239 protein-coding genes, 2 tRNA genes, 1 pseudogene and 1 other annotated feature (2 of these 243 cut by a window edge) are annotated in these 229,004 nt (G+C 43.3%); of the genes and pseudogenes, 84 read left to right on the top strand and 158 right to left on the bottom strand.

What is annotated here, in order from left to right:
• Positions 1–148, bottom strand: the 5' portion of a protein-coding gene (locus ACJA3J_RS06980; RefSeq protein WP_089653999.1) for a hypothetical protein. 38 nt of this gene lie to the left of the window's left edge; only the first 148 of its 186 coding nucleotides appear in the window; its start codon is at positions 146–148; the stop codon falls past the left edge of the window.
• A 312-nt stretch (positions 149–460) separates the two neighbouring features.
• Positions 461–700 (bottom strand): 4Fe-4S binding protein, encoded by a 240-nt coding sequence (locus ACJA3J_RS06975; RefSeq protein WP_089653998.1) that lies wholly within the window; start codon positions 698–700, stop codon positions 461–463.
• Between the two features lie 295 nt (positions 701–995).
• On the opposite strand from ACJA3J_RS06975, the gene ACJA3J_RS06970 reads away from it, so the two are divergent.
• The 3 genes from ACJA3J_RS06970 (at position 996) to ACJA3J_RS06960 (ending at position 5,145) form a co-directional block, all read left to right on the top strand.
• Positions 996–1,853, top strand: coding sequence for a thermonuclease family protein (locus tag ACJA3J_RS06970; protein ID WP_406945842.1), 858 nt, complete (start codon positions 996–998; stop codon positions 1,851–1,853).
• A gap of 243 nt (positions 1,854–2,096) precedes the next feature.
• On the top strand, positions 2,097–3,110 hold the full coding sequence (locus tag ACJA3J_RS06965) for a TAXI family TRAP transporter solute-binding subunit (RefSeq protein ID WP_089653996.1): 1,014 nt from the start codon (positions 2,097–2,099) through the stop codon (positions 3,108–3,110).
• 64 nt (positions 3,111–3,174) lie between these two features.
• Positions 3,175–5,145, top strand: coding sequence for a TRAP transporter permease (locus ACJA3J_RS06960; RefSeq protein ID WP_406945841.1), 1,971 nt, complete (start codon positions 3,175–3,177; stop codon positions 5,143–5,145).
• Positions 5,146–5,164: 19 nt separating this feature from the next.
• Here ACJA3J_RS06960 and ACJA3J_RS06955 read toward each other — a convergent pair whose 3' ends face one another.
• On the bottom strand, positions 5,165–6,073 hold the full coding sequence (locus ACJA3J_RS06955; protein ID WP_406945840.1) for an EamA family transporter: 909 nt from the start codon (positions 6,071–6,073) through the stop codon (positions 5,165–5,167).
• A 548-nt stretch (positions 6,074–6,621) separates the two neighbouring features.
• On the opposite strand from ACJA3J_RS06955, the gene ACJA3J_RS06950 reads away from it, so the two are divergent.
• Both ACJA3J_RS06950 and ACJA3J_RS06945 read left to right on the top strand, forming a co-directional pair.
• Complete coding sequence (locus ACJA3J_RS06950; protein WP_406945839.1) at positions 6,622–8,307, top strand: serine hydrolase; 1,686 nt, start codon at positions 6,622–6,624, stop codon at positions 8,305–8,307.
• Between the two features lie 150 nt (positions 8,308–8,457).
• Positions 8,458–8,631, top strand: a complete 174-nt coding sequence (locus tag ACJA3J_RS06945; RefSeq protein ID WP_167356100.1) for a hypothetical protein — start codon at positions 8,458–8,460, stop codon at positions 8,629–8,631.
• 131 nt (positions 8,632–8,762) lie between these two features.
• Here the strand turns inward: ACJA3J_RS06945 and ACJA3J_RS06940 are convergent, their stop codons facing one another.
• A complete protein-coding gene (locus ACJA3J_RS06940; RefSeq protein ID WP_089654018.1) occupies positions 8,763–9,242 on the bottom strand; it encodes a site-2 protease family protein in 480 nt (159 codons plus the stop codon).
• Between the two features lie 345 nt (positions 9,243–9,587).
• Between ACJA3J_RS06940 and rlmN the strand changes: the two genes are divergently transcribed.
• Positions 9,588–10,673 carry a 23S rRNA (adenine(2503)-C(2))-methyltransferase RlmN gene (gene rlmN / locus ACJA3J_RS06935; protein WP_089653992.1) on the top strand — a complete coding sequence of 362 codons (1,086 nt, stop codon included), beginning with the start codon at positions 9,588–9,590 and terminating at the stop codon, positions 10,671–10,673.
• 239 nt (positions 10,674–10,912) lie between these two features.
• Positions 10,913–11,341: an excalibur calcium-binding domain-containing protein gene (locus ACJA3J_RS06930; protein WP_089653991.1), complete on the top strand. Its 429-nt coding sequence runs from the start codon at positions 10,913–10,915 to the stop codon at positions 11,339–11,341.
• A 120-nt stretch (positions 11,342–11,461) separates the two neighbouring features.
• Here the strand turns inward: ACJA3J_RS06930 and ACJA3J_RS06925 are convergent, their stop codons facing one another.
• Genes ACJA3J_RS06925 through ccmA form a run of 3 tightly spaced genes read right to left on the bottom strand, consistent with a single transcriptional unit; the run spans position 11,462 to position 13,874 of the window.
• Positions 11,462–12,121: a TetR/AcrR family transcriptional regulator gene (locus ACJA3J_RS06925; RefSeq protein ID WP_089653990.1), complete on the bottom strand. Its 660-nt coding sequence runs from the start codon at positions 12,119–12,121 to the stop codon at positions 11,462–11,464.
• A 32-nt stretch (positions 12,122–12,153) separates the two neighbouring features.
• Positions 12,154–13,164 (bottom strand): ABC transporter permease, encoded by a 1,011-nt coding sequence (locus ACJA3J_RS06920; RefSeq protein ID WP_406945838.1) that lies wholly within the window; start codon positions 13,162–13,164, stop codon positions 12,154–12,156.
• Positions 13,146–13,874, bottom strand: coding sequence for a heme ABC exporter ATP-binding protein CcmA (ccmA, locus tag ACJA3J_RS06915; protein ID WP_406946280.1), 729 nt, complete (start codon positions 13,872–13,874; stop codon positions 13,146–13,148). Before ccmA ends, ACJA3J_RS06920 begins: the two co-directional genes overlap by 19 nt.
• Before the next feature lie 273 nt (positions 13,875–14,147).
• Between ccmA and ACJA3J_RS06910 the strand changes: the two genes are divergently transcribed.
• From ACJA3J_RS06910 to ACJA3J_RS06900, 3 genes are all read left to right on the top strand, one after another.
• Positions 14,148–14,330, top strand: a complete 183-nt coding sequence (locus tag ACJA3J_RS06910) for a hypothetical protein (RefSeq protein ID WP_406945837.1) — start codon at positions 14,148–14,150, stop codon at positions 14,328–14,330.
• 65 nt (positions 14,331–14,395) lie between these two features.
• On the top strand, positions 14,396–15,013 hold the full coding sequence (locus ACJA3J_RS06905) for a DedA family protein (protein ID WP_089653987.1): 618 nt from the start codon (positions 14,396–14,398) through the stop codon (positions 15,011–15,013).
• Positions 15,004–15,816 carry an undecaprenyl-diphosphate phosphatase gene (locus tag ACJA3J_RS06900; RefSeq protein WP_089653986.1) on the top strand — a complete coding sequence of 271 codons (813 nt, stop codon included), beginning with the start codon at positions 15,004–15,006 and terminating at the stop codon, positions 15,814–15,816. The genes ACJA3J_RS06905 and ACJA3J_RS06900 overlap by 10 nt, the downstream gene beginning before the upstream one ends.
• Positions 15,817–15,842: 26 nt before the next feature.
• Here ACJA3J_RS06900 and ACJA3J_RS06895 read toward each other — a convergent pair whose 3' ends face one another.
• The 11 genes from ACJA3J_RS06895 to ACJA3J_RS06845 form a co-directional block, all read right to left on the bottom strand.
• Positions 15,843–16,097, bottom strand: a complete 255-nt coding sequence (locus ACJA3J_RS06895) for a phage holin family protein (RefSeq protein ID WP_089653985.1) — start codon at positions 16,095–16,097, stop codon at positions 15,843–15,845.
• Positions 16,098–16,219: 122 nt separating this feature from the next.
• Entirely contained in the window at positions 16,220–17,353 is a 1,134-nt protein-coding gene (gene ald / locus ACJA3J_RS06890; protein WP_406945836.1) for an alanine dehydrogenase, read from the bottom strand.
• A gap of 22 nt (positions 17,354–17,375) precedes the next feature.
• Positions 17,376–18,716, bottom strand: a complete 1,341-nt coding sequence (locus ACJA3J_RS06885; RefSeq protein WP_089653983.1) for an aspartate aminotransferase family protein — start codon at positions 18,714–18,716, stop codon at positions 17,376–17,378.
• Positions 18,717–19,478: 762 nt separating this feature from the next.
• Positions 19,479–21,065, bottom strand: coding sequence for a PucR family transcriptional regulator (locus ACJA3J_RS06880; protein WP_089653982.1), 1,587 nt, complete (start codon positions 21,063–21,065; stop codon positions 19,479–19,481).
• A gap of 808 nt (positions 21,066–21,873) precedes the next feature.
• Positions 21,874–22,110, bottom strand: a complete 237-nt coding sequence (locus ACJA3J_RS06875) for a hypothetical protein (RefSeq protein WP_089653981.1) — start codon at positions 22,108–22,110, stop codon at positions 21,874–21,876.
• A gap of 15 nt (positions 22,111–22,125) precedes the next feature.
• On the bottom strand, positions 22,126–23,619 hold the full coding sequence (locus tag ACJA3J_RS06870) for an NCS1 family transporter (protein WP_115825112.1): 1,494 nt from the start codon (positions 23,617–23,619) through the stop codon (positions 22,126–22,128).
• 92 nt (positions 23,620–23,711) lie between these two features.
• Entirely contained in the window at positions 23,712–25,127 is a 1,416-nt protein-coding gene (gene hydA / locus ACJA3J_RS06865; protein ID WP_089653979.1) for a dihydropyrimidinase, read from the bottom strand.
• An 18-nt stretch (positions 25,128–25,145) separates the two neighbouring features.
• Positions 25,146–26,432, bottom strand: a complete 1,287-nt coding sequence (gene preA, locus ACJA3J_RS06860) for an NAD-dependent dihydropyrimidine dehydrogenase subunit PreA (RefSeq protein ID WP_406945835.1) — start codon at positions 26,430–26,432, stop codon at positions 25,146–25,148.
• Entirely contained in the window at positions 26,420–27,829 is a 1,410-nt protein-coding gene (locus ACJA3J_RS06855) for an NAD(P)-dependent oxidoreductase (RefSeq protein WP_089653977.1), read from the bottom strand. Before ACJA3J_RS06855 ends, preA begins: the two co-directional genes overlap by 13 nt.
• A gap of 130 nt (positions 27,830–27,959) precedes the next feature.
• Positions 27,960–28,850, bottom strand: coding sequence for a nitrilase-related carbon-nitrogen hydrolase (locus ACJA3J_RS06850; protein WP_089653976.1), 891 nt, complete (start codon positions 28,848–28,850; stop codon positions 27,960–27,962).
• Positions 28,851–29,139: 289 nt separating this feature from the next.
• Entirely contained in the window at positions 29,140–30,612 is a 1,473-nt protein-coding gene (locus ACJA3J_RS06845) for a CoA-acylating methylmalonate-semialdehyde dehydrogenase (protein WP_089653975.1), read from the bottom strand.
• 225 nt (positions 30,613–30,837) lie between these two features.
• On the opposite strand from ACJA3J_RS06845, the gene ACJA3J_RS06840 reads away from it, so the two are divergent.
• Positions 30,838–31,701: an SDR family oxidoreductase gene (locus ACJA3J_RS06840; protein ID WP_244157242.1), complete on the top strand. Its 864-nt coding sequence runs from the start codon at positions 30,838–30,840 to the stop codon at positions 31,699–31,701.
• Positions 31,702–31,783: 82 nt separating this feature from the next.
• Here the strand turns inward: ACJA3J_RS06840 and ACJA3J_RS06835 are convergent, their stop codons facing one another.
• Positions 31,784–32,440, bottom strand: coding sequence for a hypothetical protein (locus ACJA3J_RS06835; protein ID WP_089653973.1), 657 nt, complete (start codon positions 32,438–32,440; stop codon positions 31,784–31,786).
• A 55-nt stretch (positions 32,441–32,495) separates the two neighbouring features.
• Positions 32,496–33,881, bottom strand: a complete 1,386-nt coding sequence (locus ACJA3J_RS06830; protein WP_089653972.1) for an alkaline phosphatase — start codon at positions 33,879–33,881, stop codon at positions 32,496–32,498.
• Positions 33,882–34,084: 203 nt separating this feature from the next.
• Here ACJA3J_RS06830 and ACJA3J_RS06825 point away from each other — a divergent pair, with 203 nt between their 5' ends.
• The gene (locus ACJA3J_RS06825) at positions 34,085–34,573 is read left to right on the top strand and encodes a hypothetical protein (protein ID WP_089653971.1); all 489 of its coding nucleotides are present in this window, start codon (positions 34,085–34,087) and stop codon (positions 34,571–34,573) included.
• Between the two features lie 115 nt (positions 34,574–34,688).
• Positions 34,689–35,354 (top strand): DUF3889 domain-containing protein, encoded by a 666-nt coding sequence (locus ACJA3J_RS06820; protein WP_406945834.1) that lies wholly within the window; start codon positions 34,689–34,691, stop codon positions 35,352–35,354.
• Positions 35,355–35,493: 139 nt separating this feature from the next.
• On the opposite strand, the gene ACJA3J_RS06815 is transcribed toward ACJA3J_RS06820, so the two are convergent.
• Positions 35,494–35,566: transfer RNA gene (locus ACJA3J_RS06815), tRNA-Val, on the bottom strand.
• 174 nt (positions 35,567–35,740) lie between these two features.
• On the opposite strand from ACJA3J_RS06815, the gene ACJA3J_RS06810 reads away from it, so the two are divergent.
• On the top strand, positions 35,741–37,060 hold the full coding sequence (locus ACJA3J_RS06810; protein WP_089653969.1) for a DUF2254 domain-containing protein: 1,320 nt from the start codon (positions 35,741–35,743) through the stop codon (positions 37,058–37,060).
• 112 nt (positions 37,061–37,172) lie between these two features.
• On the opposite strand, the gene ACJA3J_RS06805 is transcribed toward ACJA3J_RS06810, so the two are convergent.
• Positions 37,173–37,245 (bottom strand) — tRNA-Val (locus tag ACJA3J_RS06805).
• Between the two features lie 835 nt (positions 37,246–38,080).
• Between ACJA3J_RS06805 and ACJA3J_RS06800 the strand changes: the two genes are divergently transcribed.
• The 4 genes from ACJA3J_RS06800 (at position 38,081) to ACJA3J_RS06785 (ending at position 40,571) form a co-directional block, all read left to right on the top strand.
• Positions 38,081–38,809 (top strand): alpha/beta hydrolase, encoded by a 729-nt coding sequence (locus tag ACJA3J_RS06800; protein WP_406945833.1) that lies wholly within the window; start codon positions 38,081–38,083, stop codon positions 38,807–38,809.
• Between the two features lie 30 nt (positions 38,810–38,839).
• Positions 38,840–39,355 (top strand): 2'-5' RNA ligase family protein, encoded by a 516-nt coding sequence (locus ACJA3J_RS06795; RefSeq protein ID WP_089653965.1) that lies wholly within the window; start codon positions 38,840–38,842, stop codon positions 39,353–39,355.
• A gap of 6 nt (positions 39,356–39,361) precedes the next feature.
• Entirely contained in the window at positions 39,362–39,784 is a 423-nt protein-coding gene (locus tag ACJA3J_RS06790) for a GNAT family N-acetyltransferase (protein WP_089653964.1), read from the top strand.
• Positions 39,785–39,893: 109 nt separating this feature from the next.
• Positions 39,894–40,571, top strand: coding sequence for a DUF421 domain-containing protein (locus tag ACJA3J_RS06785; RefSeq protein WP_089653963.1), 678 nt, complete (start codon positions 39,894–39,896; stop codon positions 40,569–40,571).
• Here ACJA3J_RS06785 and ACJA3J_RS06780 read toward each other — a convergent pair.
• From ACJA3J_RS06780 to ACJA3J_RS06760, 5 genes are all read right to left on the bottom strand, one after another.
• Positions 40,558–41,457, bottom strand: a complete 900-nt coding sequence (locus tag ACJA3J_RS06780) for an MBL fold metallo-hydrolase (protein ID WP_406945832.1) — start codon at positions 41,455–41,457, stop codon at positions 40,558–40,560. The two genes, ACJA3J_RS06785 and ACJA3J_RS06780, sit on opposite strands and share 14 nt — an antisense overlap.
• 22 nt (positions 41,458–41,479) lie before the next feature.
• A complete protein-coding gene (locus tag ACJA3J_RS06775) occupies positions 41,480–41,767 on the bottom strand; it encodes a hypothetical protein (protein ID WP_089653961.1) in 288 nt (95 codons plus the stop codon).
• 36 nt (positions 41,768–41,803) lie between these two features.
• Complete coding sequence (locus tag ACJA3J_RS06770) at positions 41,804–42,019, bottom strand: hypothetical protein (protein ID WP_089653960.1); 216 nt, start codon at positions 42,017–42,019, stop codon at positions 41,804–41,806.
• Positions 42,016–42,345, bottom strand: coding sequence for a DUF1360 domain-containing protein (locus tag ACJA3J_RS06765; RefSeq protein WP_244157241.1), 330 nt, complete (start codon positions 42,343–42,345; stop codon positions 42,016–42,018). The genes ACJA3J_RS06770 and ACJA3J_RS06765 overlap by 4 nt, the downstream gene beginning before the upstream one ends.
• Before the next feature lie 63 nt (positions 42,346–42,408).
• On the bottom strand, positions 42,409–42,648 hold the full coding sequence (locus tag ACJA3J_RS06760; RefSeq protein WP_089653959.1) for a hypothetical protein: 240 nt from the start codon (positions 42,646–42,648) through the stop codon (positions 42,409–42,411).
• 191 nt (positions 42,649–42,839) lie between these two features.
• Here ACJA3J_RS06760 and ACJA3J_RS06755 point away from each other — a divergent pair, with 191 nt between their 5' ends.
• Complete coding sequence (locus ACJA3J_RS06755) at positions 42,840–43,337, top strand: CotY/CotZ family spore coat protein (protein ID WP_089653958.1); 498 nt, start codon at positions 42,840–42,842, stop codon at positions 43,335–43,337.
• 47 nt (positions 43,338–43,384) lie between these two features.
• Here ACJA3J_RS06755 and ACJA3J_RS06750 read toward each other — a convergent pair whose 3' ends face one another.
• Positions 43,385–43,936, bottom strand: a complete 552-nt coding sequence (locus ACJA3J_RS06750) for a CotO family spore coat protein (protein WP_406945831.1) — start codon at positions 43,934–43,936, stop codon at positions 43,385–43,387.
• A gap of 250 nt (positions 43,937–44,186) precedes the next feature.
• Here ACJA3J_RS06750 and ACJA3J_RS06745 point away from each other — a divergent pair, with 250 nt between their 5' ends.
• Positions 44,187–44,894 carry an EAL domain-containing protein gene (locus tag ACJA3J_RS06745; RefSeq protein WP_406946279.1) on the top strand — a complete coding sequence of 236 codons (708 nt, stop codon included), beginning with the start codon at positions 44,187–44,189 and terminating at the stop codon, positions 44,892–44,894.
• A gap of 47 nt (positions 44,895–44,941) precedes the next feature.
• On the opposite strand, the gene fabI is transcribed toward ACJA3J_RS06745, so the two are convergent.
• From fabI to mgtE, 3 genes are all read right to left on the bottom strand, one after another.
• Positions 44,942–45,721, bottom strand: coding sequence for an enoyl-ACP reductase FabI (fabI, locus tag ACJA3J_RS06740; RefSeq protein WP_406945830.1), 780 nt, complete (start codon positions 45,719–45,721; stop codon positions 44,942–44,944).
• A 941-nt stretch (positions 45,722–46,662) separates the two neighbouring features.
• Positions 46,663–48,525, bottom strand: coding sequence for a monovalent cation:proton antiporter family protein (locus tag ACJA3J_RS06735; protein ID WP_406945829.1), 1,863 nt, complete (start codon positions 48,523–48,525; stop codon positions 46,663–46,665).
• Positions 48,526–48,540: 15 nt separating this feature from the next.
• Positions 48,541–49,905, bottom strand: coding sequence for a magnesium transporter (gene mgtE / locus ACJA3J_RS06730; protein WP_089653953.1), 1,365 nt, complete (start codon positions 49,903–49,905; stop codon positions 48,541–48,543).
• A gap of 246 nt (positions 49,906–50,151) precedes the next feature.
• On the opposite strand from mgtE, the gene prpE reads away from it, so the two are divergent.
• Positions 50,152–50,883, top strand: coding sequence for a bis(5'-nucleosyl)-tetraphosphatase PrpE (gene prpE / locus ACJA3J_RS06725; RefSeq protein ID WP_089653952.1), 732 nt, complete (start codon positions 50,152–50,154; stop codon positions 50,881–50,883).
• Between the two features lie 53 nt (positions 50,884–50,936).
• Here the strand turns inward: prpE and ACJA3J_RS06720 are convergent, their stop codons facing one another.
• Genes ACJA3J_RS06720 through ACJA3J_RS06710 form a run of 3 tightly spaced genes read right to left on the bottom strand, consistent with a single transcriptional unit; the run spans position 50,937 to position 53,268 of the window.
• On the bottom strand, positions 50,937–51,788 hold the full coding sequence (locus tag ACJA3J_RS06720) for an RluA family pseudouridine synthase (RefSeq protein ID WP_406945828.1): 852 nt from the start codon (positions 51,786–51,788) through the stop codon (positions 50,937–50,939).
• A 19-nt stretch (positions 51,789–51,807) separates the two neighbouring features.
• Positions 51,808–52,614, bottom strand: coding sequence for an NAD kinase (locus ACJA3J_RS06715; protein ID WP_089653950.1), 807 nt, complete (start codon positions 52,612–52,614; stop codon positions 51,808–51,810).
• Between the two features lie 15 nt (positions 52,615–52,629).
• Positions 52,630–53,268 carry a GTP pyrophosphokinase family protein gene (locus tag ACJA3J_RS06710; protein WP_089653949.1) on the bottom strand — a complete coding sequence of 213 codons (639 nt, stop codon included), beginning with the start codon at positions 53,266–53,268 and terminating at the stop codon, positions 52,630–52,632.
• Between the two features lie 133 nt (positions 53,269–53,401).
• Here ACJA3J_RS06710 and ACJA3J_RS06705 point away from each other — a divergent pair, with 133 nt between their 5' ends.
• Genes ACJA3J_RS06705 through ACJA3J_RS06695 form a run of 3 tightly spaced genes read left to right on the top strand, consistent with a single transcriptional unit; the run spans position 53,402 to position 55,323 of the window.
• Positions 53,402–53,986, top strand: coding sequence for a CYTH domain-containing protein (locus ACJA3J_RS06705; protein ID WP_115895138.1), 585 nt, complete (start codon positions 53,402–53,404; stop codon positions 53,984–53,986).
• Between the two features lie 54 nt (positions 53,987–54,040).
• Positions 54,041–54,439 (top strand): globin, encoded by a 399-nt coding sequence (locus tag ACJA3J_RS06700; protein WP_115824142.1) that lies wholly within the window; start codon positions 54,041–54,043, stop codon positions 54,437–54,439.
• Positions 54,436–55,323, top strand: a complete 888-nt coding sequence (locus ACJA3J_RS06695) for a ClpXP adapter SpxH family protein (RefSeq protein ID WP_406945827.1) — start codon at positions 54,436–54,438, stop codon at positions 55,321–55,323. The genes ACJA3J_RS06700 and ACJA3J_RS06695 overlap by 4 nt, the downstream gene beginning before the upstream one ends.
• A 309-nt stretch (positions 55,324–55,632) precedes the next feature.
• Here ACJA3J_RS06695 and pepF read toward each other — a convergent pair whose 3' ends face one another.
• The 3 genes from pepF to mecA all read right to left on the bottom strand — a co-directional run bounded on the left by pepF (position 55,633) and on the right by mecA (position 59,570).
• Positions 55,633–57,441, bottom strand: a complete 1,809-nt coding sequence (gene pepF / locus ACJA3J_RS06690; RefSeq protein ID WP_406945826.1) for an oligoendopeptidase F — start codon at positions 57,439–57,441, stop codon at positions 55,633–55,635.
• Positions 57,442–57,506: 65 nt separating this feature from the next.
• A complete protein-coding gene (locus ACJA3J_RS06685; protein WP_406945825.1) occupies positions 57,507–58,655 on the bottom strand; it encodes a competence protein CoiA in 1,149 nt (382 codons plus the stop codon).
• Positions 58,656–58,871: 216 nt separating this feature from the next.
• Complete coding sequence (gene mecA, locus ACJA3J_RS06680) at positions 58,872–59,570, bottom strand: adaptor protein MecA (protein ID WP_089653943.1); 699 nt, start codon at positions 59,568–59,570, stop codon at positions 58,872–58,874.
• Positions 59,571–59,865: 295 nt separating this feature from the next.
• On the opposite strand from mecA, the gene ACJA3J_RS06675 reads away from it, so the two are divergent.
• Complete coding sequence (locus ACJA3J_RS06675) at positions 59,866–60,531, top strand: TerC family protein (RefSeq protein WP_115824137.1); 666 nt, start codon at positions 59,866–59,868, stop codon at positions 60,529–60,531.
• 83 nt (positions 60,532–60,614) lie between these two features.
• Here ACJA3J_RS06675 and spxA read toward each other — a convergent pair whose 3' ends face one another.
• From spxA to ACJA3J_RS06635, 8 genes are all read right to left on the bottom strand, one after another.
• Positions 60,615–61,010 carry a transcriptional regulator SpxA gene (gene spxA / locus ACJA3J_RS06670; protein WP_008638741.1) on the bottom strand — a complete coding sequence of 132 codons (396 nt, stop codon included), beginning with the start codon at positions 61,008–61,010 and terminating at the stop codon, positions 60,615–60,617.
• Positions 61,011–61,295: 285 nt separating this feature from the next.
• Positions 61,296–61,886 carry an N-acetyltransferase gene (locus ACJA3J_RS06665; RefSeq protein WP_089653941.1) on the bottom strand — a complete coding sequence of 197 codons (591 nt, stop codon included), beginning with the start codon at positions 61,884–61,886 and terminating at the stop codon, positions 61,296–61,298.
• Positions 61,887–62,699: 813 nt separating this feature from the next.
• Positions 62,700–63,920: a putative glycoside hydrolase gene (locus ACJA3J_RS06660; RefSeq protein ID WP_089653940.1), complete on the bottom strand. Its 1,221-nt coding sequence runs from the start codon at positions 63,918–63,920 to the stop codon at positions 62,700–62,702.
• Positions 63,921–64,089: 169 nt separating this feature from the next.
• A complete protein-coding gene (locus ACJA3J_RS06655; RefSeq protein ID WP_115824133.1) occupies positions 64,090–65,028 on the bottom strand; it encodes an ABC transporter ATP-binding protein in 939 nt (312 codons plus the stop codon).
• Positions 65,025–66,083 carry an ABC transporter ATP-binding protein gene (locus ACJA3J_RS06650; RefSeq protein WP_406945824.1) on the bottom strand — a complete coding sequence of 353 codons (1,059 nt, stop codon included), beginning with the start codon at positions 66,081–66,083 and terminating at the stop codon, positions 65,025–65,027. Before ACJA3J_RS06650 ends, ACJA3J_RS06655 begins: the two co-directional genes overlap by 4 nt.
• A 16-nt stretch (positions 66,084–66,099) precedes the next feature.
• Positions 66,100–67,230 (bottom strand): oligopeptide ABC transporter permease, encoded by a 1,131-nt coding sequence (opp3C, locus tag ACJA3J_RS06645; protein WP_089653937.1) that lies wholly within the window; start codon positions 67,228–67,230, stop codon positions 66,100–66,102.
• A gap of 6 nt (positions 67,231–67,236) precedes the next feature.
• Positions 67,237–68,163, bottom strand: a complete 927-nt coding sequence (gene opp3b / locus ACJA3J_RS06640; protein ID WP_089653936.1) for an oligopeptide ABC transporter permease — start codon at positions 68,161–68,163, stop codon at positions 67,237–67,239.
• Positions 68,164–68,341: 178 nt separating this feature from the next.
• The gene (locus ACJA3J_RS06635; RefSeq protein WP_089653935.1) at positions 68,342–70,045 is read right to left on the bottom strand and encodes a peptide ABC transporter substrate-binding protein; all 1,704 of its coding nucleotides are present in this window, start codon (positions 70,043–70,045) and stop codon (positions 68,342–68,344) included.
• 407 nt (positions 70,046–70,452) lie between these two features.
• Between ACJA3J_RS06635 and ACJA3J_RS06630 the strand changes: the two genes are divergently transcribed.
• Both ACJA3J_RS06630 and trpS read left to right on the top strand, forming a co-directional pair.
• A complete protein-coding gene (locus ACJA3J_RS06630) occupies positions 70,453–70,824 on the top strand; it encodes a DUF3899 domain-containing protein (RefSeq protein ID WP_406945823.1) in 372 nt (123 codons plus the stop codon).
• Between the two features lie 53 nt (positions 70,825–70,877).
• Positions 70,878–71,074 (top strand) — a binding site (T-box leader).
• A 58-nt stretch (positions 71,075–71,132) separates the two neighbouring features.
• A complete protein-coding gene (gene trpS / locus ACJA3J_RS06625; protein ID WP_089654015.1) occupies positions 71,133–72,134 on the top strand; it encodes a tryptophan--tRNA ligase in 1,002 nt (333 codons plus the stop codon).
• Positions 72,135–72,160: 26 nt separating this feature from the next.
• On the opposite strand, the gene ACJA3J_RS06620 is transcribed toward trpS, so the two are convergent.
• Both ACJA3J_RS06620 and ACJA3J_RS06615 read right to left on the bottom strand, forming a co-directional pair.
• A complete protein-coding gene (locus tag ACJA3J_RS06620; protein ID WP_089653933.1) occupies positions 72,161–72,922 on the bottom strand; it encodes a YjbA family protein in 762 nt (253 codons plus the stop codon).
• 90 nt (positions 72,923–73,012) lie between these two features.
• Positions 73,013–73,213 (bottom strand): hypothetical protein, encoded by a 201-nt coding sequence (locus ACJA3J_RS06615; RefSeq protein ID WP_089653932.1) that lies wholly within the window; start codon positions 73,211–73,213, stop codon positions 73,013–73,015.
• A gap of 181 nt (positions 73,214–73,394) precedes the next feature.
• Here ACJA3J_RS06615 and ACJA3J_RS06610 point away from each other — a divergent pair, with 181 nt between their 5' ends.
• Positions 73,395–74,390, top strand: a complete 996-nt coding sequence (locus ACJA3J_RS06610) for an LCP family protein (RefSeq protein WP_406945822.1) — start codon at positions 73,395–73,397, stop codon at positions 74,388–74,390.
• Between the two features lie 39 nt (positions 74,391–74,429).
• Here the strand turns inward: ACJA3J_RS06610 and fabF are convergent, their stop codons facing one another.
• Positions 74,430–75,671: a beta-ketoacyl-ACP synthase II gene (fabF, locus tag ACJA3J_RS06605; RefSeq protein WP_406946278.1), complete on the bottom strand. Its 1,242-nt coding sequence runs from the start codon at positions 75,669–75,671 to the stop codon at positions 74,430–74,432.
• An 18-nt stretch (positions 75,672–75,689) separates the two neighbouring features.
• Entirely contained in the window at positions 75,690–76,628 is a 939-nt protein-coding gene (locus tag ACJA3J_RS06600; RefSeq protein WP_089653931.1) for a beta-ketoacyl-ACP synthase III, read from the bottom strand.
• 192 nt (positions 76,629–76,820) lie between these two features.
• Here ACJA3J_RS06600 and ACJA3J_RS06595 point away from each other — a divergent pair, with 192 nt between their 5' ends.
• Positions 76,821–76,997 (top strand): hypothetical protein, encoded by a 177-nt coding sequence (locus ACJA3J_RS06595; protein ID WP_167356098.1) that lies wholly within the window; start codon positions 76,821–76,823, stop codon positions 76,995–76,997.
• Positions 76,998–77,813: 816 nt separating this feature from the next.
• Here the strand turns inward: ACJA3J_RS06595 and ACJA3J_RS06590 are convergent.
• Together ACJA3J_RS06590 and ACJA3J_RS06585 are read right to left on the bottom strand one after the other, a co-directional pair.
• A complete protein-coding gene (locus tag ACJA3J_RS06590; RefSeq protein WP_244157238.1) occupies positions 77,814–78,770 on the bottom strand; it encodes a BMP family ABC transporter substrate-binding protein in 957 nt (318 codons plus the stop codon).
• A gap of 87 nt (positions 78,771–78,857) precedes the next feature.
• Positions 78,858–79,376 carry a hypothetical protein gene (locus ACJA3J_RS06585; protein WP_406945821.1) on the bottom strand — a complete coding sequence of 173 codons (519 nt, stop codon included), beginning with the start codon at positions 79,374–79,376 and terminating at the stop codon, positions 78,858–78,860.
• A gap of 132 nt (positions 79,377–79,508) precedes the next feature.
• Between ACJA3J_RS06585 and ACJA3J_RS06580 the strand changes: the two genes are divergently transcribed.
• On the top strand, positions 79,509–79,685 hold the full coding sequence (locus ACJA3J_RS06580; RefSeq protein ID WP_237417175.1) for a YjzD family protein: 177 nt from the start codon (positions 79,509–79,511) through the stop codon (positions 79,683–79,685).
• Between the two features lie 194 nt (positions 79,686–79,879).
• Positions 79,880–80,698 carry an undecaprenyl-diphosphate phosphatase gene (locus ACJA3J_RS06575; protein ID WP_406945820.1) on the top strand — a complete coding sequence of 273 codons (819 nt, stop codon included), beginning with the start codon at positions 79,880–79,882 and terminating at the stop codon, positions 80,696–80,698.
• Between the two features lie 222 nt (positions 80,699–80,920).
• Here the strand turns inward: ACJA3J_RS06575 and moaD are convergent, their stop codons facing one another.
• The 5 genes from moaD to ACJA3J_RS06550 form a co-directional block, all read right to left on the bottom strand.
• Positions 80,921–81,154: a molybdopterin converting factor subunit 1 gene (gene moaD, locus ACJA3J_RS06570; RefSeq protein WP_089654271.1), complete on the bottom strand. Its 234-nt coding sequence runs from the start codon at positions 81,152–81,154 to the stop codon at positions 80,921–80,923.
• The gene (locus tag ACJA3J_RS06565; protein WP_089654270.1) at positions 81,151–81,609 is read right to left on the bottom strand and encodes a molybdenum cofactor biosynthesis protein MoaE; all 459 of its coding nucleotides are present in this window, start codon (positions 81,607–81,609) and stop codon (positions 81,151–81,153) included. The genes moaD and ACJA3J_RS06565 overlap by 4 nt, the downstream gene beginning before the upstream one ends.
• A complete protein-coding gene (gene mobB, locus ACJA3J_RS06560) occupies positions 81,609–82,127 on the bottom strand; it encodes a molybdopterin-guanine dinucleotide biosynthesis protein B (protein WP_089654269.1) in 519 nt (172 codons plus the stop codon). Before mobB ends, ACJA3J_RS06565 begins: the two co-directional genes overlap by 1 nt.
• Positions 82,128–82,301: 174 nt before the next feature.
• Positions 82,302–82,586 (bottom strand): metal-sulfur cluster assembly factor, encoded by a 285-nt coding sequence (locus ACJA3J_RS06555; protein WP_089654274.1) that lies wholly within the window; start codon positions 82,584–82,586, stop codon positions 82,302–82,304.
• A 104-nt stretch (positions 82,587–82,690) separates the two neighbouring features.
• Entirely contained in the window at positions 82,691–83,455 is a 765-nt protein-coding gene (locus ACJA3J_RS06550; protein ID WP_115893806.1) for an alpha/beta fold hydrolase, read from the bottom strand.
• Between the two features lie 183 nt (positions 83,456–83,638).
• On the opposite strand from ACJA3J_RS06550, the gene ACJA3J_RS06545 reads away from it, so the two are divergent.
• The 3 genes from ACJA3J_RS06545 to ACJA3J_RS06535 all read left to right on the top strand — a co-directional run bounded on the left by ACJA3J_RS06545 (position 83,639) and on the right by ACJA3J_RS06535 (position 84,910).
• Positions 83,639–84,457 carry a Cof-type HAD-IIB family hydrolase gene (locus tag ACJA3J_RS06545; protein WP_181898588.1) on the top strand — a complete coding sequence of 273 codons (819 nt, stop codon included), beginning with the start codon at positions 83,639–83,641 and terminating at the stop codon, positions 84,455–84,457.
• Positions 84,458–84,551: 94 nt separating this feature from the next.
• Complete coding sequence (locus tag ACJA3J_RS06540; RefSeq protein ID WP_167356111.1) at positions 84,552–84,698, top strand: hypothetical protein; 147 nt, start codon at positions 84,552–84,554, stop codon at positions 84,696–84,698.
• A gap of 2 nt (positions 84,699–84,700) precedes the next feature.
• Complete coding sequence (locus tag ACJA3J_RS06535) at positions 84,701–84,910, top strand: DUF3813 domain-containing protein (RefSeq protein WP_089654266.1); 210 nt, start codon at positions 84,701–84,703, stop codon at positions 84,908–84,910.
• 750 nt (positions 84,911–85,660) lie between these two features.
• Here the strand turns inward: ACJA3J_RS06535 and ACJA3J_RS06530 are convergent.
• Positions 85,661–86,482: an HAD family hydrolase gene (locus ACJA3J_RS06530; protein ID WP_167356110.1), complete on the bottom strand. Its 822-nt coding sequence runs from the start codon at positions 86,480–86,482 to the stop codon at positions 85,661–85,663.
• A gap of 274 nt (positions 86,483–86,756) precedes the next feature.
• Here ACJA3J_RS06530 and ACJA3J_RS06525 point away from each other — a divergent pair, with 274 nt between their 5' ends.
• Positions 86,757–87,302 (top strand): DUF6944 family repetitive protein, encoded by a 546-nt coding sequence (locus tag ACJA3J_RS06525; RefSeq protein ID WP_089654264.1) that lies wholly within the window; start codon positions 86,757–86,759, stop codon positions 87,300–87,302.
• A gap of 32 nt (positions 87,303–87,334) precedes the next feature.
• Here ACJA3J_RS06525 and ACJA3J_RS06520 read toward each other — a convergent pair whose 3' ends face one another.
• Both ACJA3J_RS06520 and ACJA3J_RS06515 read right to left on the bottom strand, forming a co-directional pair.
• The gene (locus ACJA3J_RS06520; RefSeq protein WP_089654263.1) at positions 87,335–87,760 is read right to left on the bottom strand and encodes a hypothetical protein; all 426 of its coding nucleotides are present in this window, start codon (positions 87,758–87,760) and stop codon (positions 87,335–87,337) included.
• A 17-nt stretch (positions 87,761–87,777) separates the two neighbouring features.
• Positions 87,778–88,605 (bottom strand): DUF2785 domain-containing protein, encoded by an 828-nt coding sequence (locus ACJA3J_RS06515; protein WP_089654262.1) that lies wholly within the window; start codon positions 88,603–88,605, stop codon positions 87,778–87,780.
• Between the two features lie 133 nt (positions 88,606–88,738).
• Here ACJA3J_RS06515 and ACJA3J_RS06510 point away from each other — a divergent pair, with 133 nt between their 5' ends.
• Complete coding sequence (locus tag ACJA3J_RS06510; RefSeq protein WP_089654261.1) at positions 88,739–89,002, top strand: NifU N-terminal domain-containing protein; 264 nt, start codon at positions 88,739–88,741, stop codon at positions 89,000–89,002.
• A 28-nt stretch (positions 89,003–89,030) separates the two neighbouring features.
• Here the strand turns inward: ACJA3J_RS06510 and ACJA3J_RS06505 are convergent, their stop codons facing one another.
• Together ACJA3J_RS06505 and ACJA3J_RS06500 are read right to left on the bottom strand one after the other, a co-directional pair.
• Positions 89,031–89,945: a BsuPI-related putative proteinase inhibitor gene (locus ACJA3J_RS06505; protein WP_089654260.1), complete on the bottom strand. Its 915-nt coding sequence runs from the start codon at positions 89,943–89,945 to the stop codon at positions 89,031–89,033.
• 66 nt (positions 89,946–90,011) lie between these two features.
• Positions 90,012–90,857 (bottom strand): YitT family protein, encoded by an 846-nt coding sequence (locus tag ACJA3J_RS06500; RefSeq protein ID WP_089654259.1) that lies wholly within the window; start codon positions 90,855–90,857, stop codon positions 90,012–90,014.
• Positions 90,858–91,038: 181 nt separating this feature from the next.
• Between ACJA3J_RS06500 and ACJA3J_RS06495 the strand changes: the two genes are divergently transcribed.
• Complete coding sequence (locus tag ACJA3J_RS06495; protein WP_089654258.1) at positions 91,039–91,899, top strand: DegV family protein; 861 nt, start codon at positions 91,039–91,041, stop codon at positions 91,897–91,899.
• 253 nt (positions 91,900–92,152) lie between these two features.
• Positions 92,153–93,070 (top strand): DUF4349 domain-containing protein, encoded by a 918-nt coding sequence (locus ACJA3J_RS06490; protein ID WP_089654257.1) that lies wholly within the window; start codon positions 92,153–92,155, stop codon positions 93,068–93,070.
• Between the two features lie 159 nt (positions 93,071–93,229).
• Here the strand turns inward: ACJA3J_RS06490 and ACJA3J_RS06485 are convergent, their stop codons facing one another.
• From ACJA3J_RS06485 to ACJA3J_RS06450, 8 genes are all read right to left on the bottom strand, one after another.
• On the bottom strand, positions 93,230–94,642 hold the full coding sequence (locus tag ACJA3J_RS06485) for an alpha-amylase family glycosyl hydrolase (protein ID WP_167356109.1): 1,413 nt from the start codon (positions 94,640–94,642) through the stop codon (positions 93,230–93,232).
• 916 nt (positions 94,643–95,558) lie between these two features.
• Complete coding sequence (locus tag ACJA3J_RS06480) at positions 95,559–96,272, bottom strand: sugar isomerase domain-containing protein (protein WP_089654255.1); 714 nt, start codon at positions 96,270–96,272, stop codon at positions 95,559–95,561.
• Positions 96,273–96,282: 10 nt separating this feature from the next.
• A complete protein-coding gene (locus tag ACJA3J_RS06475; RefSeq protein WP_089654273.1) occupies positions 96,283–97,005 on the bottom strand; it encodes a GntR family transcriptional regulator in 723 nt (240 codons plus the stop codon).
• Positions 97,006–97,010: 5 nt separating this feature from the next.
• A complete protein-coding gene (gene nagB / locus ACJA3J_RS06470; protein WP_089654254.1) occupies positions 97,011–97,748 on the bottom strand; it encodes a glucosamine-6-phosphate deaminase in 738 nt (245 codons plus the stop codon).
• A complete protein-coding gene (nagA, locus tag ACJA3J_RS06465) occupies positions 97,745–98,929 on the bottom strand; it encodes an N-acetylglucosamine-6-phosphate deacetylase (protein ID WP_089654253.1) in 1,185 nt (394 codons plus the stop codon). Before nagA ends, nagB begins: the two co-directional genes overlap by 4 nt.
• Positions 98,922–100,859, bottom strand: coding sequence for an N-acetylglucosamine-specific PTS transporter subunit IIBC (gene nagE / locus ACJA3J_RS06460; protein WP_089654252.1), 1,938 nt, complete (start codon positions 100,857–100,859; stop codon positions 98,922–98,924). The genes nagA and nagE overlap by 8 nt, the downstream gene beginning before the upstream one ends.
• 641 nt (positions 100,860–101,500) lie before the next feature.
• Positions 101,501–103,342, bottom strand: a complete 1,842-nt coding sequence (asnB, locus tag ACJA3J_RS06455) for an asparagine synthase (glutamine-hydrolyzing) (protein WP_406945819.1) — start codon at positions 103,340–103,342, stop codon at positions 101,501–101,503.
• Between the two features lie 826 nt (positions 103,343–104,168).
• Positions 104,169–104,528: a YisL family protein gene (locus ACJA3J_RS06450; RefSeq protein ID WP_115893816.1), complete on the bottom strand. Its 360-nt coding sequence runs from the start codon at positions 104,526–104,528 to the stop codon at positions 104,169–104,171.
• Positions 104,529–104,689: 161 nt separating this feature from the next.
• Between ACJA3J_RS06450 and ACJA3J_RS06445 the strand changes: the two genes are divergently transcribed.
• Positions 104,690–105,886, top strand: coding sequence for an ornithine--oxo-acid transaminase (locus tag ACJA3J_RS06445; protein ID WP_089654248.1), 1,197 nt, complete (start codon positions 104,690–104,692; stop codon positions 105,884–105,886).
• Between the two features lie 41 nt (positions 105,887–105,927).
• Here ACJA3J_RS06445 and ACJA3J_RS06440 read toward each other — a convergent pair whose 3' ends face one another.
• The 3 genes from ACJA3J_RS06440 to ACJA3J_RS06430 are packed head-to-tail and all read right to left on the bottom strand — an operon-like array spanning position 105,928 to position 108,836.
• A complete protein-coding gene (locus ACJA3J_RS06440) occupies positions 105,928–106,431 on the bottom strand; it encodes a GDYXXLXY domain-containing protein (protein ID WP_406945818.1) in 504 nt (167 codons plus the stop codon).
• Positions 106,428–107,627 (bottom strand): DUF2157 domain-containing protein, encoded by a 1,200-nt coding sequence (locus ACJA3J_RS06435; protein ID WP_089654246.1) that lies wholly within the window; start codon positions 107,625–107,627, stop codon positions 106,428–106,430. Before ACJA3J_RS06435 ends, ACJA3J_RS06440 begins: the two co-directional genes overlap by 4 nt.
• Before the next feature lie 18 nt (positions 107,628–107,645).
• A complete protein-coding gene (locus ACJA3J_RS06430) occupies positions 107,646–108,836 on the bottom strand; it encodes a DUF418 domain-containing protein (protein WP_406945817.1) in 1,191 nt (396 codons plus the stop codon).
• A gap of 87 nt (positions 108,837–108,923) precedes the next feature.
• Here ACJA3J_RS06430 and ACJA3J_RS06425 point away from each other — a divergent pair, with 87 nt between their 5' ends.
• The 6 genes from ACJA3J_RS06425 (at position 108,924) to ACJA3J_RS06400 (ending at position 110,856) form a co-directional block, all read left to right on the top strand.
• Positions 108,924–109,145, top strand: coding sequence for a spore germination protein (locus ACJA3J_RS06425; RefSeq protein WP_089654244.1), 222 nt, complete (start codon positions 108,924–108,926; stop codon positions 109,143–109,145).
• An 11-nt stretch (positions 109,146–109,156) separates the two neighbouring features.
• Positions 109,157–109,384: a spore germination protein GerPB gene (locus ACJA3J_RS06420; protein WP_089654243.1), complete on the top strand. Its 228-nt coding sequence runs from the start codon at positions 109,157–109,159 to the stop codon at positions 109,382–109,384.
• Between the two features lie 44 nt (positions 109,385–109,428).
• Entirely contained in the window at positions 109,429–109,989 is a 561-nt protein-coding gene (gene gerPC, locus ACJA3J_RS06415) for a spore germination protein GerPC (RefSeq protein ID WP_115893818.1), read from the top strand.
• Positions 109,986–110,213 (top strand): spore gernimation protein GerPD, encoded by a 228-nt coding sequence (locus ACJA3J_RS06410; protein ID WP_115893819.1) that lies wholly within the window; start codon positions 109,986–109,988, stop codon positions 110,211–110,213. The genes gerPC and ACJA3J_RS06410 overlap by 4 nt, the downstream gene beginning before the upstream one ends.
• A complete protein-coding gene (locus ACJA3J_RS06405) occupies positions 110,182–110,574 on the top strand; it encodes a spore germination protein GerPE (RefSeq protein WP_244157263.1) in 393 nt (130 codons plus the stop codon). The genes ACJA3J_RS06410 and ACJA3J_RS06405 overlap by 32 nt, the downstream gene beginning before the upstream one ends.
• Positions 110,575–110,637: 63 nt before the next feature.
• Positions 110,638–110,856 (top strand): spore germination protein, encoded by a 219-nt coding sequence (locus ACJA3J_RS06400; RefSeq protein WP_089654239.1) that lies wholly within the window; start codon positions 110,638–110,640, stop codon positions 110,854–110,856.
• 250 nt (positions 110,857–111,106) lie between these two features.
• Here ACJA3J_RS06400 and ACJA3J_RS06395 read toward each other — a convergent pair whose 3' ends face one another.
• The 5 genes from ACJA3J_RS06395 to ACJA3J_RS06375 form a co-directional block, all read right to left on the bottom strand.
• Positions 111,107–111,394 carry an HNH endonuclease gene (locus ACJA3J_RS06395; protein ID WP_089654238.1) on the bottom strand — a complete coding sequence of 96 codons (288 nt, stop codon included), beginning with the start codon at positions 111,392–111,394 and terminating at the stop codon, positions 111,107–111,109.
• The gene (addA, locus tag ACJA3J_RS06390; protein ID WP_406945816.1) at positions 111,378–115,097 is read right to left on the bottom strand and encodes a helicase-exonuclease AddAB subunit AddA; all 3,720 of its coding nucleotides are present in this window, start codon (positions 115,095–115,097) and stop codon (positions 111,378–111,380) included. The genes ACJA3J_RS06395 and addA overlap by 17 nt, the downstream gene beginning before the upstream one ends.
• Positions 115,097–118,597, bottom strand: a complete 3,501-nt coding sequence (addB, locus tag ACJA3J_RS06385) for a helicase-exonuclease AddAB subunit AddB (protein ID WP_406945815.1) — start codon at positions 118,595–118,597, stop codon at positions 115,097–115,099. The genes addA and addB overlap by 1 nt, the downstream gene beginning before the upstream one ends.
• 160 nt (positions 118,598–118,757) lie before the next feature.
• Positions 118,758–119,294: a signal peptidase I gene (lepB, locus tag ACJA3J_RS06380; protein WP_089654235.1), complete on the bottom strand. Its 537-nt coding sequence runs from the start codon at positions 119,292–119,294 to the stop codon at positions 118,758–118,760.
• Positions 119,295–119,348: 54 nt separating this feature from the next.
• Entirely contained in the window at positions 119,349–119,996 is a 648-nt protein-coding gene (locus tag ACJA3J_RS06375; RefSeq protein ID WP_146814220.1) for a TVP38/TMEM64 family protein, read from the bottom strand.
• Between the two features lie 211 nt (positions 119,997–120,207).
• Between ACJA3J_RS06375 and ACJA3J_RS06370 the strand changes: the two genes are divergently transcribed.
• On the top strand, positions 120,208–120,624 hold the full coding sequence (locus ACJA3J_RS06370) for a hypothetical protein (RefSeq protein WP_089654233.1): 417 nt from the start codon (positions 120,208–120,210) through the stop codon (positions 120,622–120,624).
• Here ACJA3J_RS06370 and ACJA3J_RS06365 read toward each other — a convergent pair.
• Positions 120,545–121,072 (bottom strand): competence protein ComK, encoded by a 528-nt coding sequence (locus tag ACJA3J_RS06365; protein ID WP_089654232.1) that lies wholly within the window; start codon positions 121,070–121,072, stop codon positions 120,545–120,547. The genes ACJA3J_RS06370 and ACJA3J_RS06365 overlap by 80 nt on opposite strands.
• A gap of 306 nt (positions 121,073–121,378) precedes the next feature.
• On the opposite strand from ACJA3J_RS06365, the gene ACJA3J_RS06360 reads away from it, so the two are divergent.
• The gene (locus ACJA3J_RS06360; RefSeq protein ID WP_089654231.1) at positions 121,379–121,825 is read left to right on the top strand and encodes a DUF3939 domain-containing protein; all 447 of its coding nucleotides are present in this window, start codon (positions 121,379–121,381) and stop codon (positions 121,823–121,825) included.
• On the opposite strand, the gene ACJA3J_RS06355 is transcribed toward ACJA3J_RS06360, so the two are convergent.
• From ACJA3J_RS06355 to ACJA3J_RS06335, 5 genes are all read right to left on the bottom strand, one after another.
• Positions 121,826–122,575 (bottom strand): SDR family NAD(P)-dependent oxidoreductase, encoded by a 750-nt coding sequence (locus ACJA3J_RS06355; RefSeq protein ID WP_406945814.1) that lies wholly within the window; start codon positions 122,573–122,575, stop codon positions 121,826–121,828. It abuts the gene before it with no gap.
• 944 nt (positions 122,576–123,519) lie between these two features.
• The gene (locus ACJA3J_RS06350; RefSeq protein WP_406945813.1) at positions 123,520–124,455 is read right to left on the bottom strand and encodes a hypothetical protein; all 936 of its coding nucleotides are present in this window, start codon (positions 124,453–124,455) and stop codon (positions 123,520–123,522) included.
• Between the two features lie 126 nt (positions 124,456–124,581).
• On the bottom strand, positions 124,582–126,123 hold the full coding sequence (locus tag ACJA3J_RS06345) for a fatty acid--CoA ligase family protein (protein WP_406945812.1): 1,542 nt from the start codon (positions 126,121–126,123) through the stop codon (positions 124,582–124,584).
• Positions 126,124–126,286: 163 nt separating this feature from the next.
• Positions 126,287–127,288, bottom strand: coding sequence for a lipoate--protein ligase (locus ACJA3J_RS06340; RefSeq protein WP_406945811.1), 1,002 nt, complete (start codon positions 127,286–127,288; stop codon positions 126,287–126,289).
• A gap of 66 nt (positions 127,289–127,354) precedes the next feature.
• Positions 127,355–128,086 carry an MBL fold metallo-hydrolase gene (locus ACJA3J_RS06335; protein ID WP_089654226.1) on the bottom strand — a complete coding sequence of 244 codons (732 nt, stop codon included), beginning with the start codon at positions 128,084–128,086 and terminating at the stop codon, positions 127,355–127,357.
• Positions 128,087–128,206: 120 nt separating this feature from the next.
• Between ACJA3J_RS06335 and yhfH the strand changes: the two genes are divergently transcribed.
• Positions 128,207–128,335, top strand: coding sequence for a protein YhfH (gene yhfH, locus ACJA3J_RS06330; protein WP_074735206.1), 129 nt, complete (start codon positions 128,207–128,209; stop codon positions 128,333–128,335).
• 820 nt (positions 128,336–129,155) lie between these two features.
• Here yhfH and ACJA3J_RS06325 read toward each other — a convergent pair.
• Positions 129,156–130,172, bottom strand: coding sequence for a LacI family DNA-binding transcriptional regulator (locus ACJA3J_RS06325; RefSeq protein ID WP_089654225.1), 1,017 nt, complete (start codon positions 130,170–130,172; stop codon positions 129,156–129,158).
• Between the two features lie 177 nt (positions 130,173–130,349).
• Here ACJA3J_RS06325 and ACJA3J_RS06320 point away from each other — a divergent pair, with 177 nt between their 5' ends.
• Positions 130,350–131,294, top strand: a complete 945-nt coding sequence (locus ACJA3J_RS06320; protein WP_406945810.1) for a nucleoside hydrolase — start codon at positions 130,350–130,352, stop codon at positions 131,292–131,294.
• A gap of 47 nt (positions 131,295–131,341) precedes the next feature.
• Here ACJA3J_RS06320 and hemY read toward each other — a convergent pair whose 3' ends face one another.
• The 4 genes from hemY to ACJA3J_RS06300 all read right to left on the bottom strand — a co-directional run bounded on the left by hemY (position 131,342) and on the right by ACJA3J_RS06300 (position 137,015).
• Positions 131,342–132,748, bottom strand: coding sequence for a protoporphyrinogen oxidase (gene hemY / locus ACJA3J_RS06315; protein ID WP_406945809.1), 1,407 nt, complete (start codon positions 132,746–132,748; stop codon positions 131,342–131,344).
• 7 nt (positions 132,749–132,755) lie between these two features.
• A complete protein-coding gene (gene hemH / locus ACJA3J_RS06310) occupies positions 132,756–133,685 on the bottom strand; it encodes a ferrochelatase (protein WP_406945808.1) in 930 nt (309 codons plus the stop codon).
• Positions 133,686–133,719: 34 nt separating this feature from the next.
• Positions 133,720–134,757 carry a uroporphyrinogen decarboxylase gene (hemE, locus tag ACJA3J_RS06305; protein ID WP_406945807.1) on the bottom strand — a complete coding sequence of 346 codons (1,038 nt, stop codon included), beginning with the start codon at positions 134,755–134,757 and terminating at the stop codon, positions 133,720–133,722.
• A 107-nt stretch (positions 134,758–134,864) separates the two neighbouring features.
• Positions 134,865–137,015 (bottom strand): transglycosylase domain-containing protein, encoded by a 2,151-nt coding sequence (locus tag ACJA3J_RS06300; protein WP_406945806.1) that lies wholly within the window; start codon positions 137,013–137,015, stop codon positions 134,865–134,867.
• A 96-nt stretch (positions 137,016–137,111) separates the two neighbouring features.
• Here ACJA3J_RS06300 and ACJA3J_RS06295 point away from each other — a divergent pair, with 96 nt between their 5' ends.
• Positions 137,112–137,618, top strand: a complete 507-nt coding sequence (locus tag ACJA3J_RS06295) for an antibiotic biosynthesis monooxygenase (protein WP_089654219.1) — start codon at positions 137,112–137,114, stop codon at positions 137,616–137,618.
• 35 nt (positions 137,619–137,653) lie between these two features.
• Here ACJA3J_RS06295 and ACJA3J_RS06290 read toward each other — a convergent pair whose 3' ends face one another.
• From ACJA3J_RS06290 to liaF, 5 genes are all read right to left on the bottom strand, one after another.
• The gene (locus ACJA3J_RS06290) at positions 137,654–138,151 is read right to left on the bottom strand and encodes a thioredoxin family protein (RefSeq protein ID WP_406945805.1); all 498 of its coding nucleotides are present in this window, start codon (positions 138,149–138,151) and stop codon (positions 137,654–137,656) included.
• Positions 138,148–138,573 carry a disulfide oxidoreductase gene (locus tag ACJA3J_RS06285; protein WP_406945804.1) on the bottom strand — a complete coding sequence of 142 codons (426 nt, stop codon included), beginning with the start codon at positions 138,571–138,573 and terminating at the stop codon, positions 138,148–138,150. Before ACJA3J_RS06285 ends, ACJA3J_RS06290 begins: the two co-directional genes overlap by 4 nt.
• A gap of 157 nt (positions 138,574–138,730) precedes the next feature.
• Complete coding sequence (locus ACJA3J_RS06280) at positions 138,731–139,357, bottom strand: response regulator (RefSeq protein ID WP_406945803.1); 627 nt, start codon at positions 139,355–139,357, stop codon at positions 138,731–138,733.
• Positions 139,354–140,418, bottom strand: a complete 1,065-nt coding sequence (locus ACJA3J_RS06275) for a sensor histidine kinase (protein WP_115893833.1) — start codon at positions 140,416–140,418, stop codon at positions 139,354–139,356. The genes ACJA3J_RS06280 and ACJA3J_RS06275 overlap by 4 nt, the downstream gene beginning before the upstream one ends.
• Before the next feature lie 13 nt (positions 140,419–140,431).
• A complete protein-coding gene (gene liaF / locus ACJA3J_RS06270) occupies positions 140,432–141,187 on the bottom strand; it encodes a cell wall-active antibiotics response protein LiaF (RefSeq protein ID WP_089654214.1) in 756 nt (251 codons plus the stop codon).
• 229 nt (positions 141,188–141,416) lie between these two features.
• Between liaF and ACJA3J_RS06265 the strand changes: the two genes are divergently transcribed.
• Together ACJA3J_RS06265 and ACJA3J_RS06260 are read left to right on the top strand one after the other, a co-directional pair.
• Entirely contained in the window at positions 141,417–141,854 is a 438-nt protein-coding gene (locus ACJA3J_RS06265; RefSeq protein ID WP_089654213.1) for a ferritin-like domain-containing protein, read from the top strand.
• 137 nt (positions 141,855–141,991) lie between these two features.
• Complete coding sequence (locus tag ACJA3J_RS06260) at positions 141,992–143,161, top strand: M20 family metallopeptidase (RefSeq protein WP_089654212.1); 1,170 nt, start codon at positions 141,992–141,994, stop codon at positions 143,159–143,161.
• Here ACJA3J_RS06260 and ACJA3J_RS06255 read toward each other — a convergent pair.
• The 3 genes from ACJA3J_RS06255 to ACJA3J_RS06245 form a co-directional block, all read right to left on the bottom strand.
• A complete protein-coding gene (locus ACJA3J_RS06255; protein WP_089654211.1) occupies positions 143,158–143,859 on the bottom strand; it encodes an EcsC family protein in 702 nt (233 codons plus the stop codon). The genes ACJA3J_RS06260 and ACJA3J_RS06255 overlap by 4 nt on opposite strands.
• 158 nt (positions 143,860–144,017) lie before the next feature.
• The gene (locus ACJA3J_RS06250; RefSeq protein WP_089654210.1) at positions 144,018–145,232 is read right to left on the bottom strand and encodes an ABC transporter permease; all 1,215 of its coding nucleotides are present in this window, start codon (positions 145,230–145,232) and stop codon (positions 144,018–144,020) included.
• Positions 145,225–145,968: an ABC transporter ATP-binding protein gene (locus ACJA3J_RS06245; RefSeq protein ID WP_089654209.1), complete on the bottom strand. Its 744-nt coding sequence runs from the start codon at positions 145,966–145,968 to the stop codon at positions 145,225–145,227. The genes ACJA3J_RS06250 and ACJA3J_RS06245 overlap by 8 nt, the downstream gene beginning before the upstream one ends.
• Positions 145,969–146,077: 109 nt before the next feature.
• Between ACJA3J_RS06245 and ACJA3J_RS06240 the strand changes: the two genes are divergently transcribed.
• The 3 genes from ACJA3J_RS06240 (at position 146,078) to ACJA3J_RS06230 (ending at position 147,768) form a co-directional block, all read left to right on the top strand.
• On the top strand, positions 146,078–146,536 hold the full coding sequence (locus ACJA3J_RS06240; protein WP_115895197.1) for an HIT family protein: 459 nt from the start codon (positions 146,078–146,080) through the stop codon (positions 146,534–146,536).
• Between the two features lie 121 nt (positions 146,537–146,657).
• Positions 146,658–147,191, top strand: coding sequence for a tryptophan transporter (locus ACJA3J_RS06235; RefSeq protein WP_089654207.1), 534 nt, complete (start codon positions 146,658–146,660; stop codon positions 147,189–147,191).
• Between the two features lie 169 nt (positions 147,192–147,360).
• Positions 147,361–147,768, top strand: coding sequence for a YtxH domain-containing protein (locus ACJA3J_RS06230; RefSeq protein ID WP_089654206.1), 408 nt, complete (start codon positions 147,361–147,363; stop codon positions 147,766–147,768).
• A 915-nt stretch (positions 147,769–148,683) separates the two neighbouring features.
• On the opposite strand, the gene ACJA3J_RS06225 is transcribed toward ACJA3J_RS06230, so the two are convergent.
• The 3 genes from ACJA3J_RS06225 to proV form a co-directional block, all read right to left on the bottom strand.
• Complete coding sequence (locus ACJA3J_RS06225; RefSeq protein WP_181898741.1) at positions 148,684–149,619, bottom strand: glycine betaine ABC transporter substrate-binding protein; 936 nt, start codon at positions 149,617–149,619, stop codon at positions 148,684–148,686.
• Positions 149,620–149,688: 69 nt separating this feature from the next.
• The gene (locus tag ACJA3J_RS06220; RefSeq protein ID WP_089654204.1) at positions 149,689–150,534 is read right to left on the bottom strand and encodes a proline/glycine betaine ABC transporter permease; all 846 of its coding nucleotides are present in this window, start codon (positions 150,532–150,534) and stop codon (positions 149,689–149,691) included.
• Positions 150,518–151,720, bottom strand: a complete 1,203-nt coding sequence (gene proV, locus ACJA3J_RS06215; RefSeq protein ID WP_089654272.1) for a glycine betaine/L-proline ABC transporter ATP-binding protein ProV — start codon at positions 151,718–151,720, stop codon at positions 150,518–150,520. The genes ACJA3J_RS06220 and proV overlap by 17 nt, the downstream gene beginning before the upstream one ends.
• Positions 151,721–152,006: 286 nt before the next feature.
• Here proV and ACJA3J_RS06210 point away from each other — a divergent pair, with 286 nt between their 5' ends.
• Complete coding sequence (locus ACJA3J_RS06210; RefSeq protein WP_089654203.1) at positions 152,007–152,528, top strand: GbsR/MarR family transcriptional regulator; 522 nt, start codon at positions 152,007–152,009, stop codon at positions 152,526–152,528.
• 191 nt (positions 152,529–152,719) lie between these two features.
• Positions 152,720–153,292 carry an HTH-type transcriptional regulator Hpr gene (locus tag ACJA3J_RS06205; protein ID WP_089654202.1) on the top strand — a complete coding sequence of 191 codons (573 nt, stop codon included), beginning with the start codon at positions 152,720–152,722 and terminating at the stop codon, positions 153,290–153,292.
• A 57-nt stretch (positions 153,293–153,349) separates the two neighbouring features.
• On the opposite strand, the gene ACJA3J_RS06200 is transcribed toward ACJA3J_RS06205, so the two are convergent.
• The gene (locus tag ACJA3J_RS06200; RefSeq protein WP_167356107.1) at positions 153,350–153,682 is read right to left on the bottom strand and encodes a DUF1878 family protein; all 333 of its coding nucleotides are present in this window, start codon (positions 153,680–153,682) and stop codon (positions 153,350–153,352) included.
• A 231-nt stretch (positions 153,683–153,913) separates the two neighbouring features.
• Here ACJA3J_RS06200 and ACJA3J_RS06195 point away from each other — a divergent pair, with 231 nt between their 5' ends.
• The 3 genes from ACJA3J_RS06195 to ACJA3J_RS06185 all read left to right on the top strand — a co-directional run bounded on the left by ACJA3J_RS06195 (position 153,914) and on the right by ACJA3J_RS06185 (position 156,488).
• On the top strand, positions 153,914–154,462 hold the full coding sequence (locus ACJA3J_RS06195) for a DUF3267 domain-containing protein (protein WP_258871665.1): 549 nt from the start codon (positions 153,914–153,916) through the stop codon (positions 154,460–154,462).
• 738 nt (positions 154,463–155,200) lie between these two features.
• On the top strand, positions 155,201–155,383 hold the full coding sequence (locus tag ACJA3J_RS06190; protein WP_035510066.1) for a hypothetical protein: 183 nt from the start codon (positions 155,201–155,203) through the stop codon (positions 155,381–155,383).
• 163 nt (positions 155,384–155,546) lie between these two features.
• On the top strand, positions 155,547–156,488 hold the full coding sequence (locus ACJA3J_RS06185) for a peptidylprolyl isomerase (protein WP_089653246.1): 942 nt from the start codon (positions 155,547–155,549) through the stop codon (positions 156,486–156,488).
• 37 nt (positions 156,489–156,525) lie between these two features.
• On the opposite strand, the gene ACJA3J_RS06180 is transcribed toward ACJA3J_RS06185, so the two are convergent.
• From ACJA3J_RS06180 to ACJA3J_RS06155, 6 genes are all read right to left on the bottom strand, one after another.
• Positions 156,526–156,723, bottom strand: coding sequence for a sporulation YhaL family protein (locus ACJA3J_RS06180; protein WP_089653244.1), 198 nt, complete (start codon positions 156,721–156,723; stop codon positions 156,526–156,528).
• 137 nt (positions 156,724–156,860) lie between these two features.
• Entirely contained in the window at positions 156,861–157,412 is a 552-nt protein-coding gene (locus ACJA3J_RS06175; protein ID WP_089653270.1) for a GbsR/MarR family transcriptional regulator, read from the bottom strand.
• 92 nt (positions 157,413–157,504) lie between these two features.
• Positions 157,505–160,387 carry an AAA family ATPase gene (locus ACJA3J_RS06170; protein ID WP_406945802.1) on the bottom strand — a complete coding sequence of 961 codons (2,883 nt, stop codon included), beginning with the start codon at positions 160,385–160,387 and terminating at the stop codon, positions 157,505–157,507.
• The gene (locus tag ACJA3J_RS06165; RefSeq protein WP_406945801.1) at positions 160,384–161,622 is read right to left on the bottom strand and encodes an exonuclease SbcCD subunit D; all 1,239 of its coding nucleotides are present in this window, start codon (positions 161,620–161,622) and stop codon (positions 160,384–160,386) included. The genes ACJA3J_RS06170 and ACJA3J_RS06165 overlap by 4 nt, the downstream gene beginning before the upstream one ends.
• Before the next feature lie 178 nt (positions 161,623–161,800).
• Complete coding sequence (locus ACJA3J_RS06160; RefSeq protein WP_406945800.1) at positions 161,801–163,054, bottom strand: ABC transporter permease; 1,254 nt, start codon at positions 163,052–163,054, stop codon at positions 161,801–161,803.
• Positions 163,047–163,946: an ABC transporter ATP-binding protein gene (locus ACJA3J_RS06155; RefSeq protein ID WP_089653236.1), complete on the bottom strand. Its 900-nt coding sequence runs from the start codon at positions 163,944–163,946 to the stop codon at positions 163,047–163,049. Before ACJA3J_RS06155 ends, ACJA3J_RS06160 begins: the two co-directional genes overlap by 8 nt.
• 757 nt (positions 163,947–164,703) lie before the next feature.
• On the opposite strand from ACJA3J_RS06155, the gene ACJA3J_RS06150 reads away from it, so the two are divergent.
• The gene (locus ACJA3J_RS06150) at positions 164,704–164,889 is read left to right on the top strand and encodes a YhzD family protein (RefSeq protein ID WP_089653268.1); all 186 of its coding nucleotides are present in this window, start codon (positions 164,704–164,706) and stop codon (positions 164,887–164,889) included.
• Between the two features lie 54 nt (positions 164,890–164,943).
• Here ACJA3J_RS06150 and ACJA3J_RS06145 read toward each other — a convergent pair whose 3' ends face one another.
• The 4 genes from ACJA3J_RS06145 to ACJA3J_RS06130 all read right to left on the bottom strand — a co-directional run bounded on the left by ACJA3J_RS06145 (position 164,944) and on the right by ACJA3J_RS06130 (position 168,056).
• The gene (locus ACJA3J_RS06145; RefSeq protein ID WP_406945799.1) at positions 164,944–165,714 is read right to left on the bottom strand and encodes an enoyl-CoA hydratase; all 771 of its coding nucleotides are present in this window, start codon (positions 165,712–165,714) and stop codon (positions 164,944–164,946) included.
• A 235-nt stretch (positions 165,715–165,949) separates the two neighbouring features.
• Positions 165,950–166,309, bottom strand: coding sequence for a YlbF family regulator (locus tag ACJA3J_RS06140; protein WP_089653229.1), 360 nt, complete (start codon positions 166,307–166,309; stop codon positions 165,950–165,952).
• A gap of 84 nt (positions 166,310–166,393) precedes the next feature.
• On the bottom strand, positions 166,394–167,530 hold the full coding sequence (locus tag ACJA3J_RS06135) for a DUF445 domain-containing protein (RefSeq protein ID WP_406945798.1): 1,137 nt from the start codon (positions 167,528–167,530) through the stop codon (positions 166,394–166,396).
• A 115-nt stretch (positions 167,531–167,645) separates the two neighbouring features.
• On the bottom strand, positions 167,646–168,056 hold the full coding sequence (locus ACJA3J_RS06130; protein WP_089653226.1) for a ferritin-like domain-containing protein: 411 nt from the start codon (positions 168,054–168,056) through the stop codon (positions 167,646–167,648).
• 109 nt (positions 168,057–168,165) lie between these two features.
• On the opposite strand from ACJA3J_RS06130, the gene ACJA3J_RS06125 reads away from it, so the two are divergent.
• Entirely contained in the window at positions 168,166–168,333 is a 168-nt protein-coding gene (locus ACJA3J_RS06125; protein WP_167356091.1) for a hypothetical protein, read from the top strand.
• Between the two features lie 60 nt (positions 168,334–168,393).
• Here the strand turns inward: ACJA3J_RS06125 and ACJA3J_RS06120 are convergent, their stop codons facing one another.
• Positions 168,394–168,675: a metal-sensitive transcriptional regulator gene (locus ACJA3J_RS06120; protein ID WP_174787809.1), complete on the bottom strand. Its 282-nt coding sequence runs from the start codon at positions 168,673–168,675 to the stop codon at positions 168,394–168,396.
• Positions 168,676–168,785: 110 nt separating this feature from the next.
• Here ACJA3J_RS06120 and ACJA3J_RS06115 point away from each other — a divergent pair, with 110 nt between their 5' ends.
• Both ACJA3J_RS06115 and ACJA3J_RS06110 read left to right on the top strand, forming a co-directional pair.
• A complete protein-coding gene (locus tag ACJA3J_RS06115) occupies positions 168,786–169,679 on the top strand; it encodes a CdaR family transcriptional regulator (protein WP_089653224.1) in 894 nt (297 codons plus the stop codon).
• A 126-nt stretch (positions 169,680–169,805) separates the two neighbouring features.
• Positions 169,806–170,903: an ABC transporter ATP-binding protein gene (locus ACJA3J_RS06110; protein ID WP_089653223.1), complete on the top strand. Its 1,098-nt coding sequence runs from the start codon at positions 169,806–169,808 to the stop codon at positions 170,901–170,903.
• Positions 170,904–170,938: 35 nt separating this feature from the next.
• On the opposite strand, the gene ACJA3J_RS06105 is transcribed toward ACJA3J_RS06110, so the two are convergent.
• From ACJA3J_RS06105 to ACJA3J_RS06090, 4 genes are all read right to left on the bottom strand, one after another.
• Positions 170,939–171,106, bottom strand: coding sequence for a hypothetical protein (locus ACJA3J_RS06105; protein ID WP_160915233.1), 168 nt, complete (start codon positions 171,104–171,106; stop codon positions 170,939–170,941).
• Between the two features lie 188 nt (positions 171,107–171,294).
• Complete coding sequence (locus tag ACJA3J_RS06100; protein WP_089653219.1) at positions 171,295–171,501, bottom strand: alpha/beta-type small acid-soluble spore protein; 207 nt, start codon at positions 171,499–171,501, stop codon at positions 171,295–171,297.
• A gap of 124 nt (positions 171,502–171,625) precedes the next feature.
• Entirely contained in the window at positions 171,626–173,017 is a 1,392-nt protein-coding gene (gene fumC / locus ACJA3J_RS06095) for a class II fumarate hydratase (RefSeq protein WP_406945797.1), read from the bottom strand.
• Between the two features lie 771 nt (positions 173,018–173,788).
• The gene (locus ACJA3J_RS06090; protein WP_406945796.1) at positions 173,789–175,129 is read right to left on the bottom strand and encodes an IS4 family transposase; all 1,341 of its coding nucleotides are present in this window, start codon (positions 175,127–175,129) and stop codon (positions 173,789–173,791) included.
• A gap of 305 nt (positions 175,130–175,434) precedes the next feature.
• On the opposite strand from ACJA3J_RS06090, the gene ACJA3J_RS06085 reads away from it, so the two are divergent.
• The gene (locus ACJA3J_RS06085) at positions 175,435–176,349 is read left to right on the top strand and encodes a zinc dependent phospholipase C family protein (protein ID WP_406945795.1); all 915 of its coding nucleotides are present in this window, start codon (positions 175,435–175,437) and stop codon (positions 176,347–176,349) included.
• A gap of 1 nt (position 176,350) precedes the next feature.
• Here the strand turns inward: ACJA3J_RS06085 and ACJA3J_RS06080 are convergent, their stop codons facing one another.
• The gene (locus ACJA3J_RS06080; RefSeq protein ID WP_115893481.1) at positions 176,351–177,646 is read right to left on the bottom strand and encodes an MFS transporter; all 1,296 of its coding nucleotides are present in this window, start codon (positions 177,644–177,646) and stop codon (positions 176,351–176,353) included.
• Positions 177,647–177,748: 102 nt separating this feature from the next.
• Between ACJA3J_RS06080 and ACJA3J_RS06075 the strand changes: the two genes are divergently transcribed.
• A complete protein-coding gene (locus tag ACJA3J_RS06075) occupies positions 177,749–178,369 on the top strand; it encodes an NAD(P)-dependent oxidoreductase (RefSeq protein ID WP_089653210.1) in 621 nt (206 codons plus the stop codon).
• Positions 178,370–178,403: 34 nt separating this feature from the next.
• Here ACJA3J_RS06075 and ACJA3J_RS06070 read toward each other — a convergent pair whose 3' ends face one another.
• The 3 genes from ACJA3J_RS06070 to wrbA all read right to left on the bottom strand — a co-directional run bounded on the left by ACJA3J_RS06070 (position 178,404) and on the right by wrbA (position 180,704).
• Positions 178,404–179,246: a D-alanyl-D-alanine carboxypeptidase family protein gene (locus tag ACJA3J_RS06070; protein ID WP_244157215.1), complete on the bottom strand. Its 843-nt coding sequence runs from the start codon at positions 179,244–179,246 to the stop codon at positions 178,404–178,406.
• Positions 179,247–179,485: 239 nt separating this feature from the next.
• Positions 179,486–179,728 carry an IDEAL domain-containing protein gene (locus ACJA3J_RS06065; RefSeq protein WP_089653208.1) on the bottom strand — a complete coding sequence of 81 codons (243 nt, stop codon included), beginning with the start codon at positions 179,726–179,728 and terminating at the stop codon, positions 179,486–179,488.
• A 370-nt stretch (positions 179,729–180,098) separates the two neighbouring features.
• A complete protein-coding gene (wrbA, locus tag ACJA3J_RS06060; RefSeq protein WP_089653207.1) occupies positions 180,099–180,704 on the bottom strand; it encodes an NAD(P)H:quinone oxidoreductase in 606 nt (201 codons plus the stop codon).
• A 299-nt stretch (positions 180,705–181,003) separates the two neighbouring features.
• Here wrbA and ACJA3J_RS06055 point away from each other — a divergent pair, with 299 nt between their 5' ends.
• Positions 181,004–181,885 (top strand): cation diffusion facilitator family transporter, encoded by an 882-nt coding sequence (locus ACJA3J_RS06055; protein ID WP_089653205.1) that lies wholly within the window; start codon positions 181,004–181,006, stop codon positions 181,883–181,885.
• 45 nt (positions 181,886–181,930) lie between these two features.
• Here ACJA3J_RS06055 and ACJA3J_RS06050 read toward each other — a convergent pair whose 3' ends face one another.
• The 4 genes from ACJA3J_RS06050 to ACJA3J_RS06035 all read right to left on the bottom strand — a co-directional run bounded on the left by ACJA3J_RS06050 (position 181,931) and on the right by ACJA3J_RS06035 (position 184,067).
• Positions 181,931–182,464 carry a GNAT family N-acetyltransferase gene (locus tag ACJA3J_RS06050; RefSeq protein ID WP_089653203.1) on the bottom strand — a complete coding sequence of 178 codons (534 nt, stop codon included), beginning with the start codon at positions 182,462–182,464 and terminating at the stop codon, positions 181,931–181,933.
• Between the two features lie 85 nt (positions 182,465–182,549).
• Positions 182,550–182,978, bottom strand: coding sequence for a hypothetical protein (locus tag ACJA3J_RS06045; protein WP_089653202.1), 429 nt, complete (start codon positions 182,976–182,978; stop codon positions 182,550–182,552).
• 61 nt (positions 182,979–183,039) lie between these two features.
• Positions 183,040–183,333 carry an AzlD domain-containing protein gene (locus tag ACJA3J_RS06040; protein ID WP_115894537.1) on the bottom strand — a complete coding sequence of 98 codons (294 nt, stop codon included), beginning with the start codon at positions 183,331–183,333 and terminating at the stop codon, positions 183,040–183,042.
• Positions 183,330–184,067, bottom strand: coding sequence for an AzlC family ABC transporter permease (locus ACJA3J_RS06035; RefSeq protein WP_406945794.1), 738 nt, complete (start codon positions 184,065–184,067; stop codon positions 183,330–183,332). Before ACJA3J_RS06035 ends, ACJA3J_RS06040 begins: the two co-directional genes overlap by 4 nt.
• Positions 184,068–184,486: 419 nt before the next feature.
• On the opposite strand from ACJA3J_RS06035, the gene nhaC reads away from it, so the two are divergent.
• Both nhaC and ACJA3J_RS06025 read left to right on the top strand, forming a co-directional pair.
• Complete coding sequence (nhaC, locus tag ACJA3J_RS06030; protein ID WP_406945793.1) at positions 184,487–185,893, top strand: Na+/H+ antiporter NhaC; 1,407 nt, start codon at positions 184,487–184,489, stop codon at positions 185,891–185,893.
• Positions 185,894–186,068: 175 nt separating this feature from the next.
• Positions 186,069–186,902, top strand: a complete 834-nt coding sequence (locus tag ACJA3J_RS06025; protein WP_115894569.1) for an MBL fold metallo-hydrolase — start codon at positions 186,069–186,071, stop codon at positions 186,900–186,902.
• A 16-nt stretch (positions 186,903–186,918) separates the two neighbouring features.
• Here ACJA3J_RS06025 and ACJA3J_RS06020 read toward each other — a convergent pair whose 3' ends face one another.
• Positions 186,919–187,698 (bottom strand): cobalamin-binding protein, encoded by a 780-nt coding sequence (locus ACJA3J_RS06020; RefSeq protein WP_089653198.1) that lies wholly within the window; start codon positions 187,696–187,698, stop codon positions 186,919–186,921.
• 90 nt (positions 187,699–187,788) lie between these two features.
• On the opposite strand from ACJA3J_RS06020, the gene ACJA3J_RS06015 reads away from it, so the two are divergent.
• The 3 genes from ACJA3J_RS06015 (at position 187,789) to ACJA3J_RS06005 (ending at position 189,893) form a co-directional block, all read left to right on the top strand.
• The gene (locus ACJA3J_RS06015) at positions 187,789–188,625 is read left to right on the top strand and encodes an alpha/beta fold hydrolase (protein ID WP_244157213.1); all 837 of its coding nucleotides are present in this window, start codon (positions 187,789–187,791) and stop codon (positions 188,623–188,625) included.
• 18 nt (positions 188,626–188,643) lie between these two features.
• Positions 188,644–189,495 carry a hypothetical protein gene (locus ACJA3J_RS06010; RefSeq protein ID WP_406945792.1) on the top strand — a complete coding sequence of 284 codons (852 nt, stop codon included), beginning with the start codon at positions 188,644–188,646 and terminating at the stop codon, positions 189,493–189,495.
• Between the two features lie 200 nt (positions 189,496–189,695).
• Complete coding sequence (locus ACJA3J_RS06005; protein WP_089653196.1) at positions 189,696–189,893, top strand: cold-shock protein; 198 nt, start codon at positions 189,696–189,698, stop codon at positions 189,891–189,893.
• Between the two features lie 624 nt (positions 189,894–190,517).
• On the opposite strand, the gene map is transcribed toward ACJA3J_RS06005, so the two are convergent.
• Together map and ACJA3J_RS05995 are read right to left on the bottom strand one after the other, a co-directional pair.
• Positions 190,518–191,273: a type I methionyl aminopeptidase gene (gene map, locus ACJA3J_RS06000; protein ID WP_406945791.1), complete on the bottom strand. Its 756-nt coding sequence runs from the start codon at positions 191,271–191,273 to the stop codon at positions 190,518–190,520.
• An 87-nt stretch (positions 191,274–191,360) separates the two neighbouring features.
• On the bottom strand, positions 191,361–191,915 hold the full coding sequence (locus tag ACJA3J_RS05995; protein ID WP_115894538.1) for a sugar O-acetyltransferase: 555 nt from the start codon (positions 191,913–191,915) through the stop codon (positions 191,361–191,363).
• Between the two features lie 88 nt (positions 191,916–192,003).
• On the opposite strand from ACJA3J_RS05995, the gene ACJA3J_RS05990 reads away from it, so the two are divergent.
• The 3 genes from ACJA3J_RS05990 (at position 192,004) to ACJA3J_RS05980 (ending at position 195,487) form a co-directional block, all read left to right on the top strand.
• Positions 192,004–192,504, top strand: a complete 501-nt coding sequence (locus ACJA3J_RS05990) for a GNAT family N-acetyltransferase (RefSeq protein WP_089653191.1) — start codon at positions 192,004–192,006, stop codon at positions 192,502–192,504.
• 633 nt (positions 192,505–193,137) lie between these two features.
• Entirely contained in the window at positions 193,138–193,860 is a 723-nt protein-coding gene (locus ACJA3J_RS05985) for an ABC transporter ATP-binding protein (protein WP_089653187.1), read from the top strand.
• The gene (locus ACJA3J_RS05980; RefSeq protein WP_406945790.1) at positions 193,853–195,487 is read left to right on the top strand and encodes a putative ABC transporter permease subunit; all 1,635 of its coding nucleotides are present in this window, start codon (positions 193,853–193,855) and stop codon (positions 195,485–195,487) included. The genes ACJA3J_RS05985 and ACJA3J_RS05980 overlap by 8 nt, the downstream gene beginning before the upstream one ends.
• Positions 195,488–195,553: 66 nt before the next feature.
• On the opposite strand, the gene ACJA3J_RS05975 is transcribed toward ACJA3J_RS05980, so the two are convergent.
• The gene (locus ACJA3J_RS05975; RefSeq protein WP_089653183.1) at positions 195,554–195,760 is read right to left on the bottom strand and encodes a zinc ribbon domain-containing protein; all 207 of its coding nucleotides are present in this window, start codon (positions 195,758–195,760) and stop codon (positions 195,554–195,556) included.
• 35 nt (positions 195,761–195,795) lie between these two features.
• Positions 195,796–196,215: a universal stress protein gene (locus tag ACJA3J_RS05970; RefSeq protein WP_089653181.1), complete on the bottom strand. Its 420-nt coding sequence runs from the start codon at positions 196,213–196,215 to the stop codon at positions 195,796–195,798.
• Positions 196,216–196,497: 282 nt separating this feature from the next.
• Between ACJA3J_RS05970 and ACJA3J_RS05965 the strand changes: the two genes are divergently transcribed.
• Entirely contained in the window at positions 196,498–197,958 is a 1,461-nt protein-coding gene (locus ACJA3J_RS05965; protein ID WP_406945789.1) for a SulP family inorganic anion transporter, read from the top strand.
• Between the two features lie 13 nt (positions 197,959–197,971).
• Here the strand turns inward: ACJA3J_RS05965 and ACJA3J_RS05960 are convergent, their stop codons facing one another.
• Entirely contained in the window at positions 197,972–198,526 is a 555-nt protein-coding gene (locus ACJA3J_RS05960; RefSeq protein ID WP_406945788.1) for a GNAT family N-acetyltransferase, read from the bottom strand.
• 1,173 nt (positions 198,527–199,699) lie between these two features.
• Here ACJA3J_RS05960 and ACJA3J_RS05955 point away from each other — a divergent pair.
• Positions 199,700–200,572 (top strand): DMT family transporter, encoded by an 873-nt coding sequence (locus ACJA3J_RS05955; protein WP_089653175.1) that lies wholly within the window; start codon positions 199,700–199,702, stop codon positions 200,570–200,572.
• A gap of 78 nt (positions 200,573–200,650) precedes the next feature.
• Here ACJA3J_RS05955 and abc-f read toward each other — a convergent pair whose 3' ends face one another.
• Entirely contained in the window at positions 200,651–202,231 is a 1,581-nt protein-coding gene (gene abc-f / locus ACJA3J_RS05950) for a ribosomal protection-like ABC-F family protein (protein WP_406945787.1), read from the bottom strand.
• Positions 202,232–202,512: 281 nt separating this feature from the next.
• On the opposite strand from abc-f, the gene ACJA3J_RS05945 reads away from it, so the two are divergent.
• Complete coding sequence (locus ACJA3J_RS05945) at positions 202,513–203,046, top strand: dihydrofolate reductase family protein (RefSeq protein WP_406945786.1); 534 nt, start codon at positions 202,513–202,515, stop codon at positions 203,044–203,046.
• A complete protein-coding gene (locus ACJA3J_RS05940; protein ID WP_244157212.1) occupies positions 203,043–203,666 on the top strand; it encodes a bifunctional 2-polyprenyl-6-hydroxyphenol methylase/3-demethylubiquinol 3-O-methyltransferase UbiG in 624 nt (207 codons plus the stop codon). The genes ACJA3J_RS05945 and ACJA3J_RS05940 overlap by 4 nt, the downstream gene beginning before the upstream one ends.
• A gap of 15 nt (positions 203,667–203,681) precedes the next feature.
• On the opposite strand, the gene ACJA3J_RS05935 is transcribed toward ACJA3J_RS05940, so the two are convergent.
• Positions 203,682–203,861 (bottom strand): hypothetical protein, encoded by a 180-nt coding sequence (locus ACJA3J_RS05935; protein WP_406945785.1) that lies wholly within the window; start codon positions 203,859–203,861, stop codon positions 203,682–203,684.
• Between the two features lie 129 nt (positions 203,862–203,990).
• On the opposite strand from ACJA3J_RS05935, the gene ACJA3J_RS05930 reads away from it, so the two are divergent.
• Positions 203,991–204,968, top strand: coding sequence for a S66 peptidase family protein (locus tag ACJA3J_RS05930; protein WP_406945784.1), 978 nt, complete (start codon positions 203,991–203,993; stop codon positions 204,966–204,968).
• A gap of 32 nt (positions 204,969–205,000) precedes the next feature.
• Here the strand turns inward: ACJA3J_RS05930 and ACJA3J_RS05925 are convergent, their stop codons facing one another.
• Positions 205,001–205,759 carry a (S)-benzoin forming benzil reductase gene (locus ACJA3J_RS05925; protein WP_115894545.1) on the bottom strand — a complete coding sequence of 253 codons (759 nt, stop codon included), beginning with the start codon at positions 205,757–205,759 and terminating at the stop codon, positions 205,001–205,003.
• Positions 205,760–205,898: 139 nt separating this feature from the next.
• Here ACJA3J_RS05925 and ACJA3J_RS05920 point away from each other — a divergent pair, with 139 nt between their 5' ends.
• Positions 205,899–206,534: a YitT family protein gene (locus ACJA3J_RS05920; RefSeq protein ID WP_089653163.1), complete on the top strand. Its 636-nt coding sequence runs from the start codon at positions 205,899–205,901 to the stop codon at positions 206,532–206,534.
• A 20-nt stretch (positions 206,535–206,554) separates the two neighbouring features.
• Here ACJA3J_RS05920 and ACJA3J_RS05915 read toward each other — a convergent pair whose 3' ends face one another.
• The 3 genes and pseudogenes from ACJA3J_RS05915 to pyrH all read right to left on the bottom strand — a co-directional run.
• Positions 206,555–206,992: a hypothetical protein gene (locus ACJA3J_RS05915; protein ID WP_406945783.1), complete on the bottom strand. Its 438-nt coding sequence runs from the start codon at positions 206,990–206,992 to the stop codon at positions 206,555–206,557.
• Between the two features lie 286 nt (positions 206,993–207,278).
• On the bottom strand, positions 207,279–208,169 hold the full coding sequence (gene dat / locus ACJA3J_RS05910; protein WP_115894547.1) for a D-amino-acid transaminase: 891 nt from the start codon (positions 208,167–208,169) through the stop codon (positions 207,279–207,281).
• 105 nt (positions 208,170–208,274) lie between these two features.
• Positions 208,275–208,643: pseudogene (gene pyrH, locus ACJA3J_RS05905) on the bottom strand (UMP kinase); the annotation flags it as partial.
• A gap of 548 nt (positions 208,644–209,191) precedes the next feature.
• Between pyrH and ACJA3J_RS05900 the strand changes: the two are divergent.
• Positions 209,192–209,899: a DUF3800 domain-containing protein gene (locus ACJA3J_RS05900; RefSeq protein ID WP_406945782.1), complete on the top strand. Its 708-nt coding sequence runs from the start codon at positions 209,192–209,194 to the stop codon at positions 209,897–209,899.
• A gap of 1 nt (position 209,900) precedes the next feature.
• The gene (locus tag ACJA3J_RS05895) at positions 209,901–210,563 is read left to right on the top strand and encodes a hypothetical protein (RefSeq protein ID WP_406945781.1); all 663 of its coding nucleotides are present in this window, start codon (positions 209,901–209,903) and stop codon (positions 210,561–210,563) included.
• A gap of 199 nt (positions 210,564–210,762) precedes the next feature.
• Here ACJA3J_RS05895 and ACJA3J_RS05890 read toward each other — a convergent pair whose 3' ends face one another.
• Together ACJA3J_RS05890 and ACJA3J_RS05885 are read right to left on the bottom strand one after the other, a co-directional pair.
• The gene (locus tag ACJA3J_RS05890) at positions 210,763–211,104 is read right to left on the bottom strand and encodes a YolD-like family protein (RefSeq protein ID WP_406945780.1); all 342 of its coding nucleotides are present in this window, start codon (positions 211,102–211,104) and stop codon (positions 210,763–210,765) included.
• Positions 211,097–211,324, bottom strand: coding sequence for a hypothetical protein (locus tag ACJA3J_RS05885; protein WP_406945779.1), 228 nt, complete (start codon positions 211,322–211,324; stop codon positions 211,097–211,099). The genes ACJA3J_RS05890 and ACJA3J_RS05885 overlap by 8 nt, the downstream gene beginning before the upstream one ends.
• A gap of 95 nt (positions 211,325–211,419) precedes the next feature.
• On the opposite strand from ACJA3J_RS05885, the gene ACJA3J_RS05880 reads away from it, so the two are divergent.
• Complete coding sequence (locus ACJA3J_RS05880; RefSeq protein ID WP_406945778.1) at positions 211,420–211,776, top strand: hypothetical protein; 357 nt, start codon at positions 211,420–211,422, stop codon at positions 211,774–211,776.
• A 206-nt stretch (positions 211,777–211,982) separates the two neighbouring features.
• Here ACJA3J_RS05880 and ACJA3J_RS05875 read toward each other — a convergent pair whose 3' ends face one another.
• From ACJA3J_RS05875 to ACJA3J_RS05775, 21 genes are all read right to left on the bottom strand, one after another.
• Positions 211,983–213,068: an N-acetylmuramoyl-L-alanine amidase gene (locus tag ACJA3J_RS05875; protein ID WP_406945777.1), complete on the bottom strand. Its 1,086-nt coding sequence runs from the start codon at positions 213,066–213,068 to the stop codon at positions 211,983–211,985.
• Positions 213,069–213,314 (bottom strand): phage holin, encoded by a 246-nt coding sequence (locus ACJA3J_RS05870; RefSeq protein ID WP_406945776.1) that lies wholly within the window; start codon positions 213,312–213,314, stop codon positions 213,069–213,071.
• A gap of 2 nt (positions 213,315–213,316) precedes the next feature.
• The gene (locus ACJA3J_RS05865; protein ID WP_406945775.1) at positions 213,317–213,724 is read right to left on the bottom strand and encodes a hypothetical protein; all 408 of its coding nucleotides are present in this window, start codon (positions 213,722–213,724) and stop codon (positions 213,317–213,319) included.
• 264 nt (positions 213,725–213,988) lie between these two features.
• A complete protein-coding gene (locus ACJA3J_RS05860) occupies positions 213,989–214,426 on the bottom strand; it encodes a hypothetical protein (protein ID WP_406945774.1) in 438 nt (145 codons plus the stop codon).
• 246 nt (positions 214,427–214,672) lie between these two features.
• Positions 214,673–214,807 (bottom strand): XkdX family protein, encoded by a 135-nt coding sequence (locus tag ACJA3J_RS05855; protein WP_406945773.1) that lies wholly within the window; start codon positions 214,805–214,807, stop codon positions 214,673–214,675.
• Positions 214,808–214,819: 12 nt separating this feature from the next.
• Positions 214,820–215,188 carry a hypothetical protein gene (locus tag ACJA3J_RS05850; protein WP_406945772.1) on the bottom strand — a complete coding sequence of 123 codons (369 nt, stop codon included), beginning with the start codon at positions 215,186–215,188 and terminating at the stop codon, positions 214,820–214,822.
• Positions 215,189–215,200: 12 nt separating this feature from the next.
• Positions 215,201–218,137, bottom strand: coding sequence for a pyocin knob domain-containing protein (locus ACJA3J_RS05845; RefSeq protein ID WP_406945771.1), 2,937 nt, complete (start codon positions 218,135–218,137; stop codon positions 215,201–215,203).
• Between the two features lie 12 nt (positions 218,138–218,149).
• On the bottom strand, positions 218,150–218,791 hold the full coding sequence (locus tag ACJA3J_RS05840) for a hypothetical protein (protein WP_406945770.1): 642 nt from the start codon (positions 218,789–218,791) through the stop codon (positions 218,150–218,152).
• Positions 218,784–219,959: a baseplate J/gp47 family protein gene (locus tag ACJA3J_RS05835; protein ID WP_406945769.1), complete on the bottom strand. Its 1,176-nt coding sequence runs from the start codon at positions 219,957–219,959 to the stop codon at positions 218,784–218,786. The genes ACJA3J_RS05840 and ACJA3J_RS05835 overlap by 8 nt, the downstream gene beginning before the upstream one ends.
• Entirely contained in the window at positions 219,952–220,308 is a 357-nt protein-coding gene (locus ACJA3J_RS05830) for a DUF2634 domain-containing protein (protein WP_406945768.1), read from the bottom strand. The genes ACJA3J_RS05835 and ACJA3J_RS05830 overlap by 8 nt, the downstream gene beginning before the upstream one ends.
• Positions 220,305–220,679, bottom strand: coding sequence for a Gp138 family membrane-puncturing spike protein (locus tag ACJA3J_RS05825; protein ID WP_406945767.1), 375 nt, complete (start codon positions 220,677–220,679; stop codon positions 220,305–220,307). The genes ACJA3J_RS05830 and ACJA3J_RS05825 overlap by 4 nt, the downstream gene beginning before the upstream one ends.
• Positions 220,676–221,467, bottom strand: coding sequence for a phage protein (locus tag ACJA3J_RS05820; protein WP_406945766.1), 792 nt, complete (start codon positions 221,465–221,467; stop codon positions 220,676–220,678). The genes ACJA3J_RS05825 and ACJA3J_RS05820 overlap by 4 nt, the downstream gene beginning before the upstream one ends.
• Positions 221,464–221,778: a phage baseplate plug protein gene (locus ACJA3J_RS05815; protein ID WP_406945765.1), complete on the bottom strand. Its 315-nt coding sequence runs from the start codon at positions 221,776–221,778 to the stop codon at positions 221,464–221,466. The genes ACJA3J_RS05820 and ACJA3J_RS05815 overlap by 4 nt, the downstream gene beginning before the upstream one ends.
• A 12-nt stretch (positions 221,779–221,790) precedes the next feature.
• Positions 221,791–222,366, bottom strand: coding sequence for a LysM peptidoglycan-binding domain-containing protein (locus ACJA3J_RS05810; RefSeq protein WP_406945764.1), 576 nt, complete (start codon positions 222,364–222,366; stop codon positions 221,791–221,793).
• 6 nt (positions 222,367–222,372) lie between these two features.
• Complete coding sequence (locus tag ACJA3J_RS05805) at positions 222,373–226,047, bottom strand: peptidoglycan DD-metalloendopeptidase family protein (protein ID WP_406945763.1); 3,675 nt, start codon at positions 226,045–226,047, stop codon at positions 222,373–222,375.
• A 201-nt stretch (positions 226,048–226,248) separates the two neighbouring features.
• Positions 226,249–226,599, bottom strand: a complete 351-nt coding sequence (locus tag ACJA3J_RS05800) for a hypothetical protein (RefSeq protein ID WP_406945762.1) — start codon at positions 226,597–226,599, stop codon at positions 226,249–226,251.
• 5 nt (positions 226,600–226,604) lie between these two features.
• Positions 226,605–227,009, bottom strand: a complete 405-nt coding sequence (locus ACJA3J_RS05795; RefSeq protein WP_406945761.1) for a phage structural protein — start codon at positions 227,007–227,009, stop codon at positions 226,605–226,607.
• 12 nt (positions 227,010–227,021) lie between these two features.
• The gene (locus ACJA3J_RS05790) at positions 227,022–228,038 is read right to left on the bottom strand and encodes a DUF3383 family protein (RefSeq protein ID WP_406945760.1); all 1,017 of its coding nucleotides are present in this window, start codon (positions 228,036–228,038) and stop codon (positions 227,022–227,024) included.
• 3 nt (positions 228,039–228,041) lie between these two features.
• Entirely contained in the window at positions 228,042–228,524 is a 483-nt protein-coding gene (locus ACJA3J_RS05785; protein ID WP_406945759.1) for an LIC_12616 family protein, read from the bottom strand.
• Positions 228,521–228,898 carry a hypothetical protein gene (locus ACJA3J_RS05780; RefSeq protein ID WP_406945758.1) on the bottom strand — a complete coding sequence of 126 codons (378 nt, stop codon included), beginning with the start codon at positions 228,896–228,898 and terminating at the stop codon, positions 228,521–228,523. The genes ACJA3J_RS05785 and ACJA3J_RS05780 overlap by 4 nt, the downstream gene beginning before the upstream one ends.
• Positions 228,898–229,004, bottom strand: the 3' end of a protein-coding gene (locus ACJA3J_RS05775) for a hypothetical protein (protein WP_406945757.1). 502 nt of this gene lie beyond the right edge of the window; 107 of the gene's 609 nt are visible here — the last part of the coding sequence; the start codon falls outside the window, past its right edge; the stop codon is at positions 228,898–228,900. Before ACJA3J_RS05775 ends, ACJA3J_RS05780 begins: the two co-directional genes overlap by 1 nt.

The raw sequence follows: 229,004 nt of genomic DNA, 5'->3' as shown, positions 1-229,004 counted from the left end.
TGATGAAAATTTGCTGCAACTCAGGCAAAGTCATCTCAATCGTCCTTTTTCCAAAGGCATCCTCTGTGTAACCTAAATCCCTTAATTGATCAATCAAATAGTACCTGTCCTGATATGAACCTTCTGGGGGATAAACTGACACAAGCATCCTAATCAACTCCTGAGCAAAAGATTATTATAATAAGTTCTTTCTACTCTCATACCCCTTATTCCTCTTTTCAACCGCAAAAATTATCATAATTGTCTGATTTTTAAACGAAGAAAACATCACTCTTTGGAGAATCAGCCATTTTTTTGATGAATACCTCCACATTTGTTTCTTAATGTTCGGGACTCAGTTTCGTGACACTTTGTAGAGGACGGTCGGGTCTGCGAACCGATCCAACTCATTGCTTCAAGAGTTCTGCCATATTGTTTGATAAACAAAAAACGCCCATCAAATGGACGTTTTTTCGATCATTTATATATTGCCGAAGAACTTCTCCGCTTTTTCTAAATACGGCTCTTCTTCAGGCATGAGCTCATACTCTTCGACAATCGCATCTACCGGACAAACCGATACGCACGCGCCACAGTCTATACAGATATCAGGGTTGATGTAATACTGATCTTCCCCTTTTTCAATACAATCGACAGGACAAACATCGACGCATTCCCCGGCTTGTTCGCCCTGGCACGGTTGTGTAATGACAAATGCCATATGTATCTCTCCCTATTTCCTTAATAGATCTAGTGTCTCGAAAAACAGGGGGTTTTGTCAATCTTTGTACTGTTATCCTCATTAAATCACCACGGTCAGATATAGACATAAAGAGAATACCCCTTTGTATGTTTGCCAAAGGAAATAGCGGCTAGTAGAATAAAAGGTAGCAATTGAATGGCTGGGAATATGATGAAAACGCACGAAATCTGAATGGAGGATTTGGATTTCCTGCGTTTTTTTATCTTTCACCCCCGCCCCAGCTTTTTTGTTAGAAAAGGAAGGAGGGATGTCCATGTCCTCATGGATACGGCCTTTTCGTGGTCTCATCGTTGTATTAGTTCTATCTATTTCTACACTTACCGCTTGTACCGAAACACAGCCTGTAGAAGAAGAGCCTGAGAGTCAAACGGAACAACCACAAGATTCTGAAGAGAATGCTTCCGTAGAAAAAGAGGATGAAGCACCTTCAGAGGAGGAATCTAAGGAATCCGTCAAAGAAAAACAGCCAGGAGATGTTGATGCCACCGTTACAAACGTTGTGGACGGAGACACCATCGATATTAAAATCAACGGCAGAGAAGAACGCGTCCGTTTGTTACTGGTCGACACGCCTGAGACCGTTCACCCCGACAAACCCGTCCAGCCTTTTGGACCTGAGGCAAGCGACTATGCAAAAGAAATGTTGTCGGGAAAAGAAGTACGGTTTGAATATGACGGGCCGAAACGTGATCATTATGACCGGCTTCTTGGCTATGTTTGGGTAGACGGAGAGAATTTCAATCTGCAATTACTTGAAAAAGGGCTTGCCCGATATGCTTATGAATATGATCCTCCCTACGTTCATGCAGCATCTATGAAGAACGCAGAAACCCGTGCCAAACAACAAGAAAAAGGGATTTGGAGCATCGACGGGTACGTTACGGATGAGGGATTTCGCGAAGACGAATCATCAAGCGTTGAGGAAACAAAAGCCTCTTCCCCTTATGAAGGCAGCCTTCCTTATGACCCACAAGGACCTGACCGGGACTGCGGCGACTTTTCTTCACAAGAAGCAGCACAAGCCTTTTATGAAGCAGCTGGAGGTCCTGCCCAAGACCCCCATCGCTTAGATGGGCACGATCAGGATGGTCTCGTTTGTGAAAGCTTATAAATGAATAGAAATGTCCGTTCCAAGTGAAGTTTCTTTCATTTTTGATCGGTTGAAGAGGAGCTCCTATCAGGAGGTCCTCTTCTTTACTATTACCCCCACGCTATAATCGTCTTAATTTTTGTAATATTATTGTAATTGCACCATAAACAAGGTAAAATCATGTAAATATAAGGATGTTTTTGGTTTAAATGGATGAAAATGATCCTTTTAAATCAATCCAATTTTATAATAGGGGGTCTTCAAATGAAAAAGTATTCATGGTTGATGTTCGTTCTCCTCTTCACTGTAAGCCTATTCTTGAGTGCTTGTGGTGAAAGTGGGACAAGCGGTTCCGCAGGAGAAGACGGCGGAAGTGATGGTGGCGAAGAAATGACAAACCTGACGATGGGAACAGGTAGTGTCGGTGGTGTCTACTATCCGCTGGGTGGAGAAATGGCGAACCTTTTCACAGACAATATTGACGTTGAAGGTTTTGATGTTAGTTCCGTTGAATCTGGAGCTTCTGTTGAAAACATCGCCAAGATCCAATCCGGAGATTTCCAGTTGGGGATTGCCCAGAATACAACGATGATCAATGCGGTTGAAGGAATGGGTGAATTCGAAGGAAAAGATGTCGGAAATGTCGGCGTCATCGGTTCTCTTTATCCAGAGGCCCTTCAAGTAGTCACACTGGATTCTACTGGTATTGAGTCCATTGAAGATCTAAAAGGTAAAAAAGTAGCTGTTGGACCTCCAGGTGGAGCGACTCGTGAAGCTGCTGAGATGGTTCTTTCCGCTTATGGTATTGAAGAAGGAGACTATGAAGCGTTTGAAGAAGGGTTTGGCGACGCGAAAAGTAAACTTCAAAACAATACGATTGACGCTTCTTTTGCGGTTGTAGGGGTTCCATCCTCCACAACGGATGAATTAGAAGCGGCTACAGGCGAAGTTAAATTCCTGAACATTGAAGGAGACGCTTTAGATGAAGTGGTTGCCAACAGTCAGTACGAAGCTTACACAGTGGAACCTGGTACGTATGAGTGGCAGGAAGAGCCTGTTGAAACCATTACCGCATTGGCGCTGCTTCTTGGTTCAACCAGCCAGGTCAGTGAAGATTTAGCGTATGAAATGACGAAAACACTTTACGAAAATGCTGGCGATATGTCGATCGCTCAAGCGAAGCTGATCACGCAGGATAGTGCCTTGACAGGTGCCCAGGATCTTCCGCTTCACCCTGGAGCAGAGAAGTACTTCAAAGAAGCAGGCATTTTAGAATAAAGGCAGGATACGGAACCGGACATTGTTTTTGTCCGGTTCTTTAAAGCGCTGATTTAAGAAAAGAATGGAGGTAAGAGGCGTGACGAAAAAAGATAACAAGGAAGTCGATAAGCAAGAAATGATGAAAAAATACGATAAAGAGAGCACATTCCGCACAAACCTCGGGACCTGGGGCTGGGTGACATTGATCCTTGGCAGCGCACTTACGATTTTTCAGCTTTATACGGCTTACCGTGGAGCTTATGTTTCACTCATCCAGGGTGCTATTCACCTAGGCGCGGCGCTGTGCTTAGTCTATCTCCTCTATCCGATTAAATCTTCTTTAACGAGCAAACGCGGCATCCCGTGGTATGACCTGATCTTTGCTGCGGTCGCTCTTTATGCGAACTTTTATATCATTCAAAATTATGACCGTCTCATCAATGAAGCGATTATATTCGGCTTCACCTATATGGACCAATTTGTCGCAACCGCCGGCATCCTTTTGTTACTTGAAGCGACAAGGCGCGTCGTCGGACTTCCGATTGTCATCATAGCTATTCTCGCCCTTCTCTATGGGATGTTCGGAAACTTCATCCCCATAATTGGACACGCGGGCAATGACTGGCCGACGCTCGCGACGAAAATGTTTTTCAGTTCCAGTGCCATTTTCGGTATACCGATTCAAATATCATCGACCTATATTTTTCTATTCCTATTTTTCGGAGTCATTCTCGTCAAAACGAACATTGGTCAGTTTTTCAACGACCTCGCCCTCCGACTAACAGGAAAATATACGGGTGGAACAGCCAAAGCCGCGGTTGCAGCGAGCGGGCTTCAAGGAATGGTTAGCGGGAGCTCAGTCGCCAATACCGTAGGATCTGGATCATTTACGATCCCGATGATGAAAAATGCAGGGTTCAAACCTCACTTCGCTGCAGCCTCGGAAGCTTCTGCCTCGACCGGCGGGCAGCTCATGCCGCCAATAATGGGTGCCGCTGCATTCATCATGGCGTCTTATACGGGCATCCCTTATAACGAAATTATCGTCATCGCGATCATCCCCGCTCTTTTGTATTTTTCCGGTGTCTTTTTAGGGACACACTTTGAAGCAAGAAAACAAAACATCCGCGGGCTTTCAAAAGAAGAACTTCCTAAAACAAACAAACTGGTCAAACGGCTGGACTTGTTCCTTCCGCTCGTCATCATAATCGGATTTTTACTTGCAGGACGGACACCGACGTATGCCGCTTTATTTGCAATCGTGACGGCCTTCGTGATCAGTTTTTTCCGTAAAGAAACACGCATGTCCTTGAAAGGAATTATCAAATTGCTTGAAGAAGGAGCCCGTGTTGCCCTTCCCGTCATTGCTGCCTGTGCCACTGCTGGAATCATTGCAGGAACAGTAACGACTACAGGCCTCGGACCTAAAATTGCCGGCGGAATCATCGACCTTGCCCAAGGGCAGTTTTTCCTTGTCATGTTCTTCACCATGATTGCTTGTATCATTTTAGGGATGGGACTACCTACGACAGCCAACTATGTCGTAACCGCTACGATGGCGGCACCAGCCTTGTTAGCTTTTGATGTTCCTGTCATTGCGGTTCACATGTTTGTCTTCTATTTCGGAATTGTCGCAGATATCACTCCACCAGTTTGTCTCGCTGCATATGCAGGGGCGGGAATCGCCGGAGCCAATCCGATGAAAGCTGGTGTAACCGCGGTAAAACTCGCAATTGCCGCATTCATCATTCCGTATGTGTTCGTCACCAACCCGCTTTTATTGCTGCAGGGAGACGTCACGGCATTCAACTTATCCATCAGTGTCATCACAGCCTTATTAGGAATGGCAGCCATCAGCTCCGCACTGATCGGATATTTCGCCACGAAAGTCACGTGGGTCGAACGAATCGCCCTTATCGCTTGTGGACTCATGCTCGTTTATCCAAACCTAGTCATTTCTCTCATTGGTTTAGGCGTTTTCGGAGCAGTTTCTGTCTTCCAATATGTAAAAAACAAAAAAGAGGATTCTTCGAAACAACAAGCTGTCGTGTGATCAAAAGCCAGACCTTTCATTACAAGGTCTGGCTTTTTCTTGCCGAATTCCCTTTTAGCCAAAATCCCCCAAGCTCATTTATGAAAATAGCGGCTACGATCAAAATCACCCCCACCCACTGAACCAAGGAAACAGATTCAGAAAGGATGAGCATAGCGGAAATAATCGCAACAGGTAGTTCAATAGAACTCAAGACATTCGTAAGCCTTCCAGAAATCAAAGGGGCTCCCTGCGCAAAAAACAATGGTGGGATGACTGCCCCTACGAAAGCCACTCCTGCCCCTATACTCCACAACTGGGCGTCAAATAGCGGGATTGTTGGGAGGTCTTGAATAAATACAACCAGCACAAGAATCAACGATCCGGTAACCATCAAAGCACTTCTAGCAATCGGATCGGTTTTTGTAGCGACCTGTCCGCTGAAAAAGACAAAACCTGCATAAGAAAAACCTGAAAGCAGCCCAAGAAAAAGTCCTGCCAATGGAAGGTCAAAGAAGCCTCCACCGATCACACCCGACGCGCACACCACCCCTAAGAGGGTAACAACCAATGAAAGAAAATTGATTTTTGTAGGAACAACTTTCGTAAAAATCCATTCGTAAATCATCCCAATCCACACGAATTGGAAAAGTAGTATAATGGCAATGGATGCTGGTAAATACTGCATTGCGCCATAATAGAAGATACTGGTCAAACCAACGGACGTGCCCGTCAACATGATTTTGAAAAGGTCTCCCCTGCTTGTTCCTCTTAAAGAAATCCTTTTGAAGAAGCTGATCAACCATAAGAATATAAAGGCAATCGCCATTTGGACAATGTTCAGTTCCCCGAGCGTGTATCCTAAAGAAAAGCCTGTTTTTACAAAAATTGGTGTGAACCCAAAGCTCGCGGCCCCGATGAGAACGAGTGTAATCCCTTTTCCTTTCATTCGTCCCCCTCCTCCTTTCCAACCAACGCAAATTTCATTTTCATACCTTCACTATTTTAACATCTGCCCCCATAAAAAAAGGCCCCTCTTTAAAAAGAGCGGCCCTGCCTATGTTTTTAATTATACGATTCTCTTAATCAATCGTCCTAAAGTACGTGGAATGAATAAGAGAATATCTACGATAGTATGGATCAACGAGCGAATCAGTTTCATTTTCATTCCTCCTTTTTAGATATATAAATACATACCTCAAAGATAGAAGGCTGAAACTCCGGATCGCTATTTAGGGTAAAATGTCCCAAAACCAATAGAACGTGCTGGAGTAGTAATCTCGAGCCTGTATCAATCTGATGAAAGTCCTTAAAGGAAAGAAACGACCAAGAAAGAAACGGATGCTGGAATCATGTAAATAAGCCGTCCACTCCCTTTATCCCATACCCTTGTACCCTTTTCTGCGTCAGTATAATTTTTCCATTACTACTAAAGTGGTATAGACAACTAGAAGGTTAAACCGTATGCTTGAATTATCTGAAAAAGGAGGTCGTAAATTGAAAAAGAGAACAGTATCCATCCTATTAACAACTGCTTTAGGTGCAACTCTATTAAGCCCGCATTCAACCCTCGCAGCACCTGGACCGAGCATAGAGAAGAAAGGAGTGAAAACAAATGTCCATACGAACCAAAGCACTGTCCACCCTGCATTTTCATGGGATCAACCTGGTCCATCCTCTCCAATTCTACACCCTGGGTCTGTACGAGGAGCAGGCATGAGAGAAGAGCCTTTACAAGAAATTGACCCTCTTTTACTCTCTGCCATAGAAAACAACGTGATGCCCGGGGCCGTGACTCTTGTAGCAAGAAGAGGCCATATTGTGAAAGAAGAAGCTTATGGGTATGCCCTGAAGTATGAAGACGACGAATTCACACAATCAGAAAACCTAATCCCCATGAAGAAAGATACCATCTTTGACCTCGCTTCCATCAGCAAAATTTTCACCACGACCGCCGCTATGATTTTATATGAACAGGACGCGTTCGAATTAAACGATCCTGTCGCGAAGCACCTTCCGGAATTTGCGGAAAATGGAAAGGAAAACGTGACGATTGAGCAGCTCTTGACACATACCTCAGGCTTCAAGGCGTGGATCCCTCTTTATACAGTTGAAGGTGACAGAAACGACCGTTTACAACATGTATTACAATATCCTCTCGCTAATGAACCTGGATCCACCTATACTTACAGCGACTTAAATATGATCACCCTAGGAGCTCTCGTCGAGCGCCTATCCAATATGCGCTTAGATGAATTTGTTGAAAAAAATATTACCAAACCATTAAAAATGGAAGATACAATGTATAATCCAGAAGAGGATTTGAAACCACGCATTGCTGCAACGGAAGACCAGCCTTGGACGAATCGTGGGCTTGTGTGGGGAGAAGTACACGATGAAAGCGCCTGGTCATTGGATGGAGTAGCCGGTCATGCAGGAGTCTTTTCTACAGCGAATGATTTAGCCAAATTCGCACACATGTTTTTAAATGAGGGTACGTATGGAAACAAGAAGATCCTTGAGCCTGAAACCGTTAAGCTGCTTACAGAAAACCGCATCCCCCAATTTGCAGGTGATGACCACGGGTTAGGCTGGGAACTCCAACAAGGATGGTATATGGATGCCCTCTCAAGTCCAAGGACATATGGGCACACCGGTTACACAGGAACATCCATCGTAGTAAACCCGGAAAATGATACGATCGCTATATTATTAACGAATCGTGTCCACCCTACAAGAGATACGGTTTCTACGAACGGGGCGCGTAGAGGCTTTGCCCGAAAAGTGGCGGATGCCATTCCGGTCCAAATGGATAAAAAATCAAACCCGTGGTTTTCAGGGTATGGGGATCAGGTAGAGAAACAGTTGTTGGCAAAGGTAAACCCAAGCGAAACGGCTTCCCTTTCATTCCGTACATGGTTTGAAATCGAGGATGGTTATGACTTTGGAACATTGGAAGTATCAGACGATGGGGAAACGTGGACAACACTGGATAGATTTACAGGTGACAGTAACGGATGGGTATCACGAAATGTTGAACTACCTTCAGACACTACGCATCTCCGCTTCATCTATGAAACCGATGGAAGTGTGAACAACCGCGGTTGGTACATTGATAATCTAGAAATAAACGGAAATGCTGTAGAGGTTAAAAGCGATTCATGGGAAAAACGATCCTATTAATAAATCTTTCACAATGCAGACAAGTGATCCCACTTGTCTGCATTTTTTTACTTTCCTCACCTCATCTACTATACCAATTGTTTATAATATTTAATTGTTTTTTTCATAGAAACAGTTAAGGATGGGTATAACTGAAAGGAGAGTGAAACATTGACAGAGCACAATAAACTAGTCCGAAATCAAATTCCTAACTTACTGAGAGATTCGGGAAAGAACATCCGAACTCGATATTTCAACATCGATGAAAACAAAGATTCCTTGACGAAACTCGCAGACCCTTTGGAAGTCATTCACGCCTTATCTTACACACAGAGCCACAATTGATGAACTTGAACATATTCTTCAACATCGCAGAAAAGAGCGCTGCGCATTCCATAATCATACGATGCTCCTGGATATTGAAGATGTGTGACCACATGTAAGGGGAAAGCCTGATGGGCTTTCCCCTTTTTCTATTAATCGATTGGATCCACCGCTTTCCCGTAACGAATGACATCATAGATCGCCATACCGTCACTCGGCTTGCCGTCACCATTTCGATAGGGAAAGAGTGAAAAGAATATGAAGTACACAGAGAAATAAGAATATTGGTAGAAAAATAGATCCACAGGAAGAACTCCCTGAGTGATCAATACATTCAATAACAGGATAATCGCCAAGTTAAAAAGGCTTCCGGCAAGGTAGATCGACACATGAGCCCATGTCTTGTTGTAGGAAAGCTTTTCGTACTGACACCAGCCCTCCATAAAGTACATACGCCTTACTTCCAAAGGCCCCACATGAAACAGCAGTTTCCCTGTCCCTATACAGTACTTTATCTTCCCTCCGAATATACGGGCGACAAGGACATGACCCGTCTCATGAACAAGAGTGACGAGTGGCAGAATCAGAAAAAAGTTTATGATGAACATAGGAATGTCATTCATTGTAAACATAAGCGTTCCTCCGTTATGGTGTGAATTGAAGTTCTGAAAAAACAACTTCCCTTTTTTGTAAAAAGATAACCCAAATGCAGAAAACTGCTTCCATAGCCTCAGTAAGGAGACTATAGACATGACAAGGGAGCCATTCACTGGGATTAGCTCAGAAAGTGCTGAAGTGATCGTCTTCATTATACTTCCAGATCATCCTTATAAACCCATATTTACCCATTCAGTGGAACCCTCCTAAAACCTCCCCTTCAAATGTTTGTAAAATTTAAACATTCCTTCTCCTGTTGTGTAAGGCTTCTGTTTCGAGTATGATAGGAATAGCGATTTTTTTTAAAGAGGAGCGTATTTATGAAACGATCCATTTACGGATTGACGTTTGACCAACTGACAGATTGGCTTATAGATCATGGGGAGAAAAAGTTCCGCTCCAAGCAAGTATGGGACTGGCTCTACCAAAAGCGTGTAACAGACTTTTCACAAATGAAAAACGTGAATCAATCCTGCATCGATCTTCTCGATGAACATTTTACGATTGAGACACTTTCTGAAGAAATTAAACAAGAATCAAAGGACGGAACCGTTAAGTTTCTATTTAAATTAGATGATGGAAACGTTATTGAAACGGTACTGATGCGATTCAACTACGGGTTGTCCGTATGTGTGACAACACAGGTGGGCTGCAACATCGGCTGCTCCTTCTGTGCGAGTGGAATTCTTCGTAAGAACCGTGACCTTTCCAGTGGCGAGATTGTTGAACAGATCATGCAAGTTCAACAGCACTTGGATCAACAAGGGAACGATGAACGCGTCAGCCACATCGTAGTGATGGGGATTGGTGAACCGTTCGACAACTATGAAAACCTGATTGATTTCTTGAAAGTTGTGAACGATCAAAAAGGACTTTCCATTGGAGCGCGCCACATCACTGTATCCACAAGTGGAATCGCACCGAAAATGTATGAGTTCGCAGATGAAGGCATCCAGATCAATCTGGCCCTTTCCATTCATGCACCGAACAATGAACTGCGTACCCAAATCATGAAAATTAACCGTGCCTACCCACTCGAAAAACTGATGCCGGCTATTGATTATTATCTGGAAAAAACGAACCGACGGATTACCTTCGAATACATTTTACTCAAGGACGTCAATGACCATAAGAAGGAAGCGGAAGAGCTTGCGGACTTGTTGAAGGATAAGCGCCACTTATCCTACGTCAACTTGATTCCATACAACCCGGTCGCTGACAACCCTTATGAGCGAAGTGAAAAAGAAGCGATCCTGACGTTCTATCAAACGTTGATGGACCGCGGAATCAAGTGCGGAGTCCGTACAGAACACGGAACCGACATCGATGCCGCCTGCGGACAGTTGCGCAGTAAGCAAATCGAAAAAGAAAAAGCACGCAAAAAGAAAAAGATGCCAATGAACTAAAAGCATGAGGCCCCGGCCTCATGCTTTTTTTCATACTTATAGCTTTTTCAAATTCCCATTTATCTCTTGAGCTAAATCCTGGCCTCCTAACCTACTAATGAAAATTTTTTTACGCTTAGTATGATAGCTTTCATATAATTAAAAAAAAATGGTTTCATTTGTAAAAATATAGGAAATAGAAGAATATACAAAAATATCCAAGGGGTGATGGGAATCTATCAAAAAGGAGTTTTTCCAGAATGAGAAAATTCTTAGCTTTTCTATTCGTTTTCACTTTAACCTTTGGCAGTGCAGGGATCGTAAGTGCCGACAGTCATGACGGAGACAAAGATTGCAGCGACTTTGATTCTACAGCAGAAGCAGAGCAGTATTGGGAAGAAAATGGGTACGATGAAAATAACGATCCAGATGGATTAGACCGAGACAAAGATGGTGTACCATGTGAGAGCTTAGGTGGCAGCTCATCTGGTGATGGATCTGGTGATTCAGAAGCATCAGAAGACGAGGCAATGGAAGATTCTGAAGAGAACGGAACTCAAGAAGAATCTTCTGACGAAGAAGGTGGAGAGCTTCCAGAAACCGCAACGCCGTATGCTACATATGCGTTACTCGGGATGGGGCTGTTTTTATTGAGTGGCGGACTGTTGTATGTGCGCAGGGAAAATTAAATAACCTTACCCATCCCCCTCTTCAGCGAACCTTTATGGTTCGCTGTTTTTTCTTTGAAGCCTATTTCGTCTAATCTTAAGAGCAAAACAGGTCTATCCGTTTATAGGATAGACCTGTCATTATTTCTGTGCTAACCCATGCATAATGAAGTCAATCGTATAATCAATTTCCTTTTCGTCCTCCCAGTTTAAATCAGGTGCAATGATAAAGCGGGTGACCAGAAAACCGACGACGGAAGAGATAATCATACGTATGATGGAGGCATTCGGCATTTCCACAAGTTTTCCTTTTTCTTTCAAGTGATTCAGTGCCTCTTCGAATTTCGGGAATATTTCTTCAAGGAATACTTCTTGAAAATTTTCCTGAAGCTCAGGGTGAAAGGCCATTTCCTGAATCACAATGCGCAAAAGAGGAGCGTTTTCTTTTGCAAATTCAAATCGATTTTTCAAAAGAGTCCGCAATAAACTTTCCAACCCCTCTGGAGGCTCCTCAAAAACTTCCTTGGCGAAATGAGAAGCAAAAAACGGCAAAGTGAACTTCGTCATAAATGGGGTCACGATGGAGATCAAGAGCTCTTTCTTTGTTTTATAATGACGGAAAATCGTCCCTTCAGCTACATTCGCTTTTGCTGCAATTTCACTGGTGGAAGAAGAAGCGTAACCTTTTTCCGCAAAAATCTCTACGGCAGCTTTTAATATTTGTTCCTGTTTCGGTGTTAACTTTCGATCTTTTTCTGTCGTCTGTTCTAACGTTTCCACCATTTTCTTAAAGTCAGTCATTCATCCATCCTCCTAAAGCGTCCATTCTACCATTATAAACGCCGATGCTTCTTCAATGCGAATATATTCAATGTCGTGAACAGGGCCGTAAACCCTAGTAAAATATACACTTCCAGTTGGATCTCCGCAAAAGAAGCTTCGCGCAGCATAATCCCCCTCATAGCTTCTGCCCCATACGTTAAAGGCATCATCTGTCCAATGACCTGTACCCATGTTCCAAGTCCCTCTGTTGGGAATAAACCGGAGAAGAACACCTGGGGAACAATGATCAAAGGAATGAATTGAATCATCTGAAATTCATTCTTAGCAAATGCTGATACCAATGTACCAAGGCTCAAAGCCGCTAAGGCAAGTAATATAGTAACAATCAGTACATAAAAGAAGTTACCCTCCATAAACACCCCCAGAATGTAAATGGAAAAGGAGGCAATGATGAGAGCCTGAAGGATCGTGAATAGTCCAAAACCTGCGAGATAACCGAACACGATTTCAGATCGTTTGATGGGGGTAGCCAACAAACGTTCCAATGTACCCTGTGTACGTTCTCTTAAAAAAGAAACTCCGCCCACAATAAATACGAAGAAAAAGACGAAAAAACCGATGAGTGCAGGTCCCACGTAATCAAATAACCCGAGATCCTCTGACCCATGGTAGTACTCAACGTTCATTGAAATTTGCTGATTCGCTCTTAAAGATTGCAATTCTTTTTGGATTGCCCCAGCAGCGTTTGGATCACTCCCCTCTAGAAGCAGGGATGTTTCCTGATTTTCAAAATACAACACAGCATCCAACGTCCCCTCATCCAGCTTTTCTTCTGCTCTAGAAGAAGACAGCGTTTCAACAACAAGGGTGTCAGACGACAATTTTTCAAGCATGGATTCTGGAACGTCGACGGCTCCTAGTTCCAAGTTGGTTTCATCATGATCCAGTACCATCCACATGAGGGACAAAACAAGGAGTGGTGCCACCACCATCAGAGCTACACTTCTTTTATCCCGCCGGAATTGGAGAAGAATTCTTTTCATTACATGGAAGGTATCCATTTTGTATCACCTCCATAATGCAAAAACACGTCCTCCATAGATGACACATTCACCTTTTCCTTCAACATTTCTGGAGTATCCATGGCTATCATTTTTCCTTTTCTCAGCAGAGCCAGACGATCGCACTTCTCCGCCTCGTCCATGACATGTGTGGTAACAATAATCGTAACGCCCTTATGCTTCAAATCATTAAGTTCGTTCCAAATCGACTGCCGTAAAACAGGATCGATGCCAACAGTGGGTTCATCAAGGATGATCATTTCCGGTTCATGGACAAGAGCTGCAGCTAAGGACAACCGCCTTTTCATCCCTCCAGAAAATGTTTGGACGGGCTGGTCTTTAGAAGAGGATAAGTTAACCATTTCAAGTACTTCTCTGATTCTTTTCCTTCTCTTTTTTCTCGATAGGGAATAAATGGAGGCAAAAAAATCTAGATTCTCCCATGCCGTCAATTCTTGATACAAAGCATCCGATTGCGCCATGAACCCAAAATTTTTCATCTGCGCAAGATGCCGCAATGCGGCCCCATCAAGAGAAATGGTTCCTTCTGTAGTTTGTAGTATTCCTGCCATCAACTTTACAAGCGTGGTCTTCCCTGCCCCTGAAGGGCCCAACAATCCAAAAATCTCACCTTTCTGTATGGATAGATCCACCTGGTCAATGACTGTAACTTTACCATAACGTTGGACGACACCCTTCATTTCAACCATAGAATTCAAATTAACCCCTCCTAAATGAGTGATTACTCACTTTAATTATACATCGCTTCCTGAACATGTAAAGGGAGAAGGGAGAAATTATTTCTTACCTTCGTTTCTCATCCGCTGGCAGTGTGTGATTCCAAGAAGAGTGCTTTATCAAAAGAACGGTTTATTCTGTTTAATCAATATTTAATATTAGATATCCATCGGCATTTTTAACTGCTATAATATTCTCAATCACTAAGGGAATGTCTGTTCGTAAATAATGAAAGGAGTAAAACGTTGAAAAACCATGATGATCGCGAGGTCCTCTACTATCTGTTTTCAGGAATAACGCTCGCTTCGTTTTTTGGAGTCATTTTTTTGGCAGGATGGCTGGCAGGTGCTGACTGGAGCACCTATTCCATTGAATTCAGTTGGAGTATGTTGAATACCGATACGCTTAAAGACATATTCAAAAACTGATTTCAGGTTCTAATTTGGAAGCTTGTTCGATACAATACATCGATCATCTTTTGGAGGAGAAATTCATGGAAGAATGGATCATTTGGATGATGGAACAGTTCGGGTATCTGGGGGTTTATGCATTGATGGCGATCGAAAACATCTTTCCCCCTATTCCATCAGAAGTTGTTCTGCCGCTCAGTGGATTTATGACTGTAAGGACGGATTTAACGATAACATGGGTCATCATTTATGCGACCTCGGGTTCTTTGACTGGATCTCTTCTATTGTATGGAATCGGGATGTCCATCAGCAGAGACAAACTGGAAGAGTGGGTGGAACGTCACGGAAAATATCTGCGTCTCACGAAAGCAGATGTGAACAGAGCTTTCCATTGGTTTGAGACTTATGGATATTGGGCCATCTTTCTTTGCCGTATGCTTCCACTTGTCAGAAGTTTCATTTCCTTACCTGCAGGAATGGCCCGTTTCTCTATCGTTCCTTTTCTTTTCCTTACCTTTTCGGGAAGTTTGATTTGGAATACAGCCTTGATCTACACAGGTGTCATCCTCGGAGATTCCTGGCGCGATATTCTACACTATATGAAGGTGTACTCTATATGGACGTATGTCCTAATCATCGCTGTTACTTTCCTTACCATTTGGTGGATGCGTAAAGGGAAAGGTGTTCGCTTATGGAGATGATGGAGTTTATTAAAGTCGTGATTCTTGGAATGTTTGAAGGTTTGACAGAGTTTGCGCCCGTATCTTCAACCGGGCACATGATTCTTGTTGATGAAATGTGGCTGAAGACGGACTTGTTTCTGGGAGACTATGTAGCGAATACGTTTAAAGTGTTCATTCAGCTGGGATCTATTCTTGCTGTCGTTGTCATTTTCCGAGATCGATTTAAGGATCTATTGATATCCTCGCGGAAACGTAAAGGCCTCCGTTTAAAATGGTCTCATATTATCACAGGACTCCTCCCAGCTGCCATTTTAGGTTTCCTATTCGAAGATTTTATTGATAAACATTTGTTCACTCTCGAGACCGTTTTGATTGGATTAGGAGCAGGAGCTATCTTCATGATTGCTGCTGATCTGCACCAACCGAAAGGAAGGAAAGAAAGTGTCGATCAAATCAGTCACTCACAAGCTTTTACAATAGGAATCTTTCAATGTCTATCGCTGTGGCCTGGTTTCTCACGTTCTGGTGCTACGATATCAGCAGGTGTTGTAATGGGGCTGAGCCACAGAGCTGCAGCAGATTTCACTTTCATCATGGCTGTTCCAATCATGCTGGGAGCAAGTAGCCTGTCCATTGTAAATAACCTTGCCTACTTCCAATGGACGGCTGTTCCTTATTTTGCTGTCGGTTTCCTAAGTGCTTTTCTCTTCGCTCTCTTATCCATTCGATTCTTTTTGAAACTGATCAATCATGTGAAATTAATTCCATTCGCGATCTACCGTTTCATCTTAATCGTGGTTATCTGTTTTCTATATTTTTAATAAAAAAAGGACAAAGCTACAAGAGCTCAGTCCTTATGGCCACCCTCATTTTTCTCTAAAAAATACTTAACTCCTGCAACAGTACCGATACCAAGCAAGGCATACTTCAACCCTTCCACCGTTGCTGATGGAGAGATGCCTTGCTGCCAATAGGAAAAAGCGACTCCTAAAACAACAGCGATGATGGGGATGTATCGGTTTGGCACTCGTTTTGTCTGCCTCATCGCATACAACAATACAGCGAGTCCCGCATAGGGGGTGAAATCCATCATGAACTCCATGGGTTGATCTCCTTTAGAATAAAATAAGAGCTTATTCCATGTTATTCATGAAGCGAGGCTTGAAGTACTTTCTGCAAAATATAACATCCCGCCCCTCTCATGGGACGAGACGCAATATTTTCTTATGAAACGAATGATTTCGGTCCAAGGGCTTTTTCGACTTCCATATAATCCAACCCATGAGCTTCTGCCACTTCACGATAAGTCACACTGCCATTGACGACATTTACACCTTTTAATAAGGCAGTGTTTTCGAGGCATGCCTTTTGAAAACCTTTGTTTGCGATCTGAACCGCATAAGGAACGGTAACATTTGTGAGCGCAAGCGTTGATGTCTGCGGAACAGCTCCCGGCATATTGCCAACCGCATAATGGACAACTCCATGTTTCACATAGGTCGGATTGTCATGTGTCGTGACGTGGTCGACCGTTTCGACAATCCCGCCCTGATCGACAGCGACATCAACGATGACACTTCCCCGACTCATCGATTTCACCATATCTTCTGTCACAAGTTTTGGCGCTTTGGCCCCTGGAATCAAAACCGCTCCGATAACTAAATCGGACTCCCTGACCGCCTCGCTCAAATTCAATGGATTCGACATAAGCGTGTTGATCGATGAACCAAATATATCATCAAGCTGGCGAAGTCGATCAGGGCTGAGGTCGATCATCGTGACATCCGCCCCTAAACCGATCGCGATTTTAGCAGCGTTCGTTCCTACAACACCACCTCCGATAATCGTCACCTTCCCGCGTTTCACTCCCGGAACTCCGCCAAGAAGAATGCCTTTACCTCCATGGGTGCGTTCTAAATATTGCGCACCTTTTTGCGTGGCCATCCTCCCTGCCACTTCACTCATCGGTGTAAGCAGAGGTAGTGATCCATTCCCGGATTGAACCGTTTCATAAGCAATGGCGACCACTTTTTTCTCTGCCAACGCTTTTGTCAATTCTTCATCTGCCGCAAGGTGCAAATACGTAAATAAGATTAATCCCTCATAAAAGTAAGTGTACTCTTCGGCGAGCGGCTCCTTCACCTTCAGAACCATCTGCTGGGCCCATGCCTCCGCAGCCGTGTCTACGATTTTGACTCCGACTTCTTCATATTGTTGATTAGAAAAACCTGAGCGTTCCCCAGCTTTCGTCTCTAAAAAGACTTCATGTCCTTCATTGATTAGATTAACCGCGCCAGCTGGAGTAATCGCCACACGGTTTTCATTATTTTTAATTTCCTTTGGTATCCCTATCCGCATTCGAGAAACCTCCTAATTAAGGTCATAACGTTTGTATCGCCTCCACCACGGTATCCAGCAGGAGAGTCAGATCTTCTTCTTCGATAGACAAAGGAGGAGATAGTGTAATGACATTGTTAAAGCCGGCTACTGTCATCCCATTTTTGCCAATGATTACTCCTTTGTTCTTACAATAAGCGATGATTTGGTTGACTTTCTCAACAGCCAATGGTTCCATCTTTTCCTTACTTTCAACCATCTCAATACCGATGAGCAACCCCTTCCCTCTCACATTGCCCACATGCCTATGGTTTTGAAGACGCGTGTTCAAATCATTTTTCGCTGCCTCTCCTAATTCCCGTGAACGCTCAAACAAGTTTTCTCTTTCCATAATCTCAATATTTTTGAGTGCAACCGCACAAGCCGCTGGATGACCTCCGAAGGTATTGATGTGACGGAAGAAATCATACGTATCGTCTCCACAAAATGCTTCATATACTTCCCGTTTGACTGCCGTCGCTGAAAGAGGAAGATACGCACTTGTAATCCCTTTCGCCATCGTAATGATATCGGGCTTCACCCCATAGTTCATAAAACCGAACGGCTTTCCTGTACGTCCGAAACCACAGATCACTTCATCGACAATCATGAGAGCTCCGTGCTTTTCACAAATGGCTTGAACCTCTTTCATATACTGTTCTGGCGGTACAATGACACCACCACCAGTAATGATCGGCTCCATGATTACACCAGCAATCGATTCACTATATTCCCATGTCATCACATCGTCGATTTCCTTTGCTCCAAAGCGGTCTTTTTCATTATGGTCATTCCGGTACTCATCAGGTGGAGCGACATGCAAAAAACCAGGGCCTAGAGGTTCGTACTTGTATTTGCGCTGCGCCTGCCCCGTGGCAGCTAACGCGCTTGTGGAATTTCCATGATATGCGCGATATCTTGAAATGAATTTCGTCCGGTAGTGATCCCCTTTTTGCTGATGATATTGTCGAACCATTTTAAACGCAGCTTCATTTGCCTCCGATCCACTGTTTGAGAAAAAGACGACATAATCATCACCAAGCAGCTGATTGATTTTTTCTCCTAATTGAATCGCAGCTTCATGACTTTGCGTAAGTGGCATATAAGAAAGATCCTTGATCTGTTCATAAGCTGCTTTCGCAAGCTCCTCCCGCCCATAACCAACGTTCACACACCATAAGCCTGACATCGCATCCAAATATCGGTTACCGTCTATATCGGTGATCCAGGAACCTTTGGCACTTTTGGCTATCATTGTCGCATCAGGGTTATAGGGCTTCATGGAGTGCCATACATACTTCTCGTCTTTTGAAAGCATTTCGCTTTTTACATCAGCTTTAGTCAACGGAGATTCCTCCTCAATGGTCTTTTGTTAGAATTATCTTAATTATCTAATATTTGAGGCGTGCTTTCATTAGACATTGTGTCAAACAGTCATCTCCCCACTTTCACATAATGACAAGAGAGCTTATTAAACAATATGGCAGTATTGTTGAAGACTTGATTTCGAGACGTTTGTGGGAGTTTAGGGCTCCGGGAAAAGGTTCGCTTTCCGTGGGCGAGTGATGAGCCTCCTCGAGCTAACGCTCTGCGGGGTCTCATCTACCACGCACTTCCCACAGGAGTCTCACCGTTTCCCTCCGCCCCTTTGCCATACGAGGTTCTCAAAATCCCTTTAACAGTAACCTGCCGAGCTCTGTAATGAAGGCCTGTTCACCCACGCCGACATAGGGTTGTTTTAACCATGCATCCTGCACAAATAAAGCGTGGGAACAGGGTCTGGGAAACGTCCGCATGAAAAACGAATGGAGACACGAACATGTGTGTTTTTCTACTGACTGATTCAAAGCACTGCAAATCGTCGTTTCCCTGACCCCGTATCCATGGCCAGGAATTGTCATTCATTATTTCAACTGGGCAAGGCTTTCTTTAAGGATGCGCGGTATGTGCTCCTTGCGCTCCCGCGGAAAGCGAGCTATTACCCGCAGCCCCCATCCACACAACAAAAGCCTCGAAACTGAGTCTTCCACAATCGGGAGCTTGAGTTGGAAAAGGATAATAAAAAAACACTTATTCGAAAAGCGAATAAGTGCTTGAAGTAGCTTGGTTAGGTGACGGCTCTTTGGTATTCGTAGGCTAGGAGAGCAAACTCGATGACCTGTCTTTTTTCACATTCCATAAAATCAGGTCCCAGCAGTTTTTCTAACTTCTCCAGGCGATGATATAACGTCTGACGGACAACAAAAACTTTGGAAGCGGTTTCTTTTTTAGATCCATTGCACGCCAAATAAACCCTTAATGTCTCAAGGAGGTTCGTGTTATTCTTTTCATCATACTTAATAATCGGTTCTAAGTACTCTTCAACTAATCCATCAAGGTTGCTGTGTTGATGGACGAGTGAAATTAATCGGTACATGTGTAAGTCATCGTAAAAAAATTTGGACTGACTTTCCGGGAGCTTCTCCTGTAAAGTCAAAGTTTCCTGTGCCGTTTGAAAGCTTTCATGCAACTTGTACAGGTCTTTCACGTATTTACCAACAGCGATTTGAAAAGAGGATATGCATGAATCATTCAAGAGGCTGATTTTCTGTAGTCGCTCAACCCCGCGTTTGACTCGCTTCTTCCAATCTTCAGCTTCTTTCCGATTCAACAGAATGAAAGTAAGCTGATGCCGCTTCTCTACCGGAAAAACATAATAACCGTTCTGGTCAAAAATATTGTGGATGAGCATGTTCATATAGGTGACGTCAGGGTTGGATTTCTGTCTGTCCACCATATTCAACTTAATGGTAAGTACAATCGCCCCTTTTACAGTTTTATCCAGTTTGTAGACGGCAAGTCTGTCACGAATCTCCTCTTCTTCATGCTCTCCCTGCAGCCACTCTGTCAGCCACTCTGTTTCTTTTGCTTTTCTTTTTTCTTCCGTATAAAGTTCTCTTAATAAGTATTGCGCAAGCGCAGTCCCCGTCCTGTCCAATAATAAAGACTCGAATTCACCGAACTCTCTACGGTTGGACAATAAGTAAATATTCGCAAATTCCCGATCGAATACTTGCACCGGCTGTTTTAAAACTCTTCTCGATCCCCCATCTGGCTTGCCGAGCTCCATCAATACTTGCTCGCGTTCTTTCTCTCTCAAGGCTGGGATCGTGACGACCGTATGATCCTTGGCAATATAGACGAGCTGGCAATTCACATATTGCTGCAAGTTTTTTAGAATCTCAAAGTAGTTATCAATGGATAACAACCGTTTATTCAGCCGTTGCGAATAATCTTCTAAATTCGTAATGAATTCGTATTGCTGATTGATGAGATCCGCATGAATATCTTGAGTAATTTCCACAAAAGAAACTTCTTCCCGGAATAAGATGATCGGAAAATCGTTGGCTTCCGCATAATCGATCGCTTCCTGGCGTATGTAATCAACAAAACTCCCGATTTCGATACAAATTCCGGCTACTTCTTTTTCGACTAATTGTTTTAATAAATGGAGAAAAAGCTCATGATCATCCTTCCAGCCAAATCCTGTCGAAAGGACAAGCTCTCCACCTTTCAAGTTCTTTCTCACTTCGATCATTTCAAAAACGTGAACCCATTTGACCAACCGGTCGATCCCCTTCCGACCAGCAATAACTTCAGCAGAAGCGAAATGGTCCCTTTTCAGGATGTTTTCAATCGACATGTGTTCGTTCATTGAATGACCCCTCTTTTAAAGTACAACAATTATTCAGAAAAATCTAATAGATTGTGAGATTTTCTTACAAAAAAGTTTAATAGTCCTAGTGAATCTAACAATTCTCTCAATCTTCATCAAACTGGCAGGTTTATGGAAGACTTGATTTCGAGATTTTCGTGGGTGTTTAGGGGCTCCGGGAAAAGGTTCGCTTTCCGTGGGCGAGTGATGAGCCTCCTCGAGCTAACGCTCTGCGGGGTCTCATCTACCACGTACTTCCCCTTAGATATCCGGTTCCGGCGCCTAGCGGCTAGTGAGACTTCCCTCGCTTCTGTACGATAAGTCAACATCGAATCGCTCCGCTCTTCGTGTTTCCTTTATCTCCTCCAGCTCAGTCCAGTCCATACGCCGCTGACCAAGGCGCCTGCACACTTAAGGTAGGAGTCTCACCGTTTCCCTCCGCCCCTTTACCATATGAGGTTCTCGAAATTGCTCTTAAAGTACCCTGCTTAGTTCTGTGTAAAAATCTTCCTTAACCCACGTCGATATAGGATTCTTAACCATAAAAGCTCCTATTACTGGAAGGTAGTTTCGAGAATCTCTTCCGGCAAGTGGGCGGAGGGGAATGGCGAGACTCCTGCGGGAAAAAAGTGCTTGGTGAGACCCCACAGGAGGCTCACCGCGCTCCCGCGGAAAGCGAGCTATTCCCCGCAGTCCCCATCCACTCAACAAAAGTCTCGAAACTGAGTCTTCCACAATCAGGAGCTTATGTGTAAGATGTAGATGAAATAGAAGAAAGAGGATTGGCGGGGAGCCAATCCTCTTTCTTCTATTTAACACTCTGCTTCTTCTGTTGTTGGACGAGAATGGTAGAGAAATATTTCCTCGTATCCGGGTGCAGGATGTGAAGGCGTTCCTTCTCACTTTTATCAGGTTTGTTTCCTTTATACTCAAACTCCACAAAAGCCCCGCTTAAATTTTCGGTGACTCCACTAATGACATAACCCTGTTCTAATAAGAAATCAATCTTTTCCCGTTCTGCTTCAAACTCACGATGGTCAGACATTTCAATTCCTCCTTGTTAAGCATCTATTTTCCTTGTGGACCCTTCTGTACCTGTCTTGCGTCCCAGCTTTTCTTCTACGAATTTTTCTCCGATAACCCAGTCCCGACCTACGGTTATGCCGAGATATTCATCGTCACTTGGGTTATCGATTTCTGCCTGGGGATGTTTTTTGAAATACCAATGCTTGGCTAATAAGTAATAACATAGGGCACCTACGCCAAATCCGACGAAGAAAGAATAGGTTGAGAACGTATAGGCGAAGGCACTTCCAATGACCCATGAAATAATGCCAGCCCAGTTGATGCCTCCGTCATACCGGAATTGTCCGCCGGGTTTATACAAATCATAGACGTTCATTCTCCGCTTTCTCAATAAGTAGTAATCGGCAAAAATGATTCCTACAATAACAGAGAGAATGGCTGCGGCAATCAATAAAACAGGGATCAATAGGTTAAAAATACTCCATGGCTGGATGACTGTCCCCACTAGACCTGCGATGAAAACGCCGGCCCAGAATGGCAGTTTCGGTCCGCCTACATTTGAAAAGATGGTGGCCGCAGGTACGATGTTGGCTGACACGTTTGTCGACCACTGGGCAAGAACAATCATTAATAGAAGAATTCCGAGGACCAGACCGCTCGCTGACTCCTGCAAAGCGACAACAGGGTCGAAGTTGGAAACAGCAATGTACGATACCGCACCAAGGACGACAATGAATGTTTGTGTTAATGGTAACGCTACAAGACTACCAACTAGAGCACCTTTGTTTCGCTTAATCCAGTTACGCTCATTTTTCGGTGCTTTTATAAAGCGAGAGATGGAAGAAATGTCTGCAGCAAGGGTTGCCCAGTAGCCCATATTTCCGACTACGACTACCACAAATGCTGTAAAAGCAGCTCCTCCGGTGACAGGGCTTTCCACCCATGCCCAAATGTCTCTTCCCTGTTCAGTTGCTGTACCAGCAAGTGTGAAATACATCCACACTCCAATCAAAATGATGATCGGTGCAGCAAGGTCAGCAAATTTTTCTACCGCTTTAATCCCTAATGCCGTATTAAACAGTTGGAATAAAGCAAAAAGAATGTAACAAACGAACCAATTATCAAAACCGAATAAGATGTTTAGAATTCCATTGATAGCGGTTGAACCGAAGAATGTATTAATCCCGAACCACATCGATGCAGCGACCCCGCGGACGACGGAAGGGAAATGGGTACCGAGTGTTCCAAAAGGTGCCCGCATATATACCGGAAATGATATACCATGTTCAATTCCAATATCAGCCGTGACAGTGATTGCAAGACCGATTAGAATCGTTCCCAATAAAGTTCCAAGAACGACCCAGATTAATGAAATTTCCTGCACACCCGCTCCACCAATGGCGAAAGCGGCCAAAACAACAGCCATACCCACCCACATGAATGTAAAGCCAAGGGTACTAATCTTTTTCTCACTGTGCGGGATGGGCATTAAATCCGGGGACATCAAATGATTTGTCTTTTTGTCCATTATTGGACTCCTCCTACCTATACCTGTTTTTTAAAAGGCTGCCCGGCTTTGAATGAAGCGAGGCAGCCTATATTCCATGGCATACGGACAGGTTACTTCTGATAAAGTTCTTCTTTGGAGGATGTCAATTCCCCGTAACGGGAACGTTTCAAATAGTTTCCTTTGCCAAGTTTACCGACAAATTCTTTATTCTTAATGACAAAATCACCACGGGATAATACACTGACCGGTTGTCCCGTCACTTTCATTCCTTCAAAAGGATTGTAATCGGCAGCCATGTGACTCGTTTCAACGGAGATCGTCCGTTCTACACTTGGGTCGAAGATGACAATATCCGCATCTGCGCCGACCGAAATCGTACCTTTTTGTGGGAACAATCCGAATGTCTTCGCGATTTTCGTGGACGTAATGTCTACAAACTCGTTCAGCGAAATTCTTCCTTTTTTCACCCCTTCAGAGAAAAGAATGCTTACGCGATCTTCAATGATAGGCCCACCGTTCGGGATCTTCGTGAAGTCCCCTTTTCCTAAGTCTTTCTGACCTTTAAAGTCAAAGGAGCACTGATCGGAACCAAGTGTTTGCAGATCCCCTGTCTTAAGTGCCTTCCATAATACTTCCTGATGGTGCTTTTCACGAAGTGGCGGAGACCACACATACTTTGCGCCTTCGAAGTTTGGTTTTTCTAAGTAACTTTGATCGAGCACCAAGTATTGCGGGCACGTTTCACCTGTGACGTTATAGCCTTTTTTGCGAGCTTTCGCGATGGCTTCTACCGCCTCTTCACATGTCACGTGAACAACATAAAGCTGGGAGTCAGCAAGTCCTGTTAATTCTGCTGCACGCCCTGTTGCTTCCCCTTCTACTTCAGGCGGTCGCGTCAGTGCATGATAAATCGGATCGGTTTGTCCCGCTTCCAATGCTTTATTAACTAAATGCTCGATCACATCGCCGTTTTCCGCGTGGACCATGACTAAGGCGCCAAGTTTTTTCGCTTGTTCTAAGGTACGGAAAAGGGTGCCGTCATCAGCCTGGAATACATTTTTATAAGCCATGAAAACCTTGAATGATGTAATGCCTTCATCTTCTATGACACTTGGAAGCTGCTCTAGGACACTATCGTTCATTTCACCAATCATCAAATGGAAGCTGTAGTCGATAACGGATTTATCCTTGGATTTCGCGTGCCACTGATCAATGGAATTTTGTAGTGGCTTGCCTTTGTCTGTCAGACAGAAGTCGATGACCGTGGTCGTTCCCCCGTGAGCAGCGGCTATGGTACCTGTTTCAAAGTCATCCTTACTGACCGTTCCCCCAAAAGGCATTTCGAGGTGCGTGTGTGGGTCGATACCACCAGGGAAAATGTAGTTACCTTCAGCATCGACGACCTCAGCTGAAGGATCGGTCAAATCCTGACCGATCAGAGCAATTTTTTCATTTTCAATGAGAATGTCTGCTTTGTACGTATCAGCGGCCGTCACAATCGTTCCATTTTTGATGATTTTCTTCATCCAATCCCTCCGTTAAAATTATTTGATTAAATTGACATCACAAGAAGAGGCGGCACCGATCGCTGCCTGTCTTTCATTCCATGTCATCGGTGGCTTGCCATTCGCATACTCCACCATATCGATCGCACCATCCACTGGACAGACGATGCTGCAAAGGTTACAACCGACACAATCTTCCTCACGCACTTTGAGAATGTCGTTTCCATTGGCATCTTTCAACATATCGATACACTGGTGAGAAGTATCTTCACAAGCGATGTGGCACTTATTACAGTTGATGCATACATCGTTATTGATTTGAGCAACGACCTGGTGATTGAGGTCCAAATTGCCCCAGTCGCTGTACTTCTCTACAGACTTCCCGACAAGATCCATGACGGAATCAATGCCTTTTTCATCAAGATAATTGTCCAGCCCTTCGACCATATCATCGATAATACTGAAGCCGTGGTGCATCGCAGCTGTACAGACTTGGACACCCGTTGCGCCCATGAGCATGAATTCGACTGCTTCTCTCCAGCTCGATACACCACCCATTCCAGAAATCGGAACATTGATTTTCGGATGGCGGGCACATTCCGCGACCATGTTCAATGCAATTGGCTTAACGGCAGGTCCACAATATCCGCCGTGTGCCCCATTGCCAGCAACGTTCGGAATTGTATCCCATGAATCAATGTCGACCCCAGCGAGACTGTTGATCGTGTTAATCATACTGACCGCATCAGCTCCACCATTAACGGCCGCTTCTGCTGTGAAAGTAATGTCGGTAATATTAGGTGTGAGTTTTACGATGACAGGCGTTTGGGCGACTTCTTTCGCCCACATGGTCTGCTTCTCAACAAGCTCTGGAACCTGCCCGGAGGCTGCCCCCATGCCGCGTTCTGCCATCCCGTGCGGACAGCCGAAGTTCAACTCCAGCCCATCCACCCCGACATCTTCGACACGTTTCACAATTTCATGCCATTTTTCCTGAGTCGGTTCAACCATCAATGAAGCAATGATCGCATGGTCTGGAAACCTTTTTTTCGTTTCGTAAATTTCTTTCAAGTTCACTTCTAATGGACGGTCTGTGATCAGCTCAATATTATTGAAACCAGCCACTTGTTTTCCATTAAACCCTACGGCCGCAAAACGGGAGGACACGTTTAAGATTGGTTCACCCAACGTTTTCCAAACGGCACCACCCCATCCAGCTTCAAAGGCGCGCTGGACCTGGTAGCCCGAGTTTGTTGGAGGCGCAGAGGCGAGCCAGTATGGATTCGGAGATTTGATTCCTGCAAGATTCAAACTTAAGTCAGCCATGTATGTTCCTCCTTGTTGAAAGATTTGTAGGCGCTCGTCGGCTCAGGTGCCAGTTGTTTGTGGATCGCCATCGCTGCTTCTTTTCCTTGTTGGGCGGCTGTTACAACCATCGCTTCTCCCTGCCCTTTGGCAAAGATGACATCACCCGCTGAAAAAACTTTCGGATTCGATGTTTGCAATGTTTCTGGATCGACTGTGACAACGCCACCTTCATGATCCAGCCCAAACCCTTCAATAAGATCGGTATAACGGCTTTGACCAATCGCTTTAATGACAGCATCCACTTCCATGACAAATTCAGAATTTTCAACAGGAGACGGTCTGCGGCGGCCATCCGCATCCGGTTCACCGAGGGCCATCTTCACGCATTTTAAGTGTGTGACTTTCCCGTTTTCATCACCAATGATTTCAACAGGTTGTGTGAGCCAGTTGAATTCGACATCATCCTGCTTTGCAAAGTCATATTCGAACTCATACGCGGTCATTTCATTCCTCGTCCGGCGGTAAACGATCTTCACATCACCAGCACCTTTTCGAGCGGCACAAGTCGCAGCATCAATGGCTGTGTTACCGGCGCCGACAACGACGACATTTTTCCCAAGAAGTTCGTCGGTGATCGGTCCAGACTTCGTACTTTTCACAAAATCAATGGCGTCATGCACACCATCCAGATCCTCTCCATCAATGCCGAGCATCGGAACATTCCCCATTCCGATCGTCAACACAATCGAATCATAATCATTGGTCAACTCATCAAAAGAAACATCTGTGCCTACCCTTGTGTTGGTGCGGATTTCAACATCCAGCTTTTCGACTTGGTCGACTTCCCAGCGGGAAATATCCTGTGGAAGACGGAAAGAAACAATCCCGTAGGTATCAAGTCCACCCGCTTCCGCTTCGGCTTCAAAAATCGTTACATCATAACCGAACCTGGCGAGTTCCCTGGCTGCCGATAACCCGGCAGGTCCGCCGCCGACAACCGCAACTTTTTTACCGTTTTTCTTGCCAGGCTTGAACAATAATTGTTCGTTTTTAATTGCCCAGTCTGTTGCGAATCGTTGTAAATCTCCAATCAAGATCGGTTCAGTGGAATGGTTCAAAACACAGGCTCCTTCGCACAACTCTTCCGTCGGACAAACACGGGCGCAAGTCGCTCCGACAGGGTTGGACGACATGATGGTCGTTGCCGATCCTTTCAAGTTCCCGGATGCGATCTTCTTAATGAATTTCGGGATATCGATACCTGTGGGACAAGCCTGGATACAAGGAGCATCGTAACAATATAAACAGCGGTTCGATTCTTCCATCGCTTCCTGAGCATTCAGCCCGTCATGGACTTCCTCGAAGTTCACCTTCAAATTTTCCAATGAAATCCCTTTGCTCTTTAACTGGGTCAAGGTGTTTCCCTCCTTTAATAAAAGAGAGGCTTTTAGTTAGGCCTCTTAATAAAAAAGTTCCACATAGAGAAAATGGTTCATTTTCTTTTGCTCTATGCAGAACTTCTACTTTGTGTCTGATGGATAGGTTTTAAGGGAGAAGCTCAACCATGTTCTCGTAAGTTTCCGGACGGCGGTCGCGATAGAACTGCCATGTGTCACGTACTTCACGGATAAACTTCTTGTCCATTTCTGCAACGAGGACTTCGTCTTGGTCGCGGCTGGCAGTTTCAACAAAGTTTCCGCGTGGGTCGACAAGATAGGACTGTCCATAAAATTCACCCATGTTCCACGGTCCTTCATAACCGACACGGTTAATAGCGCCAAGGTAATACCCATTGGCTACCGCATGAGCAGGCTGCTCAAGTTTCCATAGGTACTCAGAAAGCCCAGCTACAGTGGCTGATGGGTTGAAGACCACCTCTGCCCCGTTTAACCCTAGTAATCTAGCACCCTCAGGGAAATGGCGGTCATAACAGATGTAGACGCCGACTTTCGCAAAGGCCGTATCGAACACCGGGTATCCGAGGTTTCCTGGCTTGAAGTAATACTTTTCCCAGAACCCGTGCCCCTTGTCGCCGACAGCGACTTGTGGAATGTGGTGTTTGCGGTATTTTCCTAGATAAGAGCCATCTGCATCGATGACGGCCGCTGTGTTGTAATACGTTGAAATCCCCTCTTTTTCATAGATAGGAAGAACAATCACCACGCCCAGCTCTTTTGCGAGTTCTTGGAAACGTATCGTTGTAGGACCATTTGGAATTTCTTCCGCTGAGTCGTACCACTTCGGATTTTGTTCTGAACAAAAGTAGGGGCCATAGAAAATTTCTTGAAGGCAAATGATCTGCGCCCCTTTTTCCGCTGCTTCTTTTACTAGTTTGATATGTTTTTCAATGGAGTGCTGTTTATGAACCTCTACAGGCTCACTCCCATCCACATCATGCGAAGCTTGGATTAAACCAATTTGGACTTTATCAGACACTATAATTCCTCCTTATGTAATCCTTTTTTGTTGTCCATTCACCTTGAAACCAAATCCCCCAAGATTGTGATTTCTTAAATCAAGGCTCACCACTTTTGATTGAATTTTCTTTATTTACTGAATTTTAAAATAACTAATTTTACTTTACATCATAAAATGAAAAATTCCATTATACATAATGTTAAATGTTGCATTCTGCGTTTAGATTTTTTGTAAGATCGGCAGGAAATTTGTGGATGCTATAGTAGGAAGTGCACGGAATTTTCAGAATTCCGCGCACCTATAAAAGTCAGTACCAGCGTTGTGTCAGCATTTTACGCTTCGTATAGAAGTTGAGTCCATCTTTACCATTGGCATGGAGATCGCCATAGAAGGACTTTTTATTTCCAGAGAACGGGAAGAACGCCATTGGTGCTGGAACGTTGACGTTGACACCCAGCATTCCGGCATCCATCTCTTCTCTGAACTGTTGAACGGCTTTCCCGCTTGACGTGTAGATGACAGCGCCATTAGCAAATTCAGATTTATTGGCCGTTTCGATCGCCTCATCGAGCGTATCAGCACGAACGATACTAAGAACCGGGGCAAAGATCTCATCTTTCCAAATCTTCATCTCATCGCTGACGTAGTCAAAGATTGTCGCACCAAGGAAATAACCAGACTCATTTTCACGAAGCTCTACTCTCCCATCACGGACAAGCTTCGCATTATCCTGTTCTCCAGCTTCAATATAGCTGAGAACACGCTCACGGTGGGAGTCACGGATCAATGGCCCGAGGTTTGTTTCCTCGTCTAACCCATTTCCTACATTTAATTGATCAGCCGCTTCTTTTAATTTGGCGACAAGGGCATCACCCACATCGCCGACGGCTACAACAACAGAACAAGCCATGCAGCGCTCTCCCGCGCTTCCGAAAGCAGCATTGATGATTCCTTCGACCGACTTGTCTAAGTTACAATCCGGAAGAACGATGGAGTGGTTCTTCGCTCCAGCGAGCGCTTGAACTCGCTTGCCGTGGTTGGCAGCCGTTTTGTACACATATTCCGCAACAGGCTGAGAACCGACGAAGGAAATGGCGTCGACTTCCTCATGCTCAAGCAATCCGTTTACAACGTCATGGGCACCGTTGACGACATTGAGGACGCCTTTCGGAAGACCCGCTTCATGAATAAGTTCAACGAGCATTTTCGCGAGGATCGGCGTGCGTTCTGATGGTTTCAATACAAATGTATTTCCACATACGATCGCAAGCGGGAACATCCATAATGGCACCATCATCGGGAAGTTAAACGGGGTGATCCCCCCAACGACGCCCACCGGATAGCGGTACATTCCAGAGTCTATCCCTTCTGCAATGTCTGGAAGAACATCCCCCATCATAAGACTTGGTGCGCCAGCTGCGAATTCGACACATTCAATACCCCGCTGCACTTCACCTGTCGCATCTTTCATAGTTTTTCCATTTTCCTGTGTGAGTGCTTTGGCCAGCTCCTCACGATTTTCCACTAGTAACTGGTGATACTTGAACATCACTCTGGCCCGCTTCGGTACCGGCACCTTTTTCCACGTCTTGAATGCCTCTCTCGCTGATTGGACCGCTTTATCTACATCCTCTTTCGTTGAAATGGGAACTTGTGCAATGATCTCTCCTGTCGCAGGATTGGGTACGTCCTCCACTTGCCCGTTTTCCGACGAAACCCACTCGCCTCCAATGAAGTTCTGAATGGTTACCTGATTCTTCTTCGAGAAAGTTGTCTCCATTTTTTCACCTCTACTCGTAGATTCTGTTCCTTTACACCCTTCAAATATATTATAAATTCAGAAAATTTCTACATCAATGGACGAAGTGTCAAATCAAAAACCTCCCATTTTGACATAATGACCTTTTGGAAGAAGCTATTTGATATTTGGATAATACTGGATGACCTGGGCATCCTAATATTGGGTGACCAGGTCATCCAGTATTTTACATATAGGAGGGATTTTGTGAGCAATCAGAAGAAGGAGATTCAGCCGAAGCAGCATCAGGAACGGCAACCAGGGTTTGAACATGAAATGAAGCCACTTCCGGAATACGTGGATCCAAACTATAAAGGAAGCGATAAATTAAAAGGAAAAGTGGCTGTGATTACTGGTGGAGACAGCGGTATAGGGCGTGCGGTCAGCCTTTACTTCGCCAAGGAAGGCGCGGACGTTGCTGTCTTATACCTCAACGAACAGGAAGACGCTGAGAAGACGAAGCAGTTGATTGAATCGGAAGGTCGCACATGCCGCCTTTATAATGGAGATATCGGCAGTGCAGCGTTTTGTGAAGAAACCGTCCGGCGAATCAAAACTGACTTTGGAACGATTGATGTTCTCGTAAACAATGCGGCGATGCAGTTTCCACAAAAAGATCTAACTGCCATCACGAATCAGCAGCTGGAGAAGACCTTTCGCGTGAATTTCTTTTCTTATGTATATATGGCTAAGGCCGTCCTCCCTCACTTACAAAAAGGAAGCACGATCATTAACACTTCATCAGTCACTGCATATGAGGGAAATGAACAGTTGATTGACTACTCTTCAACCAAAGGAGCCATAACCACATTCACGCGTTCTCTCGCCAAGTCCTTGGTAGATAAAGGTATACGCGTCAACGGCGTCGCGCCTGGTCCGATTTGGACACCTTTGATTCCTGCAAGTTTTGATAAGCAAAAAGTAGCGGAGTTCGGTTCCACCAACCCGATGGGTCGTCCAGGGCAGCCGTATGAGCTTGCTCCTGCCTATGTTTATTTAGCAAGCCAAGATTCCAGCTACGTGACAGGACAAATGATCCATGTCAACGGCGGCATACCTGTCAACGGTTAAAAGCACGTTCTCTATAAAAAGAGCGGTCCCAAACCCAAAAGGCTGAGGGACCGCTCTTTCTATATATTTTTCACCATCATCATCATTGCAGGTCTACTTTTAGTTTCTCCCCTTCTACCAACACGTTTCCTTCTTCGTCCAAAACATCACTGGTTTCGATCCGCATAGACTCTAATTCTTTCCAATCATGCTCAAGAACAAACCCCATTTGTCCGACACGTGTTTCACCAGGTTCATATACCCCTTTTAGCTTTTCCAAATAAAAGTCGTCCTTGAACCCCAACTTCTCCCCGGTATTCGTCTTCAAGACTTCCACAGGCGCTAAATTCACTTTCTGATCTCCAGTATTTTTTATAGCTACGGTGAACTTGATATAATTAAAGTTTGTTTCATTATGAGTATAGGCATGGAAATAATCCACCAAGTCAGGTGAAGGAGAATAATTGAGCACTTTGACGTCCTTAACCGCCATTTGGACCGGTCCTACTTCTATATACTTCTCCATCTTCTTAATAGCTTTAAGAGCTAGCCGCCCATCCATGTCTTCTACCTGGTTCCCTACTTCCTTTAAATCCTGATCATCGGGAGCTTGGGGATTATTTTTATACTTCGTTTGTTCTGGAATTTCAAATAAGGGAGATTGTCCCTCCGACTCATTCCCTTCTCCAGCCACATGGTTTGAACACCCTGTGAGAATAATGGAAATGGTTAAACTCAATAATAGCAACAAACGTTTCAACGTTTATCTCTCCTTTTTCCAAAAAAGCCTCCCTAAGAAAGGGAAGCTTTTTCAATTATTTATGTGCCTGCTTTTTCATTTTTCCATTCTCCATCAAGTTCATGACCTTTTGTCCAACTTCGTGGTTATCATGAAGTCCTGCGAATTGTTGAGACTGAGGACCATAACCGTACACAATCACATCTTCCCCCGTATGGCCGCCGGTTGTCCATCCTGTACCGGAGCGAATATCAAAAATGTGCTCAATCGCATTATCAATCTCCGTCACTGATCCATTTTCTGCTGCATCTTTCACGGATTGGACTTCATCGTCCGTCAAGTCAAGATCCACGTACTGTTCTAACGTTTTTTCGACTCCAGCTCCTTCTGAGATTTCTGCAGCCATAAAGTCAGGTGTACGTTTCGCAGCTTTCAAAGGTTCAGGATTCCACTGATATTCTCCATCCCGCCCCATAGCCATTCCACCTGTAGAGTGGTCTGCTGTCGTAACAACTAATGTATTCTTATTGTTCTTCGCAAACTCAATGGCTTCTTCATAAGCAGCTTCAAAGTCCTGCATATCGCTCATAGCCGCTACTACATCATTATCATGACCCGCCCAGTCGATCTGACTGCCTTCAACCATCAGGAAGAAACCATCTTTGTCCTCGCTCAGCCTGTCCAATGCTGAAGAAGTCATTTCCTCCAAAGAAGGAGCATCTGAAGACCGGTCAATCATCTTATCCATGCCTTTAGGAGCGAACAAACCAACGATTTGATCATTAGAATCTTCCATAAGTTCCTCACGAGACTCCACATAGCTGTATCCATCTTTCTGGAAATCATTGGTCAGGTCACGATCTTCCCTTTTAAAATAAGTAGTTCCTCCACCGAGCAGCACATCAATCTTGTGTTCACCATTTACTTTTTCATCAAAGTAATCATCAGCGATATCATTATAATTGTGGCGGGATTCATCATGAGCACCGAATGAAGCAGGTGTAGCATGATTTACTTGAGAAGTCGCTACAAGGCCTGTTGCTTTGCCTTTTTCCTTCGCCAACTCGAGAGCGGTTTTCACTTCATTCTTCTGCATGTCCACAGCAATTGCATTGTTGTAGGTTTTAATTCCAGCTGCCATTGAAGTTGCAGCGGCAGCGGAATCCGTGATGCTCTCTTCTGGATCCCAGGAATAGGTCTCCTGCATCCCGATTAAATGTTCATCGAATGCCGTGTTTTCCGTATAAGGAGTAGAAGGATCATCTTTGAAGTAACGGTAAGCGGATGTATAGTTAGGTCCCATACCATCTCCAATTAGAAAAATAATGTTCTCTACCTTTCCTTTATCCTCTTTAGGTTTTGCAAGAACCTCTTCGTTAAAAGTAAAAGCAGAACCTCCTAGAATTAAAGATGTAGTTAGAGCCACAGGCAATAGTTTTTTCATATACTTTTTGCTAAACAACTTTATTCCTCCTCGTTATATGTCGATGCAATACGCATATTACTTGGAGAATATGAAACAATGGTTAAAAAACTGTAAATCTAGCGTAAATTAACAAATTAAGACAATTGGATCAGGTACATTGTTTGGAATTTAATTATCACCGAATGATAGGTTAAGCGTGGTATAATAGGTCAAAATCTAATCAAAAAAGGTGTGAAATCATGACCAAAAGCTTTTGTCACTGCTTTAGTAACAAGGAAGAGATTAATCGAGGAATCGAAGATAAGTGTACATACCTCGCCTTTTGTGTCGTCTCTGGTGAGCACGGAGCTGTAGAGTTCAGTTTCCGTACCAGTTATATCGACAGTGATTCGGAAGCGCCCTTCAGGAAATTTTACGACGTAGGCGAGGAACTTGAGGAGGATAACAAGACATCAAGAAAAATAAGGGTCCACAGCAAACATCCGCTTGCCCACAGTGATGCGGAGCCAACAGAAAAATCTTTCTTACGATCTTCTGAACGCTTCTACTCCTATAAAATCGGACTTGATTTACATAAGCTTCAATCTTTTAAAGACAACCCGGACAAATACTTAAGAACCATCCATTCAAAAAAACTGTACGATGAACTGAAGGCTGTCTATAAAAACATTTTTAAATATCCACCTGATGCATTAAAAGATGATCACTGGGTGGTACTCGTAGATTAACCTCATTTTCCATGTAGGATTTTCACGGAAACCGGAGTACATATTGGACGTTCACACACCAGCCAGATATAACATAGGCTATTGAGGATATAAAGTAAAGACAGGGGGAAAATGAATGTACTCCAATTTTAACCATGTCCCTTATGGTTATGGGTATCCCTACGGGGCAAATCCCTACCACCCTTATTCTCGTTATGCCTACCCTCAAGCCTATGGAACTTACCCAAACTACTATGGCTATGGTGTAAGACAACCGGTGCGCGGCCAGGCCACCTGGACAGAGGGCGGAGAAGTGACCAAATGTGGAATTCCATGGTCGAATAACCGATACATGACGGCTGCTGTCGGTCAGAATTCACCTTACCAATGCGGGCAGACGATTAAAGTGAAAAACCTTGCTAATCAACGGGTCGTTTTAGTCACGGTCGTCGATCAAGTCCCTAACTTCCCGGAAAATAAAATAAACCTTCACAGAAAAGCCTTTGAAACATTAGGGGCAAGTGTGGATCTTGGTGTCATCAATGTAGAAATCACACCGAACCCTCAATTAGAAGAAGAAAAATGGGGGAAATACCTTTTAGAGATCGCTCAATCGGCCTACCCGAATTATAATGCTACAGATTACAGTAAAGTAAGCCAAACCCAGCAGAATGGTAACATAAAGGAAGTTTACAAGTTTGTTATGGAATCCCCTCAGGAAACAATGAGCATCGAAGGGGCGGTCATCTATAATCCAACAACAGACCGCATCATTTCCATCAACTTCAAGGAAGTATCATAAGGTTCAATATATTTTAAGAGACAGCATTTATCTGTCTCTTTTCTTATGAAAAAAAGCAGATGATGACATCCTATAAAAAAAGAAATGACGCAGCCTCTCCCTGGATGAGAAACTACGCCATTTCGGCACTTAGTATGGATGATTCCGATTGGGCTCGAACCAACGACCTCCACCCTGTCAAGGTGGCGCTCTCCCAGCTGAGCTACGGAATCGTATGTAGAATTTTGTCGGCTGTCTTGCTGACAAATAATAATATACTACGGAACAAATAAAGTGTCAATGAAATTTTAAGAGTTTTTTAAGTTCATGTAAAAGTAGCTTTTTATCCTTGCCATAATCGGTCATACTAAGAAACATACACTATATACGAGGAAGTAGGTTTTTCAATGAATAAAGGAAAGGTTTGGATCAATCTCAGAGATAGCTTTTGGTTTCTCCCTACGATATACAGTATCCTTTCAATCATTGCTGTGGCGATAACCGCCCTCATCGATCAATGGATCATATCAGAATATAAAAACAACATCCCTTCTCTCTTTTTGACGAAGTCTTCAGTTGCTCAAACTTTATATGGGTCGATGGTGACTTCCATCTTAACAATGACAACGATTAGTTTTTCGACCATTATGGTTGTACTGACAACGTACACTACACAGTTTTCACCACGGACCCTGCAGGATTTCATGAAGAGTCGTGTGACCCAACATGTGCTGGGTGTGTTTTCTTTTGGCTTTATTTTCTCTCTCATCAACCTGTTTCTAATAGGGAAAGAACCGGGCTTAGGGTTGGTCAGTCCTCTCTTCACGGTTATCGTCTCCATTATTTGTTTAGCATTTTTCATATTGTTCATTCATCATTCTTCACGATTCCTGAAAGTGAATAACTTAATTGGCGCAATTAGAAAAAGCACATCAACTCTCATCGCCAAAACATTTGAGGAAAAAGATTATCAAACAGCGACGGAATGGGATGACAGCGAGCTAAAAGCATTAGACCGCTCCCAGGCACATGTGATACCAGCTCAGAAGTCGGGGTATGTACAAAGTGTTCAGTACGATTCTCTTATTAAGTGGGCAAAAAATCATACCCTCATTCTTGAAACAAGCTTTTTAATGGGAGATTACATTCAAAAAGGAATGCCCCTCTTTTATTATTGGAAGGATGCGGACAGTGAACTTACAAACCCAAAGGAATGCACAGCTTATGTTTTAATTGGGAATGAACGGATTGATACACAGGATGTCGAATTCTCTATACAAAAGCTAGTAGAGATTGCAGTGAGAGCCATCTCACCAAGCCTGAACGACCCCCATACCGCGACAAACTGCATTAACCGGATTGGATCCCTGCTTATAGAACTGGCGTCGGTTTATGAACCGATCCGATACTACATCGATAATGATGACCAACTTCGTTTAATTGCCCAGCCGAAATCCTTTGAAGAGTATCTGTATAAGAGCTTTTACCAAATAAAAATATATGGCTATCATGATATATCTGTCATGAATAGTGTCCTTGAATCTTTGTATAAAATTGCCGCTACGCAGTCACAAGCTGTCCAAGAAGATGTTTGGACATTCAGCAGCACAATCATCAACGCTGTAAAAGTAGAAGAATTGGATGAACTCGATTTCAAGAGGTTCAACAACGAAGTGGAAAAATTAGCAGAAGCTTGTAACAAAGACTTCAGCTTACCAAACTCATAGAAGAATACAAGCTCAGGAAACCATGAGCCTGATGTCATCATTTGTCCCCATTGAATCTTATAGACCATAAAAAAAGCGAGCATTCATAATGAATGCTCGCTTTTTTAATTAGTGATTCCGATTGGGCTCGAACCAACGACCTCCACCCTGTCAAGGTGGCGCTCTCCCAGCTGAGCTACGGAATCGTATGTAATCATAAGTATTTGCTGACAAGGAATAATATACTACGAAACACTAAGAATGTCAACAATCTCACACTACATTATATTTCTGCCTCGCTTAACTAGAGCTCCCCTTTGTGGAAGACTCAGTTTCGAGACTTTTGGTGAATGGAAGGGGGCTGCGGGGAACAGCTCGCTTTCCGCGGGACCGCGGTGAGCCTCCTCGGACTGCGTCCTGTGGGGTCTCACCATGCACTTTTTCCCCGCAGGAGTCTCGCCATTCCCCTCCGCCCCTTTGCCATATAAGTATATCGAAACCACTTTAACCACTTCCGGAATAAGCCGCTTTTATGCCCATGGTAATTGGAGGGGAATGAACTCCTAAGGACGCTATTCTGCACACGAAAAGCCTGTTATAGAGTGCTTTATGCTTATAACACCAGGATAGTGGAAGGCACCCTCCCACAGGAATGGGGTTCGTTTCTCACCTTCATGGAATGGGGTGGTTGGGAAGCTGCGAGACTCCCGTGGGAGAAAGGAGATAGGCGAGATCCCGCAGGACGAAGTCCGAGGAAGCTTGCCACTCCCCCACAGGAAAGCGAGTAGCTTCCCAGCCACCCCCTAACGCTTAACACGGCAAACGAACCCCGAAAAGTCTCGAAATCGAGTCTTCAACAATCCTGCCAGTTAGTGAAACAATCTTATAAATATAAAAGAACATTTTACCTGAAAATCCCACCTATCATCTTTTCAACTTTTTCGACAATTATATGATAAAATGAATAGTGGAACGTTTACACGAAAAATTTATTGGGAAATCCTAAAGGAACTTTCCATGCTGTGAGGAGGTGGTAGGAAAATGGGTAGAGACGGATCCATGACAGAATACACCATTGATAGTCAATACTTACAGGAGAAAATGACACTGAGGGTGTACACTCCGAAGAATTCTTCTCCATTATACAAATACCATTTCTGTATCATGCAGGATGGAAACGATTATTACTCGATGGGACGCGCGGCCACATTGAGTGATAAACTCCATAAAGAAGAAAAGATCGAGAACACCATTTTCATTGGCATCCATTACAATGACAAATATGATCGCCAGGACAAATACCATCCAGACGGAAAGAAACAAGCAGAATACGTCAACTTCCTTATTCGCGAAGTTGTACCTTTCCTGGATGAGGAGTTTCCTGGTTACTGCATGGGGCGCGGACGAACACTTGTCGGTGACTCTTTAGCAGGCACGCTCGCTTTAATGACGGCGGTGAAATTCCCGAACATCTTCGGCAATGTCATCATGCAGAGTCCTTATGTGGATGAACATGTCAAAGAGGTCGTGCAATCGACCAAAGAATTTTCTTCCTTGACCATTTATCATACCATCGGAATGGAAGAAACAGATGTCGAAACGACAGAAGGAGCAAGAAAGAATTTTCTTGCTCCTAACCGTGAACTGCGCGAGTTTTTGAATCGCCAGCCGCTTGCCTATACGTATCATGAATTAGATGGTGATCATACATGGGGCACATGGCAGAAGGATTTTGAACGTGCTTTATTGAAGATGTTTGGTAAGGAATAGCGATATAGAAGGAAACAGGAGGTTAGTCCAATGAGATACGGAATAGCAGTTTTTCCATCAAAAAAAGTACAGGATGTGGCGAATTCATACCGCAAGCGTTATGATCCCCACTATGCGTTGATTCCGCCACATATCACGATGAAAGAAGCGTTTGAAGCAGAAGAAGAAGAAATTGAGAACAAAATCATTCCTGAATTGAGCGAGATTGCAAAAAACACGCAGCCTTTTTCGTATGGTGTTTATAAGGTGAGTTCTTTCTCACCCGTCACAAATACGATTTACTTAAAAATTGAACCTTCCGATGAAATTTTTGAATTGAATGACAAGCTGCATGCAGGAGAACTTCCAGAGGAGAAAGATTTTGCTTTTGTCCCACATATCACAATTGCCCAAAAGCTTTCGGATGAAGAATTCTCGGATGTATATGGCAGCCTGCGCATGCTGAAATTCGACTTGAATGATAAAGTCGACCGCTTCCAGTTGCTTTATCAGCTTGAAAATGGGGCATGGAGTGTTTATGAAACATTCCGACTCGGCAAAGGGTGATAGTCCGTGGACATTGTGAAGGTTAAGAATAAACAGCAAAAAGACGACGCTTTCTACGTTAGACGCGTCGTCTTTGTAGATGAACAACAGGTTCCCTTGGAAATAGAAATTGATGAGTTTGATGATAGCGCCATCCATTTTGTTGGATATGAGGGGAAACAGCCGGTCGCCGCTTCCCGACTACGCTTTGTTCAAGGATTTGGGAAACTTGAACGGATTTGTGTCATGAAGGAACACCGAGGCCAATCATTCGGAAAACAGATCATCGAGTCGATGGAAGAAGTAATCCGTGATTATGCATTTGACAAGGCCAAATTGAATGCCCAGACCCATGCAGAGGCTTTCTATGTGTCTCTTGGGTATGTGACCATTTCAGACCCATTCATGGATGCCGGCATCCCACACGTGACGATGGTGAAAAAATTATAAAAAAATGATAAACGAAAAAACTCCGGGCTTCCGGAGTTTTTTCGTTTATCCTAAGGTCCTTTTGTCTACAATGAACCGTATAGGCTACAGGTAAGGATCGTGAAACGCTATGGAGTACTTACAAATTACTGTGGAAACATTTTTTGGTTTTGCTGCACTCTTTGTTATGACAAAAGTGCTTGGGAAATCGCAGATCACACAAATTACCGCTTTCGATTTCATCGCTGCTCTCGTCCTTGGGGAACTGGTCGGTAATGCTTTGTATGATAAAGAAGTGGGAATCCTGGATATCGGTTATGCCATTTTATTATGGAGCATACTCATCTACTCAACCGAGATGATCACAGAAAAGTTTAAAGGAACACGAAAAATTTTAGAAGGAAGTCCTTCCCTCGTTATTTATAAAGGAAAAATCGATCGAAATCAGCTGAAGAAAAACAAGCTGGATCTTAATCAACTGCAGCATTTGTTACGTTCGAAGGATGTTTTCTCGATCCAGGAAGTTCAATATGCGGTACTCGAAACGGATGGCACCATTTCTGTCCTGAAGGCTTCCCAGTATCAAAATGTCACTCGTGACGATATGAATTTAGCCCCTCAACCTGTTCCTCTTCCTCGGACCATCATCAGTGATGGAGAGGTCATTTGGGATAATCTCAAAGAAGCTGGTTTTGATGAGAAGTGGCTGAATGAACAGCTAAGAGCACAAAATTTTACCGATCCTGCTGAAGTCATGTACGCTGAACACAAAGAAGGCGAGCCGGACTTATTCGTTATTGGTCTGTAATATAAAAACTCCACGTATTGTTCATGATGCGGTCCTCCACGAGGCCCGCTTTTTTTAATCCGATTAAATAGGCAGTGACCGCCGTTCTGAATAGCAGCCATTGTGACAAACCCTGAGCTTCAACGTTGTAGTGTTCACACATAGCCCTAACGAGGACCTCGTGCGCCGCCGGGCCTTCTTCAGCAAGGTATTGATGCAGCCATGCGGACAACTGCTCATGGTAGTCCATGTTGTTTTGTATCGTCAAGGTAGGAGAAGCCTCGAACTTGCCATGACCAGGAACCGCCCCCCTGCATGGAATTTTAGTGAGGCGGTCCAAACTATCCAATGCTAAACTGACATCGGTCAAAAAGGGAATCTTATGTTTTTTTAGTGTCTCCACACTAAAATAACTGTCAGCCGCGTAAAGAATGTCATTAATTTTCAATGCCAACTGGTGATAACTATGACCAGGAAGATGGTAAGCTTCCGCTCTTAAAGCACCAAACACTACCTCCCCTTCTTCCACGACCTCATCCACCCTTATAGCTGGCCCTTCTAAAAATTTGTTATGTAACTCTGGGAGCGGGTCGTTCCCTCCGAATAAATAAAGAGGTTCCAGACCAGGATTTCTTAAAATAGCTTCTTCAAACACAGGGGCGACGGTATGTACATTGTACTTTTCCTGAACAAACCGAGCCCCTCCGTAATGATCTGCATGGGCATGGGTAATAAAAAGATGCGTCAACGGGAGCTTTCTTTTCTCTAGCTCCTTGATCACCTTTTTCACGGATGAAACATCGATCCCTGCATCGATGAGTAACCCATCCTTCCCTTGATGTACATATCCAATATTGACGGAACTATGATAGTAATAACAACATTCATCCAACTGTTGAAAAGACATATCCACGACTCCTTTAGCTTTTTCATACAGTTTCGCTAAAGTGACGCCCTTTTCCTGTCATATTAGAAAGAATCTTCTCTGTACCGCTTCTTTGAAGTGAAGGTTGTACGCTGTTGACAGCATGGGTATTCCTCGGTATATGGATCGATCTTCCACGCTGGTCTTCCACACGATCTTGATTGTGCTTCATTTTATGATCCAACGTAGCTTTGAACACTTTTTCAAGGACAAAAGGTGAACGTTCATGCTGGGTCGTTCTGGTTTGATAATCCTGATACTGATAATGATTCACAGGCAGAATATATCCCATATCGACGCCTCCTTTTTTTATCTATACCCTTTTTTCCTACTCAAAGAAACGCTCCATTTTCCCCATCTGTTTGGTCAGAAATTTTTCCATGTCCGTCATCCGCTTCGAGAAACGACGATCCCATGCCTGAAAGTCCTTTTCCCACTCGTTGAATTTCTTCTCAGGTTGTTTGATGATTCCATTCATTTTCGACGTTTCCACATCGATTTCCTTTAAAACTTCAAACAACGTCTTTTCCTTTTTATCCGTCATTGTCGATCGACCCATGTATAGATGATGGATTGCAATCCGGCAAGAGCGAGCAATAGCACCAACCACTCTCCATATGGAATTACTATATAGAAGAAAAGCATAATTAAAGCAGACCACACACCGACACACCATTGACAACTCAATCCTTCACCGATAAAACCCTTCGGTTCCACCCATTCTTCTTCGACGCCGTGCTCGTTTTGGATGACCTTTACGTCAATAAAAGGCCGTCTGAACCATTCCATGATGTAATCTCTGACAATGAGACGTGTCAGACGGAAAGTGGCAAGTGCCAGCAATACAATCTCCATCACACTTAACATCATTCTCCTTCTCTCCCATGAAGAAAAAGCCACTACGTTCCTTGTAGTGGCTCACTCTTTATTTTCTTAAAACCAACGAAATCCCCCACGGCGGTCGGAAGATTCATCATCACGACGGCGGTTTCTTGAACTACTTTCATCTCTTGCTTCTTCTTCTCTACGTCGTCTCGGTCCGCCGAAAAATGGATCGACACGGTCGTCTCGGTCATGACGGTTATGACGGTCGTCACGCTGGGGCTCGATGACGACATTATCCGCTTTAATGACAAGGTCTTTCACATGGATGACCTTCTTTTTATCAGACATTCCATTCACTCCTTATTCGAATTCACTTCTAATCTATGGTGTTTGCCCCTGTTGGGTATAGTCTCCTGCCCATGAAGGACAAAAAAAGTGCGGATTCAGAGAAAAGAGACAAATGCCCACACCGACACGGACACATTTCATATTCTAGTAAAGACAATACGTCAATGCGTATGGAAAGGGGAAATTAGAAAATGAGCTGTGGAAAAAGACACGATTCAGGTTCATGTGTGATTGATATCCTTAAAGATATCGTCGATGCACAGAATGATGTCATGCACGATTGCACGACAAGCTGTGAGCGTTCAATCGCAGACCTTTTAGGTGACACTGGTGGAGGTTCCGGCTTCGACACGGTTCCTGTCATCCTTTACTGTAAAGATGGATGCACACCTTTTAAAGGCTACGGATCAAAACGAAGTGGCGACGATTGCGAAGTGAAAGGAAGCTTCTTCTTCAGAGTTAAATCTGTCGATCACGATGGTTGTGCCATCCTTGAACTTCTTTTTGCTGACCGCTGGCATGATGACGACGAGGATGAGGTTGAAGGCTCACGCCGTCACAGAGGATTCGATCCAAAATCACCAGCTGATCAAAGCTGCAGAAACCTTCGTGCTTCAGGAATCTGCATTACAGTAGACTTGAACTGCTTCTGCCACGTAACATGTCTCCCGGCAGCAGCAACTCTTTAAGATTCATAAAAAACCGCGCACAGATGCGCGGTTTTTTCATAACTTTACTAAAACCCTAGAAGTCTAATATCTTGAATGGCCTCAAATGCTATCTCCCTCTGAAACGGACGCTGAAAAACTTTCATATGCACGACACCACCTACATAATCCGTAATGTACCCTCGGTAGTTTTCTTCCTCTGTCATTACTTCACATTTCATTTTCGGCACGTGAGGGGAAAGATTGAAGAAATATAAAACTTTTTCCTCTAGCGTCATGTCATGGAAGCGCTGCCTTCGATCTCGAGGTGCATCCTTTTCCACCTTTTCTTCTGCACTTACAGCTGAAGCGTCTCCACCTCTCTCTTCTCCACTCATTTCAGGTTCATCCGATGTTTTCAATTTTGCAAGCTCTTGACGGTGGGGGGAGTTCTGACTGCGCATCCGTATTTCGCGCTCAGTCGATGGAGCTTCTGCTGGAGGCTGTTCTGTCTTCTCTTCTGCTTTAGAAGATCGCTGACTTCGAAAGCTGGTTTGCATTGGAACTTCTGCTGGTTTCAAGCCCTTAGGCTGGACAATATAAAGCATCGGCTGCTTAGCAAGTCGCTTTTCATCTGCCATCAAGATCTCTCCTTTTCCATTCGGTCATCATTATATATATATGCCCAAGTCACAGACCATGTTCACTTTTGTCCTCATTTGACAAAACCTCTCATGGTTTTACACAAATTTAACAGAACACGGCGATTCTTTTATCTTACGATTGTTATGGTAGGTGTAGACCATTGTTTAGGAGTGTTTTCATGAGCCTTGCTCAACAACGAGAACTCAAGTCATCAGAAGATGTCCTCACTTCATACATGAATGAGTCATACATGACGATTCTTTTATTCCGGGTTTCACCCATGCCGTTTTGAAAAATACAGGGTTGAACCCGGACCAGATCGTCTTTGAAATTACCGAGCACTCCGCCATTTCTGATTTTCAAAGCTTCCGAAAACTTCTAGAACATTATAGGAAACAAGGATTTAAAGTGGCGATCGATGACGTCGGTGCAGGTTATTCCTCTCTTCAAATGATTTCTGAATTGAAACCGGACTACCTGAAAATCGATCGGTCCCTGATTACCCATATCGATCAATTCCGTGAAAAACAATATATGGTGGAGGCTTTACAACATATCGGAAAGAAGTTAGGTGCAGGGGTTATTGCTGAAGGGGTGAAAACCGAAGGCGAGTGTCTTCATTTAATTCAAATGGGGATCTTCCTTATGCAAGGTTATTATTTTGCAGAGCCTGACTATCCTCCTCCCCCGCTGCCAGTGTCCATTTCTGAACAATTGAACCTGCAAAGAAATAGTCAAATGTTTCCCTTGAAAATTGGTGAGCATACCACATTTTTTGAGCTGATGACATGGATCATGGCTTATCAAGGAAGCTATGATCACCACTTCGCACTGATCCATGTTCCTAATAGAAAAGAAGTGCTTCCATTAACGGAAGTGGTGCGATTTGTTGCCTCCCACGGTACAAAAAAGAAAGAAACCGTTTGGCCACACCTTCGAAGCTTGTTCACATGACAAAACCCCTTTTCTACTCTATGTAGAAAAGGGGTTTTGAGTTTAGATTAATAAGCGACAATGCTGAATCCGGAGTCCACGTGAATCACTTCTCCGGTCACACCGCGAGATAGATCACTCATTAAATAATACCCGGTGTCACCTACTTCTTCTTGAGTAACAGGACGACCTAACGGCGCACGTTCCTCAATCACTTTAAGAATTTGATTGAAATCACCGACGCCTTTAGCGGAAAGTGTACGAATCGGACCAGCGGAAATGGCATTTACCCGAATGTTATGTTTACCAAGATCGTTAGCTAAGTATTTGACGCTAGCATCCAGACTCGCCTTCGCTACACCCATGACGTTATAATTTTTCACGACTTGTTCTCCACCAAGATAAGTAAGGGTTACGATACTTCCTCCATCCGTCATCAACGGTTGAGCTGCACGAGACACCGCTGTTAGAGAATAAGAGCTGATGTTGTGAGCAGTGAGGAAACCATCGCGACTTGTGTTCAAGAATTCATCTTTCAATTCTTCACGATTCGCGAATGCGATACAGTGGGCAAGGCCGTGAATCGTCCCTACATCTTTACCGATTTGTTCAAACGTCTGGATGATCGCTTCATCGTCTGTCACGTCACACTCATACACCAGTGACTCCTCGCCACCTTCCAAAGTATCGGCAAGGTCCTGAACCGACTTTTTGAAGCGCTCCGATGCGACTGTAAAAATCAAACGCGCTCCAGCAGAGTGAAGTGAGCGGGCAATCCCCCAGGCAATGCTTCGTTTGTTCGCCACTCCCATGACGACATAAGTACGTCCTTCTAGTGAAAAGTTCATATTGAACACCCTCCTTGAGGTAATAGAATCTAAATTAGTATTTGTTATTAGTACCTGCTCCTATTTTAAACCATTAACTTTTGAAAAACAAACCTCCCTTTATCCTTTCCCTATTTCCACTCACATAAGCCCATTCTCTATCCAAAATCAGGATATCGAAGTTCACCTTTTTCAATTAAATGACAGGATTGTGTAAGACTTGACTTCGAGACTTTTATTGAGTTTGTGGGGCTACGGGAAATAGCTCGCTTTCCGCGGGAGCGCGCCTGAGCCTCTTCGGACTCCGTCCTGCGGGGTCTCACCTAGCACTCTTTTCCTCTTCAATATCCGGTTCCGGCGCCTAGCGGCTAGTGAGACTTCCCTCGCTTCTGTACGATAAGTCAACATCGAATCACTCCGTTCTTCGTGTTTCCTTTATCTCCGCCAGCTCAGTCCAGTCCATACGCCGCTGATCGAGGCGCCTGCACACTTAAGGTAGGAGTCTCGCCATTCCCCTCCGCCACTTTACCATATCAGTGTCTCGAAACCACTCCTTGGATAAGTTAGCTATCCAGCTTGATGGGAGTGTAAGAATAAACTCCCATGTCCAGGTTAATGAAAGCTTGATACAGAGCGATTTATGCTTCTAAACAGCGGGGTAGTGGAAGACAATCCAATTTGGCAAAGGGGTTCGTTTCTCACATTCAACGAATGGGGTGGTTGGGAAGCTGGGAGACTCCCGCGGGAATGGACTGGCTGGAGAGACCCCGCAGAGCTTTAGCTCGAGGAGGCTCTCCGCCATCCCCGCAGGAAAGCGAGCTGCTTCCCAACCACCCCTGACTCTCAATATGGCAAACGAACCCCGGTTATTTCGAAACTGAGTCTTCCACAATCGGTAGCTACACTTTAAAGGAAGATAAAAAAACCGCTCATTCTCGTGATGAGAAGGAGCGGTTTGAGGGTTAACACCATTCACAATATTCCAGTTCCATTTTCAGTTCTTCTACATACTCATGAGAGCCTGTAACGATCAGACGGTCACCCATTTTCAACTCTGTATCCCCGTGAGGAACGATGGAGTCTTTTCCGCGGAAGATACGGACCATGATGACATCTCCGGTGAATGGAAATTCACGAAGATGGATGCCGTTATAGACCGAGTTGTTCATATTGATTTGATAGAGCGCACTATCTTGTTTCGTTAAGATATCTACAACATTTGGTGCTTCGATCATCGCTTTCAGGAGCGCTTTGGAAGACAAGAACACGGAGAACACATTGATATTGAGATCTTTCATTTCCTGAGATAAGTCTGGGGACTCTACTCGGACAATGACGCGTTCCACCCCTTGCTCTTTCGCAAAGCGGGCAATCTCAGCATTTCGTTCTTCGTCACCCGTTGAAGCGACAATCAAGTCTACTTCAAAGACTCCGAGTTCCTTCATTTTTTCGACATCATAGCCATCTAACTCTTTGATATCAAAGCAATTACGGCTGATGCGTTCATCAATTTTATCCACTTTTGTATGATAAAGGTGAGTCTCATATGCATGAATGTCCAGTTCTCGAACAACCGGTAAGGTCATGCGGTTAGAACCGATAAAGGAAACGACCGTCTTACGGTCTTCGTCTTCAAATCGTCCATAAACCTTTTTGAAGACGATCGGTGCCACTAGACATGTCAGGACAGCCACTAAGATCAGGGCGCCTTCCATTTGGTCATCGATCATTCCTTCCCGCTTCCCGATGGCAGCTGCCGCAATCACAAGAGAGAGTGTGGAAGTAAGGATAAAACCTGATCCAAAAACGGTTTTCTTATCATACCACTTACTCAATATTAAAGCAGGAACAATCTTCGAGACGAGTAAGGCGATAAATAACAGTGGAATCAATATGAGCACACGTGAATCAGTAAATAGGCTCCAAATATCAATTTCCACACCAACCATAACGAAGAAGATTGGAATTAGGAATCCATAACCGAAACTGTCCAGACGCTTGACCATCTCTGGGTTAGGAGACAGCAAGGAAACCAGCGTACCTGCTAAGAAAGCACCAAGGATATTCTCTGCTCCAACAGTCTCAGATAAGGCGACAAGCAGAAGGATGAGTGTGAACACAGCACGTGTATCGATCTGGATCGTCCCTTTGGCCATCGTCTCCACGAACGACTGATGACGAAACTTTTTGCCGATGTAATAGAAAAGGACACCCGCTGCAAAAAGTATGAGCAGTAACCATGTGTTTCCACCGCTCTCTCCATAAATGGATACGAAAACAGCTAACAAAATCATGGTCACCAAGTCGGCGATGACCGCAATGAGGAGGATGGTTTGACCAATCGTCGTCTTCATCATTTGGGCATCCTTCAACGTCGGCACGACTACACCTAATGAAATGGTAGAAATGATCAGTGTCATCAAAAAGGCATTGTCAATGAAACCTGCCAACACGAATAAATAAGAAAGTGCCAGAGATATGACGAAGATCCCAATGAAGACAGTGGTCGCCACCCATACTGGGTTCGGAGCACCTGTCCCCTGGTTTTCCGGCTTAGCTTTCTTCTTTCTACTTGCAAATATAGAAAAATCAATTTCTAATCCACTGAGGAACATCAAGAAAATGAACCCTAATGTAGACAAGATCTCTAACCAGCTTCCTTGCTCTACAATATCAAATCCACTTTGACCGATGATTAATCCTACGATGATTTCTGCTACTACAACCGGAATGATATTCAATTTAAAACGGTGTAGTAAGATGGGAGTTATGAATGCTGCGATAATTACAATAACTAGAGAAGTTACTGATGCACCATGTTCCATACTCGCCCTCCTTCCTTAAATCAATAAATTCATGAAAGCTGTCGCGAGTCCAAAGTAAATCAAAATGGAGATCAAGTCATTCACCGTTGTAATGAATGGACCTGAGGCAACAGCTGGGTCGATCTTTAAACGATGCATAAGAAGGGGAACGAGAGAGCCAGCCAATGTTGCTACAACCAAGGTCATAAAGATGGACAATCCGACTAATACGCCTAAAAAGAAGTTTTCATGCCATATATATACAATGAGAGTGATCAATACACCACAAGAGAGCCCAGTAATAATACCGGTTCCTGCTTCTCTCATCATCATTTTCCATTTTCCTTGCTTTTCAATTTCCCCGGTAGCAATACCGCGGACAGCAACGGCTAGTGCCTGCGTTCCAGTATTTCCTGCCATTCCGGCAATCAGCGGAATAAAAATAGCGAGGATAGCTACTTGATCCAAGGTGTCCTCAAAACGCCCAATGAGACTGGCTGTCAGACTTCCCAAAAAGAGGAGAATGACAAGCCAGGGCAAACGCTTTTTGGCTGAGGCAAAAGCATTGTCATCAGGGCTGTCAACGTCAGAAACGGCCGCAAGTTTAGAATAATCATCACTTGCTTCTTCTTCCATGACGTCCATAATGTCATCGACGGTAATGATTCCAAGGAGATGGTCCTGGAAATCAACGACCGGTAAGGCAAGAAAGTCGTAGTCGCGCACCATACGTGCCACTTCTTCCTGGTCTTCACCGACTGAGACCGATACCACTCGTTCATTCATAACGTCGGATATCAGCCATTCTTCTTCAGATATAATCAAATCCCTCAACGAAATAACACCGACGAGCCGTTTATCTTCATTAATGACATACGTGTAATAAATCGTCTCGGCGTCCGGGGCTTCTGTTCTCAGATGAACCATCGCTTCCTTGATCGTCATACCGGCTTTAACGACAACAAATTCTGTTGTCATTATGGAACCAGCGGTTTTCTCTTCATAATGAAGCAGGTCTTTGATTTCGTCAGCTGCATCATCATCCATGATCGTCAAGAAACTCGCCACTTTATCTTTATCTAATTCGTTTAAAATATCAACAGCATCATCCGTTGACATTTCAGCGAAGACTTGCGCAGCAAAAGTCGGTTCCATTTCAGTAAAGAAAGGTTCAATCTCATCATAGTCGATGTGCTCCATGACATCTGCAACCTCTTCTGGAGAGAGGTAGGTGTAAATTTGCATCCGGATTTCTTTATCCAAATCTTCAAAGATCCGGGCCTGGTCATATGGATGCAGTTCGAGAAATTCTGCACGGAACTGGTCGATGTGATCATTGAACAAAGCATCTTTAATATTCGTCCAAACTTCTTGGCGCTCCTGGTCATCTAAGTGTTCCATAAGCAACCCTCCCCAGTGTCTATTTCGTTTTTGACCGTTTAATCTTAATGGCGATACACATGTTTGTCAACGAAAGTCACTCAATTTTTAACAGCCAAATTCCTCACATAAATGTAGTTTAACAGAAGAAATCCAGGTTAGGGAATAAACTCCCCGTATGTTTAGTATTACGAAGGCTTGGGAAAAATATCTTCCATATATAGGACAGCATCAAAACAATTATTGAATAACAAAAGGAGAATGACCATGAACTACGACATAATCGGGGACGTCCACGGCTGCTTCGATGAGTTAAAACAACTGTTTGAAGAACTCGGCTATGAATGGAGCGAAGGTCTCCCGCAGCACCCCGAAGGAAGAACTCCTGTGTTCGTGGGAGATATCACTGACCGGGGCCCCTCATCCGTGGAGTGCATAACCTTCGTCTATCGTCTAGTTACAGAAAAAGGAGCCCATTATGTCCCGGGAAATCATTGCAACAAATTGTATCGTTTTTTTCTAGGGAATCCTGTCCAAGAAAAGCATGGATTGGAGACGACCGCTGCAGAATACCGTACCTTATCTAAACAAGAACAGATGGATGTAAAAAAACAATTCAAGCATTTGTATGAGCAATCCCCTCTGCACTTAATTTTGGAAGATGTTGATGCTGTTGTTGCTCATGCCGGGATCCGCGAGGAAGACATCGGTCATAAAAGTAAAAGTATCGAAACGTTCGTGCTCTATGGGGACATTACTGGTGAAAAACTGCCGGACGGTCGTCCCGTCAGACGAGACTGGGCCCAGCATTACACCGGAGATCGATGGATCATCTATGGACATACTCCAGTCCGTGAACCCCGTTTTGTTAATAAAACCGTTAATATAGACACAGGGTGTGTGTTCGGAGGCAAGTTGACCGCTTTTCGACTGCCTGAAGAAAAAATCATCAGTGTACCATCAAGCATGCCTTTCGTAGAAGAAAAGTTCAGATATTAAAAAGCAGGAGCACTCGTGGCTCCTGCTTTTTAATAGAATCGAACACATGCTTCTCAAGCAAATTCTTCCCAATGTTTCGGTGGTTCTGATGTAAAGGTCATCTTTTTCTTCGTCCATGGATGAATGAAATGAAGCCGCTCACAATGCAAGGCCTGACCATCCATCCCATCTACTTTTTCCCCGCCATATAACGTGTCACCAGCTAAAGGATATCCCCTATGAGCCATATGGACACGAATTTGGTGCGTCCGACCGGTGAGGAGTTTAAAGCGGATTCGGGAATAATTTTTCTCCTGATTAATCAGATGGTACTGAGTTTTTGAAGGCTTTCCCTCTGGAGATACAACTCTTCGGATGATGGAGTCTTCTGCACGGCCGATTGGCTCATCAATCAGGCCTTCCTTTTCACGAAATTCTCCTTCGACAACCGCAACGTACTGTCGTGAAATCAAGTCCAATTTCTTAGTTAGAAGCCAATGACTATAGGCGTGTTTAGCAATCAACATCAATCCAGAAGTATCTTTGTCCAGCCTCGTGACAATATGGGCCGTACAGGGGTACCCTCTTTTTTCATATTCAAAAAGCAAGTAACTTGCAATTGAAGGCTCTTTTTGGTCAAAAGGAGGTACCACTGGGATGCCTGCAGGCTTGTCGAGGACCATGACATCATCATCCTCAAATACGATCGGTAAAGTCCCCTGGTGAGGAAAGATCGCTCCTTTTTCTTCTTCAGGAAAAACGAGGAGGACTTCATCCCCTGTATCTAACGGGCGCCACATCTCCACCTGAGTTCCATTTATGAATACCATACCGTCCATCCGAACTTTCTTGAGCAATTGTCGGGAAAACTCACCCGCCTGTAACAGAAATTCCCGAATGGAGTAACCAGCGTAAGCCTCTGTCACCTGCCACCTCTTTGTCACATTAGTCTGAGTAGTCATCAGCTACAAAGGAGTCGTGGACACGTTTCCAGAAAGGAAATGGACGGAACCTTGCAAATCGGACTTTTTCTTCGGCCACGCGGCATTGAATCGATTTTACGTCTTTATAGGTACGAGTGATGTGATCGATCGTAAAAAGAAAACTGCGGTCATGCTTCGGCTTGAACATGCACGTATGATGACTAGGTAAAATCAATGGAGACCCAATCGTTCGGAACACACGGTTATTGATCGAAGCCATTTCAGCAATTTGGAAGGCTTCAAGAGAAGGATGCAGAATCGCTCCTCCCAGCGCTTTATTATAGGCGGTACTCCCGGATGGTGTAGACACGCAAAGACCGTCTCCACGGAACGTCTCGAAATGGTCTCCTTTAATTTCAATGTCCATAACCACCGAACCTTCTGACGTTTTGATCGTACACTCATTCAGCGCAAGGTAGCGGTCCTCTTCTCCCCCGCTTTTCGGGCGGATGGTAACTTCAAGGAGTGGATATTCGACCACCTGAAACGGTGTCTTCGCAATCTCAATGATCAGCTTTTCTAATTCTTCCGGCATCCAATCTGCATAAAAACCGAGGTGGCCGGTATGTATTCCTATAAAAGCTGTTTTATCCAATCGGTGAACATACGTATGGAAAGCCTCCAGCAATGTGCCATCCCCACCGACAGAAATGGCAAGATCTGGTTCATCTTCATTGTATTCCAACTTGAACTCCGTCAAGTAGTTCTTGATTTTCGAACGGATTTCGTTCGATTTTTGATCACCTTTAGAAAGGATCGAGAACTTCATCGTCCACCCACTCCTTTAAGTTTTTCTAGGGTTCTTTTTTTGTTCTTCTTTTCTTAGAAACGCTCGTTGTGCTTCTTGGATCTCGCTTTTTATTTTGGACATCTCTTCATCGAGCTGAAAGGCAGCCTCACCGGCACGTTTGAGACGTGATTTGATTTCTGATGGTATTTTCCCCGAATACTTATAATTTAATGAGTGTTCATTGGTCGCCCAAAAGTTCATGGCAAGGGTGCGGATCTGTATTTCTGCCAATACTTTTTTCTCTCCATGAATGGTTTCCACCGGGTAACGAATAATGACATGGAAGGATCTATACCCACTATCCTTTTTCCTTGAAACGTAATCTTTCTCTTCTACGATTTCAAAATCATGGCGGTTCCGAAGCATGGTGACAACCGCATAAATGTCATCAACGAATTGACAGACCACTCTCACTCCAGCTATATCCTGCAGTTCTTCTTCGATGTTTTCAGGATTAATGGCTTTTCGTCTAGCCTTTTCAATAATGCTTGATTTCGGCTTGACGCGTCCGGTTACAAATTCGATAGGGGATTGTTCTTCCTCATATTCAAACTGCCGGCGCATGCCTTTTAATTTAATTTTTAATTCTTCCACAACTTGTGCATAAGGTGCTATAAATATATCCCAATTCATCAAGCAACCACCTTTATGTATCCAATCTTCATAGTAAATATGTGCGTTTTGTTCATCATTCATTGTATCATAAAGTTAGCCTGCAGAATAAGCAGAGCGCCTGACATTATACTACGATCAGGAGGTCTTAACCATGGCACAGGAAATTGAAATCGAGTTTAAAAACTTATTAACAGAAGACGAATATGAAAAGGTTTATCATTTTTTACCATTCAAATCAGTTGAACTCATGGAACAAACCAATTATTATTTTGAAACAGAAGACCTAAATCTAAAGCAGCAAGGAGCCGCTTTAAGAATACGTCAAAAACAAGGTCAATGGACATTGACGCTGAAGCAGCCACATGCAGAAGGTCTGCTTGAAACTCATGATCCGCTTACAGAAGAAGAAGCCAATCTTTGGATTCAAAACAAAATGACAGAAAAGCCTCATGTATCCAAGCAACTGGATGACCTTGGTATATCCCTTGAAAATCTTCACTACCTCGGTTCTCTTACAACGAGACGAAAAGAACTTGCCTACAAAGAGGCTACCGTCGTCCTTGACCACAGCCTTTATTATGACAAGGAAGATTATGAGCTGGAAGTAGAAGCCGGTTCTAAAGAGACCGGGAAAAAAGTGATCGAAGAAATCCTGCATGTATGCAATATTCCGAACCGTGAAACAGATAATAAGATCAAACGTTTCTACGACAGAAAGCGACTGCAATCAGAATAGTTGCCGTTCTCTAGCCCTCATTGCTAAAATGATGAACAGACAGGAAGGGATGCTATGCAACAACGAGAAACGTTTTTTGAGGAAATTGGTAAAGAAAAAATCGATGAGCTTGTCGAAGCTTTTTATAAACGTGTGAGTGAACACCCGGATTTAATTCCGATCTTTCCGGACGATCTTACAGAAACCATACGAAAACAAAAGCAATTTTTAACCCAGTTCTTCGGTGGCCCTCCACTCTATGTGGAGGAACATGGTCATCCGATGTTACGGGCAAGACACCTGCCTTTCAAAATCACACCTACAAGAAGAGATGCATGGTTATCCTGCATGTCCGGTGCCATGAATGAGGTTGATATTCAAGAACCGCATCGTTCTTTTATGTTTGAAAGGCTTACGATGACAGCAAACCATATGATGAATTCACCAGAAGATGAGAAAGGAGAATCGATGTGAGTTGGAAAAGTTTAAACAGTGACAGTGATACAACTGGAACAGCGAGCGGTTTTTTCGATTTACTGAAACGACCGATTGAGATCTATGTTTTTATTGATCCCTTATGCCCCGAATGCTGGTCACTGGAACCCTTCCTCAAAAAGCTCACGATCGAATACGGACGCTTCTTTACTCTCCGGCCGATCATCAGCGGGAAGCTATCTTCTTTACACCAGAATAAAATAAAGAAGCCTGAAAACTTGAAAGAGGCGTGGGACAAGACCGGGTCACGTACAGGCATGTGCTGTGACGGGGATGTATGGCTCGAAAACCCTGTATCCTCCCCGTTTGCCACAGCTCTTGCTGTAAAAGCTGCTGAATTACAAGGAAAAAAGGCTGGAATGCGCTTCTTACGAAAAGTACAGGAATATGTTTTCTTGGAAAAACAGAACATTTCAGATGAATCGGTTTTAATCGAGTGTGCTGAAAAGTCCCGTCTTGATGTTTCTGAATTCAAAAAAGATCTCCATGGAGAGGCTGCACGAAGAGCCTTACAGTGTGACTTGAAATTAGCTCATGAGATGGATGTGGATTCCACTCCTACCATTGTCGTCTTTAACGAATCAGAAGAAGATGCTGGCTTGAAAATCACAGGATTATACACGTACGACGTTTATGTGAAAGTGTTGAAAGAAATGCTACAAAAAGATCCAAAGCCAGGAATAAAACCAGCTTTGGAGGATTTCTTGCAACACTATCGCTTCGTTGCCAACAAAGAAATAGCGGTTGTGTATGACTGGACAGAACAAGAAGCGAAACGAGAAATGAAAAAGCTTGTACTGAAACAAAAAGTGCGGGAAATCCCCGTGAAGCATGGAGCTTTTTGGCAATATATCGAAAGTTGATTAAACTCCCGGAAGCGGGAGTTTTTTCTTTGGCAAGGAGTCATGCGAATCCATTCCTCTCCATAAAATGAACCATGGAGGTGTGTGTGGAGATGAAAATTTGGGTAATCCTATTTTTCATAATTAGTATTTTATTTCTTGCTGCTTTCCACTTGTTCGCACTCATGAATTTATATCCCATTTACATCAGTTCGCCCTTATTGTTCATTGCGATTTATCTCATTTTATCCATACCATCCCACAAGAAAACATTTCGCGGCTTTAAATAAAGAAACCCACAGAACCTTTTATTCTGTGGGTTAATCTGTGTTATTTTTTCAAAAGTTGTTCCATTTCATTTAATTTTTCTTCAAAAACATCCAATGCTGATAATATGGGATCTTTCGATGTCATATCGACTCCAGCCTGCTTTAGGACCTCAATCGGATAGTCACTGCTGCCCGCCTTCAAGAAGTTTTTATAGCGTTCAACCGCTGGTTCTCCTTCTTCAAGGATTTGTCCTGCTAATGCCTGTGCGGCTGCATAACCAGTAGAGTACTGGTACACATAATATCCCATATAGAAATGCGGAATACGTGCCCACTCAAGACCAATTTTTTCATCAATGACGATATTCTCGCCAAAGTATTTCTTATTTAGCTCATAATAAATTTCTGTCAGTTTTTCAGCTGTCAAAGCCTCGCCGTTCTGGGCTTGAACGTGAATCTCGTGTTCGAATTCCGCAAACATCGTCTGGCGGAAAACCGTACCACGGAAGCCTTCTAAAAAGTTGTTCAATAAATAAAGCTTCTCTTTTTCACTATTTGTCTTCTTAATCATATAGTCATTGAGAAGGGCTTCATTACATGTAGAAGCTACCTCTGCCACGAAAATGGAGTAGTTACCGTAGCGATATGGCTGGTTTTGATGCGTATAATAGCTATGAAGAGAATGGCCGAGTTCATGAGCTAACGTAAATAAATTATTTACATTATCCTGCCAGTTCATAAGAATATATGGGTTTGTTCCATAATGGCCGGATGAATAAGCACCGCTTCGCTTCCCTTTATTCTCCTCTACGTCAATCCAGCGATTTTCAAACCCCTCTTTAACGATATTAACGTATTCTTCACCCAACGGCTCCAAGCCTTTGATGACCAAGTCCTGAGCTTCTTCGTACGTAACTTCCATCTCTGCATCTTTCACAAGTGGAGTGTACAAGTCATACATATGAACTTCATCAAGGTCCAGCACTTCTTTTCGAAGCTCTGCATAGCGATGCAAGAGAGGAAGTCTTTCGTTTACTGCTTCGAGCAAGTTATCATAAACCGATTCGGGGATATTATTGCTATCCAGTTTGGCTTGTCTTGCCCGGTCATATTTCCTTACAGACGCGTTGAAATTGTTCTTCTTCACATGTCCTCCGAGTGTGGAGGCAAATGTGTTCTTGAACGACCCAAACGTATCGTACATGGCATCAAACGCAGATTTTCTCACTTCCCGATCATCTGACTTCAGAAAATTGATATAGCGCCCGTGAGTTAGATCGACCTCTTCTCCTTTTTCATTTTTTATAGTTGGAAAAGTGAGATCCGCATTATTTAAGGCACCGAAAGTTTGTGAAGGGTTGGCACCAATCTCAGAAAATCCAGCCAACAATTTCTCCTCTTTCTCACTCAATACATGAGCTCGTTGGCGTGTGATTTCATCGAGTGTATGTTCATATAGCTCTAAGGGCTCATAAGATTCAATAAAGCTTTTCACTTTCCCTTCAGGTAGAGCGAGAATCTCTGGAACGATAAAACTCATAGCCGAGGCGATCTTCGTGTATAAGTTCTCAGCCTTTGCATTCATCTCCTGATAATGAGCATTCGTTGTATCCTGGTCATTTCTCATATGGGCATAAGTGTACAACAAGCCAATTTTATGTGAAATTTTATCTTGAAAGGAAAGAAGCTCATATAGCTGTTCCGCCGATTCCCCCAGTTTACCCTGGTACTTTTCTAATTCAGGAAGCAGCTCCTTCGCTTCTTCTAATTCTTTATACCATTCTTCATCTGTGGCAAACATGGCTTCAAGGTCCCATGTTTTATCAACAGGTATATCTTCTCTTTTTGGTAGTTCTTTCGCAGACGACATTCAACATCCTCCTTCAAAATAATTCGTCACCCTAAAAATTTCTCGATTGAGGTGCAAATCCCTTCTTAAATCTTAATTCTTTGTAAATTTTTCAACTGTTCCAACGTCCTACGGTCATCTTCCAGCGCATCCTCCACTCGTTTATGGAAGGGGACCTGTTTGCTCTTGATATAATTATTCTTCCCTGTTTTTTCTATGATATTTAATTGAGTAAGTAAGTCTAAATATTGTTGGCTTAAATGAGGGACATATCCGTTTGGAGTCGAAGAAATCTTCAGGAAGGGAAATTCGATAGGAGAACCTATAGGAAGGTGAAAGAAATGATCCAGGAAAAGACGGGTTTGCCATACATACGGCCTCATTACAGATTGAACTTGGGCGGGCACAGGCAAATAACAAATACTCGGGATTAACGAGAAGTGATAACCCCTTAAGTAAAGATACTGACGATATTGACGTTCTTCAGAACTTACCTGACTCTGATAAACCGTCCGATTTTTATACCATAATCTCTCTACTTCTCTTAAGAAATGCCCTTCTCCGTGACTATATGGTACAGAGGAAAATAACTGAGCAAAACTAAGATTAGTTAAAGATGAGGAGAAAGTATTAGCAAAGACCCGGCGTCCACCTGCGGATTTGGCATTTGAAAGCACGCAGATGATATTTTTTGAAGCATGAAAGAAATATAAGTGATAATCATCATTTAAGTAATAAAGGAAAGAGCGGGTAAAATCACTGAGAGAACAATGATTGGAGTTTGAGGATTGAAGGTGTTTTGCACCAAGAATCCAGAGAGGAAAAATTCCTGCGTCCCAGTAGGAGAGGGTTCGTTTTTTGATTTCGCGCTTGGGGACAGAAGCACACTGATACTCAATCGCGATTTTCTTATCATTGACCATTAAGTATAAGTCCGGTCTTTGTCTAATCTCTGGCAAGTACTGCTCCAGCTGAACCTCATACCCTTGATGCTTCAACCATGTAAACAACTGCCATTTCCCTCGATCATGTTCGACAGTCTCCCCTCCTTTTAGCACAGTACAATTGCTTTTGGGAAGATGGGAAAAGTGAGGAACCGTCCGTGTCCCCGACCGTATTTGCAACATTTCATGACAGACAGGACAAAAATAGGGGTTCTTCCTTGCCAAATTTATTTCCGCTTGCGTCAGCTGGTACAAAGATTGTAAATCTCCATTTGTATCTAAAGCATACAACACCTGCTTGATCACCTCCTATGTCCTTTTATTCGACACAAGGCCCCAATAATCCTGCTTAACTTACCGGATTCGAACCTCGAACCGCTGTCAAACCTTAGGGAAATAGCCTGAGTATCCAAAACTGAGTCTTCATTTAAATGGCCCACAATTTTGAAGTAAATAAATATCATTTAAGACAAAAAAATAAGCACACGTGGTGGTGTGCTCGTCGAATTAATCGACAGGAAAATATTCTTTCACTGATTCCAATGCCTGCTCGCTGAATATCGTTTTTCCATACTCCTCCAACCTGTGAATCGTAAGGGATGACTCATGTCCGTATTCCATAAGTTGACTCAACACATTTTCTTGGTCATCATCACTCATATTTTCATCATTGAATTGAATATATAAATAGTAGCGGTCTTCAAAATGGAATAAGCGCTGCTCCATGGATTCAGTTGGTAATACGTAGTGGCTCAGTTGGATCACATCTTCAAAATCATTGAATTTGAGTGTGAACGTCAGAGGTTCATCTGAATCCTCCTGATCCTCATCGTATTCATTTCTTTGATCATAGTCTTCGGAAGATTGGAATTTATCATCAAGCAGTGACTCCAGTTTTTCATCCACTGGAACATCAATTGCCTTACCGTCCTCATTCGGAAGTTCGAGCTTTTGGCCATCCTGGGATACTTGAGCCTTAGTCACGATCACTTCTAGTCCTTTGTCCATCGCCTGGACCTGAATCCACAATGGACCATCCGCCTGGAAGTTTTCCTGATCGTTCACTTCATCCATCATTTCCCAAAAAAGCTGTTCACTGCGTTCTCGGTTATACCAGATTTCTTCTCTGTCGAAACCTCTTTGCTCTACGTCTTGATATGTTACGTAAAATTTAACGGTATTTTCATTAATGCGTTCGATTTCCATACGTTTCTCTCCCTTCTTGTCATGTTTTAAGGGGGAAGGGAACACTCACCCTTGCGTAGCTTATAAAACCTTACCCGTTAGGCCAAAGCTTCAACCGTCATGATGTGTGGAAATAAGGGTTGATGTACTTCTATTGTATGACAGCAAAGGCTGTTTTGAAAACAAAATGCTCGATTTCAGCATATAACCATTTGTGTCATGAATAAACATGGAAATAGGCCCTCATTCGGTTGATTGACTTTATATTTTAGCTTATTCCCTTAGGTTTGTCACTACATAGCAGGAGGATTTTTCAATGAACTGGGACTTGCTTGAACCATTACTCATCATTATCAGTATTGATATCATTCTTGGCGGTGATAATGCCGTAGTCATAGCACTGGCCAGCCGCAATTTACCCCCTGAGCAAAGAAACAAAGCGATTCTTCTCGGGACAGGCTTAGCCATCGCTGCCAGAGTCCTTTTGACTATGGTTGCTCTTTATCTTCTCCAAATCCCTTTCCTTCAATTAATCGGAGGATTGCTTCTCTTTTATATTGCCATGAAACTGCTAACTGATACAGAAGAGAACGATCACATCAAAGCAGGTGACAGCCTGGCTGCTGCTGTAAAAACAATTGTCTTTGCTGATATCGTGATGGGTTTTGACAATGTACTTGCCATAGCTGGAGCCTCTCACAACAACATCATTCTCGTCATCATCGGGCTTCTCGTATCTGTACCTATCATCGTTTGGGGAAGCCGAATCATCCTCGTGCTCATGGACAAGTTTCCACTCCTCATTTATTTCGGCGCTGGGATTTTAGCTTACACAGCTGCCGAGATGGTAATGGAAGACCGCTATATCCTGCAGTATATGGAAGATTATCCACTCATCCATCAGTGGTTTGCAGTGGTTATGGTTATTGCAGTCATTACTTTAGGTTATTTTTCCAACAAAAGAAAAGGCACGGCAGTCTAACAAAAAATCACCCATTTTCTAAGTAAGAATAAGGGAATAAAAAAGCTGTGATGGTTTGATCACCATCACAGCTTTTTCATTTATTAATTGACTAAGCGTTGAGCTTCTTTCAATTGGAATGTGCGTACACTTCGAGGTAAGAAACGTCGAATTTCATCTTCGTTATAACCTACCTGCAGTCGTTTGTCATCCAAAATAATTGGGCGACGTAACAAACCAGGGTTCTCCTGAATCAAGTCAAAAAGATCTTGCATCGGCAGCTGATCGAAATCCACCTTCAATTTTTGGAAAACTTTTGAGCGTGTAGAGATGATTTCTTCCGTTCCATCCTCCGTCATACGGAGAATTTCCTTAATCTCATCCAACGTTAGCGGCTCGGAAAAGATGTTTCGTTCAGTGTAAGGAATATCGTGCTCTTCCAGCCATGCTTTAGCTTTTCGACATGATGTACAACTTGGTGAGGTATAAAGTGTAACCATACAGAAACTTCACTCCTCAATATTTTATGGTAGAACTTTAATTGCTTATTTTATTTGTAATCAATATAATCTAACCATGATTCTACTATAACACACCTGTCAAGTTTCATCTATAAAAACACGAACATATGTTACAGAAAGCAATTATAAATCGTTTCCATGTTCTTATACCACGTTATATATAAGGTTAAACCTCTTTTTTAGAGAAAATATAAAATTATTCTATTTTCAACTAATAGCCTTCCATTGAAAATACCCACCTTAATTAACGGTGGGTATATGTGATCAGTTTTTTGTTTTATCCAGTTCTTTTAGGATGTTTTCCATATCACGCTCTTCATCATGAGTCAGCACTTCATCGACAGGCTGATAGGATTTTCCGTAGAATTCTTTATCCTTATACGTATGGATTTCTGTGTACATCTCTTTCATCTGCTCATAAATTTGTTCCTCAGACGCATCTTCTGGAGACCAGTAAAGGATTTCCATTTGATTGAGTTCGTCTGTAACAACAGAGCGTCTTGTGTAACCAATGGATTTTGCGTGCTTAAATCCTTCACGCTGATAAAAGCGGAGTCTTGCTTCAGTATCCGAGTCATCATAATCGACAGGTTCGACTTCCAGGATGATCGGCTTCCCTTTCGCCTTCATTTTTTCGATGAGTTTATGACCAAGTCCTTGACCACGTGAAGCAGTGGAAACGTATACATAGTCGATGAAAAGAAAAGAATCAAATTCCGCGTACATAAGGACGTGGTGTTCTCCTTCATCTTTGTAGTACACATCACTTTTTTCTTTCAATAATGCTTCCATGTGTTCTTTTGATTTCATTTCCTCTACTGGGAAATACTCGTTCAACTTCTCATACCAATTCATTGATCTACTCCCTTATCATTAGTCATCTTCTATTATACCGAATAATCATTCAGTTGTTAAATGCTATTCTATACACTTTCTTTTGCATTTGTAGCGTCAGCTGTGTATAGAATGTGGAGGATTCTTATAAGATATGCTCTATTTATCCATTTCCTAAAATAGCTCCGAAAAAACGTCCCCCTTCTTTACCTTTTGATATTCCAGATAAGCTCAGCTCCCTATTCTAGAAGACTCAGTTTCGAGACTTTTGGTGAGTGGGTGAGGGCTGCGGGGAATAGCTCGCTTTCCGCGGGAGCGCGGTGAGCCTCCTCGGACTACGTCCTGTGGGGTCTCACCATGCACTTTTTTCCTGCAGGAGTCTCGCCATTCCCCTCCGCCCCTTTGCCATATAAGTATCTCGAAACTACATCCGGAATAAGCTGCTTTTATGCACATGGTAATTGGAGGGAATCAACTCCCAAGAACGCTATTACGTATGCGAAAAGGTTGTTATAGTGCGCTTTATGCTTAAAACACCAGGATAGTGGAAGGCACCCTCTCACAGTGAGAGGGTTCGTTTCCTCCTGCATCGAATGGGGTGGTTGAGAAGCTGCGAGACTCCCGTGGGAGAAGGAGACAGGCGAGATCCCGCAGGGCGGTAGCCCGAGGAAGCTCCGCGCTCCCCCACAGGAAAGCGAGTTGCTTCCCAACCACCCCCACCGCTCAATACGGCAAACGAAACCCGAAACATCTCGAAATCAAGTCTTCAAGAATCCTGCCATTATCTTCAATAAAGAAAAAGGTGTGGAATCTTTTTGATCCCACACCTTTTTACTAATCTAAGGGTGTATAGTCTACGTTTTTCGTGTAATTGTTTCCAGCATTCCATAGAAGGAATTCGTCAATCCCGTTTTCGTTTAAGGCACGAATTTGAGCTTCCACTTCTGCTTTTCCATATTGCTTCGTAGGTCCAGAATAAAGCCATGGAGCTTCAAAATCCTGCAGCCAAGGGCGCGAGGTTGGAGAATTCTCTAATGCTCCCAATACCTCGTTCTCGACTTTTGCGTATTCACTTATTAGACGGTAAGGTTCAGTATCCGGTTTGGAGATTCCAAAATACGGCCCCCAGTGACTTGGATAAATCATAGATGAAATAACATCAACATTTGATGAAATCTTTGAAAAGTTCTGTCCGATGTTAGGTGCTTCTGTAATGGTTGCTGCATAGCCAAAGATATCTACAGAGACATCAACACCATAGTATTCCAACTCTTTACTGGCATATTCGACAAAATCTGTAACGGCCTGCACGCGTTTTTGGACATTGTCCATATCCATATCTCCGTACTTCCCTTGGCCGTACTCGAGAACATCGTCACGGCTTCCAAAACCTTCTGGGAAGCGGACATAATCGTACTGAATTTCTTCAAAACCCATTTCTGCTGCTATTTTTGCAAGTTCTACGTTATATTCCCAAACTTCCTCCATAAATGGATTGACGAATGATTCACCTTTTCCGTTTTTCCAAACTTGTCCATTCTGAGTGAAAGATAAGTCCGGGCGTTTTTCAGCTAGTAAGCTGTCCTTAAATACAACGACACGAGCAATTGGATAGATTCCTTTTTCCTCAAGCTCTTCTAACATAGCACGAGGATCATCAATAAATCCCTCGGCAACGTCCGCATAAGGAGAACCTTCTTCTGGCTCGAACGTGATGTTCCCGTTATCCTCTTTTATATCAATGACCATCGCGTTCAGTTCTGTATCTTCGACAAGTTTCGTAAGCTCCGCCATCTTCGCTCCACCTGCGGAAGGCCCCGTAACAAAAATACCTCTAACGGCATCTGGGTATTCAAAAGTCAATCCAGAGTTATATGTAAATCTTGCCGCTGGACTAGGAACGGTTAATTCCTTCAAACCCGATTGTTTTTTCGTAAGCATGGCGACCTCTTTCGTTCCTTCTCCATCTTCCGCCTTCACGATATGTAATGACCCCATCATTCCGAAAAGGAGAACCCCCGTGAAAATCATCATCCATAGTTGTCTTTTCCCCATGTGCATCCTACTCCTATCCTAATTTCTTCTAATCTTTATTATAAAAGAGGAAGACCATTTATAACAGAGCTCTCTGACAATTTTTCATAATTTTTCCCTATAGCACAACAATTGTACTAAACATAGGTAAAAAAAGGCCCTGTCACCTCGACAGAGCCTTTTCACCATATTATTCTCCGGTACCGTGCTCACGTTGGTACTGTTCGAATTCTTTTGTGGTACAAAGAACAAAGTGACCAGGACGTACTTCCCGGAACTCAGGTTCTTCACTCGTATCATGTTTCGTAGGATCATACGTGAAACGCTCACGAGAACGTTCGTAATCCGGATCAGGTAATGGAATGGCAGATAGTAGAGACTGTGTATAGGGATGAATTGGGTGCTTGTACAATTCATCTGCATCCGCAAGCTCAACCATTTTACCAAAGTACATAACGCCGATCCGATCACTGATATATTTGACCATCGACAAATCGTGGGCGATGAACAAATAAGTTAGACCTTTTTCTTCTTGAAGCTTTTTCAAAAGGTTAACCACTTGTGCTTGAATGGAAACGTCAAGAGCAGAAATTGGCTCATCAGCGATGATGAAACTCGGGTCTACAGCAAGGGCACGTGCGATACCGATACGTTGACGCTGACCACCACTGAACTCGTGCGGGTAACGGTTAGCATGCTCTTTATTCAACCCTACCGTTTCCAACAACTCGTGGACTTTCGCTTTACGGGCTTTTCCATCTTTCGCAAGTCCGTGAATGTCCATTCCTTCTGCAATAATATCTTCAACCTTCATACGAGGGTTTAACGATGCATAAGGATCCTGGAAAATCATTTGCATTTCACGGTTGAACTTCTTCAAGTCTTCACGAGATTTTTTCCCATGTACGTTTTCTCCGTCAAAAATGACTTCTCCATCTGTAGCATCGTACAAACGGATGATCGTACGTCCAGTTGTCGATTTACCACAACCAGACTCACCAACAAGTCCGAACGTTTCCCCTTTATAGATGTTGAAGTTCAAACCGTCCACGGCTTTTACAACACTATGACGGCCTGTTTTAAAATGTTGTTTAAGATTTTTTATTTCGACTAGTTTTTCTTGACTCATACTCGTTCACCTTCCGAACTGCTGGATGAATTCGCCATGCCTTCCATACGCTTCTTCACCGTTACTGGTGGTTCAATCTTTGGTGCATGCTCATGCAGCAACCATGTAGCTGCGTAATGTGAATCACTTACCTTAAACATTGGTGGCTCTTGTTCAAAGTCGATCTTCATCGCGTATTTGTTACGCGCAGCAAAAGCGTCCCCTTTTGGTGGGTGCATTAAGTCTGGTGGTGTACCAGGGATAGCGAAAAGCTCTTCATCCGCGCTGTCAAGTGAAGGCATAGAGCCTAATAATCCCCATGTGTACGGATGTTGTGGATTGTAGAATATATCATCTACCGTGCCGACTTCCACAATTTTCCCCGCATACATAACCGCTACTCGGTCAGCAACGTTTGCTACAACACCCAGGTCGTGCGTGATGAAAATGGTCGCTGAATCTGTTTTCTTTTGAATATCTTTCATAAGCTCCAGGATTTGCGCCTGAATCGTTACATCCAAGGCTGTTGTAGGCTCATCGGCAATCAACAGTTTAGGATTACAAGCCAAGGCAATGGCAACAACGACACGCTGTCTCATACCACCCGAGAACTGGTGTGGATATTGTTTCATACGGTTTTCAGCATCTGGAATACCTACAAGCTCAAGTAATTCCATGACACGTTTACGAGCCTGAGGCTTACTCATTTTTTGGTGTTTGATCAGACCTTCCATGATCTGATTTCCAACTTTCATCGTCGGGTTCAGAGAAGTCATAGGATCCTGGAAAATCATTGAGATTTCTTTACCGCGGATCTTCTGCATCTGTTTCTCGTTCATTTTCGCAAGGTCACGACCTTCAAAAAGGATCTCTCCTTCTTTGATCCGACCCGGCGGCTTTGGAATTAAGTGCATAAGGGCTTTAGTTGTAACGGATTTACCGGAACCTGACTCTCCTACAATCGCTAAAGTTTCTCCTTTTTTCACATCAAAGTTAACGCCGCGTACAGCTTTGACTTCACCACCGTAGGTGTCAAAGGAGACATGTAAGTTTTTAACATCTAGTAGTTTTTCCATTTTGTACACCTACCTCCTATTCGCGCATCTTCGGATCGAATGCATCACGAAGACCATCAGCTAAGACGTTAAAGGCAATCATGATAAGTGAGATTATAATTGCCGGGAATAATAGAATGTGCGGATAAATCTGCAATGAATCGAAACCTGCATCGATGAGTGTACCTAAAGAGGCCATCGGAGTTGGTAGACCTAGTCCGATAAAACTTAGGAAAGCTTCAAAGAAAATCGCTGAAGGAATCGAGAACATCGTGTTGATAATAATTAAACCTAATGTGTTCGGAATTAAATGTCTTTGCAATATACGTCCATCTTTCGCACCTAACGTTCTAGATGCAAGAACGAACTCTTGGTTTTTCAATTTCAATATTTGTCCTCGGACTATCCGTGCCATTGAGATCCATCCCGATATGGCAAGGGCTATGGTAATAGACATGATTCCTGGTTCTAGTATTAGAATCATTAAAATAATGAGAACCAAGTTTGGAATACCAACGAGGATTTCAATGAAACGCTGCATGTAGTTGTCAACACGACCGCCGTAATAAGCTGAAATCCCACCATATGCAACTCCAATAACCATATCTATTGCTGCAGCCAGTAGGGCAATATAAAGAGAGACACGTGTTCCCATCCAAGTACGAGACCACTGGTCACGCCCCAAACCGTCAGTACCGAACCAAAAGTTCTCATCCATGTCTTTGGCAGCATATACATCATAAGTGGCTCTGACTTCTGCTTGTTCACCATTGGAGCCATCATTCAATACTTCCGTCGTGATAAACTCTTCCTGGTTATTAAAACGCATCAGGGCTTTTGTTTGTGCGCCCTCTAATGTGTCGGCAGACTGTACATCAGAAAGTGTACCATCCATTCCAAGCCACGCCAGACCCTCTATCTTAGGGGGCATTTTGGCACGAGAAAGGTCTTGTTCATACTGTCCATAATCGTTCATATATGGACCAAAAGCAGCCATTAAACCTAAAACAATCAAAACAGCCAGTCCAATCATCGCTCCTACGTTCTTGCGGAGACGAATAAAGGAATCCTGCCAGAAGGAAAGGCTCGGCCGTGATATCTTCTCATTTTCTGTTTCTGTCGTTTCTACGGGCACAAATAAGTCTTTCGATGGTTTGTGGTTATCCATAGTCGATCACTCTCCTTCCGCCAGTCGAATTCTAGGGTCGATGACTCCATAAAGCAAGTCGATGACCAGGATGATGAAGATGAATAGGAAAGCGATTAAGAGGGTTGTACCCATTATGATTGGGAAATCATTCATATTGATCGCCTTAACGAACTGTTCACCAATGCCAGGCACGGCAAAGATGTTTTCAATAACAAGCGTACCTGTCATCAATCCTACAGCTAGCGGACCTAACACTGTAATTAATGGAATTAAAGCATTCCTTAAACCATGCTTAAATACAACACCGACTTTATTCACACCTTTGGCACGGGCTGTAACAATATAATCAGAACCCATAACCTCAAGCATTTCTGTTCTCATAAAACGGGCAGCAATTGCAATTGGGAAGATGGCCAACGAAATGGTTGGTAATATGGTATATTCCCAGCCTTCCCACAGGGCAACTGGCAGCCAGCCGAACTTAACACCAATATAAAACTGTAATAAACCTGCAAATACAAATGATGGTATGGACTGTCCTAATACAGCAAGGAATGTAGACGTATAGTCCATGATTCCATTATGGTAAATCGCAGATACCAGTCCCAACAGCATACCAATGATTGTTCCTATAATCATCGCTTGGAATCCTAGTTGAACAGACGGACCGATTCTCTCCATAATAATTGTAGTGACCTCTCGATTGTCGAACTGGAATGAAATACCTAAATCACCTTGAGCCAAGTTGACCATATAGTTGAAATACTGAACAGGAACTGGATCATTCAATCCATACTTTTCTAAAACTACCGCTTGCTGTTCATCTGATAATTTATCTGCAGCACTTAGGGGAGTACCTGGTAAAAACTTCATCAGAAAGAACGTTAAGGTAGCAATTAAAAACATCGTTATAACCATATATATTAGACGCTGGATTATATAACGAGTCATATCAACACCTCCATATGTGTAAACCTACAAACTTATCATGTTGTCATAATTGACAGAAATTTGTCTATAATCTGAATAATTTGATGGCAGGGAAAAAGAGAGCATACGCCAACACGTTGGACATATACTCTCTCCCCTTTAAAGCAAGCCTATATGTGGTTGGAAATTGTTATTTCAATTATTTACCTTCGATATAAGCATACTTGTAAGTGTAGTCAGGTCCCATAGGCTGAGTGATTACACCTTTAACATAAGGCTTCCAAAGTTGAGCAACTGCACGCTGGTAAAGAGGTGCAAGAACTGCATCTTCTTGGATTAGCAATTTCTCAGCTTCTAGGAATGTTTCGAAGCGTTCAACCGGCTCTTGAGCAAGCTCAGTATTCGCTTTTTCAATTAGACCGTCGTACGCTTCAGAAGAGTATCCAGTCTTGTTGTTTCCGCCATCTGTTACGAACATGTTCAAGAACGTGTTCGGGTCGATGTAGTCAGGACCCCAACCAGAGTTTTGAATATCATATTCCATGTTTTCATCACGCTGAAGGCGCTCTTTGAAAGGTACGGACTGAACATTGACAGTTAGACCTTCCAGCTGCTCAAGCTGGTCCTTGATGTAAGCGTCCATGTTCATAGCCACTTCACTATCGCCACCAAGGTAGCCAAGTTCAACTGTGTCCATGCCAAGCTCTTCTTTAGCCGTAGCCCAAAGCTCTTGTGCTTGTTCAACATTTGTTTCAATTAGATCACCGTTAAGCTCACGGAAGTCCTCTTCTGTTTCAGGGTGCTTCGTGAAGTTCTGTGGAACGTGACCTACAGAAGGAATAGATCCATTATTCAAGATAACATCAACCATAGATTGACGGTCGATAACCATTTGAATCGCTTTACGGGCATTTACGTTACCCAATACTTCGTTTTCTTGGTTCATCTTCAAGTAGAACAATACAGGCTCTTCTTCAACTTTGAAATCATCAGAAGTACGGTATTGGTCTACGAATTCTGCAGAAAGACCTGTACGATCAATTTCACCCGTATCATAAAGGTTTACAGCCGTAGATGTTTCTTTAACAACGTTAACGTTGATTTGTTCAAGTTTCACATTTTCTGCATCCCAGTAATCCTGGTTCTTTTCAAGCGTCCAGCCTTCACCGTGGTTCCACTCAGTTAGAACGAATGGACCGTTGGAAAGAAGTGTGTCCGCTTCAAGAGCGTATTGATCACCTTGTTCTTCAACGAATGCCTGATTCAACGGTAGGAAAGTACCGAAAGTAGTCAAAGATTCGAAGTAAGGAACCGGCTTTTCAAGTTCTACAACTAGTGTGTAGTCGCCATCAGCCTTAACACCAAGTTCTTCGACAGGAACTTCACCGTCAACGACAGCTTGTGCATTCTTGATAACGCCACCCATCATGTATGGGCCGTACTCAGAACCTGTATCAGGATTTACAGCACGTTGCCAAGCGTATACGAAATCGTTCGCTGTAACAGGATCGCCGTTTGACCAAACAGCGTCTTCACGAAGGTTGAACGTCCAAGTAAGACCGTCTTCACTTACTTCGTGGTCTTTAGCAATTCCTGGTTCTGGCTGAGCGTTCTCACCAAGACGATAAAGTCCGTCTGTTGTAGAACCTAACCATTGGAATGCTACAGCGTCAGTTGCTAGAGATGCGTCCATTGTTGGGATCTCTGCACTGTCTGTAATGTTAAGTACTTGTTCACCTGAAGCTTCTCCTTCTTCACCAGAAGTGTCTTCAGTTTCTGTTGTTTCCTCTGAGTCAGCATCGTCTGTGGAATTTGACGTATCGTCTGATCCACCAGAACAAGCTGCGAGGAACATGCTAAGTACTAGTGCAAGTACTAGCAATAACCAATTTGTCTTTTTCATGATAGAAAATGACCTCCCCTAAAAATTTTCTAAAAATTTGTTGTGGCGTTTTGTCCACATATCGAATTATACAAGTTTTCTAACTATTTTGCATTACCTTTTTTTTTGAAAACTCTCAGGATTCCCACCATTATTACGTTTCAGTAACACAAAATGCGACTAATTACCTAGTTTATTTTACAATATTTAAGACCTAAACTTATTATTTATAAGCTCATATGCATAAAAAAAGATATGGGATTTTCAAACAATGTTATTTATCACGGTTATCCGTTAAAGCGTTTGAATAACCCATTCATTATTTTACCAAAGCTGAATTTTCTGTTTATTTATAGTGTTAACAATTCCTTCATACTTGCTAAACATGCTATAATATAGTTCGAGTTTGTATGAAAGGTGGAAAAGATGTGACCATTATAAAAAATAAATGGTTGATGTTCAGCTTAAATATGGCAATCGTAACGACCCTGTTTATCGCTCTTGCCCCTGCTTACGATTTATTCCATTATATTAACCAGCTTTTCTATATCGCTTACTTCTATATATTCGTAGGTATTATCATGTGGGTTATCCGAGGGGGATTCTTTGACGGGATCACATACGGTTTCAGACGATTTACAAACCGCATGTCCAAACAGAGGGATTACTTAGACGATTGGGAAGAGAAACCCCTCCCCTCTCAAACAGTACACAAAACGTTACCCAAGTTCTTCTTATTCCATGGGACAATGTTAAGCATAAGTTTACTGGCTTTACTTTTCCTTTACTATTCAGCTTAAGAACTTGCATAAAGCCTATGAATTCGATATAATACTGACTTACTAATATAGTACGAAAAGCAATGAAGAAGGATAAGTACGTAGGGTGGATCCTCTACAGAGAGGCTGTGGTCGGTGGAAACAGCTGAGGACACCATACGAAATTGGGCCTTTGGAGCTTCTAATGACGTAAATCGGCGTTAACGATTCAAGACGACTTCTATATTATTAGAAGTAATTAGGGTGGCACCGCGGATCATTCGTCCCTTCCATGATGGAAGAGACGAATGATCCTTTTTTGTTCAAAAATAAACGTTGAGGTGATGATGATGACAAAAACGATTTTCTCAGGCATTCAACCAAGTGGTACATTAACACTTGGAAACTATATTGGAGCCATGAAACACTTTACAAATTTACAGGATGATAACCACTGCTATTTTTGTATTGTCGATGAGCACGCGATCACTGTTCCGCAAGATCGTCTGAAATTGAGAGAAAACATCCGTTCTCTGGCAGCTCTTTACTTGGCTTCTGGAATTGACCCTGAGAAAGCGACCCTTTTCATTCAATCTGAAGTTCCCGCCCACACTCAGTTGGGTTGGATGTTACAATGCGTCAGCTACATTGGTGAGCTGGAGCGAATGACGCAATTCAAAGACAAATCCGCCGGCGGAAAGGAAGGGGTATCTTCTGGTCTCCTTACTTATCCTCCATTGATGGCAGCAGATATTCTCCTTTATAAAACGGATGTCGTTCCTGTAGGAGATGATCAAAAGCAGCATCTAGAACTTACAAGAAACTTAGCTCAACGCTTCAACAATAAATTCAATGACATTTTCACCGTTCCTGAAGTAAGCATTCCAAAAGAAGGGGCACGCATCATGTCCCTTCAAGAACCTACGAAGAAAATGAGCAAGTCTGATGAAAATCAAAAAGCGTTTATATCTATGCTGGATGATGAAAAGAAAATTATGAAGAAAATCAAAAGTGCGGTCACAGATTCTGATGGAATCGTGAAGTATGATAAAGAAAACAAACCTGGTGTTTCTAACCTGTTGACGATTGAGTCTGCTTGTAGTGGTGCCAGTATCGAAGAGTTAGAGCAAAAGTATGAAGGGAAAGGATACGGGGATTTCAAAGTAGGCGTCGCAGAGGCGGTCATTGCCGTTTTGAAACCGATCCAAGAGCGTTACCAAACACTGATTCAATCAGAAGAATTGGATGATATTTTAGATGCAGGAGCCGAGAAAGCATCATATGAAGCAAACAAAATGATCCGCAAAGCGAAGAAAGCTATGGGTCTTGGACGCGTCAAGAAGAAGAAATAACAAAAAGCCAGAATTGAGTATTTTCCTCAATTCTGGCTTTTCATATGTTGAGAGACACCTTCATTTTCTCCCTGCCATATGGTTTCAAAGAAAGGCTGCCCTTTCACCATCTTTTTGCATAGTTCTTCGTGGGCCATCGACCATCCATTACATGTTCCTTCATATAAACGATCCCATGCTTCATCGTTGGAGAACTGCTTGATCGTTGGATATTGAGCTGGATTCCATTCCGTCAACCAATAGCGGATTTCTTCCGGGTGATCGGATTGCTTCAATTGATCGAGTGCCATCATCAAAAGCTGTTTCAATTGCCTTTCTCTCCGCGTCAATCCAGACATCTTCCTTGGGTCTAATGATAAAATATGATGTTCTTTTAACATTCTTTCTTCTATTAAATAGTGCTCAGGTTCTTTGCCTTGAACCATTTCGAACACTAGACGTTCTTGTCTAGGTATTAAACGGCTCTTCTTAACAGGAAGCGTGTAGCCAATCGTATCAAATACAATAACATCTTTGCCATTTGTGACGACCGCTGCATATTCAACCGTGTGACGTTCTTGATTTTTCTTCATATACGTTTTCCGGTGGACATCCTGTAGCAGCGATGCTGGTAGATCTTGCAAATCATTCTCAATAAAATTAAACAATTCATCACTGATTAAAATCAAAGGGATTTGATCGATCAGCTCAATTCCATCCTCTTTGCGCCATTCATGAAAACGACAGACGTTATACCCATTCTCTTCACCTTCAAACCAGTTCACCCACAGATCATGCATGTATAACATTTCGGACCCTCACTTTCACTCGGTGATCTCTTTTGGTTACATTATGACCAATGCTGGCTTTTTTATTCTTTGAATCCATATTTTAGAAAATTAATCTTCCATAAGAATTAAGGCTGTCGTAATCAATATCAATCCGATAGGAAAAAAATAGCACTCCACCCGTGTACGAATCAGGATAAAGAATTCAATCCAACTCAACCCGGCAGGAACGAGATTCAAATACGTGATTGTTACCGTTCCTCCTGCGACAGCGAAACCGAAACCTGTCAATAGCAGCATCCAGTACCACATAACTTCATCCCCTCCGGCTCGTCCTCCTATTGCTATCTTATGAAAGGAAATGCTTTGTCATGCGGTGAATTCCCTTTAAATCCTAGTCTTTACTTCATTGGCAAGAACAGGTACATTTAATTACAGACAGACTTTTATAAACAAGCTTTTTGGGTGAGTTAAGTTTGAAAGGATGATGACTTTGTCACAGTCGAGATCCTTGCGGAAACGCAGCAAAAGAAGGCGAAAACGCAAGCTATTTATTGGTATGTATGCTCTTATTTTTCTACTAATCATCAGTTACTCTGGATACGAGTACTTAGCAGGCAAGCATCAAGCAATGAGTCAACAGGCTTCCGCTGCTGAAAGTATCGATCAAGTAGAAACGGTCGAAAGTGTGTATAAAGAAGACTTCAACGGAAGAGATAACGGGGACGGGAAGATGACCGTCCTTCTATTGGGAGTCGACCAGCGAGGGTCAGAGATTCCAAGGACGGACACGATCATGATTGCAGAATATGATCCCGCTTCAAAAGAAGCAAAGATCGCTTCTTTAATGAGAGACCTTTACGTTGATATCCCTGGACACGGATACAACAAACTGAATGCCGCATTCGCTTTAGGCGGCCCGGAGCTTCTCCGTGAGACCATTGCAGTGAATCTAGGTATTGAAATCGAATATTACTCGATCGTCGACTTTCAAGGGTTTACGCAAATCGTAGATACTTTATCACCAGATGGAATGCAAGTGGATGTAGAAAAGAACATGCAATACCGTTCCGGGGATGGAACGACAGACATCCAGTTGCAAGAAGGGATACAAACCCTCGACGGTGAAGAACTTCTTGGTTATGTGAGGTATCGCAGTGATGCCCGGGGAGATTTCGCCAGAGTAGAGAGACAACAGAAGGTTATTCAATTGCTGAAGGATGAACTCCTCTCTTTCCAGGGAGTTCTAAAAGCACCACGTTTGATTGGAAACATTCAGCCATATATTGATACAAACCTCGGTAGCAGTAAAATGATCCAGGTTGGTAAAGACCTTTTGCTGAACCCTGTAGAATCCATGGATATGATTAGCATCCCTACGACAGATAATGTATGGGATGAACGAAAGCCTTATCCGATCGGCCTAGTGCTTAACCACGATGAGGAATCTACGAAACAAACATTACAACAGTTTTTTGAACAAGAATAAAATAAACCCGATGTCTGAATCGCAGACATCGGGTTTATTTTATTCTTCGTACTTTTGGAAAATCAGACTAGCATTGTGGCCGCCAAATCCGAGCGAGTTACTCATCACCGTATTGATTTCTTGTTTACGCGCCTCATTCGGAACATAATCAAGGTCACATTCCGGATCTGGAGTATCGTAGTTGATCGTCGGTGGCAGTATTCCGTCGTTAATTGCCTTTAAAGAAATGAGCGCTTCAACCGCACCTGCAGCACCCAAAAGGTGACCAGTCATGGATTTCGTTGAAGAAATCGCAAATTTATTCGCATGCTCTTGGAATACCGTCTTGGCCGCATGTGTTTCAAATTTATCATTGAGCTCTGTGGACGTTCCGTGAGCGTTCAAGTAATCGATGTCCTCTGGTTTTAAACCTGCATCATCAATCGCTTGTCTCATTGCACGCGCCGCGCCGTCTCCTTCAGGTGCCGGAGAAGTGATATGATAGGCATCTCCTGTAGAACCATAGCCTTTCAGCTCGCCATAGATTTTCGCTCCACGCTTTTTCGCGGATTCCAGCGTTTCCATAATAAGAATGCCTGCTCCTTCACCCATGACGAAACCATCACGGTTTTTATCAAAAGGACGGCTGGCTGTTTGCGGATCTTCATTGAGGGATAACGCACGTGCAGCGGCGAATCCAGCAAATGACATTTTATTCATCGGTGCTTCTGTACCACCGGCAATCATAATATCCGCATCGCCACGTTGGATGACTTTGAAAGCATCCCCGATTGAGTTTGCACCTGAAGAACAGGCGGTCACTGTACAGGAATTAATCCCTTTAGCTCCGAGCGCAATGGATACCTGGCCTGCTGCCATGTCCGGAATCATCATAGGAATGAAAAATGGACTGACACGACGGTAGCCTTTTTTCTGGAACGTTTCAAATTGAGACTCATACGTTCCCATTCCACCAATTCCAGAACCAATCCATACCCCTGTTCTATGAGCGACATCATCTGTGATTTCAAGGTTCGCATCCTCAACAGCCATATGAGAAGCGACCATTGCATACTGGACAAATGGGTCCATACGACGTGCATCTTTACGATCCACATAATCAGAAGGGTCAAAATCTTTCAGTTCTGCTGCCACATGGACAGGGTAGTCTTCTTTATTGACTTTCGTAATTTCTCCTACCCCGGACACGCCATTTTTAATATTATTCCACATTTCTTCTACTGAATTACCGACAGGAGTCACCGCTCCCATTCCGGTAATGACAACACGATGTTTATCCATCATTCCATTCCTCCTTGATTACTTCCCCCATCGAAGGGCCACGGCTCCCCATGTGAGTCCGCCACCGAATCCGACAAGAACGACTAGATCATTATCTTTTATTTTACCTGCCTTCACGTCCTCTGACAAAGCAATCGGAATAGACGCTGAAGAAGTATTTCCATAACGCTTCACCTGCGTAGACATTTTTTCTTCAGGAATTCCTAAGCGTTGTCTGGCTGCTTCCATAATTCTTATGTTCGCCTGGTGTGGCACTAAATAGTCAACATCCTGTTCACTCAGGCCAATTTTTTTAACGACATTGACTGAGGATTCAGGCATTTGTCTTACTGCAAACTTGAATACTTCACGACCATTCATGGACAAGGTATCTTCAGGCGTCTGATACAAGTGAGGTCCACCTGCTCCATCGGCCCCAAGTTCAAAGGAAAGAATTCCTTTATCATCACTTACCGGTCCAATGACAGCAGCTCCTGCTCCATCACCAAAAAGAACGCATGTATTACGGTCTGTCCAGTCCGTGATTTTAGAAAGTTTCTCAACCCCTACGACAAGAATATTTTTGTAGGCATTCGTTTCAATGAATTGTTTAGCTGTGATGACTCCATACATGAACCCGGCACAGGCTGCACTCAAGTCCATAGCCGCGACCTTGTTGGCACCAAGCCTATGTTGAAGCATGGTGGAGACAGATGGGAATGGCGTATCTGGAGTAACAGTAGCCACGAGGATCATATCAAGTTCCTCTGCTTTCATATCTGCATCTTTCAAAGCTTCTTCCGCTGCACGAAAGGCTAGATCAGAAGTATCCATTTCGTCCGAAGCGATACGGCGTTCTTCAATTCCAGTTCGCGTACGAATCCACTCATCACTCGTTTCTACCATTTTCTCCAAGTCTTTATTCGTCAGCACTTTTTCCGGCGCATAGTGTCCAACGCCCAAGAATCCTGCGTTCATATATTCATCCCCTTAAAGGTAATATCTAATATCAATTCTTATGACTTGGTACTAATTTTAATTCATCTTGGACCAATCTGCAAGTTTTGCAAAAGGTTACCCTTGAACTTGTACTTTTTTTAATATTTGTTGTACCTGCCTACAAAACACAGGGAGATCTTTCATAAATTGTAACAGAGGAGGTGTGCTTGTATGGGCAAAAGAAAGTCATCCCCCTTTGATGATTTTTGGGGGTTCCGTCAGCCAGAAGAAAACGAAGGAGAGAAAGATTCGCAACCGAAACTCAATGATCTCTTTCAAGAAGCTTCAAAAACGTGGAAGTCAGTGTCACCGATGATCAAACCAATGATCGATAAGTTCAAGAAATAAAAATCATTTCCATGAAACTCCTTTAGATTAATAATCAATTTAAGTTATTCCACTATATGGCTGGATTGTGGAAGACTCGAATTCGAGACTTTTCGGGGTTCGTTTGCCGTGTTGAGCGTCAGGGGTGGCTGGGAAGCAGCTCGCTTTCCTGTGGGGGAGCGCCGAGCTTCCTCGGACTGCGTCCTGTGGGATCTCGCCTATCTCCTTCTCCCACGGGAGTCTCCCAGCTTCCCAACCACCCCATTCGAGAAAATAAAAAAACGAACCCCCTATACTTAGAAGGAGCGTCTTCCATCCTCCTTGTCCAGTAGTCATAAAGCGCGCTGTAACAGCATTTGAATGGGGAGATCACAGACTTTTGCATTTCGACAAATCTTGGAAGCTCTGCTATCTATGGGAGTAGTTTCGAGACACTGATATGGCAAAGGGGCGGAGGGGGATGGCGAGACTCCTACCTTAAGTGTGGAGGCGCCTCGGTCAGCGGCGTATGGACTGGACTGAGCTGGCGGAGATAAAGGAAACACGAAGAGCGGAGCGAGTCGATGTTGACTTATCGTACAGAAGCGAGGGAAGTCTCACTAGCCGCTAGGCGCCGGAACCGGATAACTAAGAGGGAAAAAAGTGCTTGGTGAGACCCCGCAGAGCGGAGCTCGAGGAGGCTCACCGCGCTCCCGCGGAAAGCGAGTCATTCCCCGCAGCCCCAACCCAGGATACAAACATCTCGAAATCAAGTCTTCCATAAACGGGAGCTTATGTGAAATGAACCATACTCTGATATGAATCTATAATAAAAACCTCTGAAGCCGTTTGTGTGCTTCAGAGGTCTTTTTCAGGGAGCTCTCCTGTTTCTTTATAATTTTCTACGACTTCTTCCATTCTACTGCGGAAGTTTTCTGGGATACTTGGGCTGTATTCCCCCATCTTTATAGCACCTTCCTGAAAATCGAACGTAAGCATTTCTCCAGGTAAGTCTTCGTTCATATAACGCTCCATTGCTAATTTATATACTTCATCTACCTTTTGGACGGTACTCGTGAGCACCGTATTTTCAGCCACGGAAGATTGGTCCTGTACATAACCGATGGCATAATTCCCGTCGTTTTGAGCCTGTTCAATGACAGCAACATTAAAAACATCTCCCGCTGGATAAAACACATCCACTCCCTCTTCGTTCATCGATTCATAATACATGAGGGCCATCTCCGTATTTTCCCAGCTGTTCGTAAGTGAAATGTCTACTTCGGCCTCTGGATTTTGATAAATGACGCCTTCATAAAACCCTTCCACTTCTGGTTGCCATTCAAATACTCCAATGATTCCAACACGATCCGTTTGTGTCATTTCCCCAGCTACCATTCCTGCGAAAAATCCCATCGCTTGCGCATCAAAATTGAGACTTGTTACATTTTCGGCTGAGAATTGGCCATTAAAATAGACAAAGTCCATCTCAGGATAAACCTCATGCAATTCCCTGAAATGATTTCCATATAAGCTGCTATGTCCAAAGATGACGTCAATGCCTTTAGCTGCAAACTCATCGATCGCCTCGGCTGTATGTTTGTATGTTCGTATGCCTTCTTTAAAATAAATGTCTACTCCATATTCCTCCTGGATCGCTTGCAATCCTTTGTACCCTTGCTGCCCCCATGCTTTATCATGGATGGTCGTTTCGACAAGCATCCCGACCTTTATATCTTTCTTATAATCCGGGAGGCCTTGACATGCGACAAGGGAAAATAATAGAGAGAGGATCATGATGGACTGTAATTTCACATTCAAGCACTCCTAAGTACCTACTTATATCCTCTCCCTATTCTACATTTTTTTCATAACAAAAGTAAATGACCAACATGGAAAGCTTTAGATTTTGCGAATCAGCTGCTCACAGCGCCACAAAGCATCCACTCTTTCTGTGATGGTATCCTTGTCTTCGACTCGCTCCTCAATGCGAAGCGGTTGATCGAAGAATCTCTCCAGGAAGGTCTCCATGAAAGTTCCAATATAGGTCGCCTGGTGATCTATGACCCATTGCACAAGCTCATCTTTTTCTTGCACCCCAGCCCTCTGGATATCCATCCATTCACCATAAAGAAGGGGAAGCTCGATCCAATTTCTTTCTTTATCTCCTTGCCTGACTAGCAAGCCGTCATCGACCAAGTCCACTTCCCACTCGTCATTCGATTGTTGGACGTGATTTTCTTTGTCACTTCTTTGAAAGAAATGCTGAAAATTACTGTTTCTGCCGACATACATATATAATAGATCACTCTTCGCATCCACGATGGGGTCAATACCGATGACTTCGATTCCTTCTTGAAGAAGATTTGATGTCAAATGATATCCAATCCAATGAAAGCAAGGGTTAACGGTCACCATCATAGGCTATCCTCCTCTTCCTTGTCTTCCTACATATTATTCAATGGAAACGTCAATCATGAAGCGATTTCATATTTCCTTTTCCTGTACTCTCTGATAAGATAAGAGTAGATTGTGTAAAAAATGAGGTGAATAATGATGCGGATGATTTGGACAATCATTTGGGCTTTCCTATTGAGCTTCATGTCCGCTTATGTAGTCAGCAACATGGCTGGGAGCAGTTTCGCTTTCTCTCAAGTCATCATTATGACAATTCTTTTCACACTGGCTGCAGTTGTTCTTGGGGAAGGAATTATCAAAGAAGAAGCATAAGCCACACTCAAGCGTTGCTATCCTTCGGGAGGCAACGTTTTTCATTTGGAAAATGATGAAATCCTCCTCTAGCCACAAGGACAAGGTTCCTTTATAATCGTAGAGTGCGTGAACATCATCACAATTGTTCTATCAACACAAATTATAAATATAGATATAAATAGGAATACAGACGGGCAGGAGGAACAAGCATTATGGAACAACTATGGTTAATTATTAAATATTTATTTTTGGGGATCTTTCAAGGATTCACTGAACCGATTCCGATTTCGTCCAGTGGTCATTTGGTCATTGCCCAGGAATTACTAGGAATTAGACTGGAAGGACTTACGTTTGAGGTGCTCGTGAACTTTGGGTCTCTCGTAGCGGTATTAATCATCTACCGTGAAGATCTCATTCGATTGATTCAAAATGGATTCGGATACTTATTCAATCGCAGCCAACGCGATCACCAGCAAAAAGACGATTTTGATTTTATAATCTACCTGATCATTGGAACGATTCCAGCCGGGGTTCTCGGAGTACTGTTGGGAGATGCGATTGAAGGTTTGTCCAACGTTCAAACGGTAGGAATCACCCTGATCATCACAGGAATTGCCCTATGGTTAATTCGTAACCTGAGAGGTCGGAAAGGCGACGGACAATTAACTTGGAAGGATGCCTTGATTGTAGGAATTGGACAAGCGGTCGCACTCATACCGGGAATCAGCCGCTCAGGAGCCACGATTGTTGCGGCCATGTTTTTAGGTATGAAACAAGAAACGGCGCTCCGTTTTTCGTTCTTATTATTTATCCCTGTCAGTCTAGGGACAATGCTTCTATCCATCGAAGATGTGATCAAACATGCAAGTGCTGAGAATGCCTGGTTTGCTTATATCATGGCCTTTGCCGGATCCGTAGTTGCTTCTTATTTCTCGTTAAAATGGTTCATGGGAATCATGGCTCGTGGGAATTTGAAATACTTCGCGTTTTATTGTTTTATCGTCGGTGGACTTGTCGTGCTATTCTTATAAATAGTAAAAGCCAGTACAACTCTAATGGTTGTACTGGCTTTTTTACATGGGAATGGCTTTATAGAGTTATCCCCCACTGTAGTAAAAGCCAGTACAACTCTAATGGTTGTACTGGCTTTTTTACATGGGAATGGCTTTATAGAGTTATCCCCCACTGTAGTAAAAGCCAGTACAACTCTAATGGTTGTACTGGCTTTTTTACATGGGAATGGCTTTATAGAGTTATCCCCCACTGACCGGAGGAATAAAAGCAATCGTATCTCCCTCGGTGATTGTTGTATCCTCAGGAGCAAATTCTTCATTGACTGCCATCATACAATTGTTCACTTGGTCGAGCGAATATTCGGAGCGGACTTTTTCTTTCACTTCTCCTAAAGTCATCCCTGCTGCTGCTAATCTTACTTCATCCGTTCCAATCGCTTCCTTTAATCCCGCAAAAAATAAGAGTGTATTCATTTGATTTCCTCCTTTAACGGAACTCCCGGCCGGACCTCTTTTTGGTCTCCAATCCACTCTTCGCCGTCTTCCCAATGCTCTTTTTTCCAAATGGGAACGATCTCCTTGATCCTTTCTATTGCATAGCGGCTGGCTTCATAAGAGTCGTTCCGATGCGGAGTAGATACGGCAATGATTACAGCAATATCCGTAATCTCAAGACGTCCAATCCGGTGGGCAATGGCTACTTCTGCGCTCGGCCATTGCTGCTCGATTTCTTTGGTGATTTGTTCTAGTTTCTTTTCCGCCATTTCTTTATATGTCTCATATTGTAAGAAAAGTGTCCGTTTGCCCTTCGTGAATTCTCTTACCGTGCCGATAAACGTATTCACGGCACCCGCCTCTCTTCTAATTACCCTTTTTGTTACTTCTTCAATCTCAAGTGGTTCTGTGGTAATCCAACATTGTTGTTCCATTAAGCCCCCTCCTTCGCTAAACGATAGACTTCTGGTAAGCGCTTTCTCCACTCTCTGAGCGATACGGCAGGAAAGGATACCTGATCAACCATGCGCTCATCCCAGCAAATGACTAATTGGATGTTCGTCAACTGTTCAAGCAGAGGCAGATCTTCTTCCCTTTTTATGATGACAGCTTTCGGAAAGTCTTCCTGCTTGTATCCTTCCACAGCAATTAGATCAGGAGAAAAATGCTGATATATGTTCACGAGTTGTGTAAGCGGAAAGTCATCTTCGTGAGATAATTCAAGCTGAAATCTCCGAGGGCTATCCACTCCTGTCATAAAAGCGCCTGATTCATGCAGACGATAACTATCTGTATCAAGGTGCATGACCTTCAGCGGTTCCTCATGGCCATGATGCTTGATCGCAGCTACTTTCTCTCCACGGTCCGTTCCATAGGCAATCAAATCTGAAAGCAATGATGTCTTTCCACTGTTTTTGTAACCGACAATCTGAAAAACCGGCGTTTCGGCCATTCGTCTTCCCTCCTTGGTAATCACTCGCACACGTTTAATAACAATGGGGCTTGGATGATGTGCACTGGACCGCGAACGGAACAGAAAAGGCAACGCTCTTCGCCGGATCTAACTTCCTTTGTTATGTAAAAACCCCTACCGTCGTTCACACGGCAGGGGCACAGCTTCCATAAATCAATCTGGAATTCCAAGAGCTATCTTCGCATAACGGCTCATACGATCTTTGGTCCAAGGTGGATTCCAAACGATATTGACCTTTATTTCATTCAATTCAGGCAAGTCAGCAAGAGATCGTTTGACGTCCTGTTCGATATGACCCGCAAGCGGGCAGCCCATAGCCGTTAAAGTCATTGTTACCGTTGTGTCGCCATTGTCATCTATATCGACGCCATAGACCAAACCTAAGTTGACGATATCAATGCCGAGCTCAGGGTCAATGACATTCTCAAGGGCACCCATTGCATTTTCTTCAAGTGCAGTTGTACTCACATTAGTTCCCCCTTCACAATTCTTCAAACTCTATTATAAACAAAATTTCAAAGAGAATAAAATATTCCCACTGGTTACAATACTAACTCCAACCAATTGACCATTTCGAGCACCGCAAAACGACTGACTTTATGATCACGCCCGACCTCTCTCAAAAAACGAATATTTTCAGGGTTCTTATATTGATCGATGGCTTCATTATAAAAATCATAGGAATGCTCGAACGGAACAACTGGATCCGCATCGCCATGCCAGAAAAACAGTGGACGACCATAAAGTTTATCCATTTGCTTAGAAAGGTCAATTCCTTCAAGTGATCTGTATAGTTCATCAAGGTCTGCTTCTTTCAGAGGGAGTGAAATCCCGGAGTTTTCTACGTCCTGTATGAGCTTTTTGGCAAATTCAACAGGCTTGGGTGATCCCATCATAACAGCAGAAGCTTGAATCCAAGGATACATCGTCAATGCAGCACTCGTCGTAATGCCGCCCATAGACGTTCCGCCGACACCGATGCGTCGATCTTTGATAAGATCCTGGCGATCGAGTTCATCTTTTATATCTTGAAGCTCTTTCAAATTTTGATACACGATATCCCAAAACTTGAAGTTCAGTTCCTGTTTCGGCAGTTCATCATCACGTTCTCCATGATGTGCGCTATCAGGAAGGATGACCCGATACCCCTTTTGAGCAAGGAGATAAGCTTGGGGTAAGTTATGCTCTTTTGCGGAGGTAAACCCATGGAAGTAGATGAACACGGGCAATGGCTCGTCTTGTTTCGTCGAGTCGACAACAGTTAGAGCAGGTATATTCTTATAAGTATTACGGTAAATCCCAATCATTGTTCCTATTTCCTTTCTCCAAAAAACTTTACGTTTTGTTTAAGTTGTGTTTATAAATGGTTTATATAATATTTATCGTAACACTGCCATCTTTAATTGGAAAGTGTTAGGTAGTCACAAGGGAAATTCTTTACAATCCACTGTTCTCCCCGATAAACTATACATACAAATGAGGTGAAGATTATGGAACAACATCTGATTGCTTTAGATTTAGATGGAACATTGTTAACCGATGAGAAAGTCATTAGTGAAAAAACGAAAAATACAGTCCTCCAAGCTATGAAGCAAGGTCATATCGTAGTCATAGCGACTGGAAGACCACACAGGGCGAGCATCGATTATTATCATGAACTCGGCCTCGATACACCTATGGTAAACTTTAACGGAGCACTGATTCACCATCCGAAAGACCACCGCTGGGATGCCATTCACTCTCCTTTAGGTATCCGTACAGCTCATAAAATCATTCACACGTGTCAGGAGCTCGGTGTTAAAAACATTCTTGCTGAAGTGAAAGATGATGTGTATTTAGATCAATATGACGAGGAAATCATGAGTATTTTCCAAACAAAAAACGATCCCATTACAGTCGGGCGTCTTCAATCAAACTTGAAAGAAGACCCTACCTCCATTCTCATCCATCCGGAAGAAGAAAAAATTCAAAGGCTTCGCGATGAACTGGACGATCACGCTTCTCTGATCGATCACCGTAAATGGGGTGCTCCCTGGCATGTCATTGAAATTGTAAGGGCAGGCATGAACAAAGCCGTCGGTCTGGATAAGATCGCCCGTTACTTTCACGTCCCGAATGATCGCATTATCGCCTTCGGAGATGAAGACAATGATTTTGAAATGATTGATTATGCCGGTGTGGGTGTAGCGATGGGAAATGCCATCAATGAACTGAAAGACCTTGCCAATCACGTCACCCATACGAATGAAGAAGATGGAATCGGCGCATTCCTCGATGACTATTTGAAAATAAACAAGCGTGCGATATAAGGTACATTTTTCCTCGCGTAAAAAGAGGCCCTCCTGCCATACTAAGCTTGAACGTGAAAGCGTTCAGGCTTTTTTATGACAGGAGGGTCTTGTCATGGAGCAGCAAAAGAAAACCAATCGTAAACAGGATCGCTGGACAGAAGTTCGAAAATTCGACGAAAGCGAGATGGAGCCGAGAAGGCTTTCAGAAGCGAATCGTAAAGAAATCGAATCTGATCAGCATACGGTAGGAGGGTTTTAACCATGGAGAAAAACCTTTTTGAAAACGCTCGCGATGCGGTCAACCGTTTCACCCAAAAACGTGGGGGCAAACACGACGCGACTAGCCAACATGATATGGAAGCCGCGAAACAAGCGATTCAGTCTGCCTATAGCCAATGTTCTCAAGAAGAGAAACAACAGCTACAGCAGTTTGAACAAGAAGTGGAAGCTCATCACAACAACTTACGATAACCATCGTAGAGGATCAGGTCGTTTAAAACGGCCTGATCTTTTTTCAATTAAAACTCCCGATTGTGGAAGACTTTATTTCGTGATGTTTCTGGGGTTCGTTGCTATTGTTGAGCGTCAGGGGGTGGTTGGGAAGCTACTCGCTTTCCTGTGGGGGAGCGCCGAGCTTCCTCGGACTACGTCCTGCGGGATCTCGCCTATCTCCTTCTCCCACGGGAGTCTCGCAGCTTCCCAACCACCCCTTTCGATATAGGTGAGAAACGATCCCCTATACCAAGTTGAATTGTCTGCTACTATCCCACTGTTAGAAGTATAAAGCGCTCTGTATCAAGCTTTTACGTTCTGTGGAAAGGTCTATATTAACACTTCCCTCAGTCATTCAAGCTGATTTTTCAAGAAATGATTTCGAGAACCTCATATGGCAAAGGGGCGAAGGGGAATGGCGAGACTCCTGCGGGAAGAGAGTGCTTGGTGAGACCCCACAAGGCGTTAGCCTGAGGAGGCTCACCGCGCTCCCGCGGAAAGCGAGTTATTCCCCGAAGCCCCAATCCACTCAACAAAAGCCTCGAAATCAAGTCTTCAACAATCCTGCCATATTGTTGAAGAACTATGAGTAATAATAAGTGTTTTTATTTGAGTGTGGTTGAGGAAGTTATAAACTTGTCTATTCGGGTATATAATGAGTACCCCCTAATGATTTTCTAAATACATCGAAGCGCCCGATTGAGTGCACAATCGGGCGCTTCGATGTGTTTATGGACAAATTTCTTCTAAACTTTTCACTACTTGGAGGTTGGGATAGTCAAACTCCACATCCGTCGGCTGAACAAAAACAGCTTTCATCCCCATATTTAACGCAGGTGCGATCTCATTAAGAAAATTATCTCCTATGGAGACGACTTCTTCAGGGTTCAAATTGTACCGATCCAATATGGCCTGGAAGTGCTCCTCAGTCTTTTGCGGTTTGAATGCTGAAAGAATATGATCATGAAATAACCCGGAGAGGTCGATTCTGTTTAATATATTCTCTACATCATAATCCTCACTGTTCGTTAAGAGAACGAGCAGCTTTTCCTCTTTCCACCTTTCAAGCGCTGCTTTCAGCCCTTTTGTTTTAGACATGAGAAACTCTTCAGTCGTCATGAAATCTTTCGTTTTCACATAACATTCACGGGCTTCTTCAATTCCAACCCCATAGTGCATGGCTACCGCGAAAGGTAACCACCATCCATCTCCGATAGCTATAAGCCGCTCAAAATCGTATTGAAGTGGATGTGCATACGCCTTTCCTACCGCTTCTCTATCCCACAAGTCTCCATACCATGAGGTCACTTTTTCCACTTTATTCGTGAATGGGTCTACGGACACAATCGTATCTTGCTCCATGTCATACACTTTACCGATCGTAAGTAAATGCTCCCCATTTAATATGGCCTGATAATCTTCATCAAAATTCACTTGATCATTTTGACTCACCCGTTCTTTTAAAAGGTCCGCATAGTATTGGAAATGTTCGACATCCTCATACAACGTTCCATCAAGGTCAAAAATTAAACACTCCGCTTTTTCAATCAAGATTTTAACCTCCCACGAAACTTTTCAAATATCTTTGTTGGAGAAAAAGCTTCAGAAAATGATAATGACATGGATATATTTTAATCATTTCATGCTCCTTAAGGATGAATAACCTTTTGGAATGACACCGTCAGAAACCCACCCCCATATCAATCCTTTTCTCTGTTTATTTGATTAGACAATCGAGTGTCACAGGGGGTTTCTTTTCCATCCTCATCTTCTCCTTATCACCCTTAAACCATTCCGGAGTACTATAAAGAGAGGAGGAATGAACATGAGCAGTAAGAACAACCACACCCTAATCGGTTCTTGGATCGTTGCGGCGGGGACCGTGGCTTCAGCCATAAATGCTTCGATCAATGCTAATACAGGTGACGATGATGAGGGTCTTAATCTCATCGGGAATACATTGCAGGCAACTGGAAATGGAGTCGTTGCCAGTGATTCAGGATCCATCCTCTCTGCGTCAGGGAATATCATTCAGGCAGCAGGAAACTCTACGATCATTTACAGTATTCTAGCGGACTTAGAAAGAAGAGACGATCTGAACCTTGTGATAAAAGGAAATCTGTTACAAGCCTTAGGCGGGCTTATTGGATTCTCTGAAACATACGAAGCGGATCCTACTTTGGAGTATGCTTACAAATTAAACGGAGAATTATTAGAAGTCGTTGGGAACTCTATCCAGGCTATTGCAGCACGACGTGAATTGGAAGGAATGGAGGCCAGCCATTTTTCTGCCCTCGGAAGCTGGATTCAAGCGATCGGGGCCATTATTGTAGCCCTTACCATCACTAACCAGGAATGGAGGAGAGCATAAAATACATAAAGGCCGGGAGCATTCCCGACCTTCTACTCGAATCTGTAATACGATTTTTTTAATGTGAATGCATATAGGACATGCCCGATCAGCCAGAATAAAATCGCTGTCCCATCTGTTAAAGCAGGGGTTTCTTTAATGGCGAGAATCGTCAACGGTACATAGGTGGTGGCAGCAAAGGCAGTGAGGAGAATGGCAAGGCCCCACCGGTTCCGATTGGTTTCCTTCAACTTACGCATAAAGGCATAACTATATAGGATACCGATGATCCAGGAAATGATCATGTGGAAAAGCCACTCCATCAAAACAGGCCAATCGATGTCACCGATAACAGGGATAAAGTCCACATTCATAAGCAATGTGTACACTTTCTTCCCTGTTATTTTCTCTACAAACCACATATACAACCCAAGAACAATTCCTGATGTTGTCCCTATAAAGATTCCCCATCGAAACATAAGCATCCTCCAAGGTTTTAGTAAGCTTCCTGTTTCCTAAGTTCCCTTAATAGCATCTCTAAAACCTGCCTGAGCTCTCGATAATCCCCTTCGAGCATACGGAAGTAAAGAGCCCTCATAAAGTGCTTGCTGTTATTGATGATGATATCCTCATTCGGGTTCTGCCAGCTGTCACGAATATAGAGCAATGTTTCCAGCCATTCGACCCGCTCTGCATGACTGATTTTACCGAACATTTTCATAACCGCTGTCACCATCCGCTCCTCTTCATCAAAGAGATAAGGATGATCAATCATAAACTGCTCTCTGATTACAGGCAGCATCTCCAGGATTTCTTCTTTTGTAATTTCTTCACATGCAGCGACACTGTAGATCGCATCAGCCGCATGGGCCATCGCATGAGCCCATCCTTTATCTTTCACATACCCGCGGTGGTCTTTTTCTTGCTGCATATATTTTTTCAAGTGATCCCAAACACGGTGGACTTCTTCTTCCTTCAAAAATGGGGAATGTCTGTGCTTTTCCATGATGGGCGGGATCAGCAATACAGAAAAACTGCGTTTAAACACAGCATCCTCTTCTTTCTTCGAAGTTCCAATTCTGTAGAATAAATAGTTTTTATTCAACACAGACTGCAGAATATTCTTTAACTGTTCATTTGAATAATGGCCACGTTCAATAAACCTCGTAAATATGTTATGGATCAAATCATCTCGCAATACAGGATGGACAGATCCGATTTTTTGTAGCATCATAGTGGTGAGCTCTTGTAAGTTCTGACCTTCAGGTAGCGTGTAATCATTATCTTTAATCGGCTGCAACACTTCGATCAATCTTGATTCCATTGCACACACCTCCTAAACATTGTTCTCATTGTACCACAGTTGCAGGGCAATCATATATGCATGAGGTTCAGAGTTTTGAAGGTTATTATTTTTTGATAAAATAAGAAGAGACGTAACAGAGGAGGATACTATTATGGCAATTCAAGTACAGGAAACACCAAACCCTAATGCACGCAAATTCACGACTGAGTCTATGATATTCCAAGGGGACGGCAGCGTGTCTGTCATGCCTGGTCAAACCAGCGAGCACAAAATCATGAATGATTTGATGGAACTGGACGGCGTCGATAACGTTTTCGGCTTCCAAAACTTCATCACAGTCAATAAGCTCCCTCAGGCTGACTGGGACGAGTTGACTCCTAAAGTGATGAGTACACTAGAAGAATACGGCTATTAAAAAAAATCCGCCATGATGGCGGATTTTTTTATTCTTCCGGCTGGAAGTTCTCTAATGGGATGTAATTCACATTCGTCGGACTTCCATCTTCTGCACTTTCTTCAAACAATGTAAGGGTCAGTGTCCCAAACATCGGCAGATCTTCTTCAGGAATATCAATCTCAAGCTCGAATGTCGACCATGTCGGGGCACCTTCATCGACCTGGAAGGCTGTTGGTTCTACTTGCACATTATGACCGTCTTCGACACTGTACATGAAGTTTCCTTCAAAGACACGTGCCTCTCCCTTAACGACATAGGAACCTTTTTCTCCTGTGACGGTTATATCACGGAAAGCCTGGCCATCTCCATCATGTTGAGAGGTTGGTGCTTCTTTTTCAGAATCTTCTTCTGCTGACTCTTCTTCCTTCTCTGTGTTCTCCTCAATCGTAAAGCTTTGAGTCACTTGGAAAGGATTCGCTTCCAATGGCTGGTCATTGATTGTATTCACAAGAAACGTCATCGTCGCTTCATAATTTCCAGGTTTTTCGATTCCCGTCCACGTTTCTTTCACATCAAAGACATCCCCTTTCGCCAATTCCTCTGTCGTCAATTCTTGGGTGAACATTTTATCAGCAGAGAAGGTGTAAACACTCTCTCCTGCTTCATTCTTGACCTGCACTTCATACTTTTGACTGGAGGTAAATCCAAGCGTGACCGGCTCTTCCCCTGCATTTTCCAAAGAAAAGTTGAAGGTTGCCGTGTCTGCTGTCGTGTCCACTGTTGCGTCCATGGCTATTTTTTCAATAAGACCTTCCATATCGACTTCTGGTTCTTGTTCAGATGGTTCTTCCGTCATCTGATCCTCCTTTTCTTCTCCACTCGCTTCATTTTCGGTTTCATTTCCACATGCTGCTAACGAAAGCACCATGGCTCCTAACAGAATGGCCAAAAACTTTTTCATGACCCCACTCCTCTATTTTTTTCTATTTAATATATGAGTCGTATGTTTATGGAAAAGGTTACACTATTAGTCATCTTTTCTGAAGAAACCGAAAATACCAGTCGTTTGGACAATGTTCGTGAACGCTTGAGGATCCACTTCCTGAATAATATGCTGCAAATCATAGAGTTCATATCTTGTTATAACCATGACAAGCATATTTTTATCCTGCTGCGTAAAAGCTCCTCTCGCTGGCAATGTGGTAATTCCACGTACCATGTGACCATGTATGGCTTTTTCTAAATCGGCTGCTTTCGATGTAATGATCATCGCCGTCAGTTTCTCGTGACGTGTATGGACCGCATCAATGACCCTTGTAGTCACGTATAAAGTCAGTAAAGTGTAGAGCGCATTCTCAGGCTCGTACAATAACCCTGCAATTGCAATAATCGCACTATTAAGTATAAGAAAATAAATGCCGATCGGGCGGTCTTTCATCCGGGACAGAACCATCGCTACAATATCGAGACCACCGGTGGAAGCACCCCACTTCAAGGTAATCCCAACACCCATTCCGCCTATAACTCCACCAAACACAGCATTAAGGATAATATCTCCCGATAACTGTTGAACAGGAATCAATTCTAGAAATAACGTGGTAAAAGCGACCGATATCGCACTGTAGACCGTAAAACCTCTTCCTACTTTCAGCCAACCAAGAATGGCAACCGGAATGTTAAGTAAGAATAGTAGGATACCTGTACTGACCGGTATACCGGCAAAGTCATTCAAAATACTTGTGAGCAACTGGGCAACCCCTGTAAACCCACTCGCATAAACATTGGCTTCAATCAAGAATAAATTCAGTGATACCGCATTCAACACGGCGCCGAACAGAACAATCAATATACGTTTTATTTCAACTGTGAACAATAGCGAACCTCCTTGCCTAAATTCATCTATTCATTTTTATCACCGTAGTAGAGTAAAATCAAGATAATTTTGGTAGAATCATGTAAAGTTTTGTCGGATGGTTTGCAAAAAGTATATTTTGACTATCTCACGGTTTGTGCCTAAACTAAAAGTACATCCTAAAAAATAGAAGGTGACGCGTATGCATGTACAAGTATTGTGTGATTCTGCAAGTGATTTGAACCAAGAAATGTTCGAGCAGTTTTCTGTCCAATCCCTTCCTTTAAAAGTCATCATTAACGAAGAAGAATATGAAGACGGCATCGACATCGCTCCAAAAGAAGTCTACGATCGGATGCGGAATGGGGAGGCACCTAAAACGGCGCAAGTATCCCCTCAAGCTTTTCGAGAAACGTTCGCTACTTTAGCTGAAAAAGGGCAGCCTTTCATTTATTTCGCTTTCTCTTCCGAACTATCAGGTACATACCAAACGGCAAAGATGATTGAACAAGAAGTAAAAGAAGAATATGAGGACGCCCAATTTGATGTGATCGATACAAAAGCCGCTTCCCTTGGCTACGGACTGATTGTTCTTAGAGCTGCAGAATTGGCAAAGGAGGGCGCTTCTTACAATGAAGTGCTTGAAATTGGACAATACCACTCCACTCATATGGAACACATCTTCACAGTCGATGACCTGGAGTACTTACAGCGCGGTGGCCGTGTAAGCCGAACGGCCGCATTTGTTGGCGGGTTGCTGAAAATCAAACCCCTATTGCATATGGAGGAAGGAAAACTCATTCCTCTTGAAAAAATCCGCGGTTCAAAAAAAGTATTGAAACGTATGCTCGAAGTCATGGATGAACGTGGAGCAGACTTTCAAAACCAACGGATGGCCATCAGCCACGGCGACGACCTGGAAAGAGCCAAACAGCTCGCTGAAATGATCAAAGAAACCTATGGGACAAAAGAAATTCACATTGATTATGTGGGAGCAACCATTGGAGCCCATGCCGGACCAGGCACCATTGCCCTATTTTTCTTGAATGACACTTATAAATAAACATTCCCAAATACATGTAACCCTACTCCCTTAATTACGACTAATGAGTTAAGTGCGGAAGTGTCCTGGTAGACACGACAAGCATAAGTCAGGCCACGTCGTGGCGATTTTTGCCACAGAGTGGAATGACTTATGTCTCGAGTGTCTGGACACTGAAGCCGGATAACTAAAGGCGCAGGGAGGTTGGAATTGCTCTTTCTATGGAGAGCGATCCTCCTCCTGGCTTGCTAAGTCTAATTTAGGGGGTCTTTTTATGTACAGAAAAAGAATAACGATCTTACTTATTTTCACCCTCATCATGCTGCTCGCCGCGTGCAGCGGAGAAGACAGCAGCGAAGAAATCACAAGTGAAGAATCCACAAGTGAAAGTAATGTTGACAGTGCTAATGACTCGATGAACACAGAGACAGAAGATGCATCGAAAAGTGGACTATCGGAAGCAACAGAAAACGAAACGGAGCAGACGCAAGCTCAGCAAGAAAGAATGATGATCTACGAAGCACACATCGATCTTGAAACCAAAGATTTTGACAAGTTCCAACAAAATCTCCAATCACAAATGAGTGAACATGAAGCTTATATGGTGGAGACCAATGTTCAAAGGACCGAACGAGGAAACAGGCAAGGTCATATTCGAATCCGTGTCCCTCAATCGAATTTCCAAAGTTTGTTAAGTGGCTTTGAGACCATATCAGACCAAATCAAATCCAGGAATATCAATAGTAGAGACGTGACCAAGAATTACGTGGACCTTGAATCCAGGTTGAAAGCAAAGGAAGAAATCGAAGCAAGACTTCTAAGTTTTTTGGAAGAAGCCAGCGCCACGGAAGACTTAGTGAAAATATCCCAGGATCTTGAACGCGTACAATCAGACATTGAATCTCTTAAAGGCGAGATGAACTATTTAGAAAATCAAAGTGACTTTTCCACCATAACCATTTCCTTTACTGAAACCAAGGTCCTCGTCGGTGGGGTCGATCAACAAGATTTGAACACATGGGATCGAACGAAACAAGCCTTTTTCAACAGCATCAATGGAATAGCAAATGTCGCTTCCTGGTTGTTCGTAGCAGCAGTCGGTTACTCACCAGTCCTTGTTCCGGTGCTAATCGTTATCGCCCTATGGATGTGGCGTCGCAAGAAAAAAAAGAACAGATCTGATGACGAATAAATGCATTCCCCATGGTGTCTGATTGGGTCAGAGGACGTTGAACGGGAGATAAAGGACATTAAACTAGAGTTAGGGGACATAAAACAGTAGAAAGAGGACATTCACCCGTAAGAAGACCACCAAACAGAAAAACAGGCCCGGGTCCGGGCCTGTTTTTTGTTAACCTTTATTCTCCTTACGATTCTTCAAACTAATCGCCGTGACCGCTATGACAAACAAAGAGAGTACACCACCGACAAATCCTATAAACAACCAGTTGTAGCCGCTATTGGGCTCTACAATAAAGACATCGGCTGTTTCACGTTCCATACCAAGGCGGTAGGAGCCATCGTTTTGCTGACGGACAAGGCCATCGTGAAGCAAGCCTCTCAACTGATGATCATCCTCCAGCCCTTCCAAGGTCATTGTTCGGGTCTCTTCCGCATTATTGATTGCAATAATCATCTCATTATCCTCATACGTGCGTTTGAAAACGGCAAGCCCGTCCTCGTTGTACAGTTCACGATAATCCCCTCTGGTGAGGGCTGGAAACTGTTCTCTCATCGAAGTCAGTTTTTCGATCCGTTTTTTCTGCTTTTCATCCCCGGCCTTAAAATTCATCATTGGGAGGTTTTGCGGATCTCCCCCATCATCTAATGGGGTTTCCGTTCCGTAGTAAACGACTGGGACTCCCGGGGCCGTAAAAACATACGTTAAAGCCAGCTGCCACCTTGTGATGGGGTTTTGTCCTTCTACAACAGCTTCATGTGTAAAACGGGACACATCGTAAAAATCCAGCTGGTGGGGCTTTGTAAGATCCTCTTCTGTTAACAGATCGTTTAAAGAGTTTCCTGCTTGATTAAAAGCTTCCCTTGTCACAGTTCTGAACGTGTGATCCTCTTTAATAGACGAGGTGTACATGATTAACGGATTATTCTGTAAAGTTGTTTCACTTAAATCCGAACCATTCGTAATGATTCTGAAACCATCCACCCCTGTTTTTTCTTTCCAAAAATCCATGGTTTCCTGGAAGTAAGTGCCTACCCCTTCCTGATTCACATCAACTTGAAGCAATTGATTAAACCACGGATGCTCGCTGGATACCTCTTCTCCTGTCAACCACTCAGACTTTGCATCATTCTCTGCCCAGGGATGGTTTTCAGATACAAATCCTATAGGAAGATCAAATATCACTTTTATATCGCGGGCATGAGCTTCTTCCACAACTTGCCTCGCTTCTTCCATCGTCCCGAAATGTTCCTCAACATTACGGAAGTCTGAAACATGGAAACCGTGGTAGCTATCTCCATCATTCTGCATGATCGGGGAAAGTTGAATAGTAGTAAAACCCAATTCTTTTATGTAATCCAACTGATCGACAATCCCTGATAGATCACCGCCATGATAAGCATCGGAATCTTCCAAATCTACACCCTCATTGTTGTTCATGTCTCCGTTCATAAATCGATCAACAACAATATAATAAACGCTTTCATCCTGCCATTGCCTCTCTTCGCTTTCTTGAGACTCTGCCACCATAGGCAACCCTAGCAAAAACGGGAGGCATGCCAACAGCATTATTGTTCTTTTCATCTTCTGTGTCCCCCTTACAGATGTCATACCTCATTCTAGAGTAGCCCTTCCTACCTTCCTCCGTCAATCTCCTGCTCAATTCTCCAAGAAATTGACACAGGTCTCCCTCTCTCCATTAAAAAAACAGACCCACGAAAGGTCTGTAGGAAGCAGATTCAAATTCCAAATATAATAACTAAACATAAGCTCCCGATTGTGGAAGACTCAGTTTCGAGATGTTTCCGGGCTTCGTTTGCCATAATTGGGAGTCAGGGGTGGTTGGGAAGATACTCGCTTTCCTGTGGGGATGACGGCAAGCCTCCTCGTGCTTCGCTCTGCGGGGTCTCGCCAGCCAATCTATTCCCACGGGAGTCTCGCAGCTTCCCAACCACCCCATTCGATGTATGTGAGAAACGAAACCCTCTATCATGATGGGACGTCTTACTCCCCAATCAGAATTTGGTGAAAAGCGCTTTACATCAAGCTTTCACCATCGGAATGATCAATGGGGGAAGCTTTAATTTATCTACTTCGATTGAGCATACAAGCAGAGATTATGAGAAGTGGTTTCGAGAGACCACACATGGTAAAGGGGCGGAGGGGAATGGCGAGACTCCTACCTTAAGTGTGGAGGCGCCTTGGTCAGCGGCGTATGGACTGGACTGAGCTGGCGGAGATAAAGGAAACACGAAGAACGGAGTGATTCGATGTTGACTTATCGTACAGAAGCGAGGGAAGTCTCACTAGCCGCTAGGCGCCGGAACCGGATATATAAGAGGAAAAAAGTGCAGGGTGAGACCCCACAGAGCGAAGCTCGAGGAGGCTCACCGCGCTCCCGCGGAAAGCGACTCATTCCCCGCAGCCCTACCCACTCAACAAAAGTCTCGAAACTGAGTCTTCCACAATCCTGCCATATTATTGAATAACAACAATTCTTTTAGAAAGAGATACGTTTGTAGGCTTGCATCATGTTTTGGTTGTGTTGGTCAGATCCGTCGACATTTCCACTTTTGAAAACAGGGGGCGTTTCTCCGATTTCCTCGATTCTCTCAATCGTTTTTGTCATAAGTTCGTGTAAAATTCCCGCTCCTACTACAGAAGAAACGGGTGAATAAGATCGAGCTCCCTTTTGCATGATCGTATCCCCCACAGGAACTTCCATGTCGATGACATCATCTACGACATCCTCAAGTCTCTGGTTGCTGCTGTGACGTGAAGGTTGACTTTGTGAATAACAGAGTGAGGTCAACGCCACGGTGTACAAACCTAATTCCCTACAGTAAATGGCTGTTTCTATAGGGGCTGGATTTCGACCAGAAGTAGAAATAATCAGGACCGCATCTTTTTTCTGCAAATCTTCCTTTTCCAAATACTGCTGAACCACTCCAGGTTTACGTTCACTTTCACTGGCCTGCCTTGCTCCTTGATGTAGCATCAATTCTTCGATCCATATTGGATGTACAGGTACAAGTCCTCCCGCCCGGTAAAAAACGTCCTGAGCGAGTAAACTGGAATGGCCACAACCAAATGTATGGATGATTCCTCCTGCTTGAATGATTCGGGAGAGGTTTTTACTAATTTTAACGAAGTTATGGAACTGGGAAGATTCAATCTCCAACAATTTCTGGGAAACTTTTGTTAAATAGCTCATCTCGGACTCCTTATCGGTCAATATCTGTGATGAATTTATACCGATCGGCACGGTAGGTAGATTTAACGACCTCAAACGGAACACTTTGAGCAAGAAAACTTTTCCGTTCGATATGAAGTACCGGCGAATGAGGAGAAATGTTCAAGTATTCAGCTTCTTCTTCATCTGCTGCACGTGCCTCGATAATCTGGCGTGCTTGACTAATGGCCATGCCTAAATCGTGCTCTACATATTGATAAATAGACCCATGCACAATATCTTCGGTTAAATGCGGCAGCAATTCCTGAGGCATAAAAGTAGTTTCGATTGCCATTGGTTTGTCGTCTGCGATCCTTATTCGCTGGATACAGTACACTTTTCCCTCCTCGCTTAAATCCAGTTTTTTACGGACGTCTCTTGGTGCTTCAATGACATCAAAGGCCAGCAGTAGGCTGCTCGATGTCATTCCTCTCCGCTTCATATCTTCCGTAAAACTTGTCAAACCTTTAAGCGGCTGTTCGATTTTCTTTTCTGCGACATACGTCCCTTTTCCCTTTTCACGATAAAGGACACCTGCGTTCACTAAATTCGTCACTGCCTGTCTTACGGTCATGCGACTGACTTCAAAACGCTCGGAAAGCTCACGCTCGGACGGAATCATTTTACCGACCTCAAACTCTTTTTCTTCTATTTTTTGTTTCAAGTACTCTTCAATCTGATAATACAGTGGTAACGGAACGTTTTTCTTTAACAAAGGATTCATCCTTTCCGTTGGACTTTCTTATACGCATCCTCATCAACAATTAAAGTAAGGTCATCATGGTTTTTCAGTGAAGAAGCAGGAAACTGTTCGTCAGGCTCACCATGAATCAGTTGGCAAATGGCGTCCGCTTTTCGTTCACCGGAAGCCAACAGAATGATTTTTTTACTTTTCATTATGGAACGGATGCCCATCGTAATCGCCTTCGTCGGTACATCTTCCATAGATTCAAAGAAACGGGCATTGGCTTCTCTTGTTGAATGTGTCAAGTGCACAATATGGGTCTCACTATCAAAGGAAGTGCCTGGTTCATTAAAACCGATGTGGCCATTTTCTCCAATCCCGAGAAGCTGTAAATCAGGGGGGCCGACCGTGTCAATCACTTCTTCATAACGTCTGCATTCTTGTTCCAACCCTTCTGTTTTTCCATAAGGGATGTACGTGTTCTTTTTATCAATGTTGATAAACTGAAAGAAGTTTTGATTCATAAAATAGCGGTAGCTCTGATGGTGCTCGGGGTCCAGACCAACGTATTCATCTAAATTGATCGTAGATAAAAAACGGTAATCCGCACGCCCCTCCTTATAACTCCTAATTAATTCTTTGTAGGTACCAAGAGGTGTTCCGCCTGTAGCTAAGCCTAGCACAGCATCAGGCTTCTTTGTAATTTGTTCTTCAATCATCTGGGAAGCCGCCTGACTCATTTCCTTATAATCCTTTGCAACGATGATGTTCATGATGCTTCCCCCTTACCATTATAACTGATGACTCCACGGCAAATCGTTGTCATCACGCAACCCTCTTCATCCAAAAGGACGAGGTCTGCATCTTTCCCTTTCGTAATACTCCCTTTTCGGTCATATACCCCAAGCTCATGAGCTGCATTGGCAGAGGTCATTTTAACCAATTCATTGAGATCAACACCGGCAAAGGTGCGCATTTTCCGAGCTGCCTCTTCTAAGGTTAATATACTGCCCGCAAGTGTACCGTCAGAGAGGCGGGCTTCTCCATGATTCACCGTCACATCCTGTCCGGCAAGATCATAGGTGCCAGCAGGAAGGCATTTGGCCCTCATTGCATCTGTAATTAGGATCGTTCGGTCACTTCCAAGGATCTGATAGGCTAATCGGACCGCTTCCGGATGGATGTGGATGTGATCGACAATCATCTCAACAAGAAGCTCCGGGTTCGTAAAAGCAGCACCAACCAAGCCCGGTTCCCTGTGGTGCAGACCACTCATTTGATTATATAAATGTGTCACATGGCTTGCCCCTTTTTCAACCGCATCATTCGCTTCGGCCAAGGTGGCTTCGCTATGTCCCAAAGAACAGATGACTCCTTTTTTCCTAACCTCTTCAATAAATGGAAGAGCTCCTTCCAATTCAGGAGCTAAGGTTACGAGTTTGATCTGTTGTTGACTTTCGTTTTGCCATTGTTCAAAAAGGTCGAGAGATGGTTCAGTAATATGCTCCACAGGCTGAGCCCCAGCTTTGGATGGTGAAATAAAGGGACCTTCAAGGTGTATTCCAAGAACTTCTGCTTGCCCATCTCTTTGCTGTTTTTCTATATACGTCCCTGCATTTATGACTGCTTTAGAAATCCTCTCTCTTGATTGCGTCATCGTTGTGGCCAAAAAACTCGTTGTCCCTTCCTTAGGGAGCTGAGCCGCCACCCCTTGTAAAGCTTCCATCGTAGCGTCCATGACGTCATGACCATTCGCCCCATGGATGTGTACGTCAATGAAGCCTGGAAGAAGTGTAAGGTTTCTGCCTGTCCCATCAATGACAGAATCCCCATCCTTAACCACGAAGCCTTCATGAATTTCTTTTATTCTCCCATCGCTAACTGTTACAGATCCAGAGGGGATCGTCCCGTTTTCCGTCACAACGGTTACATTTGCAATCACCAGATCACTCATTTCCTTTGCCTCCTTCCTCTACTCTCATTATCCCTTTTTGTCCTTTTTCCAGATATCCATTTTTCAAAAGTTCCACCGTTGCTCCTTCAGCATTCGTGAAGATGAATGGTGTCACTACAGAAGGCGCATTCGTTTTGACAAAATCAAGGTCCACACGCAGCAATGGCGTTCCTTGTTCCACCTTCTGTCCAGACTCAACTAGGGCTTCAAACCCATCTCCATCAAGCTTGACCGTATCCAAACCAACGTGAATCAGCATTTCCAATCCATTCTCAAGCTCAAGACCGATGGCATGCTTCGTAGGGAAAACTTGAAGGACTTTCCCGTTCACAGGTGAATGGAATGTTTCCTCAGACGGATCAATGGCAAAGCCTGGCCCCATCATTCCTTGGGCAAAAACTTCATCTGGGACTTCAGAGAGAGGAAGTACGTTTCCATTCAACGGCATTTGAAAATCTTCTTCTTTTACTTTCCTTGATGGAACCTTTTCTGCTTCTTGTTCTACAGGTGGGACTTTTTCATCCTGTACACCTTCAGGAACGTGATGACCATGTTCCATCTGTTTTTTCATCGCATCAGCGACAAACTCAACAGAAGTACCTACAATCACTTGAAGGTTTCTTTTTCCTAGTTTCATGACTCCACGGGCACCTTGACGCTTCAACTCTTTTTCATCGACTTTCTCTCGGTCTCTCATTTCAAGACGGAGACGAGTGGTGCAATAATCCAATGTTTCAATATTTTCAGGTCCACCTAACGCATGTAGATAGTGGTAAGCTTTCGCATCATAATCACTGCTTTCTGTTTCTGTGGACCCCTCTTCAATTTCCTCATCTTCTCTCCCTGGTGTTTTCAAATCCAGTTTGACAATAAGGAAATAGAAAATCACGAAATAAATCGCTCCCATAAACAATCCGATTAAAATCAAAGTAAATGGATTTTGTGCAATATTGTAGTTCAGTAAATAGTCAATCAATCCAGCCGAAAAACCGAAACCATGTCTGACATCAAACACAAAAGCAAGAATCATCGACACACCGGTTAGTAAGGAGTGAACGACATATAAAAGTGGAGAAAGGAACATGAAAGAAAATTCGATCGGCTCGGTAACCCCTGTAATAAAAGAGGTCAAACCGATACTCAAAAACATTCCTCCGACTGCTGCTTTTCTCTCTTTTTTTGCTGCCGCATACATAGCTAGACATGCAGCCGGCAGACCGAACATCATGACAGGGAAAAAGCCAGCCAGGAAGTAACCTGCAGAAGGGTCACCATTTAGGAAACGATTGATTTCCCCGCGCACAACCTCTCCAGCCTCTGTCGTGAATGTACCGAAATCAAACCAGATCAAAGCATTCATTACGTGGTGTAAACCTACCGGAATAAGCAGACGGTTCAGCACGCCATAGACACCTACTCCAAGTTCTCCCCCGTTCAAAATCCAGTTGGCCGTAGAATCAAGAACGGCTTGTGGATACACCCATACATATCCGAAAACAAAGGAAAGCACGACCATAACTGCTGAGGTGATGATCGGAACAAAGCGTTTGCCTCCGAAGAAAGAAAGGAAGTCCGGGAACTTTACATCATTGTACTTGTTGTACAACATTCCCGCGATGACACCAGCTATCACACCGGCAAAAACCCCCATATCCACATCCTTATTTATAGCCTCTATTCCACCATCAAGGACCAAATAACCAATAGCACCTGCTAGAGCAGCCGCTCCATTCCCATCTTTCGCAAACCCCATCGCAATACCGATGGCAAATATAAGAGCCAAATTTCCGAGAATTCCGTTACCGGCTGCCGTAATAAAAGGAATATCCAACATATCTTCCATCCCTAAACGGACAAGCAAAGCCGCAGCCGGCAATGTAGCGATCGGAAACATTAATGATTTACCTATTCGTTGTAAAAAACTTAGCATCGTCGATAGCCTCCTTCAAATTGAAAACGTTTTACTGAAGTCATCTTATCACCATGGTTTATAGTTGTCTATACCAGTTAATAATGTTTGAATATTCTATTAGATTTCAAGGGTATGATCCATCTCTTCATTTTCTACACCTTTCCATAATTTAACCCTCTTAAAGAAAATGGAAGGATTGTGAAAGACTCGATTTCGTGATGTTTTGGGGTTCGTTGCTGAGTTGCGCGTCAGGGGTGGTTGGGAAGCGGACCCACATACACAGTAGGAGCATCTTCCAAAACTACAGATTTCTAGTTGAAAAGGGCTCTATAGAAAGCTTCAGAATACAAGTGCTCCTGTCTTAAGAGTGAATTCACCAACTTCTATTACGCTCGAAAGTTGCTTATTTTGGGAGTATTTTCGAGACACTAAAATGGTTAAGGGGCGGAGGGGAATGGCGAGACTCCTGCGGGAAAAAAGTGCATGGTGAGACCCCACAGGACGCAGTCCGAGGAGGCTCACCGCGCTCCCGCGGAAAGCGAGCTATTCTCCGCAGCCCCATTCACTCAACAAAAGTCTCCAAACTGAGCCTTCCACACTCGGGAGCTTATGTGGGATTTGGGAGAATGGAAAAACCGCCCTGAGTGAGGGCGGTTTGGTTAGAAGGTGACTTTGTAGGTTCTGAGCCAGTGGTCAATCTGGCAAAGATGAGCAATGAGCTGCGGCCCTGTCATAAGCTGACCGAACCAAGGCGTATCAATCGACTTCCCTTCCGAATCATTTAGCTTCCGCACTTGATCACGATCAAAAATATCAAACAGAGGCGCATTCGGATCCGCAAGCGTCTCTTCCATCCACATACAAACAGCTTTTGTATAGTCAGGGTGGAAGGTTTTCGGATACGGGTTCTTTTTCCGGAAGAGTACTTTATCCGGCAAAATCCCTCGCAACGCCTGACGCAGGAGACCTTTCTCCTGATCATTATGAAACTTCATGCTCCATGGCACATTCCATACATATTCAACAAGACGATGATCGCTGAATGGTACACGTACCTCAAGACTCGCCCCCATACTCATCCGGTCTTTCCGCTCCAGCAAGGTCTGCATAAACCAGTTCATATTCAAGTAAGACATTTGTCTGTGCTTCTTACTATCTTCATCCTCACCTGCAAGCAGCGGTGTTTCTGCAACGGTTTCCTGATATCGTTTCAACATATACCATTCAATATCAATATCCCTTTTTAAGTCTTGACGGACAAGGCTAACCCTCTCATTGAGAGAGCGAATCCAAGGAAACCCTTTTCTCTCTTTATCTTCTTTCCGGTAAAACCAAGGGTACCCTCCAAAGATTTCATCTGCACATTCCCCGGAAAGGGCAACAGTCACATGGTTTTTAATTTCCTCACAAAACCACAATAAAGATGAATCCACGTCCGCCATTCCGGGCAGATCCCGGAGTTCCACCGCCCGCTTCAAACGCGAAACAAGGTCCTCCGTCCTCGCTTCCATAACGGAGTGTTTTGTTTGATTTTGGGCACTGACAAGATTGATGAACGCCTCATCCCGATCTGGTTGAAATGCATTCTTTTTGAAAAATTTCTCTTGGTCTTTATAGTCGATGGAAAACGTCTGCAGTGCGCCTAATTGATCTTGTTTATATTTTTCAGCGGCCACGGCCGTGATGGCACTAGAATCGACACCTCCAGATAAAAATGTTCCAAGTTTCACGTCAGAAACGAGCTGACGCTGCGAAGCATCCATAAATAATTCGCGTACGCGCGCAACCGTCTCATCAAATGAATCTTCATGTGGAGCACTCTCTACGTTCCAATACCTGTCGATCTTTAATTTCCCATTTTCAAAGACAGCTCGATGACCAGGGCGAATTTCATTGATTTCCTGAAAAATTCCCTCCCCTGGAGTTCTCGACGGCCCCAAAGATAAGAGTTCATGGAGACCATTACTGTCTACTGCAGATGAAACCTCAGGATGGGCTAATAAGGCTTTCATTTCAGAGGCAAACATGACCCCGTCCCCTCTGTCACTGTAAAAAAGCGGCTTGACCCCCAAACGGTCACGGGCTAGAAAAAGCCGTTCTCGCTTTTTCTCCCAAACACTGAACGCAAAGATGCCATTCATATAGTCAACACATGCGGGTCCCCATTCCATGTAACTGACGAGGACCACTTCGGTGTCTGAATGGGATTGGAACGTCCATCCTTTTGCCTTCAGTTGGCCTCTGACATCATCTGTATTGTAAAGCTCTCCGTTATAGCATAAAATGTATTCTTCATCCCTGGCCTTGCGGATCATCGGTTGTTTACCTCCGGCAGGGTCTACAACAATCAAACGTTGGTGACCGAACGCAGCCGGACCCTCGATCCATTTCTGGTAATCATCAGGCCCGCGGTGCTGCAACGTGGTTGCCATCCGATCCAATATCGAAGCCTTTTCCTCTGTTTTATGTGCTGCATCGATCCATCCGACAATTCCACACATCTAGCCTCACCATCCTTTTTCAGTACGAAATGCGCAAGTCACGCTCCAGCGCTGGATTTTTACATAAAAAAACCATCATGACTCACTATATGATGGCATCGTTCCCCTTATGAGACCCTCCTGTACTATTAAAGATAATGGCAGGATTGTGTAAGACTCAGTTTCGAGACTTTTGTTGAGTGGATGGGGCTGCGGGGAATAACTCGCTTTCCGCGGGAGCGCGGTGAGCCTCCTCGGACTGCGTCCTGTGGGGTCTCACCATGCCCTTTTTTCCCGCAGGAGTCTCGCCATTCCCCTCCGCCCCTTGGCTATATCATTTTCTCGAAACCACTTCTTGGCAACTACTTATTTTGAGAATGAAAGCTTGATGTAGAGCGCTTTTTGCTTCTAACATTGGGATAGTAGAAGACAATCCAACTTGTTGAAGGGGTACGTTTCTCACATACAATGAATGGGGTGGTTGGGAAGCTGCGAGACTCCCGTGGGAGAAAGGAGATAGGCGAGATCCCGCAGGACGAAGTCCGAGGAAGCTCGGCGCTCCCCCACAGGAAAGCGAGTGGCTTCCCAACCACCCCTGACTCCAAATACGGCAAACGAACCCCGGTTATCTCGAAACTGAGTCTTCCACAATCGGGAGCTTTTCTCAAATAGAGAAAAAAGTACGAGAAAAGTGTTGACATATAAAATGAGAATGATTATCATTGTAATTGATAATAGTTATCACCGTTATCCCCCCAAATAACGGACGAACATCAGACACAAAAACAAAGCCCCCTTTTTTTCGATATTAAAAAGCTGCATGCGATCGTCGCATGCAGCTTTATTTTTATGCTGGCAGAATTCCAGCTGGTAAGAAACCAAACCCAAGGACGATGGCGATGATCCCAGCGATGACAAGCTGAGCCCACCAGGTGCCTGTTGGTTTCTTCTTCTTGTATTTAACGGATACCATTTCCATGGAAGCGATGACCCATAGACCAACGAGCAGTTTAATGATCACAAGCGGGCCGTATTCGGCGTAACTTGCAAAAAGTGAACCACCGGAATAAAGAATAAGCAAATAAAAAAGACGAAGAATCATGTGAGAGATCTTTGCCGCTTTTTCACTGCCTTTACGGGTAAACATGGTTACAAGACCGACAAGTACGAATGCGATGACCCATGAAGTAATATGTAAGTGCGCCATATTTTGTTATCCTCCTTTTCATATGAATCTACGGTTATGATACCACGACTGTTGCGCATATTCCTATCATTTTGATGTTGGCTTCATTTTCTAAATTATAAGAAAATAAGAACCAAACCTGTTATAATGATGAAAGACTGAAATGAAAATGGAGGGATTGCATGTCTGTAATTAGTAGTCAGAACATTATTGATCAAACCCAGGAATATGGTGCAAAGAACTATCATCCACTTCCGATTGTCATTGCTAAAGCGGAAGGTGTATGGGTAGAGGATCCTGAGGGAAATCGTTATATGGATATGTTAAGCGCTTACTCTGCCGTCAATCAGGGGCATCGGCACCCAAGAATCATCCAGGCGCTGACCGATCAGGCGAACCGTGTAACCTTGACTTCCCGCGCCTTTCATAACGACCAGCTTGGTCCCTGGTATGAGAAAATTTGTAAGCTGACGAATAAAGAGATGGCTCTTCCAATGAACACAGGGGCTGAGGCGGTCGAAACAGCCATTAAGGCGGCACGACGCTGGGCTTATGATGTTAAAAAAGTGGAAGAAGACCAAGCGGAAATCATCGCTTGTACAGGAAACTTTCACGGCCGGACAATGACGGCTGTTTCCCTTTCTTCTGAAAAAGAATACAAACGCGGCTTCGGACCAATGCTTCCAGGCATTAAACTCGTCCCATACGGAGATATTGATGCCCTGAAAGAAGCGATCACAGAAAATACGGCCGGGTTTATGCTTGAGCCAATCCAGGGAGAAGCCGGCATTGTTATGCCACCGGAAGGCTTCCTTAAAGAAGCCTATGATGTGTGTAAAGAAAACAATGTGTTGTTCATTGCTGATGAAATACAGGCAGGACTTGGGCGCAGTGGTAAGATGTTTGCTTGTGATTGGGAAAATGTCAGTCCAGACATGCTCATTCTCGGTAAAGCTCTAGGCGGCGGCGTCTTCCCGATCTCCTGTGTGGTTGCAAACAGGGAAGTGCTCGGTGTCTTCAATCCAGGTTCCCATGGTTCCACTTTCGGTGGTAACCCACTTGCCTGCGCCGTTTCAGTGGCCTCCCTTGAAGTGATTGAAGAAGAAAAACTGGCAGAACGGTCGCTTGAACTTGGAAACTATATGATGCAGGAGCTCAAATCGATCAACAACCCGAAAATTAAAGAGGTGCGCGGAAAAGGTCTCTTTATCGGTGTGGAAATGACAGAACCAGCCCGCAAGTATTGTGAAGAATTAAAAGAAAAAGGACTGCTCTGTAAAGAAACACATGAAAATGTGATTCGTTTTGCTCCTCCTCTCGTTATTGAGCAGGATGACCTGGACTGGGCCATCAGTCAAATTAAAGCAGTTTTAAGCTAAGTATGATAAAAGACGGCAGACCCAGTGGGCTGCCGTCTTCGTTATTTAAGAGAGGCGATTTTCTTTTGTTTCCAGGGGGCAAGAACAATGTCCACCTCCCGCTCTTCTCTCCGTTCCCAAAACGTCCCTGTGTTTTCTTCAATATAATACCTTCCGAGGCCAATATCCACTTGATATTGCTGAAGTGAAGGATCAGACCATTGATATTTAGAAGAAAGAACCACTTGATTCCCCTCTGTTTCAGGCCACAGAGTGGAGGCTTCTACAAGCTCATAGATTTCCTCGTCATTCTCTTCGAGCAGCAAAAACACTTTTTCTCCTCGATTCAAAGGTTCTTCAATCATCCATTTCTCTTCAGGAATTTGTTCAATCGCATAGTCCAACCTGACAAAATCCCCGTAAAAAGGATCACGCGGGTCGACGGGTGTCGTCTTCAGTGTAATCGTCTGTCCCCAGCTATCCATTGCATAGTAAGAGGCGGACATGAGAAGAAGAAACAAGAGTTGCAGAGTGACAAGTCCATAAAACCACCAGCGCTGCTTCATTTCTCTTCCCCTCCTTTATGGATGGTGCGCCGTTTTTTCTCAAGGAAATAACTGAGCGCAAACAATAAAGCGCCGCCGATCAAGAAGAACAATGAACGATCCATGAAATCCCAGGCGAGCTGAAAATAAGCTATAAACGTAGTCAGAAGAAAAGCGATCGTCCCTTTGTTGACCCACCTTGACACTTCCTGCTGGTAACCTGAGATCAACCACAGAAGTGCATAAAGAAACAAGATGAGGAGGGAAAGCATGTCGCCGGATTCAAATCGGAAGACGGGTACAAACAAAAGCAAATCGATCCAGTAGTAGTTGGTCGAACTCATGGCAGACCTTACCACAGAGAAGAAGAACAGAATGGCCCAGGCAAGGAAGAAATAAAGCGAGGTCTCCGTCAGTTCACCGACGTATTCGTTTCCGAGGAAAAAGACTTGCAAAACCAACATGGTGAAAACAGACAAAATGCTAAGCGTTTTAAATACGCGCACATTCCCTTTTTCAAGGAGGAAATCCTCCACTACATAAAGCAGTAAGAAAAACGCAATCAACCAATAGTAAGGCATTCCTTCACTAAAGACAAGAATGACAGCGTGAAGCGTATAACTCACTCCAAATGCGGCTAATTGAGTCACTTTCCGTGAACTCAATACGAACCATCCCAACCCCAGAATGAATAGAAGGGCAAGCCATATGTGGAAGTGTTGAAAAACAAGTCCGCTGTACAGCTGTCCGACCGTCATAATCACAAGTGTCGCGTAAAAAAATGAATCGTCCTTAAAAATGAGAAACAAACCAAAAGCAACGATCGACCATAAGAAGAATGGAAAAGCACTATACGATGTATAGTGATACATTTGACCGACTAGAAAAATACTGGAACCAAAGATCAGAAGGGCAATCAGGATGAGACTGGTGCCGACACGTTTGGATTTTTTCCTGTACACCCAATCTCCGCTCAAATAAAAGGCCGTCAATGAAGCAAGAAGAATCACCATTCTCCCAAGATCCGTCAAATACGACCAGTTTGATGCGACGAAAGTCAAAAACGCAAGACCTATGAAAAGAGCTGCAAAAGTAAGCAGCACGGGTTTGTTTTGTTTTTTAGGATAGCGTTCCAGCAACTGCTCGCGTTGACCTTCACTGATAATCGCATTTTCTACCCATTTCTTGCTTTCTTTAACGAGGTGATCACGATTCAAGACAACTGCCCCTTTCTCTTATGAAGCCGCCTCACTTTTTCTTTTCAGTGGCTGTTTCTTCCCGTATGTCAACGTCCGCCATAACCATTCCAACGGGCCATAACGGAACTTCTTCAACCAGGCCTTGCTCGCAAAAACTTGACCAGTAAAGATAACCATAACGATGAGCAAGCTTCCAATCGGTGGGACATCACCATATAGTCCAAAACCGACGGAATAAAAAAGGATAAAGCTGATCAGGGACTGCAAAATGTAATTTGACAAAGACATCCGGCCGACCCATGTTAAAGGATAAACGATACGGGCACCAATTGATGTCTGGAACAATAGAGTAATAGATAAGACATAAAAAACAGCGGACGCTGAACCACCGATACTATCCTGGGCCAGCTGGAACCATTCCGGGCTTCCGAATAGATGCGGACCTGCTTTGAAAATGAGGAACAATAGACCTGTCAGCACCCATACGTTTTTAATCGAACGCAAATGGTGATTCGGTTTATGAAGCCATTGCTTTCGGCAAAAATACATGCCGAATAAAAACATCGGAATTAAACTCAAAGCGAGAAATGGAAGGTTTCCCCATTGATTGGCATATACCCAATCCGCTAAGTTTTGACGCCATATATCAAGGAGAGATCCGCTTCCATAGTTCACCAGGGCTTCCTGAATCGCCGGCCGGTTCACGATGCCCTGCACCTGATCTCTGACCATGTACAGTGAAAAAGTCAGCGGCAGTACAAGGAAAGCAAGCATCCCGAACGCCCAACTTAACAGCGTTTTATCTTTCACATTGAAAAATGCCAAAAGCACACAACCCATCACGCCGTAAGAAAGCAGAATATCGCCATGCCAGATAAGGAACGCATGAATGAGACCGAATCCAGTAAGTACAAGGAGACGCCTGAAAATCACACTCTGGTATGAAATCTGCTTTTCAACGAGACGGTCCTTCATCATTTGTATGCCAAATCCAAACATGAAGGAAAACAGCGTATAGAAACTTGCTTGGAAAAAAATATCAATAAAATTTTGCACGTTATGACTGAGAGACGATGGCCAAAACTCCGCTGCTCCTCCATACAAAAAATATGGAGCATTGAAAGCGGGCACATTGACCATAAAGATTCCAAGAATCGCAAGCCCCCTGGCCGCATCGATCCAGTCGAGCCTTTCTGATTCGCGGAGAGGTGAACCTTTCTTTTTCATATGTATTCCCCCTATGATAGTTATTTTACTTTTCTTACGTCATTTAGACAATGAAGTTTCATAAACTGTAGAAAGGAGTTTTTCGTTATGCCAGCAAAAGTCGGAGCCGTTAAAGTGATTTCTCTCTCGTCTTCGAGCATCTTCAATATCGGTGATGTGTACAATATGGCTCCCTATGCTTCTGCAAAGACCTTTGCTGGAGGCGGGTCTTTTAATACTGGTGACGGCATTCGGATCAGACTGAATCGAGCGGATACGTTTATCAACGATTCGGAAGTTATTGATCAGCCGATTGCCAATAATGCGTAGGAGGTTTTTCTATGAATCTCACCGTTCATCAATCGATCTACATCCATTTCTTAAGAATCGGTACGGTTGCAAATTCCTCTGTCGTCCAAATCGGAAGTTCAGGAGTCATTCAGGCAAAAGCTGATCTCTATAACTCAGGGGGGTACGTCGAGCCTGCACCGGAAGCCCAGCCACAGGATGGAGAAATTCTCATACCAGAACCTGGCGCTGGCACGCTTGTTCCACTTTCCATAACATAGATGTCCCCCTTTTTTCATAAAGATAGGATAGGGGGTGAGCGGACTTGAACCAATATCAATCCTGGCAGTCATGGATCCAGCAAATGATGAATCAAATGGAACAACAGCAGAAAATGATCAATCAATTGCAAAAGAAAATCGAGGAGCTTCAATCGGTCGAACACCCACCGAGGACGGTTATTGAGAAAATTGAATACAAATTTGATCAACTGAAAATCGAGACGCTCGAAGGAACCCTGCAGATTGGTCTTACTCCGAACGGATCCGAGATGTCCGATATCGGTGACCTTTACAACAATCAAAATCAAAATAAACAAATTCCTCAAACCGATGATCAGGCCTTACATTTTCTACAGGAGTATATGACATCCGATGTTCCTGGGTGGATGAACCAATACGTCCGAGATCATGACATTGAGGTTAGTGATAAACATAAAGAGCGCATGATCGCAGATATCCGAAAACAACTGCCTCAACGACTTGAGTTTTATCGAAATGAGAATCCAGAGGCGCCGCCAGAAACCCTGTTCCATCAAATTCAAACGGAAATTCAACACTCCATTGCCCAGTATTTTGAAACTTTTGAAGGAGATGGTGAGGCATGAACCATATCGTTCACAACTACGGCCTGCATGTCGGAAATATCCGTGTGACAGGCGTTTCAGGTTCTTCTTTATTTTTAATTGGTGACAACAAGACCGTTCGCTTACAGTCTTTTTTTGATACGCCTCCAGAATCATTGATCGTAAGGACGCAGGGGCCGGTTGTAGAAGAAGGCAATATCAGCATTGAGCAAAATGTCGGAAGAAAAAATAATAAAAATGATTAAACGGATGGTTTATGTGGATGAAATTGAAACCCAGTCTTTGGCGATCGGCTCCGTAATGGAAATTGGAGACGTTCACCGCGCCGCCCCTTTCTCAAGAATCTTAGCGGTACAAAAAGAAGGTGGCGTAGAGTCTGATGTTTATGACTTTGACGACTACTCTATTTTCTCTATGAAAAGCTCACCTCCCCTTCCTCCTGTCCAAGTGGAGTCATTCCATTATCACCACCGTCCCATCCAGATTGACCAAGTACGAGTCCTCGGTGTATCGACAGCGGGGACTTTTCAAGTAGGTGGGGTGGACCATGTCGATGCCCTCAACTATACGAAGCACTTCCGCGACCTCCAAGATGAAGAACAATAAATGCCCAACTTGCATACGTTGTAAATATAATGCTTAAATCGCACCAAAAAGGAGGCGATTGCGATGCCGGCTATTGTCGGACCCATCAGTATTAACAGTGTAGGGGGTGGTGTCGTTAACTTCGGAGACTCCTTCTACCTGTCACCGAAAGCTACCTCTAAAACGAATGCCGGATCAGGAGCACTGAACACTGGAAACTGGATTATTACAAACAATGGACTCAGCTCTACGAACCCGTTTGATCCTGACGTTGCAGATCAAAATCTTACTGCGAATGCTTAGAGGTACTGAAGCGCACTGGATCGTCAGGGCGCTTTTTTGCTCTTTAATTGACCGTTTTGGGTTAAGTCACTTTTCCTCGGCGTTCGGACACTTTCCTCTCACGTTAAGTCACTTTGGTCTGCGGTAGGGCGCTTTCCCTCACGTTAAGTCCCTATCCCACGGCGTTAAGTCACTTTCCACGATCGGGTTAGGAAAATAGGCAGCTCCTCACCCTTATCAAAAAAAGAAACCGGACACGTGTCCGGTTTCTTCATTTTCTTTTTCTTCGATTCGATTTTCTTGTTGATATTTTCTTCTCTGGATCCTGTTTCTTCACCCAGCGTAAATACTTCTGCATATCCGGATGATCTTTTAAACGTTCTACACTATGGTAAAAGGCTGCCAGTTCTTCGTTTGTGAATAATGCGTGAATCTGACGGTGACAGGCACTGCACAGCATCGCTGTGGGACCCTCCACACCTCCGAATTGTTTCGGAATCAAGTGATGTTCTGTCGTTTTGACCGGAGAACGGGCGCATAGATCACAGGTTTCTCCCATGTGTATCGACCTCCACCATGATGGATCCCTCGAAGAAATATAAACAACTCTTGCGAACAGGCTGCTTCCAAATCTTTTCAAGTGCGGTTTGGTACAAGCTTAATTGCGTGCGGTACCTATCCGCCAACTTTGATGCTGCATCCTCTGTACCTTCAGGTATCGCATCGGATTTATAATCTAGAATCATCCAGCCGTCTTCATATGGAATCATAGCGTCAATGACACCCTGAATGAAGACTTGCTCCTCTGTCGATTCTTCCCAGTCCGCATAAACTTCATCGGCGGGCAAAGTCAGACTGAATGGAACTTCGCGTTCAATCTGATCTGTTTGCAATACATACTTCCCTATATCGGTTTCGAAGAAGTCCGCGACGGCTTGAGAATCGATCACATCCGCTTCTTCGCGCCGGAGCACTTCTTTTAGAACCAAGTGCTCCACGTACTCTTCCACTTCGTCTCTCGTCCATTTTTTTGTAAAGGGCAAGTGTTGCATGACGGTGTGCATCGCAGTTCCGCGTTCCGCTGCAGTCAGTTGTTTTTCCTCCTGCATAAAACGAGGGCGCTTGACGATGGGCGCACGGTAAGGAACGAGCAGCTGGTCGCTTGAGTATTCGTCTTTCGTCTCACGTTGCCGTTTAATTTCGGTAACGGTCTGCTTGGCGCGGGTATGGGCCGCCTTTTCATGTGGGTAAACAAAGTCGAGGCGCTTCACATACGCTTCATCCACTGCTTCAGGGACCTCGACCGGTTTCCATTCCTCAACCGCCTGCTGCAACTGTTCATCCCGCTTTTCTTTCACTTCATCAAGGATACTAAATTCACTTCCGTGAGCAATGTGCACCCGCCACTGAGATTCGTCATAGTGAATTTCCTCAGCCGTCATCACTTCCACATCACCACGAAGGTCGATCGTGTTCTGGTGACGAATTAACGCGGGGCCGACCCAATCGAGGTAAGACTTTGCCTCCAGGCGGTCGTGAGGCGGAAGCACCCAGTCACGGGCATCTGCAAAGTTCTGCCACTTCTCCTGTTTCTTCTCAAAAGAGGCGACATTGCCCACCATGACGAGTTTCTCCTTCGCTCTTGTCAAAGCTACATACAACACTCTCATTTCCTCCGCTAAGAGCTCACGGCGTTTGGCTTCTTTCAATGCGTGATAGGCAAGCGTCGGGTACATGATCCTTTTTTCCGGATTGATGTAACGGGAACCGAATCCATAATCTTTATGCAGTAAGTATCGGTTCTTCAAGTCCATCATATTGAACTGCTTGTCCATAGCTCCAAGAATGACGACAGGGAACTCAAGCCCCTTACTCTTGTGAATCGTCATGATCCGGACAACATCTTCCTGCTCACCAAGAGCACGGGCCGCTCCGAGGTCATCCCCTCTTTCTTCCATCCGCTCAATAAAACGAAGGAAGCGGAACAACCCACGGAAAGAGGTGGCTTCATAAGAGCGCGCACGGTCGTACAAAGCTCTCAAGTTCGCTTGACGCTGACGCCCTCCCGGCATTCCACCGACAAAGTCGTAGTAGCCCGTTTCACGGAAAATATCCCAAATGAGTTCAGACAAAGCCCCTTGACGCGCCCGTTCCCGAAAGCTTTTCAACAATCCAAGGAACTCGTCCACTTTCCGCCCTAAATTATCCTTCGCTGCATAAGCCTGCATGGCTTCATAATAGGTTGCCCGCTTCTTCGCGAGACGAATTTGTGCAAGCTCATCTTCATCAAGACCAACGATCGGCGATTTGAGTACAGATGCGAGCGGGATATCCTGCATCGGGTTATCGATCACTTTGAGTAGACTGAGCATCACTTTAATTTCAATAGCTTTGAAATATCCCGTCGAGAGCTCTGCATAAATCGGAATGCCTTGCTGCTTCAGTTCGTCCACGATGGTCGATGCCCACGTCATCGAACGCATCAGGATGACGATGTCCCTATATTGTAATGGACGCTTCGTTCCGGTTTCTTTATCCACGACTTGGAGTGGTTCTCCCCCTTCATATCCGAGCCATTTGCGAATCATTTTTCCATAGGCGCGGGCTTCGAGCTGGGCTTTTTCCAAATCTTTATAAGCCTCATCCTCGTCGCTGTCGCTTTCCTGTGACTCCCGGTCGATAAGGAAAAGCTCCGCGTCGGCATCATCAGCCGTTAGTTCATCATAAATTTTGTTGCTGTAAATGAGCTCCGCATCCTTTTCATACTCCATCTCCCCAACTTCTTCATCAAGCACTTGGCGGAAGATATAGTTCGTCGCATCGAGCACCTGTTTTCGGCTCCGGAAGTTACGGGCAAGATCAATCCGCTCTCCATCATTTTCTTCATTCCCATAAAGTTTGTACTTGTTTAAAAACAAGGAAGGTTCTGCATGTCGGAACCGGTAGATGCTCTGCTTCACATCTCCGACCATAAATAGGTGTCCTGCATCTTTTCCTTCCGTTAAGAGACGAAGTAACGTTTCCTGTACGAGGTTCGTATCTTGATATTCATCGATCAACACCTCTGAAAACTGCTTCTGAAAACTTTCCGCCACAGGGGAAGGCACTAGGTCCACAGGAGTCGCTGTTTCATCAAGTAAAATGTGCAGGCAATAGTGCTCCAAGTCAGAGAAGTCAACGATCGCTTTTTCTTTCTTCAGCTGCTCGTACCGCTCCTTAAAGTCTTTCACGATGACGGCGAGCTGTTCCATGACGGGATGCAGGTCCTGCATATCTTTCAAGTAGCTTTCGAGCGAACGAGAGAACCATTCATCACGGACCTCATTCCAACGTTTCTTATAACGGTCGCGAATTTTTTTGGCCTGTTCTTTTTTATCTGCATCACAATCCATCTTCTTGCGGGATAACGTGGCAAATTTCTGATCAGCCATAAATCTCTGCATTTCCGACCATGAGTAAGCAATCGCCCCTTTGGCCTGTTGAATCAGCTCAAGGTCCGATTCTGCTGTTTCCGCATAAGCATAGGGGCCGTCCGGTTCTCGTGTGAGTTCCAACACTTGCTGTGCTTCTGTTTCCATTGCCTTCAGCTGACTTTTCACCTCTTGTTTCAGCAGGTTGAGCCATGGCAGGTCCGTCTCACTTTCGACATGGGTCACATTGTACATCTCTACCATTTGATCAATCCAGGCATCCGGCCAAGGGTTTTGTGTAGCGAACGTGTACAAGTCGAGCACCAGTTTCTCTACATCCAAGTCACTCCGGTCGCTTGAAAACCGTTCAACCACATCAAAAAAGCGTTGCTGCTCTTCGCCTTCTTTTCCGTACCAGTCCTCAAACAGCTCTTCAAGCACCTCCTGCTGAATCAAATCCGATTCAACCGTATCCGCAATCCGGAAGCCAGGGTCTAGATCAAGCAAGTAGGCATAGCGACGCACCACTTCCATACAGAACGAGTGGAGCGTGGAGATGGAAGCGTTTTGCAGCAAGGATAGCTGTTTTTTCAAATGATGGGAACCTGGATTTTCTTCTAAAGCCTTCGCCAATGCCTGTCCTACACGGTTTCTCATTTCTTGTGCCGCGGCATTTGTGAACGTCACCACAAGCAGGGAGTCAATATCGACAGGGTCATCTTTATGAAGGAGTTTTTGAATAATCCGCTCTACAAGAACCGCTGTCTTCCCTGAACCCGCAGCCGCAGCTACGAGGATGTTCGATCCATGCGAATAAATCGCCCTCTCCTGTTCTTTTGTCCAACTGACCATTACGCATCCTCCTTCCCTTTCGTCAGTCTCTCCAGGACATCTTCATCCTTCATGTCCTGGAGTTTCCGATAGTTGTGTTCTTCCAGTGTCGGGTCAAACTGACAGACGGACCGGTATGAACAAAACTCGCAGGCGACCTGCTGTTTTTTCTGAAACGGGTCAAGATCGACCGCCCCATCCGTAATTCTCGTCCCCGCTTCTGTCATCAACCCGCGGATGTACTGTTTCAATTGTTCAAAACGCTCTTCATCCGCTGTTTTTGAACTCTTATAAAATCCACCCTTCGCTTTCAAAGCGGCCGGCACGATTTGGCTGTATCCTTTATCAAGACCAGTATCCATCATCTGAACGACACGTTCATTTTCTAAAAGCAGGCCCTGCATTTTGAACTTCTTGAAAATCTCTTCTTCAATCTGCTCATCTTTAAGAAGCTGTTTTCCTGTAATCATCGGGTTGTGCACATGGAAATAAAGCACGCCTCCAGGGGACGCATTCTTTCCGAGCCAATGCTCAGCGTTCGTCAGCACAACATCTAAATAAGCGAGCATCTGTAGCGACAAACCATAGAAGACATCAACGAGACTCAAGCCCTTGCTACTTGATTTGTAATCAATGATTCTTAAAAATAGATCTTCTTCTGAAAGAGCTTTATCTACACGGTCGATACGCCCGCGAAGCATGAGTTCATACCCATTCGGCAAGTCGAAAGACAATGGTGGAAGTTTCGCATCCCCCCCGGTCCCGAAGCCTAGTTCCAGACCGACAGGAGAAAACTGACTACTCCTTGCCTGCTCACTAAGGACAAACGTTGCTCGTGCAATGACCTGCTGCAGTTTCTTCTGGATATATTGATAGCGGTTCGAACTTTTCAAGATTTGATTTTGTAGTATTGGTGCCAGTTCATTGGTCGCTTTTTCTGCATAGAGGTTGGTTTCCTGACGTCCCAGTTGAGAAAAGTCACGTCCTTCAGCCTGAACCCATTCCGTAATCTGCTTAAGCGCTTCGTGGAAAAGCTGGCCAATGTCAGGGGCATCCAACTTGTAAGTCCTTCGTTCCTCAAGCCCCAGGCTGTGCTGGGCGAAATACTGATACGAACAGCGGTGATACGTTTCCAGTCGTGAAACACTCGTTTTCACCTGCTTATCGAACAACTGCCCTGTCGTTTCTTTGGAAAGAGGCACCGGTTTATTTTTGTAAAAAAGACTCTGCAATACACGGTTCGTCAATCCATGGGAAGACTCGTGCTCGATATACCAGTTCAGCAATTCCCACCAGACCGGCTGCATCAAATAACCTTTCAAATACCGGGCAAACTGCGAGGTGAGTGCCGACCGTGTCTTTTGCGGATTCGTAATGAACCGCTCCGCATCGTACAAATCATCAGGATCCTGCAAAAGCACATGCTCCCTCGTATTCGGGAACAATTCCTCGATCCGTTGGATGAGCGTCGCCGGAACCTTAGACTTTCCTTCCTCATTACTGAGCGGATAGCTGATCCACAATTTATCGGCAGGCATTGTAAGAGCCAAGTACACATAAAAACGATCATCCAGCAGCTGACGATTGCTGCCATCCGCAAGTTGAATGCCGTGCTCCGCAAGCAAGGAACGCTCCTGTTCAGAAATCATGCCATCACTTGGCGGCTTCATCGGCCACATCCCATCGGTGACACCGAGAAGAAAGGACGCTTTGATGCCCGTCATTCTTGAACGGTCAACACTTCCGACGATGACATGGTCCATGCTTGGCGGAACGTGGGCGAACGTCAATGATTCCAAGCCACTGTCAATCGTACTGCGAAAAACTTGGAGTGACATTTTTTCGTCGCCGGCCATTTCCACCATTTCATCGAGCAGTAGCAGGAAATCATCCCATACTTGCGCCTGTTCCCGCCCGCGCTCAATGTCTCCTTTTTCATCATAAAACGTACGCCACGACTCAAGCTGATCCGGAACACGCAAACCTTCCAACCATGAGTAAATGACTCGTGCACGCTCTTCAATCGTCTTGGCTGTTCTTAACTCCTCATCAAATGGCTTGAGCGCTTGGCGCACTTGTTCACGGTACGCATTGATCCGCGCTTGTTTCGCTTTTTCTTCATCCGTCTGTGCGGACTGTTCAAATCCACGAAAACGCTGATAAACCCAGGGCTCATTTGAAAACCATTGACTGCGCGCCCGTATGCCGTACTCAAGCACGTAATTTTCCAGTTCGTCAATCGCATCTTCATTCAATGGATACTTGCGGTCTGTCGCTGGAATAAAACCGGTTTTTAACAGTCGAAAAACAGCATCATAACGGAAATTCCCTTCTACGACATCGAGTCCAGATCGGACGAGTTCAATCATCGGATGGTTGAGCATCGTCCTTTTTTCATCGATAAATACAGGAATATTGTAATCATCAAAGAGCGTTTCAATCAGACTATGATAAACGTCCGGCTCACGCATCAGAATGGCCATATCCTTATAACGGTAGCCTTCATCACGAACAAGATGAAGAATTTCCTGCGCGACCCCTTCAACTTCTGCACGAGGGTGGACCGCTTCTGCAATCTGAATCGGCACTTCTCCTTCAAACGGGTCCGCTGGTCGTACATCATAGTACTTTTCCAAATGAAGAAATGCGGGTTGGTCTTTCATCCGGCCCGACGTATGGTCGAGCACCTCCGTATCTTCCAAACGGACACCTGCTTCCTCAGCCACCTTTTTCAGATCAAGGTACGTTTGTTTCGTTTCATGAAACAGATCCAGCTCAGGATTCTCTTCTCCTGCCGGTTCTTCTGTCGTCAACGTGATATGAACCTTCTTCACCTTTCTCAACAGGGTTTCAATGACTTGATACTCCTGAGGCGTGAAGCTGTGAAACCCGTCAATGTACACTTCTGCTCCTTCTAAAAAAGAAGCCTCAGGAATTTTGCTGGCAAGAAGCTGGAGCTGATCCTCACTATCTATGTATTGATCTTTCAACGCATCAACAAGACGATCATAAATGTATGTCATATCATCCAGCTTGTCTCTCAAACCCTGTTCCTGACTCGTGGTGTGAACGAACTGATCAAGCGCGTCCATCTGTGCTTGAAGGTCCTCGGGTGTAATGCGGTAACGCTTGAACTCTGTGATCATCCCCTCCAGCTGTTCAATGAACCCCTGTTTCTCAACCGCTTTTTGAAAAACACGCCAATCAGACGTTCGTTCCTCCACGATTTTACGCAGCATCATCTGAACCCCTGTAGACGTGATGAACTTCTTCGTCCCCCCTCCGGTTTCCTGAAGCACTCTCCAGGCCAGCCTTGAAAAACTGAAGACTTGGGCACGAATCGATCCTTCTACTCCCTCTCTTTTCAGAAGGCCGTATTCCTGTTGGAAAGTCATCTGGTCCGGCACGATATAAATAATCGCTGGTCCTCGTGGGTCTTCTTTTAACTTTGCTTCTATTTCATTTAAGCAACGTGTACTTTTTCCTGCTCCTGAACGACCGAGCAAAAAACGCAGTCCCATACCGACCGCTCCTTTCTTTCTCATTCTGTTTATATTTTATCATTTTTGCACCATTTATGATGCTCTCCCGCTCTTCCACAATCGCTCCCTATTCTTGAAGACTGACAGATAGTTGAATAACGATAGACATAAAAAAACCGCCCTTTAAGGACGGTTGCGGTTAAAACTGCACGCCGAGTTGATTCATCGGCCAGTAGCGTACATCCACTTTTCCGACGACGGTATCAGCGGGTACAAACCCGAAATATCTACTATCCAGACTGTCCCGTCTGTTGTCCCCCATTACGAATAAGTGACCTTCAGGGACCTTCTGATGACCCGTCACATCTTCCAAGGTGAAATCTTCCGTAAAAGGCAGGCCATCATTCGGACGGAGTGGGTCGAGGTAACTTTCGTCGACACGTTTACCATTGATATATAACTGATCATCCCGAACAGCAATTTCATCCCCGCTAATTCCGATGACCCGCTTTACATAATCCTCTTGTTCATTTGCGTGAAAAACGATGACCTGCTGCCTTCCTATATCCTGCCAATCGTAGACAGCTTTATTGACCATCAATAAATTCCCGTCATAGAGCGTCGGCTCCATTGATTCGCCGTCTACAATGTAGCTCGCGAATAAATAAGAGCGGAACACAAAAGCCAGCAATAGGGCGATTAATACCGTTCGGATCGCTCTTTTATATTTTTTCATTATTTGCGCCTCCAGGTGTTATGCTACAAACATTTTACCCCGGCTGAGACAAACTTAATCCCCGCTGTACGCTTTCTGTTCCGCTTTTATTTGTATTCTCTTTTCAATATACTTCCCAAGCACCCAAAAGAGCAGAATGCAAACGCCGACAACAATGGATTTCACTGGATTTTGCGCAAACGATGCGATGCTCGAACCTACATAGGCAATTGTAAAAATCATCACGGCTTTGCCCAAAAGGACAGCTAGGATGAATTGCTGCCGGCTGACATTAGATAACCCAGAAACCACATTAATGATGGATGAGGGAGAAAAGGGGAAGCACATGAGCAGGAACAGTGGTCCAAACCCATGCTCTTCCACCCACTTCGTCACTTTCTTCACTTGCTTTTGCCTTGTAATCTTCCTGAACAAACGCTTGTCCCCTAATCGGCGAATAATAAAAAATACGCACAAGGATCCGAAAACGGCCCCAAGCCATGAATAAAGAAATCCTTTGAATAACCCATACACCACAGCATTGGCCAAAACAAAGGCGACAAGTGGCAAAATCGGCAAAAACGCTTCGATAAGAGGAAATAGGATGCCCGGGATTGGTCCAAAACGTTCCAATCCTTCAAGCTGTCTGATGATGTAATCAAATAATTGATCATTCTCCGCTAAATGGCGCCATTGGTTTATTTTTTCAAACACTGAATCCATGATGCTGCTCCTTATGTACACTAACGACCAGTGTATGCTTTTCTTTATTTTATCTGAAATTCTGCTCCATGCCTACCAGTATGTGAGCCCATATCTAGCATTTCCCCTTCTTGCCACTTTCAACCTTTTTGTAAAACTACCTTGCATACATTGGACCTTCCCGTGGTATAATACATACAAGAACACTTGTTCGTATTCGGAGGAGAATGACATGAGGTATCTAAAACAAAACGAATTGGATCTCGCTTCCCGCTATTTGTTTTTATCTATGGCCATCACTGTGATCAGGCAGGATCGGAAACACATGGAACAAGGGAAATTCAAAATCAAGGAGCCGTACATGGAGATGCTCGGAAAAATGGAACTGGAAGCGCGAAAGGAACGGAGAGAACTAAGAAAGCAAATGGATCAAATGAAATTGCAGGTGGTTGAATCAGGCAGAAACGATTCATTTACCTCTTTCCTTTTTTTAGCTCATGGATATGAGGAGAAACGCAACTATTTCAACCCAGCCATCAGAAAAAAAGTGGAAAACATTTTATTCGAGCTTATGAGAAGGTCTCAGCGATCCGTTCAGCACGATGATCAGCAACCAAAGGTGTCGAATGGAAACGGTCCTCAAGAATGACGCGCAAATGAGCGGTTCGCTGGACCTGATTGGCGAACATGCCATCAGAAACGGGAAGATTGACGGACATACCGTTCGCGAATTGAACGGTCGTCGTTTTGTTGGGCTCTCCACGGTAGGAGCGAATATATTTGTGGGCGATCCAGGAGCAGTCTTTTCGTTTCGGGGAGATAATCGGGAAGAAATAAATGCCCATCGCTTCTGATATGACAATCGGGGGTTTGTGCGTGTAACCGGTCAATTGCTTTGTGCCAGCGATCCGACCATCGAGGCTGCTTGCAAAATAACGGCAGGAACGATCGATAAGATCACTTGGACATTTGGAAATGACAAAGCGCTCATCCGTCTCCATAACTTCTGTCATAGCTTGTCCATCCTCTTTGTTTTTGGCTATAAGAGCAATGGTCTGCGGATTAATCTCGTATTCTTTTCCATGAACATATGTCATCCACTACAACACCTCTTTCATTTCAAGTGGCGGCAGCTCTACACTCAGGTCGAACCTACCGCTCATCTTCTTTAATTTACCAAATCACCCGACAAAAGTCTAAACATTCTTAAAAAATGTTTCATTTCGACAATTCTGCTATACTACAATTACACCTTTTCTTCTTTCTGCCCTTTGTTTCCTCTCTGCTCTTCACCACGACCAAAGTCAGGATTAAGTAATGTGAAGAAATCGAGTTCAGGCTGAACCGGTTGATCTTTCATTCGAAACACCTCTCAAGCAAAATTTCATTTAGGAGGAATACACATGTGGAGTCGAAAAAACAAGAAGCCGAAACTGGAGAAAAAGGATTTATCCATCCACGATGTCCGAAAAGCCGTCCATGCCTATGCGGATGCCAAGCCGAGCGATGTTCCTCTAAGTGTGATCATCAAAGAGGACCTTACCTTGGATTATGAACTTTTAGCCCCCTACTTAAAGGCTGTGCCTATTCAAAACTTCTACATGTCCCGGGAAACCTATGAGTTGTTTGAAGAACAGGACCGGAATCTTGCGCTGGATATCGATCTTGTTCAACATGCCGTCGACCAATATATGAAACAGACACAGGAGCTTCCTGTCATAGATGATGACCCATATAAACGGATAAGTTATTATAAGCTCGAAAATCATCATTTGTTACAACGCAGACCAGAACGTGACTTTTATCTTACAAAAGAAGAATTTATGATCACCTACAAAAAGCCTGAATAATCAGCGATCAGCCGTCCCTAATGTCATCCCGCCATCCACAACGATTTCCGTTCCCGTACAATAGGAACTGTCGTCAGAAGCAAGGAAAGCAATAGCTTTCGCTATTTCCAGGGGCTGCCCGATCCTGCCGAGCGGGATCGAATCATAAAATTCCGGTACCCCTTTTCCCTCTGTCGCCATCTCAGTCTCAACCCCGCCTGGGTGAACCATATTGACACGAACCCCTGATGGTCCGAGTTCAATAGCTGCAGCTTTTGACATCGCCACCACAGATGCTTTCGTTGCTGCGTATGCAGATGACTGACTAATCGGAGCGAAAGAAGAGATAGATAAGTTATTCACGATGGAACCCTTCCCTTGTTCGATCATATAAGGGATAGCTGCCTGCATTCCGAAAAAGACCCCCAACTGATTTACTTGGATCAATTGCTCATACTCCTCCGCTTTCATCTCTATAAAAGGTTTGCGGATCAACAGGCCAGCATTGTTCACAAGCACATCCAACCGGCCGAATTTCTTCACGACCTTAGCCATTGCAGCTATCCATTCCTCATTCTTCGTTACATCTAACTGTACAGCAAATGCTTCCGGAGACCCTGTAGATGTTACCACCTCTTCAGCAAGGTTGACATTTCGCGCCCCAAACGCCACCTTTGCGCCAAGAGATAACAAATATTCTGCAATTGCCTTTCCCTGTCCACGATTTGCACCAGTCACCAACACAACTTGACCCTCTAATTTTTTCACCATCTTTAAGCTCCCTTCCATCCATCATTCCGTTATTTTTCACACAATCAGCAAAGTTTATTAAAGTATTTGGCATGATTGTGTAAGACTAAGTTTCGAGACTTTTCTGGGTTCGTTTGCCGCATTGAGTGCCAGGGGTGGTTGGGAAGCTACTCGCTTTCCTGTGGGGGAGCGCCGAGCTTCCTCGGACTTTGTCCTGCGGGATCTCGCCTATCTCCTTCTCCCACGGGAGTCTCGCAGCTTCCCAACCACCCCATTCAATGTGTACGTGAAACGAACCCCTTTACCGAGGATGAGTGTTTTCCACAATTCCTGGTCTATAGTAATAAAGCGCTCTAGACTAAGCTTTTCCATTCAGAATGGCGGTCATGGAAGTTCATACTCCTCCACTTTCCTTGTGAGTAAAAGCAACTTATTCCAGAAGTTTAGAGATCCTTATATGGCAAAGGGGCGGAGGGGAATGGCGAGACTCCTGTGGGAAAAAAGTGCTTGGTGAGACCCCGCAGAGCGAAGCTCGAGGAGGCTCACCGCGCTCCCACGGAAAGCGAGTCATTCCCCGCAGCCCCCCCCTCCACTCAACAAAAGTCTCGAAACTGAGTCTTCAAGAAAAGGGAGCTTTTGTGGGATAAGAAAAGACAAAAAAAGTGCCCATGCTCACGTGAGCATGGGCCAAAAGAGACGACTGGTTAACTTTTGAGTGAGGGAATAAATTGTTGGAAAAGTTCTTTTGAGAGGAAAGACTTTTCCATGACACTCATCAGTAAACAACGTTACTGACCTATTTATGACAACCAAATCATAAATAGTTATGAGATAAATAAGCATCACCGCTTATCTGTTTCTATTGTAATATATCCTAGGTCCGGATTCACCGAAAAAAAGTTGCGGAGGTCCGCAAACTGGTGCGAATTTTCTAGTAAATGACATGCGACAACTGAATCTTCCAATCACGTATATCGGACAATATGATCCATCTCCTTCGTCAATTGGGTTTCTTTTGTTGCAAATTGACGTTGAAGTGATTCGAGATCAAGAAGAGATTCATGAGTCTTTTTTCTAATTTCCCTTACTTCTTCATGAGAGGATTGAATCTTATTCTGGACGAACCAATCCACAAGTAAACCATCCAAAAAATAGTCAGCAACTGTCAAACCGCCAGATATACGGAGGTTAATATCGTAATGATTGCCAAGGTCCTCAATTTCATTTGCGAACTTCCGCAAGTGTCTTTGTGCGGTGTGAATGGCGGTATCTGCATCATCTACACGCGAATGCTTGACGGCCGTAGTCAAAAGCCCCCCTCCCAGCATATCCAGTGCTCCCCAGTTTTCAGCAGAAGTCAACGAAACCGATGCTTTCTCCAAGGATTGCATGGCGGACTGCCCTGCATGGATCGCCTCATTAATTTCAACCAACTCCGCCTGGAGCATGGATCGTTTTTCACTAAGTTTAAGCAACCGCTCGCCTTTTTCCTCACCTTTAGAAATAAGGAATTGCTTCTTTCTCTGGTACAGCCCCTCATACTCCGCTTTCGGATTTCCACAAGCTGTGATTCTCTCAGAAAGAGCTTTTTCTTCCTTTTTTACCTCAAGAGCTGATTGATGAGCTTCCCTCCATTTCAAGCGAGCCTCCACAGCCTCACGCTTCTCTTGTTCCACTCTCTCCAGCTTTTTACCTGTGATCGTAACAAATAGATTCGTAAGGCTCATGCGTTCCAGTTTTTCGACATCTTCTTGTTCTTCCTTGAGCTTTTCTAAGTAGTGCTGTTCTTTAGCACGCAGTTCTTTATGTTCTTTTTTTAATTGTTCCCTCTCTCTATGTAGACGTTCTTTCTCGAGATATCTTCTTCTAGCTTCCATTAATGATTCATGTAATTCTTCCATCACTCTTCCCCCTTTCTATTTTCTACGTCTCGCAATAGAAAAAGTTCCAACCATACCCAATAACATAGAGGAAGATTTAAAAAGCTCAAAGTCTAAGAGACTTTGAGCTTTTTGTATAGTGTGATCTTATTTAGAATTCGTAAGTTGTTCCCGTAAATTTTTGCGAAGGATTTTTCCTGTCGTATTTTTAGGAAGCTCTGACATAAATTCAATGCGTGAAGGAACCTTATACTTCGCTAAATGATCCCGGCAATATTCGGTCAGTTGTGCTTCTGTTAACGTTGGATTTTTAGAAACGACAAAACTGATGACCGTCTCCCCTAATTCAGGGTCAGGTGTTCCTACAACTGCAACTTCAGTGACATCTTCGTGTTGGTACAATACTTCTTCTACTTCTCTTGGATAGACGTTATATCCTCCAACAAGGATCATATCTTTTTTACGATCGACGATGTAAAAATATCCGTCCTCATCCTGACGAGCCATGTCTCCTGTATATAACCAACCATCCCGAATCGTAACAGCAGTCTCTTCAGGAAGTTTATAATATCCCTTCATGACATTCGGACCTTTGACAATCAATTCGCCTACCTCACCGTCAGGAAGCTCTTCGCCCAGTTCATCCACCACTTTATTTTCGACATTTTTAATATTTTGCCCGATGGATCCTGCTTTTCTTGGTCGATCCAAGGGGTTGAAAGCTGTAACAGGTGAGGCTTCTGAGAGTCCATAACCTTCCGAAACACGTACGTTGAACTGTTTTTCAAATGATTCCAATAAAGCGACCGGCAAGGAGGAACCTCCAGAAATGCAAAGACGCATGTGGCGGAACGTTGGTGCCTGTTCTTTTCCGGTCTGTAATAAATAGTTATACATGGTCGGTACACCCGCGAACACCGTTGCCTGGTGTTCTTCCGCAGTTGCAAATACTTCTTGAGGAGAGAATTTAGGTACGATTAGAACGGTTCCGCCATTCATGACGGGAGCGTTTAAACAGACCGTCAAGCAGAAAACATGAAACATTGGTAACGTAGCAATCACACGATCATCTGAAGTGATTTGCAGGTAATCCGCTACATCCGTCGCGTTCGAGTATAAATTTTGATGTGTGAGCATCGCGCCTTTCGGTTTTCCTGTTGTTCCGGATGTGTACAGAATAACTCCCACGTCCTGATCATCAAGTGGAGAGGCTTTATAATCTAAACTTCCGTCCGCAACAACACTTGTAAACGATTTCATTTTTTCGTTTAATGAAGAAGTCTCCAAATCCACACCAGTTCCGGTGTCTGCTACAAAATAGTGGCCAACATCGAGGTCATGGTCCATAACTTCAAACTTCTCGATCAATACATCCATCGTCATCACAGCCTTGACGTCTCCATTTTTCAAAATGTAACTCATTTCATCAACGGTGTACGTAGGATTAATTGGTATGACGGTTGTTCCTGCTCGGAGTGCTCCGTAAAGTCCAATCATGAACAAAGGACTGTTGCCGCTCACAAGCGCCAAATGATCTCCTTTTCCATAACCTAGTTCAGACAACTTAGAAGCGAATTTAGTGACTGTTGCATCAAACTCTTGATAACTCACCCGCTCGCCTTGAAATATGTAGGCATCTTTAGCGGGATGACGCTGAGCCGTAAGCGACAGTTGTTCGCTTAGATTCATGTATGCTCCCCCTTGATTATGAATGAATGGTCATTCATTATATTAATTTTCAATATAATTATAAAATACTGAAAACTATTTAGCAACATTTGTCGTCCTAAGGCACCTGGATTGGAATTAACAAAAAAGGAACGATCCTTAGGTGAGGACCGTTCCTTTTTTGTTAATATACCATATCAAGAAAATCTTCTTTGCTGATTTTACCCAGGTAGTGAGAAACATCCACATCACCTAGAGCTTCAGATATCGCCTGGCGTTCATACTTCGTGCCAATTAGTTTTTCTTCAATCTCATTGATGTCTCCAACACCAAAGAAATCACCAAAGATCTTCGCATTCTGAATGTGCCCTTTGGCTACATCGAGACGAATGTCATAGCTGCCGGCACCTTCAATTCGTTTCGTATGCTGAATGTTGAACTTCGGAGACTTGCCGTAATTCCAGTCCCAATTTTTATAGCGTTCTTCTGCCAGCTTGTAAATGTTTTCCCAATCTTCTTTCGTCAACTTATATTGAGGAACATCCTTCACATCTTCGACATTGAAAATATAGCGCAGGATCAAGTTCTTGAACTCTTCCATAGAGATTTTTTCATCAAGGAATTCAGAAATATTTGCGACACGACTACGAATCGATTTAATTCCCTTCGACTTGATCTTCTCCGTTTTCACGTTCAAAGCAGAAACAACGTTCTCAATTTCTGAGTCAAGCATTAATGTACCGTGACTGAACATACGGCCCCGGGTTGAGAATTGGGCATTCCCTGAAATTTTCCTGCCATCTTCTGCCACAATATCATTACGCCCGGACAACTCTGCGTTTACACCCAATTTCTTAAGTGCTTCCGTTACCGGTTTTGTGAATTTAGCGAAATCATGAAAGCTGTCCCCATCGTCCTTCGTAATGAAACTGAAGTTCAAGTTTCCTAGATCATGATATACCGCACCTCCGCCGGAAAGACGACGAACAACATGGATCCCGTTTTCCTCTACATAGCTTGTATTGATTTCTTCCACCGTATTTTGATTTTTACCAATGATGATGGAAGGTTCGTTGATATAGAACAGTAAGTAAGTGTCGTTGATATCGAGATTTTTTAATGCGTATTCTTCAATGGCCAAGTTAATGCGAGGATCGTTAATCCCCTCATGGTCAATAAAAAGCATGCGTTTCATCCTTTCAGTCCGTTTTGTCCATGTACCATTGTAATCGTTTAGGGGCTTGGAAACAATTCATTTACTCCATGTAAGCCCTTCGTCCGCCAGTTGAATGGTTCCGCCGAAGATATCCTCCGCTTCCTGACGCAGCCTCGTCAGCTGCCCAAAGTGTGGCAGATGACTGAGCCATAATGTCTGCACATTGCCCTCTTCAGCAATGGTGGCTGCCTCTGTACTCGTCATATGCCCCGCTTTCTTTCCGTCCATGTCTTTATAAAAGTTTGTATCTGTAATCAGAAGGTCCGCATTTTTTGCAAATGTCGCCCACTCCTTGAAATAGCTTGTATCTGCTGTGTAAACCGCCGTGTCATTACCATCAGAAATTCGCATACCATAACAAGAGACAGGATGATTCGTTTTTTGGAATTGGATGGAGAAAGGACCTACTTCCAGCGTTTTACCAGGCTCATAAGCTATTCCTTTCGTATATTGATGTGTTAACGTTTCAAACTTCCCCTTCTCTTCTTTATGGCCATAGATTGGGAGCGTTTTGTTTGTCTCTGCAATGGTATTCTGAACAAGGCAGGCATATTGAAGAGGTCCAATATCTGCAATGTGGTCATGATGATAATGAGAAAGAACGACCGCATCCAGTTCATCTACCTTCTTAAATTGTTGCAGCCGTGATAACACACCGCTCCCACAATCGACTAGCATCGAAAACCCGTCTTTTTCAAATAAATACCCAGAAGTTGCACTACCCGCTGCAGGGTAAGCTCCCCAATAACCGATAATTGTCACTTTCATTTTCATCACTCCTAAAACTTTTAGCCTAATTATACATTGTTTTATAACAGATGGTTGATTTCTGAATATTGTTATAATACAATGGTTTTACATTAAAAATTAATTGGAGGCGATTTACAGATGATGAGTGTTCTTGAGTTCTTCCGTAACCTTCCGAAAAAGCACTGCTCCAACTGTGGGAATGTGATCCAGGAAAAAGCTGACTGCTACGGCAACATTTGCGACGAATGTGACCATCCGGCCCGCTAAGTCTAGTATTCCACAAAAAACATAAGAAAGAACATGAGATTTGGAGCAGCTGTCAAAGGCTGCTATTTTTTTTGCCTTTTTTCCCCTTTTTCATAATAGCTCCCTATTGTGGGGCTCGCTTTCTTTGGGAGGACAAGGAGCACCTACAGAGTCTCCCTTAAGAAAGCCTTGACTGGTTGAAATAATGAATGATGATTCCCTGGCCATGGATACGGGGTCAGGGAAACGACGATTTGCAGTGCTTTGAATCAGTCAGGAGAAAAACACACACGTTTGTGTCTCCATTCGTTTTTCATGCGGACGTTTCACAGACCCTGTTCCCAAGCCTTATTCGTGCAGAATCTATGGTTAAAACGAATCTATAACGGCGTGGGTGAGCAGGTCTTCATTACCGAACTTGGCAGGTTACTGCTAGAGCGATTTCGAGAACCTCATATGGTAAAGGGCGGAGGGAAACGGTGAGACTCCTACCTTAAGTGTGCAGGCGCCTTGGTCAGCGGCGTATGGACTGGACTGAGTTGGAGGAGATAAAGGAAACACGAAGAGGGGAGCGATTCGATGTTGACTTATCGTACAGAAGCGAGGGAACTCTCACTAGCCGCTAGGCGCCGGAACCGGATACCTAAGAGGAAGTGCGTGGTAGATGAGACCCCCCGCAGAGCGTTAGCTCGAGGAGGCTCATCACTCGCCCACGGAAAAGCGAACCTTTTCCCGGAGCCCCTAAACTCCCACAAAAGTCTCGAAATCGAGTCTTTCGCAATCCTGCCATATAGCTCAATAAATTTTTGGATCACAAAAAAACTATCCATCCGGCAGGGTGCTACTGGATGGATAGTTTTTTGCGTTTTGTGGAATTTCTTACAAGCAGCTGATGAGGATAGACATATCTGTTCGGGGCAAGAGCACCAGGATGCAAGAGTTGTTGGATTAACACTTCAACCGTTTTATCAGCCATTTGTTTCACAGGTTGTTCAATCGTTGTAACGGAAGGAACCATCAATAAAGAGATCATCTGGTTATCAAAACCGACGACGGCTAAATCATCTGGAATCACCCAATTGGATGAGGAAGTCGCTTCATAAATTAACCCGGCAGCAACCTCGTCGCTTCCAGTAAACACACCATCTACATGTGGAAGCTCATCTTTAATCATATGAAAGACTTTTTGACCATCACTGACATCCATGGCCCAGTCAATCGCTAAATCTTCCTGAAAAGAAAGTCCATATTCAGACAAAGCTTCCGTAAAACCTTCTTTCCGTTTTTTTGACAAGTGACTTTCAGGCCCACCACTTACATAGGAAATGTGTGTGCACCCCTGTTCCAACAGGTGAATGGTCGCTTCATATGCCGCTTGCTTGTGATCCATATGAATCATAGAAATGCTGGACTCGTCCATATATTCATTACAAAAAACGATAGGTCCACACTCTAAAAAAGGTTTAACATCTTCCCAATCATTAACAAGTGAAGCCATAATCACACCGTCCACTTGCTTCGTCTTTAATAATTGTAAGTAATCCATTTCTTTTTTCTTGGAATCATGTGTTTGACAGACGATGACTTGATATCCCCATTCGGAAGCTTTTTCCTCCATCGCCTCTATCAAATTACCGAAAAAAGGATTTGTCAGGCGTGGCAATAGAACGGCGATCGTCTCCGTTTTTTGACTTCGAAGACGACGGGCGGAAGAATTGGGAACATATCCAAGGTCGTTCATGGCTTGAATGATTCGCTGTCTTTTTTCATCTGTCACGTAAGGCTGATCATTGATGACCCGGGAGACCGTTGTCCTCGATAATCCAGCCAGTTTCGCTACATCTTCAATCGTAGCCATACTTACTCCCCCTCAATGCTTTCTTGAAAACGTTTCCAATTCCAATCATACTAATCATTCAGTTTTCTTGCAAGCCCTTTCATATATTGATAGAGATTCACTAAAACCTTAAATAACCTTCCCACACATATTAACCCCTCACGAATAATAAAATTAGAAAAAGGAAAAAACAGGGAGATGATTCACCTGAGAAAAGTTTTGATTATCACAGATCCGGGTGTTGATGATGCGTTTGCTATCATGTATGCCCTTCTCCACCCTGAAATTGAAGTCGTGGGGATTGTCGCAGAATATGGGAACGTTAGTCAGGATATCGCATTAAAGAACACAGCTTACCTGCTTCAATTGGCTCAAGAACCTGATATACCAATTATTAAAGGAGCAGATAAACCTCTGACAGGAGCACCACCTGAATTTTTCTTTGATATACACGGAGCCCACGGTCTCGGGGAAATCATCCCAACGATTGAGACTCCTGACCATGAACGTTTTCAAAAAGTTTACGAACTGATCGATACATATGGGGAAGATTTGACCATTATTAACCTGTCCCGTTTTACTTCTCTCGCTCTTACCTATATCCAATCTGAAAGCAACATTGATAAATCAGGAGATGTCTATGTAATGGGAGGTGCGTTTTTCGTACCTGGTAACCGCACTTCCGTTGCTGAAGCTAACGTGTACGGAGACCCTCAAGCCGCCAAAATCGTAGCCGCTCATGGAGAAAATGTAACCTTTGTCCCTTTGAATGTAAGCAACCGCGCGGTGATCCCTCTGGATACGATAAAAAAAGTGGCGGCTGAGAACGATACACCATTTTCAAAAATCATCTTTCCCATCATGGACTACTACAGTACCCAATACAAATCCATCATTCCTGGCATTGATGGTGCCCCTCTTCATGACGTTACATTATTCTCTTATTTGATGAATCCTGAAGATTACAAGGTTGTAGAAAGACAAGTGAGTGTGAATGCGATCGGGCCTTCTCAAGGGCTAACCTACGCTGACTTCCGCCCGGCACCTGAATATATTGAAGATTATCCCATGCACAATATCATTATTGACTTCAATCGAAAAGCCTTCATCAAAGACTTCGTTGATATCATGACAGCCAAATAGTAAAAAAATGGATAGAAAAAGGAAGCATTCTTAAGAATGCTTCCTTTTTAATGATAGAGAAAGTCTATGACATTTTGAACAGCAGCTTCTCCCTGGTCGATGCAATCTGGCAGACCGATTCCTCTGTAAGAATTACCTGCAAGATATACACCTGGAAGGTCCTTCTCCATTTGTTCCGTAATCTCATTCACCCTCTGTTTGTGACCGACTGTATATTGAGGCATCGCGTCATACCATCGGGTAACAATAGAGAATTCAGGTTTAGCCGTGATATTCATCGTTTTGTTCAGATCATTCAATACGATTTCTTCAATCTCTTCGTCCGTTTTACGAACCACTTCCTGGTCGGAAGGTTTTCCGACATAGCACCTCAGGAGAACTTTTCCTCCCGGTGTCGAATGGGGCCACTTTTTATGTGTCCATGTACAAGCGGTAATCCGGAAGTCAATGTTTCTTGAGACGACAAAACCGGTCCCGTCGATATCCTTTTTAATGGCTGAGGCATCGAAGGCCATGGCGACGTTTGCTACAGATGTTGCATTTGTTTCTTTAAACGGTTCTAAGAAGTCATACTGTGACAGCATGCGTTGTACAGCATAATGGGGAGCCGCTAATATAACCGCATCCGCTTCTTTTACCGTCCCATCACTTAATAAAAGATGATAACCATTGGCTTTCTTCTCGATATGATCCACTTTCACGCCTTTTTGGACAGTTCCAGGTTCCAATCTTTCATCGATCGCTTCCACAAGAGAACCGAGGCCGTTTCTTAATGTACGGAACATGCTCGGTTTTTTTTCACCTTTTTTCGGTTTCTTCATCGGATATGTCTGACGCAATCCTTTAATGAGACTTCCGTACTTCTGTTCCAGGTCGTAGAAGTTCGGAAAAGTGGATTGCAGGCTCAAACGATCAATATCTCCAGCATAAATACCAGACAAGAGCGGTTCAATCAAGTTTTCAACGACTTGGTTTCCAAGCCTTCTCCGGAAAAACAAACCAAGGGACTGATCTCCCTCTATCGTTTTTTTCGACTTGACCAAATCCAAAGCAGCTCTCGCTTTTCCTACTGGACTGAATAACCCGGAGAAAAGGAATGGACGGACCCTTGTCGGGATCCCCATAAAAGAACCACTTGGCATTTTATGAAGTTTACCATTCACCAAAATGTAGGACTGACCTGTACCGTTTGGGACAAGTTCATCCCCTAGTCCTACTTCTCTCGCAAGTCGCCCAGCACTTTCTTTACGAGCGAGAAAAGAGTCTGGCCCACGTTCGATCGTAAAGCCATCTTTTTGTACCGTATCGATTTTCCCACCTAGGTGGTCGCTGGATTCCAACAATTCAACATTTAAAGGATAGTCTTTCTCCCGTGCTTCTTTTTGTAAGTAGTAGGCAGAGGTTAACCCTGTGATTCCTCCACCTACCACGACGATACGCTTTCTCTCTTCCATAAGTGATCTACTCTTTCACTTTATCCATGATGACACCGGCAAGTGTCTGGATAAACTTCGGATGAGTATTAGGCATTTCTGGACGGTAGTAGTTAGCTCCGACTTTGTCGCACACGACTTTACATTCGTAGTCATTATCATAAAGGACTTCCAAGTGGTCGGATACAAATCCTACAGGTGCGTACACAAAACTGCGGTAGCCTTTTTCATGGTAAAGTTCTTCTGTTAAGTCTTGTACGTCTGGGCCGATCCATGGGTCTGGCGTGTTGCCTTCACTTTGCCAGCCAATTTCATATTGCGTAATTCCAGTAGCTTCTGAAATCAGTTCTGCAGTTCTCTTCAATTGATCTGGATAAGGGTCTCCCCCTTCCAAAATCTTCATCGGTAAACTGTGAGCAGAGACAATCAGACAAGCTTTCTCCTTTTCCTCTTCCGTCATCTTGTTGTATTCCGCTTCAATGACATCTTTCCAATAGTCGATAAAGCCAGGTGCATCATACCAGCTTTCTACGGAACGAATAGAAATGCCGTGCTTTTCTGCTTCCTCTTTGGCGCGACCATTGTACGATTTCACGCTATACGTGGAGTAATGAGGAGCAAGCACGATGGAGACGGCTTCTTCAATCCCATCTTCAGCCATCTGGGCAACTGCATCCTCTACAAATGGTTCAATATGTTTCAGCCCAAGATATACTTTAAATTCAATATCGTCCTGCTTTTCGTTCAATGCATCCTTCAAAGCTTCTGCCTGATCATCTGTAATACGGGCAAGCGGAGAAATTCCACCGATGGCATCATAACGATCACGCAGATCCTGCAGCATCTCATCCGAAGGTTTGCGTCCGCGTCGGATATGTGTGTAATACCTCTCTAGATCTTCTTCTTTGTAAGGCGTCCCATAGGCCATTACTAATAATCCCATTTGTTTTTTTGCCATGTTCCTTCACCTCTTCATCTTTTTTTAACCACGATTAAGATTTCTTGGAATAATCATGAATAAGTTGAGTCAGCCGCTTCAATGTTTCCGGTTTGATATCCGGGGTTACACCGTGGCCGAGGTTAAAAATGTGAGCAGGGTGGTGTCTTCCCTCATCAATGATTTTCTTTGCTCTTTCTTCAATGGTATCCCAGTCCGCTAAGAGCAGCGAAGGATCCAGGTTTCCTTGAAGTGGCTTTGTGATCCCTTCATTTCTTGCTTCTGTAATTGACATGCGCCAATCCAGTCCAAGCACATCAACAGGAAGGTCGTCCCATTCATGAATCAGGTGTCTAGCTCCTACACCGAAAGTGATCAGTGGCACGCCTTCCTCTTTCAATTCAGAGAAAATCCGCTGCATCACCGGCTTAATAAACGTACGATAATCTTCGACATTCAAAGAACCAACCCAGGAGTCGAAAATCTGAATCGCACTGGCTCCGGCTGCGACTTGTGCTTTTACGTAAGCAATAACCATGTCTGCCAGTTTGTCCATGAGTGCGAACCATGTCATCGGCTCACTGTACATGAGTGACTTGGTTTTATTGTAATTTTTTGATGGCCCACCTTCAATCATATAGCTCGCCAGGGTGAATGGTGCCCCACTGAAACCGATCAATGGGACTGTGAGTTGTTCTTTTGTTAATAGACGGATCGTGTCCATTACATAAGGCACATCATCTTCAGGGTCGATGGTTCCGAGCTTTTCAATATCCGCTTTCGTTTTTATCGGATTGTGAATGACCGGCCCGATGCCTTTTTTAATTTCCACGTCCACGCCAATAGCAGGAAGTGGAGACATAATGTCCTTGTAAAGAATCGCCGCATCGACGCCGTATTGCTCCACTGGAAGACGTGTCACATAAGCACAAAGTTCAGGGTCATGGGTGATTTCGAATAATGAGTACTTTTCTTTCAGTTTACGATATTCCGGCTGTGACCGCCCGGCCTGACGCATGAACCAGACAGGTGTATGGTCTGTCTCTTCCCCTCGGAAAGCTTTTAAAATCGTGTCATTTTCAATTTTGTTCATCTTCAGAACTCCTTTTCCCGTTCAACATTTATCCGCTTACAACTATAACGATTTATTGTTCTTCTGTATAGAAAAATGGAACATTTGTCATGATTTTGTGCTTTTTTTCACAGGTCCCAACTCAGGCTTACCGTATTGGAAGGCTGACCTTTCTTCCCTGTCAGTGGATCTACGGGTACGACGTAATAGCTCGTCTTGTCAAAGATACCAAAAGCACTAACCTTAAACTCGTTTTTCCCCGTCACTTCACCGACTTTAACATCTTCTCCGTTTTCTTTCTTGAAAATACGGTAGACAACCCTTTCATCGTCAGAAGCAGACCACCGTATCGTCCCCCTTAATGTAGCGAGGCCGGATAAATTCAGACTTCCTGTTACGTCAGTTAATACGGGAAGATCCACAGGTTCAGGTAAGCTTTCTACCCCTTCCGGTTGTTCAAATGTTACAGCCAGATTTTTTTCCTGATCGATCCTTGTTAGTATTTCCTTCATGAGGCGAGTCGGATAAGCACTGCTTCCATCAATCTTTCCTGATTGATCGTAGCCCATCCAGAGCGCCCCAGCATATTCAGGTGTGTATCCCGCAAACCACACATGCTGGTCCTGGTGAGTCCCTGTTTTCCCTGCTAATGCTTTAGGGTACTCACCAGCCTTTGCTGTTCCTTCCTGTACAGCCGTCTGGAGGATTTCTGTTAAATACCAAGCCGTCTGTGCATTGAATAATTCTGTTTCACCAGAAGCATGTTCATGGATGACCTTGTCGTTACGATCATGAATTTTCGTAATGGTATAGCTTTCTTTTATTTTTCCATTCTGCGCCAGTGAACCATAAGCTTCAGTTATTTGAAGAGGGGTATATCCATCAGACAGTCCACCAAGAGCAATGGATAAACCATTGTCTTTTGTCGTTAACCCGGCTTTCTCTAAATATCCTTTGGCATAAGAGATACCAATTTGATCAAGGAGCCATACGGCTGACACATTCTTGGACTCGATCAAAGCCTGGTACAACGAGACTTCGCCTTCATATTGGTCGTCATAGTTATTTGGAGAATAATCATTTGCGCCAAACGTCTGCTTTTCATCAGATAAAAGACTAAATGGATCATAATCTCCTGTCATCATGGCCGGACCATAGACGGCAAATGGTTTGATGATGGAAGCAGGAGCCTGTTTCGCCCGGACACGGTTGAAATCCCCATGTTTAAAATCACGTCCACCAACAACAGCAACGAGCGCTCCTGTCGAGTGATCCATTAAAGTGAAAGCTCCTTCAATCGACTCTGACGAACCTGGGACAAACTCACCGTTTTTCATTTCATCTGCAGCAATTTTTTGGATGACAGGGTCCATTTCCACCACAATACGATAGCCGCCTCTTTTCAATTCGTCACGAGAAATATGATACTTTTCCGCTGCTTCATGGATGACAAGATCCACATAGCTGTTGGACCACGTTTGATCTGTATCCTCAGCCCGCTCAACAGCAAGCGTCGACCCTTGCATTTGCTTCATTACTGCTGCATCAATTTTTCCTGTGTCGTACATCCGTGATAACACAACATTCCTTCTCTGCTTGGCGTCATCCGGGTTATCGAACGGAGAATACGTATTCGGAGCCTTAGGTAAGCCTGCAAGCAGAGCTCCCTGAGCAACTGTCAATTCAGATGCAGACTTTTGGAAATAATGCTGGGAAGCAGCTTCAATGCCATACGTCCCTTCCCCGAAATAAATACGATTCAAATACAATTCTAATATTTTTTCCTTTGAAAAGTTGCGCTCCAAGTAAAGAGCAGCCATGACTTCTTTCGTTTTTCTCATCCACGTCTTTTCATTTGAAAGGAAAATGTTTTTGGCCAGCTGCTGAGTAATGGTACTAGCGCCTTCCACCTTTTTCATGGCGATGATATCTTTATAGACCGCTCGCATAATCCCTTTAAAATCCACACCGGAATGTTCTCTGAAGCGGCTGTCCTCTATACTTATGAACGCATCCTTGACGTGCTCGGGAACCTCTTGAATGGATACGTTCTTTCTGTTTTTCGTATAAATTCGTTCGATCACTTCACCTCCGGCTGTCTCCACGGTCGTCATTTCATCAAGAATCAGATCCTCTTCATTTACGACAAACCGTCCTCCGAATAATATGATGAGGTAACCAATTCCTGTGAGCAACACGAGGGTCAGGAAGATGAGGGCCGGCCACTTCCATCGCCCGGACCAAGAAGATAAGCGTTCTTTTAAATCTTTGATGTTCAAATGGCGTGCATCCTTTCTGTTTCTATCCTTCAAACTTGCCACCATGGAACCCTGCTTGCTAAACTGAAGATAACGCAGGAAAGGAGACATTCGGCTATGAAAGTATCGATGACCAATGGTACATTGAATTACTTATCCAAACTGAGTCAACAACACCCTGAAGCATCACTGTTTTTCATGCAGGATCAAGACAAAACGGTCGCCTATTATGAAGGGGAAGATACGTCCATATTTGAAGAAGGACGCAACTATGAAACCGTCGATCATGTGGGTACGATGCAATCGAAAGGTTATGTTGTCATGAATAACATCCCAGTGAGTGACGAAGGCCGTCCTGTTTTTGAAGACCGTTTCAAAAAAAGAGCGGGGAATGTAGAAAATCGTGAAGGTTTTCAAGCCATTCGTATCCTTCGCCCTTTAAAAGGCAATACGTACGTTGTCCTTACTCAATGGCGCAGTGAACAAGACTTCGAAGACTGGAAGAACTCCAAGTCGTTTGATGAGGCGCACAAAAAATCGGGGCCTCAGCACCAGAAGAAGCCTTCATTTATCGATGGCGATGCGTACATTACAAAATATCAAATGATTGAACTCGAAGAGTAGCATAGGAAAAGTGAGCGGAAAACCGCTCACTTTTTTTATCCCTCTTGTTTTTCGGGTTCACTGTCCATGACTTCCTGTTGGAAGAAATCGTCTAAATCCCGAACGGATTGTTCCCCTGAAATTCGCGCCTGTTCTTCCCCGTTTTCGAAATGAATGAGAGTAGGCGTTCCTTCAATCCCGTATTTGTTCCACTGACTTTCAAATTCTTTTACGTTCATTTTTTTGACATCCAGATCGTATTCCTTCACGATCGGCATCATTCTTGGGGTCGTACGTTGACAGTGGACACATGTCGGATCGTAAAAATAAACGGTTGTAGGCTCTCCTGATTGAATCTCTTCTTCAAGAGCATCTGGTTGAATCTGGTTTTGATAATTAGGATCATCCAATTGATCAATGGTTGCCTGATGCAAGTCTTCTTTCCCATACGGATTATCTGCTGTTTTTTCGGAGTTTTGATAGTTCACGACAAATACAAGAACTACAACAAGGACCACAAGGGCGCTTGCAAAGATAATCATACCTTTTTTCATACGTTATTCCTTCCTTTCTTTACAACGACAAATAAATGAACAATAAAAATAATGATGAAAGCAGTGCCTGCTAAAAACGGAATCGTCACGAACCCGAAAACATTGATGTATTGACCATTACAAGGAACAAGGCCGCATGTGTCTGCCGCTGAAAGCGACGGGATCTTCTGCAGCATGTAATGGTAAATAGAAACGAACATACCAATTCCGCTCATGATGATTGCAGGGAAAGCTACATCCCATTTCTTTTTCCATAAAGCTGTACCATAAATGAGCACCAGCGGGTACATCAGTATTCTTTGATACCAGCACAGTTCACAAGGAGCGTACCCGAGAACCTCTGAAAAGAACAAGCTCCCGACAGTAGCAACGAGTGATATTGCCCATAGCAGGAACAGCGCTGTTTCCATACTTTTCTTCATATTTTGTATCCTTTCTACCTCTCTCTCATGCCATTATACTAGGTATTCTCTCGAAAACAAAGTAGTTTCATAGTCCTTCACACCTTTGTCATTTCCTTAAAAGATGCTGCTCTCGAAATGAAAAAAACCGCCTGTAAGCGGTCCTCTTCTTTCATTTCTAATTTTTAAGTAATCCATTCCTGTGGGCATAAACAGCCGCCTGGGTACGGTCCTGAACCTCTAACTTACTTAAAATATTGCTAACATGAGTTTTCACTGTTTTGACTCCTATATATAGCGCATCACTGATTTCCTGATTCGTCATACCTTCCCCCACACATTTCAACACTTCCAGTTCACGTTTCGTAAGCTCTTCATGTGGTTTTCGATCTTGACGGAAACGGGTCATCATTTTTGTAGCCACTTTCGGTTCAATCACATTTTGACCTTGAGCCGCTTTTCGTATGGCTTCTGCAATTTCATCGGCTGAAGATGTTTTCAGCATATAACTAAACGCACCTGCTTCAAGTGCCGGAAAAACTTTTTCATCATCGTAATAACTTGTCAAAATGATGATTTTACAGGATTCAGTTTTCATAATTTCTTCTGTCGCTTCAATTCCAGTCCCATTTTCCATAATCAAATCCATGAGAACAACATCCGGTTTTTTCTCTTTAACCAGTGTTGCTCCTTCATACCCACTGCTCGCTTCTCCCACAATGTCCAAATCTTCCTCTGTACTTAAATAGGCAATGACACCTTTACGGACGACATCGTGATCATCAATGACTACGACACGAATCATTCCTCTTCCCCCTTTTCATTTACTTTTACAGGAACACGGACATCAATATGTGTCCCTTCTCCTTTTCTTGAACGTAAAGAGTAAGTGCCACCAATTTCCTCACACCGTTCGCGCATCGTTTTCAATCCATAAGAGGCCTTATTGGCTTTTTTATCTTCTGTATCAAAACCGACACCGTTATCGGCAATATGTAGGAAAATCTCCTTTTGGTCATAAGTGGCTTCCACCTTCACCTCTGAGGCATTGGCATGTCTCAATATATTCGAAAGTGCTTCTTGGACGACCCGGAACAATTGCTCTTCTACTGACGTGGGCAGCTCACCTAAATCTTCCATATCTACATCAAAATCAATCTGACACTTTTGACGCAATTCTTCTATGAGTGTTTTAATCCCCTCCGTCAGTGGTTCTCCTGACAAATGAACCGGCCTTAAGTGTAAAAGGAGCGCCCTCATTTCTGTTTGAGCCTGAAGGGCCATTTGAGTAATTTCCTGAAGCTGTTCTTTTGCTTTTTCCGGACGACGGTCAAAGATCTTTTCTGTCGCCTGCGCCATCATTGTTAAAGCAAATAACTGCTGGCTCACGGCATCATGCAAATCTCGGGCAAGTCGTTGCCGCTCTTCAATCGTTGCCGCTTTGTGAGCCGTACGTGCCAGCTCGCTTTTTTCATCGGCGAGCTTTACAAGTGAATCCTTCTGTTGCTCCAGCTTCTCGCCAAGTACATTCAATTCATCCCCTACAGCAGCGATTTCATCATTTTCATTAAAGTAAATCCGTTTGCTGAAGTTCCCCCTCGAAAGCTGGGTGATCATCATCGATATGTAATCCAGCCGATGTTTGACATCCCCACTCGACCGAAAGCCCGCATATAGAGACATGATAAACCCAAGGACAACATAAAGCAGGATGAACATTAAAATGGCCCCTGCACTCAACCAATCCGGTTGAAACCATACGTAAATAGACAATAGGATACTTAGCAGGATAAACGTATTTAAAATGAGTCCATAAAGATGTGATCGGATATACATGTAACGTATGCTATTCAATTGCTTTAACATGCTCCCCCACCTTTCACACCTGTTCGATTCGAATTGAACCCACTTTAAGATCGACACCAATGGTCAGTCTGCGAGTGGCCATTGAATAATCATCGGTTTCATATTCCACACTTCTGTGCATTCCATCAGCTTTCTGTCCCCCGACACGGATATCGCCTGTCTTCACTTTTGCATCTACACGAAAAGGAACATGCTTCGGAATTAACATTTTCACATCCCCAACCCAGCCGCGCACAACGATTGGAGTATCCCCATCCGGAATGAAAGCACGTGTGAAATCGAACCGGTAATCACCAACTCCATTCCATAAATCCATCGGTTCCACCTTCCAGTTCTCCTCATTAAAAGAATGGTCTCCAATCATCATATGCTTGGACTTCAACTTGTTTGAAGAAGAACCTTTGGAATCATACTCAATTTTCACTTTAGAGCCTTTTCTACCTAAAAAGATACTAAATCCAAAGTATATGAAAAGAAGCGGCCAAAGTTGCCATACATCGCCAAAGGAGAACTCAAAAACACCGAGTCGATCTAACAATAAAAGTGTACTGAAGATTGTGAGGAATGAACCGATGATCCAACTTCCACCCTTTTTCAATAAAGCATTCAACCAAACCTTTAAACCGATGACAAATAAAATAATTGGATAAATATTGCCCCACGTCCAACTCATTTCCAGGGAAATAATGTTCAAATTCGACAAAAGAAGAACAAATCCAAATACAACTAATAAAAGTGCGATGACGACTTGTGAAATTTTATTATGCATAATGCTCACCCTTTTTTAACCTTCCGTAAATTACATTCGACAGAAGTCCTATATTTCCTTTTCTTTTTAAAGCTTCTTACTGAATGTATAGCCTAATCTTATCTAGAAATGGAGACTTGTAAAACGACCCTGAGAACGGAGTTGTCTCCGTCTCTAGGCGGAGGTTATGTTTAAACGGGAGAGCGATGGGAATATCTATAGTAGAGCATAAAAGAAAGGATGTTGTTGCATGGATCAAAAAATGCAAAATTTAATCGATGGACTCAACGAAGACTTAGCTCATGAGTACGCAGCTTCTATTATGTACACCTATAATGCCGCTGTCGTTACAGGGCTCTACCGTTCTGTCCTCAAGCCATTTTTCGAGAGCGAAGTAACCGATGAACAAGGGCACGCTCTTTATCTAGCTGAAAAAATCAGCACTCTAGGCGGAACTCCGACGACAACACCTGCGGAAGTCAAGCAAATGACTGAAGTGAGACCGATGTTAGAAGAAGCACGTGAAGCTGAGCGTCAGACGATCAAGCGCTACGAGGAACGTAAAACACAAGCGGAAGAACTCGGACTCACCGAATTATCTGTGAAGCTGGATGATATGATTGCAGACGAAACCGGTCATATGGAAGAAATCGGTCGTTTACTTCAAGATTCCCGCCTGCAAGATTAACGATTTTATCCCCTGTCTAAGACAGGGGATTTTTTATTGTCAATCGATCATGAACGCATTTGAGAATATTCTGAATGTATATTACAATTTATAAAAATAGTTGCTACACTTCACCAAGGCAACAAGGAGGAGAACATATGTGGGAAAACGTCTTTCATGCCATCGATGAACAATACGAGAATATGGTTAAAACTCGCCGTCATTTGCACCAATATCCAGAAGTTTCTTTCAAGGAAGAGAAGACGGCTCAGTTCATTGCGGATACATATGAGAAACTGGGAATTCCGTATGAAAGTCATATCGGAGGAAATGGAGTTCTTGCTAGGCTCGAAGGTGGAAAACCGGGGAAGACAGTCGCGCTGAGAGCAGATTTTGATGCCCTTCCTATTCAGGAGGAAAATGACGTCCCTTATAAATCCAAGAATGAAGGGGCTATGCATGCGTGTGGTCATGACGGCCATACCGCAGCTCTTCTAGGGTTGGCCGAAGCACTTCTACCTCATAAAGAAGAACTTCCAGGAACGATCGTTTTTCTACATCAGCACGCTGAAGAGTATGCGCCCGGAGGAGCAAAACCGATTGTCGAGTCAGGAGCCCTTAACGATGTAGATGCTGTGTTCGGCACCCATTTGTGGGTGAATGCGCCAACAGGTGTCATCCAAACATCTAAAGGACCTTTTATGGCCGGAGCGGATCGATTCGAAATCAAGGTTCAAGGCAAAGGTGGACACGGGGCCCAGCCACATCAAACAAAAGACGCCATCGTCATCGCCTCTCAAATGGTTTCTTCCTTGCAGCAAATTGTCAGCCGTCGCGTAGATCCACTGAAAACAGCTGTGCTTACAGTGGGAACGTTTGAATCAGGAACCACATTTAATGTCATTGCGGATTCAGCAACCTTAACCGGTACAGTAAGGACATTTGATCCTGAAGTGCAAAACTTGATCATTGAAGAGATGGAAAAAGTCATAAAAGGAACATGTGAAACAAACGACGCAGCATACGAGTTCACTTATGAAAAAGGATACCCGCCTGTTGTCAATCATCCCGAAGAAGCGGACTTAGTTTTACAACATGCTCATAAGGCTGATGCTTCTTTACGTACAGAGGAAATCGAACCGGTCATGGCTGGAGAGGATTTTGCTTATTACCTTTTGGATAAGCCAGGCACTTTTTATTTTACAGGTGCTCAAATTCCAGATCATTACTATCCTCATCACCACCCGAAATTCGATTTCGACGAAAAAGCACTGCCGCACGCAGCTAAAACATTATTCCAATCCTTTATTAGTTATCAAGAACGTTAAAGTAAACGGAGGCGACTGGACTGAATGGTCGTCTCCCCTAATTGTTCTAACAACCTCCCATTGGCAACATACCCCACAACGGCCCCGAAACCTGGAACCAATTGAAGAAGCTTCACAAGATCCAAGGTATCCCTATACTCCATTTGTAACGTCTTCCAATCCACGTTCTTTTCCTTCATTTCTAAGTCATTCCATTCAATAACCTTACGCTTCACTTCCCCACGAACCTTGTCACTGGAAAAAGCGAGCATGAATACATGAAGCAAGTAGACCCTCTCTTCATAAGAATGAACATTCCATCCATAAATCTGAGCCGCATCAAATAAAAACTTCATCTTTATGCTTAATAACAGTGGGAAATCAGCTACTCCGAGCCAAAAGCCTCCAAAACCCGTCCCAGCGCCTTCCACGGATGCTGTTTTCTTATATTTTTTAACTAATTCACGGACTTGCCTTTCACGCTCTTCAAAACTCCAATCTGGATGGACCTTTACAGGGCGGATGTACTCTGATGTGGTTAAAGCAATCTCAATCATTGAACGAACGCTATCCGTTACCACCCCGTGTACACGATCAGGAATCTTTTCATTAATCTTAGACTGCACCTGCTTTGAACTCCTCTGTATCATGGACGACCGCTTGTCCAATGATTTACTCCAACGTAGGGCTTCCTTTTTCGCCTGCTCTTCAAAACTCATTTCTAACACCTCCACATAATTTTATAAGAACAATTAGATAGTGATGATTTTTAAACTTCTCTCATAACTCTTGAGACAAATGGATCGCCAATCTGGATCAGAGTGATTATTTAGAAGTGGATATGAAACAGGGAAGACTGCTTAAGTAGTCTTCCCTGTTACGTTAATTTCTTTTTCACATAGTTTTGTATAAACAAATAACTGAAGATACTTCCACCTATCCATACGAGAACAAGCCCTATAGGGTTCCATTGGAATACAAACAATAGACCGAACAGGAAAGTTTGAAACAACATGATTTGCTGTAACCATTGCAGGATTGCTTTTTCCTTCCATTCTTTCTTAACCGGATATAAATCCAGCCAGGCAATGGTGCGGTGGTGATTCCACAATGTCATCATTTGAAATGCACTCAAGTAGAGAAATAGAATGGCAAACGCGACTTTCACCCATAGATTGGATACAAACCAAATGGCCAATGCACCAATCACTATAAGGCGGATGTACATACCTAGATAATCGCTGCTTCGTATAAAAGTGATTTTATACAAATAAGAAAAGGTCTGGTTTTGCCGGTAAGGAACTCGATCCACAATCGCTCGTACAAGGGTGTGGCGTTTTTTGACTGTATTTTTCAAATGAGGAACATCTGTAAACATATTCGCGATTCTGTAAAAGGTCCTCATGCGCTGCTGGTCTTTTTCTACAAGTAAATCCCAAGCGAGTCCAGCTTTTTGCCTGGAGAGAGAATACGTGTAAAGAACGACGCCTACAAGCAGCACGGTCACGATACTGGCATAAACCCATTCCCCTTGAGCGAGAAAATAAAAAATGGTGATGTTCAATACCGCTTTGATGACCTGGTCCACAAGCCGTGTTCTGGGGTTTCTTTCTTTTAGCATCCACCAGTTGGACATCATATTCCAAATCTTAATGACTAGAACAACACCGATCATCATTAAGTAATACTGGGTACCAAGTTCTGGATACGAGGCAAAATACAAGGGACCAAGGGCTGCTGATATTAGAAAAATGACATAAAGTTGGACAACGTAGCTGTAATATAAACAGCGACGGAAATAATCATCTAGCTGATATTCAGCAGGAAGCAAGAAAACTAAGTCCGGCTCTTTGAGAAGTGTACGCACAGGACTATACCCCGCGATGAATCCAAAAGCGAGCGCTATAATCCAAGCGGTAGGAAAATCTTCCGGCAAATTTTGCAGCCATTGTTGGTAGTAATAAGCGAGCGCCGAGATAAAGAACAACATGGCAACGGCAATGTGGCCATTAAAAATATACTTTAAGTAACGGCTTGTCTCTTTCGTATGTTCAGAGAAGCGCTTCGTCCAAAATTCCTTTGCATTAATCATATTGTTCTTCCTTTGTCAGCTGTACATAAATATCATCAAGGGATGCGCCCGGCTGATCAAATGACGTGCGCAACTCGTCAAGCGTCCCTTTAGCTCTGATTTCTCCTTCATGGAGGATGATAAAACGATCACAATATCTCTCCGCTGTAGCAAGGATATGAGTCGACATTAATATTCCCGCTCCTTTATCTTTCATATCCTCCATCAACTGCAGGTAGGATTGTATGCCGAGGGGATCCAGACCAACAAAAGGTTCATCGACGATATAGAGGTCCGGTTCAATTAAGAATGCACACATAATCATAACCTTTTGGCGCATCCCTTTAGAGAAGTGCACAGGGAACCATTTGAGCTTTTTCTCCATCCGAAATTCTTTGAGAAGCGGCTGCAACCTCTGTTTGAATACGTCTTCTGGCACATTGTAGGCCATAGCGGTCAAGTGGAGATGTTCGTACAATGTCAGTTCATCATATAAAATAGGCATCTCCGGAATATAACCGAGCTGTTGTCGATACTCTTCCGGGTTCTCTTCAAATGATGTTCCATTGATGGAGACTTTTCCTTTTTTTGCCTGCATCATTCCGATGATGTGTTTGATGGTGGTACTTTTCCCCGCACCATTCAAACCGATGAGGCCGACGATTTCATTCGGGTGGACATCGAAAGATATGCCATGCAGTACATTTTTATGGGTGTACCCTCCGTGGAGGTCTTTGATATGTAATAAAGGTTCCATCTTATCCCTCACTTCATTATTTTTCCTGCACAAATTTTATCATACTTTCCCATTCGATACACTTTTCACTCACCGTCTTCATCGAGTTTTCACTCTTTGATATGGTACAATGCTATCAAACGGAAAGGAGTGTTTGCATATGGCAGATGAATGCATTTTCTGCAAAATTATTGATGGAGAAATCCCTTCAGCGAAAGTGTATGAAGACGATGAGGTGTACGCTTTTCTTGATATCAGTCAAGTAACAAAAGGTCACACGTTAGTTATTCCAAAACAGCATTGCCAAGATATTTATCACACGCATCCAGAAACAGCAGAAAAGCTTTTCTCAAGAGTTCCGAAGATTGCAAATGCAATTAAACAAACCTATGCTCCTGTTGGTTTAAACGTCCTAAACAACAATGAGGAAGCAGCAGGCCAATCTGTCTTCCACCTACATATCCACCTTATTCCGAGATATGGTGAAGGGGATGGATTCAGCGCTAAGTGGGAAGTCCACTCCGATGATTATTCACCAGAAGATTTACAAGCCATCGCTGGTGAGATCAACCAACACATCCCTGGTTAAATGGATTGATTTTCTCATGAGAAAACTGCTATAATACTACCATGCATTCGCAAACGGTCATGAGGGCACGTTTGGAGTGCAAATTTAGATGAGATTAGAATAGTTGAGGAGAGATGTTTAAATGAATATTCGTGTTTTAGTCATGTTATCTTTATTAGTAGGAATTGGTGCTGTTCTGCATGCCGTCGCACCCCCCTTCTTTTTCGGAATGCGACCGGACATGATGCTCGCTATGATGTTCCTGGGAATCTTATTGTTCCCGAAACCATCTTATGTCCTATTAATATCTTTAGCGACAGGCTTCATCTCAGCGATGACAACCACCGTTCCAGGCGGCCAACTGGCCAATATCATTGATAAACCGTTCACAGCATTTGCTTTCTTCGGACTTGTCCTATTGACTAAAAAAATATCACATCAAAAATTCGTACAGCCTGCTTTAGCAGCCATCGGTACGATGATCAGTGGCTCCATCTTTTTAGGTGTTGTCCTTTATATCATCGGCCTTATGGAAGCGAGCTTCGGGCTAATGTTTGCTACAGTTGTTCTACCCGCAGCAGCATTTAACGTGTTGTTTGTAGCCATCATGTATCCGACTGCCCAAAAGATCTTAAGACGAACTGATCTTGCTAAAGCAGCTCAACCAGCCTCTTAAAGAGAGTATACAGAATGAACCTTGACTTACACCAAAGGCACTACATCGAATGTAGTGCCTTTGTTTTTCCTTCTCGTCTAAAGAATATTTTTTTATGTTTTTAAGGTTTCATTCATACATATTAAGAGAAAATATAAAATAGAGAGTGATTGAAAGGAGACTGACTGATATGCCAAATGGAAAATCATTAGCGCTGGGATTCTTAGTCGGAGGAGTCATTGGAGCCGCTTATACGTTACTGAGCACACCTTCCTCCGGTCGTGATTTTAGAGAAAATGCCAAACTGAAAAGCGAGAACTTGAAAAATACCGTTCTCAGCTTAAAAGAAGATGGGATGCAGCTGAAGGATCAGATTACGCAAACATCGAAAGAAGGCGCAGAACTCATTAAAGAACTTTCTGAAGATGTAAAAACATCCATTGAAAGCTGGAAGCGCACCGTTGAACCCCATCAGAAAAACATCCAGAAATATTTAGAACAAATTGAAGAAAGCTTAAAAGAACTGGAAGAGAAAGCAAAGGCTGAGCAAAAAGATCATACCACACAGCCCAGTCATGAAGTCATCAACCACCAATAATTCATCCATCCCGCCTCGAGCGGGATTTTTTATGTTTGTCCTTTTCCCCTATCTATATTCAACCCCATTTCGTTCTATTCCATAAACGCGCCGTTAATATTGGTGTGGACTATGCGTTATTAAAGTATATGGCAGGATTCTTGAAGACTCGATTTCGAGACTTCGGGGTTCGTTTGACGTGTTGAGCGTTAGGGGTGGCTGGGAAGCTACTCGCTTTCCTGTGGGGGAGTGGCAAGCTTCCTCGGACTTCGTCCTGCGGGATCTCGCCTATCTCCTTTCTCCCACGGGAGTCTCGCAGCTTCCCAACCACCCCATTCCATGAAGATGAGAAACGAAACCCTTTACTGTGGGAGGGTGCCTTCCACTATCCCGGTGTTATAAGCATAAAGCCTCTATAACAAGCTTTTCGTGTGCGGAATAGCGTCCTTAGGAGTTCATTCCCTTCCAATTACCATGGGCATAAAAACGGCTTATTCCGGAAGTGGTTTCGAGAATCTCTTATAGCAAGGGGCGAAGGGGAATGGCGAGACTCCTATCTTAAGTGTGGAGGCGCCTCGATCAGCGGCGTATGGACTGGACTGAGCTGGCGGAGATAACGGAAACACGAAGAGCGCAGCGATTCGATGTTGACTTATCGTACAGAAGCGAGGGAAGTCTCACTAGCCGCTAGGCGCCGGAACCGGATACGTAAGAGGAAAAAAGTGCTTGGTGAGACCCCGCAAAGCGAAGCTTGAGGAGGCTCACCGCGCTCCCGCGGAAAGCGAGCCATTCCCCGCAGCCCCCATCCACTCAACAAAAGTCTCGAAACTGAGTCTTCCACAAACGGGAGCTTATATATAATAAACTGTGGGATTTACCCGAGCAAAAAATAAAAGCGTGTAGAGGTTCAAACCTCTACACGCTTTTTCAAGCTTATTATTCAGCTGCTTCTAAATCTTCAATGGAATCGACATCCATATATTCAGGAACGACAAGACCAATCTTGGCACCTTCAAGGTTCGCTCCAAGGTCTTCTAGCTTATCTTTATTCTGCTCATACTGATCACCGTGTGTTCCTGGCAACCATGCAGCAACCATTCCGTCAGCTTCACCTGCGGCAACAGATTCCCACATCGGGCCATTATCAAGCGGTGTAATCGTTACTTCAAAGCCTTGCTCTTTCATGACTTCTGCAACGACGTTTGTTGAAGCAATCTCAGAATCCCAGTTTACAAGCACAAGCTCAACTTCTGTACCATCTACTTCTTCGGTACCTTCTGTCCAAGCATCTACTTTATCCTGGTTATTGGAAATCCAGTTTTGAGCCGCTTCTTCCGGGCTCGCTCCATCAGAAATCTCAAGCATCACTTCTTCCATATCTGCTGCTTCCCAGTTGAACTGGTCTAAGATTTTATAAGCGTTCGGCTTATCATCTTCAAGTCCTTGACGAACCATTGTTTTGATTTGTTCTTCCCCACCAAAAACTTCTTTCGGATCTTCAAGATATTTCAAATCGTATTTAGCGAATTTCCAGTGTGGCGTCCAGCCAGTAACAACAATTGGTTCTTCGTTCTCAATGGCTTCACCTAGAGCTGCTGCCATAGCACCAGAAGAAGAGGTTGAAACTTCCCAACCACTCAGGTTTTCATATTCTTCAACAGCATCTTCCGCAGAACTTACAACACCTGCACCTGCTTCGATACCAGTGATTTCATAGCCCATTTCTTCCCCATAATTCATTTCAGAAGCGGCTTCATCACCGTTGGAATCTCCATTTGACTCTGTGCCTTCATCTTCTGAAGATCCACAACCTGCAGCTACAAGTGTTAAAGATAGTCCGGCCACCATGCCGAAACGTTTCCAGTTAAACATGTAAATCTCTCCCCTTTTAAAGATTTTATATAGATAAAGGGTCCAAGGCCCCTTTTCTAACCGTATTTACTAGTCACCACGCTGGGTGTTCAAGTTTTGTGTGAAACGATCAATGATGATCGCAAGAATAACGATACCCAGACCTGCAACGAAACCAGTTCCGACTTCAGCACGCTGAAGGCCGGTAATAACCGTTTGTCCAAGTCCCTTCGCACCAATCATGGATGCAATGACCACCATGGATAGTGCAAGCATGACCGTTTGGTTGATTCCTGCCATGATCGTCTTTTTAGCCATTGGTAATTGGACTTTAAATAATTTTTGAGCTCCGGTCGTCCCGAATGCATCGGATGCCTCAATCAATTCATGGGACACCTGACGAATTCCAAGGTTCGTAAAACGAACGGTCGGTGGTGTTGCGAAAATGACAGAGGCAAACACCCCTGGTACCATACCGATACTGAAGAAAGCTACGGCTGGAATCAGATAGACAAAGGCAGGCATCGTCTGCATGAAGTCAAGGACAGGTGTAAGGATTTTCTCTGCCATTTTGCTTTTTGCCATCCAAATTCCAAATGGAACTCCGATAATAACGGAGATCAAACTCGCAAATATAACGAGCGTAAATGTATTCATCAACTCTTCCCATAACTCCTGGTTGGCAATAAACCATAGGCCGATGACTGCAAAAGCCGTTAAGCCCAACTTTTTCCCAGAAACAAAGAAGGCCAAAACACCTACAACAATAATGAATAGCCAAATGGGAATGCCCATCAGCCAATCTTCTGCTACGATTTCAATAAAGTCACCAAAGTCTTCCTTTATAAAATCAAATAAGAATTCAAATGTATCTGTTGTCCACTCTGTCGCTGTATCAATCCACTCAGCTACAGGCAGTTTAGGAATCAAACCCATTTAAATTCACCTCACTTCCAGCTAACGCCGCCAGGACGGCTCCTCTCACAATTACCCCTTTTAATTTTCCTTCTTCAATAACAGCTACAGGTACCGGGGAATCATGGATAATATCGAAAATTTCCTGCATCGGTGTTTGAGGCTCAACCCTCGGCACATCCGTGCGAAGAATACCCTTCAAGTTATCTGCATCCTGTTTCACAGCATGAGAAACATCATCAGCGGTTACATACCCATGAAGATTTCTTTTTGCATCCGTTACATAGATGCTTGAAAGTCCTTCCTTACGCATCCGTTCAAGTGCTGTGCGCGGACCATGTTTTTGAATATCTACCGTTTCTGGCCGTTTCATAATATTTTCAGCCGTTAACACTTTGGAACGGTCTACATCCTCAACGAACTTCTCAACATAATCGTTCGCAGGATTCACTAGGATTTCTTCTGGTGTACCAATTTGAACAATGCGCCCATCCTTCATCAGAGCGATGCGGTCACCGATTCTTAACGCCTCATCAAGGTCATGGGTAATGAATAAAATGGTTTTCTTCATGGACTCTTGCAGCTCTAATAATTCGTCCTGCATTTCTTTACGAATCAATGGATCCAATGCAGAAAAGGCTTCATCCATTAATAGAACTTCTGGATCGTTCGCAAGGGCTCGTGCAAGACCAACACGCTGTTGCATCCCTCCGGATAGTTGACCAGGGAATTGGTGGATGTATCCACCTAGTCCAACCATTTCTAATGATTTCTTCGCCTTTTCTTTACGCTCATTTTTATCAATCCCTTGGACTTCAAGACCAAACTCTGCGTTTTCCAGTACTGTACGATGCGGGAAAAGACCAAAGCGTTGGAATACCATGCTCAACTTCTGGCGACGGACTTCCCGTAAATCTTTGCTGTCCATCTTAGCCAAATCCTGGCCATCAATATATACACTACCTTCTGTTGGTTCGATCAATCGGTTAATCAACCGGACGAGTGTCGATTTACCACTTCCGGACAGCCCCATGATGACAAAGATTTCCCCTTCTTCTACATCAAAGGACGCGCGGTTAACACCGACAGTATTGCCGGTTTTTTCGAGGATATCATCTTTTGATAAACCCTCATCTAAGTATTTAGTAGCCTTTTTAGCATTCTTACCGAAAATTTTCGATAAGTTTTCTACTTGAATGATCGGCACGTCTCTCACCTCTTCTTTTTTGTTTATTATGGTACGTTTCATCGTTTTTATTTCCGTACTTAAACAACCACCTTACATAATGTAACCTATTTGTAATAGAAAGTTCAAACGATAAATACTTTAAATCAAGAACAAAAATTATGTACAGTTGAAACTGTATAAAGTTTAAGGCATAAATTACGCCATTTTACTTTTAAATACTTGATATTTAAGCCCTTTCAGTCATTTTAATAAAACTGGAAATTATAGTAACGTTGTACATAGATTTTTTGCGAAGGAGGATCTTATGGTAGTAAAAGACCACCATTTCCTTGAAGACATGCATACGAAAGTCACAAATGAATTTTCTAAAACACTGGAAATGTTTGGACTTACCCCTGCTGATGCTCGGTTGTTTGTTACTCTCTATCTGCATCAGGGCCCAATGACGTTAGATGAAATGAGCGAGGCTTTGGGTAAAAGTAAAACTTCTATGAGTACAGGCGTAAGAGGCTTATTGGACCAAAGGCTGGTCGAACGAGTATGGAAGAAAGGCTTCCGTAAAGACCTTTATCAAGCCAATGAAAACTTATATCGAAACTTCATGTCATCCTATATAAAGAAGTGGCAGGCGGCCGCAAATGGACAAAAAGATACACTTGAAAGTATGGAAGGTGAGTTGAAAGAGAGAGTCCAGGAATATGTCAATCAAGAGGAAATGCAACAGGCGGAACAGCTGTACAGACGTATGGAAGATATGGTCCGTTTTCACGAATGGATTGCTGAAGCTTTCAAGGAACTAGATCCTAGCGAAAACCCTTCTGATTAACCCCTTTTTCTCAAACATGCAGAGCCATTTTTTCTCTAGCTCTGCATGTTCCTTATTTTTTTATTTTTTCAGCACATTATATCTTGATAATTTATTAAAATTTTATATGATTATAAGTGGGAAACTCTTTGAAACTAAAAGCCTTTTGCAGATAGAATAGTTTTAAAAAATACCTTAAGAGGGTGAGGTAAATGAAGGATAAAATTTCAAAAAGAGACGCCATATTCTATAGTCATAAAATGGCTCAACTCTCCAAAGCGCTTTGGAAAGCCATTGAAAAGGACTGGCAGGAATGGATCAAGCCATTCCAATTGAACATCAACGAACATCACATTTTGTGGATTGCTTATCATTTGAAAGGGGCAAGCATTTCTGAGATTTCCAAGTACGGTGTCATGCATGTTTCAACCGCCTTTAATTTCTCAAAGAAAATGGAAGAGCGCGGGCTCCTTCAGTTTTCTAAACGTGAAAACGACAAAAGAAACACCTATGTAGAATTAACAGATGCAGGGATTGAACTTCTAGAAGAAACGCTGGAAGAGTATAACCCAGAAGATAACTCTGTACTTAGAGGCGCTATGCCAATGACAGAAATGTATGGTAAGCTTCCTGAGTTCTTAGATTTATCTGCTTTGATCAAGGAGATTTATGGAGACGAATATATAGAAATCCTTGAACGTTCACTAGAAAACATTGAAGAGGAGCCATTGGTCCAACAACCGACGGATATTGAGGACTATAAGAAAAAATCAAGGTCCTCATAACAAATAGGAAAATAAATAAATAGAACCCTTTCCATTAAACATTTATTGGAAAGGGTTCTATTTATGGTGAAGACGAATAAGTTGGTTCGTCAATTTCGGGTAAAGCCCCTGCTGATCTAGTGCTTGCAACGCCTCTTCTATAGGTAGCTTGTAACAAAGCATGCCAGCAAAGTGAATCACCAAATTAGAGTGATTCATCAAACCGTTAGCCACGTCCTCTTCGTAACGCTCATTCAAAATTTCTAATAACTGCAACGTTTCCTTATATTCTTTTTTTGTTAAGCTTTTTTCAATGACTAATTTCGTAAAAGGATATTTCTTCATCTCTTCGACTTCTAGTAATAAATTCAAGTGGAATGCAAAGGTTTCGCATTGATTTCCCTTCTCCAAAATACTCCCTCCACAACCTGCAGTCACCCTTGTCATACCAAGGTTTATAAGATCTTACAACAAAAGAGTATAAAGCAAATATTTTTTTTACAAAAAACCTATTGCTTTTTCTCCTCAAACATACTATTATTCGTCTTGTGCCAAACAAACGAAACATAAAACGTACTACTATCATATCGATATTCATAATAAATTCACAGTATTTTTTGTTGTAAGGGAGGGATTCTTATGATGAACTGCTGGAAAACAGTAAACATCAATAAAGAATTCGGTCTGAACCGTGTTTACCTGATGTCTTTTCTTACAGGACTACTTTCATTCCTAATTTTATACCTGCCGTATTCAATGATTCACGGTACGCATGAGATGAATGATCACGGTTTTCTACCGTTGTTGGTTATTTTGTTTTTCTTACCGTCGATGCACCGCCTTATGCACATGCTGCCTTTGATGCTCAGCTATAAGCGGTTGCGAGTGAAGTTCAAATTCAGGAAACGATTTGTTCCGACCTTCACCTATCAGTGCAAAACTCGGTTATCAAAGAAGACATCCATCATGATGGCTCTTGCACCGACTTTCTTGATTACAGTTCCTGCACTCATCATGGGATATGTCTTCCCTAACTACTTTGCATATCTCGTACTCTTTGCATCTGTGAACATCGGATTATCTTTCTCTGATTTTCTCTATTTAAATTATTTCGCAAAAGCACCGAAAAAGTGCTTGATCGAGAATGCGAAAGAAGGCTATGATATCTTGATCCATCAGCCAAAAGCATAAAAAAACAACGTTCACTCTGAACGTTGTTTTTTTGCGTTTTCTTACAGTATATGTCAGGATTGTGGAAGACTTGATTTCGAGATGTTTAGGGGTTCGTTGCTGAGTTAGGCGTCAGGGGTGTATGAGAAGCAACTCGCTTTCCTGTGGGGGAGCGCCGAGCTTCCTCGGACTACGTCCTGCGGGATCTCGCCTATCTCCTTCTCCCACGGGAGTCTCACAGCTTCCCAACCACCCCACTCGAGAGATGAGATAAACGAACCCACGTACACGAATGGAGCGTCTTCCATAATAACTGCTTTCTAGTTGAGAAGCGCTCTATAGCAAGCGTTAGAATATAGTTTACTACTTGTTTGAGAGTTGAATACACCAACTCCCATTACGATGGAAGGCCGCTTATTCTGGAAGTGGTTTCGAGATACTCTTATGGCCAAGGGGCGGAGGGAAACGGTGAGACTCCTATGGGACGTGTGGGACAGGTGAGACCCCGGAAGGCGTAGCCTGAGGAGGCTCAGCGCCCGCCCCATGGAAAGCGAACTGTTTCCCGGAGCCCCTAAACTCCAACAAACATCTCGAAACTGACTCTTCCACAATCGGGATCTTTAGTTGAAGTCGGAATTTGTCTTTTTATTTCTGAATCAGACTTTTTTGTTCTAACCGGGAAATCCGACCTGCTTTTTTCTGTTCAATCCACCCAAACTTTGATAGAGTAGTTTCATAGGGAATAAAGGAGGTACCAACATGGCATTCGGATTCAGCTTGTACGCGCTCGTCATTTTATTCGTGTTTAACTCACTCACACATTCCTTATGCACAAAGACGAAAATGTCGAACGAAAAACAAACGCGTGTTTTCCGCACGATCAACGTACTCATTACAATATTACTGATCTCTTCTTATGTGGAAGTGCTTAATACACTTTAGAACAGGCCGTAGATGGCCTGTTTTTTCTATGTCTTGTTTGAATTGCTATATTTTCACAACACAGTATAGAACATTGACTATATAATGTGTTATATTTACTGATAGGCTGTGAGCAAATCTCTACGTCACGAAATTCACAATAAGTTTTAGGAGTGTCAGGATTATGAAAAAAATAGCCATCACGGCTGCATTGGCAGCGAGCGTATTCACCTTGTCAGCTTGTTCATCAAATGCAGATGAATCAGAAGTTGTTGTTGAAACCAATGGTGGAGAAGTCACGAAAGAAGAATTCTACCAAGAATTGAAATCTCAATCTGGGGAGCAAGTGCTTCAGACTCTTGTCATGAAAGAAGTTCTTGCAAATAACTACGAGGTTTCTGATGAAGAAGTGAACAAGGAACTAGAAACAATCAAAGAACAATACGGTGATAATTTTGAGAACATTCTTCAGCAAAATGGCTTTGCAGATGAAGAGGCTTTCAAAGAAACCATCCGTATGAGCCTATTGCAAGAAAAAGCCGCTTCTGAAGGAATCGAAATTTCAGAAGAAGAAATGAAAAATTATTATGATCGGATGAAGACAGAGGTTCAAGCGAGCCATATCCTAGTCTCTGATGAAGAAACGGCGAAAGAAGTTAAAGAAAAAATCGATAATGGAGAAGATTTCGGAGAGCTAGCCGCGGAATATTCTTCTGATGGTTCTGCTCAGCAAGGCGGTAAGCTTGGCTGGTTCGGACCTGGAGAAATGGTTGCTGAATTTGAAGATAAAGCCTATGAATTAGAGCCAGGCGAAGTAAGTGAACCTGTGCAATCTCAATTTGGCTACCATGTCATCAAAGTGACGGACAAGCGCGATAAAGAAGATATCAAGCCTTATGAAGAAATGAAGGAAGAAATCAAACGTACATTGACGAGTCAGAAAGTCGATCAGGCTGAGCTTCAGAAGAAGATGGATGAGCTTATGCAGAACTCTGAAATTGATGTGAAGCTTGATGAGTTTGAAGGTCTCTTCGATAAAGAAGAAGCACCAGTAGAAGAAGGTACAAATCCTGAGGGAAATAACTCAGAAGAAAATTCTTCTGAAGCAGAAAATACAGAAGAATAATAAAGATCAAAAGCCAGGTGAATGTTTCACCTGGCTTTTATTCTGACATCATGGCATCTCTTTTTCCTCGGCGCTCTTTCTCCTTTTCAATCCGCTTTAAATACACTTGACCTTCCCGTTCGATATACTCTTGTTCGAGGTTGTGCTCCGCTCTCATGGCGCGGATGGCCATATACCCGCTTATGAATATAAAGACAATGCACAAAAACACCCAAATCGGAAGACCGAATATCATAAATTCATCCTCCCCGCTCCTTTTGTCTCTAGTCTATGAGCAATCGCGAGCAAATATGATACAAGCTCCCTGTTCTTAGTAAAGAGCTACGAAAAAATCCGATGCGCACAGCCAACAAGCTGTTCACATCGGATTTTTTACTTTTTATCTTTTTGATCAATTTTCGGTACGTATTGAAAGATCTCTCCGGATTCTACCACATGAATGAACCTCATGAGCCAGCGATAGTAATTTTGAGCATATTCCAGCCGATCGATATCTTCTGATATTTTTGCTTGAAGATCTTCGTCCGTCGTCTTCTCTTGCAGCTCTAGAAGCTCCTGGATGGCTTCATCCGCTTCTTCAATATTCGTCTCTGTATGATGTCTCCAACGGCTTCCGAACAAGGAAGTGAAAGATTTATACCAATCTTCTTCTGACTTGTATAAATCTTTACGGACTCCTTTTTTAAAGGAAGGTTCGACCATCTTCATATCTGATAAAGCACGGACGCCTGTTGACATACTGGTCTTACTCATCTCCAAAGCTTCCCGCATGTCATCCAATGTCATGGGTTCCTGTGAAAAGTACAGCACCCCATACAAGCGGCCGATGGACGGGGTTACCCCATAAAGGCTCATATTCTTAGCTATGACTTGGATAAATTGTTCAATCGTTTCTTCGTATTTGTTCCAATCTTTATTGTTCATTTCTGGCAATGGAAACCCTCCATTTGCTTATTCCTCAGTAATCTTAAAACATTTTATCATTAATGTTCTTACATTGCGACCTTTTATCGATTTTAACTCAATCGCAGGACTTGAGGAGATTGAAACGCTTCTTCCAAATCTTCTCGCCATGTAAAAAGAACGACTTGGTGCTTTTTAGATAATTGCTCGAAAAGTTCCACCATCAGGCTTAATCTCCTCTGGTCAAAATGAACAAAGGCATCATCAACGAGAAACGGAAGGGACAAGTCATCCGCCATCGTCTCCCCAAGGGCCAGACGGAAAGAAACATACAGTTGATCCCTTGTTCCCCGTGAGAGTTCCATTGGAAAATAAGTGAATCCCTGCTTACTAATGACCTTAATGCAATCATCATCGGGTGGAATTTTCACATCAACATAATTTCCGTTCGTCAGGTTATGAAAATAGGTCGTAGCTTTCCCTAAGATCCGTGGTAAATATTTTTCTTTATACGCACGCTTCGTCTTCTCTAAAGCCTTCCAAGCCAATTGATAAGCCGCCCATTCTTCCGAAAGTTTTTGAAGTTCTACTTTTTCTTTGTGAAGTTTGTGGGTAATGCTAGAGCGTTCATCTGAATGCTCCAGCTGTCGAATGGCGCTCTCGTTATCTGCACTGGCTTGCTGATTCTTTTTTTGTTCCTCTTCAATCTTTTGCTTTTCGCTTTTCAGGCGTTCCAGGCGGGCCGAAAGTGCAGCTTCTTCAGGCACTTCTGTCCACACATGATAATGCTGCTGCTCTCTTTCTGACAGCATACGCTGCAGTTGACGTTCTAAATCCTGGAGCTGACTTTGTTGCTCCCTTTGTTTTTTCTTCTGTTTCGCCTTTGTGTAAAAGTCTTCTTCCTCCTCCACGCCGGCTTCTTGGAAAAGCTCTTGTTGTTGGTCCAAATAAGTAGAAAGCTTCACATTATTTTCTTTCGCACGCTTATCCAAGGATTCCAACTGCTGTTCTGCTTGGGTGATCTTCTGCCTTCTATGATTCTGCTCTTGGACCCATTCTTTTAAACGCTGCCACTGCTGTTCCATATTCTCTTCGTAGAATTCCCACTTTTTCACCTTGTAAAACGCTTCCAGATTTTTTTTGATATGGTTTATTGTGGAACGTTGCTTTTCTGTTTCCTGAAGCAGCCGTTTCTGTGTACGTTTCTTTTCTTTCAATTGTGTCAAAAGATGATAGAGCTTTTCCCAATGCTCCACGTGTAAGTATGCTAGGAAAGGATAGAGATTACGCTGTTCATCAAGGGTATTTTCCAATCTTCTTTTTCGTTGTTGGAGATGGTGGGTCTTCTCCTGCAGCCGAATCTCTTCCTGGTTCAACTGCTTCCATTGCTCACGCAGATGATGGTACTCATTCTTTTGTGCATCATATTTTTGCAGCTGTTTCCTCGCTTGTTCCATTTCTTCCACAGGAATGGATGTCGTCACACTTCGCTCGGATAATTCCACTATTTTTTTGTGACAGCTATAACTGTACAATGCAAGACCAGCGGCTATGACCAAACACAAGACGAATAGCACCATTCCTTCGAGGAACCCCCCAAAAGCCAGTGAGAGGCCGGCCAACACGCCCCCTAACAAACGTCCATTCCTTAATCTCGTTGTATCTTGATCAGACGTTGCTGCCATTTGATAATTTCTCTGCAACTTTTCTTCATATTCTTTGGCTGTTTCCTCGCTGATCCTCTCGTTCTCTATCGAATGTTTATGTTCTTCTATTTTTTGAAGCTCCCGGGCGATGTCGTCTGCTTGTTCCTTAATAAACGCTTCCTCACGTTCCACTTCTTCTTTTTCCTTTTTCAATGCTCGCCATGTTTCTTCAATATAAAATGGCAATGAATATTCCTCTATTTCATCTATATCCAAAGGAACATCAATATGACTTTTATCTTCCTCAAGCTGTTCATCAAGTCGGGTAATCTGTTGTAAAAGGCGTTCGACCTCATAGACAGCTTGTTCATACTTTGGATATCCTGTTTCTACGAGCTTTCCTGCTTCTTCCTCTTGAAGTGGGTCGTATCCATCCTTCCAACGTTGAATAGAAGACTCAACTTCCTCAATATTAGTTTTTAATAGCTTTTGTTCCGATTGAAGAGGCAAAAGGACTTCCTTCACTTGCTGGTAACGCTCCACACCGGCTTCCGGAAAAGAAAGGTTACATTGATGCTCTACTTCAGCCTTTATTAAGTGGTAATCAACGATAATAGCTCTTACTTTCAGAACTTGTTCCGTTATGTAAATTTGATTGATGGTCTCCTGCCATTCCCCTTCTAATGTGCGTAGGCGTCCGTTCAATGTTTCTTTTGTCTTTTGAAGCCGTAAATAGTCTTCTTCTTCATCATCCAATGTTTTCTTCTTCTGCTGCAACTCCTCAACCACTTGAAGCTGTTCATTAATGAGTGGTTTTTTTCCTTTCGGCTTGAAACGTTCATCCATTTGTTTTTGCAGCCATTTTTCTGTCTGATAAATTTGGTCAGATCCAGTTAATCCGATATTCAAAAGGGCTTCACCAAGCTCATACCCTGATAAATTCTTTAGTTCCATCAAGTCATCCGCATTAAAACTATAGGTAGATTCAAAAACTCTACGTTCCATTCCATCCAGTAAGTTCCGGAGCCACGCTTCGTCCTTTTCCTCTCCTGTCTCCAAACGGCAGACCGCTTTTCCGTTCTCATGTTCGTGCGTTCTCTCAATCGTCACTCTTCCGAACTCTTCCGTTAAAAGGACAAGACGTCCGCCCATGCTTCCTCCGGTTTTAGGTATAAAAGATACCCTTTGCTTTGGGGGTAGTCCAAATAACATAAACAAGATAAATTCGTAGAGCGTCGATTTTCCTGCTTCATTTTCGCCTATAATGACATGAGGAGATGGAGCGGTTAAATCCAAAGAATGATCCTTCCATTTGCCGAATCCGTAAATGAATAAATGGGTGATCTTCACATCGTCCCCCTCCTCTCATGGTTGATCATCCGTTCCAATAGTAGTGATTTTGCTTGTTCTATCATATCCGTCGTTTCTTCATTTTTAATCGGATGAATATACTTGGACACTTTTCGGTGAGAAAACAAAGGAGAGAGCCATTGTTCTACTTCTTCTTCATTTAAATTAGAAATGGTCCGCAATAGTTCACCTGTAAAATGAGAACCTTTCATTAAATCCTCTTCATCCCAGGTTGTGCGGCCTTCAACCTTGATTTCCTCAATCCAAATCCAATCATCGGAATCAAAATCTTCATTCTCATTAATGACTTCCACCCATTCTTGAATATCCTCTGTGGATCCTGCATATCCCATCATCGTGATCGTCAACATCACAGGAGAACCGGCAGCTACTTTTTCTTTCGCCTTCTTCAAACCTTTTTCCAATTCTTCAAACGATGTGATTTCAAGATCCTCCACAGTGGTAGAATCGTATGTAATGCTTTGCAACGGGACAAACTGAAAATTCCATTCTCCGGAGTTGTGCTCGACAAGATAACATCCTTTTTCTCCCGCTTCCTTTCGTGATCTCCCCTGGATATTCCCAGGGTATAGGATAGGTGGATCTGCCGATAGAATCGAACGTTTGTGGATGTGACCTAATGCCCAATAGTCCATCTCTTTCCCTTTTAACTCCTGTAGTGAAAAAGGTGCGTAAACATCATGGTCTGTATTTGTATCCAGACTCCCGTGAAGCATTCCGATATGATAGTCCGCCCCCTCTTTTTTAGTAAAGAATGGAACTTTGCGGTCTCGCACTTCTCTTGTCTCATAGCTAAACCCATAAATATGAGCCAATACCTTTCCATCCTTTTCAAATGGGAAATGTTCAACATTGTCACTTTTAAAAATATGTACATTGTCAGGCATTTCAATGGGTAAGGTTTGCCCCTCTATATAATCGTGGTTACCATAACTGATATATACTTGAATATCCTTCTCATAAAGACGTTCGAACCCACGCCTGAGATGGACTTGAGCTTTAATACTCCGAATTTCCTCATTGTATAAGTCACCAGTAATCAAAAGGAAATCCACATTATTGTCTATGCAGGCGTCGATTAGCCGGTCGAACGCTTCGAATGTGCTTTTTCGCAACCTATCTAACAGTTTTTCCGGGAAGTGTCCCTTTGTTTTAAAAAGGCTGTCGATATGTAAATCTGCGCTGTGTATGAATCGAATCGATGATTCCACCATGATCAGCCTCCTTTTCTATTATTTCTTTCATTTTAACAGAGCCAAAAACCGAATGCACGTTCTCATATCACAAGGGAGCAACAGCAAAGTCGCAAGCTTCTCCGAACGGCCCACCCATAGCTAGGGATTTATCATTTAACCAGCCAAACAAAAAACCCCTTAACAAAGGGGTTTTTCTTTACTTCTCTTTTTTAGAGAGTTGCAAAGCCGTTTTTAAATCTTTTAAGGAAGTGGACTTCCCATACATCAGTACACCGCCACGATAGACCCGTGCTCCAATCAAAGCAAGCAAAAGAATGGAACCGATGAGAATACCAATAGATAAGGCGACTTCCCAAATCGGGATTTCCAGCATTCCTACACGTAAAAACATGATCAGTGGTGTAAAGAACGGGAAATAAGAACTGACCGTGATGAAAGTAGAATCAGGAATACCAAGGCCAAACATCGCAATAAGGAAACCAGCTACAATCAGCATAATCATAGGTGCTAATAATTGCTGCGCATCCTCCAAGCGACTGACGAGCGACCCCAAAGTTGCTGCTAAGGTAGCATAAAGCAAATAGCCAAGAATAAAGAAAACGACAGCATAGACGATGGTGCCGGGATTAATGTCGTTGAAACCGAAAAACTCCAGCATCGAACCATCTCCAAGGGTCTTGCTTTGTTGGATGCCTAAGTATCCAGCCAAAATAAGGATAGCGAATTGCGTCAAGCCTAACAAAGCAATCCCGAAAATTTTGGCAAACATTTGGGAGACAGGGGATACGCTGGAAACTAAAATTTCCATGACCCGACTTGATTTTTCTGTTGCTACTTCCGTAGAGATCATCTGCCCATACATGATGACAGAGAAATACAAGAAAAAGAGCATCACATACACAAGTCCGCGAGTCTGGTTGAGCTCTTCTGCCGTTTTTGCACTCTCTTCAAGAGCTACGAGCTCAAAATTCACAGGGGCATTCATTTGTTGAATGATCGCAGGATCGACATTGGCCTGCTCGGTCACATACTGAACTTTCACTTGTTGAAGCGCCTGTCTGACAGGGTCACTTTCCCCTGTGTTAGCGATTTTGTTCGCATAATAAGTCGCTTCAGGCATCCCCTCTTCGCCTTGTTCCACATCTACAACAGATTGAAAGTCTCCTTCTTCTACCGCTGCTTGAGCTTCCTCAAGACTTCCATTGTATTTCTCAAGGCTAAGGTTGTCATTCATCGACACGACCTGATTTAATGACTGAAACCAGTCCTCATTGTCTGTCACGACAGCCACTTTCTTTTCTTCATCCACATCGCTGAAAGTCTCAATTAGGGATTGCAAATTCGATAAAGCGAAAATGAGTGCAACAGTGACAATCGTGGTAATTAGGAAAGACTTGGATTTGACGCGGTTTTTATAGGTCTGGGCAACCATGATAAAGAACTTATTCATAAGAAGCACCCACCTTCTCAATAAAGATATCATTCAAAGTCGGCTCTTCCAGATCAAATTTGCGTACAAACCCTTTCCCTTGAAGCTCCTCAAAAATACGCTGTGCAATTTCCTCGCTCTCAATCTGGATTTCACAGCCATCTCCCAGGGGCTTATATTTCGTAACTCCAGGAATACTCTCCAAAAACGCAAGGTCAAAATCTGCAATGACTTTCACATTCTTTTTCCCGAATGACTTTTTAATCTCCTTCAACTTTCCATGCACCACAGGTGAACCGTGATGAAGAATACACAGACTTTCACACAATTCCTCTACATGCTCCATCCGGTGGGAGGAAAATACAATCGATGTTCCGGATTCTTTCAAATCAATGACAGCTTTTTTCAGCATTTCAACGTTAACTGGATCAAGACCTGAAAAAGGCTCATCCAATATCAACAATTTCGGTTTATGTAATACAGCTGAGATGAACTGAATTTTTTGTTGATTTCCTTTCGATAATTCTTCAACTTTCTTATTTTTGTATTCGGGTACTTTAAATCTTTCAAGCCAACTTTCAATCTGTTGAACGGCTTCAGATTTCTTCATCCCTCTTAATTTGGCCAAATAAACCAACTGCTCCTGGACCTTCAGCTTGGGATAAAGTCCTCTTTCCTCCGGTAAATACCCGATTAAATGACTCTGGTCGTAGCCAATGTCCCCACCGTTCCATGATATTTCCCCTTTGGTTTGATCCAACAAACCGAGAACCATACGGAAGGTGGTGGTTTTACCCGCTCCGTTCGCACCGAGAAAACCAAAGATCTGCTTTTCTGGAATTTCCAATGACAAATCATCAACAGCTGTAAACGATCCAAACTTTTTCGTCACTTTCTCCAATCGTAACGTCATCATTTCTCCCCCTTTTCACCTTATGTACGTAATTTCTAACCCAATGGTTTCAAAATTGCTTTCCAAAGAAATACTTCTTTCAAAGAATATGGCAGGATTCTTGAAGACTCAGTTTCGAGATGTTTTTTGAGTGGATATGGGCTGCGGGGAATGACTCGCTTTCCGCGGGAGCGCGGTGAGCCTCCTCGAGCTTCGCTCTGCGGGGTCTCACCCAGCACTTTTTTCCCGCAGGAGTCTCCCCATTCCCCTCCGCCCCTTTGCCATGGAAGATTCTCGAAACCACTTCTGGAAAAATCAGTTTGTATGATTGAGGGAAGTGGATAATATAATCCCCCCACAGCTGGCATTCACAACGTAAAAGCTTGATACAGAGCGCTTTATGCATGCTTAGGAGAGAAGAGTGGGAGAAACTCCTTCTCGGTATAGGGATTCGTTTCTCCCTTTTATGGAATGGGGTTGTTGGGAAGCTACGAGACTCCCGTGGGAGAAGGAGGTAGGCGAGATCCCGCAAGGCGATAGCCTGAGGAAGCTCGGCGCTCCCCCACAGGAAAGCGAGTAGCTTCCCAACCACCCCTGACTCCCAATATGGCAAACAAACCCCGAAAACATCTCCAAACTGAGTCTTCAAGAATAGGGAGCTTTTGTGGAGGAATGTGATGGGAAATTTTTTGATGGAAATTTGCTGGTCAAGCAGGAATATCGACGTTGTATGACAAAAGTAAATAATGAATACCTATTCATTCAAGGAGGCACAACAATGAAGACATACTACTTAACTGTATTCGAGAAAGATGGTACCAATGTCCTCGATGAAACCTTTCAAGCAGAAAATGATGACCAGGCAAAAAAATTAGGGTCAGAGAAGCTGGAAGAGAAAGGGTACAGCAATCACACCCATCGCTGTGCTGCACCTGAAGGACATTTGGTTTTGTTCCACAGATAACACCACAAACAATTTAAAACTATAAAAAGTCGCGCTCTTCGGCGCGACTTTTTATTATTTACCATGAAACTCCGGCTTTCGTTTATTCAAGAAGGCTCCAACCCCTTCTTTATGATCATCAGTTTGAAGTAACATCCATTGGGTTTCACGTTCTTTCTCCAAATAGTGGGATAACCGTTCCATCCCATGTTGATGATAAATTTCTTTTGTAGCAATCATGGATTTTAATGGACGGCCGCTCCACTCTTCCGCCAGACGCGCGGCCTCTTCTCGGACAGGTCCATTGACGACAATATCCACAAGTTTATGATCATAAGCTTCTTTCGCTCTCATTTGTTGACCTTCCCAAGCGAAATGTTTAGCCTGGTGTGTTCCTAAACGTTCCTGCAGCCAAAAATGACCTCCACCATCTGGAGCCAATCCAATACCTATGAAGTTCATTGATAAACTGGCATCAGGTTCCGCTATGACATAATCAGCAGATAATGCGATACTTAACCCAAGACCTACGACAGGCCCATGCAAAGCGGATATAACAATTTTCTGCATAGAATAGAAGGTTGTTACAATCGTCTCGATGTTGTTCATGACTTCATCATAGGTATCTCTGTCAGACACCTCTTTCATCATACTCAAATCTCCACCTGCACAGAATCCATCTCCCTCTCCGTAAAGAAGAACGACCTGTGCCTCCGACCGCCTCGCTTCACGAGCTGCTTCTGCGAATTCTGCTAATAATTCTGCATTTAATGCATTGTATTTTTCTCCTCGGGCAATTTTCAAATGAACCACATTTCCCTTTTCCTCTACAATGAAATGCTTCATAATTTTCCTCCTATATTTGGAAAAATTCTTCTCGGTTTAGCTTTTCGTCATAAAGCCCCCACTTTCCTGCAAGAGACGACAAAAAATCCAGTTTTGAGAAAGCCCTAGTAGACACGAAACATAGACGGCTTATGGTCTGCTTCCTGATTCCAGACATCCTCCCCTGCAAAATAACCCACAAATTGCAGACAACAAAAAAAGGAGCTGTTTCACCAGCTCCTTTTTCATTTCTTTATTATTGTTGTGGTTCTTCAGGGTTGCCGTAAAGCTCTTCAAGAGGCTTCGTAATGATACGGCTGATGTCGTTGATGACTGTATTCAAGCGTTGCTCTTCTTCCATAAGCTTGGAGATTTGAGGGTGTTGTTGTACAAGCTCAACGACTTTACGAGCCTGTTCTACTTCTTCCTCAGAAATTTCTTCTCCCTGCATCTGCTTTTGTTGAAGCGTGATTTGTGTTTGACGGAAATCGTCAAACATTTTTTTAGCAGCTTCGTCGTTCATAACTGCTTCATATGCTTCTTTCAATCCGTTGAATTCCTCACTGTTACGGATTGCTTTTTCTAGATCATACGCGTAATCATATAGATTTGCCATAAAAATAAGTACCTCCTAAGTTTTCGTTCTGACACTCCTTCCCCACTATAACAAACTCCTATACGTCTGTATAGGAATACACTATTATCCGAAAAATAGCACAATAGTGGCTTGCAGCAAGCCGATCATTCCTCCTAGTAACGCACCCAGGTAGGTTATCATTTTAAATTCCCTCCTGGAAATGCCGAGGACCATTTCTTCAAGACGGTCAACTTGGAAAGCTTCGACTTCCTCCTGAACAATTTCAGATAAACGTAACTGTGTCATCATGCTCTCCACCTTGGATGATAACAATTCACTGATTTGATCAACGGCTGCCGGAACGAAAGTATCTAGAATCTTTTCTTCATAAGGACTTGTCCATTCCTCCACCGTTTTCGCCATCCATTGATCTACTGGCATGGTATGGGCAACGGCTTCTCCAAGCTTTGAGCCTATGGTTTCACGCCCGATATAGTCTTCAAACCAAGCCACTCGCTTGGTTAAAAGTTTATCCTTCTCTGCATGCAACATCGTTTCCAACCAATCCTTCATCTCTCTATCAGATACATATTTAAGAATCAGTGGGTAAATACGTTCCGTGAGCCCATCGGGACCCATAAAAGATGAAATCATATTACCGAAAAACCCTTGATTATCCAGATAGTTATCGATCAGTGCTGCCACTTTCTCTTTTCCTTCCGAACTCCGGAAATAAGCTTCTATACTTGCCTGGATATGAGCAGCGGCTTGATCCACCCCATGGTCTGCCCTTTCTCGCAACGCGGGTGTTAACAACTCCTCGATCGTTTTTTCACGATATTCGTTCATAACCGAATCATAACGATGTTCCACCCAATGGGAAACATGCTTGTGAATGGATGTGGACGTTACTTCAATATGAAATTTTTCAAGTACTTCTTTTAACGTGTCTTCTTTTTTGAGCATCGTGTGAACTTCATCTTTCGCCCACGTGGTCATCTGAGTCTTAAAAGTTGAATGGGTGAGTTTTCGTCGGATGCCTTCTGGAGTTAATAGATGGTTCACAACCATTTTCCCTAATTGCTGGGCTAATTCCTTTTGTCGTTTAGGAATCAGTCCCGGGGTGAAAGGAAGACGGTATTTACCGATATGAATGGCTCGGTATGGACGGAATAGCATTTTTATGGCTAATGAATTCGTAAGCCCTCCGATTAGGGCCCCGATTCCGATCATCATTAAAATTAATAAAACAGGATTCATGTTCCAACCTCTTTCTACACATGGTGTACCAAGTATAATCCATATAAAAGCCAAGTGCCAACGGTAAAACACCAAACAAAAAAGGCCTTGTGTAGACATGGCCTTCAAACTGGAATTATTTTAATCTCCCATAAATGGTACCGAACCGAGTCGCATGCTCCATCTCATCAGTCATAGCTGTAAATAACGCTTGATAAGCGACGGGCGTAGGAATCATAAACAGCATCTCCCTGTACATCTCGGCCGCTTTAAATTCATCTTGTTGAGCCCTGATCACACCATTCTCGAAAGACCGGTAGCTGATCATTTCGGGTTCAAAATCATGATACTTTCCTGTCAACTGAAAGTGAAGGTGTTGAAACATTTGATAATGTTTCAATTCATCATCTTCCGCATGCTTAATATAATCCCTGAATAAACGGTTACTTGTATCCCCTTTTAGTCGGCTGTAAAAATCATGATCCTTCCACTCTTCTTCAATTGACCTTTGCAGCCTTTGGATAAAGGACTCACGATAGCCCTGCATTTGATCTCCTCCCTTACTACAAGAATATGAAGGGGAAGGACAAGTTTATGCTCCGTGTTGGTTCATTGAATTTCGGAATCAGGGCAAAATGAAAGGAGGAGGTGAACATATGGATAAGCATAAAAAACATGTAGCACCTGAAGGAAAGGGTAAATTCGAGCTTGACGTCGATCGGATGATCAATGAGGGTATGGCAGGTGGCACGATTAAACCTGTCTACGGGCATGAGCAAATCGGAGAAACTCACGAAATTCCTGAGCAAAAAGAGGAAAAATGAAAAGAAAAAGCTGTCTCCTGTTTGCCTTTCATCAGATGCAACAGGTGACAGCTTTCTTCATTACCGGCTTTTAACAATCATCTGTACAGCTTCGTTAATTAATTCTTCCGCTGATTCGCCTTCCTCATGAGCATCACGAATACAGCCTTCTAAATTTTTTGCTACGATATATCCAATCGCACGGTCCATCGCAGAACGTGCGGCTGACAACTGGGTAATAACATCTTTACAATCCTTGTCTTCATCCATCATCTTGAGGACACCACGAACTTGACCTTCAATCCTTTTTAAACGGTTTTTCGTTTCAGGACCGTAAATACTTTTATCCTTCACTTGATCCAATTCCTTCTCCTCCTCTCTTCAGGTACAAAGTTTTATACCTTCAACGCTTTGCGGATTTTGTCCATTGTATTACTATAATAGTAAATATCCAACCAAAAAGGAAGAGATTCATGTCAGTTGTAGACCAACTTAAACGATTATACCCTTCAATCACGATAAATAAACTAGGGTTTGACAATCATACGGAATACAAATGGTTCCAAACCGAAAATGCAGAAATCGTAGGAATTAAAAAAGATGAACTTGATCAGCAATCTTCTGAATTGCTCTCTATATTCCTCAAACCTTTAAGCTCAGAAGAATCCACCATGACGGAAAGGGAGAAGCGATGGTCATCATTTCTTTATAAAAATGAGAAGACTCAAGATATGGTGTGGCCGGTATCCTTTCGGTTTGTTCTCTTTTCCATTGAAGATGCTGAAGCAGAGAAAGATATTGTAAAGGAAGCACTTCAATCCCTATTTCCTCAAGAAATGCCTCTCTTATGGACATCGGATCGTGAGGGGTTCATCATAGAGGAAATATCATCTAAAGATCAGGAAATCATGGAATTTGAAGGCATGACAGACGTATTAAGCAGTGATTTTTATACAGATATCCATTTATTTATTAGTGAATTCACTTCGACACAGGAGGATGCCTCAAAAATATTGAAATGGGCACAGCACGGAGCAAGAATAGCCAAAGAACATAAACTAGGTTCAATTATTACCTATATGGATATTATCCCCTATTTATATATAGACGCACTTCCAGAAGAAGAATGGGAACATATTCGTAGATCCATCTTTAAGGACATCGAAAAGGACAAGGAATTATTGCAGACCATCCGGATCTTCCTGGAATCGGGTTCTAATACATCTCTAGCTGCTAAAAAACTGTATATGCATAGAAACAGTCTCCAATACCGAGTGGACAAATTTGTGGAAAAAACGGGGCTTGATATTAAACAATTTCAGGGCGCGGTCATTACTTATCTCGCATTATTACACATGGAATACTGACAATCGACAAAGTGCACAAACATACCCTTCCAAGCTTTGTGCACTTTGTCCATTTACCGTTTTCAGAAACTTCGATACACTGTAATCAATCAAGAAAGCGATTTCAAATTACTAGGGGGATATAAAATGGCTGAAATAAAACTGAACAATATTGATAAAGTATATGATAAAAGTGTAAAAGCAGTGGATGATTTCAACTTACACATCAAGGATAAAGAGTTTATCGTATTCGTCGGTCCATCCGGTTGCGGTAAATCTACGACACTTCGTATGATTGCAGGACTTGAAGAAATTACAAACGGCGATTTCATGATTGATGAAAAACGCATGAATGACGTAGCACCAAAAGACCGAGACATCGCGATGGTTTTCCAAAACTACGCTTTGTACCCGCACATGAACGTATATGATAATATGGCGTTCGGCCTCAAACTTCGCAAAATGGATAAAAGCGAAATTGAGAAACGTGTAAATAATGCGGCGCAAATCCTTGGCCTTGAGGCTTTACTTGACCGTAAACCGAAAGCGCTGTCAGGTGGTCAAAGACAGCGTGTTGCTCTTGGTCGTGCGATTGTCCGAGATGCGAAAGTATTCTTGATGGACGAGCCACTTTCCAACCTTGATGCAAAGCTTCGTGTTCAGATGCGTGCAGAAATTCAGAAATTGCACCAACGTCTTCAAACGACGACCATCTACGTCACGCACGACCAGACAGAGGCGATGACGATGGCAACACGACTTGTTGTTATGAAAGACGGCGTCATTCAACAAGTAGGTGCACCAAAAGATGTTTATGACAAACCTGAAAATGTTTTTGTCGGCGGCTTTATCGGTTCTCCGGCGATGAACTTCCTGAATGGAAAACTTGCCGACGGCCACATCGAGCTGGGCGAGGTCAAAATCGCTGTTCCTGAAGGGAAAATGAAACCTCTTCGTGAACAAAACTATATCGGTAAAGAAGTGATTCTTGGTGTAAGACCGGAAGATATGCATGATGAGCCTGTATTTATTGATGCAAACCAGGATAAGAAGATCACTGCAGACATTGAAGTAGCAGAATTGATGGGATCTGAGTCTTACTTATATTCCAAACTGAATGATCAGGACTTTATCGCTCGTGTAGACTCTCGTTCAGATATTAATGGTGGAGATCAGATTACGTTGGCAATCGATATGAACAAAGTTCACTTCTTTGATAAAGACTCTGAATTACGTATCCGCTAATAGATGAAAAACGCAGCCTTGTGGGCTGCGTTTTTTTATGTGGCTTGAATATCATTCAAACCACAATCTTCACAAACAAATAAATGGACGCATTCCTCAGTAATGGATGAATTCAAATCACCATCAACGAGATCTGTATATTTCTGATCAAGATAAGGACTGTAATCATCCAAGAAATCCGTGACACGTCCTTGATCTCGCATTGTTCCTTCGCATTTGGGGCAGGTTCTCTCAGAGGGTGCCCACCCATTGCATACACCACATTCTTGCATCGCTCGCCACTTCTTTCAAAACGATCTAAAGAATTCAATCTTCGTGCAACGTATGAATGCTTCAAGACATCCAAAAAATAAAGAGGAAGGGCGCACCCTTCCTCCTTCGTCACAAGTATTTATTTGTATTGTTGTCCACCGAACTGTTGCTCAGCCATTTGGACAAGACGCTTAGTGATCTCACCACCTACAGAACCGTTAGCACGGGATGTAGAGTCAGCACCAAGTTGTACGCCAAATTCTTGTGCGATTTCGTATTTCATTTGGTCTAGAGCTTGTTGTACACCAGGTACAACCAACTCGTTTGAACTGTTGTTGTTAGCCATGTGTCTCACCTCCTGTCTTGTGTAATCGTAGTATGGGTCGGTCTGGTTGTTTTTATGTCAAAAAAACAGGTGGTAATTACTGGAGAAATTTATACCAGGCTAATAAACATGGCTAACAACAAAATCATTTCGCGTTTGGCTTCGTCATCGCTTTAGGATCAACATATTCTTCAAATTGATCTTCGGTAAGAATACCTAGCTCAACCGCTGTTTCTTTCAATGTCTGATCTTTTTCAAAAGCTGTTTTTGCGATTTTCGCTGCATTTTCATATCCAATATGAGGGTTTAGAGCTGTCACAAGCATTAAGGAATCACGTAAGTATTTTTCAATTTGTTCATGATTCGGCTCCAATCCGCTCACACAACGTTCATCGAAAGAAACGATGCTGTCCGCAAGAAGTTGTGCAGACTGCAAGAAATTATAAGCGATTACTGGTTTGAATACGTTCAGCTCAAAGTTCCCCTGACTAGCTGCAAAACCGATCGTAGCGTCGTTCCCCATCACCTGAGCCGCAACCATCGTTACCGCTTCGCTTTGTGTCGGGTTCACTTTACCCGGCATAATGGAACTTCCCGGTTCATTTGCTGGAATCGTTATTTCTCCAATGCCACAACGCGGGCCACTTGCAAGCCACCTTACATCATTGGCTATTTTCATCAGATCGGCAGCCAAGGCTTTCAAAGCACCATGCGTGTGAACAAGTTCGTCATGCGAGGTAAGCGCATGGAACTTATTCGGTGCGGAAATAAAGCCTTTTCCTGTCGCCTCGTTAATTTGAGCCACAACTTGTTCAGAAAAATTTTCATGAGCATTCAATCCCGTACCTACAGCTGTTCCACCAATCGCAAGCTCTTTTACATATTCCGTACTTTCTATCAGCATTTTTTCCGTTTTTTCAAGCATGCGATGCCAACCGCTGATTTCCTGACCGAGTGTCAAGGGAGTGGCATCCTGTAAGTGAGTACGGCCAATTTTAACAATATCGTTAAACGCTTCCATTTTTTCTTGTAATGTATGTTTAAATTGGATCAAGGCTGGAAGAACGACATCCTCAATCTTTCTGACAGATGCAATATGCATGGCTGTCGGATAAGTATCATTCGAACTTTGAGATTTATTTACATCATCATTCGGGTGGAGGCGCGTTTCACTTCCTTTATCTTCCAGCCATTGTGAACCGACGTAAGCGATAACTTCATTCACGTTCATATTGGATTGCGTCCCGCTTCCCGTCTGCCAGACGACAAGAGGGAAATGCTCGTCAAGTTCTCCGGCAATAATGAGATCCGCCGCATAAGCTATAGCGTCTGCTTTTTCCTCTTCAAGCAAACCAAGTGCTGCATTTGCTTTTGCCGCGCTTTTTTTAAGAATAGCAAAGCCCTCAACAACTTCTTTCGGCATTTTTTCATCACCGATGGGGAAATTTTGTTTACTTCTCTGTGTTTGAGCTCCCCAAAACTTTTCGCTCGGTACTTTGATTTCTCCTATGGTATCTTTCTCAATGCGATAATCCATGAATATCCTCCCTTTGCTCAAATCATTGCATGCCCTTTCATTGTATCAAGAATCTTTTGAACAATCACCAGAAGCCCGCTCTTTTTGACAATTTTCTTCAAGTTACAAGTCAGATTATTTACATTTTTCAGATATTTATGTATAATGAATCCATCAAGCAAAGGTACATATCTTCCATCCTTGCTTGATCTCTCAAGTGGGTAAAAAGTGGTGAAAAAGAGCCTTTTCAGAAAGGCTCTTTTTTTTTGAATCCACACATCCATTAAAGCTCCCGTTTTGTGGAAGACACAGTTTCGAGGCTTTTGTTGAGTGGATGGGGGCTGCAGGGAATAGCTCGCTTTCCGCGGGAGCGCGGTGAGCCTCCTCGGACTGCGTCCTGTGGGGTCTCACCAAGCACTTTTTTCCCGCAGGAGTCTCGCCATTCCCCTCCGCCCCTTTGCCATAAAAGGATCTCGAAACCACTTCAACAAATAGCGGAGCTTCCAATAGTAGCGTGTAGATTCTAAAGAGTGTACACTTTCCATGGAAAGCCTGCTACAGAGCGCTTTATCAATCCAGAACTGGGATGATGGAAGACACTCATCCTGGGCAAAGTGGGTTCGTTTTTCACACTTATCGAATGGGGGGGTTGGGAAGCTGCGCATAGCCGTCAAGCTAGTGAATGATTGTAATTTAGCTTAAGTGATAATCATTTACTATTCCTTTATTTTCCAGTTGGTGCCCTACCAAAAGCTGAAAGTGTCAAGGTTCTAAAAATCAGTCGTTCATCTTTTACTTGTAAGCTATACCTAAAATGTCAAATGGGCTGAGATGGTTCTTTCTGTGCTCTTTTCCTCCGTGAATCCTGGCATTCTCGTAGACAAGCCTTATCATGGCCCTCACGTTTTCGACTCCTGTTTCGGCAGCCGTTATCAGGTGAGGCAAAGACTCGCGCGCTGTGTCGATGCATTTGTATTCACTAGCTTCAGCTTGATGAATCTTGTGTAAATACAATCGACATTGGAACGCCAACATTGATGAGAGAAGTATTTCAATCAACGTTCCATATAAATGACATTCAAAGCGTTCTTGTTTCATCTTTTGAACCTCATCAATCTCAAATAAGGACTTCCACGTTTTAAATAAGATTTCGATTTGCCATCTCAGGGAATACAGAGGGTATAGGTCTTGAGCCTTCAAATTCTCATGTGTTATATTGGTCACGAGAATTTGAATAGAGTTTCTTTCTTGGGCAGAAAGGGTCTGGTGGCCTTTCTGCCTTTTTAATTGTAAAGCTCTATCCCGTCTTTTGCGCTGTTCTTTTGTGAGTTTTTGTGCGATCACACGCGCCACAAAGGAGTTGCGAGAGTCTCCGCCAACTTTGATGAACCCGTAGTCGACCGTTTCGCCTCCATCACAACCTTTCAAGTCTTCCTCCGGTTTAACCTGGGTCCAACCTTCTTTTTTACTCCCCAACCAAAATTTCGTCTGACTCGGAACTCGCGTGATTAAAGACGCTTCACTTTTGAAGATTTCCCTGATGATGCTTGCCGAGTAATATCCTAGATCGCGTAAAAGTAAATCCCCCGGCTGGTGGGTCCCTAAAACTTCTCGGGCTGCGTCCTTATCGCTCCTTGATTCGCGGCTAATGGAATGATAAAGAAATTCACCTTTGATGTATTCATATTCCAGTTGTACCTTGACACCAGGGCCTTGAACACCAGGATAATCCTCATAGTTTCTCGGGAGGCGAAAGGATGTCGCACCCATAATTCGAATGCGAGAGAATAAAGAATGGTGGTCCAATATCGTGGAGACCTTTCCCTGTTGACCAGCTAATCGATCATAAATCTGTTTCAAAAACGAAACAGCCTTCGTATTGAAACGTTGGTTCAAGCCCTGTTTGGTTATCGTGGTCAAGTATTCGTAGCTGAATTTGGTGCTTAAATTGCGCAAGCTTTTCTGACTAATCGAATGTTGAAGAAACGTACATAGAACGAGAAAAGCTTCTGGGGTAAGTTTTCCTTTCCGCTTTTGAAACCCTGTATCATAGGCCGTTTTTTGAATGAAATCAGGGTGGAATGTCTGACGAATAACCTGAGACATGGCCTTGATTTGTCTTTCAAATACCATAAAATCATCCTTCCATAGAAATTTCTTCAAGGAAGGATAACGTTTATAGGAGGGAAGATAAAATCGTTGAGCTTAGCTTGACGGCTATGGGGAAGCTGCGAGACTCCCGCGGGAATGGATTGACTGGCGAGACCCCGCAGAGCTTTAGCTCGAGGAGGCTTGCCGTCATCCCCGCAGGAAAGCGAGTAGCTTCCCAACCACCCCTGACGCTCAACTTTGTAACGAACCCCGGTTATCTCGAAACTGAGTCTTACACAATCCTGCCATTTAGTGTAACAAACTCTTATAAAGAATGGAGAATGATGATGCCTAATATATGGACACATATACTGTTTGTGGATCAGTTGTGCGAGGAGCTTGATAGGAAAGACCTTTTAGAAACTTCCCCGGCCCCTTTACATATGGGAGCCCAGGGTCCGGACCCGTTCTTTTATCATAATTTCCTGCCTTTTCTACCGGACAAAGAGGTAGCAGAAATCGGAATGCTGATGCATACAGAAAAATGCGGGCCCTTTTTGATGGATATGATTGAACGAGGAAAGTCAGAGAAAAACTTAATTCAAGCCTTTATCCTGGGCTTTGTGAGCCATCATATACTTGACCGCCATACCCATCCCTACGTTCACTACCATGCAGGTTATGAAGAAAATAAACACCAGGAACTAGAGGTACTTTTAGATACAGTCATGCTTCATCGTGAGAGGAATTTGGAAACATGGAAAAACCCTGTCCATAAGAAAATAAAAATTGGAAAACAAATCCGTCCGATTTCTTCCTTTATGCATTCGATGCTCTCCCATCACTATCCTGAAATCACGACAAAACATAAAAAGAAAGTGATTCAAGAATCTTTTTTCCATATTCAAGCTGCTCAAAGGGTGTTGTATGATCCTTGGAAATGGAAAAATCAATGGTTCGGATCTCTCGTCTCTTCGTTTTCCCATCAGCCAATCGCTGAAAAAAGAGATTTTTTGAATGAGAGCCGTATGGAGTGGTATCACCCGGCAACGAATGAAAAGCGCGCCGAATCTTTTTTGGATTTATATGAACAGGCTAAAAATGAAGGTACCCTTCTTTTTCAGTATATCTTCGAGTATTGGAAAACAGGTTCCCCGGACGTATTGGCTCACATTCAAGAAATCGTCGGAAACATTTCGTATGATACGGGGGAACCTCTTGAAAAAATGCTGACCAACCAGTATTGTCATCCGATTGTGTAAACTACGAACGAATGATGGGCTCTTCATCAGAGTGGGTGTAGGCCTGCGCCTGCTCCACCCCTTTATCTACATCAAGCACGTATAAAAGAATCATGCCAACGATAAAGAAGAACAAGAGGGACAAAATCCCAAAACGGCTGGACCCTGTCAATTGTCCCACAAGTGCAAAGGCAAACGGTCCAAAAATGGCAGCGAATTTTGAAGAGATGCCGTAAAAACCGAAAAACTCCGCATGACGGTCCCCCGGAACCATTCGTCCAAAAATAGAGCGGCTTAAGGCCTGAGCTCCCCCTTGTACGAAACCTACACACACAGCCAGGATGTAAAAATGAAGGGCTGAGGTCATAAAATACCCAAGTGCTACGATGACCAGGTAGATAGATAATGAAATCATGAGCGCACGTTTAGGAGTTATTTTACCTGCCAGCCAACCAAAGAAAAATGTACACGGAATACCGACGAATTGAGTGATGAGTAAAGCCGTAATCAGTGAAGTGCTATCAATACCAATATCCCTTCCATAAATAGTGGCCATTTTTATAATCGTAGATATCCCGTCGTTATAAAGCCAAAATGCTAATAAGAAGATGAGGAGCTGCTTAAACTGTCTCAGTTCTTTCCATGTCCGACCAAGCCGTTGAAAGCCGATGGCTACATAAGAGCGTTCCCTTTTTTGCTGCCTCTTCTTTTCCTCTACAACGTTTTTTATAAGAGGGATGGAAAAAACAAACCACCAAATACCGACAGATACGAAAGCAAGCTTCGTACCCATCAAGGTACTCGGCAGCCCGAACCATTCATACTTCATAATCATCAGCAAGTTGACGGCCAAGAGAACCCCGCCACCGACATACCCTAATGTGAAACCGGCTGCAGAAACCCGGTCTATATCTTCCTCTTTGGCCACTTCAGGTAAAAAGGCATCATAAAATACATTCGCACCTGAAAAGCCAATTGTCCCCACAATCAATAGTATAGAAGCAAAGACGTAATCCCCTTCTCCTACAAAGGCAAGCAAGACGCTAGCAATCATGCCCATATAGGCAAAAAACATCAAAAATCTTTTCTTCGCTGCCGAATAATCACTGATTGCACCAAGAATGGGAGCAAGGATCGCAACGATTAAGACGGCAATGGATTGGGAATATCCCCAATAGCTTGCAGCTAAAGATTCTTGAATACCTTTAGCTGCTACATCATAATAGAATACAGGTAAAACAGCAGCCATGATGGTCGTCGCAAAAGCTGAATTGGCAAAATCATAGAGCATCCAGCTCCGAACGGGTTTCTTTTTCATGGTCATATCCCCCATCTACATTCTTTTGAGACAAGCATAGCAAAGGATTTTCACATTTTTACGTAGTCATAAGTAAACTTTACAAATCTTTGAGGTGATTTAATGAAACTTGCATTATTCGGTGGAACAGGAAGAGTAGGATCTGAAATCGTACGATTAGCTCTAGATGATGAGGTGGAAGTAAAAGCACTCGTTCGTGATGAAAAACGGGCGATGGAAATTATTCCTGGAGCGGAGTTCGTTATTGGCGATGCGAAAAATGAAGAAGACGTAAAAAAGACGATTGCCAACTGTGATGCGGTTATAAGTGCCTTGAACACAGATAAGACGGACACCCTAACAAAGAGTGTACCTTTGATAATAAAAGCGATGAAGGAAGAAGAAATCAAGCGAATCGTCACAATCGGAACGGCAGGCATCCTCAACAGCAGGTTCGAAAAAGAAAAATACCGCTACCAGAGCAATGAATCCAAACGAAAAAAGACATTTGCAGCTGAAGAACACGTTAAAGTATATGAAGCTCTACAGGAAAGTAAGCTGGATTGGACCATCATCTGTCCGACTTACCTGCCTGATGGAGAAAGATACGGCAATATCCGATCCGAACGTGATTTGCTCCCGGAAGACGGCAAAAAGATTACCGTGGCAGACACGGCATTATTCGCCTATCAGGAATTACACAATAATGCATTTTTATATCACCGCGTTGGAATCTGTTATTAAAAAAGCCATTTCTCTCTTGAGAAATGGCTTTCTATCATTCATCCGAAGGGTAAAGGCCAAAAAACTCCTCTAACGTTACGGCCTGTTCATGAACATCTGTAGAGATGTCTTTCCCTACATACCTCAAATGCCAAGGTTCATACATGTAACCGGTGATCTCTTTGGCACCCTCTCTATAACGGATAATAAACCCGTGTTCATGAGCATGGTCGGCCAGCCATTCTCCCTCGTTGGTTTCACCAAAGGACTGCTCCAGTTTGAATGCCACCTGAGCAGAGGTGACATCCATGGCAAGTCCTGTCTGGTGTTCACTCGTACCAGGTTGTGCTGAGAATGTATCTGTTTCTTCTTTGCCATAAACTTCTACATTTCTTTCGTAAATCCTTTTTTGACGATCATAGGAACGATAGCCGGAAGCGGCTACTAAGTCAATTCCATCCTGTTCAGCAGCGTCAAAAAGCTTTTCTAAAGCACGCGCTGCTTCTTTTCTCAACTGTTTTTTCGGGTGGTCTTCTGTGAAATAAAAAGGCACATTCGGGACAGTCAAATCTTCGGGAGTATAATCCTCCGGCAGTTTCCTTCTCTTGTTGACAACCACCTGCAAACTCTCAGGTTCACCTACTTCGACCGTTCCATCATCCAAGACTTTATCTTTTTCTGTTTTCTCAGACGCTGTATCTTTTTCTTCGTCAGCAGGTGTCTGCTCTGTTTCTTCAGGTGAAGAGGATTGTCCTTCCTTATCTGCATCGTTTTGTTCCGATTCTTTTTGGGAAGAAGCAGGAACATCTTCTTCCGACTCTTGTTCGTTCCCAGATGAGGCGAGAGAACAAGCGGTCAAGCTGATACATAACATTGTTAGAATCCATACTTTTTTCAATTGTATTACCTTCCTAGTCTATGATGTTACCCTTACTATAACATTCACAGGAAGATGTTGTATATCTGATCCCTTTCATAAAGCTGTTTTCCTAAAACTCCGCTCATTTACTCTTTGATTTGTTGCAAAAAGTTCCTTGACGAGTTCTATTTAGTCATAGGAAAGAATTCCAATGTTCCTCTTTCATTCATGACCTAAAACTTCACAAAAAAAACCGCTGCATCAGCAACGGTTCTATCTTATTCCCATGTAAAGGGTTGATATTGAAAACTTAAACGTTCAAATTCATCGCGGTCATCGTTATCAATGGCCTGGTTAATTTCCTTATCCAGACGTTCTTTATTAAACTGATAACTTAGTTGATCTAAAAGCAGACGTGAGGCTAACTGTATTCCAAAGGACAACTCTCTCTTTGCCGTAATCTCTTTCCCTTTGTACTCGGGGTGGCGACGGATAACATAATCAATCTTTTGCTTTCTCATGAGACTACCCCCTTCATGCTTTTTTTCATTATGCAGGATTTAATAGAATTTCGCAACAAGTTTTCTGAATATTTAGTATTATGATTCCCAAATTTGAAAAGTTTAAACCTTTCAAACCTATTGCTAGAGGGATTCATCATGATTTACTGTCACAAAATAGTTACTAAATCCCTAAGAGAATTCTATGAACATCTCTATTTCTCGAAAAAAATAGGATTCGCTCACCTCTCCTTGTCACATTTAGAAGAAAGAAAAGCGATGATCAACCTTTTTCCATAAAACTCACAAATGGGCCCTCATTCCCCAAACTTCCTTTATAAAGTAAAAAAAGAGTATGAAACTCAAAAAGCTTCATACTCTTCCCTCTATATTAATTGATGAATTTACTTGCTACATCTATTGTACGTTTCACTTGGTGACGTACGCCGCCTTCAACTTCTTCTTTCATATTTCCTTCTCCATCTACGCTCACACTCGTACCGTAAGGGTTGCCTCCTGAAGCAAATACCGCATCATCTGTGTACCCTGGCGCTGCAATGATGGCGCCCCAGTGGAACATCGTAGTGTAAAAGTTCAACAGCGTTGCTTCTTGGCCACCGTGCACGTTTTGAGCAGATGTCATCGCACTGACAACCTTGTTCACAAGTTTTCCTTGGAACCATAGTCCGCCCGCCTGATCCATAAATTGTTTCACTTGCCCAGGAACGTTACCAAAGCGGGTAGGTACACTGAAAATCACAGCGTCCGCCCAATCAAGGTCGTCGATTTTCGCTTCTGGTACAACGTCTTTTGTAGCTAAGTAATGCTCTTTCCATGCAGGATTCTGTTCAATTGCTTCCATAGGAGCTAACTCAGGGACGCGTACCAGTTTCACATCTGCCCCTTCTTGTTTAGCTGCATCTTCCGCCCATTGCGCCATTTGGTAGTTCGTACCTGTAGAACTGTAATAAATGATCGCTAATTTTACGTTTGCCACTAAAATCTCTCCTTTTACATACTATTGGAATCCAAGAATGCCTGTTTATTGTTTCCTAAGATACGATCAGGATTCACAAATAGTATATACCCGCACAAATTAAAATTCAAACTCGAGACTCTTAAATTCGAGATATTTTATAAAACCTTTACAAATTCTATATAATAGTTCAAATAGAGCCTGTTTTGCGCGAAGGCAATTAACATGAACATGGAAAGCTTTTTTTCTCTAGACCCACTGAACTTCTATTTGATAAGCTATATCAAGCCTTTAATTGACCGATCTGGAGGTAAAAGTCCATGAATGAATATGCAAAATTAAAAAAAGGGGAACGAGGGGCCTGGGTTAGTATTATTGCATACCTTGTTCTTGCTACTACAAAATTAATCATTGCCTCCGCAGGAAACTCTGAAGCGCTCCGTGCGGATGGGTTAAACAATACGACCGATGTCATTGCATCCGTGGCTGTCTTGATCGGGCTTAAGATTTCAAGGAAACCACCGGATGAAGATCATCACTATGGACATTTCCGCGCTGAGACGATCGCTTCTCTCATTGCGGCCTTCATTATGATGACTGTCGGCATTGAAGTGATTATCGGTACGGTTCAGGATATTATCCAGCAAAAAGCAAGTGAACCTTCCATGCTTACGGCTTGGACGGCTTTAGCAGCTGCCTTAATCATGTATGGTGTGTATCGCTACAATTTAAATTTATCAAAAAAAGTGGATAGTAATGCCTTATATGCCGCTGCTCAAGATAATCGATCAGATGCTTTAGTAAGTGTCGGTGCAAGCATCGGTATCTTCGGTTCTCAGTTCGGGGTGTTCTGGTTGGATCCTCTTGCTGGTTTGATTGTTGGCCTCATCATTTGTAAAACGGCTTGGGATATTTTTGTCGATGCCACCCACAGCCTTACGGATGGTTATGATGAAGAAGGAATTGAACACATCCGTGAGAGCATATCCGATCATCCTGACGTTTGGGCTGTGAAAGATGTCAAGGCACGGATGCAGGGAAATAAGACGCTTGTCGAAGCCACCATTCACGTCAATCCTGATATTACTGTGCAAGAAGGGCATACCATTACCGATGAAGTGGAAGAGCGATTAGAAAAAGAAAAAAACATCGGTTACGCCCATATCCATATCGAACCCTACGAAGAAAAAGAAGAGACGTAAAAAGCCTGCCATGACGGCAGGCTTTTTTGACGAATATGGTCTGGTTTATGCTAGACGATCAGTTAAGCTCTTTAACTCACTCCAACCATAAGCCGTCTCTTCATAAGTTCCTTGTCCGATCGTGACCCTCTCAGCCTCAACTGGGTCTGCTCCATATTTTATGTAAAAATGGCTGGAAGGATTATTGGTCAGCACCCATACAAGAAGGGATTGGTACCCCGCTTCAAGCATCCCATTTGAGAATACCCGGAGCATTTCTTTCCCATACCCTTTTCCCTGATACTCATCCAGCAAGTATATGGCATAAATTTCTCCGTCAAATCCATAATTCTTTGTCCGCTCTTTTCCACCAGAAACAAAGCCGACAACTTCACCATGATCATTTTCAATAACATAGGCAATCTGACCATTCACAGGAGTTCTAAGCACCGTTTCCCAAAGCGCAATACGGTGCTCAACCGTCGTATTGCTTAAATCCCTTTCATCAATCAAATCTTTATATGTTGATTTCCAACTCTTCACATGAATTTCCGCAATCGTTTCAGCATCCTCAAAGCGGGCAGCTCTAACTTCAGGCATATGGAGATCGTCCCTTCTTCCTCTAATTAATTCTTATTGTAACAAAAAGATGATGCCAAGAGTGACATCACCTTTTATTTGAGGTTTATCTACATTGGAAACTAGAAATTTGTCGTGTATCAAAGCCTGTATAAACCCACTGACGACGGCGACGCTGCCAACGGTAACCAGCTACAGAAGTGCGGCCGATGAATGTCGGATAAAACCAGAACGAGCGGCCGTTAACAAGCGTGATCCATGTGTATCGATAGAGGCAGCCATATAATGACCCTGGATCAACAGCAAATAGAGAAGCCCCTTGTGAACTAGGCGGCTGATCCGGTGGTGGAGGAAGCTGGATTCCAGGACCGCCTGGCCCACCAGGTCCTCCACCAAATGGTGGCTGCCCTTGCCCGCCTCCAAAAGGTGGTCCACCTGGTGGAGGTCCAGGAGGTGGTTGGCCCGGGCCGAATTGGCCTCCCTGATTAGGAAATCCGAAAATCTGCCCGAAAGGAAACCCAAATTGTCGGTGCATAACGATCAATTCCTTTCTCGGAAGTATCCCTATAAGATATGCACCTTCTGGGCAGTTGTGATTATAATGTCATCAAGAATACAGAGGCAATGGCCCCAAGTACAACGAAGATAATATGGACATTCAACCATGCAAGGAAAATTCCTACCAAACCAGCGATGACACCGATTTGGGGTGCATCGGGCTTTACTGACATGATTCCTGGAAAAATCAACGCTCCGAGTGCAGCATATGGAATGGCATTGAGCCACCGGTCTACCCATTTCGGGAAAGTGACAAAACCTACGATCAACGCCGGTAAAAACCTCGGAACAGCTGTAACGACTGCCATACCGATAACCATCCAAATGATCATACTGTCACCTCCTCATCTTCAAGAAGCCAAATTCCGCTGAAGCCTGCAAGTACGGTACCCATAACGATGGCCCAGCCTTGACTCATTCCCCAATACTGGCAAATAAAATTGATCAACATTGCGAGTACAGCGATGCCAGCGATTTTGAAATCCTTTTTCACGGAAGGGATCAAAAGTCCAATGAACATGGCGTATAAGGCAACGCCCATACTGTCACTTAACCTCGCTGGCATGACATCACCTAAAACACCACCAAGATAGGATCCTCCCACCCACGATAAATAAGCGGTCAAGATTAAAGAAGCATAAAATAAGCTGCCATATTTCTCTTTTGCTTCGTCCTTATACAGAGCCGACATCGTGAAAGTTTCATCCGTCAAACCAAAGGTAAGAGGAAGTTTTGCTCTTAGGGCCACCCCTTTCAAACGGTTGACGAAAGATAGACTCATGACGAAATGCCTGAAATTCAGAACAAATGTTGCAATAATAATTTCAATCATTCCTGTCCCCGTCGCTACCATCCCTACTGCTAGAAATTGAGCAGCGCCAGCGAACACAAGCACGCTCATTAATGTTAGCTCAAGATTCGTCATTCCTGTCCGACTCGCTAAGACACCATAAGTTAAAGCGATTGGTAAATAGCCCAGCATGATCGGAAAACCCGCAATCATCCCTCTTTTGATCATATGTAAGCGAGTAGAAGAAGCCGTTGTGTGAATGGCTTGTGTTTCCATCCTTCCTCCCCCTGTCCATCCAAATTTCCACTATTATACACAACAGAAGAAACAATTTGAAGCATCGTCTTGTAAAAAAATTCGTTGACATCCTATAAAAAATATTCTATGATGAACTCACATTACTTCACTGCTTAAAAGCGTTTAAGTAAAAAAGAATAGATCGTATCATGAGTTCCGAAGTAGATGGTTCGAGAGCAGCAGACAGAGACCAAGTGGTTGGTGTGAACTTGGGCATCCTCCCATCGAATTACAGAATTCAAGACCAAGTGATACACCAACAGAGTGGGTAAAGAAATTTACCAACAAGGGTGGTACCGCGGAGTGAAAGCTTCGTCCCTGTTTTCAGGGGCGGGGCTTTTATTTTTATAAACACGGCCTTGGGAGTAAAGAATAATAAAACTTGAGGGGGAATTCATATGCTTCACCTGCAGCCAAAAAAGCTACCAGGCATCATTGAATCGACATTACTATTACTCGTAACCATTGGAATCATCAGCTATTTTATAATTGACGTTCAAACCGTTCCACACATCCCGATTCTGATCGGAATCCTCATTATGATCGCCTATGGGTCTTTGAAAAAAATGAGCTTCAAAGATCTGCAGTACGGGATGACTCAAGGAGCACAGACAGGAATGGGAGCTGTCCTTCTATTTTTTGTCATTGGGGTCCTAATTGCGAGCTGGATGGCCAGCGGAACCATTCCTGTCTTAATGAATGCAGGCTTTCTTCTAGCTGGAGGCCCATGGTTTTTAGCGATTGTTTTTGCTGTAACAGCCATCGTCGGTGTTGCCTTAGGCAGCTCATTCACAACAGCAGCGACGGTTGGGGTAGCGCTCATCGGGGTTGCTCAATCGATGGATATATCCTTAGCCATGACTGCAGGGGCCATCGTATCCGGGGCATTCTTTGGTGACAAAATGTCCCCCCTATCCGATACGACCAACCTGGCTTCAACGGTTGTTAAAGTCGATTTGTTTGATCACATAAAAAACATGGCATGGACAACGATTCCTGCTTTTGTGATTACCTTTATCCTGTTCATGATTCTTTCTCCAGACGGAAGACCGGATGTGGAGCAATTGAACACGTTCCAAGCCGGTCTTAGGGAAACAGGCTTGATGCACTGGAGCTCCTGGATTCCATTAGCTTTACTTGTAATCATGACTGTGACCAAACGCCCGGCTTTCCTATCTCTTGCCATCAGCAGTATTGTCGCCACATTGATCGCCGGTTTACGCGGTGTCATGGAATGGGGCGTCCTTTTCGGGACATGGTTTGACGGCTTCCAAGGAAATTCCGGGAATGATATCGTCAACGACCTGTTGACCCGCGGTGGAATGAACGGCATGCTCTTCACCGTATCCCTAGTTATTCTCGCCCTTGCTCTTGGAGGACTGTTCTTTGTTACTGGGATCATTCCTTCTATTTTGACCCGCGTACAGGAATCACTAAAATCAGCTCGCTCCGCTACGCTGTCTACCGCGTTTACAGCGATTGGAATCAACATTGCCATCGGGGAACAATATTTGTCCATCTTGCTCACGGGAGAAGCTTACCAGGACATTTATGAAAAAGCGGGACTTGCAAGGAAGAACTTGTCCAGAACACTTGAAGACGCCGGAACCGTTATCAATCCACTTGTCCCTTGGAGTGTTTGTGGTGTCTTCTTATCCGGTGTGCTCGGTGTACCCGTTCTCGAGTACCTGCCCTTTGCTTTCTTCTGCCTATTGAGCCCATTGCTCACGATTCTATTTGGATTGACGGGGAAAACACTCACCCCAAAGCAAGCAAAGATTCAACCACTCGATAAAGCGAATTAACAGATGAAGAACCGTCTCTTTCTTTAAGAGGCGGTCTTTTTTTGTTCCCTTCTCAAATAATGCCTGGCACTATCATGACATTACGGCTCACTCCTGAACAAACAATAGGACGGTGAATAATTCCCCTTCTCTGACTTACACTAAATAAAAACAATGGGAGATCGAGGTGATGGGCATGGACCAAATGGAACATGAGGATCAGTCGAACGAAGAATATCATATGGGGCATGCAGAAGCTGAACAGGTGTTGGATGATATCGCCTTTTACCGCACGTTAATTGTCAATGTTGTCTTTATTGGTAAGGAAGGAGCCGATGACTGGGTGCTCATTGATTGTGGAATCGGCCATTATAGTAAACGGATCATGGAAGCCGCGGAGAAGAGATACGGGCGTGCAAAGCCGAAAGCCATTATTCTGACACATGGTCATTTCGATCATGTCGGTTCAGCAAAGCAATTGGCAGATGAATGGAAAGTCCCTATATATATTCATCCGATAGAGATGGATTATGTTACAGGGAAACGAGATTATCCTGTTGGTGATGCAACCGTCGGGGGTGGGTTATTTTCGCTTTTATCGCCTTTCTTCCCTACTCACCAGGCCGATTTGAGTAAATACATCCATCCGCTTCCAAACGATGGGACCATCCCTTTTCTTGAAGATTGGCGCTTCATTCACACCCCCGGACATACACCGGGGCATATCGCTCTATTTCGTGATAAGGACAAAACTCTCCTTGCCGGAGATGCATTCATTACAGTGAAGCAGGAGTCAAGTATGGCTGTGTTTATTCAACACCAGCACGTGCATGGCCCCCCGGCATACTTTACTCATAACTGGGAGGAAGCAGAAAAGTCCGTTAAAGAACTAGCCTCTCTTCAGCCGGTGGTAGCCGTCACAGGCCACGGTCTGCCGATGGAAGGAGAAATTCTTTCCAAACAATTGAACGAACTCGCCACGAATTTTAAAGAATTGGCTGTCCCGAAACATAAAGGGAAGCTTCACTAAACAGCAAGTGATATCCTCACTTGCTGTTTTTGTGTTTGACAATAGCAGATATTTTTCTAAGACCTTCCAGTAAACGCGGACTTGGTCGGCAAAAAAGTGATTCTTCCAGGACATGAATATGATTGTGCTTCACAGCTTTGAGTTCAGACCACCCTGGTCTCTTCTTAATAAGATCAGGATTCATTTTTTCTTCCTTCACCCCTACCCACACCATACATATATGATCAGGATCGCGTTTTTTCACTTCCTCCCAATCCGTTTGAAAGCTGGCGACCTCTTGGTCACGGAAGAGGTTAACCCCACCAGAAAGTTCGCTGATTTCATTCAGCCAGTTCAACTTCCCTGGTGTAAATACCGGTTTCGGCCACCATTCCCAGTACAAAGAAGGCTTTTTCTCCATCTGCTTGGAACGATGTTTGAATTCATCGATTTCTCTCAGAAAATCATCCGCATGCTGGTGGCTTTTCTCTTCCACTCCAATCGCCTTTCCTACACGACGAATATCTTCAGAAATCTCATATAACGTGTTCGGATTCAATATGATATAGGGCAGGTCGTATTCGTCCAACCCTTCAATGTTCTTTTCCATTCCAGGAACAGATAAAGATGCTAAAACAAGGTCCGGCTTCAAGGAAGCGACCCTTTCGATATCAATGGATAAGTCAGGACCAAGCTTCGGAAGATGTTCCACTTCTTCAGGATAATCAGAATAATTATCGACACCAACCAACAGGTGGGTCTGCCCAAGATTAGCGACAATTTCAGTATTGCTAGGACAAATCGACACAATTCTCATTTTTCAACCCCTTTTTCAGAATCGTCTGATGTTTCATTTTCTTCCATTATAGCTTATATTGAATGTATGGAAAAACGAAGAAAGAAAGGGATGAACCCATTGACGACGACACTCCTCGATACATCCAAAGGAATAGTAGAGTTTACATATAAAGGGTCCGGCCCTCCTGTTTTGTTATTGAAAGGTGGACACTCCACTAGAGATACAGATTTATCTCACAGCAGCCTGATTTATGAAGGATTTTCATTACTCACGATTTCTCGCCCCGGCTACGATTACACCGAGCTTTCCACAGGTCGCACTCCTGAGGATTTTGCTGATACAATCGTCGAAGTACTCGACCATCTCCAACTTGAAAAAGTGAATGTCATCTCAATCTCGGCGGCTGGACCTACAGGGATCGCTCTAGCTGTTCATCACCCAGACCGTGTGGCCCGTTTGCTGCTTGAAGCGGCACTCCTCACTTCATGGGAAGGTGATGTAAAAAAAAGAGCCGCGCTTCTTTTCGGACCAGCAGAGAAATTCGTTTGGAGTAGTCTCCGAACCATGCTTAAATTCTTCCCTGATTTGGTGTTGAAACAATTGCTTGCTGATTTAACAACAGAGAATGTTGAAGATTACTTGGACAACCTTACCCCTAACGACCGCCGTTTCATTGTGGATATGCTGGCGACTTCCCAATCCGGAAAAGGGTTTATCACAGATCTTGATCACGAAACCCCGGATATAAACGGCCTCCAGGTGCCTGTTCTTGGCATGTATTCACAGAAAGATCGCAGTGTACCTTACACAAACGCTCTATTGTTGAAGTCTTCCGTACCTGATTGCGAAATTTTTGAAGTCGACTCTGATAGTCATTTGATTTGGATAGGTAAAGATGCTCACACCGTTTGGAAGAAACGCCTGGAGTTTTTAACTAATACTTAAACATTCGGAGGGATCATCATGGATGATGTCAAATGCAAACAAATGTTGGATCGTTTCCTTACGTTTTATGACCAAGCCTCCCAAACACCGCTGCACAAACGCTATGAGTTATGGACTGATAAATACGCTTTTCCCTACACCCCTCCCGGCTATCAACAAGGGCAGCTAGCAAAAGAAATGATTGAATACGCATGGAATAGATACGAACAAGTCTATGACAAAATTCAATATTTCGATATTGGCCCCTTAGAAGTGAATGGTTATGTAGAATCCATTAAACAAATTCTCCACTGTACGTCGCCCGTAAGAATGACCGTCATGTTTTTTGTTGGAACTTTTGAAACAGATCCATTCATTATGGAAAAGAACCAGCATTATACCCTTTGCTTTCCTGTCGAACTAACATCCAGCCGGACACGATTAATTCAAGAATTGACTCGTGTCGTCCACTGCAGCCAATCAGGACTTGCTCCAAGTCATACACGAACATTAGGGCAGTTGATTTTCCAGGAAGGGATGGCGGCCCACACAACCGAAGAAGTTCTCGAAGAGAGTGGAATGATCGACTTCCCATTGTGCTGGGAGCAGGAAAAATGCAGTCGTGAACCGAACCGTGTGATGATGAACATCCAGCCGCACCTCCATCGCACCGATTATGAAGCCCTTTATTCGTTTACAAAAGGCACAGGCGCTTCTGGTTTTGAAAAAGAAGCCAATTACACAGGCTATCTGATTGTCGAACATTTATTAGAACAAGGCCGCCCACTTTATGACCTTGCCCGTATTCAGAATACTGAGGTGGATGCCATTGTAGAGCGGTCCCTATTCTCCTTGATGAATCAAGCTTATCTCACTCAGCCCCAGGAGTGAACATTCCCAGTAGTTGGGAAAACTTTTTCCTCACAGGGCTTTCATTCTTTTGGTCCATCTGTTATACTAAGGTTAATTATTCGTTGTTCGATCAGATTCATGCAAGAGAAGATGTTTCGTAAGATGTCGTCTTGATGGAACTTGAAAAGAGCAAGAATAGTAATACAATGTGGATTTTTTCCACGCAGGAGGTAACGTACATGGTTGAAGGTACAGTAAAATGGTTTAACGCAGAAAAAGGTTTTGGATTTATCGAGGTAGAAGGTCAAGACGACGTCTTCGTACACTTCTCTGCTATTCAAGAAGAAGGTTTCAAGTCTCTTGAAGAAGGACAAGTTGTAAGTTTCGAAATTGAAGAAGGTCAGCGTGGACCACAAGCAGCTAACGTTCAAAAATAAGAACGTATAAAAAACTCCCCTTTCATAGGGGAGTTTTTTTATTACCCAAATCCACCAACCCCATTCGATGCATGTGAGAAACGGACCCCTTTACCACAATGGGGATTCTCCCACCCCCACTTAGAACTAGGCATAAATCGCTCTATATCAAGCTTTCGCATTCGGATTCACACGGGGGAGAGTATTATATATTTCACTTCGCTTGAGCATACTAGCAGAGTTTCCGAGAAGTGGTTTCGAGACACTCCCATGGTAAAGGGGCGGAGGGGAATGGCGAGACTCCTGCGGGAAAAAAGTGCATGGTGAGACCCCACAGGACGCAGTGAGGCCACTGAAAAACTGACTTAATTTCAAAAATAATTGACAGATCATCCATATCTGCACACAAAAAAAGGTAGAAGGCACCTAAATATAGTAGGTGAACTTCTACCTTTTTGTATAGTCAGCACTTTTTCAGTGGCCTCGACGCAGTACGAGGAGGCTCACCGCGCTCCCGCGGAAAGCGAGCTATACCCCGTAGCCCCCATCCACTCAATAAAAGTCTCGAAACTGAGTCTTCAAGAAGACTGCCATTTTCTTCAACAAAAAAAGGAAGGCTCAGTGGCTGAGCCTTCCTTTTTTTGCTTATTCTCCGTCTTGTTCGGTAAGAATGAACGGACCTTCTTTTGTAATGGCAACGGTGTGCTCATACTGGGCAGAAAGCGAACCGTCAACAGTACGTGCTGTCCAGTTGTTTTCATCCATCTGGCTGCCCCATGCACCAATGTTTATCATCGGTTCAATCGTTATGACCATGCCCTCTTTCAAGCGAGCACCTTTTCCAGCGGCACCAAAGTGAGGAATATAAGGATCTTCATGAATGGAATCGCCAATACCGTGTCCTGTGAAATCACGGACTACGGAATAGCCTTCCCCTTCTGCATAAGATTGAATGGCATGACCGATATCACCGATGCGGTTCCCAGGAACGGCTTGCTCAATCCCTTTATAAAGCGAAGTTTTCGTGACATCCATTAACTTTTTAGCTTCTTCACTAACCTCTCCTACGGCATGTGTCCAGGCTGAATCAGCCAAGAAGCCATTCAAGTTAACAACCATATCAATAGTAACGATGTCGCCTTCCTCCAGTTTTTCTGTACGTGGGAAACCGTGACAAATTTCATCATTGATGGAAGCACATGTAGTGAATTCATATCCCTGGTAGCCTTTCTGTTCCCCAGTGGCCCCACGTTCAGCTAAGTACTTTTCAACGAAATTTTCAATTTCCATCGTAGTTACGCCTGGCTTAATGAACGTGCGTAATTGTTTATGAACACTCGCAAGAAGCTTTCCTGCTTCATGCATCTTTTCAATTTCTCTTTGACTCTTACGTTTGATCATTTGCTCAATCCTCTCTTTTTCTATTACGTATGCATGTATCCTCTAGTATGATAACGAAAAATTGGAGGAACGACTACCCTTAAGAATTCAATCTACCTTTCGAATTTCCTTTGCAGGGTTTCCAGCTACAAACACATTAGGTGAAACATCCTTCGTAACCACTGCCCCTGCGCCAACCACGACGTTCTCTCCAATGGTCACTCCCGGGTTGATGACAGCACTTCCTCCGATCCATACATCATCACCAATAGTAATCGGTCTGCCTGACTCCAATCCACTCGCCCTTGTCTCTCGATCCATTGGATGTGTGGCCGTGTACAATTGGACATTCGGACCGATCAGCACTCTTTTTCCGATACGGATCTCACAGACATCCAGAAATACACAATTGTAATTAGCAAAAAAACCGTCACCTACATGAATATTGTAACCATAATCACAATAAAATGGAGGTTCGAGCCCTATCTCCCCTTCAATCGTACCAAAAAGATCATGAATCAGCTGCTTACGATAATGGTCCTCTGTATCTTTCGTCTGGTTCAATAGATAAGTCAGTTGTTTAGCGCGGGACCGTTCCATCGTCAACTCTTCGTCCCAGGATTTATATAATTCGCCTGCCATCATCTTTTCCTTTTCAGTCATGAGATCACCTCAGTCAATAAGTACGTTCTCTCTTTACTTTACCATAGTTTTTCGCTAGTCTAGGAACAACCAAAGGAGGTCATTTATTATGCAAGTACGCGAATTGAATCAAGCGGATGCTAAAGAATATTATCATTTAAGACTAGAAGCGCTACTAACCAATCCCGATGCATTTATCACTACATATGAACAGGAAAAACAAAGGCCTGATCCAATCAACACGATAGCCCAAAGGCTGGAAAGTGAAACCTCCCGCACGTTCGGGCTTTTTGTTGAGGAGACGCTTGCAGGTGTCGTCACTTTAGTGAAAGAATCCCACCCAAAGTTTTCCCACAAAGCGTCCATCCTAGCCATGTACATAACCAAAGATCATAGACGAAAAGGTGGCGCAGAACTCTTAATTAAAGAGTTGATTCAATTTGCACGTGCTATCGAGCTAGAAGTGCTTCACTTGAGCGTGGTCACAGATAACCATCCGGCCCAAGAGTTGTATAAAAAGCTCGGCTTCCACACGTACGGTACAGAGGAAAAAGCCATCAAATTACCAAATCGCTATTTAGACGAAGATCATATGGTCCTCTTCTTATAACTAATTCTACAATTATAATGTCAATTTCACATAAGTTCCCGTTTGTGGAAGAATCACTTTCGAGACTTTTGTTGAGTGGATGGGGGCTGCGGGGAATGGCTCGCTTTCCGCGGGAGCGCGGTGAGCCTCCTCGGACTCCGTCCTGCTGGGTCTCACCAAGCACTTTTTTCCCGCAGGATCCTCCCCATTCCCCTCCGCCCCTTTACCGTATAAGTGTCTCGAAACCACTTCCGGCATAAGATGTTTTTACTCATAAGGAAAATAGAGCTATATGAATTCCCATAACCGCTATTCAGGATAAAAAAGCTTGCTATAGAGCGATTTATAACTATAAATCAGGAAATGTGAAAGACATTCACCCTCGGGAAAGGGGTTCGTTTCACGTATGCATCGAATGGAGTGGTTGGGAAGCTGCGAGACTCCCGTGGGAGAAGGAGATAGGCGAGATCCCGCAGGACGTAGTCCGAGGAAGCTCGGCGCTCCCCCACAGGAAAGTATTCAAATGCGCAATCCTGCCATATACTTCAATAACCAGAGGAAAATAATAACCAACTGAGCGTTGGAAAATTGAAACATTGTTCCCTTCTCTTTCGTATAGAAAAGAGGAAAGCAATTTAGGTAAAGGGTGAAAATATGATAGAAATTAATCGTATCTCTAAAAGCTTCGCAGGAAAGCACGCGGTCAAAGACCTTGATCTTTCTGTACCAGATGGTAAAATCTTCGGCTTTCTCGGCCCGAATGGGGCTGGAAAATCAACAACCATCAAGATGATGACAGGGATTTTGCCCATTGATGAAGGTTCGATCATTATGAATGGCATCGATGTCGCGAAAGAACCGATGAAGGCAAAACATCAATTTGGGTATGTCCCGGACCGTTCAGACATTTTTCTCAGGTTAAAAGGAATCGAATATTTAAATTTCATTGCTGATGTGTTCGAAGTCCCTAAGGATATCCGGAAAGAAAAGATCGAATACTTAACAAAAAGCTTTGGCATTTATGAGGCTTTGAATGATCATATTCAAACCTACTCCCATGGAATGAGACAAAAAATTGTTGTCAGTGGTGTACTGCTTCATGATCCGGATGTATGGATTCTAGATGAACCGTTAACGGGGCTGGATCCCAAATCTTCCTACACATTAAAGGAGATGATGCGCGACCATGCCAGAAGAGGGAAAATCGTCTTCTTTTCCACTCACGTATTAGAAGTAGTGGAACAGCTGTGTGATGAAGTCGCTATCATTAACAATGGGCATGTGCAATTCAAGGGAAATATGGCTGAGATGAGACAGCAATTTAAAGATGATGATAATCTGGAGCAATTGTTCCTGGAGCTGACGCAAAATGAGTAAAGCGTGGAAATTAATGCGAGTCATGGTCAAAATGCAGTTGTCCATGGCTAACAAAAGCAGTATGGAAAAATTCGGATATATCATGATTGGTTTAATGATGATCCCTTTCGGTCTGCTTATATTGTTTTTCATCCAAGGTATCATTGGTAACATGTATGCCGCCCTTGAACCAATAGGCAACGAAGGAGTCATTCTCGGGTTATTGTTTGTGATGATGACTTTTATTTTCTGTTTCACAAGTATAGGGACTGTACTCAGTTCTTTTTACTTCGCCGAAGATGTGGAGTCCTTTATTTCTTTACCTTTTCAACCGTATCAAATCTTGTTCGGGAAGTCTGCGGTTCCATTTCTATCGTTATACGGTTTGAATACGATCTTGCTGCTCCCTTCTCTCGTATTTTATGGCATACATAGTGGGGCTGGAGTCCTTTATTACCTATTGGCGTTTATCGTATGGGCTTTGACGCCGATCATTCCCTTCGTTTTAACTGCCATCGTATTAATGTTCATCATGCGATTTGCTAACATATCTAAAAATAAAGATCGTACGAAAGTCCTCGTCGGGCTCCTTGGATTTGTCTTTGCCATCGGAATCAATGTACTGGTAAGGTTGGATTCCGGAACAGGCAACGCAGCCGAAATGTTAACACAGCAAAACGCTCTTCTTGAACTTGTAACGAAGTTCTTCCCGACTGCTTATTTCAGCAGTATCGCACTGACTGATATAGGATCCTGGACTGGCCTTTTTTATTTCCTGCTGTTTGTCGCTTTATCTCTAGGGGCAATCTTGTTATTCCTCACAGTCGGACAGAGGTTCTACTTCAAAGGAGTACTGGGGTTATCTGGAGGAAAGCGCAGCGAATTCGACGAAGAGAAAGTTCAGAAACATGTGAAGCAGCAGTCCATACTAATGAGCTTATGGAAAAAAGAGATACGCATCATCTTTCGAACACCGACTTTCTTCACACAAATTGTCGTACAAAGCCTTTTCTTTCCTGTATTCTTGATTATTATCATGATGCTGGACCCCAACGGACCTCTTACGGGGTGGGGCACGCAGCTCAATGTAATTGAAGGAAAAAAAGTCATCCTTGGGATGTTCGGGCTCACAGTTGTCGCACTAGGAATCAACCCCGCCTCCTTCTCCTCTGTATCCAGAGATGGGAAGAGCTGGTTCAATCATTTATACTTGCCGATTCCGGCCTCAAAGGTCATCCTTAGCAAGCTGCTTGTGTCCTTCTTCATGAACTTTCTTTCCATACTTCTTTTAAGCTTGGCCGCTCTAATCGTCCTTAAAGTACCTTTTATCATATGGTTCCTCTGGTTTGTGATTTCTCTTATTACAGGCTGGATTGCTAGCATTGCAGGGCTCATCATTGACTTGTATAGTCCTAAGCTTAATTGGACGGATGAGCGTGAAGTATTTAAAGGAAGATTTATTGGAATCGTCCCTCTCGCACTGGAAGCCGCAGTCTTCGGAGTCGTTATTCTTATTTTGTGGAATAGTGGCTTGGAAGGGATATGGACGGTGAGTAGTGTACTGATCCTTGTGTTGCTGATCATCACTGCCATTACACAATATTTCTTGAATCGTATGGTCCAGCAAAAATACTATAAGATCCTTTGAACATTTATAAAAGCTCTGAGTAAAAAACTCAGAGCTTTTAAATATTCCATCGTAATTCATTCAGAGTTAGCCTCCAAAGAAAAAGTCGAGAATGTTACCTGCTTTGGAAGCATTTTGATTGTAAAACTCTGAGTATCCGCAGTTTTTGCAATATACGACGGTGAATTTGTTGTTTTGTACATCCATCATTTTTGATAGACCTGAGCCTGTCATAGATACATCCTTTTTTCCTGCATCTGTACTTCCACATTTAATACAGCCTTGCTCACTCACTGGATATACATCTCCCTTCTAGACTATAATTACCATCATTTCACAATCATAACTGGACATTTCGCTCTCTTCGCCACTTTATGACTTACACTACCTAATACCATTTCCTGCAGTGTATTCAAACCTCTACTTCCAATTACTACAAGGTCAAAGTTATTTTCATTCGCATATTTAACGATCGTTGGACCTGGTTCACCATGTTGTATATTTATTTGATAAGAAGCATTTTTCTCCTGAAGGATTTCTTCGATTGGTTTCAATCTCTGCTGTCGACGCTGTTCAACCATGCCTTGATCACCTTCGGATAGGACATCTGACTTCGACTGCTCACCATCGATCACATAAACGATTGTAATTTCTCCATCCTCTTGTAAGTTGACAAGTTCAGCCGCGCGTTCAGCTGTACGGATTGAGTGTTCGGATCCATCTGCTGCTACTAATATTTTTTGATACATCTGAATTCCCCCAATCGATAATCATCTATTTTTTCCATTTTACCATTTTCATTCATGATAAAGGTAATAAAACTCCTATTAAATAACACTGAATAAAATTAATTTTGTATAGTTAGGGTCTATGAAGGCGAAAAAAAGAGAAAAAAGGAGTAAAATATTTATTTATGCGCTTACATGGGGTTATGTAATATCCCCTATAGGTGATATAATCTGATCGTTCTTGCCGGATTTTCGTATTGTCACGGACAATACAATACAAAAATAATAGAAAGAGGTGCGAAGTTGAACACAGAAACAATTAAACAACAATGGTTTGGAAACGTAAAAAACGATGTGCTTTCAGGCATGGTTGTCGCTATGGCGCTCATCCCTGAAGCGATCGCTTTCTCTATCATCGCTGGAGTCGACCCCATGGTAGGATTGTACGCTTCCTTCTGTATCGCTTTCGTCATTGCTTTTCTGGGTGGTCGTCCTGGTATGATTTCTGCCGCCACCGGAGCTATGGCTGTCCTTATGGTCACTTTAGTCAAGGACCACGGTTTGGAGTATTTACTTGCTGCTACGATTTTGACGGGTATCTTACAGTTCACTTTGGGTGCATTAAAAATTGGTCAGCTTATGAAGTTTATTCCTAGGTCTGTCATGATTGGATTTGTCAATGCCTTAGCCATTCTTATTTTCTCATCACAACTTGTCCATTTTGAAGGGGCAGGACTAGCTATGTATGCGATGGTGGTAGGTTCATTAGCTATTATTTATATCCTGCCAAGGTTCACTAAATCCGTTCCATCACCATTAGTGGCTATTGTCGTAATGACAATCATCGCCATCACCACAGGAGCTGGATTGAAAACAGTAGGGGATATGGGGGAACTATCCAGTACGTTACCTATTTTCCTACTACCAGATATTCCATTGACGTTTGAAACGCTACAAATTATTTTCCCTATATCACTAGCTCTTGCCTTTGTAGGGTTACTTGAATCATTATTAACTGCCCAGATTGTAGATGATATGACAGATACAGTGAGTGATAAAAATAAGGAAGCCAGAGGACAGGGAATGGCCAATGTGGTTTCCGGTTTCTTCGGTGGAATGGCTGGTTGTGCCATGATCGGTCAATCCGTTATTAACGTCTCCTCTGGTGGTCGTGGACGATTATCGACACTCGTAGCAGGAATATTTATGATGTTGTTGATTATTGTATTCAACGATCTACTTGTTCAAATTCCTATGGCGGTCCTTGTCGGGGTTATGATTATGGTATCGATTGGAACGTTTGATTGGAGCTCACTGACACGCTTCAAAAAGACTCCGGTTACAGACAGTATCGTCATGCTAGTAACCGTTGGTACGGTTGTACAAACTCATGACCTGTCTAAAGGCGTCATTGCTGGTGTCATTTTAAGTGCTATCTTCTTCGTTGCTAAGATTTCAAAAGTAAAAGTTGAGGAAGTATTCGACCAGAATGCAGAAAAAATGGTTTACCATGTCAGTGGTCAAGTCTTCTTTGCTTCCACAGACAGCTTGATTAAGCATTTCAACTATGATGTTCAAGTCCCTCATGTCGTCATTGATTTTACTCATGCCCATGTTTGGGATGACTCAGCTGTTGCTGCGATTGATAAACTTATAACGAAATATGAAGACCGTGATGTAGATGTCGAGATTGTCGGATTGAATAAGGACAGCTCTCAGCTTGTTCAACGTCTTACAGTCAATGATAAACTGAATGCTTCATAAAAAAAGCGCAAGGCTATAGCCTTGCGCTTTTTTCTATCCATTCTTCCCTCAGCATGCTGTAGACACAAGAATCCTGCCATTTCCCTTTGACAAGCAAATCCTTCCGAAGCGTTCCTTCTTTAATCATCCCGACCTTTTCTAGCACCTTGATTGATCCGATATTCTCCGGATTTGATGTAGCCACTATTCGCTGAAGTTCACAATGCTCAAAACAATAGTTGATCATTAATTGAACGGCTTCTGTGGCCAGGCCTCTTCCCCAATAATCATGATGAATGATAAAACCGATTTCACCAACACCATCCCAGTCTCTGATGTTCATCTCAATATTACCGACCACTTGGTCCATTTCTTTTTCTACAATTGTAAAAACATAGCGGCTTCTATGTCTTTGTTTCCGATCAATAATCACTTGACGGACGAAAAAGAGACTGTCTTCCTCTGTGTTCGGCCCCCACGGCTGGTGTTTTACCGTCTCTTCGTTCGATGAATAAGGGTGAAAAGCTGACCAGTCTTCAAGTAAGACTTCTCGAAGATAAATACGGTCATTCTCTTCAATCACTTCCACTCCATCACGTCCTATATCCTTCTAATTGATATCAGTTTCTTAAAAGACATGCTTTTAACTTTTTCATCCAAGGATCAGGGTCTTCTTTCACCATATAAGCGCGTACACCTTTGTGTGTATGCAAATACAGCATTCCATACATATCCGAAGACTTTCGATATGAAACATCATGAATGGCATGAAGAGGAAAAGTTTCCTTTGGTGACACGACCCTCGTTTCAAACAGCTTAAGCGTGTTTTCTTTTTCTATATAAAGCTGCTGATTATTTTCTATGACACGCGTTCTCTCAAAAATAGGATGAGAACATATCAACATCTATCGCCCTTTCCTTCTCCTTGACTACTCCAAGTATATCGCACTTTTCAAGACCATGTATAGACAATCCACTTTACTCCGCTATATAGCAGGATTCTTGAAGACTTGATTTCGAGATGTTTATTGAGTGGATGGGGCTGCGGGGAATGAATCGCTTTCCGCGGGAGTGCGGTGAGCCTCCTCGAACTGCGTCCTGTGGGGGCTCACCAAGCACATTTTTCCCGCAGGAGTCTCCCCATTCCCCTCCGCCCCTTTACCATATCAGGTTCTCGAAACCAGTTCTCAGAAACTCTGCTTGTATGTTTAAGTGAAGTGGATAATATACAATTCTCTCCGTGTCAATCCGAGTGTAAAAACTTGATATAGAGCGCTTTATGTCTGCTTCTGAGTGGGAATGGAAAAAGCCACATCTGGGTATAGGGGTTCGATTCTCTCCTAAATCGAATGGGGTGGTTGGGAAGCTGCGAGACTCCCGTGGGAGAAGGAGATAGGCGAGATCCCTTAGTGCGACAGCCTGCCCGAGGAAGCTCGACGCTCCCCCACAGGAAAGTGTTCAAATGCGGAATCGCCCTGGTAGACACGACTGGCATAAGCAGAACAGCAACGGAATGTGTTTTTTCATTCCTTTGCTGTTCTGCTTATGACGCGAGTGTCTGGGCGATGGAGCTGGACGAGCTGCTTCCCAACCACCCCGACTCCCTATAAGGCAAACGAACCCTGGTTATCTCGAAACCGAGTCTTCCACAATCGGGAGCTTTTGTGGAAGAAGTGCATCTGGCTTTCTTTCGAGGATTTTTTGTATTAGGATGGTAAAGGTGTTTTTTTTGCACAACCTAAGTACAACTGGAGGAACCATCATGAGCAATCGAAATAAAGGAATCATACTTTTACTTATATCTGCCTTCGGCTTCTCTATGATGGCGGCACTAGTCAAGCTGTCTGGAGACGTTCCGACTGTTCAAAAGACCTTATTCCGCAACCTCGTATCAGCCATTATCGCCTTTGGTTTTGTCATGTACAACAAAGAACGATTATTTGGAAAAAAGGAAAACCAGAAGCTGCTGCTCTCTCGTTCAGCACTTGGTACGATCGGGATGGTGTTGTTTTTCTATGCCATTGATAACCTCGTGCTGTCAGACGCGGATATGCTCAACAAACTCAGTCCTTTTTTGTTAATTATTTTTTCGGCTATCTTTTTGAAAGAGAAAGCACGTTTGTATCAAATCATCGCTATTATCGTCGCTTTTATCGGCACACTGTTCATCATTAAACCGGCGTTTTCCGTCGAGTTCATCCCTTACCTCGCGGGAATTTTTTCAGCTGTTTTTGCGGCGGGCGCTTATACTTTACTGCGTGTTTTAGGAGATAAGGAGAAATTTTACACCATCGTTTTCTACTTCTCGTTTTTCACGACGGTCACCCTGCTCCCTTTCACCATTGCTTTCTATGAACCGATGAGCTTAAAACAATGGGTATACCTACTATCCGCTGGTGCATTTGCGACGTTAGGACAGTTCGGTTTGACGATCGCCTATAAATTCGCACCGGCACGTGAGATCTCGATCTTCTTCTATTCCACTGTCGTCTACTCGGCACTCATCAGTATTATCTTATTTGACCAAGTACCCGATATCTTCAGCATTCTCGGTTACTTCACAATCTTCGGCGCTTCTCTTTACATGTTCTTGAGAAATAACAAAGAGGCAAAGAAAGTTGAGACGTCTCGGTAGCTTGTCGTGAGAAGTGTTTCTTCACGCAGCGAGATCTCTCTTATCATAAAAAAAGCGACCGCAGCCGGTCGCTTTTTTTTAATCCTTTTTCAGTTTCTTTAATTGAGACAAGGTTTGTTGATACTCAGACTCCAACTCGGCAACATCATCGTTCGGCCCTGGCATGCTCAGCCGACTGATAAGTTCCGTCAACCTTGTTTCTAATGCCATCTGATCGTAGGCTTCCTCGTCCGCGACGGGGGGATTCTCCACATATTCTTCCCATTGTTTCCATGTGCCATCAAATGTTTTTAACCTTGAATCTTCAATCATCCATAATTGATCCGCTGTTCTCTCGATGAATGTACGATCATGGGTAACAAAAAGAATCGTCCCTGGAAAATCACAAATCAACCGTTCTAAAGCTTGAATAGCTTCAAGGTCCAGGTGGTTCGTTGGTTCATCCAGCACGAGGAACGTAGACCCGCTGGCAATCAACTTCGCCAAAGACAGCTTCACCCGTTCTCCTCCACTTAATTGTCCTATGATTTTGTTCATATCATCTGCAAAAAACCTGAGGCGTGCAAGGATGATACGGATTGTAGTTTCAGATAGTGAACTCCCTTCACTTGCATAGTCGTACACTTTCTTTTCTAAAGGCAGGTCTTCCAGGGTCTGATGAAAATATCCCACCTTTACTCCAGAAGAAAGCCAGTCGGTGTTTTTTAAAAGGTATCGAATAAAGGTGGATTTCCCTGTGCCATTTCCACCGATGAAGGCTGTCTTCGATCCATTTCTCAATGACAACTCAGGACTGGAAAAAAGAAACCTTGAGCCCACTTGTACCTCAGTCTCCCCCGCCTTCCCCAACACTTTTTTACTTGAAGGATTCAATTGGTTGAACTCCATTTTCACTTGATCCCATTCCATCGGTTTATCTGCTTTCTCAAGACGGTCCAACCTGTGTTCTAGTGTTTTACTGACGCGTTCCACCTTCTTTTGATGGGCAGCCGCTTTGTTTTTACCCAGCTGCCACTCGGAATTCCCCATTCTCTTTGGAGGTTTTCGCATTCCTTTTGATTGGGACTGCTTCTGGCGGATTCGTTCTTCGATTCTGTTTTTTTCTTTCACATACTGTTCGTGCTTTTCGTACTTCTGTTTTTGTTCCAGGTCCTTTTGCGCTTCATAAAAATCATAATCACCATGGTATTCCGTTATCTTTCCTTGCTCGAGTTCCCATATTTTATTGCAGCAGCGATTGAGTAACTTCCGATCATGAGAAACAACGACATAAGCGCCTTCATGATGGCGCAAATTTTCTTCTAAGTCTTCGATGTGCTCCCAATCCAAGTTGTTGGTTGGTTCATCAAGAAAAAGCAATGGGTGGCCCTTTTCAAGCACTTGCTCCAGACGGGCGAGCGTTTTTTCTCCACCACTCATTGTGGAAGTTTTCCATTCTTCTTCATTCATCTGTTGCAGCCATCCATAAGAAGTGTGCCATTCCACTTGCGGCACTATGTCGAGTTTCCCTAACAAGTATTGCAACAAGAGACTTTTCCCTTCTCCGTTTCTGCCTACTAAACCGATCCGGTCCCCTTCATGAATCCTCAGTTCTTTAATATCAAGAATGTTCCGGCTCCCGATTTGATACTGTATATTAATTGCTCGCATGTTCAACATAAATAAACCTCCCTGAATCGTTCCAGAGAGGTTTGAGCCTGCCATCGCTTTCAGGTACACCACGACATATATGTAGGGTGATGTTAAAGCAATAGAATCCTTTTTAAAAAAGGACAGACCAATCCTGTATCTGGAACGAGTGTTGTTTCTTATTCTCATACTCGTTTAGCAACAGGATTAGTACTTCATTGCTTTAAACGTCAGTCCCTTCTTTTTTGGTTACGTTTATTATATGATGAAGTGGCTTGGAATTACAAGACAAAAAGAACGGAGGTATTCATATGGGTAAAGTCATTTTATTCATTGCTCAAAGTACCGATGGTTATATCGCAAGAGAGGATGGCAGCATTGACTGGCTGCGGGATGATCCAGAAGAAGACTATGGGTATGAAGAATTTTTCCATACCATCGATACCGTCTTTTTGGGGAGAAAAACATATGATCACATCTTTGAATTAGCTGAAGAATTCCCCTACAAAATGAAGGATGTGTATGTGGTCAGTAACTCACGCGAAGGCCATGACAAATACGCAACATACCTCCAGCCTGAACAGACCCTGCCTCTCGTGAACATGCTGAAGAATGAACAGAATAAAACCATATGGGTCGTCGGAGGAGCAAACCTGATTCATTATTTCATCTCCGCTGGATTGATTGATGAATACCAGATTTTCATTCAACCAACATTGATCGGTAAAGGCATTCCACTTTTTCAAAAAAATGACCACGAAGAAGAGCTGCAGCTTACAGAAACAAATGCCTACCCTGACGGCATGCTGGCGATTACTTACCAAAGAAAGGAGCAGAGCCATTGATTCCACAAGATTTAAAAAAGAACCTCTCTGACGCGTATGACCGGCAATCGAAACAGCGCAATCAAACCCAGACACAAGATTGGAAAACTCATGAGCGGGAAGCTTTCCTGCAAAGATTGAGGGATGAGCAAAAACATACCATGCTCGAAATCGGATCCGGGCCTGGGAAAGACAGTCTTTTCTTTTCACAAAAAGGAGTCGACGTTCACGCAACAGATTTATCTGAAGAAATGGTGCAGCGCTGTCGTGAAAAAGGATTGAAAGCAGACGTTATGAGCTTTGATGACTTACAGTTTCCAGCAGGATCTTTTGATGCCGTTTGGGCGTTGAATTGTCTGCTTCATGTTCCCAAAAAGAATCTTCCCGAGATTCTAACAGGTCTTCGTAGAGTTCTAAAAAAAGATGGGCTCTTTTATTTAGGTGTTTATGGCGGCATCAACCACGAAGGCATTTGGCAAGGAGACTTTCATGAGCCTAAACGCTTTTTTTCTTTTTATGATGACGATATTCTTAAATCCATTCTAACAAGGGAGTTCAAGCTCGAAGCGTTTCATAAAATCCCAATGGATGAAGATGGAGATGGACCCACTCATTTTCAGGGAGTCATTTTAAGAAAGTGAATGAGGAGTCACGATTCACTCTCCTCCCCCGTCTCCACCACCATCCGAATGATCGAACTGATGAAATCCAGGCTGCCACGTCGCATCATCTTTTTTAGAGGAAAGGCTGCGACTGCTCGTTGATTGCCCTACAAACCTGAAGATAAGAGCTAAAAACACAATGACAAGGATGAGTCCAAAAACCGTTGGGAACATATCATTCCTCCTTTCTCATACATACGAGTGAATTCGAAAATAGTTTCGGAATTTTCTTAAAATGATAGACGAAAACACACATATTTGGTATAGTGTTGTAATTTACCAATGGACGAAGGAGGAAAGCCAATGATACCTGAGAAATTGAAAAAGGGAGATGAAATTCGAGTGATCTCTCCCGCTAAAAGTTTAGCGATCGTAGCACCTGAACAACAGGATCTTGCCATAGAGCGATTAAATCAGGCGGGATTCAACGTAAGCTTCAGTACATATGCGGCAGAAAGCAGCCATTTCATCTCGAATCCGGTCGATCACAGAGTGGCCGATATTCACGAAGCTTTTTCTGATCCGAATGTCAAAGCCATCTTAACTACTCTTGGTGGATATGACAGCAACCAGTTGTTGAGCCATCTCGATTTCGATCTCATTCAAAAGAATCCAAAGATTTTCTGTGGCTATTCGGACATTACGGCTCTCTCCAACACGATATATAAAAGGACGGGGCTGGTCACATACAGCGGTCCCCACTTTTCCTCTTTTGGTATGGAGAAAGGCTTCCACTATACGTTCGATCATTTTATGAAAGTATTCACTGAAACAGAACCGCAAAACATATACCCAGCGTTTGACTGGAGTGACGATCGCTGGTATTTGAATCAACAGGAGCGACAATTCCATACCAATCCCGGCTATGAAGTACTGCATGAAGGAGTGGCTGAAGGAACCTCCATAGGTGGGAACCTATGTACATTGAACTTGCTTCAGGGAACGCCGTATATGCCTTCCCTTGATGGTACAATCCTGTTCCTTGAAGATGACCTGTTATCAGACCCCTTTACCTTCGACCGTGATTTACAATCATTGATCCACCAACCTGGCTTCGAGGGAGTGCGGGGAATGATCATCGGCCGCTTCCAAAAAGAATCCAACATGGATGATGATATGCTTATACAGATTCTCAAGTCTAAAAAAGAACTCGGACATATCCCGATCATTTACAATGCAAGCTTCGGTCATACCACTCCGATCTTTACTTTCCCTATCGGAGGCCAAGTAAGAATTGAAGCCCACAAACAAGCTTCAGCAATCGAACTTCTGGAATATTAAAAGGAGCCCCGTTCATCTCGGGGCTCCTTCCATCATTTACCTACTAGATCATAAAGCTTATACACCTGGCCATTTTCGATTTTATCCGGTTTTTCTAAAAGGTTCATTAATACACTCGCCACCTCATCAGGCGAGCGTAATTCCCCTTCTTCTTTCAATTTGCGGAATTTCTCCACATCTGCAAAAGCGTCTTCTGAAGAGGAACGGATTTCGCCTTGCATGTCTGTATCAATGACACCAGGACTATAGGCAAGAATAGTATGATCCTTCCCTTCCTGCTCGAGAGCCAGAGTTTGTGTAAAACGATTGATGGCTGCTTTGGAGCTACTATATGTACTCCAGCCATGAATCGTCTTCTCTGCTGCACCAGAGGTAATGTTTATGATCCCAAGAGAAATGTCTCTTTCATTCGCTTCTTTCACAAAACGATTAACGGTAAGAATGGGCGCCGTTACATTCACTTGCATATGTTTTTGAACGGCATCTGCTTCCAATTCACCAACCGTTTCAATGGGTTCGATGACTCCTGCATTATTGACGAGATAAACATAATGCGTGTCCTTGTGAAAAACTAGATCGACCATTTGATTGAGTCCTCGATTTAAATCGTTCATGTCACTTAGATCACAGCTGACATGATGAAAACCCACTCCTTTTTCCTCTGCCAATGCTTTCAACTCTTCATTCTCTGAACGCGAAACGGCCACCACATTCACATTCTTTAAAATGTATTGACGTGCAATCGCTTCTCCTAAACCACGAGAAGCCCCTGTTACAACGGCGTATTGCATACGTATCATCCTTTCTTCCATTCTCTTTCTTGTTTTCCCATCTGAACAATCGGCAAACGCTCCGTTCAGAAACTTTACATAGCAGAATCCAAACGATATGATAAACGAAGCACAAGTGGACACATAAAGGAGTCTACCTATGAAATATTTGTTTCTATTTATCATCTACGTTGCAGGACTTGTCGTTTCAAGTCTTGGCCTTGCGCTGATCATAAAATCCGGTTTAGGAGTCGGTCCGGGAGACAGCATTGCTGTCGGTCTCTCCATGCATTTCCCTGTAACTGTCGGAAGCGTCATGATCGTCGCTTTTGTTATCTTATTACTTGTTAATGCCAAGTTGGAGCATAAACGCCCTCAATTCGAATCATTGATCCCGATTATCATCCGCGGAAGAACACTGGATATCTTTCTATACGGAATGCTTGAGAATATGGAGTATGAAGCATGGTGGGCTCAATGGGGCATTTTCTCACTCGGCCTCTTAGCCACAGCTATTGGAATCTCTGTTTATTTACGAACGCCATTCCCCCGCATTCCTCTGGATCACTTCATGATGATTATGAATGAAAAAACGAACCAATCGAAAAGTAGGGTGCGCATTTTCTCCGAATCTGGAATGGCTCTCATTGGTTTTTTGCTCGGAGCCCCGGTCGGTTTCGGGACATTGATTGTCGCCTTGCTATTAGGACCGCTCATTCAATGGTCTTTCCAGTGGGCCAGGCCGATTGCTGCCCTATGGACACAACCAAAGAAGAAAATGACACAGAAAGCGTGATGGAAGCATCACGCTTTTTTTCATTCCTCAAAGGTGAGCTTCGTCACACCTGTCTCTTCAAGCTTTCGACCGATTTCTTCCTCAATGGTCAGTCGCTTTTCCATTTGATCTTCTGTCAGTTTCCCTTCTAGGGGGCCGTAGATTTCCGTCATCTCTTTTTCAGCGAGTTTCTCGACCAACTTGTCCCAGAAGCTGAACTCATCGTATTCTTCCACGTGCGTATCTAATAGTTTCGATTCATAATCCACATCAAGGTCATGGACACCTATTTGTTCCTGATAGGAAACCTTGTCCTCAAGATTCCCTTCCTTATATTTTGACAAGACGAGTTCTCTTACATCTTCGAACTGTTCATCCAGCTCCAACTTTGTCGAATTGACCATCCATGTCCCTAAAAACACCATTTCAACCAGTGTTTCATATTGTTCTTTTGTCATTTCAAGTTTTACATTTCCCATAAAAGACCGCTCCTTTCCTCTTTTCCTTAGCATTATAGCATATCCAAAAGCCTCTATTTATTATCCCGCTTGCTCCCTTTTCTCACCGTTTACTCTCATGATGTCCCACACCGTGGCGTACCAGGTACACGGTTTTCCTTTTCTGTACCTGGTACGCCATGGGCAGGGTAGTACGCACTTCTGTACCTGGTACAACCTGCAGGTTTATGGGTGCCAGCTATGATGCTCATTTTTTCACAAAGGAAATAACGAAAAAGCCCGGCAGCCTAAAGCTACCGAGCTTCTATTATTCAGCTGCCGCCTGGCTTGTAAAGATTGAATCCTCCTGATTTATATGAGCATCTGCCTCATAACACTTTTGCAGCTTCCGCGTAACCGCGCCAGGCTGACCATCACCAATGGTTTGCCCGTCAACTTTCAATATAGGCATGATTTCTGAGGTACTGCTGGATAAAAACAGTTCATCCGCATAAGCAAGGTCCTCTACTTGGAAGGCTTCTTCAATAAAATCAATATTTTCCCTCTTACAAAAAGCTTCCACCCTCATTCTTACACATCCATGTAAAATGTTCTTCTTAGCCGGATGGGTGTACACTTTTCCCTGACGCACAAAATAAACGTTGGAAGAGCTGCATTCTGTCACTTCTCCATTTTTATGGAGAATCGCCTCATAGCAGCCTTGTTCTTTGGCCGTCTGTTTAGCGAGGACATTCGGAAGCAAATTTAAACTCTTAATGTAACACCAGTCCCAGCGGACATCTTCCTGAGTAATGGCACTGACGCCCTCACGTAAGAATGATTCTGGACGAGGGAGATCTTTCACATAGGCATATAAGTTGGCTTGTGTTTGATCAGGAAAGGCGTGATCCCTAGGCGCAGAGCCTCTGGTAATTTGCAAGTATACTTTGGCATCCCCTTTGATCCCGTTTTTCTTGAGCAGTTCATACAGCCTTTCATACATTTCTTCCTTTTTATAAGGGACATCGATTTTAACAGCTGCCGCTGACCGGTACAGCCGATCAATGTGTTCATCGATTAAGTAATAGTTTCCGTTATACACACGGATGACTTCATAAATCCCGTCACCGAATTGAAGCCCCCGTTCCTCAAATGGGTACTTCAATGTATCCTGTTTTACAAAATCATTCTCTGTCAATATATGGTCATGAATCGTCATTACTTTGCCTCCTCAAGTCATCTCTAGGTTTAACGAATAGTTTATCAGAAAAAAGGCCGGGGTTGGACCCTCAGTTGAAAAACTTTTTAAATGGTACCGTTCGACCTATTCCAATGTTTGAAGCTTGGAAGGTCGATGTGAAATGAGAGTACCCTCATCTGTACCCATACAAACCCTCTTCATCAGCCCTGGATGATCAAAATTGAAGATGTGGACAGGCAGCTTAAAGTCTCGTGCAAGAATGAGAGCGGACTGATCCATGATCTGGATGTTATGGAGAAGTATATCATCATAATTTAACGTGCCATACATTTGGGCTCCTTTATGTTTGACAGGATCCGATGTGTACACACCATCCACCCCTTGTTTCGCAACAAGGATCGCTTCACAATCCAATTCAATCGCCCTTTGTACCGCAGGATAATCGGTCGTCACAAACGGCTGCCCGTTCCCGCTAAAACCACAAAAGATTACACTGATATTAACCAACTTCATCTAATATCATTATAATACAGCACATCAGTTTTATGCGGGAGGATCCACTTATGGAAAAGCGCTATCCTGTTAAGCCTTATGGAGTAAAGTATATCTGCGATAAGTGCGGAAAAGGCGAAATGAATTTTACGGGTAGTGTTATGGAGTGGAACCCTAAAAGATATGAACACATATGTAGTCATTGCAATAATGAAAAATATTTTCAGCTCATGTATCCCCAGATAAGATGGGAGTTTTCAGACACATGACCAGTTTTAACACTTCATTCATTTGAGTTTATTTAATATATCTTAATATGACAAAAGCGCCACACTGGCGCTTTTTTCTTTTACAAAACATTACTTTTTATTTAGAAGTATCATTTATGTTCGGTTTTGTGGCACTTTTTTAATGTTTTGGGGCTATGAAAAATGCTCTATATCCTATAACATATCTACATAATGGTTACTAAGAAATTCAAGTTAAGTTAACATTATGAAAATATCATTATATAATGTACACATAAACTATTATTCGGGGTGTAATATATGGAGTATATATATTGTGATGAAAGTTGTCACTTAGAGAATGATCAAAGCGATGTGATGGTGCTAGGAGGATTAAAGGTACAAAGGCACATGAAGCCCAGAATTTTTAATGAAATTAGGGATATTAAGCAAAAGCATGGTTTAAGCACTTGGTTTGAAATTAAATGGACAAAGATTACACCTTCTAAGATTGATTTTTATTTGGAATTGATTGATTATTTCTTTTTCAATAGGAATTTAGGTTTTAGAGGTATAGTCTTACTAAACAAAAACTACTTAGACCATCATAGATACGGGAATACTTACGATCAATGGTATTATAAGATGTATTATTACTTGCTTAATCCTATGATACTTCCAGAACACACTTACAGAGTATTCATAGATATAAAAGATACAAATGGAGGAAGTAAGGTAAGAAAACTTCATGAAGTTTTAAGTAATAGCAAGTATGACTTCAGGAATGAAGTCGTTAAAGACATAAAACAGATTCATTCACATGAATCTGAAATAATGCAACTTTGCGATTTGTTTATCGGTGCACTTTCCTACTACCACCGAGGACTTCACTTTACAGAAGGAAGTCCAGCTAAAACTGACATAATAAATCGGATTGAAGACCATATCGGCCAGTCACTATCTACTAAGACTCCTCCATATGAAAATAAGTTTAATTTATTTCTTTGGGAACCTCAGGTGGTGAAATAACATGTTTTCTGAAAAACTACCAGACCCTCTAACATTACCACTTACGGATTCAGTAGATGATAAGATTGATCATTTGTATTCTTATTTCAAGGACAATCTAATGAATAGGAATAAAAGAAACCGTCTTTTCGGCCATTTTATATACTTAGATTGTAGTAAATGGATCGAAGATAAAAACGAAATGTTTTGGCATATTATTAGCTTAGGTGAAAAAGAGAAATTTGAAGATATCCTCCCTTGCAATAACTGCCCTTCATTTAACCATTGTCCAGGCATCAACTGTCTAGAAGAGACAATTACTATAAGTCTTAATAACGGGCAAAAAAGAAATGTTTGCTTATACAGAGGGATTAGAATTAACTGGATCAATCGTATTATTGAATTGGCAAATCAAGAAGATGAAAGCATCTCTATTTGGAAAGAAAAGTTACCTAGAAAGAGACAAACGGGACACAACCAAAAGCTGTACCTAAGGTTTATCCACGCTGGTGTAGACTACACTATTGTATTTGAGGAAAGGTACAAGAGAAAGAGAGGGAAACGTAATGAGATAAAAGACTACTTTTTCATTACCGCATTTCCTACTTTTTATCTAAGAGCAAAAGAGAAGTTTCGAAAAGCGCATAAAAGCTATTGGGAGGAAGTAGGAAATTTAACAAAATAAAAACCGGTAATCGCTGTGCGAAAACCGGATTCTCCTTCTACAACTAGGTAGATGAGCTATTAGAAAACTATCATTAAAAAAAGATGTTGTCAAACACAACTAAACTGTTGTATTAAGTATATACCTTTAGATGTCATTTGTGAAACGTTTTTTTGCTCCTAAGTTAAGTTTACACTTGGGAGCATTTTTTATACACATTTTAAGTGAAAAAAACATCTGAAATTTGGTTTATATTTAATGTAGCTTTTTCAGACCCTTTATTGGGTATTAATGTAACAGTTTTTGAATGAGTATTGATGCATGTTAATTTACCTCTAAAATAACTAAAATCAAATCCATTGTGGTATTTAACCTCTACCAGCAACCCATCATTTAAAGATCTATGAAGAGCGAATTCAATTTCCTCCCATTTTTGTTCATCTAATATGGGCTTTTCGATACGCTCATCCTCTTTCCATACTTGTTTCACCATTTCTACATGCTCTGGCAACATCAAAGAAGTCCATTTTATCGTTCCTCGATCTCGATTGCGATTATCCATTTACAGCTGCACCTTTCCTTTCCTTATAAGGGTACACCGACAGGATTCCATCCAATCTGAATGAACGCACTTTCTTACGGTTGTAACAATAAGCAAGAACGTTGCTTTCGCGTACCTCCACAACACGAATCTTTCGTTGAGTCATATTTCCTTTACCATCAATATAAATCATCTCCAAGCTCATCTTACATCCAGCAGCACGGTTCAATATTCCATTCATTGTCGTCACCCCTCTTTTACACGAACGTTTGTTCTGTTAATATATATGATATCACAATCGATATAGAAATAAACTGGAAAATGGAGGTTTTACATATGAGGTTATTTAGAGATTTAGAGATGGCCATTTTTTATAATGATGACGCTACAAAGATAAAAGTGAACGAGGAATGGCTGGGAGAACAGATAAGGAACAGACCTGTTCTGGATGATCAGGGAGACCCACTCATGATGTCGATGAACTTTATGGGGATACCTGTGAAATTCAGTGAGGATGTTGAAGATTTTGAGTTACTTGTTCAATTAAAAAGACCACCCCTAAAAACAGAGATGGTTGCAGTATGGGACAATGCCATAATGTATTTTATTTCTTTCGTTCCGAATTATGTTAAAAAAGACCCGCCAGGGGTTAGAAGGCGGGTCTTGCTCTGTTTGGAGACCGGAAATATTTAAAATTGTAAACAGAGTATTGGTATTTTACCAATAACAGGTTTAAATATCAAAAAACCCCTCTTATCTTTAAGAGGGGACCCACTATGTCTTACCAACCAAAGTAAGTTTTGAACCTCACCGCTGAGGTCCTTCCAAGAGTGGATAACAACCATTCTAACTACACAAAATTCAAAAGTAAATGGTAAATAAATGGTGGATGTGCTTTTTTAATCTATTTGGATTTCTTGTCCAGTTGCGTATTCCACTGCTCGTACCACAAACGCAACAGCTTCAGCGCGCGTAACTGTTTGATTCGGCTTGAACAAATCATTACCGACACCTTTTGTAATTCTTGCTGCTTTGGCTTTAGTAATTTCCTTCTGCAAAAGTGAATCCTTTTCTACGTCCTTGAATCCTGTCTCTTTCAAGTTTTCCTCCTCTTCTTTATTGACCACAGAAGCATAGCGTTTAAGGGCTTCATCGAGCGCCTTTTGTGTTTTAGGTCCATACGATTCATCGGGTTGTAAAGAGTGGTTCTCCTGAAAACTAGCAACTGCTCCAGCTGTTTTAGGACCATATATTCCATCAACTTTCAGTGAATATCCTAGTTGATTCAACTTTCTTTGAAGATCCTTCACAGACTCACCCTGATCACCCTCAATTAAATAACCTTTGCTCATCGGGGCAAAGTCATGTCCTTTATACTCAACACCAAAATATTCACAAATTCCCTTGGCATGCTCAGTGGCTACTTCCACTTGGAATCCTTCCTTCAACATTAGAAGAGCTTCTCGACGATCATCCATAAAACCATTCTCAGTGAGGATGGCTGGCATATTTGTTTCGCGGAGAACATGGAAATTGTCTTCCTTATATCCGCGCCAGTCCTGTTTAGTCCCTTGTTTCAAATACTTACCTACTGCTCGGGCCAGCTTGCCTGAGTTGTACTTCATGTTATTCAGGTAGACATGTACACTAATGCCGTCGGCGCTGGAATAATCAAAGTCAAAGCTCATGGCATTAAAATGAACAGAGACATAAATATCTGCATTGTGTCGATTGGCAGCATCCGTTCGATAGCTCAATGGCGTGTCTGTATCTGTCGGCGCAACCAGGAGCACCCTGAATCCATGAGCCAATAAAGTATCCGCGAGGAATCCAACCACTTTTCGGTTAAATTCATTCTCGCGGATTTCTCTACCTAACTCAGGAATATACGGGGTCCGCTTACCTGGTGTCTGCATTCCATGTCCATCATCCAATGCGACAAGCTTTCCGTTCCAAGGACCTTTTGGTTTTAATAGCTTAGCCATCTATTTAAGCCCCTTTCTCTGAAGTTCCTCTTTTTGTTTTTTGGCCTTTTTACTGACATAAGTGTTTTTCCAAGCCGCATAAATCCCCACTGCCAACATGCCTCCAGCAATAATAACTGTTACTAGGGCACTAATACTTGCTTCTGTAAGCCAGGCGTACTTAATGTTTAATGTTGCTAGAAAACCCATGATCGCTGTCAAAAAACCTCCAACAAGTGTTGCTACTTCTTTGATTTGTTCTTTCATCTTTAGCCTCCTATACTAATAAATCGAGATAAAAAACTAACTACTGCAATAAGCACTGCGGCCCAAGCTGGAAGGTTACGCTGCCAATTGTCTTTCTGCTTGATGATTCGTTCTACATCACCCTTGTCAGCTTTCTTATCTTTCAAATCACTGATGTCTTTACCATGATCCTTAATTATCCGCTCTAAATCATCATTGTCCGCCTTCTTATCTTTCAACTCTTTGATTTCGTCTTCGTGATCTTTCGAGCGACGTTCAGCACCTTTCGCGATATCATATGTGTTATTCACTTTTTCTTCTAAGCTGAGGATTTTATCCACCTTACCGTTCAATTCGGCCATGGATACTTTCACATCCATGAGCACTCCCATGAACTCTTTCATCTCCTCCACTTCCTTCTGGTCCGGCATGCTCGACCCCCTCAATGCAATCATTAATTTCGAAGAGGTGTAGTACCTCCCCTTGGTAAATAAAAAGTGGCTCACCAACATTGGCGAGCCACTTTATTGTTTATTTCTTATCCTTTTTATCGCCTCTGGCTTACTGCCCTTGGCGGCCGTTCCGTTTCTTCACTTCTTTTGTCTTGTATTGACCTTGCTTCCCCATATGATCACCTCCTTAGACATAATAAAAAAGAGCCCCTGGATAGGAACTCTAAAAATATGTCAATTTAATTAAAATGGAAGAAATTCATATGCATCTTGAATGAGCTTCATCAGTTTCCCTGTAGTTTCAATATCACCAGTAAAATTTTTGGCAGTATCTAACGCTTTTCTGTATTTAGTCCTTGCCTCATTTTTATCATTTGCAGTAGCCATTTCAAACATTTGATTATAGATTTTCAGTATTTCTTCTTGATGTTGAGTATTTTCTTTTACAATTACATGCATCTCTTTAAGATACAATGTATTGCTTTCAATATTTTTAAGAGTATTTAATACATCCTTTTTATACCTTTCTTTTTCTTCGTAAGCTTCAGCTAGTTCTTTCTCCATTTGAGAAGAGTTACCACCTAAATCCCATACATTAACAGGCTGTGGTATATCCGATAATTTAATATCTACAGGGTTTTTAGTGAAATAGTCTGAAAGTTTCCCTTTATCATTATTCATATAATCCCCTCCTGACTACTATTTTCGGCAAAAGGGAATGTTTTCCTGCACATCACAACCCGCGAATGTAAATAATTTGTAAACAACACTCGGAAACAGTGGTAAATACGAACTACTTGTTGCATTATAAGATTTAGCTCACCCCCGTATAAAAGATTAAATTTCTCGTGTTTGTGAGCTCTTGAGAGACCGGGTTGGCGGTCTCTCTTTTTTTTGCATAAAAAATACACCTCATCGGGTGTTTACTTAAGCTGCGTATTCTTCTCCTGTGATTTCCTGGTATTGCGCTGGAGTTAACCAATCATATTCCACAAAGTCTGCCACATCCTTGTTATCATACAAGTTCCACTCATAATACTGTTTAATCGTCTCGAAATACATGTAATCTCCTCCTTAGTTAATTGAGTTTCGTGCCATCTTTAGCATAATGTCTGCATTTAAAGACTGAGAATCCTTCAATTGACGACTTTGTTCGGCCATTGTTTTAAGGTTCATCGCATTGGTCTGCAAGACACTGTTTAATGTGGATTCAAGCTGGTCTTTGTCCGCTTTCAGCTTTTCGAATGCGTCCAGCTGGACAGCCGGGCGGTCAGGCAAGTACTTTTCCTCCGACCATGTTTCCGTTTCTCGATCGTATTTTCTAAATAAATAATCTTCATTAACCGATTCGATCTCCACCAAATTTTCATCCGTGATTTCTTTCAAAACGCTCTTAATGCCAATGCAAATGCTGTCCGCATTTATTTCCGCGTAATTTACCATCATTCACCCTCCTTATGGTAATTCTACAACAAACCAACTCACATAAATTTCCGAAGAGAAACCACCTGTAAACGTACTAAAATCAACCGTTGTGGCGTTGGTGATGTTACCTCTCATCATGGTATATGATGTGGTTGTATCGACTGACGACCCATCGTAATTAGAGAAAAACAACATCGCTTTTGAAGTGTCAACGGAACTAATCGTTAAACTGTACGGCTGGTCATTTGCGGTCATTGTAAACGATCCGCTTTGTACGTTGACCTCATCAGCAAATTCTATTACTTCATAAGTCACATAAGCGGTTTTTCCTGATGAAACATAGTCCCTTTGAAAACCGATTGAAGAACTCGTGTTAAACTTTGTTCTTATTTCGTGGCTCTGACCGTCGTAATCACCTTGCACCGCTTTTCCGACTATCCGTACAACTGATTTTTGTAAGTTAACCGGCGATATATTTATACTTTTAGACAACTCGCCGGTGATTGTGACCGTCCCTCTTTGGATGCTTTTGATCGGGCTTGTCGTGATCTCATTAACCCCGTCCGTCAATTCCTGGAAGGTCGGTATACCGTCCCCGTCACCGTCCGCGACTAATCCACCTTTGCCAATAACGGCGTCACGGACCTGTTGTTTCCCGTTACTGACAGATTGCTTTAAACTTGCAATGCTCGTTCTTCCACTACCATTCCAAAGGTAGGTACCTTCTGTGTGGTCAATCTCCATAATATATTCAGCATTAACCCTGTCATACAAACCTAAGGTTCCATCTTGCTTCATATACCATTCATATTTTGCAGACCCATCGGACGCTATCATTCCCAACAGTTTTTGGTTGCCTGAAGAATTGTCTACCGCAATATCATCTCTACCTGATTTACTTACTTTAGTATCAGCTTTCGCCTGGGCGCCCGCTGTGGTTTCTACTTCCGCCCATTCGTTCCAGGTGCCGCCCGCCATGCTCCTATAATACATTCGACCGACTTCGCCACTTCCACGGCTTATTGCAATCTGTGAAACTGAACTGCTATTCGGTCGATTAACGAATATAGTGTAATATTTATCATCAGGCATGTTCAAAGTCGTATTATCAGCTACCCAAAACCCTGATGAAGTCGCTGTATTTGCATCACTTGTAAAACGACCCCAATCGCCTAACCCGAAACTCTTCGCATAATCAATCGCGGCGGCTTCTGCATCATCAGCTTTCGCTTGTGCGCCTTCTGTGGTTTCAATTTTCTTTTTCTCCCAGGTGATAGGGTCGCCCGCGGCTGGTGAAGCATCTGTGCTTTCCCATGCCTCGAAACCTTGTTGATGACCTACTTTTATAAGCTGCGCCCGCATATCGCTTCTTTCATAAACCCATTCTCCAGTGGATTCGTTATGTTTGGCATTATGCGCCATATATGATGAATAATCTAGTGTGGCGCCGTCCTGTTCATATTTCGTCCAACCGAAAGCACCGAAGACACCAACTTCGCCATGCCATATACGGCTACTATCGACCACTCTAATATTTTTACTGTTGAGGGCACCTGTCATAGTATCGCCTGTTTTCTTCACTCGTTCATCAGCTTTCGCCTGCGCACCTGCTGTGGTTTCGAATTCTTTCCATTCGGTCCATGAAGTACCGCCATCTACACTTGTTCGGAAGTGCATAACGTTCGCTGAATAGTAGATGACTTGTTGTGAAATAACCCCCGAAGTTCTTTCTTGTACAATCAAAAGCCCTGACGCATTAGAAGGGACATTTACTGTACTTGATGTGGTAGAGTACATGCCTGATTTTACAGTGGTGTTTGCGTCCGACGCTATACTTAACGCGGTACCATCGTCGTTTGTCAATTTGTGGACCTGGGTCGCATCCACTTTCGCCTGTGCGCCTGCCGTGGTTTCTTGTTGTCGCCACGCGGTCCAGCTTCCTGCTTTTTTAACCCTTGTAAAAAGCTGTTCGTTGTTAGCGGCAATAAACATTTGCCCTACATAATCATTCGTAGAATCTTGCCTTTTTGAAACGTACAGATAACCAGGGTCATTGTTCGGCAGGTTTGTGGACGTCCCCAGTGCGAAGTAAAAACCCGCGTCAATAACATTATCTAGGTTTACAGATACGCTTTTTCCCTGTTGAAGACCGAAACTTTTCGCCCAATCTTGCACCGCATCAGCTTTAGCCTGCGCGCCGCTTGCGGTTTCAATTTGTGACCATGACTTCCACCCTGTTCCATAATTCTCCCTGGTATAAGTTTTTGCCCCGTTGTAAGATAAGGCGATTTGTTTAAAATAACCGGAAGAAAACTTCATGTGTATAACGTAATAGGGTTGGTTCGTTGGTGCGTTGACAACCGCGCCATTAAGAAAATAGAAACCCGTTTCGTCTAAGCTGTTCATATCACCATCGGTTATTGTCTCCGCTCTGCCGCCTAGACCGAAACTTTTCGCCCAGTTAATCGCGGCGGCTTCTGCGTCGTCCGCTTTTTGCGTTGCTCCTGATTTGGTTTCGACGTCCGCAGCTGGCGGGATTGCGTTCAATTTCGTTTTGTCGGTCCCAGACATAAAGCCCGCTACTGTTGTCGTCGCGGTGCTGTGCCCGTGACCCGTAGGCGAAGCCCCGACCTGGGCAGCTGTTACACCGTGCGGGTTGTTTGTCGCGCCTTTATGATTATCGAATTCTGTTTTAGATGCTTGCTTCACATCATCTACATTAATCAATCCCACTTGTGATTTTGTAACTTGGTGAGGATTGGATTGGTTATTTTTGTGATTATCTAGATCTTGTTGAGAAGCTGCCTTTTCAGCTAAGTCCTTTAATGCATAGTAAGACGTCGAGAAGAACCAGTTGAAGTATTCTGCTGCAGGTTTCTGCCCTTCTTCCCAACCAGTAGTTCGTAAACTATCAGGAGGCTGCACTCCTGTGGCTAACCAATCGGGTAATGTTGTATTGATTGGCAATGATACCCCTCCTTATATAGGTAAGTCTTCATTTGATGCAGGTACGAATGCGGATCCAAAGTAACCACCACTTTCCGGATTGTCTAAGCTCGAAAAACCAGCCTCGGCATCCAAAGCTAAATCTTTTGAACCAAATTCAAATGTACCGTTCAGCTCAATCGAGTTCACTCTGACTCCTGCAGCCACTGTCCGTTGGATGATTCTCGCAAACTGATCAGCAGGGAGCCCTACTTCGTTCAACCTTTTCAAAGGAACCTGAATAACGCTTATCCCCGCGGGTTGAGGATTTACCTCATCAGTCCATGTCTCTTTGATGGATACATCAGATGGATCTGAGTCCAGGGCTAATGATAGGACACGGATAATGGTGTTGATATCTCCTGTCGAAAGGTTCCGAGCTATCTTTGACTTTAATAGGACTCGATAAACTTCATCTGTGGCTACACCGCGCGGCTGGAGTACGTTCTCTCCAATAAGGTCCAACGCTATCCCTTCAGCATTGTCGATGAGTCGCCACTCTTTTATGCGCTGATTTGTGAACTTCAAGTCTTCGAGTTGTTCTGAGAATATCTTAAATACCTTTCCGATGTTACTATCTTCCTTCTTGGCTAAAGAGTCGGCAAATTTACTAAGAATCGAGGATACCTTATACATTTAGTGTCACCTCAATGTAATCGACGTCAGTTTGTGCGACTTCTTCTGGGCCAATGGCAATATTGCTCTGTACATAGGTTGTATCATCCTTCGACATTTCCAGCGTTAGATCTTCCACACCCTCTACCTGAAAAACTTTCGCTATGAGTTTGGAATAAATAACACCCTCACCCATGTTCAGACCACTATAGAGGGCCCCACTATTATCTTCCCCTCCGATGAATTGAACAATTGTGCGGCGTATACGATCAGCACCATCAGATGGGAAAGCAGCTGATTTCGAAATCGTAATACGTGAATAGATCGGAATCTCTATAGCTCGGGTGAAACCGACAGTGTGAGCTTGACCACTCTCATCCATTACCAGCCGGGTTGTTTCTCCATACGGACGGATGCCCCCAGCTTTTGTATTGAAAATCGTTTCTGCAATGACTTGATCATCTCCACCTAAAACAAAAGCCTGAATCGAATGAGGTGGCTGACCATTTACAACTTCATTTTCATAGTTCTCAATGACTGTAGCCGCACGAATATCTGGCATTTCCAACAGTCGTGCGCGAATCGATGGAACCGTAGCAGCACCCAAACCTTCAATAGAAATATCCCTGCGTTGCCGCACTTCCAGGTCCGTTTCTTTCTCTCGGCCTTTTGAGGTCGGTGACGGGTTAACCACACTTTCGATATTCGCATCCGGATTTACAACCAGGTTGATTTCACCAGATGAGACATTTCCAATTCGCCCTACTTCCAAAGCTCGAATCCTCGCTGTACCTTCCCCTTGATCATCAAGCGTAATGTCATGTGTAGTTTCGAAAAATACATCTGAAGGTGTGGTCACTTGGAAGCCTTGTTCAACGGTATATCCAGCGGTTCCAGTCAGCGTCACATCTCCTTCTGCAAACTGGGCCAGATTACGAGTAATTCCCGAATACGGTAAAAGACGGTCTAAGTTAACGCCGGTCGCCTGGTTTGGGTGTGCTGAATGGTAGACATCCTCGTTATCCTTCCAGACTAATGAAAGGAACCAGGCCATCAGCATAATAAAAAGCCCGACTGGAGAACTTTTGGTGAGGTTGATTTTCTCTCCAAACAGCTCTCTTGCCCGGCTTTGCATCTCGTCTAGAATTTCATCATATGTCTTGCGCCTGTATCCATTTTCATCAAGCATTGATACTCACCTCACTCTCCACCTGTTCATTCGTAGAAGTCGTTACCTTGAAATGAATATTGACTACTCGTTTTTGTCTGTCCTGGTTGATTTCGATATGATCTATGGATTGCACCCTTGGTTCCTGGCTGATTGCTTCAATCACTGCAGCTCTTATCCGAGCATCCGTAGGCTTATCTAACAAGGCGCTGAAATCAAGACCCATCTCGGGAGCCAGAAACCACTCGCCTTTGTTAGTAGATAGTATAAGGGAGAGGGACTGTTTAATATCCTCAGCTTCTTCAATAACAACAAATTCGCCCTCACGAATTAATAAGTCTCCTTGAGCATCCAGAGCAAATGTCTTCATGTAATCACTCCGATCACGACCGCATCCCTTAACCTAAACAGTTTAGAAACATCCGGGTAGGAAGATTGACCATTCAAAACGTCATCAATGGCACGCTGATTAACGGCCACTTGGACCACCTGCCCCTGATAAAGTACAGGATGATAGGTTTCGATACTCCCATTAACCTCATACTGCTGAAACAGTACGGGGACCCCTTCGATGACTGGAAGGGATTTAGGACTCCGATTCTTTTCTTTGGTCTTGAAAAGAGGTTGAAGCTTTGCTTCCCTGTTCATTTTGTCGTAGCTTATAACTCTACATGGCAAACAAGTATTAATCGATAATAATATATCTCTTTTAAACTCAGAGAAAAACGATGTATCATTCAAACGATCACTTCCAATTCAGTGATAGACTCTTCTCGACCCCATCGATGTTTTCCACCTCGCACATAATAAACACCGTTCGCAGTAGAAGACTCAATTTTAATGACAGATCCGGTAGTGATTCTATGTTGTAATAGACATTCAACGTTGAACCCTTGAATCGTCTTTCCATCGACCTCTTCTTCAAATGGTGAGGGTGTCCCAATCAGCCCTGTATCAGGCTTCAGTAGAAAAGATGGTGGAGTGCTGCTTTGAATCTTTTGGATGTATGCTTTTCCTTGATTAATATAGAAAATGGCTCCGCAGTCTTTTGCGATGGATGCTATTTCATCATCAATGTTTCCATCAACTTCATACCCTTTGGCATACACTTTATCTTTAGGAAGATTGATTGTTGCCTCAATACGAAGCTTTGATAATAAATCTCTGATCAACTGAGAAGCCTTAATATTTTTCTTGAATGATTTATTGATGGTCTTATCCTCTTTGATGAGAGGTTTATCAATCACCTTCACATTAGTCTTCCTATCTACTTCGTTGGCCGTGGAAACACTGGAGACAAACCCAAATAAGATTTGCCCCACATCCCCTTCATATCCTGCATTAATGACAACTTGGTTATGTTTCTTAATTTCTCCCAGCGATGTAGAATTTAAGTTAAATAGTGTAATCTGACTCTCATTTGGATCGGTGTCATGATCGAAGGTGACTTCGAACTCCATCCCGAACTCTTCACTATCAAAAGTTACATCAGCGATGGATATATTCGCTTTCCGTCCGAAATATTTCATTGGTTCATCACCATCAAAAAGACGGTTTCGTTCAAGTTTTCATAAGTCACTTGATGCTCCAGCCCAGCTTCATCTTGGGGGATGATAGTAGGAGCAGGGAACCGGTCATCATAAACATCTTGAAATAAAGGAACGCCATAGACAATTCTCTCAGAAAGAGCTAAAGTCTCTTCCCCTCGATGTAAATCCAATGTGAAAAAATCATATGTTTCATTGTATCGAACCTCCATGTCGAATAGCTCAATGCCTAACTGGATGGAGAACCGATAGGGAATCTTTTCTTTTTCAATGGGTACATATTCAAAATTCACTGGTATCCCTCCTTATCCCACTCTCATTTTTACACCGATCGGAATCACCCTTGCCGGCCATGGATTCCATTCTTCTAACTGTTTAACGGTAGTGCCATACTTTCTGGCACACCCCCAATAGGTGTCCCCTTTACGAACCAAGTGATATTTCTTACCGGTATTTGGGTTCTTGGTTTGCTTTCTACCTTCGTTCGTAACCGGTTTATACGATTTTTGGTAAGAGGATTTGGCCAGTTGAATTTTGACTAGAGTCATTGAAAACGAAAAACCGTTCTGGTTTTTACTGTCAGTGTCTACATCAAAGCTTTCGATAACTACGTTAGACATGATGCGTCGGCCTTCATATTGCAAAAGAGTCCCAGCTTTATGCCAAGACTCTAATTGTGATATCAATGTTTCCACTTCTTCATTTGTATTGCGTGTAAGAATACCTTTAATCGAAACACTCTTGGGATCCACCGAGACATGGTCGGTGATGGATCCTCCGCCTTCCTTTTCGACAGGGTGCTTCGTTACTGTCCCGTTATTCGGGTAGTTCTCCAAAGTAACGTGTAGCAGCTCCCCTTGTAGGTTTGCTTTTCCTTGCAAAATCCATCACCCCTCCCGGTTGAATCCCATTCTTCTCAGTAAACTCTCGAACTGTTCCTCAGACATTTGCTTGAACTTTCTTTCCAGCATGTCTAAGGTGTCTTGATCGACTTTGGCATTTGCATCTACATGCACAACAAATTCTGGGCTGAATACGATCTGTTGCCCTTTATATCCACCACTTGTATGATTGTTATCCATTGACGGATTATAACGGCTTTCTTTTGGCTTATAACCAATTTCTTGATTGGCTTGATCTAAAAGCCTCAAAGCATTTCCTCTCATGCTAGGCTGAGTAGGAATGATAAATTCTTTCCAACCGTTTTCCGCAAGGCTCGCTATTTGCGGGTGAGTGGCAATGCCACCAGTCGCGAATCCTCCACCAGGAGGTATAGGCACACCATTTTTCCTCACTTCATAGTGAAGGTGAGGACCTGTTGAACGCCCAGTACTACCTAACGTCCCGATAACATCCCCGCGACTCACCATCGAACCTACACGAGCCATCGCTCGTTGCAAGTGAGCGTAGAAATGGGTGTAAATTCCTCGTTGAACTTTAACAAGATTACCAAAGCTTCCAGCAGGACCACTATGGATCACTCGACCACCTGACTGAGACCGAATAGCTGTTCCAAGCGCACCACCATAGTCATCCCCAGCGTGGAGCATGTACTTTTTAAGGATAGGGTGGAATCGCGTTCCGAAACTACTCGTTTTGACAAGATTTCCAAAGTTAACAGGACCAGCAGTTTCAGCCATCTTACCTTTTACGAAGTCGATGACTTTATCTTTAATAAGCGAGAATGCCCCTTGTCCCATCTTGCCAAAAGCACCAGTGATTTCACTTGGGAAACTTATCCCTAAGGAATCGAGAACTTTTCCGACAAGTTGGCTAGGGTTCGATAGGTAGTTCCAGACATCAAGTCCGACATCTTTCAACTTCCCGAGAGAATTCTTAAAGAAATCTCCGACTCCACCGGCGTATCCTGGCACACCTTGCAGAGCCATCTCCGTTTGTCGATTCGGCAATACAGATGCACCTCTAGGAAGGTTGAGCAATTGCTCTTGTTCAGCTAAGAATGTGCGTCCGTTCGCATGAATTAACTCTCGCCCCTGTTCACCCACAATGGCAGGGCCACCAGGGTGGAAGTCTGTTCCTTTGGCGTATTTCGGTGGGTCCCATTCAGGAATGGCAAAGTCGATACCGAGTTTACCCATGATCCAGTTCACACCGCCGGTCGCTCCATTGATAATTTTCGCAAATCCATCAGCGAGCCTTTGGCCGAACGATTTGATTCCTGACCATGTTTTACCAGCCATGTTTTTAATGCCCTCACCGATTTTACCCGGCAAAGCTTTCGCTGCATCTACAATGGTTTTAAACTGATGCCCCACGTGAAACTTCAGCTTATCGATAAAACCACTTGCACCTTTATGAAGTGCTTGAAATCCTTTCACGGTGAAGTTCTTAACGAAATTCACTCCACCCATAAAGATACTCTTCATGGCTCCCCACAATGTAGTAACAATGGTTTTGAAACCGGTGTATAGAACTTTTCCAGCCTTTAGAATTCGTCCGACAAACAACAAATTAATGTAATTCCAGACAAACTGAATTGCGCCAAAGAATATCTGTTTGACACCTTCCCACATTTTCGAGAAGTCACCAGTGAATAAACCAGTAAAGACTTTTACCAAACCCATGATGATATTCAGAGCCCCATCAATCACGCCTTTGATGTTACCCCATACCGACTTGATCAGCGCAAATACCATCGGCCAAACGAACTTCATGGCCGCCCATATTCCTTGGAGAGCTCCTCCAATTACGGTTACTAAGAATCCAAAGACATTTTTTCCAGCTAGTAGGATTTGCTGACCGTTAGATTCCCAGAAAGAACGTAGCTGAGCGAGCTTTTCTTGTCCAAATGAAACAATGACCCCAAGGGCCTGAAGGATATATGGTTTAATGAAACCCCACACTTCAATTGCTTTTGATTTGATGGCATCCCATGCACCCGTAACAATGTTTCTGAATGTTTCTGAACGAGTCCATAAGAAATACAAAGCGACACCCACAGCGAGAACTGATGCAGCAACTAATGCGGCTGACCCAGCTGTAGCACCTAAACCAGTCACGAAACCTTTCATGATGACCCATGTTCCGGCGAATGCAGCCTTAAGCCCTTTAAGGTATCCAATACCTACGGCCAAAGGAGTTAAAAACAAGAGTGCAGTACTAAATAAGTACAGGAACATACCGGCAATCTTAGTAATCCAAGGACTTACTTCATTGAGAGATTGTACAAACTCTCCTATTTTAGTCCCTGCTTTTACTACTTGCGCTGCAATTATCCCCCACATTTCTACAAAAGGAGTTAAAGCCACTGCCCAGGTATCTTTAAATTCATACCACGCTTTCCCTAGTGGCGTTAGGCTATCTTGTAGATCTTTGACTTTCCTATCAGCTGCTCTTTTCAAAGCCGCCAGTTCTGTAACAGCTGCATCTTTTGATAGCTTCATTTTCTCTTCCCAAAGTCCGACGTATTTGTTTAACTCTGTTTGAGACATTTGGGTTAAGGCTTTTATTTCTGCTGCTGCTTCCGGCCCCATAGTTCGAAGGTGCTGGATAAAGTACCCGTTATCCGTTCTAGTGCTTAAGGTTGTAAGATTCTTCTGCCAGTTATCCATGATAGCCACTTGCTCTTGGAGATTCTTTTGCAAGTCAGACGGCTTTGTAGCTTCCATCTGCACATCCTCGAAAATACTCCAAGTATTCGCAATTTCTTCAGTTCGTTTCTTTAATTCTTTTTGGTATTCCGCAATAGCCTGCTCTTGCTGTTGTAAATTCTCAGCGACATCGGGCCCTAAAGCTGAATGAGCTAGTATAGCAGTAAACCCAAGCCATGCAACACCTGCCCCCACAAGCAAGGCTTGCTGTCTCATGATACCTTGATTGATGACCCGGACTTGATCACTTAGCTCTTTCATGCTGGCGTTAGGTCCTAACATTTCTAACGCCAATACTGAGGCATTTCCTTGCCTGGCCATTCTCTCTAGACCACCAGTGACTTTCAAAAGTGGCTTGTTCACTTTATAAAACGCTTTATCTAACCGATCATAGTTCTTTGCAATCTTCTCACTCTGACCTGTCATGGCCTTCATAGTCGCTACAGTCTGAACGAACCCTTGCCTCATACTCATATTATTGTTAATCATCTGATCTGTAGCTTTCTTGTGTTGCTTACCAAGCTTGGCCACTTCACCCATGAAGTCATCCGTAGTGCCTGCGTATGTTCCCATCTGCATCCCCAGCTTACGCATATCCATTTCCGACTTAAAAACTTCCTTGCGAAAAACACGTAGCTGGTTATGGTTCTGCACTAAAGACTTCTTCATTTCCGTGCTCATATCTGACCAATCGTCAGCCAGTTGAGTTGCACTGGTCCCCATCGTCTTTGCCAGTTGCCTAGCAGCATCGCTTTGTCTGCCTAGCTCACGATTAAGCGCTACAGACTCCTTTACCATCCCACGTTGAGAGCGTTCAAATGACTTAGACATTTGCCTGAGCTCTTTGTCGGCATCGCCTGTGAATTGATTGAACTTTTGGAGTTCGCGGTTGAGTTGTTGGAGGGGATCACTGTCTGCTTGAAACCCTAATGTTAAGTCTTTTAAAGTCATGCTTCCCCTCCTTTCCCTGCCTATTTCTTATCCATTGCAGCCTTCTCAGCTTCGTATTGGATATCCATGGCAGCATTGACTTCCAGAAGCTGATCCTTGCTCATATTGATGGCTTCCGTATAGGAAAGAACCTTGTTCACTATCGGTCGCCAGAACCATTGTTCTTTTTTTACCTTCGCCCGGTAATAGGCATCGTCATGATCACTTTCCGGATCTAAGAAATTTCATTGATTCTGTGATGACCTCTTCCATACCGTCATGTTCATCGAAGTATTCAAAGGAAACCTGTGGTTCTACCACTACGTTTTTGAACAATTCTTCAGCTAGCTTTTCCGAAGATGGGTTTCCGGTTTCGGACTGCGCTCTATCCTGGATACGCATACGCTCACGGGATCCTGGGTGTTGGAGTGTGTATTCAATTCCTTCAACTGTAATTGTTTTCTTCGTGCCGATTTTCGCCATTTTATGGACCTCCAATTTGTATTGTAAATAATGAAAAGCAGCCCTATTGGACTGCTTCGTTCCATGATTGATTTTCTTTTTCTTTGCCATTCAAATCACTCAACAGAGTAATCGAATACGACAATAGTAAACTCGCGGTTCTGCGCTTCTTTTCCATAAGCTACGTTCGCGGGTCTCTGGATCCGCGCTTGGGAACCTCCCGCTTTTTCCTTCGGTTCGTTGTTGTTAATGACATAAGCCGGTACCATCTGTTTCTCTTTCGCTAGACGATTTAAATAAGAAACATAAGGACTTGTTGGCTGCAATACAAGTGTCATCGTGTGCACATCATTGTTCGTTTCGGAAATTACGACATCACCTGGGTTGGCTCCTACAGAATATGAGAAGCTGTCACCTTCGGCTGGTTCGAAAGATGCAAATGTATCTTCTGATAAACCCGTGATATTCACGTCGTTAATGAGAACCTGAACTTTCGTGGAATCATACGTTCCTACTGGCATTTATACCCCTCCTTAATAGCTCACAGAGCCAGTGATTTTTCCTTCATGAATCGCACCGGCAAGCTGAAATTCAAAGTTTCCTCCGGAATAAACACGGTTCTTTCGATCTTCTTCGGTCGATTGTGCGCTGGAACGAAAGCTAGTAGAGTAAACCCCGTTTCCATTGCCATCATCAGCGATGATTCCCTGGCTATATCCTTCTTTAAGAACTGAAAGGGTTCCAGCTTCAAGCTGCGCAATACCTGAATCATCATAAGGGATTTTGCCAGCTTGATTGAGTATCTTCTGAACTCGGTTTTCAATGTTAGCCACAACCCAATCCAAGCCATGGACTACATCAATATACTCCCCGGAAAGCACTTGGCCTTCAGAGGTAACACTTTGACCCGCCTTGTTCACATAAGCATAACCATTGGCGTCTTCAATAGTAGCCAGTTCATCGCTTGTGAGCGTTTGAGGAGTAATCCCTTTCAGGGTTTTACTCTTCCATGTAATAGACCCTACTGGTTTGCTTCCGTTCTCTCCTACATGAGCGGCATCCAAATGCTCACCGGATGGATGAACTGCAAAAAATGAGCGTTCATATTCGGTAACTAGCGTTGTAAGATCATCGACACTTGGAACTTGTGCAGAATAAAGCTTCGGGTATCCACCTGCTTCAGATCCTTCAATGACATCAGCAATAGCCGTCATTTCAGTTACATCGGTTTCAGTAGTAATCAAGAAGTACCACTCATTCCCCAAAAGCGAAGTGACAAGTGCTGAAGCTGTCGTAGGCGCATCTACTGCAGCTGAGTCATAAGCAGCGACAGCGAAACGCTCTGGGCGGTTCTCCTGTTCTAAAAGCGCCTGGGCTTTCTGGTAAAGAGGAGAAGTGTCGTCCACACTCTCTGCTAGCGCTTCTAGGGTTAAAAATTCTTGATAAGCTAAACCACCCGTCATCTCGCCGACAATGAGAGGTTTCCCAAAGCCCACAAGACCGAGTGGCTGTTGTAAGTTGATATTCACTTGAAAATCATTCAGTGGCATCTTTTACCCTCCTGTTATAGTAGTTTGGTCAATGGAATCCACCGGGTACGAGGACTCATCAACGTAATTGAATTGGACGTCAATTCCATACCGTCTCACATAATGATCAATGAGCATGAGACTTCGGTTTTGTAATGAAGAAACATCTTGCACTGCTACCCCAGCGTTATTCAACCGATCACGTCCTAACCTTCCGAAAAACTCAATCATTTGGAATGCTAATTCCTTCGCTTGATCTCGTGAATCAGAGTAAGCATTAAACGAGTAAGACGTTCCTACTTGATTGGAATACGTTTTTTCAAATCCCTCTTCAGTATTGGTATAGGTGATGGAGTCATGCCCTCGACGGGTGTTGTCCGTCGTATCGCTATAAACAATATAGGGATAGTCTGGAACATCGCCATCGTCATCATCAGGGATAACGGGGATGCCCATGAAGTTGAAGAGTTCATTCGTGATTGTATTGCGTGTTTCTAAGGTCATCATGAAGAATCACTCCCCTTATCAATCCCTTTAATGATGTAAACAGAGAAATCGGCATAGACCTCATGATTCTTTACATCGAAGACCCGATAATCTTGCCCACCAAAGTGGACCCGGTCGTTCTTTTCCAGTCGCTGAGGATGTTGCAGGTAAATCTTCCGATCTTTTTCCGTATAGCGCCCCTGTGTATCGAATCTAAGGTCATCATTGGATAGGGGAACAATAATCCCCTCCATGGTCTCAGGAGGTAAGTCAGCTCCTGGAACCCATTGACCTCCATTTGAATAATCACGATAACCTTCACTTTTCTTGATCGCATCAAACGAAACGCCGAAAGCAGCAAAGACTTCATCAAAATAGAAAATTTGTTGACCCATCAGCTACTCACCACCTTCCATGTAATTCGTTGAATTAAGCCTCCGTCATCGATTAACGGATTTGATGACCCTTTATTCTTCTTCGTTAAGGAGGAGTTGGCCGGTG

It is taken from the genome of Halobacillus sp. SY10, assembly GCF_045401165.1.
Classification (GTDB): Bacteria; Bacillota; Bacilli; order Bacillales; family Halobacillaceae; genus Halobacillus; species Halobacillus aidingensis.
Note: the sequence above shows the minus strand (reverse complement) of the source record. Positions and strands in the feature narration are given on the sequence as shown.

Coding starts and splice junctions, on each gene's coding strand:
- ACJA3J_RS06975 (WP_089653998.1), bottom strand. CDS start 700: ATGGCATTTGTCATTACACAACCGTGCCAGGGCGAACAAGCCGGGGAA.
- ACJA3J_RS06970 (WP_406945842.1), top strand. CDS start 996: ATGTCCTCATGGATACGGCCTTTTCGTGGTCTCATCGTTGTATTAGTT.
- ACJA3J_RS06965 (WP_089653996.1), top strand. CDS start 2,097: ATGAAAAAGTATTCATGGTTGATGTTCGTTCTCCTCTTCACTGTAAGC.
- ACJA3J_RS06960 (WP_406945841.1), top strand. CDS start 3,175: ATGGAGGTAAGAGGCGTGACGAAAAAAGATAACAAGGAAGTCGATAAG.
- ACJA3J_RS06955 (WP_406945840.1), bottom strand. CDS start 6,073: ATGAAAGGAAAAGGGATTACACTCGTTCTCATCGGGGCCGCGAGCTTT.
- ACJA3J_RS06940 (WP_089654018.1), bottom strand. CDS start 9,242: ATGTTTACAATGAATGACATTCCTATGTTCATCATAAACTTTTTTCTG.
- rlmN (WP_089653992.1), top strand. CDS start 9,588: ATGAAACGATCCATTTACGGATTGACGTTTGACCAACTGACAGATTGG.
- ACJA3J_RS06930 (WP_089653991.1), top strand. CDS start 10,913: ATGAGAAAATTCTTAGCTTTTCTATTCGTTTTCACTTTAACCTTTGGC.
- ACJA3J_RS06925 (WP_089653990.1), bottom strand. CDS start 12,121: ATGACTGACTTTAAGAAAATGGTGGAAACGTTAGAACAGACGACAGAA.
- ACJA3J_RS06920 (WP_406945838.1), bottom strand. CDS start 13,164: ATGGATACCTTCCATGTAATGAAAAGAATTCTTCTCCAATTCCGGCGG.
- ccmA (WP_406946280.1), bottom strand. CDS start 13,874: ATGGTTGAAATGAAGGGTGTCGTCCAACGTTATGGTAAAGTTACAGTC.
- ACJA3J_RS06905 (WP_089653987.1), top strand. CDS start 14,396: ATGGAAGAATGGATCATTTGGATGATGGAACAGTTCGGGTATCTGGGG.
- ACJA3J_RS06900 (WP_089653986.1), top strand. CDS start 15,004: ATGGAGATGATGGAGTTTATTAAAGTCGTGATTCTTGGAATGTTTGAA.
- ACJA3J_RS06895 (WP_089653985.1), bottom strand. CDS start 16,097: ATGGAGTTCATGATGGATTTCACCCCCTATGCGGGACTCGCTGTATTG.
- ald (WP_406945836.1), bottom strand. CDS start 17,353: ATGCGGATAGGGATACCAAAGGAAATTAAAAATAATGAAAACCGTGTG.
- ACJA3J_RS06880 (WP_089653982.1), bottom strand. CDS start 21,065: ATGAACGAACACATGTCGATTGAAAACATCCTGAAAAGGGACCATTTC.
- ACJA3J_RS06875 (WP_089653981.1), bottom strand. CDS start 22,110: ATGTCTGACCATCGTGAGTTTGAAGCAGAACGGGAAAAGATTGATTTC.
- ACJA3J_RS06870 (WP_115825112.1), bottom strand. CDS start 23,619: ATGGACAAAAAGACAAATCATTTGATGTCCCCGGATTTAATGCCCATC.
- hydA (WP_089653979.1), bottom strand. CDS start 25,127: ATGAAGAAAATCATCAAAAATGGAACGATTGTGACGGCCGCTGATACG.
- preA (WP_406945835.1), bottom strand. CDS start 26,432: ATGGCTGACTTAAGTTTGAATCTTGCAGGAATCAAATCTCCGAATCCA.
- ACJA3J_RS06845 (WP_089653975.1), bottom strand. CDS start 30,612: ATGGAGACAACTTTCTCGAAGAAGAATCAGGTAACCATTCAGAACTTC.
- ACJA3J_RS06825 (WP_089653971.1), top strand. CDS start 34,085: ATGACCAAAAGCTTTTGTCACTGCTTTAGTAACAAGGAAGAGATTAAT.
- ACJA3J_RS06820 (WP_406945834.1), top strand. CDS start 34,689: ATGTACTCCAATTTTAACCATGTCCCTTATGGTTATGGGTATCCCTAC.
- ACJA3J_RS06810 (WP_089653969.1), top strand. CDS start 35,741: ATGAATAAAGGAAAGGTTTGGATCAATCTCAGAGATAGCTTTTGGTTT.
- ACJA3J_RS06800 (WP_406945833.1), top strand. CDS start 38,081: ATGGGTAGAGACGGATCCATGACAGAATACACCATTGATAGTCAATAC.
- ACJA3J_RS06795 (WP_089653965.1), top strand. CDS start 38,840: ATGAGATACGGAATAGCAGTTTTTCCATCAAAAAAAGTACAGGATGTG.
- ACJA3J_RS06785 (WP_089653963.1), top strand. CDS start 39,894: ATGGAGTACTTACAAATTACTGTGGAAACATTTTTTGGTTTTGCTGCA.
- ACJA3J_RS06780 (WP_406945832.1), bottom strand. CDS start 41,457: ATGTCTTTTCAACAGTTGGATGAATGTTGTTATTACTATCATAGTTCC.
- ACJA3J_RS06775 (WP_089653961.1), bottom strand. CDS start 41,767: ATGGGATATATTCTGCCTGTGAATCATTATCAGTATCAGGATTATCAA.
- ACJA3J_RS06770 (WP_089653960.1), bottom strand. CDS start 42,019: ATGACGGATAAAAAGGAAAAGACGTTGTTTGAAGTTTTAAAGGAAATC.
- ACJA3J_RS06765 (WP_244157241.1), bottom strand. CDS start 42,345: ATGATGTTAAGTGTGATGGAGATTGTATTGCTGGCACTTGCCACTTTC.
- ACJA3J_RS06760 (WP_089653959.1), bottom strand. CDS start 42,648: ATGTCTGATAAAAAGAAGGTCATCCATGTGAAAGACCTTGTCATTAAA.
- ACJA3J_RS06755 (WP_089653958.1), top strand. CDS start 42,840: ATGAGCTGTGGAAAAAGACACGATTCAGGTTCATGTGTGATTGATATC.
- ACJA3J_RS06750 (WP_406945831.1), bottom strand. CDS start 43,936: ATGGCAGATGAAAAGCGACTTGCTAAGCAGCCGATGCTTTATATTGTC.
- fabI (WP_406945830.1), bottom strand. CDS start 45,721: ATGAACTTTTCACTAGAAGGACGTACTTATGTCGTCATGGGAGTGGCG.
- ACJA3J_RS06735 (WP_406945829.1), bottom strand. CDS start 48,525: ATGGAACATGGTGCATCAGTAACTTCTCTAGTTATTGTAATTATCGCA.
- mgtE (WP_089653953.1), bottom strand. CDS start 49,905: ATGGAACACTTAGATGACCAGGAGCGCCAAGAAGTTTGGACGAATATT.
- prpE (WP_089653952.1), top strand. CDS start 50,152: ATGAACTACGACATAATCGGGGACGTCCACGGCTGCTTCGATGAGTTA.
- ACJA3J_RS06715 (WP_089653950.1), bottom strand. CDS start 52,614: ATGAAGTTCTCGATCCTTTCTAAAGGTGATCAAAAATCGAACGAAATC.
- ACJA3J_RS06710 (WP_089653949.1), bottom strand. CDS start 53,268: ATGAATTGGGATATATTTATAGCACCTTATGCACAAGTTGTGGAAGAA.
- ACJA3J_RS06705 (WP_115895138.1), top strand. CDS start 53,402: ATGGCACAGGAAATTGAAATCGAGTTTAAAAACTTATTAACAGAAGAC.
- ACJA3J_RS06700 (WP_115824142.1), top strand. CDS start 54,041: ATGCAACAACGAGAAACGTTTTTTGAGGAAATTGGTAAAGAAAAAATC.
- pepF (WP_406945826.1), bottom strand. CDS start 57,441: ATGTCGTCTGCGAAAGAACTACCAAAAAGAGAAGATATACCTGTTGAT.
- mecA (WP_089653943.1), bottom strand. CDS start 59,570: ATGGAAATCGAACGCATTAATGAAAATACCGTTAAATTTTACGTAACA.
- ACJA3J_RS06675 (WP_115824137.1), top strand. CDS start 59,866: ATGAACTGGGACTTGCTTGAACCATTACTCATCATTATCAGTATTGAT.
- spxA (WP_008638741.1), bottom strand. CDS start 61,010: ATGGTTACACTTTATACCTCACCAAGTTGTACATCATGTCGAAAAGCT.
- ACJA3J_RS06665 (WP_089653941.1), bottom strand. CDS start 61,886: ATGAATTGGTATGAGAAGTTGAACGAGTATTTCCCAGTAGAGGAAATG.
- ACJA3J_RS06660 (WP_089653940.1), bottom strand. CDS start 63,920: ATGGGGAAAAGACAACTATGGATGATGATTTTCACGGGGGTTCTCCTT.
- ACJA3J_RS06655 (WP_115824133.1), bottom strand. CDS start 65,028: ATGAGTCAAGAAAAACTAGTCGAAATAAAAAATCTTAAACAACATTTT.
- ACJA3J_RS06650 (WP_406945824.1), bottom strand. CDS start 66,083: ATGGAAAAACTACTAGATGTTAAAAACTTACATGTCTCCTTTGACACC.
- opp3C (WP_089653937.1), bottom strand. CDS start 67,230: ATGGATAACCACAAACCATCGAAAGACTTATTTGTGCCCGTAGAAACG.
- opp3b (WP_089653936.1), bottom strand. CDS start 68,163: ATGACTCGTTATATAATCCAGCGTCTAATATATATGGTTATAACGATG.
- ACJA3J_RS06635 (WP_089653935.1), bottom strand. CDS start 70,045: ATGAAAAAGACAAATTGGTTATTGCTAGTACTTGCACTAGTACTTAGC.
- trpS (WP_089654015.1), top strand. CDS start 71,133: ATGACAAAAACGATTTTCTCAGGCATTCAACCAAGTGGTACATTAACA.
- ACJA3J_RS06620 (WP_089653933.1), bottom strand. CDS start 72,922: ATGTTATACATGCATGATCTGTGGGTGAACTGGTTTGAAGGTGAAGAG.
- ACJA3J_RS06615 (WP_089653932.1), bottom strand. CDS start 73,213: ATGTGGTACTGGATGCTGCTATTGACAGGTTTCGGTTTCGCTGTCGCA.
- fabF (WP_406946278.1), bottom strand. CDS start 75,671: ATGGATAAACATCGTGTTGTCATTACCGGAATGGGAGCGGTGACTCCT.
- ACJA3J_RS06600 (WP_089653931.1), bottom strand. CDS start 76,628: ATGAACGCAGGATTCTTGGGCGTTGGACACTATGCGCCGGAAAAAGTG.
- ACJA3J_RS06595 (WP_167356098.1), top strand. CDS start 76,821: ATGGGCAAAAGAAAGTCATCCCCCTTTGATGATTTTTGGGGGTTCCGT.
- ACJA3J_RS06585 (WP_406945821.1), bottom strand. CDS start 79,376: ATGATGGTGACCGTTAACCCTTGCTTTCATTGGATTGGATATCATTTG.
- ACJA3J_RS06580 (WP_237417175.1), top strand. CDS start 79,509: ATGATGCGGATGATTTGGACAATCATTTGGGCTTTCCTATTGAGCTTC.
- ACJA3J_RS06575 (WP_406945820.1), top strand. CDS start 79,880: ATGGAACAACTATGGTTAATTATTAAATATTTATTTTTGGGGATCTTT.
- moaD (WP_089654271.1), bottom strand. CDS start 81,154: ATGAATACACTCTTATTTTTTGCGGGATTAAAGGAAGCGATTGGAACG.
- ACJA3J_RS06565 (WP_089654270.1), bottom strand. CDS start 81,609: ATGGAACAACAATGTTGGATTACCACAGAACCACTTGAGATTGAAGAA.
- mobB (WP_089654269.1), bottom strand. CDS start 82,127: ATGGCCGAAACGCCGGTTTTTCAGATTGTCGGTTACAAAAACAGTGGA.
- ACJA3J_RS06555 (WP_089654274.1), bottom strand. CDS start 82,586: ATGGGTGCCCTTGAGAATGTCATTGACCCTGAGCTCGGCATTGATATC.
- ACJA3J_RS06550 (WP_115893806.1), bottom strand. CDS start 83,455: ATGATTGGGATTTACCGTAATACTTATAAGAATATACCTGCTCTAACT.
- ACJA3J_RS06545 (WP_181898588.1), top strand. CDS start 83,639: ATGGAACAACATCTGATTGCTTTAGATTTAGATGGAACATTGTTAACC.
- ACJA3J_RS06540 (WP_167356111.1), top strand. CDS start 84,552: ATGGAGCAGCAAAAGAAAACCAATCGTAAACAGGATCGCTGGACAGAA.
- ACJA3J_RS06535 (WP_089654266.1), top strand. CDS start 84,701: ATGGAGAAAAACCTTTTTGAAAACGCTCGCGATGCGGTCAACCGTTTC.
- ACJA3J_RS06525 (WP_089654264.1), top strand. CDS start 86,757: ATGAGCAGTAAGAACAACCACACCCTAATCGGTTCTTGGATCGTTGCG.
- ACJA3J_RS06520 (WP_089654263.1), bottom strand. CDS start 87,760: ATGTTTCGATGGGGAATCTTTATAGGGACAACATCAGGAATTGTTCTT.
- ACJA3J_RS06515 (WP_089654262.1), bottom strand. CDS start 88,605: ATGGAATCAAGATTGATCGAAGTGTTGCAGCCGATTAAAGATAATGAT.
- ACJA3J_RS06510 (WP_089654261.1), top strand. CDS start 88,739: ATGGCAATTCAAGTACAGGAAACACCAAACCCTAATGCACGCAAATTC.
- ACJA3J_RS06505 (WP_089654260.1), bottom strand. CDS start 89,945: ATGAAAAAGTTTTTGGCCATTCTGTTAGGAGCCATGGTGCTTTCGTTA.
- ACJA3J_RS06495 (WP_089654258.1), top strand. CDS start 91,039: ATGCATGTACAAGTATTGTGTGATTCTGCAAGTGATTTGAACCAAGAA.
- ACJA3J_RS06490 (WP_089654257.1), top strand. CDS start 92,153: ATGTACAGAAAAAGAATAACGATCTTACTTATTTTCACCCTCATCATG.
- ACJA3J_RS06485 (WP_167356109.1), bottom strand. CDS start 94,642: ATGAAAAGAACAATAATGCTGTTGGCATGCCTCCCGTTTTTGCTAGGG.
- ACJA3J_RS06480 (WP_089654255.1), bottom strand. CDS start 96,272: ATGAGCTATTTAACAAAAGTTTCCCAGAAATTGTTGGAGATTGAATCT.
- nagB (WP_089654254.1), bottom strand. CDS start 97,748: ATGAACATCATCGTTGCAAAGGATTATAAGGAAATGAGTCAGGCGGCT.
- nagA (WP_089654253.1), bottom strand. CDS start 98,929: ATGAGTGATCTGGTGATTGCAAATGTAACCGTTGTGACGGAAAACGGG.
- nagE (WP_089654252.1), bottom strand. CDS start 100,859: ATGCTAAGTTTTTTACAACGAATAGGTAAATCATTAATGTTTCCGATC.
- asnB (WP_406945819.1), bottom strand. CDS start 103,342: ATGTGTGGAATTGTCGGATGGATCGATGCAGCACATAAAACAGAGGAA.
- ACJA3J_RS06450 (WP_115893816.1), bottom strand. CDS start 104,528: ATGGCGCACTTACATATTACTTCATGGGTCATCGCATTCGTACTTGTC.
- ACJA3J_RS06445 (WP_089654248.1), top strand. CDS start 104,690: ATGTCTGTAATTAGTAGTCAGAACATTATTGATCAAACCCAGGAATAT.
- ACJA3J_RS06440 (WP_406945818.1), bottom strand. CDS start 106,431: ATGAAGCAGCGCTGGTGGTTTTATGGACTTGTCACTCTGCAACTCTTG.
- ACJA3J_RS06430 (WP_406945817.1), bottom strand. CDS start 108,836: ATGAAAAAGAAAGGTTCACCTCTCCGCGAATCAGAAAGGCTCGACTGG.
- ACJA3J_RS06425 (WP_089654244.1), top strand. CDS start 108,924: ATGCCAGCAAAAGTCGGAGCCGTTAAAGTGATTTCTCTCTCGTCTTCG.
- ACJA3J_RS06420 (WP_089654243.1), top strand. CDS start 109,157: ATGAATCTCACCGTTCATCAATCGATCTACATCCATTTCTTAAGAATC.
- ACJA3J_RS06410 (WP_115893819.1), top strand. CDS start 109,986: ATGAACCATATCGTTCACAACTACGGCCTGCATGTCGGAAATATCCGT.
- ACJA3J_RS06405 (WP_244157263.1), top strand. CDS start 110,182: ATGTCGGAAGAAAAAATAATAAAAATGATTAAACGGATGGTTTATGTG.
- ACJA3J_RS06400 (WP_089654239.1), top strand. CDS start 110,638: ATGCCGGCTATTGTCGGACCCATCAGTATTAACAGTGTAGGGGGTGGT.
- ACJA3J_RS06395 (WP_089654238.1), bottom strand. CDS start 111,394: ATGGGAGAAACCTGTGATCTATGCGCCCGTTCTCCGGTCAAAACGACA.
- addA (WP_406945816.1), bottom strand. CDS start 115,097: ATGGTCAGTTGGACAAAAGAACAGGAGAGGGCGATTTATTCGCATGGA.
- addB (WP_406945815.1), bottom strand. CDS start 118,597: ATGGGACTGCGTTTTTTGCTCGGTCGTTCAGGAGCAGGAAAAAGTACA.
- lepB (WP_089654235.1), bottom strand. CDS start 119,294: ATGAAAAAATATAAAAGAGCGATCCGAACGGTATTAATCGCCCTATTG.
- ACJA3J_RS06375 (WP_146814220.1), bottom strand. CDS start 119,996: ATGGATTCAGTGTTTGAAAAAATAAACCAATGGCGCCATTTAGCGGAG.
- ACJA3J_RS06370 (WP_089654233.1), top strand. CDS start 120,208: ATGAGGTATCTAAAACAAAACGAATTGGATCTCGCTTCCCGCTATTTG.
- ACJA3J_RS06365 (WP_089654232.1), bottom strand. CDS start 121,072: ATGACATATGTTCATGGAAAAGAATACGAGATTAATCCGCAGACCATT.
- ACJA3J_RS06360 (WP_089654231.1), top strand. CDS start 121,379: ATGTGGAGTCGAAAAAACAAGAAGCCGAAACTGGAGAAAAAGGATTTA.
- ACJA3J_RS06355 (WP_406945814.1), bottom strand. CDS start 122,575: ATGGTGAAAAAATTAGAGGGTCAAGTTGTGTTGGTGACTGGTGCAAAT.
- ACJA3J_RS06350 (WP_406945813.1), bottom strand. CDS start 124,455: ATGGAAGAATTACATGAATCATTAATGGAAGCTAGAAGAAGATATCTC.
- ACJA3J_RS06345 (WP_406945812.1), bottom strand. CDS start 126,123: ATGAATCTAAGCGAACAACTGTCGCTTACGGCTCAGCGTCATCCCGCT.
- ACJA3J_RS06340 (WP_406945811.1), bottom strand. CDS start 127,288: ATGCTTTTTATTGACCATGAGGGGATTAACGATCCTCGCATTAACTTG.
- ACJA3J_RS06335 (WP_089654226.1), bottom strand. CDS start 128,086: ATGAAAGTGACAATTATCGGTTATTGGGGAGCTTACCCTGCAGCGGGT.
- yhfH (WP_074735206.1), top strand. CDS start 128,207: ATGATGAGTGTTCTTGAGTTCTTCCGTAACCTTCCGAAAAAGCACTGC.
- ACJA3J_RS06325 (WP_089654225.1), bottom strand. CDS start 130,172: ATGGCTACGATTGAAGATGTAGCGAAACTGGCTGGATTATCGAGGACA.
- ACJA3J_RS06320 (WP_406945810.1), top strand. CDS start 130,350: ATGATTCACCTGAGAAAAGTTTTGATTATCACAGATCCGGGTGTTGAT.
- hemY (WP_406945809.1), bottom strand. CDS start 132,748: ATGGAAGAGAGAAAGCGTATCGTCGTGGTAGGTGGAGGAATCACAGGG.
- hemH (WP_406945808.1), bottom strand. CDS start 133,685: ATGGCAAAAAAACAAATGGGATTATTAGTAATGGCCTATGGGACGCCT.
- hemE (WP_406945807.1), bottom strand. CDS start 134,757: ATGAACAAAATTGAAAATGACACGATTTTAAAAGCTTTCCGAGGGGAA.
- ACJA3J_RS06295 (WP_089654219.1), top strand. CDS start 137,112: ATGAAAGTATCGATGACCAATGGTACATTGAATTACTTATCCAAACTG.
- ACJA3J_RS06290 (WP_406945805.1), bottom strand. CDS start 138,151: ATGAAAAAAGGTATGATTATCTTTGCAAGCGCCCTTGTGGTCCTTGTT.
- ACJA3J_RS06285 (WP_406945804.1), bottom strand. CDS start 138,573: ATGAAGAAAAGTATGGAAACAGCGCTGTTCCTGCTATGGGCAATATCA.
- ACJA3J_RS06280 (WP_406945803.1), bottom strand. CDS start 139,357: ATGATTCGTGTCGTAGTCATTGATGATCACGATGTCGTCCGTAAAGGT.
- ACJA3J_RS06275 (WP_115893833.1), bottom strand. CDS start 140,418: ATGTTAAAGCAATTGAATAGCATACGTTACATGTATATCCGATCACAT.
- liaF (WP_089654214.1), bottom strand. CDS start 141,187: ATGCATAATAAAATTTCACAAGTCGTCATCGCACTTTTATTAGTTGTA.
- ACJA3J_RS06265 (WP_089654213.1), top strand. CDS start 141,417: ATGGATCAAAAAATGCAAAATTTAATCGATGGACTCAACGAAGACTTA.
- ACJA3J_RS06260 (WP_089654212.1), top strand. CDS start 141,992: ATGTGGGAAAACGTCTTTCATGCCATCGATGAACAATACGAGAATATG.
- ACJA3J_RS06255 (WP_089654211.1), bottom strand. CDS start 143,859: ATGAGTTTTGAAGAGCAGGCGAAAAAGGAAGCCCTACGTTGGAGTAAA.
- ACJA3J_RS06250 (WP_089654210.1), bottom strand. CDS start 145,232: ATGATTAATGCAAAGGAATTTTGGACGAAGCGCTTCTCTGAACATACG.
- ACJA3J_RS06245 (WP_089654209.1), bottom strand. CDS start 145,968: ATGGAACCTTTATTACATATCAAAGACCTCCACGGAGGGTACACCCAT.
- ACJA3J_RS06240 (WP_115895197.1), top strand. CDS start 146,078: ATGCTATCAAACGGAAAGGAGTGTTTGCATATGGCAGATGAATGCATT.
- ACJA3J_RS06235 (WP_089654207.1), top strand. CDS start 146,658: ATGAATATTCGTGTTTTAGTCATGTTATCTTTATTAGTAGGAATTGGT.
- ACJA3J_RS06230 (WP_089654206.1), top strand. CDS start 147,361: ATGCCAAATGGAAAATCATTAGCGCTGGGATTCTTAGTCGGAGGAGTC.
- ACJA3J_RS06225 (WP_181898741.1), bottom strand. CDS start 149,619: ATGTTTAACTGGAAACGTTTCGGCATGGTGGCCGGACTATCTTTAACA.
- ACJA3J_RS06220 (WP_089654204.1), bottom strand. CDS start 150,534: ATGGGTTTGATTCCTAAACTGCCTGTAGCTGAGTGGATTGATACAGCG.
- ACJA3J_RS06210 (WP_089654203.1), top strand. CDS start 152,007: ATGGTAGTAAAAGACCACCATTTCCTTGAAGACATGCATACGAAAGTC.
- ACJA3J_RS06205 (WP_089654202.1), top strand. CDS start 152,720: ATGAAGGATAAAATTTCAAAAAGAGACGCCATATTCTATAGTCATAAA.
- ACJA3J_RS06195 (WP_258871665.1), top strand. CDS start 153,914: ATGAACTGCTGGAAAACAGTAAACATCAATAAAGAATTCGGTCTGAAC.
- ACJA3J_RS06190 (WP_035510066.1), top strand. CDS start 155,201: ATGGCATTCGGATTCAGCTTGTACGCGCTCGTCATTTTATTCGTGTTT.
- ACJA3J_RS06185 (WP_089653246.1), top strand. CDS start 155,547: ATGAAAAAAATAGCCATCACGGCTGCATTGGCAGCGAGCGTATTCACC.
- ACJA3J_RS06180 (WP_089653244.1), bottom strand. CDS start 156,723: ATGATATTCGGTCTTCCGATTTGGGTGTTTTTGTGCATTGTCTTTATA.
- ACJA3J_RS06175 (WP_089653270.1), bottom strand. CDS start 157,412: ATGAACAATAAAGATTGGAACAAATACGAAGAAACGATTGAACAATTT.
- ACJA3J_RS06165 (WP_406945801.1), bottom strand. CDS start 161,622: ATGGTGGAATCATCGATTCGATTCATACACAGCGCAGATTTACATATC.
- ACJA3J_RS06160 (WP_406945800.1), bottom strand. CDS start 163,054: ATGAATAAGTTCTTTATCATGGTTGCCCAGACCTATAAAAACCGCGTC.
- ACJA3J_RS06155 (WP_089653236.1), bottom strand. CDS start 163,946: ATGACGTTACGATTGGAGAAAGTGACGAAAAAGTTTGGATCGTTTACA.
- ACJA3J_RS06150 (WP_089653268.1), top strand. CDS start 164,704: ATGAAGACATACTACTTAACTGTATTCGAGAAAGATGGTACCAATGTC.
- ACJA3J_RS06145 (WP_406945799.1), bottom strand. CDS start 165,714: ATGAAGCATTTCATTGTAGAGGAAAAGGGAAATGTGGTTCATTTGAAA.
- ACJA3J_RS06140 (WP_089653229.1), bottom strand. CDS start 166,309: ATGGCAAATCTATATGATTACGCGTATGATCTAGAAAAAGCAATCCGT.
- ACJA3J_RS06135 (WP_406945798.1), bottom strand. CDS start 167,530: ATGAATCCTGTTTTATTAATTTTAATGATGATCGGAATCGGGGCCCTA.
- ACJA3J_RS06130 (WP_089653226.1), bottom strand. CDS start 168,056: ATGCAGGGCTATCGTGAGTCCTTTATCCAAAGGCTGCAAAGGTCAATT.
- ACJA3J_RS06125 (WP_167356091.1), top strand. CDS start 168,166: ATGGATAAGCATAAAAAACATGTAGCACCTGAAGGAAAGGGTAAATTC.
- ACJA3J_RS06115 (WP_089653224.1), top strand. CDS start 168,786: ATGTCAGTTGTAGACCAACTTAAACGATTATACCCTTCAATCACGATA.
- ACJA3J_RS06110 (WP_089653223.1), top strand. CDS start 169,806: ATGGCTGAAATAAAACTGAACAATATTGATAAAGTATATGATAAAAGT.
- ACJA3J_RS06105 (WP_160915233.1), bottom strand. CDS start 171,106: ATGCGAGATCAAGGACGTGTCACGGATTTCTTGGATGATTACAGTCCT.
- ACJA3J_RS06100 (WP_089653219.1), bottom strand. CDS start 171,501: ATGGCTAACAACAACAGTTCAAACGAGTTGGTTGTACCTGGTGTACAA.
- fumC (WP_406945797.1), bottom strand. CDS start 173,017: ATGGATTATCGCATTGAGAAAGATACCATAGGAGAAATCAAAGTACCG.
- ACJA3J_RS06090 (WP_406945796.1), bottom strand. CDS start 175,129: ATGGTATTTGAAAGACAAATCAAGGCCATGTCTCAGGTTATTCGTCAG.
- ACJA3J_RS06085 (WP_406945795.1), top strand. CDS start 175,435: ATGCCTAATATATGGACACATATACTGTTTGTGGATCAGTTGTGCGAG.
- ACJA3J_RS06080 (WP_115893481.1), bottom strand. CDS start 177,646: ATGAAAAAGAAACCCGTTCGGAGCTGGATGCTCTATGATTTTGCCAAT.
- ACJA3J_RS06075 (WP_089653210.1), top strand. CDS start 177,749: ATGAAACTTGCATTATTCGGTGGAACAGGAAGAGTAGGATCTGAAATC.
- ACJA3J_RS06065 (WP_089653208.1), bottom strand. CDS start 179,728: ATGAGAAAGCAAAAGATTGATTATGTTATCCGTCGCCACCCCGAGTAC.
- ACJA3J_RS06055 (WP_089653205.1), top strand. CDS start 181,004: ATGAATGAATATGCAAAATTAAAAAAAGGGGAACGAGGGGCCTGGGTT.
- ACJA3J_RS06050 (WP_089653203.1), bottom strand. CDS start 182,464: ATGCCTGAAGTTAGAGCTGCCCGCTTTGAGGATGCTGAAACGATTGCG.
- ACJA3J_RS06045 (WP_089653202.1), bottom strand. CDS start 182,978: ATGCACCGACAATTTGGGTTTCCTTTCGGGCAGATTTTCGGATTTCCT.
- ACJA3J_RS06040 (WP_115894537.1), bottom strand. CDS start 183,333: ATGATCATTTGGATGGTTATCGGTATGGCAGTCGTTACAGCTGTTCCG.
- ACJA3J_RS06035 (WP_406945794.1), bottom strand. CDS start 184,067: ATGGAAACACAAGCCATTCACACAACGGCTTCTTCTACTCGCTTACAT.
- nhaC (WP_406945793.1), top strand. CDS start 184,487: ATGCTTCACCTGCAGCCAAAAAAGCTACCAGGCATCATTGAATCGACA.
- ACJA3J_RS06025 (WP_115894569.1), top strand. CDS start 186,069: ATGGACCAAATGGAACATGAGGATCAGTCGAACGAAGAATATCATATG.
- ACJA3J_RS06020 (WP_089653198.1), bottom strand. CDS start 187,698: ATGAGAATTGTGTCGATTTGTCCTAGCAATACTGAAATTGTCGCTAAT.
- ACJA3J_RS06015 (WP_244157213.1), top strand. CDS start 187,789: ATGAACCCATTGACGACGACACTCCTCGATACATCCAAAGGAATAGTA.
- ACJA3J_RS06010 (WP_406945792.1), top strand. CDS start 188,644: ATGGATGATGTCAAATGCAAACAAATGTTGGATCGTTTCCTTACGTTT.
- ACJA3J_RS06005 (WP_089653196.1), top strand. CDS start 189,696: ATGGTTGAAGGTACAGTAAAATGGTTTAACGCAGAAAAAGGTTTTGGA.
- map (WP_406945791.1), bottom strand. CDS start 191,273: ATGATCAAACGTAAGAGTCAAAGAGAAATTGAAAAGATGCATGAAGCA.
- ACJA3J_RS05995 (WP_115894538.1), bottom strand. CDS start 191,915: ATGACTGAAAAGGAAAAGATGATGGCAGGCGAATTATATAAATCCTGG.
- ACJA3J_RS05990 (WP_089653191.1), top strand. CDS start 192,004: ATGCAAGTACGCGAATTGAATCAAGCGGATGCTAAAGAATATTATCAT.
- ACJA3J_RS05985 (WP_089653187.1), top strand. CDS start 193,138: ATGATAGAAATTAATCGTATCTCTAAAAGCTTCGCAGGAAAGCACGCG.
- ACJA3J_RS05980 (WP_406945790.1), top strand. CDS start 193,853: ATGAGTAAAGCGTGGAAATTAATGCGAGTCATGGTCAAAATGCAGTTG.
- ACJA3J_RS05970 (WP_089653181.1), bottom strand. CDS start 196,215: ATGTATCAAAAAATATTAGTAGCAGCAGATGGATCCGAACACTCAATC.
- ACJA3J_RS05955 (WP_089653175.1), top strand. CDS start 199,700: ATGAGCAATCGAAATAAAGGAATCATACTTTTACTTATATCTGCCTTC.
- abc-f (WP_406945787.1), bottom strand. CDS start 202,231: ATGTTGAACATGCGAGCAATTAATATACAGTATCAAATCGGGAGCCGG.
- ACJA3J_RS05945 (WP_406945786.1), top strand. CDS start 202,513: ATGGGTAAAGTCATTTTATTCATTGCTCAAAGTACCGATGGTTATATC.
- ACJA3J_RS05935 (WP_406945785.1), bottom strand. CDS start 203,861: ATGTTCCCAACGGTTTTTGGACTCATCCTTGTCATTGTGTTTTTAGCT.
- ACJA3J_RS05930 (WP_406945784.1), top strand. CDS start 203,991: ATGATACCTGAGAAATTGAAAAAGGGAGATGAAATTCGAGTGATCTCT.
- ACJA3J_RS05925 (WP_115894545.1), bottom strand. CDS start 205,759: ATGCAATACGCCGTTGTAACAGGGGCTTCTCGTGGTTTAGGAGAAGCG.
- ACJA3J_RS05920 (WP_089653163.1), top strand. CDS start 205,899: ATGAAATATTTGTTTCTATTTATCATCTACGTTGCAGGACTTGTCGTT.
- ACJA3J_RS05915 (WP_406945783.1), bottom strand. CDS start 206,992: ATGGGAAATGTAAAACTTGAAATGACAAAAGAACAATATGAAACACTG.
- dat (WP_115894547.1), bottom strand. CDS start 208,169: ATGACGATTCATGACCATATATTGACAGAGAATGATTTTGTAAAACAG.
- ACJA3J_RS05900 (WP_406945782.1), top strand. CDS start 209,192: ATGGAGTATATATATTGTGATGAAAGTTGTCACTTAGAGAATGATCAA.
- ACJA3J_RS05895 (WP_406945781.1), top strand. CDS start 209,901: ATGTTTTCTGAAAAACTACCAGACCCTCTAACATTACCACTTACGGAT.
- ACJA3J_RS05890 (WP_406945780.1), bottom strand. CDS start 211,104: ATGGATAATCGCAATCGAGATCGAGGAACGATAAAATGGACTTCTTTG.
- ACJA3J_RS05885 (WP_406945779.1), bottom strand. CDS start 211,324: ATGAATGGAATATTGAACCGTGCTGCTGGATGTAAGATGAGCTTGGAG.
- ACJA3J_RS05880 (WP_406945778.1), top strand. CDS start 211,420: ATGAGGTTATTTAGAGATTTAGAGATGGCCATTTTTTATAATGATGAC.
- ACJA3J_RS05875 (WP_406945777.1), bottom strand. CDS start 213,068: ATGGCTAAGCTATTAAAACCAAAAGGTCCTTGGAACGGAAAGCTTGTC.
- ACJA3J_RS05870 (WP_406945776.1), bottom strand. CDS start 213,314: ATGAAAGAACAAATCAAAGAAGTAGCAACACTTGTTGGAGGTTTTTTG.
- ACJA3J_RS05865 (WP_406945775.1), bottom strand. CDS start 213,724: ATGCCGGACCAGAAGGAAGTGGAGGAGATGAAAGAGTTCATGGGAGTG.
- ACJA3J_RS05860 (WP_406945774.1), bottom strand. CDS start 214,426: ATGAATAATGATAAAGGGAAACTTTCAGACTATTTCACTAAAAACCCT.
- ACJA3J_RS05855 (WP_406945773.1), bottom strand. CDS start 214,807: ATGTATTTCGAGACGATTAAACAGTATTATGAGTGGAACTTGTATGAT.
- ACJA3J_RS05850 (WP_406945772.1), bottom strand. CDS start 215,188: ATGGTAAATTACGCGGAAATAAATGCGGACAGCATTTGCATTGGCATT.
- ACJA3J_RS05840 (WP_406945770.1), bottom strand. CDS start 218,791: ATGTATAAGGTATCCTCGATTCTTAGTAAATTTGCCGACTCTTTAGCC.
- ACJA3J_RS05835 (WP_406945769.1), bottom strand. CDS start 219,959: ATGCTTGATGAAAATGGATACAGGCGCAAGACATATGATGAAATTCTA.
- ACJA3J_RS05830 (WP_406945768.1), bottom strand. CDS start 220,308: ATGAAGACATTTGCTCTGGATGCTCAAGGAGACTTATTAATTCGTGAG.
- ACJA3J_RS05820 (WP_406945766.1), bottom strand. CDS start 221,467: ATGAAATATTTCGGACGGAAAGCGAATATATCCATCGCTGATGTAACT.
- ACJA3J_RS05805 (WP_406945763.1), bottom strand. CDS start 226,047: ATGACTTTAAAAGACTTAACATTAGGGTTTCAAGCAGACAGTGATCCC.
- ACJA3J_RS05800 (WP_406945762.1), bottom strand. CDS start 226,599: ATGGCAAAGAAAAAGAAAATCAATCATGGAACGAAGCAGTCCAATAGG.
- ACJA3J_RS05795 (WP_406945761.1), bottom strand. CDS start 227,009: ATGCCAGTAGGAACGTATGATTCCACGAAAGTTCAGGTTCTCATTAAC.
- ACJA3J_RS05790 (WP_406945760.1), bottom strand. CDS start 228,038: ATGCCACTGAATGATTTTCAAGTGAATATCAACTTACAACAGCCACTC.
- ACJA3J_RS05785 (WP_406945759.1), bottom strand. CDS start 228,524: ATGATGACCTTAGAAACACGCAATACAATCACGAATGAACTCTTCAAC.
- ACJA3J_RS05780 (WP_406945758.1), bottom strand. CDS start 228,898: ATGGGTCAACAAATTTTCTATTTTGATGAAGTCTTTGCTGCTTTCGGC.